The sequence below is a fragment of the Pseudomonas sp. T1.Ur genome (assembly GCF_023516725.1).
Classification (GTDB): Bacteria; Pseudomonadota; Gammaproteobacteria; order Pseudomonadales; family Pseudomonadaceae; genus Aquipseudomonas; species Aquipseudomonas alvandae.
Genome location: NZ_JAMGSN010000001.1, coordinates 3,249,524 through 3,480,209, shown reverse-complemented (window position 1 = coordinate 3,480,209; position 230,686 = coordinate 3,249,524). Strand labels below are relative to the sequence as shown.

Here is a 230,686-nt window from a genome sequence, read left to right as displayed (position 1 = left end):
CAGTCAGTCAGTAAGCGCTCAAGGCGGTGGCAAAGGCTGGTAGAATCCGCTGATTCTTCAGTCAGGTTTCCGTCATGCATCCCGCAGCCGAACATTCGCCGCTGGGCAAATCCAGCGAATACATCGCTACGTATACCCCGTCATTGTTGTTCCCGATCCCGCGCACCGCGAAGTGGGCGGAATTGGGCCTGACGGCCGAGACCCTGCCGTACAAGGGCGTGGACTTCTGGAACTGCTTCGAACTGTCCTGGCTGTTGCCGTCCGGCAAGCCAGTGGTGGCCATCGGTGAGTTCGCCATCCCGGCGGATTCGCCGAACATCATCGAATCCAAGTCCTTCAAGCTGTACCTGAACTCGTTGAACCAGACGCCGTTCGCTGACACGGCGAGCCTGGAAGCGACCTTGCGCCAGGATCTATCGGCAGCGGCGGGCAAACCGGTGGCTGTGCGCATTCGCAGCCTCAAGGATGTAGAGAGCGAAGGCGTCGTGGCACTGCCTGGGGTTTGTATTGACGAACTGGACATCAGCGTCGACTCCTACGAGCACCCGCGCCCGGAGCTGCTGCGTTGTGATGATTCGCGCATTGTCGAGGAAAGCCTGCACAGCCATCTGCTCAAGTCCAACTGCCCGGTGACTAGCCAGCCGGACTGGGGCAGCGTGGCGGTGGAGTATCGAGGTGCGGCATTGGATCATGCCAGCCTGCTGGCCTATATCGTCAGCTTCCGCCAGCATTCGGATTTCCATGAGCAGTGCGTCGAGCGGATCTTCCTCGACCTGCAACGCTTGCTCAAACCGGAAAGATTGACTGTATACGCGCGGTATGTGCGGCGGGGTGGGTTGGACATCAATCCGTATCGCAGTACTGAAGACGTTCAACTGCCGAACCACCGCCTGGTCCGCCAATAAAGCCCTGGCTGTGGGAGCGAGCTTGCTCGCGATGAGGGCGGCACATTCAAAATCGTATTTGGGCGACAAATCGCTATCGCGAGCAAGCTCGCTTCCACAAGGGATTGTTTTTCCAAAGCGTTGACTAAAAAGCCCCGCTATCGCTAGCAGGGCTTTTGGGTGTTTGGAAGGTTCAGATTCCCATGCTGCCCAAGGTATTGACGATATTGCGCAGTGTTCCAGCAATAGTTGGATGCTCCACTTCAAAGCGCTCTACGGCCAGGTTCACCCCGTCGACCAGATTGTTGTCCTGCAGGTGATTTTCCAGTTTGATCTGGGATTCGATCTGCGCCATCAACTCATGCAGATGTTTGCGCTCTGGCTCAGACAGCGGCGGGTTCTGTTCCAATTGCTCGCGCAGTTTATTGAGCTGTTCTTGCAAGTCGCGGGCAGGCATTGGCGTACTCCCTTTATTGATAGGCACTGCCATGGACCGCGACGCTGCGTCAAAAGTCCATGGCCTGCCTTAAGAGTAATCCACACTCACGCGCCCTGCATGATCCCGGTCAGGGCTTCTCGCCTTTTTGCCTGCGCAGGCTGATGTCGGCCAGGCAGGTGTCCAGTTCGCCCAGGTGATCGATCACCGAGTGCACGCCTAGGCTGAACAATTGCACGGTCGCCTTGGCGCGCTTGATCTCCCGGTCTTGTTGGCTCAGCTCTTGCCACTCGGCCGGCGACAGGCCGCACAACGAGCCGCAGGAGGCCAATCCGATGGTCCATAATCCCGCGTTGAGCCCTGATTGCAGCAGCCTTGGCTCGCCGCTGACCAATACACAGCCGTCCAGTTGCTGGACATCCAACGCCATCAGCGCTTGCCAACAGGCATGTGGCGCTGGCCAAGGATTATTTGTTGCAGGAAGTTGCGGCGCTTTGATCGAGCCAGGCAATGTGGCGGCCAGCCGATGACTGACGGCAGGAGGCAATTCCTCGAGCCAGGCACAGGGAATATTCAGGTGCTGCAAGCGTTGCAGGCTTTCCAGAGCGCCGGGCGTCGGTTGGGCGTGATCCGTGGGCGTCGCCCCTGGCTGGCGAATGCGCGATCCGAAATCCACCAGGCATCCGCTCAGGCCGAACAGTACAGCGGTAAGACTGGGAGCGGGGAGGGGCAGGGCTTCGGCGCGTGGCATGGGAACGTCCTTGAAATAACCCGCAGCCTAACGGGTCGCGATGACAGTCTGGTGACAGGAAAATGAAGGCGGCGCGTTGTGGAGTCTTCCTACAGGCGCTTCTTTTTCGATGCTGCCTATCCGCGTGTTCCGTCTTATACTAGCGGCCTTACCGCCTGGGCTCGGCGCCCTTGCCTGATCAATCCAAGGAGTTTTTCCCTATGCGCTGGAGCCATCGTCTAGCTCAGCTGTGTCTTTCCGCCAGCGTCCTGCTGGTGCCGTTCGCCAGTCAGGCCGCCACGGAAGAAGACCCTTGGGAAAGCATCAACCGTCCCATCTTCACGTTCAACGACACCATTGATACCTACGCGCTCAAGCCGCTGGCCCAGGGTTATCAATACGTGACGCCGCAGTTCCTCGAGGACGGCATCCACAACATGTTCCGCAACATCGGCGATGTCGGCAACCTGGCCAACAACGTGCTGCAAGCCAAGCCGGCCGCCGCCGGGGTCGACACCGCTCGATTGATCTTCAACACCACTTTCGGCCTGCTGGGCTTCTTTGACGTGGGCACCCAAATGGGCCTGCAGCGCAGCGATGAGGATTTTGGCCAGACCCTGGGCTATTGGGGGTTGGGCAGCGGGCCGTACGTGATGCTGCCGTTGTTGGGGCCGAGCACCTTGCGTGATGCGCCGGCCAAGCTGGTGGACAGCTACACCACGCCTTATCCCTACATCGACAACGTTTCGGTGCGCAATTCGATCTGGGGCCTGAATATTGTCGATACCCGCGCGAGCCTGTTGTCCGCGGAAAAATTGGTGAGCGGCGACAAATACGTCTTCATTCGCAATGCCTTCCTGCAAAACCGCGAATTCAAGGTCAAGGATGGCCAGGTCGAAGACGATTTTTGATCGCGTCCCGTAGCGCACAGAAGGCGGCCCGAAAGGCCGCCTTCTGTGTATTGACGTCTTGTCTGGACGGGTTTGATCCTTCCATTGAGTTACGCTTCGCTCGGTTCTTATAACTCTCTGTACTTTGACAAATGGCGACGGCAAGCGACCGTCTGCATGAGCTTGAAACGCCCCGCGGATGGGAGTACCGTCTGCGCCTTAGAAGGGCACCTCTGTGTAACCGTGTGTAGGGCAAAGGCCTGAAGCCGGTACGACAGAGAGGCTAGAAAGCGAATCCAGTAGTGCGTGCCAGGCCATACCGCCCCGCCCGCTACGCCAACCTAATTCTGGCGCCGTTTGCCCACATGCCAAAAACCAGTGCCACGCTGCTGATAATCGATGATGACGAAGTGGTGCGAGCCAGTCTCGCCGCCTACTTGGAAGACAGTGGTTTCAGCGTCTTGCAGGCCAGTAACGGCCAACAGGGTCTTCAGGTATTCGAACAGGAGAAGCCCGACCTGGTCATCTGCGACCTGCGCATGCCGCAGATGGGCGGACTCGAACTCATTCGCCAGGTCACCGAGATCTCCTCGCAGACCCCAGTGATCGTGGTGTCGGGCGCGGGCGTCATGAACGACGCAGTCGAGGCCTTGCGCCTGGGCGCGGCGGATTACCTGATCAAGCCCCTCGAAGACCTCGCGGTGCTCGAGCACTCGGTGCGTCGGGCCTTGGATCGTTCGCGCCTGCTGGTGGAAAACCAGCGCTACCGTGAAAAGCTGGAAACCGCCAACCGTGAGCTCGAAGCCAGCCTGAACCTGCTGCAGGAAGACCAGAACGCCGGGCGCCAGGTGCAAATGAACATGCTGCCGGTCAGCCCTTGGACCGTCGACGATTTCCGCTTTGCCCACCAGATCATCCCGTCGTTGTACCTGTCGGGCGACTTCGTGGACTATTTTCGCGTCGATGAGCGACGAGTGGCATTCTACTTGGCGGATGTTTCCGGCCACGGCGCTTCGTCGGCATTCGTGACGGTACTGCTGAAATTCATGACCACGCGGCTGTTGTTCGAGTCCAAGCGCAACGGGACCTTGCCAGAATTCAAGCCTTCGGAAGTCCTTGGGCATATCAACCGGGGGCTGATCAGCTGTAAGCTGGGCAAACACGTCACGATGGTCGGTGGAGTCATCGACGAGGAGACTGGTTTGTTGACGTATAGCATCGGCGGTCACCTGCCGTTGCCTGTGTTGTATACACCTGACAGTGTTCGTTACCTGGAAGGCCGTGGTTTGCCGGTAGGCCTGTTCAACGAGGCCACCTACGAAGACCACATTCTGGAGCTGCCACCGACGTTCAGCCTGACGCTGATGTCTGATGGCATCCTGGACCTTTTGTCAGAGCCTACACTCAAAGAGAAAGAAGCGGCCTTGCCTGAACGGGTGAGTGCGGCGGGCGGCAGCCTGGAAGGCCTGCGCCAAGTGTTTGGATTAGCCACGCTAGGGGAGATGCCGGATGATATCGCCCTGTTAGTGTTGAGCAGGAACCTTTGATGAGTACCGGTAGAATCCAGTTCGCCGAGCAGGACGGCACCTTTGTCCTGAAGTTTGTCGGTGAAGTGCGCCTGACCTTGTGTTCGGCGCTGGATGCGACAATCGAGAAGATCTTCACCGCGCTGAACTTCAGCGCCATCGTGATCGACCTGACCGAAACCCGCAGCATCGACAGCACCACTTTGGGCCTGCTGGCCAAGCTGTCGATCCTGTCGCGGCAAAAGGTCGGCCTGCTTCCGACTGTCGTCACCACCCACAACGACATTACCCGTCTTCTCCAATCGATGGGCTTCGACCAGGTGTTCAACATCGTTGGCGATCCGGTTCCGTGTCCGGAATGCCTGGACGACCTGCCTGATCAGGACCAGTCCGAAGAGGAAGTGCGAATCAAGGTGCTTGAAGCCCACAAGATCCTCATGGGGCTGAACGATTCCAATCGCGAAGCGTTCCATGACCTGGTGAATGCGCTGGAACGGCCTTGATTCTTGAGCGTGTGTAGACCGAACTGATGCTTTCGCGAGCCTGCTCGCGAATGGCCTGCTCAGGCGCCAGATTTCTCAGGCTGAGCCGCATAAAAAAGGGCGAACCCATCAAGGTTCGCCCTTTTGCATGCCTTGCGAGTCAGCTCAAAGCTTGGCTTGCAGCAACGCCTCCAGCTTCTCTTGGTCCCGGGCGAACTGACGGATGCCTTCAGCCAGTTTCTCGGTCGCCATGGCGTCCTCGTTGGACAACCAGCGGAATTGCGCTTCGTTGAGGCTCAGGCGCGCTTCTCCAGCTTGCCCAGGCGCCAGTTTGCGTTCCAGCTTGCCTTCGTCGGCGGCCAGTTTCTCCAGCAGTTCAGGGCTGACGGTCAAGCGGTCGCAGCCGGACAACTGCTCGATCTGATTGAGGTTGCGGAAGCTCGCGCCCATGACCACGGTCTTGTAGTCATTGGACTTGTAGTAGTTGTAGATGCGCGTCACGGACTGCACGCCTGGATCGTCGGCGCCGGTGTAGTCGTTGCCGTTGGCCTTCTTGTACCAGTCATAGATGCGGCCCACGAATGGCGAGATCAGGAACACCCCGGCATCGGCACAAGCGGCGGCCTGGGCGAAGGAGAACAGCAGCGTCAGGTTGCACTGGATGCCTTCGCGCTCCAGTTTCTCGGCGGCGCGGATGCCTTCCCAGGTCGAAGCGATCTTGATCAGGACGCGATCCCGGCCAATGCCGGCTTTTTCGTACAGGTCGACCAGGCGATGCGCACGCTTGAGCATGGCTTCGGTGTCGAACGACAGGCGTGCATCCACTTCGGTGGAAATGCGTCCTGGAATCACTTTCAGAATTTCCTGGCCCACCGCGACGCCAAAACGGTCGCTGGCCAGGCCCACGTCGCCCTTGCAGTCCGCCACGCAGGCGTTGAGCAGCTCGGCATAGCCGTGCATTGCCGAAGCCTTGAGCAGCAGGGAAGGGTTGGTGGTGGCGTCGACGGGCTTGATGCGGGCGATGGCTTCGAAGTCGCCAGTATCGGCCACGACGGTAGTGAACTGCTTGAGTTGTTCCAGCTTGGAAGTCATGAGCGTGCTCTGTCCTATGGGTCCGTTGACATTACCCGAGGGCCGGCAGCCACTCAAGGGCGTGAAGAGGTATCGATGGCCCCAGCGGCAACAACCTGGAAACGGCTGTTTGAATGGCCGGGGCAACTGTCGGTAGATACGATGCCAAAACCGCGCGCAGGTTCAAAGCAAGTGACGGTTAACGCCCTTCCAGCAACTGCCCCGCCTGGTCCAGCAGCGCCAACGGATCCTGGGTCTTGTGGATATCCACCGACAGCAATTGCCGGAACCGCCGCGCGCCCGGGAACCCGGTGCCCAGTCCCAGCACGTGGCGGGTGATGTGGTGCATGGCACCGCCGTTTGCCAAGTGATCGGCAATATACGGCCGCAGCTTTGCCAAGGCCTCGGCCCGAGTGATGACTGGTGCGGAGCTGCCAAACAACTGCTGATCCACTTCGGCCAGCAGATACGGGTTGTGGTAGGCCTCGCGACCCAGCATCACACCGTCGAACGCCTGCAAATGCTCGTGGCAGGCCTCCAGCGTCTTGATCCCGCCGTTGAGCACGATTTCCAACTCAGGGAAATCCGCTTTCAACCGCGCTACCACGTCGTAACGCAGCGGCGGGATGTCGCGATTCTCCTTCGGCGACAACCCCTCCAGGATCGCAATCCGCGCGTGCACGGTAAAACTGGTGCAGCCGGCGTCACGGACCGTCCCGACGAACTCGCACAACTGCTCATAACTGTCGCGTCCATTGATCCCGATCCGATGCTTCACCGTCACTGGGATCGACACCGCATCCCGCATTGCCTTCACGCAATCGGCCACCAATTCCGGATGCCCCATCAGGCAGGCACCGATCATGTTGTTCTGCACCCGATCGCTTGGGCAGCCGACGTTGAGATTGACCTCGTCGTAACCGTGCTCCTGGGCCATCCGGGCGCAGGCGGCCAAATCCGCAGGCACGCTGCCGCCCAATTGCAGGGCCAGCGGATGCTCGGTTTCGTGGTGGCGCAGGAAGCGTTCGTGGTCGCCGTTGAGCAAGGCACCGGTGGTGACCATTTCGGTGTAGAGCAGGGCGTGTTTGGAGAGGATGCGCAGGAAGTAGCGGCAGTGGGCGTCAGTCCAATCCATCATGGGGGCGACGGAGAAGCGGCGGGAGAGTGGAGCAGATTGTAGGGGCATTGGGAATTTGAGTCATCGGGGTGAATGGACGCAGTTTATCAGGGATGCTTGTCGGGTACTTGGCGGGCTCTCAAGCCTAGCCGCTCAATCTTTGATGATAACCAGGCAGAGCGCATGCCCGATCAGCGTTTCAACTCACACCTTGTGTTGACGATTTAACGTGGCTACGATAATTATATGCAGATTACCTATGACCCCGCCAAAGACGCTCGCAACGTGGAAGAACGTGGACTCCCGTTTGCCCTCGTGCGGGACTTTGAATGGTCTACTGCATTGATCCTGGAAGATGATCGATTCGACTACGGCGAGTGTCGTTATCGGGCGATGGGATACATAGGGGATCGGCTGCATGTCGTAGTGTTTACTCCACGAGGTGACGCGGTCCACGTCATCAGCTTTCGTAAAGCCAACAAACGGGAGGTCAAAAATTATGACCAAGAAACCCAGTCCTGAGAAGGTCGATACGGCAAACCCCGAATGGTCGACCGAAGACTTCGCCAAGGCCAAACCAGCCAGCGAGATGCTTGTGGGGTTGTTTGGCAAAGCTCAGGCAAAGGAGATGCTCAAGCCGAAGCGTGGCCGGCCAAAGTCGGCAGCCACTAAAGAGCACGTCAATGTTCGTTTCGATGCTGACGTGCTGGAGAGATTCAGAGCTTCTGGGCCGGGCTGGCAAACGCGGATGAACGCCGCCTTGGCTGATTGGCTCAAGACGCATACTCCAGAAGAACTGAAGGCTTAATCGCTAAATTTTCCCAGAATAATAGCCGCCGATGAGGCGGCTTTTTGCTGCCTGCTGATTATCTTGTCTCGGGAATGGTGTAATAAATCCGTCCCCTTTTTTTGTTATCTTGGCCATGCGTTTGTTTATGCGCCAGGCTTGCATGATTGCCGTGTATTTTGATCGCAAACGCCCAGGTTTTAACTTTTAGTTAAGCGAGTTGTGATCCCCACATAAGTACTCCGAAATCTTCCTGCTTGGAGCAGCGCTAACTGTATGTGATCGATTGGGGGGTGGATACGGCACTAAAAAAGAAAAAGTGTCAATGCTGGCGTTATGTTGCCTGACGCTCCCTTTAGCAGTGGCGTGTTTTTTGGGATTTTTGTCCTAGCAGGCATTGTGCCTGAGCTACTAGGATGCTGATCGATTATCGGCCTGACGTTCGCACTTAACATTATGCGTTATCGGCTAGTCGCAGATCACCTGCCAAACTCGCGCGGCAGGCTTCGCCGGAACAGGAGTTGCTGTCTTATGCCGAATAACTCAATGAAAAGGATTAGGAACGCCTTCGGCGCTGTCCGCCTTCAGCCACTTGAAAATTTACTTATCGGGTTAATGGGACTAATCGTTGCCTGCGGGATCTATGGCGGCAGGGACACTTATTTCGATTTCGCGACGACTCCGTTTTACATTGCCATGCTGCTGATGTCGGTTAACCTGATCCCTGTCAACGGGGTAATCGCCACATTGCTTTTGAGCATGTTGGTGCTCGCAGCATTTTTCCTTAGCGACTACGGCTCGGGTCGTTGGGAATTGGCAATGCCTTTTCTGCGTGACTTTTCTTTGCTCGCGGCGATCGTAGTCTTCGCACTACGCGGCAAGCGGATCTCGGATAACTTACGCCAAAAAGAAGTTTGCATGAGTGGCGCGCAGCGCTTGAGTCAGACTGGCTGTCTCGGTTTTTGCGCAACCCTGGAGAAGATCGGCTGGTCGGAACAGTCAGCACAAATATTCGAGTACCCACCGAGCACGCCGCCCACCGCTGCAATGATCCTGGCGCGTACTCACCCCGAGGATGTGCAAGAAGTCCTGGCGGGATTCGAAAAAGCAAAACGCCGTGAAGCGATCATCGAGGTGAGCCATCGTCTGTTGATGCCCGATGGACGAGTCAAACATTTGCGCATGGCCGCGACTCTGCTGTTCAAGCGGGGCAACCGCCCCGAATACCTGGGTGCGCTGATGGACGTGACCGCCATCAAGCAGGCGGAAGCAGCACTCAGTCAAGCCCGGGCCCAGCTGGCCCATGTAACGCGTGTAACATCTTTAGGTGAGCTCGCTGCGTCTATTGCCCACGAAGTCAATCAGCCGTTAGCGGCGATAACGAGCAGCGGCGAAGCTGGGCTCAATTGGCTCAGCCAGCCCACACCCGACCTGCTCGAAGTGCGCAAGGTAATCGAGCGGATAATTACAAGCTCCAATCGGGCTGCCGAGATTACGCTGCGAGTTCGGTCTCTATCTCGCAAGACTGATCCACTTCGGCGCAACGAGTCCTTCAACCGCATCATCAACGAAACCCTACTCTTGGTCAGGCATGAAGTGGCTCACCATGGGATCCGGCCTGAGATTGAACTGACGGTCTTCGACGCACCGATCAGTGCCGATCGCGTCCAGCTGCAGCAGGTCATCATTAATTTGATTATCAACGCATGCCAAGCCATGGACGATGTCAATGTGTCCGAGCGGAAGTTACTCATTCGCAGCTGGACCAATGATGAGGAAGTTGGGTTGGAAGTGATCGATACGGGCATGGGTATCCCTGCTCATGTGCTACCCAAACTCTTCTCGCCATTTTTTACTACCAAGGAAAAAGGCCTGGGTATGGGCTTATCTATATGCCGCTCAATCATCGACTCCCATCAGGGCCGCATATGGGCATCGAGTATCGAGGGGCAGGGCAGTTCGTTCCAGTTTGCCTTGCCGCTGTTGACGCCTGTCGAAGAGGGGTACGCATCGGCTATTTGACGAAAAGACAGGGGACGGACACATCCATCCTTGAATTATCCTTCAGAGTCGTTCCTGGCAAAACCCTCCTCTTGATGTGGCCATTTCAACGCATGATCGTCCCGGCTTCCTACGGAATGGCGGACTATTTCCCCAAGTGAACGATTACGATCTTTTTAATCGCGCGCGTCCTCAATACCTGGGTATAAGGTTCTGATACTTAGGCATGTCCCATCTGATCCTATATAGCAGTGTCAGGAATAGCGACTTGGAATAAGATGTCTCTCATCCTGCCGGTCGCTTCGATAAAAGTGTGCGCAGGCGCCGCATAACGAAAGGGAGAGCTCCTGTTTAAAGAGATAAAGCGTTCACTGATTAATGTTTGTCCTGCAGCATCTATCCATACACGTTGCCGCTCCTTAGCAGAATCTGGAAGAGTAAATGTCTATCATAAAACGCTGGGAACATTTCTTTTTGTCGGACGCCGTTGCCTGGCTGGCGGCCATTGCCGTTGGCGGCATGATCTTTTTTTTGAACGTAAGTCTCGACTTGGATGCCGCATCAACTTTGTTCTACATCGCTTTAGTCTTTATGTCGGCCGATATTTTCACCGTCTCAGTCTTTCTCATCGTGGCGTTAGGCTGTCTGGTAATGCTGAGTGCGAACTTTATCGCGAATGAAGGCTATCTTGACCAGGATCTCGTTGCCGGCTTCGTGCATCGCCTGATTGTCTTGGCTGCCATTACCTTATTAGCACTGCGCAGCAAAAAAGCGAGCTCATTGTTGCGCCGCAACGAAGCGGTTTTTTTGGGGGCGCAAAAACTCAGTCGGACGGGCAGTGTCGGCATCATTATTGGTCGTGAAGTAAGGTTGTGGTGGTCGGAAGAGTCATCACGCATTTTCGAATACCCGTTGGACGTCACACCGACAATTGCCTTGGTCAGAGCGCGCATTTATCCCGAAGATCTGCGGATAGTCGATCGCGCTTTGGAACAGGTGGCGAACCATCAGGATTTCATCGAGGTGGAACATCGGCTGGTGATGCCGGACGGACGCATCAAGCATGTGCAGATGAACGCCAGGCCGCTTTCCAAACACGTCGGATATATCGAGTACGTAGGTGCTTTGATGGACATCACCGCCTCCAAGCAATCGGAGGAAGCATTATTTCATTCACAGGCGAAACTTTCGGAGGTCACGCGACTAACCTCTATGGGCGAATTGGCCGCGTCCATAGCGCATGAAATCAACCAGCCTCTGGCGGCTTTGATAACCAGTGGCGAATGCTGCAAGCGTTGGATCAACCGTCCCGAACCCAATTTAGATGAAGTACGGAAATCGATAGACCGGATTATTCAAAACTCCGTCAGGGTGTCCGACGTAATCACCTGTATCAGGGCACTATCGCGGCATAGCGAGGCGCAGCGTACGGTCGAACGATTCGATGATGTCGTAAGCGACTCACTGGCACTCATGCAACATGACATTACTTTCCATGAGGTTCGCTCGCAGATCCAATTGGGCGCACCAGATGCAATGATCAGAGCCGACCGTATTCAGCTGCAGCAAGTCATCATAAACTTGATTATCAACGCCTGTCAGGCCATGGCGAGCGTACATGACAGAGCGAGGGTGCTGAGTATCCAAACGTCGGTTAGAGAGGGTGAGGCCGTGCTCGAAATAGCCGACTCAGGCGATGGTATTTCCACAGAGATCCTTCCTTCATTATTCGATCCGTTTTTCACGACCAAGCCCACCGGACTTGGAATCGGTCTTTCAATATGCCGTTCGATCATTGAATTTCACGGCGGTCGCATCTGGGTCAGCAGCACGCTGAAGATTGGAACTCGGTTTGTATTTACGCTCCCCCTGGAAAGAGAAACTTAATACGTACCCGCTATACCTGGGTTCCTATGTACCCCATGGAGATCAACCTTGGTTATAAAAGATATGCCTGGCCGTCTTGAATACCAAAATCCAAATCCGTTGCGCGCACAACCCCGCACCGTCATTTTCGTGGCCTATCCGCAGATGGGGCTCCTTGATCTGACCGGCGCCCATACTGTTTTTTGGGCGGCGACACGAAATCTCAATCAGCTCGGGCTGCCTGGCTATACCTTGCACACCGCAAGTGTAGCGGGGGGGACCGTTCGTACAGGCGAGGGCCTCGTTGTACAAACTCGGCGTCTGACTGACTTGGTTAATGAACCAAGAGATACGTTGATTGTGCCCGGCTCTCCCCACATTCGGCAGGCAATTGTCGACAACGCGTCGCTGATTGATTGGTTGCGCTTGGCTTCAACTACTGCGAATCGCACCACATCAATATGCAGTGGCGCATTTTTCCTGGGCTGTGCCGGGCTGCTGGACGGCCTGCGGGTGGCGACTCACTGGACGATGGCGGATCAATTCGAGCGCGCGTTCCCGCAAGTTAAACTGGATCGCGAGGCTATATATGTCCAGCAAAAATCTATATGGACTGCTGCCGGTGTGAGTGCAGGAATAGATCTCGCGCTGGCGTTAGTCGAAGCCGATCATGGTCGGAAGCTGGCGATGCAGGTTGCTCGTCACTTGGTGGTGTACTACCGGCGCCCGGACAATCAGGAGCAGTGGAGCCCGCTGCTGCAATCGCAATATCTTTCCTAAATTTGAACGGACGCATTTGATCTGTGTAATGACTGGGTCGGTTGGCTTTTCAGTGCCTGTTATCGATATAAGTGAAATAGAGAGCGTAAGTATTTCTCACTGCTGGCCGCCATACGTTGGTATGAAAACCCTGACCTCATGTGCTACCTCGCCGTCTGGAGGTAGAAGTGTTGCCGGAGTCGACGAGGGGTACTCTGATCAAATGGAATATCAATTAATCGCGCCGAGGCGCCACCCTGGGACGGTTGCCATGAACGCATTACACAAAATGTATATCGTCAGTCATCCGCTGCGTATTAGTCGTTACGGCGCACACACGTCTTTGTCCAGTGCAGAGCGCGTAGAAATCGTCGATACAATGATGCAGACGTTGGGCGCTACGTTGAGCATTCTAGTATCGCTGAAGCAGGTTCAGGAACACCTTCGCAATATCAGTTTTCTTCCCATACAAGATCTCATTCGCAGGTTGCTGCTGGAAAACACCGAATATACCGAATTTTTAGTGAGCGGTATCCGCGACTTGGGTGGTTATGCCGACGTTGCCGCGCTCTTGAGTATGAAGGATATTCATGAATCGAAATGTTTTGCAGATTGCCTGTTGGTCATTCATCAGGATCTGCGCCTGTTGTGTGCATCTGACAGGATGTTTCGCGAGTACCGTGAACGCGCCCTCACCGACAAAGACAGAGCCAGTATTCGCTACTTTGATCATTGCATTCGTCACAACACACGCTTCTTGGTGTTGATTAAACAACACCTTCTCGAGAGTGAAGCCTGGTGAGGTTTATTGTGCGCTTTGTCATGATGGATGAATGATAATTGCGTGGCCTGGTTTTTCCTTCGCGAACATCAAGTTGCAGTTATCGCAACAGAATTACTCAAACTACCATTGTTTCTAAATTTTTAGCGCGTGTCTTGCGAGTAGGGTTTGCACTACAGTCGCACGCTAATGCACGGGTTTTTACATGCCTAACTCAGGAATTATTTCGGTCGTCGACGATGATGAGTTTATTCTTGTCGGACTTGACAGTCTGTTGCGCTCTTATGGCCATACAGTCCATACCTACTCCAGCGCATTTGCATTCCTTAACTCATCGGGCCCCGAACAGAGCGATTTTCTTATTTCCGATATTCAGATGCCGGGCATGTGCGGGGTCACGATGTATGAAACGTTGGCGGCTATGAATATTCATATCCCTACCGTTTTTATTACCGGGATGCCTGGCTCGCCTCCGAAATTCAGTGCCAATGTAAGAAAACCTGAGGGTTATTTCGCTAAACCATTCGATACCCATGCATTATTGATGTGTATCGAAAACACTTTGAAATCTCGGCCGTGATGTCAGCGAATGTCTAGGGCACTTAGCCATAAAGCTTGTTTGAAAGTGTCTTCGCATCACGAGTTCGCTTCCGAATTTCTCTTGCTTATGCCGCAACGCCATTCCTGTTTATTCGAATATTCAATCCAGGCGTGATTTTAATAGGGGATTTTGAGGTTGAATATTTCCGTTTTTCATGCAATTCATGATTTTCAGCCTTGAACTCATCGATCCATCACCACGTTCCTTCTCCGGGTGATGGACCTTGGATTATTGAATATGCGTTTCGACTCGCGTCATTCAGTCATCGGCAGGGACCGCAAAAATTACTGACGGTCGTCTTGTTAATACCCGAGTATCCCGTATCAGCGACCCGCACCTCCGTTGAGCTGCGATAGCCCGAATCTGCCAGTCGACTGGCGCCCACGTGGTCGGCACCGTCGGAGGCGATCCGATTGCCGCCTGTTCGATCCGCACCATCCGCAGCAACGCGAGTAGACCCGACCCGATCAGCGCCATCAGCGGCGATGCTATTAACGCCTACTCGATCGGATCCATCAGAGACAACGCGATCCGCGTGGGTGTGTACAACATTCTCGGAGGAATGATCTCGACTGGACCGGACTGCATTGTTTCCCATGGTTTGCGCGCTTCCTTCTACTGCCCAGCTGGTGACAGCAAATGTGCCGCCAACAGCTGAAATGGCCATCGAGAAAATCAACGGTGATATTTTCATGTCTACACCTGCAATAAGTTGAATATTGAGTGCCAATGCTTTACTGCAGTAACAGTATTGGTATTTGCAGCGGGCGCGATCAAATACAATTGGGTATATATAATAGGCAATTCGTATGGCGAGAAGATACGGCGGTATAATTTTAATGGTTGCGTCTTTGGAAAAGCCAGGCCCAATATACCAGTGCGGGCGCGGCTGGGAGGAGGGGCGCAACCCTCGGGAAGGGTATTTCGAATGCGTTTAATTGAGAGAATTGAGCGCTGTGGCTAGACAGTTGATGAGGTGTTGTCCTTCGAACGGCTTGGCCAGATAACAGCAAGCTCCGAGCTTGCGGGCGGCGAACCGTGGACTATCCTCTGTGGATGCGGTGATGAAAATTACTGGCGTCAAATATCCTTGATCCAGAAGGCGCTGGTACATCTGTAATCCGTTCATGCCGGGCATCTGGATATCAGACACTATGCAATCCATCGAAACGACCATGCCTGAAGTCAGGAAGGTTTCGGCGTTTTCATACAGATGCACAGAATAGCCATATGAACGCAGCAGGCTGTCGAGCGATGAGCGAACGTTGTCATCGTCATCGATAATGGCTATTGTTTGGCGGGTTACCAATGTGTGCGCCTTCCAATGATGGTAATGGTCAAGTCCGCTGACTCTTCCTTTTCACACCATACCCCCTGTTTGCTTATCCTTGATTAATACCTGTGTATATAAATTTTATTTCTTGTGGCTCAATTTCAGGGTTTCCGCCATGCGGACCAATTCAGCGAACGTTTTGGCGCGCATTTTCTTCATGACATTGGCACGATGAATTTTGACGGTGATCTCACTCAAGCACACTTCACTGGCAATTTGCTTGTTCATCAAGCCAGACGCAGCCATGGTCATGATTTCCTGTTCGCGGCCACTCAATGTTCGATAGCGAGTATTCAGCTCCGCCATGCTCTTGTTTGCCTCGCGTTGTTCCGCATCCTTGCGAAGCGCCAAACCGACGGCATCCAGCAAATCTTGTTCGCGAAATGGTTTGGCCAAAAAGTCCACCGCGCCGGCCTTCATAGCTTTGACCGACATCGCAATATCGCCATGTCCCGTCATGAACACGATAGGGAGCGTTTCTTCGGACTTGACAAGTTGATTCTGAAAATCCAGACCGCTGATACCTTGCAGCCTGACGTCAAGCACAAGACAGCTGTTAAGCTCGGGCCTTTTGAAGTTCAGAAATTCAGTGACCGATGCAAATATTTCAACGCGACAGCCAACAGAGCGCAACAAGCTACTCAAAGATTCCCTTAGAAGCTGATCGTCATCAACGATATAAACGCAGGAGGTTTCATTCACCACGGTGCTGGTCAAATGACTGGTCATCGAAAAGTGTCCATTGGTCTCGTCCTGCAATTGGCGTTAACTCCTGATGGAGTGATAGCTACGTCTTGTACGAACGCTAAATCACAATGAAGGCCTATGCCGTCAATGAAGAAGGATAGCGCTGGGTACAAGGTCCCCAGCGTAATGTTAGAAGCAACGATGCACAGTGGATATGACAAAAAAACCAGAATTTCTGCCAAGGTATAAGCGTTGCTTTGAATCTGGTTTCGAGGGCGGCTCAGCGTAAAAGGGCGAATTGGGTGAAGCAAGTCACATGAACTGCGCTAGTCAATATGACTTCATGTTGTCATATCGACTATTCGCTAAGTCTAGTCAAAATGACCGCTGCGACTAAAACAAGTCCATTTCACATGCTTTTGTTGCGTGGCATGATTTTTGTAGCGCTCCATCTTCGGAGTATTTGGCCAACCGTAAAAAAGGAAATGATATGTATAGCGAGTTCTATAACCGACTGTCGGTAGTCACGGGTGCGAGTTCTGGAATTGGTCTGGCACTGACGGAAAGCCTGTTGGCTGCCGGGTCGTCTGTAATCGCGATGGCGCGTCATCCCGGAGAACTGGAAAAGTTGCGGGACTTGTATGCGGACCGATTGCATTGGTTACCGGGCGATGTCACGCAAGCGTCCGATCTGGAGCGCTTAAGTGCTTACGCGAAAGGACTGGCACCGGTGGACTATGTAGTGCCAAATGCCGGCGTGGCAATGCTTGCATCAGGAGCGGACACTGCCGCTTTCGATCAACTATGGGCAGTCAACGGCGCCGGTGCATTAAATACATTGGCTGCACTCCGTGGCCAGTTGGCGACGCCCGCGTCGGTTGTATTTATCGGCACTTTCTTGTCACGCTTGGCTTTCCCGGGGCTTGCCGGTTACATCGCGTCGAAAACGGCGTTGATCAGCCACGCGCGCACCTTGGCGGTGGAGCTTGCAGCCTCGAATATCAGGGTGAACGTTGTCTCACCCGGACCGACTGCAACGCCAATCTGGAAAACCCTGGGAATGGAAGATTCGGAACTTGCAGCGGTGGCAAACTCCGTCAACGGTCGCTTGCTTGACGGAACGTTCCTCGAGCCCAAGGCAGTAGCCGAGGTGATTATGTTCCTGCTCTCACGAAGTGCACGAAGTATCTGCGGGCAGGAAATCGTTGTTGACGGCGGATATACATTGCGCTAGAGGAGGGCGTGGTTTTACTGCCGTGCAGAATGCGCGGATTTCATTTACAGGGTACTTTCGGCGACAGCCCAAGCTTGATTATTCGGAATGTGTCGGTTTTTAGGGAGGGGGCTGTCGTCATGATTCAACATGTTTCTTCATCTGAAGGAACAGGCTGAGAGGCGCGATCTCTCAAGCTGTACCAACGGTGTTATACACCTTGGTATGTTGGGGTCATACCTTTGGAGAGGCTAGACGCTACATAAGCACTAAAGGTTCATGCGGAGAGATTTAAAAGATGTCCTACAGCATAATTGCCGCTTGATGGCGTCCGGTCTAGCGTAGTGGGTGTTAAGCCACCCATGAGGTCGTGATGAAAAACAAACTGATTCCATTGGCCCTGTGCTTGAGTATTTCACTTGCCAGTAACGCTGATGATTTTTCCTTGGCAAGTCGGAATATTGTTGATGGCCGGTCGCTTACCGAGCGTGAAGTCTTCAATGGTTTTGGCTGTAAGGGAAAGAACATTTCGCCTGAGTTGTCATGGAGCAACGCGCCGGCAGGTACAAAAAGCTTCGCTGTCACCGTCTACGATCCGGATGCCCCAACGGGAAGTGGCTGGTGGCATTGGACAGTGGTCAATATACCCCTTTCTATTAAAAGTTTACCCAGTGGCGTAGCCCACCTGCCGGCGGGTGCGATCCAAGGGCGGACTGACTACGGCCAATCAAAGTATGGCGGTGTTTGTCCGCCACCTGGGGACAAACCGCATCATTATCAATTCACCGTCTGGGCATTAAAGGTAGAAAAGCTATCGCTGGACGCCCAAGCCAGTGGGGCACTTGTAGGCTATATGCTTAATGCAAATGTGCTTGCCAAAGCGACTATCACCTCTACCTACGGGCGATAGTCTTAGCAGCACGCAGGTGTCGTACATAATGCTTGGCCTGGCGTAAAAGCCGGGGTTTCTGTCATGGCTTGATCGTTCATCGCAGAGCTACTCTGTGCGGGCGGTCGATTAACCTGCCTCACAGGAGCTATATGCATGAAAGGAGCCAGCAGTGGGTAAAACATAGGGGCCTGACGTCGGTGAAAAAAAGTCCGCAGATACTTTTGGAAGACGGGGAGCGCATAGTTTACCGAGAACAGTGCACTCGATACGGTAGCGCCGTTGCCATATTAATCGTGTCGCCCGCGGTTAATCAGCCATCCAAAGGTACGCTTGATCGTCTTGCTCATGAGTATGAATTGAAGCACCAACTGCTCGATGAATGGGCAGTGAGACCACGCGAGCTGAGGTCTGAGTCCGGCCAGGTTCAATTAGTGCTCGATGATCCAGGTGGTGATCCCCTGGCACGACTGCTCGTTGGTCCAATGGAGCCAGGTTTTTTTTTGCGTATGGCTGTGGACATTGCGGAGGCGCTGCACCAGCTTCACCAACACGGCCTTGTCCATAAGGATATTAAACCCACGCATATCTTCGTGAATGGTGAAGATGGGCGTGCGCGCTTCACCGGGTTCGGTCTCGCCTCGCAGGTGCCGCGTCATCGTCAACAGCCCGAGCCTCCAGACACCATCGCCGGCACGTTGGCTTATATGGCGCCTGAGCAAACGGGTCGAATGAATCGATCCATTGATTCGCGAAGTGACCTTTATTCGCTGGGTGTGACGTTTTATCAAATGCTTACCGGCTCCTTGCCCTTTACGGCATCAGATCCATTTGAATGGATCCATTGCCATCTTGCCAAAAAACCTTTGCCACCCAGCGAGCGATTAACCACCATTCCGAACATGCTCTGTCGGATTGTAATGAAGTTACTCGCAAAAAATGCCGAGGACCGTTTCCAGACGGCTGAAGGCCTCAAGCATGATTTGCAACGCTGTCTGCGCGCGTGGCAGAGCCGAAAAAACATAAGCGTCTTTGCGCTTGACGATCACAGTGTTCTCGACAGGCTGGTGTTTTCAGAAAAACTCTACGGGCGAGAGCGAGAAGTCGGGATTTTGGCTGACTCCTTCGAGCGTTGCCATCGGCAGGGTCGGCCGGAACTCGTACTCGTGTCCGGGTATTCCGGTATCGGTAAGTCTTCAGTGGTTAATGAATTACACAGGATATTAGTGCCAAGGCGCGGACTGTTTGCCGAAGGTAAATTCGACCAATACAAACGCGATATACCCTACTCGACCCTGGTCCAGGCGTTTCAAGGCGTAGTGCGCACATTACTCGGCAGGAGCAATAAAGAGCTGTTGAAATGGCATGAGGCATTGCTGGAAGCCCTGGGTACTGACGCTCAGCTGATAACTGATTTAATTCCCGAACTCAAGCACATCATTGGTGAACCACCCTCGGTCCCGCCATTCGAGCCTCAGCAGGCTCAACGCCGTTTTTTGCGGCTTCTACGCCGTTTTATAAGCGTATTTGCAAAAGCCGAGCATCCGCTGGTGCTGTTCCTTGACGATTTGCAGTGGCTGGATGCTGCAACGCTCGATCTCATTCAAAGCCTCTTGAGCAGTACGCAGGTAGGTCATTTACTATTGATTGGCGCTTACCGTGACAACGAGGTGGATGACTCACATCCACTTGCGCGAAAACTTGAAGTCATCAAAGGTTCGGGGGCCAGGGTTGAGGAAATCGTCTTGGCCCCCCTTGATCAAGAGCACGTTGAACTGCTTATTGCTGATGCATTGCATTGCGAGCCAGCGAATGTCGCCTCGTTGGCCAGGCTGGTGCATGACAAAACCGCTGGTAACCCTTTCTTTGCTATCCAGTTTTTGCATGTGCTTTGCAGTGAACAGCTGCTGAGCTTCGATCACGATTCGCTGAAGTGGCGCTGGGACACTCATCGTATTCATGCAAAAGGCTACACCGACAACGTCGTAGACCTGATGATCGATAGACTGGTGCGCCTACCTGAAGAGGCTCAGGAGGCAATGCAGCAGCTCGCATGTCTCGGTAAGAGTGCGTCTGTCGCAACACTCTCGGCCGTGTTGGGCGTGTCGCACGCTCGCGTCCACGCTGTATGCGGGGACGCGGTCCGTCATGAAATGGTTGAACGCTTGGGCGACCATTATGTATTCGTTCACGATAGGGTCCACGAAGCTGCTTATTTGCAGATGTCCGAGCCTTCCCGTGCAGCGCTTCATCTACGAATCGGTCGCCTGTTTTCACAACAAGCTTCGCCCGATAGATATGAAGAAATAATCTTTGAAATCGTGGGCCACCTCAATCGCGGTGCCGAACTCATCACAGCTGGGGACGAGTTGGAGCAATTGGCTCGTTTTAATCTAGCTGCTGGCCTACGGGCCAAGGCATCTGCCGCTTATGGTTCTGCGCTTACTTATTTTGCGACAGGTAACAGGTGGGTCGCTGACGGCTGGCAAATCCAGCCTGCACTTAAATATGCCTTGGAATTCAACTGTGCCGAGTGCGAGTTTTTGACGGGGCAGGTAGACGCGGCTGACCAACGGCTCGCGCTTTTATCAAGCCAAACGGAGGATACGGTCGAGCGAGCAGAAATTGCGTGTCTGCACATTGATGTTTGCTTGCTTCTCGATAGAAATGACCGAGCGGTGGATGTGTGTCTCAATTATCTTCGATATGTCGGCATCGAATGGTCAGCGCATCCGGACGATAAAGCGGTTCAGACCGAGTACGACAAGATCAAGGAGTTACTTGGCGAACGCAGAATTCCCGAGCTGATCGACTCGGCGTCAATGGAAGACGAGGTCGCTCTCGCAACCATGAGGGCGCTGATTACCCTGTTTTCCCCAGCGTTGCATACCGACCAGAACCTGGCGTGCCTGACAGTCTGCAAAGCGGTCAATATCAGTCTGGTTTACGGTAACAGTGACGCGTCTTGCGTGGCCTACGCGAATATTCCCAGGATCGCCGGACGGCGCTTTGGCGATTACGAGGTGGGCTTCCAGTTCGGGCAGCTTGGGTGCGATCTCGTGGAGCGACACGGTTTGACACGCTATGAAGCGCGCACGTACCTGGCGTTTGCGCTTTTTGTTGCACGATGGGCAAGACCTGTGCGCGATTGCACTGAGCTTTTAAACCGGGCGTTTGATGCTGCCAACCGAGTCGGTGACTTACCCTTTGGCGCGTTCTCATCCAACATTTTGATTTCAAATCACTTGTTTGCCGGCGAACCGCTTCGCGAACTGCACAGCGCGGCCGAAGTAAGTCTCAAATACGCCAAAAAAGTGCGTTTTGGTCTTGTCGTCGACTTCCTCGAGAACCAGCTTGCGCTCATACGAATGTTTCGCGGCTTGACGCCCGTGTTTGGGTGCCTGGATGACGAGGTGTTTAGCGAGGTTCACACTGAAAATCGTCTTGAACAGGCCTCCCCAGTGCTTGCCGGCTGGTATTGGATTCGAAAACTGCAAGCCTGTTTTTTCGCGGGAGAGTTCGAAGCCGCTGTGCACGCCGCGTTGAAGGCTAAACGGCTGATTGCAATTTCACACTCCTTCCTGGAGGAGGTTGAATATTATTTTTACGGAGCGCTGGCTATCGTTGGCCTTTGCGGCAAGGTGTCAACACAGAGCCGAAAGCAGCACCTGAAAATGTTGGCTCCTTTTCACGCGCAATTGCAGATTTGGTCCGAGCTTTGTCCTGAAAATTTCGAGTCTCATCTAAAGCTCGTGAAAGCGGAGATCGCCCGTATCGAAGGCCGCCCGCTCGACGCCGAAGCTCAATATGAACATGCGATTGACGCGGCTCGCCGAAGCGGATTTGTTCACATCGAGGCGCTGGCGAATGAGCTGGCATCGAATTTCTACGCCGGTCGCGGTCTTTTGAAAGTCGCGCGCGTTTACATGCAAGACGCTCGATTCGGTTATCTGCGCTGGGGGGCTGATGGGAAGGTAAGGCAACTTGACGAGGCGTTCTCATTTCTGAGGACCGAGCAGCCTCCATCAAGCTCCACATCCACGATCGTCGCCCCGGTTGAAAACCTCGACCTCGCAACTGTATTGAAAGTCTCACAGGCCGTATCCAGCAGTATCGTTCTGGAAAAGCTGGTGGATATGGTCATGCGGACAGCGATCGAACAGGCGGGAGCCGAGCGTGGTTTGCTGATCTTGTTAGATCATGGCGAACCTCGAATAGTCGCAGAAGCAACCACGGAAATGGGAGCGACCCAACTGTGCCTGAAAAGTACAGGCTTGAACGCAACATTTGCGCCGGAATCCGTCGTTAATCATGTACTTCGCTCTGGCGAAAGTGTTGTCCTCGACAATGCAGCGACACACATCGTTTTTGCGGCTGACCCTTATATCCAACATCATCGCGCCCGTTCCGTCCTTTGCCTTCCTTTGATGAATCAAGCCAAGCTTACGGGGGCGCTATATCTTGAAAATAACCTGGCTGTTCAGGTCTTTATTTCCACTCGCATCACCACGCTCAAATTACTCGCTTCGCAAGCCGCTATTTCCCTTGAGAATGCGCGGCTGTATCGCGAGATCGCAGATCGTGAAGCCAAGATTCGTCGCTTGGTGGACGCTAACATCATCGGCATTGTCGTCTGGACCACTGATGGCGATGTTGTGGACGCCAACGACGCCTTTCTCCAGATGCTGGGATATGAGATGGAGGACGTTGTCTCGCGGCGCCTGCGCTGGAGGGACCTGACGCCGCCAGAGTTTCAGGATATCAGCGAGCAATCCATGTTGGAGGCGGTCACCCACGGTCGAGCGCGGCCCTTTGAAAAGGAATATTTTAGAAAGGACGGAAGCCGTCTGCCCGTCATTGTGGGGTTGGCCATGTTCGAGTCAAACCTCAAGCAAGGCGTTGCGTTTGTGCTCGACCTCACTGAACGCAAACAGGCGGAGCGAAAAGTCAGCGAGAGCGAGCGGCGCTACCGACAAGTACACACCGAATTGGCCCATGCCAATCGCGTGGCGACAATGGGACAGCTCGCAGCGTCAGTGGCCCATGAAGTTAGCCAGCCAATTGCTGCAGCTCTGAACAACGCTCATGCGGCATTGCGTTGGTTGGATGCCCGACCCGCCGATCTGGGAGAGGTCAGGCAGTCGCTTGTTGGTATCACCAGAGACGGGAAACGTGCGGCGGATGTTCTAGGGCGTATTCGCGGACTCATTCGCAAGGCACCGCCACAGAGAGAATCTGTAAGCATAAATATTGCAATCCAGGAAATGGTCGAACTGACCGGCAATCAGGCTGCCGCCTGTGGCGTCGCTGTCCAAACTCAATTGCTGGAAGGTTTGCCATTAGTCCATGGAGACAGGATCGAACTGCAACAGGTGCTTCTCAACCTCATAGTCAACGCTTTCGAGGCGATGAGCGATGTTCGGGACGGCGTGCGCGAGTTGATGATAAGCACAGCGCTGGACGACGCTGGAGATGTGGTCGTTGCCGTTGCCGATTCGGGCCCGGGATTCGATCCTGAATCCTCCGGGCAGATCTTCAATCCGTTTTACAGCACTAAAGCCAACGGCTTGGGTATGGGGCTTTCGTTATGCCGCACGATCATCGAGGCGCACGGAGGACGAATGCTTGCCTGTCCCAACAATCCGCGCGGCGCTGTCGTTCAGTTCAATGTTCCTTTGATGCATCAGATCGATGCAAGCCAATACGCAACGCCCAGATCCCGCCACGGCTTGCCTGAAGCCCCGTTGACTGGAGAGCGGTGACGGGCGGCTCATATCGTTTTGCCAACGCTGCCGTGCAAGACATTCCTGATTCAAGTAAGCAATCCGCGTGAGGCGAGGATCCTCGGCCGAATCGCAGGCTGACCCTTCACCGCACGGCAGATATGCCGGTATGCGAATGGCATATGTCCGACCTGACCAGCGTCCCCAACTGGCCGGTTACATCATTAGTGCGCACTGAGTCTGCCAGTCTGATCGTTACAGGCAGTGAATTTTAACTACGAATGAGTCTGCGACGTGATGAACAACCTGCAACTATTGTGGAACGACGGTGAGCGCGTTTTATATCGGACGGCACCGGCGAACGACGGTCCCGCCAGCCTGGTGGTCCAGGCTGCTTCAGACCAGCCACTATCGGTGAGTCTACAACGCTTCAGTCACGAGTTTACGTTGAAGGAGGAGCTGGATAGCTCTTGGGCTGCGGTACCGCTGGATTTCGTGCGTGACGGTAGCCGCACGCATATGGTGCTCGATGATGCGGGTGGAGAACCCCTTGCAAAATTACTGACCGGGCCCATGGAAACTCATCAGTTTTTGCGTCTGTCTGTGAGCATGGCGGTGGTCCTGGGCATGTTGCATCGGCGCGGTCTTGTGCACAAGGATCTCAAGCCTTCGCACATCCTGGTCAACTGCAATGATGGAGAGGCGCGGCTCACGGGCTTTGGCCTGACATCACGGTTGCCACGCGAGCGGCAAGCACTTGAGCCTCCTGAAACTATCGCGGGTACCTTCGCCTACATGGCGCCTGAGCAAACTGGCAGGATGAACCGCTCAATCGACTCACGCAGCGATCTATATGCCCTGGGCATTATCCTGTACGAGATGGTCACGGGTTCGCTGCCTTTTACAGCTGCCAATCCCATGGAGTGGGTGCATTGTCATATCGCCAAGAATCCTGCAGCACCGAGTCAACAACTGAGCACCATTCCAGAAGCGATCTCGCGAATCGTCATGAAGCTACTTGCGAAGACCGCAGAGGATCGATATCAAAGTGCAGCGGGTGTTGAATTTGATCTGCGCCGTTGTTTGTCAGACTGGCGGCAGCAGCATCGCATCGGGTGTTTCAAGCTGGACAGACACGGCTCCCTTGATCGCTTGCTGATTCCCGAAAAACTCTACGGGCGTGAATCTGAAGTTGAAACGCTGGTGGCGACTTTTGATCGAATCGTCGACGGCGGTCCGCCCGAACTCGTATTAGTCACCGGATACTCAGGTATTGGTAAATCCTCGGTCGTCAACGAGCTGCATAAGGTGCTTGTGCCCTCTCGGGGACTGTTCGCTTCGGGAAAATTCGACCAATACAAACGCGATGTTCCCTATTCGACCTTGATACAGGCTTTCCAAGCGCTGGTGCGGACGCTCTTGGGTAAAAGCGATTGCGAACTCGCTGATTGGCGCAAGGTGATCGTTGCGGCACTCAATCCTAATGCGGCGCTCATCACGGAGCTCATTCCGGAGCTGAAGCTTATTATTGGCGAGCCGGCTCCCGTGCCGGAACTTGAAGCGCAGCAGGCGCAGCGACGCTTCATGGCGGTGTTTCAACGCTTCATCGGTATATTTGCTCAAGCGGAGCACCCGCTTGCGTTGTTTCTCGATGATCTGCAATGGCTTGACGCAGCCACCCTCGACTTGCTTGAACATCTCCTGACGGGGCCCGAATTACGGCATCTGATGATTATCGGAGCCTACCGCAACAATGAGGTGGATGAGGCCCATCCTTTGAGCGGCACACTTCAGTCCATCCGCAGCGCTGGCGTCAGGGTTGAAGAGATCATTATTTCACCTCTTGTCCGGGCTCAGGTCGCCCAATTGCTTGCCGAAGCACTGCATTGCGAATCAGAGCGGATTGAACCTCTGGCTCAACTGGTGCAGGAAAGGACCGCTGGCAACCCTTTTTTTGTGATTCAGTTTCTCCAGACCCTTGCGGATGAGGAACTGCTGACCTTTGATCATGACACGCTGCGATGGCGATGGGACGCACGTCGAATTCACGCCAAGGGTTACACGGATAACGTCGTGGACCTGATGGTTGGCAAACTTTCACGACTGCCTGTTGAAACTCAGCAGGCGTTGCAGCAAATGGCTTGTTTGGGCAACGTTGCCGACATCACTACACTGACGACAGTCTTGGACCTTCTGCCCGCACAGGTCCATGCAGTGTTTTGGGCGTCGATTCGTCAGGAGTTGGTCGTCCGCGTTGGTGACGCTTACGCATTTACCCACGACCGAATTCATGAAGCAGCTTATTCGCTTACACCCCCAGTTGGGCGAGCTGAAGCGCATCTGAGGATTGGCCGGCTGCTCGCTGCGCAGACTGAACCGCAATCCCTCGAGGCGGCTATCTTCGAGATTGTCGGCCAGCTCAACCGCGGCGTTACGCTAATTAGCGATCAAGATGAGCGCGAGCAATTGGCCGAGTTGAACTTGATTGCCGGTCGGCGCGCGAAGGCGTCGACAGCCTTTAACTCGGCTCTTTCCTATTTCACCGTCGGTGCTCAGCTCCTCGACGAGAATGGATGGACAAATCGGGAGGAGCTGAAATTTGCTTTGGAGTTATCTCGAGCCGAATGCGAACTCTTGACTGGTCAAACGATCGCTGCCGAAGAACGACTGTTGACGTTATCGCACCGAGCGGCGACGGTGGCTCAGCGCGCTTCGGTTACCTGCCTGCAGATAGAGGTTTATCTGATCCTCAATAAAAGCGAACAGGCGGTCACCGTGTGCCTGGGTTTCCTGCAACATGTGGGGATTGTTTGGTCATCTCGTCCCAGCGATGAACAGGTCCATGATGAATACCAGAGCATTTGGTCAATGCTTGGAGACCGGAGGATCAGCGAGCTCATCGATTTGCGCCCCATGGAGAATACGGCTGCTCTTTCGACCGTTCAGGCCTTGACCACGCTATTCTCAACTGCTCTCAACTTTGATGGGAACCTCGCCTGCCTGACGATCTTCAAGGTAATAACGCTAAGCCTGGAACATGGAAATTCCGATGCCTCCTGCCTGGGATATGCAAATTTCCCAAGAGTCGCGGGGCGCTTGTTTGGAAACTACAGGGCTGGGCTGGAGTTCGGCCAGCTAGGATGTGATCTGGTCCAGCGGCGCCGACTGGAGCGTTATCAAGCGCGCACGCTTTTGAGTTTTTCCCTTTTCGTATCACGTTGGGCGCAACCGGTGCGGACCTGCGCTGACCAACTACGAGTTGCATTCGACGCTGCAAATCGTAGTGGTGACTTTGCGTTTGGTGCCTTCGCCTGCAATAGCCTTATCTCCAATATGCTTTTTAATGGTGATCCGCTCACTGAAACCCTGCATGCAGCTGAACGCGGTCTGGCATACGCACAAAAGGTGCGCTTTGGCCTAGTCATCGGTTTTCTGGAAAATCAGATTGCATTAATCCGCATGCTTCGTGGTTTGACGCCTGTGTTTGGTTGTCTTGATGGGGGGCAGTTTTCCGAAGACCAAACCGAGCGGACTCTGGCCGGAAACTCCAAGCTACTCGTTTGCTGGTACTGGATACGGAAGCTGCAGGCACGCTATCTCGCCGGTGACCACGTAGCGGCCTTGGATGCCGCCTTGAAGGCCCAGCCGTTTTTGTGGGCCTCTCATTCTTTCCTCGAGGAGGCTGAATATCACCTCTACGCCGCGCTGACGATAGCAGCGCTTTACGAGACGGCTTCCAGCAATGAAAAGCGATGCTACCTGGATAAGTTGGGAGGGCATTACCAGGAGCTTTTGATTTGGGCGGATTTGTGCGCACAAAACTTCGCCAGCCACACGGCCTTGATCGGGGCCGAGATCGCCCGGTTAGAGGGGCGTCTTGCTGAAGCGGAGCTGCTCTATGAACGGGCCATCGAGGCTGCCCAAGACGCTGGATTGATCAATCTGGAAGCGCTGAGCAACGAACTTGCTTCACGTTTTTACGCCAATCGAGGTCTTCAGAAAATATCCCGGCTATTGCTTATGGAGGCCCACCATCGATATCAAGCTTGGGGAGCCGAGGGTAAGGTTCGGCAGCTTGAGAAGTGTTTCCCGCTTTTGAGAGCGGAAGCCGCTGCGTTTGTTCCCACGGCCACTACAACCACTCAGGTTGAGCATCTCGACCTTGCCACCGTACTCAAGGTGTCTCAAGCCGCATCGGGTGACCTGGTTCTGGAGAAGCTGATCGACACGGTCATGCGCACCGCCCTCGAACAGGCCGGTGCTGAGCGCGGCCTACTGATTCTTTCGCGAGGCGGCGAACATCGCGTGGTGGCGCAAACCACCGTAGAAGGCGAGATCACCCAACTTGGTGATGCACCGGCGGGCGCAGAGCTTTTACCCGAATCGGTGCTTAATCAAGTTTTGCGAACCCGAGAAGCCGTCTCCATCCCCGACGCGGAGGCTGATCCGTCCTTCGCCTCTGACCCCTACGTTCGCAAAGCTCGGGCCCGATCAATTCTGTGTCTACCCCTGATGGTCCAGACCCATTTCACTGGAGTGCTTTACCTGGAAAATAACCTGGCCGCACGGGTCTTCGACTCCACACGAATAGCGGTACTCAAACTGGTCGCATCGCAAGCTGCGGTCTCGTTGGAAAATGCGCGTTTATACAGAGACGTCGCCGAGCGCGAAGCAAAGATTCGACGCCTTGTGGATGCCAACATCATCGGAATAGTGTTCTGGAATATCAACGGCACAATCATCGAGGCCAATGAAGCGTTCCTGCGGATGGTTGGATATGAGCGAGAGGAACTCTCCTTGGGTCGGGTCCGCTGGAGGGATCTTACGGCACCTGATTTTCGCGAGGCCGCTGAACGGGCATTGGTTGAAGCGCTAGCACACGGACGCGCGGCTCCCTATGAAAAAGAGTACGTCAGGAAAGATGGAAGCCGCGTCCCGGTAATCGTGGGTTTGGCAATGTTCGGCGCGAAGAGCGAGGAGGGGGTGGCTTTTGTGCTCGATCTGACTGAGCGAAGGAGGGCGGAGTCAAGGGTTCACGAAAGTGAGCGCCGATACCGCGAGGTACAGACAGAGCTTGCTCACGCCAACCGCGTGGCGACGATGGGTGAGCTCGTCGCCTCGATTGCTCACGAAGTCAGTCAACCGATCGCCGGAACGCTGAACAATGTGGCAGCGGCTCAACGGTGGCTTGAACGTCAACCTCCGGATCTTCATGAGGTCGGCTTGGCGCTCAAACGTATTCTGAAAGACGGGGAGCGTGCAGCCGCCGTGCTCAATCGCATTCGCGGCCTGATACGCAAGGCTCCCCCTCAAACGAGCGCCGTGGACGTTAATGCCTGCATTCGCGAGATGGTGGATCTTACCCGTAGCCAAGCCCACAAGAACGGCTCCTTGATGCAGGTCCGGCTGGCCGATGACTTACCGTTTGTTAAGGGCGATCGGATTGAGCTTCAGCAAGTGTTGCTTAACTTGATCGTCAACGCGCTTGAGGCGATGAATCTTGTCGCCGATGGTGAACGTCGGCTTCTCGTGGATTCAGCATGGGACGGCAGTGGACAGGTGGTTGTCAGCGTGACGGATTCGGGGCCTGGGTTCGTGGCTTCGAGCACTGAGCAAATATTCACTCCTTTTTTTACCACCAAAACGACAGGCCTGGGGATGGGCTTGTCGATCTGTCGCTCAATCATCGAGGCGCATGGGGGTCAACTCTGGGCACGTGCAGAACAACCTCGGGGGGCAACTATCCAGTTTTCTTTAGTGCCTTACACCGAGGACGCATGACTCTGCGCGGCGGGCGCCCGCGGTTTACGGGGTTGCAGCTCCGCCAGAAATGGTGCCGGGGCCTATCCAGCGGTATCGGAGCGCTAAACCAAAGGATACTAGGCCATGCTGTGTTGGGCCGCGCACAATCCAGCTTTTCAAAGAGAGCCTTATCATGACGGATTCTGCTCTTGCTGCTCCGTTCAATCGTCCCCGCACCGTACTGTTCATAGCATTCCCGGAAATGGGCCTGCTTGATCTGACCGGGGCGCAGACTGTCTTCTGGGCGGCAGACAAGGCCATGAGCGAACGCGGCCTGGCAGGTTATCACCGTCTGACTGCCAGCACCTCTGGCCGTTTAACCAAGACGGCTGAGGGATTGTCCGTTGCCACAGTGCGACTGTCTTCGCTGGCGGAGGAACCCATTGACACGATTGTGGTACCCGGTGCGCCAGAGATTCTACGGGCGCTGGACAAGAATGCCGATCTGATCGACTGGCTGGCTTGGATAGCGCCTCAAGCTCGTCGCACGGCGTCGGTGTGCAGTGGGGCGTTTCTACTGGCGCAGGCCGGACTGCTTGACAGCAAAAGGGCGGCAACTCACTGGGCAATGTGCGACATGTTTGAATCACGATTTCCATCAGTGAGTGTCGACAAAGATGCAATTTTTATTCAGCAAGACGCTGTCTGGACATCGGCAGGTGTGACAGCCGGTATCGATTTGGCGCTCGCCTTGGTCGAGGCCGACTGCGGCCGTGATGTTGCGATGCAGGTAGCCCGCGAGCTGGTGGTTTTCATGAAACGACCGGGTGGGCAATCTCAGTTCAGCGAGCTTCTTCAGTCACAGATGCGTGACGGTGAGATGTTTGCTGAGTTTCATATCTGGCTAACCGAGAATTTGTTTCGCGAAGACTTGGATGTCGACGTAATGGCACGCCAGGCGAACATGAGCGCTCGAAATTTCAGCCGCGTCTACAAGCAGAAAACTGGACGTCCTCCGGCCAAGGCCCTGGAGGCTTTTCGCCTCGAGGCGGCACGGCGCCTGCTGGAAGATTCTGACCGCAATATCTCGCAAATAGCGTCTGCTTGTGGGTTCGGTGATGAAGAGCGCATGCGGGTCACCTTTCAGCGTCATCTTGCCATCTCTCCGCGCGACTACCGCACCCGGTTTTCCCGATAGAGCGCGCAGCGTCCCTGAAGGTACAACAGCGACTCGAGAGTTTGGACCAATAGATTGGTTTGGCCTGGATTTAACCAGCGCAGTTGAGCGTTGTCCGGTGCTGGTGCGGTGGATCCCTTAATCCCGGTTGAATAAACAGACGTTAGAAGTTTCTGCCTGTCCCGGATCGTCCGGGGCGAACTTTTTATGGGGGGATACGTCATGGTTGAGCATCTGCATATATATAACTTGATTGCCACCTTCCTATTGCTGGCACTGGATCTGTTGATATGGTATTTCACGCCCGCCATTTTAGTGCTGAGGCGGACCGTCATCCGCATTGCGCTCTTCCTGCTGTTTTCCTGGTGGATTTTCGCCATTGGCATCAGTCCATTACAGCCGTCGCCGTGGCCCGACGATGTTGCTCTGAATATGCTGAGCACAACCATCGCGGTGGTGTGGTGGTTCTTCGCGGCGCGTACGCTGACGGTGGCAGTCAGTGCGATGTTTTTCAATCGCGGTGCGCATGGCGCCCGGCTCTTTCAAGACATTATTGGAGCGGCGATTTTTCTGGTGGCCATTGTGGCAGCCGCAGGATATGTCATGCAGTTACCGGTCAAAGGGTTACTGGCCACCTCGGGCGGGATGGCGATTGTCGCCGGCTTGGCACTGCGCAGCACATTGAGTGATCTGTTTTCCGGGGTTGTTCTCAACACGACCAAACCTTACGAGGTGGACGACTACGTGCAGATCGATAATATCAAAGGCAAGGTGATCGACATCGACTGGCGGGCGACTCACCTCATGACTTCCCACGGCAGCATGGCCGTGATTCCCAACGCTGTCGTCGCCAACGCCAAGTTACTCAATTTCAGCCGCCCAGCCGATACTCATGGTGTCAGCATAACGTTGCAGGTGCCTGCCGACACCCGCCCCGGCAGAGTCATCGAGGCGTTGGAACGAGCGCTGCAGGGCACGCGTCAATTGAGTCATTCGCCACCGGCAAAAGCCTCGGTGAAAAAACTGACCATGGAGTACACCGAGTACGAGGCCAAGGGGTTTATTTCTTCCATGGCCCAACATACTGAAGTTCGTAATCAGTTATTCGATTTGGCTCATCGGCATCTGGAGGCTGCGGGAATAAAACTGGGTCACACCACGCAAAGCCTCACTGCACAAGCTGCCGCTGCGCGAGACTGGAGTCGTCAGCGGTTACTGCTCGAGGACGTGAAGATATTCCGTTCGCTAACCTCTGTTCAGAAAGACCAGCTCGCTCAAGAAATGCACGTAGTCGAATGCCAGCCTGATCAGGTGATACTTGAATACGGGGAAGTATCCGAGAGTCTAATGATTGTCAGCACTGGCGTGATTTCTCTGGCCGTGCATGACAGTGAACGCCTGGTTGAGGCCACTCGGATGGGCCCAGGTGAGGTGCTGGGCGAAGAGGGCATTCTGGCGGATGCACCTTCACGCGGTCAGTTCCGCTGCATCACTGGCTGCCTACTGTTTCGCATTGATAAGACAGCGCTGCGGAATTACCTGGAGGACATTGGCGAATTGAAGTCGGCCCTGAACAAGCTGCAATTGTTTCGTCAGGGCGTGCGGCAATCGTTGTTGCTGCAAAAGCCTGTGGAAGTCAAAAAAAGTGGTTTTTTGCGCTGGCTTACAAATGCATGAATCGGCGCGCAAGCGTCGCCTGTCGCTGACGTATCACCCAAGATTGTCGATTTGGTTTCGGATATATAAAACCTTTGTATTAGATTTACATGCCCCCCGGTGATAGGTGCTACATCCTGTCTTCGTCAAACTGTCCAGCCTATAAAGTAGTCTTCTCGCGCTACCACTATCGTCGTGTAGTTAGCGCGTGTGTCCGACTCGTGTGCTGAGTACTCGACTAATGAATTTCTCTTGTTCTTCCCCGTTATGGAAAGTCATGGCTTCTGCTGCCATTTCGTTGAGTTTTGCCTGTGTGGGCGGATGCGAAAAAGCATCCTCGAACGCGCAAGGCGTTCCGATTGCCCAAGTGCAAATCGAGCCAGTGGTCGTACGAGAGATTCGTTTATGGGATCCGTTCAACGGTCGTGTTGCGGCTGTCGATAACGTCGACATACGGCCGCGCGTAAGCGGCTACATCACCCGCATTGCCTACGCCGAGGGGAGTGAGGTGAAGCGTGGTGACTTGTTGTTTGTGATCGATCCACGGCCTTACCAAACTGCTCTGCAGGTTGCCCAGGCGCGATTGGAGAGAGCACGGGCAACGGTGGTGCTGACCGAGGCTCAAAGCGCCCGTGCGCAACGGCTGTTTCAAAATAATGCTGTCTCGAAAGACGACGCGGAAACAAGGCAGGCAGCATTTCTACAAAGCAAGGCCGATGTTCGCGAAGCGGAGGCCGCCGTGGCCCGAGCCCGTCTGGACCTTGAATTTACAGAGGTTCACGCGCCTGTGGCGGGCCGGGTCAGCCGTGCTCAATTGACCCTCGGCAACTTGGCAGTCGCTGATCGGTCGCTTCTGACCACGGTGGTGTCCCAAGACCCGGTGTACGTGTATTTCGATCCAGACGAGCACGCCTGGGCGGGTTATCAAGAGCAATTCTTACAGCGAGGGACCTTACCTGTTCGCTTGGGTCTTGCCGGAGGGCAGGACTATCCCTATGAAGGCAGTGTCGACTTTTTCGACAACCAGGTTGACTCCAGCACTGGCACGCTCCGCGCGCGCGCGGTCGTCCGCAATCCCCAGCGACGGTTGACTCCAGGGCTCTACGCTCGTGTGCAGTTGGCTGGAGCAGGCGGCCGCCAGGCCTTCCTCGTAGATGATAAAGCCGTGCTTACCGATCAGGACCGTAAGTATGTCTACGTGCTCGGGAAGAACAGCACGGCAGAGCGCCGCTATGTGACGCCAGGTCGGATGCATGAGGGACTACGGGTGATTGAGACCGGGGTGGAAGCGGGCGATCAGATTATCGTCGGCGGCCTGCAACGCATCTACTACCCCGGTGCCCCCGTGCAAGCCACCACAGCGCTGCATGCGGAGACGCGTTGATGAATATCTCGCGTTTCTTTATCGAGCGACCCATCTTCGCCGTAGTGCTGTCGGTGATCCTGTTTGCCGTGGGGTTGGTTTGTCTGCCCTTGCTACCGGCCGGCGAGTACCCTGAAGTCGTCCCTCCCAGCGTAGTGGTACGCACCACATGGCCTGGCGCCAACCCGAAGGAAATTGCGGAGTCCGTTGCCATTCCCCTGGAAGAAGCGATAAACGGCGTGGAAGGCATCATGTACATGAAGTCTGTCGCGGGGTCCGATGGAAGCCTCAGGGTGGTCGTGACATTCACCCCGGGTATAGAGCCCGACATTGCCGCAGTGCGGGTGCAGAATCGCGTGGCTCAGGCGCTTAGTCGCCTGCCTGAACAAGTGCGGCAATATGGAGTGATCACACAAAAACAATCCCCGACGCCCCTGATGTACGTCAGCCTGTACTCACTGGACAACCAGTATGACTCGCTGTATCTGCGCAACTATCTCACGTTGCATATCAAGGATGAGCTTTCCCGACTCAATGGTATTGGTGACGTCGGGCTTTACGGGGCGGGCGACTATGCCATGCGCATCTGGCTCGACCCGGGGAAGTTGGCCACACGTGGACTCTCGGCGGGAGACGTGCTCAAGGCCGTGCGTGAGCAGAACGTCCAAGTATCCGCCGGGCAATTGGGGGCTGAGCCCAGCCCTGGCAAAACCGATTTTCTCGTCTCTGTAAACGTGCGCGGTCGATTGCAGACACCGGCCGAGTTCGCAGACATCGTTCTAAAGACAGGCAACAACGGGCAAGTGGTACGTCTGGCCGATGTGGCCCGGGTTGAACTCGGCGCTGACGATTACACGATGCGTGTTTTCCAGGACGAGAAAAACGCGACCACAGCCGGGATTTTCCTCTCTCCGGGCGCCAATGCTCTTGGCGTGGCGGCAGCCGTTTACCGAACGCTCGACCGCCTGGCCGAAGATTTTCCAGAGGGCGTTACCTACAAAGCTGTGTGGGACCCGACTGTTTTTGTCCGCGAGTCCATCACTGCCGTGGAGCACACACTCGTCGAGGCCGTGCTATTGGTCGTCCTGGTCGTGATCCTGTTCCTGCAAACCTGGCGCGCATCGCTCATCCCATTGATCGCAGTGCCCGTTTCGGTCATTGGTACCTTCACCTTCCTCTACATTCTGGGCTACTCGATCAACACATTGACGCTCTTCGGCCTGGTATTGGCGATCGGAATCGTGGTGGACGATGCAATCGTTGTCGTGGAAAACGTCGAACGTTATATCTCGCAAGGCCTCGCTCCTTTGGAGGCGGCGCACCAAGCGATGCAGGAGGTCTCCGGGCCAATCGTCGCCATCGCGCTGGTGCTATGCGCGGTGTTCGTCCCGATGGCGTTTCTGGACGGGGTGACAGGCCAGTTCTATAAGCAATTTGCCGTCACCATCGCCATTTCCACAGTGATTTCGGCGTTTAACTCGCTGACCTTGTCGCCCGCGCTCGCAGCGCGGTTGTTGCGCCCTCACGACAGCAAGCCGGACCGCTTGACGCGTTGGATTGACGCACTGTTCGGTCGTTTTTTCTCCGTGTTCAACCATTTTTTCCAACGCAGTTCTCAGCGTTACGAAAACGGAGTAGGGCGTGCCATCCATCACCGTGTGCCGGTCTTCGTGCTTTACGCAGGTTTGCTGGCAGCCACCGGTGTGCTGTTTCACGCAGTGCCGGGTGGCTTCATTCCCACTCAGGACAAACTGTACTTGTTTGGCGGCGCAAAGTTGCCCGAGGGGGCGTCGTTGGCGCGAACCGCCGCCGTAACCAGGCAGATAGGAGAAATCGCCCGGAGCATCGACGGGGTGGATTACGTTCCTGGCTACGCCGGTCTCAATGCCTTGCAGACCGTCAACACGCCCAATCTTACTGCAGCTTACATCGTGCTCAAGCCGTTCAATGAACGAAGCCGAAGCGCGGTATCGATAAACACTGAGCTGAATGAACGCTTCGCCAAGATCAGCGACGGCTACGCATATGCGTTGATGCCGCCGCCGATACAAGGATTGGGTAATGGCTCCGGTTACTCCCTGTACCTCAAGGACCGCGGGGGACTTGGTTACGGAGCGTTGCAAAAAGCATTGGATGCATTCATCGCGGAGGTTGCCAATACCCCGGGGATGACCTACCCCGTGAGTTCCTATCAGGCAAACGTTCCGCAGCTGGAGGTACGCGTCGACCGGCTTAAGGCCAAGGCTCAGAATGTGCCCCTGAGCGACTTGTTCGAGACGCTGCAGACCTATTTGGGATCAGTCTATCTGAATGATTTCAATCAGTTTGGACGGGTGTACCGTGTGATGGCGCAGGCGGACGCGCCCTCACGGCAGCAAGCTGAAGATATAACCGCGCTCAAGGTGCGTAATGCTGACGGTCAGATGGTTCCGGTGGGCGCCATGGTGACCGTAGTGCCTTCCTATGGTCCGGATCCGGTCATCCGCTACAACGGCTTTCCGGCGGCTGACGTCATCGGTGACTCTGATCCCCGTGTGCTGTCCTCGGCCCAGGTATTGGCGAAGCTACAGGAAATAGCGGACAGGGTGCTCCCTCATGGCGTAGAGCTGGAATGGACTGACTTGTCATATCAGCAAGTCAACCAAAGCCATGCTGCGCTCGTTGTCTTCCCAATGGCGGTGCTCCTGGTATTTCTTGTCTTGGCAGCACTCTACGAAAGCTGGAGTTTGCCGTTGGCGGTGATTTTGATCGTGCCCGTGTGTATGTGCGCTGCACTGCTGGGTGTGTGGCAATCGGGCGGAGATAACAATGTTTTTGTACAGGTCGGTTTAGTGGTTCTTATGGGGTTGGCCTGCAAGAACGCTATCTTGATCGTTGAGTTCGCGCGCGAACTGGAAATACACCAGAAGATGTCGCCAACCCAAGCCGCGCTGCACGCCTGTCGCCTGCGGTTACGCCCGATCATCATGACCTCGGTCGCTTTTATCGCAGGTTCCGTCCCTCTACTTCTCAGCCAAGGGGCTGGCAGCGAGGTTCGTCTCGCTACGGGCATTACGGTGTTCGCCGGCATGCTCGGTGTGACGCTCTTTGGCTTATTCCTCACCCCAGTATTTTACGTCGCTATCCGAAGCCTGGCCTCGCGTGCCGAAGGTCTGGACGCTTCGGAAAGTCCGGGGGAGTCCATCGAATGATCCAGTTATAGCTGACGATTGAAAGTCCCGGAAATAGTGGCCGGCATGGGCTGGCAATGACCAATGAAACCAGGAGTATCGATGAATAACTTCAGTAAGTTAATGGCTGAATCAGGCATCGTGCGTGCGGTATGCCAGGCATTCGCCCCTTCCACTCAAGTGGGGGGCAGATTCGATGCGTGAGTATAAAAAACTTTGGTGGACGTTACTTGGGGTGCTTGCGCTGACCTTCGGGCTTCTAGGATGGTTCGGTCGAGAGATTTATCGCCAAGCCCCGCCTATTCCTGCATTGGTGCAGAGCATAAGTGGTGAGCGGCTGTTCACCGCCGACGACATTCTCGATGGCCAGACGGCTTGGCAAAGCGTCGGCGGCATGCAATTGGGTTCCATTTGGGGGCATGGTGCGTATCAGGCGCCTGACTGGACCGCAGACTGGCTTCACAGAGAACTGTCGGCCTGGCTCGAAATGGCTGCCGAGGAAAACTACAACGTCTTGTTTGATCAACTTGATGAGGCTGCTCAAGCGGCTCTTCGACAGCAACTCAAGCGCGAGTACCGTGCCAGTCAATTGAAGGATGGCGTGCTTACGCTGAGTGCGCGCCGCGTTTCTGCGATGCGCCAGACAGCCCGCTATTATCTCGCCCTGTTCGGCAATGAGCCTGACCTTCACGGAAGTCGCGTACATTTCGCGATGAAGGAAAACACGCTGCCCGATGCTGCACGTCGCGAGAAGCTCACACAGTTCTTTTTCTGGACGGCGTGGGCCGCGTCCACCGAACGACCAGGTCAGGTGGCGACGTACACCAATAACTGGCCGCACGAGCCTTTGATTGACAACAAGCCAACGGCTGAAAACATCATCTGGTCGATAGTCAGCGTTGTTTTACTGTTAGCGGGCATCGGCTTGCTGGTGTGGGGATGGGCCTTCTTGCGCGATCAGGAGCAGCCGCCCGTCCCACCCAAACGGGATCCTTTGAGCCTGATCGCACTGACACCATCGCAGCAGGGGCTAGGCAAGTACTTGCTGTTGGTCGTGGCCCTGCTGATGTTCCAGGTGATGATCGGAGGGGCCACCGCGCACTACACCGTCGAAGGGCAAGACTTCTACGGCATCCCGCTTTCCAAGTGGTTTCCGTATTCGCTCATGCGTACCTGGCACCTGCAAAGTGCGGTGTTCTGGATTGCCACCGGTTTCCTCGCAGCAGGACTTTTCCTGGCCCCCATCATCAATGGCGGCAAAGATCCTAAATGGCAGAAGCAGGGTGTAGATGCGCTGTTTTGGGCGCTGGTCATTGTGGTCGTCGGATCCTACGCCGGTAACTACCTGGCTATCGCTCAGCTCATGCCACCCAGTTGGAATTTCTGGCTTGGCCATCAAGGTTACGAGTACGTGGACCTTGGTCGTGTATGGCAGTTTCTCAAGTTCGCTGGGATTGCCTTCTGGCTGGTCCTCATGTTGCGCTGCATCGTGCCCGCCTTGTACAAACCGGGCGACCAGAACCTTTTAGCCTTGCTGTCGGCATCGGTGGTTGCGATAGGGCTTTTTTATGGTGCAGGTTTATTTTATGGCGAGCGGACCAACCTGTCGGTAATGGAGTACTGGCGTTGGTGGGTCGTGCATCTGTGGGTAGAGGGATTCTTCGAAGTTTTTGCGACCACCGCCTTGGCGTTCATCTTCTCCAGCATGGGTCTGGTGTCCTCGAGGATGGCTACCACTGCCAGTTTGGCGTCAGCCTCGCTGTTCATGCTGGGTGGGGTACCTGGGACCTTTCATCACATCTATTTTTCCGGCACCACCACACCGGTCATGGCCGTGGGCGCGATGTTCAGCGCGCTGGAAGTCGTTCCGCTGATCGTGCTCGGTCACGAAGCGTGGGAGCACTGGCAATTGAAGTCTCGTGCCGTGTGGATGGAGCGAGTGCGCTGGCCGCTGATGTTCTTCGTGACCGTTGCGTTTTGGAACATGCTCGGCGCCGGTGTCTTCGGCTTCATGATAAATCCGCCGCTTTCCTTGTATTACATCCAGGGGCTGAACACCACGGCGGTACATGCCCATGCTGCACTGTTTGGTGTATACGGTTTTTTGGCGCTTGGGTTCGTCCTGTTGGTGCTGCGTTACATTCGGCCGGATCTTGAGTTCAACGAGCGTCTCATGAAGACAGCTTTCTGGTGTCTCAATGCAGGCTTGGCGTTAATGATCGGTGCAAGCCTGTTGCCGATCGGGCTGATTCAGTTTTATGCAAGCGTCAGTCAGGGCCTTTGGTATGCACGAAGCGAGGCGTTTATGCAGCAAGACATCTTGCAGCTGCTGCGCTGGATTCGCACTTTCGGCGACGTGGTTTTTATCATCGGTGTGTTAGCCGTTTCCTGGCAGGTCGTTAGCGGTGTATTCGGGATTCGATCCCGATTGACCAGGGCTCAGTCATTGAGCTATTGACGGGTAGATTCGCGTCAGGTCAAGGGGCCCGCTTTGGCGGGCCTATTCCATACCAAGCGGATTACAGGAACGCTCATGGTTTCAGCGGGCTGCACTGTTTATCAGGTGGCACGGCGGCAAGTGCCGTCGGCGCTGGAGCGATGAGCAAGGGACGCCGTTATTTCACTTCGTCATGCCAATGCTGAAAACGGATTGGCTACTGATTTCCACGAGACTCAGTGCACCGTCGGAAAAGGAGCAGCCCGTGTCCACATAGACGACGTTACCGAGGCGCGTGACGGTAGGAACGGTTGAATGACCGACATAGAGGTCATGGATGCCCTTGATTGGCGTCGGGTCCTGCTGTTCGATCCTGTCCCGGGCATACAAGGCTTCCGCCAAGGCTTGTTGTTGAAGCTGCTTTCCGAGTTTCCCGGTAATGGCGTCCTTCGCACCTTGCCAATCATTATTCAGCCCGAAAAGCGGCGCTTGGGCATGTACGATCCCAATCGTTCCATTAGCCGATAAGTCGATTTCGATAATGAGTGGAAGTTCTTGAAGGGCTTCCAGAAGTTGGTCTTGGAAGGCCGGGCTCAACTCATAGAGCCAGGCTCCGCCGTTGCGGATGTGCCGGGGTTTGTCTCCGTGGCCGCAGATGCCGTCGATCACCATTTGCTCATGGTTGCCGCGTACCGCGTGAAACCAGGGTTTTCCGAGCCAATTCAATACGTCCTCGGAGTCTGGACCGCGATCGATGAGGTCGCCCACGGAAAAAATCCGGTCTATTTCGGTATTGAATTCGAGGTTGTCCAAGGCCTTCGCCAAAAGTTTGAAATGCCCATGGATGTCGCCCACGACAAAGTCTCGGCCTTGCTCGTTTGGTGGAAAGGAGGCAGTCCGGTACATACAGAGGCTTTCGGCAGGGTTGGCTGGCACGGAATGTATCACTTAAGCGAGGGGGCGCAGATAACTTATGGTCGGGATTGTATCGGCTGTCCAATACACTTCTTGAAAACCGTTTCCATAGGCTCGAGTACGCAGTGATAGGCCGCGATATTGGCGCTGATCCATTCGTCTTTTTCGATGCCCCACCAACTGATTTCGAACCCGGCGTTCATGATGAGGTGCTCGAACAGGATGCGCTGGGCGCGGCCATTGCCTTCGCGGAAAGGGTGAATGATATTGATATCGGAATAGGCGTCTGCCACGGCGACTATCAGTTCATCCCGGCTCGTCTCTTCGAACCAGTTCGCCGCTGCCATCCTGGCAAAGATTTTGGTGGCTTCCTTTTCCATGTATTCCGGTTGGCAAAAGCGCGTGTCTTGCTTGGCCATGCCGACGGTCCGCAACTGTCCGGCCCATTCGAACAAGTCCGCGAACAATGCATGATGAATATTCTGGAGGTAAGCCAGGCTGTAAGGAGGAGGAGTGAACTCAACGTTGCTTGCCGCGATGGCCGAGAGCTGTTGCTCGGCTTCGCCCAGGGTGGGTTCGTCGCGAATATCGAGTTTGTTGCGCAGGACCGTGGAGCGGGGATAACAGTAGGCGTCCTCGCCGACGCCATATTTGTCGGGCATCAGGCTCGGGTCTTGGTGAAGGTTTTCAAGACATCTTCACGGGAAGGCAGCTTGCGTTCGCCGTCCTCGAAAGACACGTTGAAACCTTCCAGGCGCAGGCTGGCCGCGTAGTTGGACCTGCGCGTCCTGGCCGCGTAGGCCTTTTTTGTTTCAAGGCTGACAGTGCCCATGGGGTTGGACCTCGAATCGCGTGAATGACCGGATTATAGCCCATCCATCAGTCACTATCTGCTCGTTGGCTGGATTGACCAGCGGAGCTTGCATCGCGGCCAATCTCCAAATGCTGTGCATGTATACAGTATTTGAGATTTTTCCATGGAGCTTATCGCCAAGCTCGGCATTCTTGCCGACGCCGCCAAATATGACGCGTCCTGTGCCAGCAGTGGCGCTCCCAAGCGCAGTTCGCGTGGTCGGGACGGGCTTGGGGCCACGGATGGCAGGGGGATCTGCCATAGCTACACGCCGGATGGGCGCTGTGTATCGCTGCTCAAGGTGTTGCTGACCAATTTTTGCCTGTACGACTGCCAGTATTGCGTCAACCGTCGCTCGAGCAACGTGCCGAGGGCGCGTTTCACACCCGAAGAAGTGGTCCGGCTGACCCTGGATTTCTACCGTCGCAATTGCATCAGCGGTCTGTTCCTGAGCTCCGGCATCATTCGCTCGGCCGACTACACCATGGAGCAACTGGTCCGGGTGGCGCGGTTGCTGCGCGAGGAGCATCACTTTCGAGGCTACATCCATCTCAAGACCATTCCCGACGCCGATCCGCTATTGATCGAGGAGGCAGGGCGGCTGGCGGATCGCCTGAGCGTGAATATCGAATTGTCCTCCGAAGTGAGCCTCAAGCGCCTGGCGCCGGAAAAGCAATTGACGACCATTCGCCAGGCCATGGGCACCATCCACGACGGGCAACAGGCAGTGGCCGGCGAACCACGGGCGCCTCGCTTTGCCCCGGCCGGGCAGAGCACCCAGGTGATCGTCGGGGCGGATGCCACCGATGACCACGCCATCCTCAGCAATGCCGAGTCGCTCTATCAGGGCTACGGCTTGCGACGAGTCTATTACTCTGCCTTCAGCCCGATCCCCGAAAGCCCCGCCAGCGTGCCACTCGCCGCGCCACCCTTGCTGCGTGAGCACCGGCTCTACCAAGCCGACTTCCTTATGCGTGGCTATGGCTACAAGGCGGGCGAGCTGTTGACTACGTCCAGCAACCTGGACCTGGACATCGACCCCAAGCTGGCCTGGGCATTGGCCAATCGCGATGTGTTTCCACTCGACCTCAACCGCGCCGAGCCGGCCTTGCTCGCGCGTATTCCCGGCATCGGCCTGCGCAGCGTGCAACGCCTGGTGGCACTGCGCAGGGAGCGGAGGATTCGCTACGACGACTTGGTGCAGTTGCGTTGCGTGTTGGAAAAGGCCCGTCCGTTCATTGTGACCAGCGATTACCGGCCTGCTGACGGCCAGGTGCGCAGCGGCTTGCTCCGAGCACGCTTGCGCGATCCGCAGCGGCGATCCGCAGCGGCCCGTGCAAATGGGGCTGTGGGCATGATTGCACTGGATTGCGACGACGATTTCAGCACCTGGCGTAATCAGGCCAGAACGCTGTTGGGCCACGGAATCGACCCCAGCGACGTGACCTGGGCCCAGGGCCCCATGGCTGACCTGCTGGCAGTGCCGGCGCCACTGCCGCAAGGCCCGGGACCGTTCCAGACGCGCGTCCCGGCGGGGTTGTTGGGTCAATTGGAACAGGCCAGCCGCTACCAGGGCGAACAACGCTGGAACCTGTTGTACGAAGTGCTCTGGCGCGTCGCCCATGGTGATCGCACCGCCATGCTCGCCGGTGATCGATTGGGCAGCGAACTGCAACGGCGCATCAAACAGGTCAGTCGCGAAGCCCATCACCTTCACGCGTTCGTGCGTTTCATACCGCTACCGCCAGCGGTCGCCGAACAACTGCAACTGGACCTCGTGGCTTTCCACCAGCCGGCCCACGACATCCTTGAAAGCGCGGGCGGGCATTTTGCCGAGCGATTGGGCCGGCAACGCTGGCTGATCGCAACGCCCCGCGATGGCATTCGTTTCGATGGGCATTCGCTGGACTACCAACGCCGTTGCCCCGAGCAATGGCAACAATGGGCTCGTCATGCCGAAGACCCCGGCGCGGAACTGTGGCGCACTTATTACCGACACATCTTCAACCCGGCGAGGCTCAACCCTACAGCGTTGCGCCAGCATATGCCGGGGCGGTTCTGGAAGCATTTGCCGGAAGGGGATTTGATTCCGCAGTTGGTGGGGCAGGCGCGGCAGGGGAAGCAGAGGGATGGGCAGGCGTTGGAGGTGGGGGAGAAGGTAGGGAAGCGGATAATTGTGGGCAGCTAGGCAGAGGCGCTGGATTGAAACAGTGCCTCTAAATGGATTCCGATTTCTCACGTCATACCGATGCCTTGGCTTTGCCGGGCTTAGGTGCATCCGCGTCGCTCCCGGCCGACAATGCGCCAATCGCCCAGCACGTTAGGCTTACAGGCACAACTGCTCGCGTCTTGATGCAGTCGGCAACCTTGCAAGGGGCGCCCCTCGAAGCTGGATAAATCGACGGACCCGTGGCGAGGGAGCTTGCTCCCGCTGGGTCGCGAAGCGGCCCCAAAACCAGCGAATTCCAAATGTCCGATACACCGCACCCGCCGATTCACGACTGCTTCGCAGCCGAGCGGGAGCAAGCGCCCTCGCCACGGGTTTTTCGACGTCCTTTAGCGAGCGGTAACGCCCCTGATCAAGATTTACCCGTGCAAATCTTCACCGGTAAGATGCCGATCCCTGACGGCCCGGCAGCGCTGGCCAACGCCCGTAAGCTGATCGAATTCGCCGATAAGGTGCGAGTGTTCGGGATTACATGGCGCAGTACTACCAGGCGGTCTCAGGCGGGTGAGCGCAACGACGCGCCCTCCAGTGTTTTCCAGAGCTTGCGCATCGTCGGATTGCGATTGGCGTTCGTGCAGTACGATCGAATCTCCAATCGTGTGCTCCATTGTTCATCGCCGGCCCTCACCAGCAGCCCTCGCGCCAGCTCATCGGCCACTGCGCTTTGCGGCAGCCACGCCACGCCGTAGCCCTCGACCGCCATGCGCATCAGCAGCATGGCCATGTCGGCCTCGTAGCAGCGCTCCAGCGCCGTCGGCGTCGGGCCGTTCTTGATGACGATGTCGGCGACGCGCCCCAAGAACGTAGTGGCCGTGTAGGCAAGGTACGGCACCGCCTTGCCGGAGCGGCCTGACAATGGGAACAAGGGTTCGCCTTTGCGGTTCGGTGCACAGAGTGGAATGAATGCGTCATGCCCGAGGGTCAGGCTGCCGAAACGCTCGGCATCCATCAGGATGGGGGCCAGCGGGTGGTGATAGACCATCATTAAGTCGCAACTGCCTTCCTCCAGGGCAATCACGGCGTCATGGATATTGGCGGCAACCACTCGGGCATTGAACTGTTCGTTATGTTGCTGGAATTGTGCGAGCCACTTGGGCAGGAAGGTCATCGACAGGCTGTGACCCGCGGTGATCTGGATCGATCGCCCCGGCATCCGCTCCACATCGCGCAGGGTCGAACGCAACCTCAACAGCCCGGCGAGCGCCTCTCTGCTCTCATCGCAAAAAGTGATCCCCGCCGCGGTCAACTGGACCGGATAAGTGCCACGGTCCACCAGCTTGACGCCCACCCACTCTTCAAGCGAGCGAATACGCCGCGATAAAGCCGATTGCGTCACGCAGCGGACTTCCGCTGCCCGGGAGAAGTTTTTCCATTCGGCGATCGCCAGGAGGTCGTCCAGCCATTTGAGTTGCATCCAGGAATCCTCGTCGTGAAGGGATCATTCTAGGGGCCAATCCCCCGGCCCGTAGCGCCAAAGACGGAACTATTCCGAAAATGCATGAGGCTGGCCGGATTACTCATCATCCCGTTCGATGCTCTCCCTAGAATTGTTCTCGTAGCGCTGACTTCTCGCAGCTTCAGGCGAGTCAGCGTGACCTGCCAAGTAATAAAAATCCAAGAACTACTTGAGGACAGCACCGTGAAGAAGAACAAGCTCCCGCGTCGAATTGCCATGGGCATCGCCCTGGGCGTGCTGGTGGGTTGGGCGTGTCACCATTTCGCAGGGAGCGAGCAAAGTGCCAAGGAGATCGCCGCCTACTTCTCGATGGTCACCGACATTTTCCTGCGCATGATCAAAATGATCATCGCCCCATTGGTGTTCGCGACGCTGGTGGGGGGCATCGCCAGCATGGGCAATTCCCGTTCGGTAGGCCGGATTGGCGCTCGGGCAATGGCTTGGTTTGTCACGGCGTCGGTCGTGTCGCTATTGATTGGAATGGGGCTGGTCAACCTGTTTCAGCCTGGCGCCGGGTTGAACATGGAAGTCGCCCAGCAGGCGTCCGCAGCCGTGCCCGTCAACACCGGGGATTTCAGTCTCAAGGCGTTTATCGGCCATGTCTTTCCTCGAAGCATCGCCGAGGCAATGGCCAATAACGAGATCCTGCAAATTGTGGTTTTCTCGCTGTTCTTCGGCTTCGCGCTGGCAGGCGTCAAGCGCGCCGGTCATACGCGCATCACCGATTCCATCGAAGAACTGGCGAAGGTGATGTTCAAAATCACCGACTACGTGATGGCCTTTGCACCGGTTGGTGTGTTCGCCGCCATCGCTTCGGCCATCACCACCCAGGGCCTGGGCTTGCTGGCGGATTATGGCAAGCTCATCGCCGAGTTCTACTTGGGCATCCTAATCCTCTGGGCGTTGCTGTTCGGTGCCGGATACGTGTTCCTTGGACGTTCGGTTTTTCATTTGGGCAAGCTGATCCGGGAGCCGATCCTGTTGGCCTTTTCCACCGCGAGCAGCGAATCTGCCTACCCGAAAACCATCGAGGCGCTGGAGAAGTTTGGCGCGCCCAAACGCGTCTCCAGCTTCGTGCTGCCCCTGGGGTATTCGTTCAACCTCGACGGCTCGATGATGTATCAAGCGTTCGCCATCCTGTTCATTGCCCAGGCCTACAACATTGACCTGAGTTTCACTCAGCAGATGCTGATTCTTCTGACACTGATGATCACCAGCAAGGGCATGGCCGGCGTGGCCCGGGCATCGGTCGTGGTGGTCGCGGCGACGTTGCCGATGTTCAACCTTCCCGAGGCGGGGCTGTTGCTGATCATTGGCGTCGACCAATTCCTGGACATGGCGCGCACGGCGACCAATGTGGTGGGTAACAGCATTGCAACGGCCGTTGTGGCCAAGGCCGAGCCATACGAAGAGCACGCCGAGGAAGACGGCGAACCGTCGGCCGTCCGGTCTCGCGCCGAAGCGGCTCCCGGAACGGTCCCCGAAGCGGTCCCGGTTGTTTGAGGAGAAACGATATGAAGGCCAAGGGCAAGTTGACCCGCGACGCATCTATCGTCTGCAAATTGGGTATCGTCGGTGGCCTGGGGTCGCTGGCCGGCGGTGACCTGTTCTACAAACTGGTCAAGTCCAGGGCGGTGATCGAAGACCAGGGCCGCTATCACTTCCTGTTTGAACAGCATCCGTTCAAGGACGTGCTGCTGCCCTTGGACGCAGGCGCGAGCATGACGTCGCGCAAGTTCTACGTGTTCCAAGTGTGCAAGGCCTTCGAGGCGAACGGCCTGGATGCGGTGCTGCTGCCATGCTTCGCCAGCCAGACCTTTCGCGCGGAAATCGAAGCTGAACTGGGCATTACGGTGCTGGACATGATGGCGGCCCTGAATCGGCACATCCGCCGTAGCGTCACTGTCGGCGCAACGTTGGGCGTGATCGCTTCCGACTTCGTTCGCCATTGTGGCCTGTTCGAAGGGCACTTTGGCGACGAGTACCGGATTGTCTACCCCGACGCCGAGTCGCAGGCGAGCGTGATGGACGCGATGTACGGCCTCGACGGTATCAAGGACGGCCACTTCGATGGCCCGCCGCTCGAGGCGGTCCACCAAGCCTGCCTTTCGTTGCGAGCCCAGGGCGCAACGATAATCGTCCCCGGCATGACCGAACTTTCTCTGATCTGTGCGCGTTTGCAGGATCGTGGGCTGACGGTCCTGGACATCAACCAGATCTATGCGGATTTCGCGACGACGGACCCGCAACGTCCCCATCGCCCAGGATTCAAGCTCGGTATCGTCGGCGGTGTCGGGCCCGCCGCCACGGTGGACTTCATGGCCAAGGTGGTCGCCAATACGCCCGCCGACAAGGACCAGGACCACATCAAGCTGGTGGTCGAGCAGAACCCGCAGATCCCCGACCGCACGGCCAGCCTGCTACGCGATGAGGCGGACCCGACGATGGCGCTGTACGCCACCTGCAAACGCCTCGAAAGTGCGGGCGCCGACGCCATCGCAATTCCGTGCAATACGGCCCACGCATTCGTCGAACGCATCCAGGCGCATCTGACGGTGCCGATCGTGAACATGCTGGCCGAGACGGTCGAGTGGATCGTGAACGCGTACGGTTCCGGCAAGGCAGTCGGTCTGCTGGCGACGTCCGGTACCTTGCAGAGCCAGGTCTATCATCAGGCGGCCAGCCGCGCCGGGCTGGCAATCGTTACGCCCGGTGTCGACTATCAGGCCATGGTGATGGACGCCATCTACGGGCCGCGAGGCATCAAGGCCGGTTTCACCGAGGGGCTTTGCCGGGAGCAGCTATTGCTGGCGGCTGAGCACTTGTGTGAACTGGGGGCGCAGGTGTTGATTCTTGGCTGTACGGAGTTGCCGTTGGTGTTGAGGCATTGCGAGGCGTTCGATATCAACGGGCATCAGGTGGCGCTTGTCGACCCCACTCTGATCCTTGCACGCAAGTGTATTGCGCTGGCGGGCCAGGTTGAGGGCTCCTCGACCCAATGGAGCCGGGCACCGCGAATCAGTCAGCGTTCATGACATTCGCCGGCCTGCGCAACGCCGCAATGTCCCGCTTCGGCGACGCGCCGAACAAACGGCTGTATTCGCGGCTGAACTGCGAAGGGCTTTCATAGCCGACCTGGTAGGCGGCGCTCGCCACGTCCAGGTGCTCGTTGAGCATCAAGCGCTTCGCTTCGTTCAACCGCAGCCACTTCTGGTATTGCAGCGGGCTCATCGCCGTGAGCTGGCGGAAGTGATGGTGGAAGGTCGGGGCGCTCATCTGCACGCGCGCCGCGAGGTCGTCCACGCGAACGGGCCCGGTGTAGTTGAGTTTCAACCAGTCGATGGCCTTGGCGATCCGGTAACCCTGGCTGTCGACGGAGGCAATCTGCCTCAGCCGCGCGGCCTGGTCGCTCATCAACAGTCGATAGTGGATCTCCCGCTGGATCAGGGGGGCCAGCACGGGGATCGCTTCGGGTTCATCGAGCAGCGCCAGCAGACGTACGAACGGCTCGAGGAAATCCGCTGACGCCGTGCCGATACTCGCGCCAATCCCGACGGGGCGCTCGACACTGGGCGCCACGCCACCCTGGGCGACCAGATCGGCGACCATGCGCAAGTCAAGCCGCATGACCAGGCCGAGGCATGGCTGCCCGGGGCTGGCCGTCAGCACTTCGGAGTTGGCGGGCATGTCCAGTGACGTCATCAGGAAGCGTGTGGTGTCGTACCCGTACGCCTGGCCGCCGATCCACACCTGCTTCATCCCTTGGGCGACGAGGACGATGCTGGGCTCGATCATGCAGATCATGGGCGGGGCAGGGGCGTCGCGACGGAAAAAGCACAGGCCCGCGATTGACGTTTCAAAGTCGCCCGCGCCTGCCGTCCGGGTGCCGATGAGTTTTGCGAGCCGGTCTTGTGGCGATCTGCCTTGGATGGTCATGTCGATTCTGTCTGGGTTGATAGCTATGGGCAGGACATTAACCCGCCAAGCGAAGCGTTGCCTATGCGTGACCAGCGGGTTCACAGGATCGGGCAAGAACTCCAGCGAAATGTTCTACCGACCGTCGATACCCATTCGAGAAAATACCCGTCGGATTCAGTTCATGGCGCCATCGTCGCCGTCGCGAGCAAGCTTGCTCCCACGAGGGCTTTCGAGCGCTCCAGAAGTTTCAGGATTGTTATGACCCCTATCTCATCGCTAGAACCACAGGACCCACCTGCATGGGGCGCGGTGCTTGCCATGTCGCTGGCTGCCTTTGCCCTTGTTGCGTCCGAATTCATGCCCGTCAGCTTGCTGACGCCGGTGGCGACGGACCTCCGGATCACTGAAGGGCAGGCCGGCCAGGGCATCGCCGTCTCGGGTGCCTTCGCCCTGGTCACCAGCCTGTTCATCGCGCCGATCGCGGCCCGGGTCGAGCGCAAGTGGCTGCTCTCGGCACTGACGCTGTTGATGATTTTGTCCGGCACGGTGGCGGCACTCGCGCCCAGTTACCTGATTTTCATGGTCGGTCGCGCGCTGATTGGCGTGGCGATTGGCGGCTTCTGGTCGCTGTCGGCGGCCACGGCCATGCGGCTGGTGCCGGAAGATAAAGTCCCTCGCGCCTTGGCCATCGTCAACGGTGGCAACGCCCTGGCGACAGTGGTCGCGGCGCCGCTGGGCAGCTTTCTGGGGGCGATCATTGGCTGGCGTGGCGCGTTTTTCTGCATCGTACCGGTCGCCGCACTCGCCCTGGCGTGGTTGCTGTTGAGCCTGCCCTCGATGCCCACCCAGGCGAAGCGCGGCGCAGGGAATCCTTTCAAGCTCATGACCCGGGCGCCGGTGGCGTTGGGCATGCTGGCGGTCAGCACGTTCTTCATGGGCCAGTTCATGTTGTTCACCTATTTGCGGCCGTTCCTGGAAACCGTGACGCAGGTGGGTGTCTCGCTGCTTTCGCTGATGTTGTTGGCGATCGGCCTGGCGGGTTTGCTTGGCACGTTCCTGATCGGCGCGTTCTTGAAGAACGGCCTGTATCGCACGCTCATTGTCATCCCGCTGTTGATGGCCGTGATCGCCCTCGCGCTGGTGGGGTTCGGTAGTTCCGCGTCGGTCACGGCTGTGCTGCTCGGCCTCTGGGGCCTGGTGGCCACGGCGGCGCCTGTGGGGTGGTGGACTTGGCTGGCCAGAACGTTGCCGGACGATGCCGAGGCCGGAGGCGGTTTGATGGTTGCGATCGTCCAGCTCGCCATCGCCTCGGGGGCCACGGTGGGCGGCGTTCTGTTTGACTCAAGCGGTTATCGCGCGACCTTTGAGACCAGCGCGGCCGTATTGGTTGTTGCCGCTGTCTTGACGATCCTGGCTGCTCGCGCGGCGGCTCGACAATCCTCGCGGACATCGCGCGCCAGGATATACGGCACGGTGGGTTGAGAGGCACCGTTGGGCGCCTGCGGTTGGTGGCACATTGATATCTTGGTAAGCTCCAGGCTGGTTACCTACCGAGTTGGTTAGTTGTGTCTACTGAAAGAATCCAGCCCTTGGAGCAAGCCCTCCTGGCAGTCATCGCCGCTGCGGGAAAAATGGGCATCAGTTGCGATGAGTTATGCGCGCATGCGGTCGGCGGGCTCGTGTCGGAGCAATACTGGGCTTGGGCGGATGCCCAACATGCCGGGCGCGCCGCCGATGAGATCGACAATGCCTTGGCGATCCTCGTTGGCAGGCAAGCAGGGACGCCGACCAAAAGCGGGCCCGACGTGACATTCGAATCGGCTCCAAACTAAGAGCGGGCGACTCGTTGAGTCGCCCGCTTTCTTTTCATAGGCCCAAGCCTTCCTCGATGATCGAGAGGAAATCATCTTCATCCAATGTGACGGGTTCGGGCCGTGGTTGTCCGGTTGGCTGTAGATGCCAGCGCGACTCGCCATGTTCGCCCACCGTCCGCAGGATGCAGCGCTGCATGCCTTTGAGGTGGATTTCGATGCACCCTTCGGCGCCGGGGGAGAAGCGGGCGATCGGATCAAGCGAGATGCGGTGGTGATTTCCTTCGATGACCAATTGATCAATGGCGTAGTTATACGTCGATCCGCTGGAATGACGCTCGAATACATGGGTGGGGTTACGCCGGATAACCAGGCCCGCCTCACAGACCGGCGCCAGCCAGGTTTCAAGCTGGCGATACAGCTCGTACACCTGGCCAGGCCAATGTTCGATCGCCAGGTCGGCGCAGTTGTCGGTGTCGGCCGGTGTGCGTTGGGCCTGCCTCAGCTTCGCCGCGAGTTCGTCTGCCTTGCTCATGTCGATTCCCTGTCGTGGTGATGGGTTGAGCTTAGCTGAAGGGGCGGGGTGGTCAGTTGCGCTGGGTCATGGGCGATCTTATTTGCTCGCAACGCGTTGGTTAGGAACGTTGCGTTCCTGCGAGTTGCCGGCTGGCTGACGCTTCCCTTGGACGATCTTATCCATTTGCTTCACGCTTTCCATCAGCTCATCGAAAAATTTGCTCACGGTTATCTCCGGGGATTGATGACCATTCCCGTTGTTTTGTGTTGGTCGCTCGTCAGCTCTGCTGCTCATAGTTGATATTCGCCATTGGCTTACCGGCGGACAAGGCTATCCGACGTGACTCCCACCTTCACCCCATGACTTGTAACGTAATCCTCCAATCCCTTTGCGGGCGGCTAATGTTGCGCCCGAAGTGACGGAGCCATTTGTCCGGAGTTCGCGTCATTTCCTCTGGTTAACTGCTCAGGCATCTCCGGCAACGAAGCCACATGCACGGCCCGGGACGGCATGGCGAAGCGCACGCCGATTCTGGCGAATTCATCCATCATCCCCAGGTTGATGGCTTGCTGGATGTCCATGTAGACGTTGTAGCTGGGGTCCAGGACGATGTAGACCGTTTCGAATTCCAGCGTGCTTTCACCGAAACCGCGAAAGTGCGCGCGGTCGAAGCGGGTTTTTTCCTGGGCCTTGATGATCTTTTCGACGATGACAGGCACTTGGCGAAGCTGTTCGGTCGAGCATTCCTGAGGCAGGGCGAACTCAAAGACGATGCGGCGTTCCTGCAGCCGTTTGTAGTTCTGGATGGTGGTGCTGATCATCCCGGCGTTGGCCATGACGATCTGCTCGCCGCCCAGGCTGCGGATGCGTGTGGTCTTCAGGCCGACATGCTCCACGGTACCGGCCAGCGAGCCGACGACAATGAAGTCACCCACTTCGAACGGTTTGTCCACGGCAATCGACAGCGAGGCGAACAGGTCGCCAAGGATGTTCTGTACGGCGAGCGCAACGGCGATGCCGCCGACACCGAGGCTGGCAATGAACGCCGTGATGTTCACGCCGAGGTTGGAGAGCATGGCCAGCAGCACCACCGCCCACAGGAACACTTTCGCGCCCCAGAGGCTCAAGGTGGCCAGGGCACTTTTCTGATGGATATCGCTGTGGCTGTGCCGCGCGAAATAGTGCATCAGCGCCAGGGCGATCGCCCGGTTCGCCCACAGTCCCACCTGCAAGGCCGCGACCACGAACCAGAGGCTGCTGACCCGTCCGAGCCAGCGTTCTGGCAGATCCAGCACACCGATACCTATGAGGATCGAGGCCAGCAGCAACAAGGTGTTGCTGGTGCTGGACAGCACCTCGACGGCGATATGGCTGATGTAGGCGTCGGGCTTCTGCGCCCGGGCCCGCACGTTTTTCAATAGGAAGCCGATACCGGCCCTGGCGACGATGAAACTCAGCGTCATCACGCTGAGGGCCAGTAACCAATTGGCGATGGAAATGCCGAGCAGTTGGGTGTCGGTAAAAATTTCGAGGGAGCTTGAATCCATTGGCGGGTCACCTGTGCCATTGCTGTTCAGGTTGTGCCCAGGCCGATTCGTTGCGAAGGCACGGGCCGGGCCATGAACTTTGTTAGTTCAGATGAGACGGGTGCCGTTCAAATTTATTACCGGACCGATTGCGAGCCTTTGAGTAAGCAGCGTAGCTTTACCCAAACACTAAGAGGGCCCTCGTCTTGCTCATGACAGTATTGAACAAAGAACAACTAGAGCCTTTGCGGGAGGCTCTTGTCCGGGCTCGTCTCCCGGTAGATGACCTGGACCATCCGGGCCGCTGTTTTTTCACGTTTAGTCTACAAGGCATCGATATGGCATTCGGTGGAATCGAGGGGGAGCGCGCCGATCGGCTGCTGCGCTCTCTGGTCGTCCTGGATGGCCATCGCGGACGTGGCATCGGCGCGACAGTGCTGGCGACGCTTGAGGCGTTTGCAAAACGCGAGGGGGTGGTGCGGCTTCACTTGCTGACCGACACCGCCACAGCCTTTTTTGTGGGGCAGGGATATCGGGTGCGAGACCGCTCCCTGGCGCCTGCTTCAATCAGTGCTACGGCTCAATTCCGGACCCTGTGTCCAGCCACGGCGGCTTATCTGAGCAAGCGCCTTGCCTGATGCATCAGGTTTACCGTCAACCCGGCCAGGTCGCCAGGTATCGGGCCTCGGTTGAGTGCGGCAGTTCAGAACTCGAAGGCCGCTTGCGTTAGGGGTGTTACATATTTCAGATGGCCCCCGAGACGGTTTGCTTGTAAAAAATCCTCCGTTGAATGCTGAGATCAAATTGAAATGATCACGGGCCGGACTCTGATTCCAGCCAGTAGCACATCTACCCAAGGAGGGGTTATGAAACAACGTTTTCCTATCATCATGCTGTTCATCCTGTCGCTGGGCTTCATCAGCACAGGCAACGCCCGCGAGCCGCGCGGCGCCGGAGTCGAGCCGGTTGCAGGGGTATTCGACTATTACGTACTGTCGCTGTCCTGGTCACCTACCTTCTGCCTTACCCATCAGAACGACTCGCAATGCTCCGGCAAAGGCTACGGTTTTGTCCTGCACGGTCTCTGGCCGCAATATGCCAAGGGTGGCTGGCCACAATCGTGTTCGACCGAGATGCCCTTGACCGCTGCCGAGCGCGAGAAGGGCTTGACGCTATTTCCTACCCGCAAACTGCTGGAACATGAGTGGTCCAAGCACGGCACCTGCAGCGGCCTCGGTGCCATGGGTTACCTAGACGCTTCCGACCGGGCGCTTGGAGCAGTGAAGATTCCGACGCCATTGCAACCTTTCACTTCCTCTCATTATTTTGAAGCCGATGAAATCATCCGGCTGTTTCGCCAAAGCAATCCTGGTATCGAGGCCGATGGTGTCGCCGTGATTTGCCGTGGTCCGCAGCTATCGGAAGTGCGGGTGTGCATGGACAAGGACTTGGCATTTACCGCCTGTGGCAAAGGCGTCAAGACTCAATGCAGGGCCGGCGAAATCCGGGTCCCCCCGGTTCGCTGAGCGCATTTTCCGACACAGAGGCGGTATGTCCCGCCAAAGGCATGTTCAATGAGCTTTTGAAGGGCATATCGGCCAGAAAATACCGGGGTTTTTGGATCCATCTGGCCATCCATCGACTTCCTCCTAAAGGCAAATTGCCGGCCCCCAAGCGGTACGCTAAGCTCCCGATTATTGGGGGCTTTTGAGCGATTCGCTCATGTTTTGCCCTCCCCAGGATTTTCGCTTGCCTATCCCCATCCATGATCCGAACCATGCGCCCGGCGGCGCCTTGAAACGCCTGCCGTTGCTCAAGGCTGCGGTGACGTTCATCGCTGCCGTGTGCCTGTGCCTTTGTGCTTTGCTCTATTTGCAATTGGAGCAGTCCCGTCGTCATGACCTGGACTCGGCGCGTATCGCCTCGGCCAACCTCACCCGGGCCATGGCCCAACAGGCCCAGGACACGTTCGTACAGGCCGACCTCGTGCTGGCCAGCCTGGCGGACTGGATCCAGAACGACGGGTTCGGCCCGTCGACACGACCGCGCCTGCAGCAGACCTTCGCCCGGCGGGTGCAGTCGCTGGAGCAATTGCATGGCCTGTTCCTGTTCGACAAGAACGGCCAGTGGGTCATCACGTCCTTTGCGAGCCTGCACCGGGGCGCGGGGATCGCGGATCGTGATTATTTCAAGTTTCACCAGCAGAACGCCTCGCTGATCGCCCATGTCGGCCCGGCGATCCGGAGTCGACAAAACGGTGATTGGATCATCCCGGTTTCCCGCCGATTGAATGACGCCAAAGGCAATTTCCAGGGCGTGCTGATGGCCGGCATCAAGATGTCGTATTTCGATCATTTCTTCAGGAGTTTCAATCTCGACGCCAAAGGTGAAATGGCCCTGGCGCTGTCCGACGGGACGTTGCTGGCGCGCCGGCCGTTCGACGAAGGCCTGATCGGCCAACCGCTGGCCGAGGAGCACATCTATAAGCATGAGCCGTCGAACGCCGGAGCCGGCGATGCGATCATTCGCAGCGCCCCCGACGGCGTTGTCAGGCTTTATGCGCACCAGCACTTGCAGGCTTATCCGCTGGTGGTGACCGCGGCGATGTCCGAGGAGGCGATCCTGGCGGGGTGGTACGACACGGCTTTTCAATCCAGCCTCATCGTTGCCTTGGTGGTGTTGGGTATCTGTTTGTTCGGCTGGGTATTCGTGCGTCAGGTGCGCAACAGCGAGCGGATCGAGGCGGACCTGCGCAAGGCCCAGGAGGCGTTGGAACTGATCGCCACCCACGACAGCCTGACCGGGCTGGCGAACCGACGGTTGTTCGAGCGGGCGCTGGACATCGAATTTGGCCGAGGCGCCCGTCAGCGCAGCCCCTTGAGCCTGATCATGCTCGACATCGATTTTTTCAAGCGCTACAACGACACCTACGGGCACGTTGCTGGCGACCACTGCCTGGCTGAGGTGGCGAGGGTGCTAAAGGGTTGCTGCCACCGCAAGGCCGACCTGGCGGTGCGTTTTGGCGGTGAAGAATTCGCGGTCCTGCTGCCCGATACGAGCCTGCAAGGGGCCATGGCATTGGCCGAGCAGATCCGTCGCAGCGTCATCGACAAAAACATCATTCATTCGGGTTCTCCCACCGGCTACCTGACGGTGAGCCTGGGCTGTCATGCCTTCGTGCCCAGCAGCCTGGATAGCATCGAAGTCTTCATCCAACGAGCTGACGCGGCGCTGTACCAGGCCAAGCACGGCGGGCGGAACCGCGTCGCGGCGCTGTCGATGGAAGATGGGCTCTGTGCGTTGGAGCGCTCTGACCGTTGATAACGGTTGGAATCATCGGTCACGGACAGCGGTCCATTGCACAACACTTCCTACACATGGCGCGTAGGCCCTTTCGGCAAATCCTGTGGGTTCGTCAATAGGCGCGGGTTGGCTGCTAAGGTTAAAAAACCGAGGGTCGATTGCGATTCATGTTGTGAAGCTTGCACGGCGAAGCCAGCGCCGAAAGGACAGGAGCAGGTCGATGGATACCACTGCCGATACCCCTTCTGACGTCACCCGACATGCGCCGATTACCCTGCGCCTGGTCGCAGGCCTTGGCGTGTTGTTTGTCGCGGGTGTCATGGTGGCCATCGCCGTGTTGTTCAACATCGCGCAGAAGCTGGACGCGGAGGACGTGCGCAAGACGCATTTCTATATCGAACGCGCCCTCGATAATCGGATCACGGCGTCGAAAAACTACATCACCAGCTACGCCTTCTGGACCACGGCGTATGAGCACCTCAATGGCGAAGTCGATGTGCAGTGGGCCTATGCCGAACAGAACATGGGCAAGACCCTGTTCACCAACGATGAGTACGACGGTGTGTTCGTGATTGATCGCGAGCGCACCAAGTATGCGGTGGTACGCGGACAGAATATCCAGGCTGAGGCGACGGCGTATCTCGACACGCCATTGGCGGACCTGGTGGATCAACTCCAGGCTCAGGCCGACCTGACGATGCCGTTGATCCGCTACACGCTGTTCGACGGCTGGCCGGCCATTATCACTGCATCGGCGATTACGCCCAACGACGAGCGCCCCCAAGTCGATCGCCGAGGCACGTCGGTGTTGCTGTTCGTTGATCAGTTAACCCCGGTCAAGCTGCGCAAGTTGGGCAAGGGCTATGGCCTCACCGACTTGAACCTGGTGAAGGACACGGCGTTGGCTTCCGGCCAGCCCGCCGTGCCGCTGGACAGCACCGGCTACAGCCTGGTGTCGCGGCTGGAGCGGCCGGGCCAGCAACTGCTCTGGTCCCTGCTACCGCCATTGGGCGGGGCGTTGCTGATCCTGGCGTTGCTCACCGCCTACTTTTTTCGATATGCCATGCGTACGGCTCGCCAGGTGGACGCGGGGTATGACAGCCTCGAAAAGTCGAAACACGCCCTCGAGGCCAGCGAAGAACGCTTCCGCGCCGTGGCCGAGGCCGCGTCCGACTGGATCTGGGAAATCGACAGCCATCGGCACATCACCTACCTGTCGGGGCGCTTCAACACGGTCACGGGTTTTTCCGACCAGCAATGGCTGGGGCAGGATATCGAACAGCTCCTGTACTGCGACACCACGCCGATTGCCTTGTGGCTGAGCAAACTGGACGAAGAACAGCACGCCAGCAACTTGCGTTGCTCGTACCGCGACCATTCCGGCCAATTGCGATTCTGTCGAGTGTCGGCGCGGCCCATCCATGACATGGCCGTCGTAACCGGGTATCGCGGCACCGCCAGTGATATCACCGACGAGGTGGCGGCCCATGCCCAGGTCCAGCACCTGTCGATGCACGATGCCCTGACCGGCCTGCCGAACCGCAACAAATTGGCGCGTCACCTGGATGATGCCTTGGTGGCCAAGGAACATTCCGCGCCGCTGGCGCTGCTGATGGTGGACCTGGACAACTTCAAACCGATCAACGATTCGCTCGGCCATCCAGCCGGTGATGCGGTCCTGCTGGAAGTGGCCCAGCGGCTTCGCGACTGCACCCGTGAGCACGACATGGTGGCGCGCCTGGGCGGTGATGAGTTTGTCGTTGTGCTCAATGGGATGGAAAACACCACTGAGATTGACCGGTTCTGTGCACGGCTGATCGAAAGCCTGCAGCAGCCGATCCACTACGAGACTCACTCGCTGCACATCGGTGCCAGTATCGGCATCGCCGTCAGCCGCCGCCACGGCTACGTGCCGGGCGAGCTGATCCGCTGCGCCGACATTGCCCTCTACCAGGCCAAGTCCGAGGGCAAGAAGACCTGGTGCTATTTTGCTTCGCACATGAACGATCAGATCCAGCATCGTCGCCAGCTGGAAAACGACCTGCGCCAGGCGGTGAAAAAAAACGAATTCGTCCTGCATTTCCAACCGCGCTACACGGTTGATGGGCGGGAGATCGTTGCCGTCGAGGCGTTGGTCCGCTGGCAACATCCAACCCAAGGCTTGCTGGGGCCCGATGCGTTTATTCCATTGGCCGAGCAAACCGACCTGATTGTCCCGCTTTCACGCTGGGTGTTGCGTGAAGCCTGCGAAACCGCGCTGACCTGGCCGGGTGCGCTGATGGTGTCGGTCAATCTGTCGCCGGCCCAATTCGAACGCAGCGACGTCGTCGAGGATGTGCGCCAGGTATTGATCGAAACCCATTTCCCGGCGAGTCGCCTGGAGTTGGAAATCACCGAGAACGTCATGCTCAACGATGTGGACGGCGCGCTGCAGGTCATGAATGCGCTCAAGGAATTGGGCGTGCGCTTGAATATGGATGATTTCGGTACCGGTTATTCGTCCCTTGGTTATTTGCGCACCTATCCGTTCGATGGCATCAAGATCGATAAGCGCTTCATCGCTTCCATGAGCAACAGCAGCAATGACCGCGCCGTGGTCCAGGCGATCATCAACCTGGGCAAGGCGATGGGCCTGACCGTGACCGCGGAAGGCGTGGAAACCCTGGCCCAACTGGGTTCGTTGGGCACCGATCAATGCCACGAAGTGCAAGGCTATTTCCTCAGCCGGCCCATCGACAAGCAGGCGTTTGCGGACCTGCTCGAAAGCGGTCGATCGTTGCCGCGAACTGGTTCCTGAGAATTTGTTGCAACCTGCGCAGCTTGCCGCCGGTCACAGATAGTGTCTTGGCATATCGAGTTATGGCCCATGAAAAACCTGCGGATCGCGACCTTCAACATCAACGGCATCCGGGCCCGGCTACCTAATCTGCTGGAGTGGCTGGAGCGGGAGAAACCAGACGTCGTCTGTTTGCAGGAACTCAAGGCGGCGGACAAGGACTTTCCCGCGGCGGAGTTGGAGTCGGTGGGGTATGGATCGATCTGGCATGGCCAGGCCTCATGGAATGGCGTCGCCATCCTGGCCCGCGATGCGCAGCCGCTGGAGAGCCGGCGCGGTCTGCCGGGCGGCGACGATGACAGTCACAGTCGTTACCTTGAAGCGGCGGTGCATGGCGTCCTGGTGGGGTGCCTTTATCTGCCTAATGGCAACCCACAGCCGGGTCCGAAGTTCGAATACAAACTGGCCTGGTTCGAGCGGTTGATCGACTATGCGCAGGGACTGCAGGCGAGTGACCATCCGGTGGTGCTGGCTGGCGACTACAACGTCGTGCCCACTGACATGGACATCTACAACCCGCGCTCCTGGCTCAAGGATGCGCTGTTGCAGCCAGAAAGCCGCGAATGCTATCAGCGATTGCTGGACCAAGGCTGGACAGACGCATTGCGCCACCTCTACCCCGAGGAGCGGATTTACACCTTCTGGGATTATTTCCGTCAGCACTGGCAGAAGAATTCCGGGCTGCGCATCGACCACCTGTTGCTCAATCCGCTGGCCAGTGCCTACCTGAGCGAGGCGGGCGTGGACGCCTGGGTGAGGAACCAGCCACATCCCAGCGACCATGCCCCGACCTGGATCCGGTTGTCTTCGCGCAAGCGGCGTTGAACGGGGCGTGGCACCCGGCAGATTGTCCGTGGACGGGAAATGCCTTATACCTGCCCAATCGCAGCGCGCTTATTGAAAGCGCTGCACTCCACAGGAAAGGAAGTCCCCCATGAGCCAACTTCGACTGAGCGATACCGGTCGTTATCTGCGACGCCTGGGCTTCGACTCGGCACCGCCACCCACCCTTGAAACGCTGCGCCAGCTTCAATGGCGCCACACCGCCGAGTTCCCCTTTGAAACGCTTTCGACACTGCTGCGCGAACCCGTGCCGATCGACCTGGAGTCGGTGGAGCGGAAGGTTTTCGAACAGGGGCGCGGCGGTTATTGCTACGAACTCAATCAACTGTTCTTCGCACTGTTGCAGGCGCTCGGCTTCAATGCCCGGGCGATCACCGGCCGGGTGGTCATGAATGCACCTGACGGTGCCTGGACCGCGCGAACCCATCGCTTGAGCCTGGTGACGATCGATGATGTTCGCTATATCACCGACGTCGGCTTCGGCGGCATGGTGCCGACTGCGCCACTGCTGCTGGATAGCCGCGAGATGCAGCTGACCCCGCATGAGCCGTATCGAATCGACGCCAACGAGGACGGCTATCTGTTGCGTGCAAAAGTCGCCGATGAATGGCGTCCGATGTACCTGTTCGATCTGCAGCGCCAAGAGGAAATCGACTTCACCGTCGGCAATTGGTACGTCTGCTCCCACCCGGAGTCACCGTTCATGGGCCGCCTGATGGTCGCCCGCACCGGCGATGGGGTGCGCAAGACCCTGAACGGCAACAGCTATGCGTTGCACCGAATCGGGCACGAAAGCGAGCGCCGCACCATCAACGAAGCCGATGAATTGATTGAATTGCTGGAGAGTGAGTTCAGCCTGCGAGTGCCGCCACTGGCGTCGCTGCGCCCGGCAATCGAGCAGCTATTGGTGTGACGTTTTGATCATTATGGTTTGGAAATTGCAGTCCTGTTGATGCCACCACTGGCGACAAGTTGTATACAACTCTATGGACATTTGTCCTGAGTTTTGAATACAGTGTGCGCATAACAAAAAACAGGGAACCCCCGAACCATGAAAACGCCCCATGTTTCACTCCCACGGCCCGAGGACGAAAACCTCGGCGTCGGCGCGAATATGGCTTACGGCCTGCAACATGTGTTGACCATGTACGGCGGCATCGTCGCAGTGCCCTTGATCATCGGCCAGGCGGCCGGGTTGTCGCCGGCAGACATCGGCCTGCTGATCGCCGCCTCATTGTTTGCGGGGGGGCTGGCGACCTTGCTGCAAACCCTTGGCCTGCCGTTTTTTGGCTGCCAATTACCGCTGGTCCAAGGCGTTTCGTTCTCAGGCGTCGCGACCATGGTCGCGATTGTTGGCACCGGTGGCGAAGGGGGCTTCCAGGCGATCCTGGGCGCGGTCATCGCCGCCTCCTTGATTGGCCTGTTGATCACCCCGGTGTTTTCGCGGATCACCCGGTTCTTCCCGCCGCTGGTGACCGGCATTGTCATCACCACCATCGGCCTGACCCTGATGCCAGTGGCGGCGCGCTGGGCGATGGGCGGCAACAGCCACGCCCCTGACTTCGGCAGCATGGCCAACATCGGCTTGGCCGCTGTGACGCTGGTACTGGTGCTGTTGTTGAGCAAAATGGGCAGCGCGACCATTTCCCGGCTGTCGATCCTGCTGGCGATGGTCATCGGTACGGTCATCGCGGTGTTCCTCGGCATGGCCGACTTTTCGTCGGTCAGCGAAGGCCCGATGTTCGGCTTCCCGACGCCGTTCCACTTTGGCATGCCGACCTTTCATATCGCTGCGATTCTGTCGATGTGCATTGTCATCATGGTAACGCTGGTGGAGACCTCAGCCGACATCCTGGCGGTGGGCGAGATCATCGACACCAAGGTCGACTCCCGACGGCTGGGCAACGGCTTGCGGGCTGACATGCTGTCGAGCATGATCGCGCCGATCTTCGGCTCGTTCACCCAGAGTGCCTTCGCCCAGAACGTCGGCCTGGTGGCGGTGACCGGCATCAAAAGTCGTTTCGTGGTGGCCACTGGCGGGGTATTCCTGGTGGTGCTCGGGCTGTTGCCGTTCATGGGACGGGTGATTGCCGCCGTGCCGACGTCGGTACTCGGCGGTGCCGGTATCGTGCTGTTCGGTACCGTTGCCGCCAGCGGTATCCGCACTCTGTCGAAGGTCGACTACCGCAACAACGTCAACCTGATCATTGTCGCCACGTCCATCGGCTTTGGCATGATTCCCATCGCCGCGCCTAACTTCTACGATCATTTCCCAAGCTGGTTCGCGACGATCTTCCATTCAGGCATCAGCTCGTCGGCCATCATGGCGATTGTCCTGAACCTCGCCTTCAACCACCTCACCGCCGGTAACTCCGATCAACAATCGGTGTTCGCCGCCGGCACCGAGCGGGTCCTGCGGTATCAGGATCTGGCCGCGTTGCGCGAAGGTGACTATTTCAGCGACGGCAAACTGCACGACTGCGATGGCAATGAGATACCGGTGGTGGCGGTGCCTGACCATCTGGCGCCAGAGCATGGCCCGGCGCGCCTGAAAAGCAGCGAGCATGTCTGAATCCTGGTAACAGGTACTCCTCCATGAAAAAAGCAGCCTGTGGTCATCGACCACAGGCTGCTTTTTTTTTGCCTGATGACTGATTACCAGCGACCGTAATGGCCGCGTGGCGGGCCGTAGTAATAGCCCCGTGGTGGTCCGTAATAAACCGGCGCCGGGCGGTAGTAGATCGGTTGTTCCACATACACCGGCTGCGGCTGGTAGTAGACCGGTGGCGGTTGCTGCACATAGACCGGTTGCGGCTGCACATAAACGGGCTGTTGGACGTACACCGGCCGGTCACGGCTGATGAGCGCGGAGCCGACGATGGCAGAGCCGACGATGGCGCCGAACACTGCGGGCCCCTCCCAACCACCGCGACCATGGGCGGATGCCTGGCCGGTGACCGCGAGTGCCCCCACGAGCAGGGCGATGATGGGGAGTGTGCGTTTCATGGCGATTCCTCGTTCCGGCCCCGGCGCCTGTGGTCTGCAACAGACCCAAGTAGGGGCGCGGGGATACTTGCTATGACAGCGATTTTCCCAGGATTTGCGACGCCGTTGGGTAAATATTGTGTAAGGTCTGTCGCTGATTTTTTTACACGAACGGGCGAGTCGCTGCGCTACGCCCGGTGTCTGATCATCGAATAAACCGGTCAGGACGGCGATTCCGTTTGTCCGAAAAGTGCTCGGAGGAGACCCGTATGCAAATGAATCCCAACAAAGACACCCAGTTGTGCATGTCCCTGTCGGGGCGCCCAGGCAATTTCGGCCTGCGTTTCCACAATTATTTGTATGAACAATTAGGGCTGAACTTCTATTACAAGGCGTTCAGCAGCCAGGACCTGCCCGGCGCCGTGGGCGGTATCCGCGCCCTGGGGATTCGTGGATGCGGTGTATCGATGCCGTTCAAGGAGGCTTGCATAGCCTTGGTCGATGAGCTGGATCTTTCCGCTGCGGCGATCCAGTCGATCAACACCATCGTCAATACCAACGGCCATTTGAAGGCGTATAACACCGACTACATCGCCATCGCCCAACTATTGAAAAGCCATGCGGTGCCCACGGAGTCGACCTTCGCGCTACGCGGCAGCGGTGGCATGGCCAAGGCGGTCGCCAGCGCCTTGCGCGACGGGGGCTACAAAAACGGGCTGATTGTCGCGCGCAACGAAACCACCGGACGCGCCCTGGCCGATTCCCTGGGTTACGACTGGCAAGCCGAACTGGGGGAGCGTCGGCCACAGATGCTGATCAACGTGACGCCGATCGGAATGACCGGGGGCGTGGAGGCGGATCAACTGGCATTCGAGCCGTCCGCCATTACCGCTGCCGAGACGGTGTTCGATGTCGTGGCGATTCCCTCGGAAACGCCGCTGATCGTGCGCGCCAGGGCGGAAGGCAAGCGGGTCATCACAGGGCTGGAGGTCATCGCGATCCAGGCCCTGGAGCAGTTTGTGCTGTACACCGGTGTGCGGCCCAACCTGGAACAGTTCGAAAAAGCCGTCGCGTTCGCCCGGGCCGCGTAGCGCTGTCATTCCAACCGCGCCAACCGTTCTTCCAGCGCCGCGATTCGGGCTTCGAGCTCTTCGAGGCGCTCCAGCGACACGCCGCCGGCAGTGTTGCGCTCGGCGGGCTGGTGGCGGGCGGCGAGGATGGCCTCGATGTCCGCCGGGTCGCCCATTGCATGCACATAACGGTCTTCACGTTGGCCGGCCTGGCGCGGAACCAGTAGCGCCAGTCCGCGGGCAATCAAGCGCTCAAGCTGATGCACCACTTGCTCGGTGTCTTCGAAATCGTGCATGCGGCCGCTGCGGGTCAGCAGCTCATTGACCGTTTGCGGGCCGCGCAGGAACAGCAGGCCCATCAGGATCACTTGGGCTGGCACCAATTCCAGCGCCTTGTCGACCCGGTGCTCCCAGCGGTCGGCACGGCTGCCCATGACCAATCGGGTAAAACCGCGGCCTTCCAAGGCGCGCAGGCTCTGGCCGACCTGGCCTGGATTGAAGTTGGTCACCGGCTCGCGGCTGGTTTTCTGGTTGCAGGCCAGCACCAGGGCGTTAAGGGTGAGAGGATAGGTCTCGGGGTTGGTGGCCTGCTTTTCGATCAGTGCGCCGAGAATGCGGATTTCCGTGCTGGTGAGCCGTGGTTCGTCGGCCGGGCTTTGTTCTTCGATGCTCATCGCGCGTTCCCTATGCTGTGGAAGCCGCCTAGCGTAATCCTTGCGCAATAAAAGACAAGGTGCGTAACAAGCCGTGGCTATAATCGCCCACGTTCGATGTATTCCCTTCTATCACTCGCATGAGATTGCCATGACACTTTCCCTGTATGCCGCCTCCGTCCCGGTCTTCAAGCAGATGCTCAATGCCCTGAGCGACGTCCTGAACAAGGCCGAGGCCCACGCCACCTCGAAGAACATCGACCCGAACGCTTTCCTGCAGGCCCGCCTGTTCCCGGATATGTTCCCGTTGGTGCGCCAGGTGCAGATCGCCGTGGACTTCGCCAAGGGTGTTTCCGCGCGCCTGGCCGAGGTTGAGGTGCCGAAATATGACGACAGCGAGACCACCTTCGCCGAGCTGCAAGCCTTGATCACCAAGGTGCTGGCCTTCATCGAAGGGATCAAGCCTGAGCAGATCGATGGCAAGGAAGGCATCGAGATCGTGACGCGTCCGGGCACGCCGAAGGAGAAGCGCTTCACTGGCCAGAATTATTTGCTGACCTATGGCCTGCCGCAATTTTTCTTCCACGTGACGACCGCGTACGCACTGTTGCGTCATAACGGCGTGGAAGTGGGCAAGCGTGATTACATGGGCGCTTTCTAAAACCACCGCCATGAAAAAGCCCGGAACGGTGCAAGCCGTTCCGGGCTTTTCTTTTTTGCGGGGCTGTACGGATTACGCAGTACGCTGCGCCCGCTCTTCCTCACCCAAGCAAGCCGCCGCCGTGAACAAGACATCGGTAGACGAGTTCAACGCCGTTTCAGCCGAATCCTGCAGCACACCGATGATGAAACCCACCGCAACCACCTGCATGGCGATTTCACTGGGGATACCGAACAGGCTGCACGCCAGCGGGATCAGCAACAATGAACCACCGGCGACGCCGGAAGCACCGCAGGCGCAGATCGCTGCGACGACGCTCAACAGCACGGCCGTTGGCACATCCACCACGATGCCGAGCGTATGCACGGCCGCCAATGTCAGGACCGTGATGGTGATGGCCGCGCCGGCCATGTTGATGGTTGCGCCCAACGGGATGGAAACCGAGTAAGTATCTTCATGCAGGCCAAGACGTTTGCTCAGTTCCAGGTTCACCGGAATGTTCGCCGCCGAGCTGCGGGTGAAGAACGCGGTGATGCCGCTCTCGCGCAGGCAGGTGAACACCAGCGGGTACGGGTTGCGACGCAGCTTCCAGAACACGATGAGCGGGTTGACCACCAGGGCCACGAACAGCATGCAACCGATCAGCACGGTCAACAGGTGCAGGTAGCCGAGCAGGGCGCTGAAACCGGAGGTGGCGAGGGTCGAGGCCACCAGTCCGAAAATCCCCAGCGGGGCGAAGCTGATGACCAGCCGTACGATCACCGTCACGCCGTTGGACAGGTCTTCCAGCACGGTGCGCGTGGTTTGGCCCGCGTGGCGGATGGCGACGCCCATGCCGATGGCCCAGGCCAGGATGCCGATGAAGTTGCCGGTCATCAATGCACGGACCGGGTTATCGACCACGCTGAGCGCCAGGCTTTGCAACACTTCGCTGATGCCGCCGGGCGCCGTGACGGCGACGTCCTGGGTGGCCAGCACCAGGCTGGAGGGGAACAACGTGCTGGCAATGACCGCGACCACTGCCGCGGCAAAAGTACCCAGCAGATACAGGAACAGGATGGGCCGGATGTGGGTTTCCTGGCCGTGCTTGTGGTTGGCGATCGAGGCCATGACGAGTACGAACACCAGGATCGGCGCCACGGCCTTGAGCGCGGATACAAACACCTTGCCGATGAACTCGGTGGATTTCGCCAGATCTGGCGCCAGCCACGCCAGGGCAATACCGGCGATCAGGCCGATGATGATTCGCGTGACCAGGCCAGTCTGTTTGAGGCGTTGCAAAAGTGAAGGGGACACAGCAGTCATAACGGCATCTCTGTTTTTTTATGTGCAACGGTCAGCCAATCAGGGCAACAAGCGGGCAGGCCACATGAGCGGGACCGAAAAGAAGGTGGAGCTATTTGCAGGCCGCGGACTTTATCACAGCCCGACGAAAAATCTGACGGACCTGTGACGATCCGTCACCCGCATGTTTAAGCGCATTTTGCCGGAAGGGACATTCTGTTAGGCTTTGTTTTCCTCACCTTTCAATATCTCCAGCGGGCCCTTGGCTTACGCTGGTGTCGTCGTTTTGTTGGAGTCTTGCATGCTGTTGCCCATCTTCCTGTTGTCTGCCGCCGGGTTTACGGTGCTGACGACGGAATTCATCATCGTTGGCCTGCTCCCCGCCATTGCTCGCGATCTTCAGGTCAGCATTCCCCAGGCCGGGCTGCTGGTGACCTTGTTTGCGTTTACGGTGGCGGCATTCGGACCGTTCCTGACCGCCTGGTTCGCCCGTGTAGAACGGCGCAAATTGTTCATCAGCGTGCTGGTGATGTTCGGCCTGGCCAACACATTGGCAGCGCTGGCCCCGGATATCTGGGTGATGGCCGTTGCCCGGCTGATCCCGGCGCTGGGCCTGCCAGTGTTCTGGGCGTTGGCCAGTGAAACGGCGGTGGATATCGTCGGGCCGCAGTTCGCCGGGCGTGCCATCGCCAGGATCGGTTTCGGCATCGTCTGCGCCACCGTGTTCGGCATACCGGTGGGCACGCTGATCTCCGATGCGTTTGGCTGGCGCAGTGCCTTTGCGATCCTGGCGGTCATCGCGTTCGCCAAGGCGCTGCTGCTGTTCATCTACCTGCCGAAGACCCACCTGCATCTACAACAGGTGAGCTTTCGCTCGCAATTCAAGATATTGCGCAGCCCGCTGATGCAAGGGCATGTACTGCTGTCGATCCTGGTTTTCAGCGGCATGTTCACTGCCTACACCTACCTGGCGGACATTCTTGAACGCCTGGCTGGCTTCGACGGCACGCTCGTGGGCTGGTGCCTGATGGGCTTCGGTGCCGTGGGCTTGCTGGGCAATTCCCTGGGGGGGCGCGCGGTGGATCGGCACCCGTTGATCGCGTCGATGGTGTTCTGCCTGTTCATGATCGGCGGCATGGTGGCACTGGTCCCCAGTATTCATTCGACCTTAGGTCTGGCCGCTGCGATGGGCGTTTGGGGCGTGACCCAAGCGGCGTTGTTCCTGGTCAGCCATGTACGGCTGATGAAAGCGGCACCCGAGGCACCGGCATTCGCGGCGTCGCTGAACATCGCTGGCGCCAACCTGGGTATTGGCCTGGGTGCGATGGTGGGCGGGCGGGTCATCGATACCCTGGGGTTGGGCAATGTCGGTTTCGCGGCGGCCGGATTCATCCTGGTGTCGATATTATTGGCGTTGCTCTTGATGACCTTCAAGCCTCGTGTGGCCTGCGCTTAGACGCTGAACAATTCGCGGCGCGCACCTTCGGCGATGGCGACGATGCCCGGATGGCTGACCTTGCGCTCCACGGAAATGGCGTAGAACGATTCGCTCACGGCGTCGGTCTGGCCGATGACCTGCACGCCGTATTGCCGCTTGACCTCTTCAGCGATCACGCTGGGGCCGATGAAAATCCCGCTGCCGGATTGTCCAAACGCCTGCATCAACGCGCTGTCGTCGAATTCACCGACGATGCGCGGCTGGATTTGTTGCTCGGCGAACCAGCGTTGCAGGCGGCTGCGGATCACGGTTTCCGGCCCGGGGATCAGCAGCGGGGCGTCATGCAGGCTATGAGGGAAATCCCGCCCATGCCGAGCGGCCAGCGCGGCGGTGGCGAAAAAGCTGATTCCGCATTCTCCCAGCTTCTGGCTGTAGCCCTTGATGTCCAGGTGGCTCGGCATCGGGCTGTCGGAAATCACCAAGTCCAGGCGTTGGATTGCCAGGTCCGCCAACAGCCGCTCGAGTTTGTCTTCGCGACAGGTGATGCGCAGCGGTTCAGTCAGTTCCATGGTCGGCGCCAGCAGCCGATAGACAATCGATTTGGGCACGACATCCGCCACCCCGACCCGAAACAGCGTTTGCTGCTCGTTGGGCTGGGCCCGCAGCATCAGTTCCAGTTCGCCGCCCAGTTGGAACATATGCTCGGCATACGGCAATGTCTGGCGGCCGGCCTCGGTCAGTTCCAGCTGGCGTCCGACACGGCGAAACAGCTTGATGTTATAGGTCTGCTCGAACAGTGAAATCTGCCCGCTGATGGTCTGTGGGGTCAGGTTCAGTTGCTCGCAGGCACGCACGATGCTCCCGGTTTTCGCCACCACCCAGAAATAATGCAACTGCCGATAATTGAGCATGACATTCGCCGCTTCGTAAAAACCGAAGTATAACCGCCAAAAATACGAATTTTCCTGAAGTGTTTCCGTCTCTAGAATTCCGGGCCATCGGTGAGCCGTCTTTTGGGCTCGGTCTATTCTCTGAGAGGCACTGTCCATGATGCATAGAAACCTGGGGCTCGCGGCCTTGCTGTCGTTGTCGTCGGTGGCCCTAGTGGGCTGTGAACAAGCGGAAAAAAGCGCCCAGCAACTGGCCCAGCAATTGAAGGAACAAGCGGTCGAAACGGCCAAGCAGGCCATTGACGATACGCACAAGGCGGCCGAACAGGCCCTCAGCGAGGCCACGGGTGGGCTGATCAGTCCCAAGAAAGCGCCTGAGGAAGGCGCTGAAAAACCCGAAGCCTCCACCAAGACCCTCTAACCCCGTCTAATCGAGTCAGGACTGACCCATGGATTATCTGTTACAACTCGCCGCCAGCCCCACCGCCTGGATTGCCCTTGCAACCCTGGTCGTCATGGAAATCGTGCTCGGCATCGATAACCTGATCTTCATTTCGATTCTGACCAACAAGCTGCCCGAGCAACACCGTGTCAAGGCACGACGGGTCGGCATCGGCATGGCGCTGATCCTGCGCCTGGGCCTGTTGAGCACCATCGCCTTCATCGTGCAGTTGACGGAGCCGGTTATCGAAATCCTCGGCCAGGCGTTTTCATGGAAGGACATGATCCTGATTGCTGGCGGCCTGTTCCTGCTATGGAAAGCCACCACCGAGATTCATCACAGCATGGACCCGGCGCCCAACGATCCCAAGTCGGCCTCGTCTGGCGTTACCCTGGGTTTTGCCGCCGCGATCGGTCAGATCCTGATGCTCGACCTGGTGTTTTCCATCGACAGCATCATCACGGCGGTGGGCATGACTGAGCACCTGCCGATCATGATCATTGCCGTGGTGGTTTCGGTCCTGGTGATGTTGCTGGCGGCCGAGCCGTTGGCGAAGTTCATCAATGACAACCCCACGGTGGTCATGTTGGCCCTGGGCTTCCTGATCATGATAGGCATGACGCTGATCGCCGAAGGTTTCGGTGCCCATGTGCCTAAGGGTTATATCTATGCGGCGATGGCCTTCTCGGCAGCGATCGAGGTGTTGAACATGTTGTCCCGGCGCGCCAGGGAAAAGGCGATGATCGAGAACAACTGATTCCAACGTGCACAAAAAAAAGCCGCCCCGGTCCAACGCCGGGGCGGCTTTTTCATGAGTGGCCGATAAATATCAGTGTGCCGCGGCGTGACGCCTGGCGGGTTTCGAGTTTTGCCGCGCAGGGCTGTGATGGTGACGCCGGGCGATCCGCAACACGCCCCATAACATCGCGGTGGCTACGCTCAGCCAGCCGAATATCAGCATCAGAATAGTCGTCGTCAGGCTCATCTGTGCCTCCTTCTGCCCAAGACCGGGCAATGCACTCACTACAATGGACAGTCTAGTCGCTGAAGTGTTACGAGCAGTCGATCCGTAGAATCGACCAACGGATCGGTTCGTTCTATTGCGAGGGTGAAACTGTCGTTAATGGCTATACCCAGGCTTGCGGGCGCCTTATGATCGTCCGCCCAAGCCCGGCCCGGATGCCGGGCCTGCTTTAAACGAGAGAGTCGTCATGTCGCCGGTCATTTCATCTTTTCGATCACTGGTATTGGCGGCGTCCTGCCTCGTCGCCCTGGTGGGGTGCGCGGGGAGCGTGTCGCCGCAGATCAAGCGCCTGCCCGAACGGGTGGAGCTCAACAGCGTGCCGTTCTATCGGGGCGAAATGTATCAGGGCGCCCCGCAGTCGCTGGCGGCGCTGCTGACTTTGCAGGGCACCGTCATCACCCCGGGACTGTTGGAAAAACCTCTGCACTTGCCGGGTGGCGAGCCTCGGTTGCAGCAGAGCCTGCAAACCCTGGCGCGAGAGTACGGGCTGGTGGTCTATCCGCTCGACGGCGAGCTTGGCGCGTTGCTTGAACAGGTGGCGGCGGGTTATCCCGTGCTGTTGCGCTACACCGAGGGTTCGGCGTTCTGGTCCGGCCCGCGATACGCCATTCTCGCGGGGTATAACCGACAGAAACGCACCGTGCTGCTGCGCTCCGGGATGAACCGGCGATCGTTGATGGGTTTTGGTGCGTTCGAATCAGCATTCAAGGACGCAGGGGGTTGGGCGGTGCTGGTCCAGCAACCTACGCAGCTGCCGGCCCATGTCGACTCGCAACGTTGGCTGAAGGCCGCCGGTGAATTGGCCGGGTCAGGGCAGGAGCAGGCGGCAGCGCGCGCCACCAAGGCGTTGGGGAACGCACACTGAAGTGACATCCCCCGTTCGTCACCTGCCGGGCACAACCATGCTTGCCTCGGGTTCCTATCGTCAGGGCCTGGAGTTTCCGGGCCATGATTCAAGGAGGCAGCAATGGCACAGTCGAAAACACCTTCGGGGCCGCATTCTTCCGAGCACTCATCCGGCGATGACGATTTGGGGTTCGATCCGGATTCACCGGATCTCGACGATCCCCAAGTCGACCCGATAGGTCCCGCGAAGGCCCCCCGGGATGAGAAGGATCAGGATCCGCCTTCTTCCCGGCCTTATGATCCGTTGGGTAATCTGAAGCCCTGAACGTGAATAGCCCCGACGAGTCGGGGCTATTCATTGTGGGCGCATCCGCCTTACTTGGACGCTTCCACCACGCCGCTCTGACGACTCTTGAGGTTCTTGGCGGCTTTGTATTGCAAGGCGACTGCCGGAACGCTGGCGCTTTTCCCCGTCTCCACCCAGCTACGAATACGGCTGGCATCGGCAAAATGGGTGTACTTGCCGAACGCATCGAGAATGACCAAGGCCATCGGTCGATTTCCCATCTTGGTCAGCAGGACGAGGCAATGACCGGCCTCGTTGGTGAAGCCGGTCTTGGTCAGTTGAATGTCCCAGTTGGCTTTGTGCACCAGATGGTCGGTGTTGCGAAAACCGAGGCTGTAGACCGGTTTACGGAACGTCACGGTCTTTTCCTTGGTGGTGCTCAGTTCACTCAACAGCGGGTATTTGCGAGCGGCCATCAGGAGTTTCGTCAGGTCGCGGGCGGTCGACACGTTGTGGATAGACAGGCCGGTCGGCTCGACGTAATGGGTGCTGGTCATGCCCAGGGCCTTGGCCTTGGCATTCATGGCCGCGATAAACGCCGCGTAGCCGCCCGGGTAGTGATGGGCGAGGCTGGCCGCAGCGCGGTTTTCCGACGACATCAGCGCGATCAGCAACGTATCCCGGCGTGACAGTTCGCTGTTGAGCTTGACCCGGGAGAACACGCCTTTCATTTCCGGCGTGTTGGTAATGGTCATGGAGATGTATTCGTCGAGGTCCTGCTTGGCGTCCAGCACGATCAGGCCGGTCATCAATTTGGTCACCGACGCGATCGGCACCACGACGTCCGGATTGCTCGAATAGACCACCTTATCTGTCTGCAAATCCAACAGGATGGCGCTGCCGGAGGCGACTTGAAGTTTCGAAGTGTCCCTTGGTGCCGCGATAGTTTCCTGCGCATAGACGTTTTGCGTGATGAAGGTGCCTGAGAAAGCGAAAAACAGGCTGAGGATCGAAAGACGAATTTTCACGCGAGTAGACTCGATGGAGTTAAAAAAGGCCATTAAACAGCGGCTTGTTGAAAAAACGCCGCATTTTATGAGTATGGGCGAGGACAGCGCTATATGCCCATGCCAGCGGGGCTGAAGAATAAATAAAGTTTAATGGACGGGGATTCTGGCGAATCGGATCTGAAAAATTTGTAATCCGAGGTCACGAGCCTGATCAAGGCTCCAGCCCCTGAAAAAAGCTGTGGGAGCGAGCTTGCTCGCGATAGGGTCGTATCCAGCCAACAAGTATGTTGCCTGGTGCACCGCTATCGCGAGCAAGCTCGCTCCCACAGGTTTGGTTGGGGCTTTTGTCAGCTATGCAGCGTCTCGGCCGCGTACAGCGTGTTCTCCAACAGGCAGGCCCGGGTCATCGGGCCGACGCCGCCCGGTACCGGGGTGATCCAGCCGGCGCGGGGCAGGGCAGTCTCGTAGACCACGTCACCCACCAGCTTGCCGTCATTCTGGCGATTGATGCCCACATCGATGACGATGGCGCCTTCCTTGATCCACTCGCCCTTGACCAGGCCTGGCTTGCCCGCCGCCACGACCACCAGGTCGGCACGGCCGACGTGGCCCGCCAGGTCCTTGGTGAAACGGTGGGTCACGGTGACGGTGCAACCGGCCAGCAGCAATTCCATGGCCATTGGACGGCCGACGATATTGGACGCGCCCACGACGACGGCGTCGAGCCCGTAAAGATCCACACCGGTGCTTTCCAGCAAGGTCATGATGCCCTTGGGGGTGCAGGGGCGCAGCAGGGGGATGCGTTGGGCGAGGCGGCCTACGTTATAAGGGTGGAAACCGTCGACGTCCTTGTCCGGGCGGATACGCTCCAGCAGTTTGGAAGCGTCGAGGTGCTCGGGGAGGGGGAGCTGGAGCAGAACGCCATCGATGTTCGGATCGTCATTGAGACGATCGATCAGGTCGGCCAGCGCTTGCTGGGTGGTTTCGGAAGGCAGGTCGTAGGCCTGGGAAAGGAAGCCGACCTCTTCACAGTCTTTACGCTTGTGCGAGACATAAACCTGAGAGGCAGGATCGCTGCCGACCAGGATCACCGCCAGGCCGGGCGTGCGCAGACCTTGCTCGCGGCGCTCGGTGACTCGTTGGGCGATCTGCTGGCGCAGGCTGGCGGCGATCGATTTGCCGTCGATAAGTTGTGCAGTCATTGCGCGTGGTTAACCATCGAGAGGGGAAAAAAAGAGAACGCATTCTCGCATGCCGAGGCGTGAGGGCAAAGGCGCTTGGTCTGCAAATTCCCCTAAGCCCTTTAATTAAATGAATTTTTTTCAGAAAAGAGTTGACGACCTATCAGGCCGTCTATAACATTCGTCGCACTTGTCGGGCACAGCCTAGCACTGGTTAAGAAGGTGGAGCGGAGTTGGTTGTTTAAACTCGGCAAAACTGAAAGCACTTAGTTTGTAATCGTCCAAGAATACAGATTAAAAAGGCGCCCGTAGCTCAGCTGGATAGAGCATCCGCCTTCTAAGCGGATGGTCGCAGGTTCGAGTCCTGCCGGGTGCGCCATTAGGCAGCTTTGGCACAAGTAACGCAACAAGGCAATATGGTGGGCGTAGCTCAGTTGGTAGAGCACGGGATTGTGACTCCCGTTGTCGTGGGTTCGATCCCCATCGTCCACCCCATATTCTAGAAAGGCGCCAGATTTAACGGTCTGGCGCCTTTGCTTTAAACAGCTTGAAACGCGGATGTGGTGGAATTGGTAGACACACTGGATTTAGGTTCCAGCGCCGCAAGGTGTGAGAGTTCGAGTCTCTCCGTCCGCACCATACAAGTGGCTATTTGATTAGCAAAAAACGGCGCAGAACCTGAAAAGGGGCTGCGCCGTTTTTGTTTTCAAGGATTGTGTGTTCGCGTCAGCCCTGGTTTCACGCGGGCGCGACGTGGTCGATTCGTCGCAAAAAGTGTTTCGCGATGATGCTCGACAGGTTCGCCGGCCTTCCTCTGGAGGCGGCATGCCAGGTTGTTGGAAATGACGCTTCTATATATAGAAGCGCTTTGCAGAGCCTTGGCGATGAGTGACTGTATTTGCAAACCGGGCGGGGCATGACCGATTGTCCCGCTCCTTAATTCGGCGCCTGTTTCCTGCGCGTTTTCAGTAGGGTGACTTCTTGAGTTTGACCTACTAGAATGCATGCCCTTGATTCTGGGGTCGGAAACGCCCGGCCAACGTCTGTGCAACGAGGAATATCCATGCAAGTTTCTGTTGAAAATACTTCTGCTCTTGAGCGCCGCATGAGCATCACCGTGCCAGCTGAGCGTATCGAGACTCAGGTCAACAAGCGTCTGCAGCAGACTGCCCAAAAGGCCAAGATTCCAGGTTTCCGCCCAGGCAAAGTGCCAATGAGCGTGATTCGTCAGCGTTATGAAGCTGATGCCCGCCAGGAAGCCGTGGGCGACGTGATCCAGTCTTCGTTCTACGAGGCTGTGGTCGAGCAGAAGCTGAACCCGGCTGGTGCTCCTTCCGTCGAGCCTAAAGTGCTGGAAAAAGGCAAGGACCTCGAGTTCGTTGCCACGTTCGAAGTGTTCCCTGAGTTCACTGTCGCCGGTTTCGAGTCCATCGCCGTCGAGCGCCTGAGCGCTGACGTGTCGGACGCCGACCTGGACAAGATGCTGGACATCCTGCGCAAGCAGAACACCCGTTTCGAAGTGACTGATCGTGCTGCCCAGACCGAAGACCAACTGAACATCGACTTCGTCGGCAAGGTCGACGGTGAAGTGTTCGCTGGCGGTTCCGCCAAGGGCACCCAGCTGGTGCTGGGCTCCGGCCGCATGATCCCGGGTTTCGAAGATGGCCTGGTCGGCGCCAAGGCTGGCGAAGAGCGCGTCCTGAACGTGACCTTCCCAGAGGACTACCAGAACCTGGACCTGGCCGGCAAAGCCGCTGAGTTCACCGTGACCGTCAACAGCGTTTCCGAGCCGAAGCTGCCTGAGCTGAACGAAGAGTTCTTCGCCCAGTTCGGTATCAAGGAAACCGGCCTGGAAGGTTTCCGCGCCGAAGTTCGCAAGAACATGGAGCGTGAGCTGCGCCAGGCCATCAAGTCCAAGGTGAAGAACCAGGTCATGGACGGTCTGCTGGCCTCCAACCCGATCGAAGTGCCAAAGGCCTTGCTGGACAACGAAGTGAACCGTCTGCGCGTGCAGGCCGTCCAGCAGTTCGGCGGCAACATCAAGCCAGACCAGCTGCCTGCCGAGCTGTTCGAAGAGCAAGCCAAGCGCCGCGTCGTGCTGGGTCTGATCGTTGCCGAAGTGGTCAAGCAGTTCGAACTCAAGCCTGACGAAGCCCGCGTCCGCGAACTGATCCAGGAAATGGCCTCGGCCTACCAGGAGCCTGAGCAGGTCGTGTCCTGGTACTACAAGAACGACCAGCAACTGAACGAAGTCCGTTCGGTTGTGCTGGAAGAACAAGTTGTGGATACTGTTCTGCAGAAAGCTAGCGTGACCGACAAAGCGGTCTCTTACGAAGAAGCGGTCAAGCCGGTGGAAGCTCCACAAGCCGATTGATGGTTTCGCGGTAAGAAACACACACCCATAAGCCAGCCTTCGCGCTGGCTTATGCGTATTCAAGACATAACTATTTGGGAGTGACTGCGAGACATGTCCCGCAATTCTTTTTATCAGCAGAGCTCTGACATCCAGGCCGCAGGCGGCCTGGTCCCGATGGTTATCGAGCAGTCCGCCCGTGGCGAACGTGCCTATGACATCTACTCGCGTCTGCTCAAGGAACGAGTGATCTTTCTGGTGGGCCCGGTAGAGGACTACATGGCCAACCTGATCTGTGCACAGCTGCTGTTCCTTGAAGCGGAAAACCCGGACAAGGACATCCATCTCTACATCAACTCGCCGGGCGGTTCGGTGACTGCCGGCATGTCGATCTACGACACCATGCAGTTCATCAAGCCGAACGTCTCGACCACTTGCATCGGCCAGGCGTGCAGCATGGGTGCGTTCTTGCTGACCGCCGGTGCTCAGGGCAAGCGTTACTGCCTGCCTAACTCGCGTGTGATGATTCACCAGCCACTGGGCGGTTTCCAGGGCCAGGCATCGGATATCGAGATCCATGCCAAGGAAATCCTCTTCATTCGCGAGCGCCTCAACACCTTGATGGCCAAGCACAGCGGGCGCACCCTTGAAGAAATCGAGCGCGATACGAACCGCGACAACTTCATGAGCGCCGAAGCCGCACGTGAATATGGCCTGATCGATGAAGTGATCAGCCAGCGCCCCGCTTAATATAAGCCGCTCAAAATGAGGGTGGTCGGCACGTCCGATCACCTGCGGGCTTGAAAAAGCCCGCAATTGCCTTCATCTTGTGTTGCAAGCCTATCGGATTTGGATCGATCGAATGACTGACACCCGCAACGGCGAGGACAACGGCAAACTGCTTTATTGCTCCTTCTGTGGCAAAAGCCAGCATGAAGTACGCAAATTGATTGCCGGCCCCTCGGTCTTCATTTGCGACGAGTGCGTCGACCTGTGCAATGACATCATCCGTGAGGAGGTGCAGGAAGCCCAGGCCGAAAGCAGCGCGCATAAGTTGCCTTCGCCCAAAGAAATCAGCGGCATCCTTGACCAGTACGTAATCGGTCAGGAACGCGCGAAAAAGGTACTGGCAGTAGCGGTCTACAACCACTACAAGCGCCTGAACCAGCGTGACAAGAAGAATGACGAGGTCGAACTCGGCAAGAGCAACATCCTGCTGATCGGCCCGACAGGCTCGGGTAAGACCCTGCTGGCCGAGACCCTGGCCCGCTTGCTGAACGTTCCATTCACCATCGCCGACGCAACCACCCTCACCGAGGCGGGTTATGTGGGTGAGGACGTCGAGAACATCATTCAGAAGCTGCTGCAGAAATGCGATTACGATGTGGAAAAAGCCCAGATGGGTATTGTCTACATCGACGAAATCGACAAGATTTCCCGCAAGTCCGACAACCCGTCGATCACCCGGGACGTTTCCGGTGAGGGCGTGCAGCAGGCCTTGCTGAAGTTGATCGAAGGCACGGTTGCCTCCGTTCCGCCCCAGGGCGGTCGCAAGCATCCGCAGCAGGAATTCCTGCAGGTCGACACCCGTAACATCCTGTTCATCTGTGGTGGTGCGTTCTCTGGCCTCGAAAAGGTCATCCAGAATCGTTCCACCCGTGGCGGCATCGGCTTCAACGCCGAAGTGCGCAGCAAGGAAGAAGGCAAGAAGGTCGGTGAATCCCTGCGTGAAGTCGAGCCTGACGATTTGGTCAAGTTCGGTCTGATCCCCGAATTCGTCGGTCGCCTGCCGGTCCTGGCGACATTGGATGAGTTGGATGAAGCGGCGTTGATGCAGATTCTGACCGAGCCGAAGAACGCCCTGACCAAGCAATACGCCAAGCTGTTCGAAATGGAAGGTGTAGACCTGGAATTCCGTTCCGATGCGCTGAAATCAGTCGCCAAGCGTGCCCTGGAGCGTAAAACCGGTGCCCGTGGGTTGCGCTCGATTCTCGAAGGCGTATTGCTGGACACGATGTACGAGATCCCGTCGCAGTCCGACGTCAGTAAGGTCGTCATCGACGAAAGCGTCATAGAAGGCAAGTCCAAGCCACTGTATATCTACGAAAACAGTGAGCCGGCTGCCAAGGCTGCACCGGACGCGTGAGTGTCCCGCAGTTGAAATAAAAGAAGGGGCCTTCGGGCCCCTTTGCTATTAGCGCGTTTTAGACGTGTCTTAGCGCTTGTTTTTTTTGAAGGCTGCCCCCATCTTGGTTTCAAGCTTACTTCCATCTGTTTACGGCCTTATGGCCGCCGTAGAGGCGAAATCATGAAGACAACCATCGAATTGCCTCTCCTGCCATTGCGCGATGTCGTGGTGTATCCGCACATGGTTATCCCGCTGTTCGTGGGGCGCGAGAAGTCCATCGAAGCCCTTGAGGCCGCGATGACGGGTGATAAGCAGATTCTTCTGATCGCTCAGAGAAATCCTGCCGACGACGATCCCGGCGAAGACGCACTTTATCGCGTAGGTACGATTGCAACGGTCCTGCAATTGCTCAAGCTGCCCGACGGCACCGTCAAGGTCCTGGTTGAAGGCGAGCAGCGTGGGGCAGTCGAGCGTTTCAGCGAAGTGGACGGGTATTGCCGTGCCGAGGTCTCGCTGATCGACGAAGTCGATGCGCCGGAACGTGAATCCGAGGTGTTTGTCCGCAGCCTGCTGTCGCAGTTCGAACAGTACGTGCAATTGGGCAAGAAGGTGCCTGCCGAGGTCCTGTCGTCGCTCAACAGCATCGACGAGCCCGGACGCCTGGTCGATACGATGGCGGCCCACATGGCCCTCAAGATCGAGCAGAAGCAGGAAATTCTTGAAATCATCGATTTGTCGGCCCGTGTCGAACACGTACTGGCCTTGCTCGATGGCGAGATCGACTTGCTGCAGGTCGAGAAGCGCATTCGCGGGCGCGTGAAGAAACAGATGGAGCGCAGCCAGCGCGAGTACTACCTGAACGAGCAGATGAAGGCCATTCAGAAAGAGCTCGGCGATGGCGATGAAGGTCATAACGAAATCGAAGAGCTGAAGAAGCGCATCGATGCCGCCGGCCTGCCAAAGGATGCGCTTGCCAAGGCCCAGGCTGAGCTGAACAAGCTGAAGCAAATGTCGCCGATGTCGGCGGAAGCCACCGTGGTGCGTTCCTACATCGACTGGCTGGTCCAGGTGCCGTGGAAGGCCCAGAGCAAGGTCCGCCTGGACCTGGCGCGTGCCGAAGACATCCTGGATGCGGACCACTACGGTCTGGAAGAGGTCAAGGAGCGCATCCTTGAATACCTCGCCGTGCAAAAACGCGTGAAGAAGATTCGTGGCCCGGTGTTGTGCCTGGTTGGGCCTCCGGGGGTTGGTAAAACCTCCCTGGCGGAATCGATTGCCCATGCCACCAACCGCAAATTCGTTCGGATGGCACTCGGTGGCGTGCGTGACGAGGCGGAAATTCGCGGCCATCGTCGGACGTACATCGGTTCCATGCCAGGAAGATTGATTCAAAAGATGACAAAGGTGGGCGTGCGCAACCCTCTGTTCCTCTTGGATGAAATCGACAAGATGGGCAGCGATATGCGCGGTGATCCGGCATCTGCGTTGCTTGAAGTGCTCGATCCCGAGCAGAATCACAACTTCAACGACCACTATCTGGAAGTCGATTACGACCTGTCGGACGTGATGTTCCTTTGCACCTCCAACTCGATGAATATTCCGCCAGCGTTGCTGGACCGGATGGAGGTGATTCGTCTGCCGGGCTACACCGAAGACGAGAAGATCAACATCGCCGTCAAATACCTTTCGCCGAAGCAGATCCAGGCCAATGGCCTGAAAAAGGGCGAGCTGGAATTCGACGAGGAAGCGATCCGCGACATCATTCGTTATTACACTCGCGAGGCCGGTGTGCGTGGCCTGGAGCGTCAGATCGCCAAGGTCTGCCGCAAGGCCGTGAAGGAACATGCCCTGGAGAAACGCTTTGCGGTCAAGGTGACTTCGGACTCGCTGGAGCATTTCCTGGGCGTGCGCAAATTCCGCTACGGCCTGGCGGAGCAGCAGGACCAGATCGGTCAGGTGACTGGCCTGGCGTGGACGCAAGTCGGTGGCGAGCTGTTGACCATCGAAGCCGCCGTCGTACCGGGCAAGGGCCAGTTGATCAAGACCGGTTCCCTGGGGGATGTGATGGTCGAATCGATCACCGCGGCGCTGACGGTTGTTCGCAGCCGTGCTCGGAGCCTGGGCATCCCGCTGGATTTCCATGAAAAGCGCGACACTCACATCCACATGCCTGAAGGTGCCACGCCCAAGGACGGTCCGAGTGCTGGCGTCGGCATGTGCACGGCCTTGGTATCGGCGCTGACCGGCATTCCGGTGCGGGCAGACGTGGCCATGACCGGGGAAATCACCCTGCGTGGCCAGGTGCTGGCGATCGGCGGCCTGAAGGAAAAACTGCTGGCTGCCCACCGTGGTGGCATCAAGATCGTGATCATTCCCGAAGAGAATGTCCGTGATTTGAAGGAAATTCCTGACAACATCAAGCAGGATCTTCAGATCAAACCGGTTAAATGGATTGACGAGGTCCTGCAAATTGCGCTGCAATACGCGCCGGAGCCCTTGCCGGATGTGGCTCCGGAGATTGTCGCGAAGGAAGAAAAGCGAGAGTCTGACTCTAAGGAAAGAATTAGCACGCATTAATACGCATTTGCCTGGGGGGCTTCCTTGACAGTTTTTTAGAGCCCTTGTTATAAAGCGGCTCTTAAGTGTCTGCAGGCCATTCAGCACTCGTTTTTGCTTTCACCAAAAAAACTTAGAATCATCTCAAAATAGATATAAGGGGACTTAGAGTGAACAAGTCGGAACTGATTGATGCTATCGCTGCATCCGCTGATATCCCGAAAGCTGCTGCTGGCCGTGCGCTGGACGCTGTAATCGAATCCGTCACTGGCGCTCTCAAGGCTGGCGACTCTGTTGTTCTGGTTGGTTTCGGTACGTTCTCCGTTACCGATCGTCCAGCCCGTGTTGGTCGCAACCCGCAGACCGGCAAGACGCTGCAGATCGCTGCTGCCAAAAAGCCAGGCTTCAAAGCTGGTAAAGCGCTGAAAGAAGCCGTTAACTAAGGTTTCATTGAGTTTATCCGGGTCGGGGTCATGCCTGGCTTGGCAGCGGAGCGGTAATGCGTCCGGTAACATCCGGGCTGTCACGCCAGGGCTCGCGGGTTCGAGCCCGGTCCGCTCCGCCAGTTACGAGAAGGCGCATCCTCGGATGCGCCTTTCTTCTATCCGGATTCTACCCACGCTCCACGGTTGCCTAAATTTGAAGTTCAACCGTTTCTGGGGGACGCATGCTGCAGAATATCAGGGACAATTCACAAGGCTGGATTGCCAAGACCATCATCGGGGTCATCGTCGCATTGATGGCGTTGACCGGTTTCGATGCCATTTTCAAAGCCACCACCAACAGTAACGAAGCGGCCAAGGTCAACGGCGAAAACATCAGCCAGAACGAGCTGAGCCAGGCGGTCGACATGCAACGCCGCCAGCTCATGCAACAGTTGGGCAAGGATTTCGATGCTTCGTTGTTGGACGAAAAAATGCTGCGTGACTCGGCGCTCAAGGGCCTGATCGATCGCAAGTTGCTGTTGCAAGGTGCCCATGACGCGAAGTTCGCGTTCTCCGACGACGCGTTGGACCGAGTGATCGTGCAAACGCCTGAGTTCCAGGTCGACGGCAAGTTCAGCCCCGAGCGTTTCGACCAAGTGATTCGCCAGTTGGGTTATGGTCGCTTGCAGTTCCGCCAGATGTTGGCCCAGGAAATGCTGATCGGCCAATTGCGCGCCGGCCTGGCCGGCAGTGGCTTCGTGACCGATGCCCAGGTGCTGGCGTTTGCCCGCCTGGAAAAGCAGACCCGCGACTTCGCCACCCTGATCGTCAAGGCAGATCCATCGGCGGTGAAGCTGACCGACGACGAGGTCAAGGCTTACTACGACCAGCATGCCAAGGAATTCATGACGCCTGACCAGGTTGTCATCGATTACCTTGAATTGAAGAAAGCGTCGTTCTTCGACCAAGTCAGCGTCAAGGACGAAGATTTGCAAGCGGCGTATCAGAAAGAGATCGCCAACCTGTCTGAACAACGGCGGGCTGCGCATATCCTGATCGAAGTGAACGACAAGGTCACCGAAGCCCAGGCCAAGGCGAAGATCGAGGAAATCCAGGCTCGCCTGGCCAAAGGCGAATCGTTCGAGGCGTTGGCGAAGGAGTACTCCCAGGATCCGGGTTCGGCAAACAATGGCGGTGACCTGGGTTATGCCGGGCCAGGTGTCTACGATCCCGAGTTTGAAAAGGCGCTGTACGCCTTGAACAAGGATCAGGTATCGGCGCCGGTGCGGACCGATTTCGGCTTGCACCTGATCAAGCTGCTGGGCGTGGAAGCACCTGAGGTTCCGACCTTTGCGAGCCTGAAGGACAAGCTCACTCGCGAATTGAAGACCCAGCAGGTGGAGCAGCGCTTCGTCGAAGCGACCAAGCAATTGGAAGATGCATCGTTCGAAGCGTCGGACCTCGCCCAACCGGCCCAGGACCTGAAGCTGACCGTGCACACGTCGGCGCCGTTCGGTCGTGAAGGCGGCGAAGGGATTGCGGCCAATCGCGCCGTAGTCACCGCTGCGTTCAGCCCGGAAGTCCTGGAGGAGGGTGCCAACAGCACCGCCATCGAGCTGGACCCGGAAACGGTCGTGGTGCTGCGTGCCAAGGAGCATCGCAAGCCTGAGCAAATGCCGCTGGAAAGCGTTGCCGGGCCTATCCGCGCCCAGTTGGCCAAGGAGCACGCCAGCGCGGCAGCCAAGACCCGTGCCGACGAGCTGATCGCCAGCCTGCGTGATGGCAAGGCTGCGTTGGACAAACCCGTCAATGGCCAAGGCTGGAAAGCCGTCGAAGCGGCTACCCGGGGCCAGGAGGGCATTGATCCTGCCGTGTTGCAGGCGTTGTTCCGCATGCCCAAGCCTGAGTCGAAGGACAAGCCGACGTTCGCCAGCGTGACCTTGGCTGACGGCAGTGTGACGGTGTTGCGCTTGAACGGCGTGAACGAAGCGGCGGCACCGACCGAGGCAGAAAAAGCCGAGTATCGCCGCTACCTGGCGTCCCGTGTCGGCCAGCAGGACTTCGCGGCTTATCGCAAGCAGTTGGAAAGCCAGGCAGACATCAAGCGATTCTGATGGTCTGAAGGTTTTGCTTGTCAGGACCCCGGCCGAAAGGTCGGGGTCTTTTTGTAGTGCGCCCAGCATGGGCGCAATCTTGTGGGTGAAAGTCCCACCGTGAGCTGACCACAGCGAACGAAGTGAAGCGCAACTGCATGAGGGCGACCGAGTGTGGGGAGGAAGCGTGAATCGAAACCGCGAGCCGATGAACAAGAACTGGATATAAGGCGATGCTGACCAGGGCGAGCGAGCTGCAAATCGCGAAGCTCTTGTGGTCAAAGGGCGGCAGCGTAAATTCGGCGGTTGTGCGGGGAAGGATTGCGTTCTTACCTGGGGAGATCTCGCCTTGTGCCTGAAAGGGCGACGGTGAAAAAAAACCGGAGCGAGAAGTCAGCAGAGGCCGTAGTAGTCTTTTTTGACGAAGGGCCGAACGAGAGAAAGCGTTATAGGCCATGTTGATGCGAGAAACCGGAAGTCAGAAGCCTGCCAAACGCGGGGCGGATGTGAGGACGCGAGCGGTGAAGCCGTGAGAAGCCCCATCAGCGACGAGGTCAATTGCCCGCAAAATGAAACCGACAACGCAGGGCAAGGGCTGCTGGAACGGGCCTTTGCGAGAGCAAACCTGAAACGAGCCTGGAAACGAGTCAGGGCTAACAAAGGGGCGGCAGGAGTCGACGGTTTGGACATTGAACAGACCGCGAAACTTTTGCAGACCCGATGGCCTGTGATCTGTGAACAGCTTCTCTCAGGCGTCTACCGGCCCAGTCCGGTACGACGCGCGGTCATCCCCAAGCCTGACGGCGGCGAACGCGAGTTGGGCATTCCAACGGTCACCGACCGGTTGATCCAACAAGCATTGCTGCAAGTCCTGCAGCCACTGCTCGATCCAACCTTCAGTGAACACAGCTACGGTTTTCGTCCGGGGCGCAGTGCGCAGGACGCCATTTTGGCGGCTCAGCGACATGTGTCTTCGGGACGCAAAGTGGTAGTGGATGTTGATTTGGAGAAGTTCTTCGACCGGGTCGACCACGACATTTTGATTGATCGTTTATGCAAGCGGATTGCGGATCGGGCGGCTATCCGGCTGATTCGGGCGTATCTGGATGCGGGAACGCAGATCAATGGAGTAGTCGAGAAAAGCCGCTGCGGGGCGCCGCAAGGCGGTCCGCTGTCGCCGCTGTTGGCGAATGTGCTGCTGGACGAAGTGGATCGAGAGCTTGAACGTCGGGGCCATTGTTTCGTGCGTTATGCCGATGATGCGAATGTGTACGTTCGCAGCAAGAAGGCTGGGCAGCGAGTGATGGTCCTGCTGAAGCGTCTGTATGAAAAACTGCACTTGAGTGTCAACGAGAGCAAGAGTGCGGTGGCGAGTGCATTTGGTCGCAAGTTTCTGGGCTATGCCTTTTGGGCGTCACCCAAAGGCGTCAAGAGAGCGGTGTCGGTCAAGGCGCGCAAGCAGTTCAAGCAGCGAATACGCGTGCTCACCCGTCGCTCAGGGGGACGCAGCATGGGGCAGGTTGTCGAAAACTTACGTCCTTATCTCTTGGGCTGGAAAGCTTATTTTGGGTTATCGCAAACACCGAAGGTCTGGCGAGAGCTGGACGAATGGATACGACACCGACTGCGAGCGATCCAGCTTAAGCAATGGAGGCGTGGACCGACGATCTATCGCGAACTGCGGGCTCTGGGGGCCAGTGCTCAAACCGCACGGAAAGTGGCGGCTAACTCATGTAGTTGGTGGCGTAACAGCCGCTTTGAGCTTAATCGAGTGCTGGATGTGGCCTGGTTCGACAGGCTGGGTCTGGTGCGACTCCCATAACCTCAATCTCTCGAACCGCCCGGTGCGGACCCGCATGCCGGGTGGTGTGGCAGGGGAGCGGCCTGTGAAAAGGCCGACCCCTATGCCGATTCTGTGTGTTGCTACGGATAGGGATGTTTCGTCGATTCGTCGAGTTTTGTCTTTTTCCGGTCGAGAAGCCCCCGTAGACTTGTAAGCCCTTTGAGACATGATTAGCCAAGCTGCCCGGCAGCGTTCTGTTGCACAATACGCGCCGGACTGTTTCCCCCAGGATGTTCAATGTTCAGATCATTTCAAATGCGCACCGTTGGGCTGGCATTGCTGCTGGTCGTCGCTACCGGTTGTTCCTCCAAGAAGGCGGCCATCTACGAGCACGAGAACTTTGATGATTCGGGCACGTTCTCGCGCACTTATCCGGTGACCGATGTGGCGACCTGTGAGGCGGGCCGTCGGGCATTGCTCAGCCAGGGATACATCATCACCAGCAGCGATCCGAAGCTGGTCAGCGGCCACAAGAGTTTCCAGCAGACCGGTGACACCCACATGGAGATCAGTTTCAATCTGGTCTGCGCCGAGGACGGCGGCCCCGGACATCGCGCGACCATATTCGCCAACGCCCTGCAGGACCGTTATGCCCTGAAGAAAATCAATAACTCCGCCAGCCTGGGCGTGGGGGTATTGGGATCTGTGTCGATGCCGATTGGCTCTTCGGATGATTCGATGGTCAAGGTGGCCAGCGAAACCGTATCGGCAGCCAAGTTCTACGAGCGTTTCTTTACGCTGGTGGAACTCTTCCTGCCTCCGGAAGCAAAAAAAGCCGTCGAGACCGGCGACAAACCGAAAACCGAGCTCGGCGTTCCCGAGCCCAAGGCCGAACCGGCTGCATTGGCTCCCCCTCCAGCCCCTCAGCCGGCGGCGCTGCAGGCACCCGAACCGACGCCAGCCCCTGCACCCGCGACGCCGGTCGAACCTGCGCCAGCCGCATCGGAACCGGTCGCACCACCGGTCGAGCCCGCGCCGATTGCCCCCAGCGAGCCCGACTCATCTGCACCTTCGTCGACGGAAACCATTACGCCGCCACCGGCCAGTTCCCTGCCGGCGCCGACCGAGCCCATCCAGCCACTTCCTGCGTCCTGAGGCGATGTAGCAAGGGAGGTAATCCTTTGCTACATCTGCCGGCTTTAAATTCCCGATGCTGTGCTACGTTTAATTCATGAGGCCTTGGCTTCATGTTTTGTTCATAAAGCAGCCTTATGCTGACTCCAGGCCTTCAGGCATTGGTTCAACGAATTGGGAAGGACACGCAATGGATGACTATCAGGAAGAGCTGCTGGAATATCAGGCGTATGAGCTGGATCCTCTGGAGCCCGCCGAAGACGCGACGGAGTTGTAGGAAGGCCAGGCAGCTGCCGCGGCATGCGTCGAAGAGCGACGCTCAAGCGCCCTTGCGACTGCGACGAAACTCTCCCGGCGTCTGGTTGTTCCAGCGCTTGAAAGCACGCTGGAACGCCTCGGCTGAGGCAAACCCGAGCAGGTAGGCGATTTCGCCGAAGGCCAGTTCCGTGTCGCGAATGTACGTCATGGCCAGGTCTCGGCGTGTGTCGTTGAGAATGGCCCTGTATTGCGTACCTTCTTCAGCCAGCTTGCGACGCAACGTCCAGGTCGGCAACTTCAGGCGCATGGCCACTTCTTCGAGATCCGGCTCCCGTCCGCCATTGAGCAAAGGTCCCAGCAATTGGATGATGCGCTCACGCAAGCTGCGGGTTCGTGTCAGTTGCTCCAATTCCCGTTCACATAATTGAACCAGATGGTGCCAGGTGCTTGGGCAATGCTGGCGGTTGCGCTGGCCGAGATTGTCCAGGCCCAGGCGCAGCTGGTTCTGTTCGGCGCCGAACTGGATCGGGCACTCGCCTAAAACACGATAGGCCTCCAGGTACTCTGGCTCCTGAAATTCGATTTCGATACGTTCAGCCCGCAGCGGGACGTCGCTGATGCTGGACAGCTGATGGAGCCAGCCGGCGATGATCGAGTCCACGACAAAGCGGTTATAGGCGTTATACGGACTGATGGAATAGAACCGCAGCCACGCACCTTTGGCGTCCTCGTGGAAACTCGATTGCCCACGGTAATTGGAACCGTACAGGGGTTCGAAGCGGATCATGCAGCGTGCGGCTTCGCGCACGGTAGGTGCTTGCGCGGCGGTGACGCCGGCCAGCCCGGCCTGGCTCAAGCGGCTGAGCTGGCCCATGCGCAGGCCCAGGGCCGGATCCCGGGTCAGTTGGATCGCGGCATGACCCAGGCGCATGTAGCGCGGAATCGACAGGCGAGCCCCGGGTTCGGCCAGGCGCGCCGCATCGAGGCCGTACTGCTCAAGCAGTGGCTGGGGATCCTGCCCATGGCTGGCCACTGCATCAGCGAGGCTGTGGACGAAACCTACGGACAGGTCGCCCAGGCGCATCGGTTGCGGCTTCATGTTCACAGCCACAGGTTGAGCAGGCGTGCGCCACGGGCTTCGCCGTCGGCGAATTGCTGGCCGTCGTGGCTGATGAAACTCTGGCCGGCGCTGCCGCTGTCCCAGAATTGCCCGCGCAAGAACACGCTGACGCCGCCACGCGCCTGGCTGACCGGCAATTGGCTGGTCAATGTCAGGCGTCGCCAGGCCTGGCCTTCGTTCACTTCACCGGGCTTGAGGCTCACTTCGCTCGGGGTGGTCAGGCCTTTATAGCCGTTCCAGGGTTTGTTCCAGGCATCGCGACCGACGACGAAGGCCGGTACGGCGATCAGTTGCGCGCCTTGTTCGTTGAGTTGCCGATAGGGCAGCGGGTACCAGCTGTCGGTACCGATCAGCACGCCGAGGCGTCCAGCGGGCGTTTCGACGACGTGCGTGACGTCCGGCTGTTCGGCCTGTAGCACGTCCTGCTGTTCAAAGGCCGGATAGCGTTGACGCTGGGGCTGGCCGATGGGGCGGCCGTCGCGACCGAACACCAGGCTGCTGTTATACAGGGCGCCGCGCCCGACGGTCAGTTCGCCTTCGTTGACGCTGGGCTCGGGCAGGACGATGGAACCGGCCACCAGCGTTACGTTGAATTCCCTGGCGAGCCCCCCGAACAGGAGTTGATAGTCGCGGGCCATGGCGTCTGCCTTCATGCGCAGGTACGCATCGTCCAGGCGATTGTCGCCCTGGGCGGCGGCCAACGCGCGAATGAACGCCAATGGGTTGCTGAGCGCCAGCCAATGCATGGCTTGTTTGAGGGTCGGTGCCTGGTACACCTCGTCTTTTTCACCACTGACCATCAACCAGGTGCCGATGTGCTCGGGCAGGACCACGATGGTCTTGTCGTTGAGAAAGCCTTGGTCACGAGCGGTTTGCAGGTAGGCCGCGAGCTTTCGATGCAAGCGTTCGGGGCTCTGGTAGTCGGTGGGGAATAATTCAGGCTGGATACCCAGCAGGTTGCCACGATCGGCGGGTGTGCCTTGGTCGACCGCCAGGTTGATCCGCAGATCTGACAGGTAGTGGCCCATCGGGCGGTCTGCTGTCCACGATGCGTAGGTGATCAGGACGGCCAACAACGCCAGGGAGAACAGCAGGTACAGAAATTTGCGCATGAGAACAGTCGGTCGCCGCGTACAGGGTCGTGATTTTTCATCAAGAGTCACTTTGTCAGGGTACGGAAAACAATGGATTAGCGAAAGGGCATGCGCCAGACACACCGCCCCAACATCCTAGTGACTCTTGGCCTTCCTGATGCGAAGCATGATCAGCAGCATGATCAACAAGACCGGCGGTGCCATGCCCAATAGCGCTTCACGGGCAGACAGATTCGCCCCCAGCGTATGCAGCCCGCTATAGACCAGTTTGAACAAGTTGATCAGGTAGTAGGTGATGGCGATGATGGATAAACCTTCCACGGCACGCTGAATCTTGATTTGTGCGTCAGCGCGTGCGTTGAGGCTGCGCAGGATTTCCGCGTTCTGGTCCTCCATCTCGACCTGTACACGGGCTTGCAGCAGATCGCCCAGGTTGGCGACGCTCATGGCCAGTTGTTCAAGACGCTGTTCGGTGGCGGCGCAATAGCGCACCGTCGGTTTGAAGCGCCGCTCGATGAACACGCCCAATCGCTGACAGTCACCCAGGTGGCTTTCCCGTAATTCGCCCAGGCGTTCGAAGACCAGTTGCGCATAGGCTCGGGTTGCGCTGAACCGATGGCGATTCTTGACCGTACTGCTGACGACCTGGCGGGACAGTTGAGTGATATCTTCCAGCAGCGCCTTGGCATGCACACCGCTGGCGTTTGCATTGCGTTCGGAAAGCGCCACGAGGGTGCGATCGAACTCATTCAGTTGCGGGTCCAGTGCCTTGGCGGTGCTCAGCGACAACGACGCCATCATGCGATAGGTTTCGATTTCCAACAGCCGCCGGATCATCCGTCCCTGGCGGTAGGCGTTGAGTTTTCGATTGATGAACAGCAAGCGATTGGTACCGTCCTCGGTCAGTCGAAAGTCGCTCCAGACCACGGCATCGCCGCCGCCGACACTGGAGCCGCACGGGTCCTTGAAGCCGTAGCTGGCCAGGTCGAGTCCTGCTTCGCCGCGCACCAGCACCTGAACGGCATTGATGATGTGCTCGCGGTGTTCTTCGATGCCCAGCGCCAGGCATTCGGGCAGGGTGGCCCATTGCAGCTCATGGCTGCCCGCGGCAACGACCAGGGTCAGGGTGAAGAATTCGGTGTGGCGCTCCCACTTGAGAGGATGGCCGTCCAGCCGGGTAATGCCCTGTGCGGCATCGCTCGCCACAGTGCCGGGGCACAATTGCCCGAGCAGTCTTTCACACCGGACGTTGTCACCCAGCAAGGCCAAGTGAAAGACGTGGGCCGGTTCGTCGAAATACAGCGACGGACGAGCGTGCAATTCGTTGTGCAGCTCTTTTCGTTGGGGATGCATGCGAGGCGACCGTGTGGTTGGCGTTATTGTTGGGTAGAGCACCTGCCAGCTTCCATAGGACTCGCGCTCTTTGCCGTAAGTCACGACCATCGCCCGACGTCGCTGCGCATTTGGATCATTAACTTGTCAGTTCCGGTCATTGAGCGCCTGCACCCCGACTCTTACGCTGTCGGGCAAGACGATGGAGGCCGAAGAGCTTCCGCATTTTCCGTGATCGCCCGTAGTGGAGTTACCGATGACCGCCGCTCATTACCCGCATTTGCTGGCCCCGCTGGACCTGGGTTTTACCACGTTGCGCAACCGCACCCTGATGGGGTCGATGCACACCGGTCTCGAGGAGAAGCCGGGTGGCTTCGAGCGCATGGCGGCGTATTTCGCCGAGCGCGCCCGGGGCGGCGTGGGCCTGATGGTGACTGGCGGGATCGGGCCTAACGATGAAGGTGGCGTTTATTCCGGCGCGGCCAAGCTGACCAGCGAGGAAGAAGCCCTCAAGCACCAGATCGTCACCCGGGCGGTGCATGAAGCCGGTGGCAAGATCTGCATGCAGATTCTCCACGCCGGCCGTTATGCCTATAGCCCCAAGCAGGTGGCACCGAGCGCGATCCAGGCGCCGATCAACCCGTTCAAGCCCAAGGAGCTGGACGAAGAGGGGATCGAGAAACAGATCGGCGATTTTGTCACCTGTTCGGTGCTGGCCCAGAAGGCCGAGTACGATGGTGTCGAGATCATGGGCTCGGAAGGCTATTTCATTAACCAGTTCCTGGCGGCCCACACCAACCACCGGACCGACCGCTGGGGTGGCAGCTACGAAAACCGCATGCGCCTGCCGGTGGAAATCGTGCGCCGCGTACGCGCCGCGGTCGGCCCCCATTTCATCATCATCTTCCGCCTGTCGATGCTCGACCTCGTGGAAGGCGGCAGCACTTGGGATGAGATCGTTCAATTGGCCCAGGCCATCGAACAGGCCGGTGCGACGATCATCAACACCGGTATCGGTTGGCACGAGGCGCGGATTCCGACCATCGCCACCAAGGTGCCGCGGGCAGCGTTCAGTAAAGTCACCGCCAAGCTGCGTGGCTCGGTGGGCATTCCGCTGATTACCACCAACCGTATCAACACGCCTGACGTGGCCGAGCGGATCCTGGCGGAAGGCGACGCCGACATGGTGTCCATGGCGCGGCCCTTCCTCGCGGACCCGGAATTCGTCAACAAGGCCGCCGAAGGCCGGGCGGACGAGATCAATACCTGCATCGGCTGCAACCAGGCCTGCCTGGACCATACGTTTGGCGGCAAGCTCACCAGTTGCCTGGTGAATCCGCGGGCGTGCCATGAGACTGAGCTCAATTACCTGCCGGTCACCCAGGTGAAGAAAATCGCCGTGGTCGGCGCGGGTCCTGCCGGGTTGTCCGCGGCTACCGTGGCGGCCGAGCGGGGGCATCAGGTGACCTTGTTCGATGCGGCCAGCGAAATTGGCGGTCAATTCAATGTCGCCAAGCGTGTGCCGGGCAAGGAAGAGTTCTTTGAAACCCTGCGCTACTTCAAGCGCAAGTTGCAGACCACCCACGTCGAGCTGTGCCTCGATTCCCGCGTCGATGTGGCGCAGTTGGTGGCGGGCGGTTACGACGAAATCATCCTGGCCACCGGCATCGCGCCGCGTGTACCGGCGATCCCGGGTGTGGAACATCCCAAGGTGCTGAGCTACCTGGACGTGATCCTCGAACGCAAGCCGGTTGGCCGCAGTGTCGCGGTGATTGGTGCCGGCGGGATTGGCTTTGACGTGTCGGAATTCCTGGTCCATCAAGGTATTGCGACCAGTCAGGACCGCGAGGCGTTCTGGAAGGAATGGGGGATCGACACCCACCTCCAGGCACGTGGCGGCGTCGCCGGGATCAAGGCCGAACCCCATGCTCCGGCGCGCCAGGTGTTCCTGTTGCAGCGCAAGAAGTCCAAGGTCGGCGATGGCCTGGGCAAGACCACCGGCTGGATTCATCGCACCGGCTTGAAGAACAAGCAGGTGCAGATGCTCAACAGCGTCGAATACCTGAAGATCGACGACGAGGGCCTGCACATTCGCATTGGCGAGACGGGCGAGCCTCACGTGCTACCGGTGGACAACATCGTCATCTGCGCCGGGCAGGATCCGCTGCGCGAGTTGCAGGAAGGCCTGGAAGCGGCTGGGCAGACTGTCCACCTCATCGGCGGTGCCGACGTGGCGGCGGAACTGGACGCCAAGCGTGCCATCGACCAGGGTTCGCGGCTGGCGGCGCAGTTGTAAGGCGCAAATCCTGTAGACATCCGGATCCCCTGTGGGAGCGAGCCTGCTCGCGATGGCGATTAGTCAGTTTCACAAGTGCTGGCTGACCCACCGCTATCGCGAGCAGGCGCGCTCCCACGGTTTTTTCAATGTCAGGGCGTGCGCGACCAGCTGTTAATATGCCGGCCTGTTTTCCATCCGGCCCACAGCCATGCTCCTTCACGCCCTCGACTGGCACCCCCAGCCTCGCCTCGAACCCCTTCGCCTGGACTGGCTCGCCCATGCCGGCGTCGAGGTGGCGGTGTTGCGCCTGGACCGGATCGATTCGCTGATCAGTGGCAACAAGTGGTTCAAGCTGCTCCATCATCTGCATGCCGCCCATGCGGCAGGTGCGCAGGGAATCATGAGCCTTGGGGGCGCCTACTCCAATCACTTGCACGCGTTGGCGGCGGCTGGCCAGCGATTCGGTTTCGCTACGGTGGGGCTGCTGCGTGGCCATCCTCAGGAAACACCGACGGTACTCGACCTGAAAGCGTTCGGCATGACGCTGCACTGGTTGGGTTATGAAGGGTACCGAAGACGCCATGATGCGGATTTCTGGACGCCCTGGCAGGCGCAATACCCGCAGTTGTGGCCGATCCCTGAAGGCGGCTCGGGGTTGCCTGGCGCGCAGGGCTGCATGATCTGGGAGACCAGCGTTCGCGATCAATTGGCGGGTTTGGGGTGGAGCGATTATCACGGCTGGTGGCTGGCGTGCGGCACTGGAACATCGTTGGCCGGGCTGGTGCTGGCGGAAGCGGGGAGGCGTCCGGTCCATGGCGTCCTGGCGGTCCCCGAAAACCACGGCGTGAAGCAGCAAGTCGAAAGCATCGTGAAGGAGGCGGGATTGGGCAATCCGCTTTATGAACTGATTGACGGCAGTCGTGGCGGATTTGCCCGGGTTGACGAAGGGCTCACAGCCTTCATCGAAACCACCGCGCAGATCGAGCTGGAGCCGTTGTACACCGGCAAGGCGCTGATGCTGCTCAAGGCTCGGGTCGAGGCCGGGCAGTTTGCCGCCGGCACTCGGCTGATCTTCGTCCACACCGGCGGCTTGCAGGGCCGCCGGGGATTCCGGTGATCGTCTTCAGCCGCGCTTGGGCATCATCCGCAGCAATGTGTTGTCGCGCACCACATAGTGGTGATACAGCCCCGCCAGCGCATGCAGGCCAATCAACCAATAGCCAAGGGTGCCGCCGAGCACATGCCAGCCCTCCACTTGCTTGGCGAACGCCTTGTCCGGCTCGACAAGCAGTGGCAAATCAAATCCGTAGAACATCACCTGGTGTCCTTCGGCGCTGGTGATCAGCCAGCCCAACAGTGGCATCGCGATCATGAACAGGTACAACGCCCAGTGCATCAGGCGCGCCAGGAACGTTTGCCATACGGGCGAAGCCGGGAAAATCGCCGGTGCCTTGCCCATGCTGCGGGCAAACAGGCGTAGCCAGACCAACACGAACACGGTCAAGCCAAGCATGAAATGCGCTTCCTTGATCAGCGTTCGGCCGCCGCTGCCCTTGGGAAAAATGCCTCGGAACTCAATGCAGGCATAAACCACGGCCAACAGCACCAGCATCAGCCAATGCAAGGTGACCGTGACGGTACTGTAGCGGTTTGCGGAATTTTTCCAGGGCATGCGGGTTTCTCCAGCCATCAGGGTAAAGCGCTGTCTAGAGCAGCGTTGTGCTTGCACTTTAAGCCCGTTTCGCTGGGTTTGCATGAGCCAGATCAGGTTGCATCGATGAATTTATGATCCGCTCGCGAAATGTCCTCGCCATGCAGCCGGCGGGAATACACTTTCCGGCCCGCTCATGGGGTTTCTCAAGGGGTGATGTCCGGTGGGTTCAAGAGCCACTCGAACAATAGACCCGTAGTGTCGTTGCTCGGCGCCAAGGGGCAGGGCGACGTGGGGCCACCATTGCCCAGGCCGGGCTCGAGCAATCCCGCGCAAAGGACCGGTCGGTCGGGATCGCCGTCGAGGAAGCTCACCAGCACTTCGCTACCGGCCAGCAACAAAGGGTGATCGCCGGGCGTCAGGCACGACACGGGCAGCGCAATGCCTTCTTCATCACGGTTCCAGAGGCTGATCATGACCCGGCCCTGTAGGTCGGATGCCGCGGCCTGGCCAGGCGGACCGAGTACATAGGCGAGGTGATAGCCAGGTACGCATGGCTTGGGATGCACGAGGAGCGGTCGGTACACGGAGGACCAAGGAATCGCGCAGAACTGATTGCGGTAGTCCTTTGCCGCGGGTGGGGTTGGCAGGTTCGTTTCAAGAATCGAAAGTTGTCGTCCATGATGCCGAACCTCGGTAATCAGCCATTGGTCGTTGAACGTCGATACCGGGTGCCCATCGATCCGCGCGATATGACCGCTGCGCAGGGCCGGCGAGAGGGTGTGCCCATGGATCTCCCGTTTTCGGTAGCGCAACCGTTCCAGATGCCGCCGGCTTGCCTGGCAACGGTGAATCCGTGTCGGGTCGTCACGCTTTCTTTCGTGCGCCGCCTCCTCGGATGGCGCGCGCGCGGTGTCGGTCGGTTCGGCCGCTGCACGGTCGCGAAATCCGTGGGGCGGACCTGGAGGTATTGAATGATGGCGTTGATACAACCGCGTGATGGCGCCGACGTTATCCGCCTCCATGAGGAGTTCAACCGCCTGTACAGGAAAGCTCTTCGGATCCTCGGCAAACACCATGACGTGACCCTGGGGGCTGTGTTCGAAGTGGTAATGAATGCCTTCCTCTTCGCATAGCCGCTGTAGCAGCGTCAGGTCGCTTTCCTCGTACTGGATACAAAATGGCCGACACGGGTAATGCCCATTTGGCAGTTCGAAGCGATAGCTGTGGGCGGGCATTGCGTTTTCTTCCAGCAGGCGCTGCAGGATCTGCACAACGGTGAGTCGATGAAAAACTCGACGCCGCAGTCCCTGTTCCAGTTGCTGAATGTACGGCACCAGCGTCAGCCGGTAGCCGACGCGGTGCGCTGCCTCGGCGCCCAGGCTCACGCTGTGCACAATCCCGTGTATGCCGGACTCACCGTCCAGGCGCAGGAAGGCCGCTTGGCCCAACAACGCGTCGGGACTGATCGGCGGCTCCTGGCCAATCAGGTCGAGGTCGAAGCGGTACGGCTGATTGAGGGCTTCCCGGCCGTTGAGCCCCCGGATATGCAGGCGCATGTCGCTTTGCATGATCGTCAGGCTGAAGGGATTTTCCATATCGTTGCGCATTGCCGCCCATATTTTCACGGAGAGAAGTACGAAGGGTACGAAACCCCAGCGTATGACGCCGTGCCCGAATCGCTATTTCGGAAACGCCCTACAGCGAGTAGTGGAAATGTCGATGAAGCGGGAACGATTTTTTGGTCGATCAGCCGGTTGTGGGCGTATAAACTTGCGCCACAGCGCCGGCCGGCAGATGTCTCGGCGCGTCAGACAAGAGAGTGAGTAATGGGCGCACAGTGGAAGGTTAAACACAAAGAAGCGGCTGCCAACGCCAAGGGCAAGATCTTCGGCAAGCTGGTGAAGGAAATCACCATTGCCGCACGCAACGGCGCCGATGTCGCGACCAATGCGCACTTGCGGCTGGTGGTCGAACAGGCCAAAAAGGCCTCGATGCCCCGCGAGACCCTGGAACGTGCGATCAAGAAGGGTTCTGGCCAGCTCGGCGAGACCGTGCAATACCACCGAGTCACCTACGAAGGGTTTGCGCCCCACCAGGTGCCGCTGATCGTTGAGTGCGTGACCGACAACATCAACCGTACCGTCGCCGAGATCCGCGTCGCGTTCCGCAAGGGCCAACTGGGCGCCTCGGGCTCGGTGGCCTGGGATTTCAACCACGTAGGCATGATCGAGGCTGCCCCGGACAGCCCGGACGCTGACCCGGAAATGGCCGCTATCGAGGCCGGGGCCCAGGATTTCGAACCGGGCGAGGACGGTGCGACGCTGTTCATCACCGAACCTGCCGATCTGGACGCCGTGCAAAAGGCGTTGCCGGAGCAAGGCTTCACGGTGTTGTCTGCCAAATTGGGTTATCAGCCAAAAAATCCGGTCAGCGGCCTGACCGACGAGCAGATGGCCGAAGTCGAGGCGTTTCTCGAAGGCCTCGACAACCATGACGACGTGCAGGACATGTTTGTCGGCTTGGCGGGTTAAACCCTCGTCCTGTGACGAGAGCATTTATCCCCGCCAGGACCTGTAGGAGCTGGCGAAGCCTGTGTTCTTCTTGGGTCTTTCAACGGGAGCTCAAGCCCTGCAAGAAGATCGCAGCCGGCAGCGCCTACAGGGCTCAGCGGGGGCAAGCGCCCTCGCCACGGCCGTGCAGTAAGTTTTCAATCTCATCAAACCCAGGCCGCGCCAGCACATTTGGCTGACAGCAGCGCGCCTCCAGGTCTTGCAGTCGTGCAAGGTCCTCGATACCCAGCGCCGGTTCGATCCGCGCCAGCAACTCCCCCAGCAGAATCCCGAAGGCCCGCACCTCGATGCGTTGCAACGCGCGTGTCTGGCTGTCATCAACCGTGGCATGGAAAGACGCCGCGCCAAAATCCCCCAGCAGGCAATCGCCTTGGTCATTGCAGAGGATATTGTGGCCATACAGATCCCCATGGGTAAGGCCTTGCCGATGCAGATGACCCGCCACACAGGCAATGCCCCGGGCGATGCGCAAGGCCACGTCGACGCCCAGGCGCAGTTCATCGGCATAGACGTCGCGCGTACAGGATTCCAGGCTCGGCAACCCGGCCAGGTTGCGGTATTCGGGTCCGATCAAGGCCATCACCAGTCCGGCCTGTTGCTCAGGGTGGCCGGCAACCTGGCCCAACACTTCGATCAGGTTTGGATGCTTACCGGCGATGATGCACGCATGCATCTCATGCAACGGCGAGCCGTCGCTGGTCATCTGGCCTTTGTAGAGCTTGACCGCGACGTTGCGCCCGGCCTGGCCCGGCGGTTGCCACAGCGCTTGGTGGATGACGCCCGAAGCGCCTTCGCCCAATGAGGCTTGCAAGCTCAGTTGCGCCCAGTCGATCGGCGTCGCGACATGCAGCGCCCGGGCGTCGGCTTCCGCTTCCAGTGGGTTGCCCGCGTAGGCCAGCCAGCTGAGGCTTGGCAGTTCCAACAACCACGACGGCAGCTCGGCCAGCTGATTGGCGGAAACACGCAGCAGTTCGAGGCGATGACACTGGGCCAGGCTCTGCGGCAACGCGTGCAGGCGATTACCGGCCAGCATCAGTTTTTGCAGATGCGGGCGTTGGCCCAGCTCCTCCGGTAGTTGGCTGATGCAGTTATCGGTCAGGATCAGCCAACGCAGCAGCGGCGGCAATGCCGCACCCGTAACGCGTTCGATTCGGTTGGCCTTGAAGCCGACCATGGTCAATGCGCTGCAACGGCCCAGGCATTCGGGCAGTTCGGTGAAGCGGTTGTCCGAACAGAACAGCACCCTCAGGTGGGGCAGTCGATAGAGGTCGTTGGGCAGTGTGTCCAACTGATTGCCGCTGAGGTTGAGGATTTCAAGGGAGTCGGCCAGTTCGAAGATTTCCCGGGGGAACTCCGTCAAGCCGCAGGCCAGGTCCAGTCGGGTTATACCTGAAAGCTGGCCGGCGCGCAGTTGGGCGAGGGTGTGCATGGAAGGGTTCGCTGTTGGACAAGAGGAAAGCGCGCAGAAAAACCTGTGGCGAGCAAGCTCCCTCGCCACAGGTGATCAGCTTGGTTTTTAATTTGCCCAATGATAACCCGCAAAGCGCGTTTTAGCGCTCGATGCTGCGGTTCCACCGCGCGTTCCAGGCCGGACGTTGTTCGTTGACCTGATCCCAATCCACCGCAATCGCGGTTTCCAGGTATTTTTTCATTGCTTCCACCTGCCCGCGGGTCTTGTCGGTGGTCGGCGTGTTGGGGTTGGACGGGATCTGGTCGCCTTCTTCGAGGGCAATGGCCTGGGCTTCGGGCGTCAACAGGAACGCGGCGAGTTTCTGTGCGAGTTCGGGTTCGCTGTTCTGCGCGACGGCACATTCGGCGACGTTCAGCACCACCGCGCCTTCCTTCGGTTGCGCGTATTCGACCGGCATGCCCTTGAGTTTCAACGCGGTGACTTGGGTCGGCGTCAGCGGGAACAGTGCCGCTTCATCCGTCTGCAACATTTCGGAGATTTTCGCCGAGCTGGGGATGTACTCCAGCACGTTACGCCCGACCGTGTTCGGCCACGCCTTGAAGCCCGGTTCGACATCGGTTTCGCTGCCGCCCTGGATCCGGTTGAACATCAGGAAACCGTGCAGGCCGAAGGTGGACGAGGCCATGGATTGGAACACCACTTTGTCCTTGAATCGCGGGTCGGCCAGGTCCATCCACGACGTCGGCGTGTTCCAGCCTTTTTCCTTGAACAGCCGCGTGTTGTAGGCCAGCCCGGTGACGCCGAGGCTGACGGCGACGGCCTGGTCCTTGATGCGCCCCTTGGCCGGAATCTGCGCCAACGGCGCGCTGTCTTGCAATTTTTCGCACAACCCCATGGCGATGGCGCGGTACATGATGCCGTCGTCCAGGAACATCACGTGCATCTGCGGGTTGCCCTTGCTGGCCTGGACCTTGGCGAGGATGTCGGCCGAAGTGCCCGGCACGATCACCACCTTGACGTTGTTGGCTTTCTCGAAGGCCGGCAAGACCTTGTCGGCGTACAACCGCTCCATGGTGCCGCCGTTCATGCCCAGATAAAGCGTCGGCTCGGCCAACGCCTGGGTGACCGGGAGCAGGGCGCCCAGGCAAGCGGAACCCAGCGAGCAGAAACCAAACAGTGCACTGCGTTTGACGTTATTCATTGGCGCGACCTTCCTCTATCAAGCAACGGAGATGGAGTGGAACCGGGTGATGGAAAACGCATCCAGCGGCGTGGACGACGCCCCGCTGCAGATGATCTCGGTGAGCGCCTGGCCCACCGCAGGACCGATCTGGAAGCCCGCGCCGGCAAAGCCGAACGCATGCAACAGGCCGGGTTGGGTGCTGCTGGGGCCGATCACCGGTTGGCGATCGGGCAGGTAGCCTTCGGTGCCGCTCCAGGTACGGATCGCCTGGGCGCCCTCCAGGAACGGGTAGAGTTCGACGGCCTGTCGCAGGATCTCGATGACCGCGTTCTGGCCGGGCCGGGCGCGGGCTTCGTCCAGCGCGAAACCCTGGCCGCCGCCCAATACGCAATTGCCCCGGGCGACCTGCCGGGCATAGATACCGCCGCCTTCGACGCCGGTGCTGGCGTCCATCACCACGGGCAGGGGTTCGGTGACCAGCATCGCCGGGTGCCCGGCGTGCATCGGCACGGCTTCGCCGAACTGCGCGGCGAAGCGGCTCGCCCAGGCGCCGGCGCAGTTCAGCAGCCACGGTGCACGAAACTCAAGGCTCGTCTCGGTGCGCACGGCAAAGTGCTGGCCGTCGTGCGTGACCTGGCTGACCGGGCATTGTTCGTGCACCTGCGCACCGTGCCTGCGGGCCGCCTGGGCAAAGGCCGGCGAGACCAGCCGTGGGTTGGCATGGCCGTCGTCCGGGCACAACGAGGCGCCGACCGCGACGCTGCCGACCCAGGGAAATCGCCTGCGCAATTCGTCGCGATCCAGCAGCTGCAAATCGAGGCCAAAGCCCTGGCTGCTGGTGGCGTAATCCTGCAACGAACGCAAGTCATCGAGGCTGCGGGCCAGCTTCAAATGGCCGCTGCGCTGATACTCGCCGTCGATGCCGATCAATTGCGGCAATTGCCCCCAGATCTCATGCGCCCGTTGCGACAGCGGCAGTTGCGACAACGGACGGCCCTGGCGTCGCACGCCGCCGTAATTCACGCCGCTGGAATGCGAGCCACAGAAGTCTCGCTCCAACAGCGCCACCCGACGCCCAGCCTTGCTCAGGAACAACGCCGCCGAGGCGCCGACGATGCCGCCGCCGACGATGACTGCATCGACTTCGATCATGGCTCGATCTCCAGGCCAAACGGCACGGGCTTGACCGGTGCCTGTGCCCGCAAGCGGCCGATTTCCCGGACGGTGCGGCCGCTTTCATAGGCGATGATTTCCGCCGCCGCGGCACCGCACATCCGCCCCTGGCAGCGGCCCATGCCGACCCGGCAATGGGCCTTGACCCGGTTGATTTCCCAATGGCCTTCCCGGACGACCTGGCGGATGTCGCCGACGCTGACTTCTTCGCAGCGGCAAATCATCAAGTCGTCGCTCGCGCGGCTCGCCCAATCTTCGGGAAAGGCAAAGGCCCGCTCCAGGCCCTGGCGGAAATGGCCGATGCGCTCGAGGGACTGTTCCAGCTGGGCGCAACGTTGCGGGTCGACTCGGTAGCCGAGGTCTTCGAGCAGCGCCAGGGCCGCCCGTTCACCGGCCATCTCGGCGGCATCGGCGCCCATGATCCCGGCGCCGTCGCCGGCCAGGTAGACCCCGGCCGAACGGCTGCGACCGGCGCTGTCGCGGCGCGGTAGCCAGGCGCGGTTGAGCGGGCTCCAGGCAAATTCGCAGCCCAGCAGATCGGCCAGTTGGGTTTCGCTGCGCAGGCCATGGGCAAAGGCCACTGCATCACAATCGAGGGTGCGCTCGATTCTTTTGTTGCGCCATTTCAACGACTGCACCCGGCGCTCGCCCTCGATGCGCGCAAGGCTGGCACCTTGATGTACCGGGATTCCATGAGTCGTCAGCCAGGCGCGGTAATAAAGCCCCTTGGCGAGCGTGGCCGGTTGCGCCAGCAGGCCGGGCAGGGCGCGGATCTGCGCGCTCAAGGGCGAGCTGTCGAGTACGGCGAGGACGTTGGCGCCGGCCTTGGCGTATTGGTACGCCACCAGATACAGCAATGGCCCGCTGCCCGCGAACACCACTCGCTCGCCGATGGCGCAGCCTTGGAACTTCAGGGCGATTTGCGCCGCGCCCAGGCTGTACACACCGGGAAGCGTCCAGCCAGGAACCGGCAGGATCCGGTCCGTGGCGCCCGTTGCGACGATTACGCTGGCGTACTCCAGGCGAGCGGCGCGGCCCTCATGCAGGGTATCCAACTGACCGGCTTCGGCGTTCCAGACCAGCGTGTCGGGACGGTAATCGAGCTGCTTGCGCAACTCATCCAGAGTCTGGTGGACGGCGTTGGCCTTGGCTGCTTCGAAGCCATACAGGGTGTTCGACGGGCGGGTGAAGTTCGCGGGCTGGCGCCGGTAAATCTGTCCGCCACCGCGCGCAGCTTCGTCCAGCAGGACCGGATAGAGGCCATGGGTGACCAAGGTTTGCGCAGCGCGGATACCGGCGGGGCCGGCGCCGATGATGACGATGGGTTTCATGGCAACCTCACCGGCAGCGGATTTTCGCTGCTGTCGAGGCCGCCTTCGCGAGCAAGCTCGCTCCCACATGGGACCTGTTGCGGATGCCGATTGCGCGTGCACCGCAGTTCCCCTATGGGAGCGAGCTTGCTCGCGATGGGGCCATACCTGTCAAAGCCCTTCATACCTGCCGCCCCGGTTCGCGGCTGATCTGCTGGCCGGCTTCGAGCATCGTCGAGCAGGCGCGCACGCGGCGGCCGTCGCCCAGTCGCACCCAGCAATCCTGGCAGGCGCCCATCAGGCAGAAGCCGGCGCGGGGCTCGGCGCTGAAATCACTGCCGCGCAGGTGGTCGCTGCAGGTCAGGATAGCGGTGAGCACGGTGTCGCCGAGCGATCCGCTGGCGGGTTCGCCGTCGAGCAGGAAGTCCAGGGCCGGGCGGTCGTTTTCGGCCAGTCGTTTCAGCAGAGCCATGGCGCCCTCATTGTTTGCCTACCAGGACCCGATCCAGGCCATAGACCCGGTCGAGCAGAATCATGGTCAGCGCGGTGAGCGCAATGACCAGCGCCGACACCGCCGCCATCATCGGGTCGATGGATTCGGTGGCGTAGACGTACATGCGTACCGGCAGGGTTTGGGTGGCCGGCGAGGTGACAAAAATCGACAGCGTGACTTCATCGAAACTGTTGATGAACGCCAGCAACCAGCCTCCGGCAACGCCGGGCAAGATCATCGGCAAGGTGATCTGTCGGAACAGGGTGAAACGACCGGCCCCCAATGACTGCGCAGCCTGCTCGGCGCTGCGATCCAGGCCGATGGCCGAGGCCAGTACCAGCCGCAGCACATACGGCGTGATCACCAGCACATGGGCGAAGATCAGCCAGCTGAAGTTGCCATTCACCCCCATCAGCGCGAACAGCCGCAGCAGCGCGACGCCCAGCACGAGGTGCGGAATGATGATCGGCGACAGGAACAGACCGTTGAAAAAATCCCGGCCAGGAAATTCCAGCCGGGTGATTGCCAACGCCGCCGGCACCGCGATCAGCGTCGCCAGCGAGGCCGCGCTGAACGCCAGGATCAGGCTGTTGTAGAACGCGTCGATAAAGTCCGCGCGCTCGAACACGGCACGGAACCAGCGCAGGGAAAACGCCGTGGTGGGCAGGCTCAAGGTGTTCTCCGGCGTGAAGGCGACCAGGCAGACCACCATCAGCGGCGCCAGCATGAACACCACCACCAAGGCATGGAACAACAGGGCGAAAGGACCGTTCCTGGACATCAACAATTACCCCAATGACTTCTTGTAGCGGCCTTCGATCATGCGGTTCCACGACAGCATGATCAGCAGGTTGAGCAGCAACAGCGCGACGGCAATGGCTGCGCCCATGGGCCAGTTGAGTTCAGACAGGTATTGGTCGTAGATCAGCGTGGCGACCATTTTCAAGCGCCGGCCGCCGAGCAGGCCGGGGATGGCGAACGAACTGGCGGCGAGGCCGAACACGATCAGCGTGCCGGACAGCACGCCCGGCATGATCTGCGGCAGCACCACCTTGCGGATCACCGTGAACTGGCTCGCACCCAGGGAAAGGGCGGCCTGTTCGGCGGCCGGATCGAGTTTTTGCAGCGAGGTCCACACCGGAATGATCATGAACGGCAGCATCACGTGCACCAGGGCAATGACCACTGCAAACGGGGTGTAGAGCAACTTCATCGGCGAGCCGCCGAGGGCTTGCAGCGTCTGGTTGACCAGCCCATCGGCGCCGAGCAGCAGGCTCCAGCCGAACGCTCGCACCACCACCGAAATCAGCAACGGCGTGAGGATCAGGATCAGGAAGATCGAACGCCACGGCGCGCCCATGCGGCTGAGGATGTAGGCCTCGGGTACGCCGATCACCACGCACAGCAACGTGGTCAGGGCGCTGATCCAGAAGGTGCGCAGGAAAATTTCGTAGAAGTACGGGTCGCCCAGCAGGCTGGCGTAGTGCTCGAAGGTGTAGGCGTCGCTGTTGATGCCCGAGCCGTAGTCGAAGACGTTGAACGACAGCACCAGCGTCAGGCCGAGGGGAATCACCAGCAGACCCAGGTACAAGGCCAGGGCCGGGGCCGACATCCAATAGCCTTGGCGGCCGCGCTTCATGGCTTCGATCAGCTTCATGCCGGCACCTCATCCACGCTCAGCACCCGCAGCAGCGCCGGGTCCCAGTCCAGGCCCACGGCGGTGCCTTCGGCCAGGGGCGCCGAGCCGTCGTTGCGCCGTACCACGCTGAGCTCGCCCAGACGGGTGGAGACGCCATACAGCCACTGGCTGCCGAGGAAGAAACGGTTGGTGACGGTGCCTTGCAGCCGTCCCGAGCCGGGGGCGCACAGGTCGATTTTTTCCGGGCGCAGGCTCAGGGTCAGTTCGCCTTTGCCGGCGCTGCTGGCTTGCACGATTCCGGCGCTGTCACGTTCGCCGGGCAGCAGGTTGGCCTTGCCGACGAAGCTGGAAATGAACTCGGTGCGCGGGTGTTCGTAAAGGGTGTAGGGCGCGTCGATCTGGGTAATACGGCCGGCCTGCATGACCACGACCCGATCGCTGATCGACAGCGCCTCGGACTGGTCGTGGGTCACCATCAGCGTGGTGATGCCGACTTCGCGCTGGATACGACGGATTTCGAACTGCATTTCTTCGCGCAGGTTGGCGTCGAGGTTGGACAGCGGCTCGTCGAGCAACAGCACCGGCGGTTCGATTACCAGCGCCCGGGCCAACGCGACGCGCTGGCGCTGGCCGCCTGAAAGCTCTCGTGGGTAACGCTCGGCGTGCCGGTCCAGGCGCACCAGCTTGAGCACGCGATCGACCCGTGACTGCAGCTCGACGCTGGGCACTTTGCGCATGCGCAAGCCGAAGGCGATGTTGTCCTTGACGGTCATGTGGGGAAACAGCGCGTAACTCTGGAACACCACGCCCAGGCCGCGACTGGCGGGCTTGGCGTGGGTGATGTCGCGCCCATCGAGCAGGATGCGGCCGCTGCTGGCCTCGACGAAGCCGGCGATCATTTGCAGGGTGGTGGTCTTGCCGCAACCGGACGGCCCCAGCAAGGAGACGAATTCGCCTTTCTCCACCGAGAGGTTGGTGGCGACCACGGCGTCCAGGTCACCATAACGTTTGCTCAAGTCTTCAAGTTGCACGAAAGCCATGACTGCGCTCCACCTGAGATTGTTATGCGTCGCCGCGAGGCGCGCTTTTTTGTATGGGCAGATACGAAAGGATGTCGCGGGGTGCGTTGGCGCTCGATTTCTGGTCGGCTGCCGCTGTTGTTCGAATCGCCCCTGATGGACGCAGAGTAGGACGAAGAATAGGATGGGCTCAATGGACTATTTCACTGAAGCGATGACTATTTTCAGTTTCATTCGGTGAGTAAATAACTGAGTAAAAAATTTTATGCCTGATTCCATTGAGCGGAATACTGAAAAGAACGAAGTAGGGGTTGGCTCGGTCTCCCGGTTGTTTGCCGTGCTGCGCAGCCTGGGCGAGACCGCTGAAGGGGGCGAGCGTGTCACGCAACTGGCCCAGCGCATCGGCCTGTCCCAGCCCACCACGCACCGCTTGCTGCGCAACCTGATGGACGAAGGCATGGTCGAGCAGGATGCGCGTAGCAAACGCTATCGCCTGAGCCTGGATTTCTTCGCCCTGGCCGCTCGCGCTGGCAATACCGGCAACCTGCGGGAACTGGCCAGGCCTGCGATGTTGCGGTTGTCGGCGTCCCTGGGGGATTCGCTATTCTTGCTGGCCCGTTGCGGCTTCGATGCGATCTGCCTGGACCGCAGTGAAGGTCCGTTTCCGATCCGCACCTTCACCGGTGATATCGGCGGTCGAGTGGCCTTGGGCGTGGGACAGGGCAGCCTGGCGATCCTGGCGTTCCTGCCGGAGGAGGAGCGCGACACGGTGATTCAATACAACTTGCCGCGACTCAAGGATTTTCATCTCTACGATGAAGTCTTCCTGCGCACCGAAGTGGAGAACGTTCGCACGCTGGGCTATGCCGGGCGCAACACTGGAGTGTTGCAGGGCATGGCCGGGGTGGCGGTGCCCATCCTCGATCGTGAAGGGCGGGCCGTGGCGGCCTTGAGCGTGGCGACGATCAGCGACCGGCTCGGGCCGGATCGCCTGCCGACCGTGGTGGAAATGCTCAAGCGCGAAGCCACGTTGATCGGACCGCGGATCAATCCGTTCGACCCGCTGTTGCGCAGGCCTTCGCAGGTGTTCAGGCAGGGGTGAATGAAGTCTTCCGGACTTTTGTCACGCTGTGGGAGCGAGCTTGCTCGCGATAGCGGTGTGTCAGCCAGATCACTTCCAACTGAACCACCGCTATCGTCGGATCGCCGCCCGGAGCAAGCTCGCTCCCACAGGGGATAATGGTGGTCAGAAATTCAAGGTCTGCTTGAGCTTCTGCGCCGTCGGCGTATCGCTCGGAATGACCATCGCATAGTTGTACCCAGGCCCGGACCAATACTCGGCTTGCAATTCGCCATCGCGCCGACTGCCACGGGGCAGCAGGAAATTCCTTGGACCCGGTGGGCGAATATAGAAGCTGATCTTCTGGCCGCTCGGATCCTGATAGACCACCATCGCCGCCGCGCCTTGTTCAGTGCTGAGCAATCGTCCGCTGACCGGCTTGAAGCCCGCCGCCGAGAGGTCCGGCAAACGGTCGGCCTGGGTGAAGTAGCGGTCGAGCCAGCCTTGCATGCCGTGTTCGTCGCCCGTCTGGTAATCGGCCGGGAGCACGCCTTGCTGGGCAATCAGTCGGTACGCCTGCAACGCGTCAGCCATGGGCGCTGCTGCGCTGAGCAGGGTCATTTGCCGGGCCTGCCAGCCGCCCAATCCACCGACACCGACGGCCAGCATCAAGACCGCTGCGCTGGCGAGATGGCGGCGCGTACGATGTTTCATGCGTTGACGGATGACGGTCGGGTCGAGGCTGGGATTAAGCGGTTGCTGCAAGGTTGCGCTCAGGGTAGCGCGCAAATGCTGCGCGTCCTGCTGCCAGGCTCGTACACGCTTGGCGACGGCGGGGTGGCTGGCCAGGTAGGTTTCCACCTGGCGCCGGTCGGCTTCGCTCAGTTGGTGATCGACGTAGGCGTGCAGATCGTTGTCGCTGGGGGGCATGCTGATCATTTGAGTATTCGCAGGGCAGGGCGGGCGATTTCGCCTTCGCTGAGTTGACGCAACGCCTGGCGCGCGCGGGACAGGCGCGACATCACGGTACCGGTCGGGATGCCCAGGATGTCGGCGACTTGCTGGTAGCTCAGGCCTTCAACCGATACCCACAGCAGCAGCGCGCGCTGTTCGGCAGGCAGTTGATCGAAAGCCTGGAGGGATGATTGGGCAATGACGCTGCGCTCGGCGGACGGGTGTGCATCGTCGCGCCCGGTGAAGAATTCCAGCATGCGCGCGTACCGCCGGGAACGGCGATGGGCGTCGAGAAATTGCCGGTAAAGGATTGAAAACAGCCAGGCCCGCAGATCGCCCTCCGGGCGTTTGTCGTTCCATTTCGACAAGGCCCGTTCCAGGCAGGCCTGAACCAGGTCATCGGCATTGCTGGGATTGCGCGTCAGCGACACGGCAAAACGTCTAAGCCGCGGGATGAGCAGGCGCAACTGGTCGTCGAGTTCGTTCATGGGGGCATGGCTTCGTGGGTCCGTCGCTGCTTGTGACTGGAAAGACGATCCTGGAACGAGATTATTCCAGCGTAGGAAAAATAAATACGACGCGAGGGAATAAACCCATCGTGCTTTCGTCTGACGGGTCCTTTCCACAAATGGCCCTGTGCCTCGGAGTCTCCTATGGTTGACCCTTCTCCTGAACGTCGGCCGCCGCTGAGCGCCGCCAGCCTGACATTGCGCCTGACGGGCATTGCCGTCGTCGTTGCGGCGCTGGCCGGAGCATTTGCCTACGTCAATGGTACCCTTGACCCACAACGCCTGACGCCGAAAGCGTTGGTCAATGTCCTGGAAACAAACAACGGAGTCCATGCCGGTTTCCGGCGCAATCACTCCAAAGGTGTCTGCGTGGCCGGTTACTTTGAAAGCAGCGGCGAGGCGCGCGCCTACTCCAGCGCACAGGTGTTCAACGATGCGCGGACGCCGGTGGTTGGGCGTTTCGCGCTGCCCAGCGGCAACCCTTACGCACCGGACGGCAGTGTGCCGATCCGAAGCCTGGCATTGCGCTTCACCCAGGCCAACGGACAGCAATGGCGCACAGGCATGAACAGCATGCCGGTGTTCCCGGTGGGGACGCCCGAGGCGTTCTACCAGTTTCAGCAGGCTCAATCGCCGGATCCGACCACGGGCAAGCCGAACCCTGCGGCCGTGCCGGCATTTTTTGCCGCGCATCCCGAGGCGATGCCGTTCCTGCAATGGATCAAGACGGCCAAGCCATCGGCCAGCTACGCCACCGAAACCTACAACGGGATCAATGCCTTCTATCTGGTCAATCCTGCCGGGCAACGCCAGGCCGTGCGCTGGGGTATGGTGCCGATGAGCCAGGACGCGGCGGACGCGACCCCAGCCCAAGGCGCCGATTTTCTTGAACAGGACCTGGGCAAACGCCTGGCGGCCGGCCCCTTGCGCTGGCGGCTGGACCTCACCTTGGCCAACCCGGGCGATCCGGTCAACGACGCCAGCAAGGCCTGGCCCAGCGACCGCAAGGTGATCAACGCCGGTACCTTGGTCCTGGAGAGCACCCAGGCTCAGGACAATGGCGAATGCCGTGACATCAACTACGACCCGCTGATCCTGCCCAGTGGTATCGAAGGCTCCGATGATCCGCTGCTGGCCGCGCGCTCGGCGGCCTATGCCAGTTCTTATTTGCGACGCACCAGCGAAGTCAGCCAATTGCCTGCCACCCAGGAGTCTCGCCAATGAACGCGCCTCGACATTTCGCACCGTTGGCTCGGCTGCTGCATTGGCTGATGGCCTTGATGATCATCGCCATGCTGTTCATCGGCGCAGGCATGGTTGCCTCAGTGTCCGAGCGCCATGAATGGTTGCTCCAACTGCACAAGCCCTTGGGCATTGCGATCCTGTTGCTGGTGATTGTCCGGCTGGTGGTGCGCTTTACCACGCGAACACCGCCATTGCCGGCCGACCTGCCGGGCTGGCAGGCATTGGCGGCCAAAGCCTCGCACGTCTTGTTGTACGCCTTGATGGTGGTCTTGCCATTGTTGGGCTGGAGCATGATTTCGGCGGCGGGCGACCCGGTGATGCTCAGCGAGTCGCTTCGCTTGCCTTCCATCCTGCCGGCAGATGCCCAGGCCTTTGCACTGCTGCGCAAGGCCCATGGCTACCTGGCCTATCTGCTCTTCCTGACGGTACTGGTGCATCTGGCTGCGGCGCTGTTCCACGGGTGGGTGCGCCGGGATGAGGTGTTGGACAGTATGTTGCGGGGCGAGCGTTGATCCTGTGAACCTGCGACCCGTGGCGAGGGCGCTGGCTCCCGCTCGGCCCTGTAGGAGTTGACGAGCGAAGCGAGGCTGCGATCTTTGCGCTGCCCATTGATTCCGGGGCGCAGGATCAAGATCAAAGGATCGTCCGAACGCGGCCCGAGGCTTCGCCAGCGCCTACAGAACCGAGCGGGAGCGAGCGCCCTCGCCACAGGGGCCGGGTGTTTGAGTGACCTCAGCGCAACTCGTCGACCATCGCCTCAATGGTGCTCAAGACATCCTTGCCCAGTTGCATCGAACGTTTGCCGGACCAGCCAGTGTGGGGGTTCGGATGGTCGTTATGGTCCTTGAATGGCATTTCCAGGGTCAGGGACAGGCAGTCGTATTTCTGGCCGACGGCGTTGCAGGCCAGGGTCATGTTGGCCTGGCCTGGTTCGTCACGTGTGTAGCCGTAGGTCGTCTGGAAGTCCTTGGTCTGGTGCTTGAGGTGGCTGCGAAAACGCTCTTCGAGATCGGCGATCCGTGGCGTATACCCCGGATTGCCTTCGCAACCGGCGGTGAAGACGTGGGGGATTTCTTCATCGCCGTGAATGTCGAGGAACAGGTCGACGCCATATTTTTCCATCTGCTGCTGTACGAAAAATACCTCAGGGCTGATTTCCGGGTTGGCATTCTGCCAAGCCCGGTTCAGGTCCTGTCCCATCGCGTTCGTGCGCAGATGCCCGTGGAACGCACCGTCCGGATTCATGTTGGGCACCAGGTACAGGTCGGCCTTGGCGAGCAATCGGTTCAGTTGTGTATCGTCCTGGTGCTGGAGGCGTTCGATGACCCCCTCCATGAACCATTCGGCCATGTGCTCGCCGGGATGCTGCTGCGCAATGATCCAGATCTTTCGGCGCCCCTCGGCACCGCTGCCCTTGCGCAGCAAGGGAATGTCACGGCCTTCGACGCTTTTGCCGGTGGCCAGCAGTTCGGTACCGGCCTTGTGTTGCGCTTGCTCGATCAGCCAATCGTGACGGCCCCGGCTGTAGGGTTCGAAATAGGCGAACCACGCGTGAGGCTGTTCGGCTTCCAGATGAAAGCGCAGGGCATCGCCTTCGAATTGCGTAGGAATACGGAACCAGTTGACGTGGTCGTAGGACGCGACAGCCTGATAGCCGGTCCAGGCCTTGTTATAGGAGGACTGGCTGGCATTGAGCAGGCGAAAGGAATATTCCTGGCCGACGTGCAAGCCGCTGGCCTTGAAGTGGAACCACTGGAAATGCGCGCTGCGGGTGTCAGGCCGAATCTTCAGCAGCGATTGCAGAGGGTTGCTGATGTCTACGACTTCAATGTTGCCGCTGTCAAAACTGGCGCTGATATCGAAGGAGGATTTAGCCACGGTCACGGTTCCTGCAGAGGATTTTTGTGCCGTTACTTTACACTCAAGGCAGGGGAAACCGGGACGATTTGCATCGATGACAAGAGGGGGCGCCCTCCCTGGACGCAGAAGCAGAGTAGAGTCTCGCTGGCCGATTCTCAAGTGCTGCCTGTCGCGGGTTTGTCAGCGGGAGGGCGCAGGGACTTTTGCAGGCGGATGGGCATTTGCTATCATCGCCAACATTGAGATCAACACCCTCCAAAAGACTTCATTAGCCTGAAGCCATAAGCCGAAAAATCGGCAAAAAAAGACCCGGCAAAAAGCCGGGTCAAAAACCGTGATTAGCCTGATGAGGAGATATGCCAGAAGTCCGACCTAAGGTCTTCTGGCCTATCGACTGATCTCGCGATCAGTTGTTGCAATAATAATCATTATCATTTGCAAGTCAAATGATTTTATCGCATCGATTGGAAAATTTTTTCCCGTGGGCCGCATTCGTGGCGCCATTCCGCGCGCAACGCCTAGCGAGTAGGGTACCCGTCAAGGGATCGGTCCAGCATGACCTTGACCAGATCAATCATGTGCACCACAGAAAATGCCAGGTCACGGTTCGAACCGTTCAGTCGATTGGCAGATTCGTGGGCAGTGGCCGCGGCGCAGCGCAGCAGGTCGCAAGCGTGGACCAAGGCTTCTTCGCCGCTGATGTTACGGTTCACGTCGAAAAAGCGCTGCTCGGCCTGGGTTGTTGCAACACTTGGTTTCAAGTAGTAATCCAAGGCGCGTTGGGCCGCCGGGCAATCCTGAAACGATGGGAAAGCCGGGTCCAGGGAAGTGACGGGTTCGTGTTTGTTGGGCGTGTCCATTTGTCGAGTGACTCCGTGTGATGTGAAATCCTGTGCTCCCAGCTTAGTACGCAGCGTAATTGTGACGACAATTTAAATACTACAATTTGTGTTTTGATGGGCGTGGTCATCCACGTATCGTGCCGCTCATGGATAAATGGATAGAGTTGGTCAAGGCCAAGATGAAGGAGCTGCACATCACGCAAGTGGTGCTTGCAGAGCGTTTGGGGATGTCACAGGGCGGTATCGGCCATTGGCTGACCAAGCGCCGGCAGCCCAGTCTTGAAGACATGAACCGGGTGCTGAAGGAACTGGGGCTCGAGTTTCTCGAGGTGGCCATGGTGATCCGCGAGCCGGACACCTCCACGGACGAGGGCATGGCCCTGGCGCAGAAGTACAACCCGTACTTCCGCTATCCGATCAGCGAATGGCACGACATCGGCACCGTTCGTGAAGGCGATCTCGCTGACTACGGACCGTCGCGCTATGAGTTGACGGACTACCACGCCCAGGGAGATGCGTTCTGGCTGGTGGTGGTGGGGGATGCGATGACCGCGCCGAGTGGGCTCAGTATTCCGGAGGGAATGTCGATCCTGGTTGATCCGGCGATCGAGGCGGTGCCCGGTAAGCTGGTGATCGCCCAACTGCCTGGCAGCAGCGATGCGACTTTTCGCAAACTGATTGAAGAGAGCGGCCGGCAATACCTGGTTCCGCTCAATCCTACTTACCCGAAAAGCTTGTACACCGAGCAATGCCGAATCATCGGCGTGGTCGTGCAAGCAACCATCAGGTTCTGAACCGGATCGGCCCGGACAACGGGCCGATGCCTATTCTTCCAGCGCCACCAGCACGCTGCCCTCGCTGACCATCTCACCTTCGTGGCAATACAACGCCGTGACCACGCCGGCCTTGGGCGCACGGATGCTGTGCTCCATTTTCATCGCCTCCAGCACAACGAGTTGTGCGCCGGCTTCCACCGTCTGGCCGGCACTTACCAACACCCGCACGATACTGCCGTTCATGGGCGCAACCAGGCTGCCATGAGGGTTGTGACTGGCCTCGGCGGCGGCCAACGGGTCGTATGACTCGACGCGATGCAGATCACCCTGCCATTGCAGGTAGAGGCTGTCGCCCTGGCGAAGCACGCGGTGGCCGCAACGAACGCCATTACGCTCGATCACCAAATGCTCCCCCTTGAGTTCGGCGCAAAGGGTGGCACTGTCCAACGTCACCGCGCGATCCTGACCTTCACAGCTCAGATGCAGGGCGGTTTCCCGTGGCAGTCCGAGGCGCAGCCCACCGGTGTTGCTCCAGGGAGAATTCGCGTCATCGGCGCGGACGTGCGGCGGGAGGCTCAGGGCGAAGGCCTGGGCGGCCGCGTGCCAGAAGTCGTCATCCAATTCGCCTGGCTCGGGCAGCAGTTGCGCCTGGTAACGCGGGATAAATCCAGTGTCCAGTTCCGCCGCGGCAAACGCCGGGTGACCGACGATGCGCCGAAGGAATCCGATATTGGTCTTCAGACCGCCGATGGCGAACTCGTCGAGCATCGCCAACAGGCGCAAACGGGCCTGCTCGCGGTTCTCGCCCCAAGCGATCAGCTTGCCAAGCATCGGGTCGTAGAAAGACGAAATCTCGTCATCTTCTTCAACGCCGCTGTCGACCCGCCGCCCTTCGCCTGCAGCGGATTCGCGATACAACGCCAGGCGCCCGGTGGCGGGGAGAAAATCATTGGCCGGGTCTTCGGCATAGAGCCGTACTTCGATGGCATGTCCCCGCAGCGGTACTTGCTCTTGCGTGATGGGCAGCGGCTCGCCGAGGGCGACGCGGATCTGCCAGGCGACCAGGTCCAGTCCGGTGATCGCTTCAGTGACCGGATGCTCGACCTGCAGCCGGGTGTTCATTTCCATGAAGAAAAACTCACCCCGCGCGTCCAGCAAAAACTCCACCGTGCCCGCGCCGACATAGCCGATCGCCTGGGCCGCACGCACGGCGGCTTCGCCCATGGCCTGGCGCAATTGCGGGCTGAGGCCGGGCGCAGGCGCCTCCTCGACGACCTTCTGATGGCGACGCTGGATCGAGCAATCGCGCTCGTTGAGGTACAGGCAATTGCCGTGTTGGTCGGCAAATACCTGGATTTCCACGTGGCGTGGCTTGAGCAGGTATTTCTCCACCAGCATGCGCGCATCGCCGAACGACGATTGCGCCTCACGCTGCGCCGAAGCCAAGGCTTCGGCCAGTTGGCTGACGTCTTCCACGACTTTCATGCCTTTGCCGCCGCCACCCGCGGTTGCCTTGAGCAACACCGGGTAGCCGATGCGTTCGGCGGCGGCGCGGAAGGTTTCCAGATCCTGGGCTTCACCGTGGTAGCCGGGCACCAACGGCACGCCAGCGGTTTCCATCAAGGCCTTGGCGGCGGATTTGCTGCCCATGGCGTCGATGGCCGAGGCGGGAGGACCCAGAAAGATCAGCCCGGCTTTTTCGATGGCCCTGGCGAACCCTGCGTTCTCGGAAAGGAAACCGTAGCCAGGATGAATCGCCTGGGCACCGCTGGCCTGGGCCGCGGCGATCAATTTGTCGATTTGCAGATAACTGTCGGCGGCCTTGCTGCCGCCCAGGTCGACGCAGATATCGGCTTCACGGCAATGACGCGCATTACGGTCCGTGGCGCTGTGCACGGCGACGGTGGCCAGGCCCATGGCCTTGGCGGTGCGCATGACGCGGCAAGCGATTTCACCGCGGTTGGCCACCAGTAGAGAGGTAAGGGCAGGGGCGCTCATCGACGCGGCTCCTTGTTGTCTGATTCGGCTTGCCAGTTCGGCGGCCGTTTTTGCAGGAAAGCTCGCAAGCCCTCCTGGCCTTCGGGGCTGACGCGTATCCGGGCGATGGCGTTCTCGGTGTAGCGCCGCAACGCCGGGGTGAGTGCACCGTTGCCGACCTCACGGAGCAGTTCCTTGCTGGCGCGCATGGCCGCCGGACTGTTGAGCAGCAAATTGTCGATCCAGTGCTGGAGTTGATCGTCCAACGCCCCGACCGGGTAACTTTCCGACAGCAATCCAATCTCTTTCGCACGTTGTCCGCCGAAGCGCTCCGCAGTCAGGGCGTAGCGTCGCGCCGCGCGTTCGCCAATGGCCTGCACCACGAACGGGCTGATCACCGCAGGCGCTAGGCCAATCCGCACTTCAGACAGGCAAAACTGCGCTTCGTCGGCGCCGATGGCCATGTCGCAGGCACTGATCAGGCCCAGTGCACCGCCAAACGCGGCACCTTGGACGACAGCCAATGTAGGAATCTTCAGTTTGGCGAGGTTGTACATCAGCTCCGCCAGTTCCCGGGCGTCGTCGAGGTTGGTGTGGTAATCGAGTTCGGCGGACTGTTGCATCCAGGCCAGGTCGGCGCCGGCGCTGAAGTGTTTGCCGCGGCCACGGAGCAACAGGAAGCGCAGGGTCGGGTCGTTGCCGACCTCGTCCAAGGCAAGAATCAACTCGCGGATCATCTCGGCGTTGAACGCGTTGTTCTTTGACTCGCGGCTGAGCCACAGGGTGGCAAAGCCGCGTGGGTCGGTGTGCAGTTCGAGGGTGTTGTAATGATTCATGGGCATTTCCCCGGTTACATCCTGAACACGCCGAAGCGGCTCGATTCGATGGGCGCGTTCAGCGACGCGGACAAGGCCAGGCCCAGTACATCGCGGGTCTGCGCCGGGTCGATGACGCCGTCGTCCCACAGCCGCGCGCTGGAATAATAGGGGTGCCCCTGTTCCTCGTATTGATCGAGAATCGGCTGCTTGATCTCGGCTTCCTGGGCGGCACTGAACGGCTGTCCGCCGCGTTCGGCCTGTTCGCGCTTGACTTGCACCAGCACGCCGGCGGCTTGTTCGGCGCCCATCACGCCGATCCGCGCATTCGGCCACATCCACAGGAACCGTGGATCGTAGGCACGGCCGCACATGCCGTAATTGCCCGCGCCGAAACTGCCTCCAATGATCACGGTGAATTTCGGCACCCGGGCGCAGGCCACGGCGGTCACCAGTTTTGCGCCGTGCTTGGCGATTCCGCCGGCTTCGTATTTCTGGCCGACCATGAAGCCGGTGATGTTTTGCAGGAACAGCAGGGGAATCCCACGCTGGCATGCCAGTTCGATAAAGTGCGCGCCTTTCTGCGCGGCCTCGGCGAACAGGATGCCGTTGTTGGCGAGGATGGCGATCGGGTAACCGTGCAGGTGGGCGAAGCCACACACCAGGGTCGTTCCGAAGAGCGCCTTGAATTCGTCGAATACCGAGCCGTCGACGAGGCGTGCTATGACTTCCCGCACATCGAACGGTTGCTTGGCGTCGGCCGAAACCACGCCGTACAGTTCGTCGCCCGAGTACAGCGGGGCGATGGGCGCACGCTGCTGCAGCTCGCCGAGTTTGCGCCAGTTGAGGTTGGCGACGCTGCGGCGGGCCAATGCCAAGGCGTGCTCATCGCTGTCGGCGTAGTGGTCAGCCACGCCGGAGATCTTGCAGTGCACATCGGCGCCGCCCAGGTCCTCGGCGCTGACCACTTCGCCGGTGGCGGCTTTTACCAAGGGCGGGCCGGCGAGGAAGATCGTCGCCTGCTGGCGAACCATGATTGCCTCGTCCGCCATTGCCGGCACATACGCGCCACCGGCGGTGCAGGAGCCCATGACTATGGCAATCTGCGGGATACCCTGGGCACTCATGTTGGCCTGATTGAAAAAGATCCGGCCAAAGTGCTCACGGTCGGGAAACACTTCGTCCTGGCGCGGCAGGTTGGCGCCGCCGGAATCCACCAGATAGATACAGGGAAGGCGGTTCTGTTGGGCGATGGCCTGGGCGCGCAGGTGTTTTTTCACGGTCAGCGGATAATACGAGCCGCCTTTGACCGTCGCGTCGTTGGCGACAATCATGCACTCGATACCTTCCACGCGACCGATGCCGGCGATCACACCGGCTGCCGGCACCTCTTCTCCATAGACTTCGTAAGCCGCCAGCGGACTGATTTCCAAGAACGGCGAGCCTGGGTCCAGCAAGCGATTGATGCGCTCGCGCGGGAGCAGTTTGCCCCGCGATGTGTGCCGCTCCTGGGCCTTGGGCCCGCCGCCTTGCTGGACATGAGCGAGCAAGGTGCGCAAGGCCTCGACTTGTCCGAGCATCGCATCGCGATTGGCGATGAACTCCGGTGAGCGAGCGTTGAGCTGAGTGTGCAGAATCATGGCTACTCCGTAGCAGCTTTGAGCCTCAAGCCATAAGCTTCAAGCCAGCGCGCAATGTTCTTGGCGCTCGAAGCTTGTCGCTTGTAGCTGACGAAATTCATTTCGTTTCGTTGAACAGTTCGCGGCCAATCAACATGCGACGGATCTCACTGGTGCCGGCGCCGATTTCGTACAGCTTGGCGTCACGCAAGAGACGGCCAGCCGGGAATTCGTTGATGTAGCCGTTGCCGCCCAGTATCTGTATCGCATCAAGGGCCATTTGCGTGGCGCGCTCGGCGCTGTAGAGGATCACCCCCGCAGCGTCCTTGCGGGTGGTTTCACCGCGCTCGCACGCCTGCGCCACTGCGTACAGATAGGCGCGACTGGCGTTGAGCTGGGTGTACATGTCGGCGACTTTGCCTTGGATCAGCTGGAACTCGCCGATGCTCTGGCCGAACTGCTTGCGGTCGTGGATGTACGGGACGATCAGGTCCATGCACGCCTGCATGATGCCGGTCGGTCCGCCGGACAAGACCACGCGCTCGTAGTCGAGGCCGCTCATCAACACTTTCACGCCGCCGTTGAGCACGCCGAGGATATTTTCCTCAGGCACTTCGACGTCATCGAAAAACAACTCGCACGTGTTCGAGCCACGCATGCCGAGCTTGTCGAACTTGTTGCTGCGGCTGAAGCCTTTCCAGTCGCGCTCGACGATGAACGCGGTGATGCCATGCGGGCCTTTTTCCAGGTCGGTCTTGGCGTAGATGACGTAGGTGTTGGCGTCAGGACCGTTGGTGATCCAGGTCTTGCTGCCGTTGAGCACGTAGTGGTCGCCACGCTTGTCGGCCCGAAGCTTCATCGAAACCACGTCGGAGCCGGCGTTCGGTTCGCTCATGGCGAGGGCGCCGATATGCTCGCCGCTGATCAGTTTGGGCAGGTACTTGCTCTTCTGCTCATGGTTGCCGTTGCGGTTGATCTGATTGACGCACAGGTTGGAGTGGGCGCCGTAGGAGAGGGCGACCGAGGCCGAGCCGCGGCTGATTTCTTCCATGGTGACGACATGGGCCAGATAGCCCAGGCCGGCGCCGCCGTACTCTTCGGGGACGGTGATGCCCAGCAGGCCCATGTCACCGAACTTGCGCCACATGTCGGCGGGGAACAGGTTGTCGATGTCGATCTGTGCAGCCCGAGGTGCCAGCTCTGCCTTGACGAAGGACTGCACCTGGTCGCGCAACATATCGATGGTTTCGCCGAGGGCAAAATTCAGGGAGGGGTAGCTCATGGGACACCTTTTGGATTTTTTGTCGGGTCTGGGGAGCTGCGTGGCGGCTCTCACCTTTACGTTAACGTAAGCTTGTGACGAATGGCTGTCAATCGCTCTTTACGTTAACGTCAACTTGGGCGAGAGTAAGGCCGCTCTTGCATGAGATTCACCGATACACCCATTAATAAAAACAAGAGGGCGCGTCATGGATCAACCCGGTTCTCACCCGCAACTCAGCTACACCCGCGGTTCCCAGGCCAAGGCCTTGCTCGCGCAGACCATCGGCCAGGCGTTCGACCAGACTGTCGACCAATTCCCTGACAGCGAGGCGCTGGTGGTTCGTCACCAGTCACTGCGCTACAGCTGGCGAGAACTGGCCGAAGCGGTCGATCTGCACGCCCGGGCCTTCCTGGCGCTGGGCTTGCAGGTCGGCGATCGCCTCGGTATCTGGGCACCGAATTGCGCACAGTGGTGCATCAGCCAGTTCGCCAGCGCGAAGATCGGCGTGATCCTGGTCAACATCAACCCGGCGTATCGCGCCTCCGAACTGGAGTACGTGCTCAAGCAATCCGGTTGCCAATGGCTGGTGTGCGCGGGGTCGTTCAAGACCTCGGATTACCACGCCATGTTGCAAGCGCTGGTACCGGAGCTGGCCGAGCAGTCGATCGGGCAATTGCGAAGCGAGCGCCTGCCGGACTTGCGTGGTGTGATCAGCCTCGATTCGCCGCCGCCCTCGGGCTTTTTGCCCTGGTCGCAGATGGCCGCCCTCGGCGCTGCGGTGTCGCCGGGGCAACTGGCCGAGCGCCAGGGAAGCCTGCATTTCGATCAGCCGGTGAATATCCAGTACACCTCAGGCACCACGGGATTTCCCAAGGGTGCGACCCTCAGCCACCACAACATCCTCAACAACGGTTACATGGTCGGCGAAAGCCTGGGCCTGAGCGTTGACGATCGGCTGGTGATCCCGGTGCCGTTGTATCACTGCTTCGGCATGGTCATGGGCAACCTGGGGTGCGTGACGCACGCCAGCACCATGATCTACCCCAGCGATGCCTTCGACCCCTTACTGACCCTGCGTACCGTGGCCGAGGAAAAAGCCACGGCGCTGTATGGCGTTCCCACGATGTTCATCGCCATGCTCGACCAGCCACAGCGAGGGGATTTCGACCTGTCCAGCCTGCGCACCGGAATCATGGCTGGGGCCACTTGTCCCATCGAGGTGATGCGGCGGGTCATCAGTGAGATGCACATGGCTGAGGTGCAGATTGCCTACGGCATGACGGAAACCAGCCCGGTGTCGTTGCAGACCGGTCCCGCGGATGAGCTGGAATTGCGCGTGACCACCGTGGGACGGACCCAGCCGCAACTGGAAAGCAAGATCATCGACGCGGCGGGCGATATCGTCCCCCGCGGGACCATCGGGGAATTGTGTACGCGGGGCTACAGCGTAATGCTCGGCTATTGGAACAATCCCAAGGGCAGCGCCGAGGCGATCGATTCGCAAGGCTGGATGCACACCGGCGATCTCGCGATCATGGACGAGCAGGGCTACGTGCGCATCGTCGGGCGTAACAAGGACATGATCATCCGCGGCGGAGAGAATGTTTATCCCCGCGAGCTGGAAGAGTTCTTCTTCACCCATCCCGCGGTGGCCGATGTGCAAGTGATCGGTATTCCGTGCTCGCGTTATGGCGAGGAGATCGTCGCGTGGATCAAATTCCATCCCGGCCACAGTGCCACCGAGCAGGAACTGCAGGCCTGGTGCAGGGAGCGCATTGCCCACTTCAAGACACCGCGTCATTTCAAGTTCGTCGAAAATTTTCCGATGACGGTCACCGGTAAGATCCAGAAATTTCGCATGCGTGAAATCAGCATTGAAGAACTGCGCGGTAACGAAGGCTGAGCAAGATCCCCTGTGGGAGCGAGCTTGCTCCGGGCGGCGATCCGACGAAAGCGGTGTACCAGGCAATATATAGATGTCGACTGTGCCGCCGTCTTCGCGAGCAAGCCCGCTCCGACACAAAACCAAATCCCGGACAGCACAAAGGGGAGCCGAAGCTCCCCTTTAATTTTGTCGTCGCGTGCTCTTTTTTTATTATTGAGGGGCGGCCTGTTGTTGTTTTTGGCAGCCGTGGCCCTTTACCGCTGTTTTTGGCGATCCCCATCCGGGATCAAGAGCAAACGTATTTTTTTGAGCGCTGATCTGCTTTTTCGCCTGGCGATCCAACCGATTCGGGAGCTACCTGAAGGTAGTTTTATTGTTCTCTGCCCGGTTGCGGGTTGCTCCTGGAAGCACCCTGAAAAGCACATCTTCTCCAAAAAAATCTGTTAGCTGCGTCTCTGCCGTGTTGTTTTTGTTATGTCAGAGTCGTTTCGTCTTGTTTTTATTGGGTTTGTCGCTTTTTTTTATTCTTGTTATGCAGGAGATATAGCAGGTGCCGTGCCAACTTTAAAAAATCTATATAAATCAACGAGTTGTATTTTTTGTCAGAAAATTCACTCGGCGAAACCCTGACAAATTGTTTCCGTGTTACTCGTTTCACCCCCGTTACAAACGGGGCGGTAACACCTCACTGCGCCAGCCGCGCTTTCGCAACGCGCGAACCGGTCGGACGGCCGAGCACGTCACAAATCTGCCGGCCCGCGGCGATGAGCGCGTCCAGGTCGATGCCGGTCTCGATGCCGAGGCCATTGAGCAGGTACAGCACGTCTTCAGTCGCGACGTTACCGCTGGCACCCTTGGCATAAGGGCAGCCACCCAGGCCTGCGATGGAACTGTCGAACACGGCGATGCCCTCCAGAAGGCTGGCGTAGACGTTGGCCAGGGCCTGGCCGTACGTGTCGTGGAAATGTCCCGCAAGTTTGTCCCGAGGCACGTCGGCGCTCACCACCTCGAACATCCTGCGCGTCGCGCCGGCGGTACCGGTGCCGATGGTGTCGCCCAGGGACACTTCATAGCAGCCCATTGCGTACAACTCCCGGGCGACCCAGGCCACTTGCTCAGGTTTGACTTCGCCTTCGTAAGGGCAACCCAGCACGCACGACACGTAGCCGCGCACGCTGACACCGTTGCGCTTCGCCGCCTCCATGATCGGAGCGAAGCGCTCCAGGCTTTCCTTGATGGTGCAATTGATGTTGCGCTGGGAAAACGCTTCGGACGCGGCGGCGAACACTGCGACCTCTTTCACGCCTGCTGCCAGCGCGTCTTCAAAACCCCTCAGGTTCGGCGCCAAGGCGCCATACGTCACGCCGGGCTTGCGCTGGATTTGCGCAAAGACTTCGGCCGAGCCGGCCATCTGCGGCACCCATTTAGGCGAGACAAAGCTGCCGACTTCGATGTAACCGAGGCCGGCAGCGCTCAGTGCATCCACCAGGCGTACCTTGTCGGCGACGCTGATGGGCTGCGATTCATTCTGCAGGCCGTCGCGCGGGCCGACTTCGATCAGGCGTACAAAGGAGGGAAGGGACATGGGGTTGACCTGTAGTGGGTTGCAGAACATCGTGGACGATGATGGGACCCTTGTGGGAGCGAGCTTGCTCGCGATAGCGGTATAACTGACAAAATTGATATTGACTGATACACCGCCATCGCGAGCAAGCTCGCTCCCACAGGGTTACTGTTGTGTTACTGGACGATTTCCTCGCCCTTGATCGTCTGTTCCAGCGCCTGGATGCAGCGTTCCTCGGCGGTGTCGAGCTCCAGCTTCATCTGTTCAATATCCAGTAACTGCTGTTCGAGCTGCTCACGACGCTCGGCGATTTTCGCCAGCATGCTGTGGAGTTGTTTCTGGTTGCCGCTGCTGGGGTCGTACAGTTCGATCAGCTCGCGGCACTCGGCGAGGGAAAAACCAATGCGCTTGCCACGCAGGATCAGTTTCAGGCTGACCTTGTCCCGTGGTGAGTAGACACGCTCCTGGCCACGGCGCTCCGGGCTCAACAGGCCCTGTTCTTCGTAGAAGCGGATGGCGCGGGTGGTGATATCCAATTCGCGGGCGAGGTCGGAGATGCTGTAGGTCTGGCTGCTCATGGAAGCGCTCGAAACGAAAGAGGTTGGCGCTAAGCTAAAGGCAGGTTGACGTTCACGTCAAGATAAGAGCGCCTGCATGACATCCGGCGGACTTGTGGGAGCGAGCTTGCTCGCGATAGCGGTGTGTCAGCCAGGGAAATATCGAATGTGCCGACGCAATCGCGAGCAAGCTCGCTCCCACAATTTATGGCCTGCTAGACCCTGTCGAGCTTCTTCTCATGGGCCGTTACCTGCTGGCACAGCTCGATCATCTGCTCGCGCATCCAGCGGTTGGCCGGGTCCTGGTCGGTGCTCTCATGCCAGTACAGATGGGTTTCCACCGGCGGGACATCATGGACGGGCACGTGGACCGCATGCAGCTCGTGACGCCGGGCAAAACGTTCCGGGACCGTCATGACCATGTCGGTCTGCTGCAGCACTTGGGAAGCCATCAAATAATGTTGCGAGCGCAGGGCAATCTTGCGCTGGATGCCTATCTTGCCGAGGGCCAGGTCGACATAACCCAGGCCGTTGCGGCGACTGGAAATATGCACATGGGTCTGGGCCAGGTAATCGTCAAGACTGAGCTTCTCCTTGCCTGCCAAAGGATGGCCCTTGCGCATGGCACACACGTAACGGTCTTCCAACAACTTGACGTGGCGCACCTGCGGATCGGTGTTGAGCGGCGCATCGACCGCGAAGTCCAGGCGCCCGGCGGCCAGTTCCTTGGTGGTTTCCCGGCGCTTGGACAGGAAACTCTCGATGGCCACGGTCGGCGCCAGTCGGCGCAAGCGCTGGAACAGCGGCGGCAGGATCACGCCTTCGGTGAGGTCGGTCATGCTGATGCGGTAGGTCTTGACGGCTTGCAGCGGATTGAAGATCCGGCTTTCCTGCACCGACACCCGTAGCAGCGACAAGGCGTTGCGCACCGGCCCGATAATATTCTGGGCCATCGGCGTGGGCACCATCCCTTGGGCGGTGCGCACGAACAATGGGTCGTTGAAGGTCTCGCGCAAGCGCGCCAGGGCATTGGACACGGCCGGCTGAGTGATACCGACGATCTGCCCGGCGCGGGTCAGGTTGGCTTCGGTGTAGATGGCATCGAAGACAATGAAAAGGTTGAGGTCGACCTTGCTCAGATTCATGGCGCTGCACTCTTATTCTTGGGCTTGTATGAGGTGCCGGGTGGCAATGCGAATCAGTGAACCATATATCGGTGATGAATGTTAATACACGCCGAGAATAGGTTAGGTAAATTTTCGTAGCTCAACTAGCATCGATACCATGACCTAAAAACAACCTCTGCCAGAAGGTGCTGCCGATGGATTTTGCCTACTCCCCCAAGGTTCAGGAACTGCGCGAGCGCGTCACGGCGTTCATGGATGCCTACGTTTATCCGGCTGAAGCGGTGTTCGAGCGGCAGGTAGCGGAAGGTGATCGCTGGCAGCCCACGGCCATCATGGAAGAACTCAAGGCCAAGGCGAAAGCCGAGGGCTTGTGGAACCTGTTCCTGCCGGAATCCGAACTGGGTGCCGGCCTGACCAACCTGGAATACGCGCCGCTGGCGGAGATCATGGGACGTTCGTTGCTGGGGCCGGAGCCGTTCAACTGCTCGGCGCCGGACACTGGCAACATGGAAGTCCTCGTGCGCTACGCCAATGAAGAGCAGAAACAACGCTGGCTTGAGCCGCTGCTGCGGGGCGAGATCCGCTCGGCCTTCGCCATGACCGAGCCGGACGTCGCCTCTTCGGACGCCACCAACATGGCCGCTCGCGCCGAGCGCGATGGCGATCAATGGGTGATCAACGGCAAGAAGTGGTGGACTTCAGGTGCCTGCGATCCGCGCTGCAAGATCCTGATCTTCATGGGCTTGAGCAACCCTGACGCGCCACGCCATGCCCAGCACTCGATGATCCTGGTGCCGGTGGACACCCCCGGGGTAAAAATCGTCCGGCCATTGCCGGTGTTCGGCTACGACGATGCGCCCCACGGTCATGCCGAAGTGCTGTTCGATAACGTGCGGGTGCCGTACGAAAATGTCCTGCTGGGTGAGGGACGTGGCTTTGAAATTGCCCAGGGGCGCCTGGGCCCGGGGCGGATCCACCATTGCATGCGCTCGATCGGCATGGCCGAGCGCGCCTTGGAATTGATGTGCCAGCGCGCCGTCAGCCGTACCGCATTCGGCAAGCCGCTTGCGCGCCTGGGCGGCAACATCGACAAGATCGCCGACTCGCGGATGGAAATCGACATGGCGCGCCTGCTGACCTTGAAGGCGGCGTACATGATGGATACCGTCGGTAATAAAGTGGCGAAGAGTGAAATTGCCCAGATCAAGGTCGTTGCGCCTAACGTGGCCTTGAAAGTCATCGACCGGGCGATCCAGATCCACGGCGGCGCCGGGGTTTCCAACGATTTCCCGCTGGCCTATATGTATGCCATGCAACGCACCTTGCGCCTGGCCGACGGCCCGGATGAAGTCCACCGCGCTGCTATCGGCAAGTTCGAGATCGGCAAATATGTGCCCAAGGAGATGTTGCGCAGTGGGCGCTGAAGCTCATTCACGCTGACACCGCGATCGCGAGCAGGCTCGCTCCCAGGGGAATCGCAAATCCACTGTGGGAGCGAGCCTGCTCGCGATCGCGGCCGCCTGGACAGCGAATCAGCTCACTCCTTGACGCTCATGTACTCCTCGGCCCAACGGATATATTCCTCGGGCTGGGTGTAGGTGTGGGTCAGTTCGGTGGCGCTCAGGTCTGATGCCTGGGTGAAGATCTGGCGCTGCTCCCGCAGGCTGTCATAGGTGGCCTTGATCGCGGCGAAATAAGCGCCATGGCCATCGATCGTGACGCGAACGCCCAGTTCGGCCAGGCGTTTATCATCCCGCAGCAAGGGATTGCCATAGGTCACGAGCATCAAGGGGACGTTCAGGTTTTCGCTGATCTGCTCCAGATGCTCGAAGTCTTGCACGCCCACCATGCAGATGCCGTCCGCGCCGGCCCGTTCGTATTGCCGGGTGCGGCTGATGATTTCCTGGACCGGCAGGATCCCGGCATTGGTGCGGGCAATGATCGCCATCTCCGAATCGACCCGTGCCTCCAATGCCGCGCGGATCTTGCCGACGCCTTCGGCCACGCTGATCAGGTCGGTGGATTTGCGGCCAAACTGGGCTGGCAGCAAGGTGTCTTCGATGGTCAGCGCAGCCACGCCAGCGCGCTCGAGTTCGATGATGGTACGCATCACGTTCAGTGCGTTGCCGTAGCCATGGTCGGCGTCGGCAATGAACGGCAATTGGGCCACGCGGCCAATGCGAGTCGCCTGCTCGGCAAATTCACTGAGGGTGATCAATGCGAAGTCCGGTGCGCCCAACACCTGCAACGACGCCACCGAGCCTCCAAGAATGCCTACTTCGAAACCCAGGTCGGCGGCGATACGCGCCGACATTGGATCAAACACCGAGGCGGTGTGGTAGCAGGTCTTGGAAGCCAGCAGTTGGCGAAAATTGCGACGCAAATCTTGATGGGAGAGCCTGGACATATGAATTCCACCAATGGAATGGAAAGGCTTGAGCAAAAATGTCAACGCCGGAAGATCCAAAGGCTATCACGTGGCAAGCGCAAAGATGATGACCAATAGGTATAGGCGATGCCGTTATGGCATCAGGCCAGGGCCCGCCGTCCGGGAACGCGGTACCCGGGCACACACGGCTTACGCCGCCACCGCCTGTTGCCCCAGCCTGGGCAATGGCACGGCGCGTACGGTATCACCCGGCTGCACTTGCAGGCGTTTGGCGGTGACGCGGTCGACGAGCAGGCTATGGCCGTGCTGATGGGCACGGGCGCTGGTAACACGGCAGTTTTCCAGGCGTCGGTTGTGAATCAGCCAGATCGGCGCCTGTTCGTCCGGTGTACCGATCACCAGCGTCAGCGACTGGCTGTCGCGCACGCTGCGGATCTTCGACACCGGCGCTTCGACCACCGGGCCACCGTCGAAAATATCAATGTATCCCTTATGGGCGAAACCCTCGGCACTGAGGATTTTCAAGGCCGGTTCGGTGTTGGGGTGAGCCTTGCCAATCACCGCCTGGGCTTGTTCGGTGAGCAGGCAGGTGTACAGCGGCTGACGCGGCATCAATTCGGCGATGAATGATTTGTTACCCATGCCGGACAACTGATCGGCGTAGCTGAAATCCTTCTGGAAGAAGTGCCTTCCCAGGCTGTCCCAAAAAGGCGAGCGGCCCAGTGCATCGGCGTGGCCGCGCAGTTCGGCAATCAGCTTTTTGCCAAACAGGGTGGGGAACTCAGCGACGAACAACAAGCGCGCCAAGGACAGCAGCCGGCCGTTATGGCCACGGCGCTGCTCGGGCCGCAGGAACAATGAGCAGATTTCCGATTGCCCGGTCATTTCATTGTTGAGGAACAATGTCGGGATCTGCCGATGGATGCCCAGTTCAGGCGCCGAGCTGACCGTCACGCCGACGCGATAGTTGTACCAGGGTTCGCGAACACCGACGGCCCCGGTCAGCGCACTGATGCCCACCACTTGCCGATCATCGTCCTCGAGCACGAACAGGTAGTCGGCATCAGCCCGTTCGACTTGTCCGGCAAAGGTACGCTGGGCCCAGCGCAGGCGATGCGCCAGGCGCTCCTCGTTGGCCGGCAAGCTGGTGAAGCCCGGGCCGGCGCAGCGGGCCAGGTCCAATAACGCAGGCAGGTCTGTCAGGGCGACGGGGCGGACGATCATGAAGCGGCTCCTGCTTCATGCCCGGCGTGGTGTCGAGGGGCGGCATGCAATTCGATCAATTTCATAAGCTCACCACCCGGACCCGATCGCCCTCGGTAATCCCCAGCGCCACCAGCATGTCAGGGTGCAGCGCCACCGGGCCCTCGCCGCTGACGTCCAGGTCCGCGACGATGGCCCGATAACCCCCGAGGCCATCGTTACTCACCAGGTACCGCCCACGGGCATCGATTACTCGGCTTTGCCGGGTGATGACCGAGCGACTCTGGACGATCGAGCGAATATTCGTGGTTCGACCGTGCAACGTCGGCCCACCGTCGAACAGGTCCACATAGCTGTTGGTTTCGAAACCCTCGCGCTCGAGTATGTCGAACGCCTCCTGGCCGTCGGGGTGCACCCGGCCGATGCAGGCCTGGGCCGCCTCCGGCAACATCGGCACATAGATCGGATATTGCGGCATCAATTCAGCGAGAAAGGTACGGCTCTGCAGGCCGCACAGGCGTTCGGCCTCGGTGTAGGGCAGGTCGAAGAAATGCTGGCCGATGGCATCCCAGAACGGAGAACGGCCGTCTTCGCTGCTGAAACCGACGATTTCCGTGATGACCGATTCGGCAAAGCGCCGGGGATGAGCGCCAATGAACATCAGCCGCGCCCGGGACAGCAGTTCCGATTCCGGGGTGCGCACGCGAGTCGCGTCGATGTGGAAACCGCGCAGCAATGTCTGGCCGCTGAGGTCCTGGCACAACGACAGCGCGGGCACGCCGTGGTGGATGTTCAGTTCCCGGGACTCACTGGAAAATGGCCGATGGCGTAGACTGAAGAACGGTTCGTTGCAACCGGTGCTGGCGATGATCTCCGAACAACCCACCAAGTGGCCGGACGCGAGGTTCTGCAAGACAAAGAAATAGTTTTCCCCACCCGGTGCCTGCACGTCCGCTTCGAACGAGGCACACGAGCCGAGGATTTTCTCCCGCAGGCGATCGGTGTCGTCTGGAAGCGAAGTGACACCCACCAGGCTGTCGCGGGCCAGTTGCTGCAGTTGCGGCAAATCGGATAACTGAACTGGACGTAAGGCCAGCATGGATTGCACTCCTGTTCCAGAGAACCCAATGATCTGCACCGGGCTTGACGGTCACTGTCGATGTCCACGCGTTGAAGCTGAAAACTGAAATTGATCACCGTCGCGTCATAGCAGCGGTGCGAGATAGGCGCTCCAGGTCCGTATCGATTCGGGACTGCGCAGCAGGTCATTGCGCACTTCGATCAATACCGAATCGAGGCCGCGTCCGTCGCCGTGTACCGGGACTGTCATGTCGCTCAGGGGGCTGACTTTGTAGGGCTGATTGCCGGCGGCCCGCAGCGAATGTCGCCCCAACCCTTCGACGATGCGCTGGGCATATTCCCCGGCTTCGCCAAACAACACCCCGGCCTCGAGGGCGCGCGGCTGGCCGTAGAACACCGGTGTGAAACTGTGAATGCCCACTACCCGCACGGTCCGCTTATCCGCCAGGCGCTGGTCGATCAACGCCTTTAACTGGTCATGGAATGGATGGAAGAGGCACCGTTGGCGATATTCGCGCGTAGCGTCGTCCAGGGACTGGTTGCCGGGAATCTGATAAATCTCACTTTGGGCCGGGATGCTGTCGGCGACGTGTAGTGGACGATTCAGGTCGATCAACAGTCGCGAGTAGTTGGCTGACAGCAGCGTTGCACCGAGGGTTTCGGACAGCCGTTCAGCCAGGGCCAGGGCACCGATATCCCACGCAATATGTTCCTGGGCGGCCGTTTCGTCCAGGCCGAGGTCATTCAGCGCGCTTGGGATGAAGCGGCTGGCGTGTTCGCAAACCAGCAGCAACGGATGATCGGAGTCTTCCCGCAACAATCGGAACGCGGGCTTGGTGTAGAGGCCCGCCTCAGCACATTCAATGGATTCACGCATAGTGTTTACAAAGCTCGGCAAATGACAGCGTCTGCGTCGAGGCCAATTTCCGGGCGTTAAAGGCGAACCAGGTCCCAGCCAACAGGCTGGGAAAGACTTCGATTACAGCCCAATCGCGCGGCGGTCGCATGACCTGGTGTTCCGATGGCGTCAATACCAAGCATGGATCGGTGATCTGGTCTCTGGAGAGAGGCATCCGTGCTCCTTGCCTGGATGAGTGTCGAATTCTTTCGTAGCGCTCAAAATAGTATTTGGGCAGCAGGTGCTACGTGTCCAGAGGTTTTTACGTTCCGTTTAAAAAGCCAGAAAATACCTACAGGGCCCTTGTAGGACAAGGGTTTGGCTGGAGCTCCGTCGTATGTCAGGCACAGCTTTTTTCAGTGTCGGAAATTACGCCTTTTTGTCTCGATTATTTGATTTCATATAAGGTGCTGTACAAGAAAATCTGGAATTGTTCCTGCCATGACTTCTCCCGAAACCGAGTATTCCGCGTGCAAGCCACTCGCCTGACCCTGTTATGCCATGGCCGCACCGCCGCCCAGAAAGCAGCGCGTTTCGGCCTGGATGAACCCTTGGATACCGCCTGGCTGGCGAAGCGCCCCGACATCGGACGTGAATACCGGAGCGTCCGCCATCTGCTATGCGGGCCGGAGCTGCGGACACGTCAGACGGCCGCGCTGCTGGGGCCCGAGCCGCAGACGATCCAGGCCCTGGCCGATTGCGATTTTGGCCACTGGCGCGGGTTGTCCATCGATGAATTGCTCAGGACCGAACCGCAACTGCTCCAAGCCTGGCGCGACGACCCGGACGCCGCGCCCCATGGTGGTGAGTCGGTCAACCGGCTGTGTCGCCGCGTCGGTGATTGGCTGGCAACCCTGGAAAACACCCCGGGCCACTACCTGGCAGTGACCCATCCGTTCGTGATTCGCGCTGCGCTGGTGAATGTGCTGGGTTGTCCCATGGCCACGTTCAACCGGATCGACATCGAGCCGCTGGGGCTCGTCGACCTGCGCTTCAACGAAGTTTGGCGATTACGCCTACCGGAGCCCGCGTAAATGAAGAAATTGTCGGTGATAGGCATCGGCGCCGGTGACCCGGACCACCTGACGATGCAGGCGGTGAAGGCCTTGAACCGGGTGGATGTGTTTTTTCTCTTGGACAAGGGGCCCGCCAAGGAGACGCTGCTGGATCTGCGCCGCGAAATCTGTCAACGCTACATCGTCGGTCGTACGTACCGTTTCGTCGAAGCCTACAGCCCCGAGCGCCAACGCGACGACACGGACTACACAGCGAGCGTCGAAGCCTTGAACCGCGCGAAGCAGGCCACCTTTGAAAGGTTGATCAATGAAGAGTTATCTGACGGGCAGCACGGCGGTTTCCTGGTGTGGGGGGATCCATCGTTGTACGACAGCACCTTGCGCATCCTGCAGGCGATCCTCGACGCGGGGCGCTGTGCCTTCGAATTCGAGGTGATCCCCGGCATCACCAGCGTCCAGGCCCTTGCGGCGAAGCATAAAGTGCCGTTGAACACGATTGGCGGTTCGCTGGAGATCACCACCGGACGTCGGTTGGCGGCGGGGCAGGTGGGCGACGCGGCCAGCGTCGTGGTGATGCTTGATGCCGCGGATGCCTACCAGTGCGTGGGCGATCCCGATACGTGGATCTACTGGGGCGCCTATGTGGGAACGCCAGATGAACGGCTGATCGCCGGGCGGTTGGGGGACGTGGCCGACGATATCGAGCGCACGCGCAAGGCGGCGCGAAAAGAGAAGGGCTGGATCATGGATACGTACTTGCTGCGCAGGCGTTGATTGCAGATTCGATCCAACCGTGGCGAGGGAGCTTGCTCCCGCACGGCTCTGTAGGCGCTGGCGAAGGCTCGGGCCGCGTTCGGACGATCTTTTGACGTTGATCTTTCGCTTGAAATTCAAGTGTTTGGGGAAAGATCGCAGCCTCGTTGCGCTCGACAGCTCCTACACAGCTCCTACACAGGTATGGCCTCGGACGCGGCGCATCTTCAGCCCCGGCCAAACCGCTCCCGATACACCGACGGCGCCACGCCCACCACGCTGCGGAACGCCACGCGGAAACTTTCCACCGAACGGTAGCCACACAGCTGGGCGATGTTGTCGGTGTTGTCTGCGGTGCTTTCCAACAGTTCCCGGGCCCGGGCCAAGCGTTCATGTTGCAGCCAGGCCTTGGGCGATACACCGCAGGCCTGGGTGAAGCGGCGCAGGAAGGTCCGTTCGCTCATCGCCGCGCGGCTCGCCAGTTCGCGCACGCCCAGCGGTTCGTGGAGATGCTCGCGGGCCCACTGCATGACGCTGGACAAATCCCCGCGTGGCGTGCGGCTGACCGGTGAGGGAATGAATTGTGCCTGGCCGCCGGTGCGTTGTGTCGGCATGACCAGCCGGCGCGCCACGGCATTGGCGACCTGGGCACCGAAATCCCGGGCCACCAGGTGCAGGCACGCATCGATGCCCGCTGCGCTGCCGGCGGAAGTAATGAGTTGGCCCGAGTCGACATACAGCACATCCGGGTCGACCCGAATGGCGGGATAGCCTTGCGCCAGTTCATCGGTGTAGCGCCAGTGCGTCGTCGCTGCCAAGCCATCAAGCAATCCAGTGGCCGCCAGTACGAACGCCCCGGAGCAGATCGACAGCAAGCGGGCACCGCGGGCGTGGGCACGGCGCAGGGCGAGGAGCAGGGCGTCGGAGGGTGGTTCGCTGCGGCTGCGCCAGCCTGGCACGATGATGGTCCGGGCGGTGTCGAGCAGCTCCATGCCGCCATCGGCCAGGACCTGGAAGCCGCCCATGGCGCGCATCGGACCGTCGTCGACGGCGACGATGCGGTGCTCATACCAAGGGAAATCGAATTCGGGCCGGGCCAATCCGAAGATTTCCACCGCGACACCGAATTCGAATGTACACAAGCCGTCATACGCGAGGATGGCGACCAGGCCGGGAGCAGGCTGCATTTGGCGGAAAATTCCCACAGAGTGTCTTGTGCGCCACTGTAGCGGTTAGCGTCGGGGGGATAAAGTCTGTTCCAGTCTTCATCTGTCCCGGAGTAACCACGCATGACCAGTCTCGTTAGCGAAGTGCCCGCCGCCCCATCCGACCTCGCCCTGCAGCATTTCAGCCGTCGCCTGATGTTCGAAACCGATTGTTCCGATGTGCATGCCAGCCAAGAGGCGGGCACCGTCGATTTTGTCCTGGTGGACGTGCGCGGACCGCTGGCTTACGAACGCGGGCATGTGCCAGGGGCGATCAATCTCCCGACCCGGACCCTCACCGCCGAGGCGTTGGCGGCCTACCCCAAGGCCACGCTGTTCGTGGTGTATTGCGCCGGCCCGCATTGCAACGGTGCGAACAAGGCGGCGGTGCGCCTGGCAACGCTGGGTTACCCGGTCAAGGAAATGATCGGCGGGGTCATGGGCTGGCTCGATGAGGGTTTTCGCCTGACAGGTTCCGTGGAGCGCGTGGCGGAAAAGGCGATCAGCTGCGATTGCTGAGCGCTTGCTCCCGCTGGGCCTGTAGGAGCTGGCGGAGCCTGCGATCTTTTGATCTTTTGATCTTTTGATATTTTGATCTTCCGCTTAAAAGATCGCAGCCTCGTTTCACTCGGCAGCTCCTACGCAGCTCCTACGCAGCTCCTACACGGCTCCTACGCAGCTTCTATGCGGCTTCTATGCGACTTCTAAGCGGTGTTTTTATAACTATTTGTCGCTTCGACGTAATTCCCCTCCTGAGTGCATCTCTAGACTCCGGGCCACTTCGGTTTTCATCGACCGAACGCTGTTTCCGAATCTGCCTATAACGATCAATAAATACCTGCGCACTCAGGAGCAAAAATGAAGAAGCTAGCCATGTTCGGTGCCCTGGCACTGTCCGTATTGTCTTTCTCGGCCGTGGCCGAAGACGCCAAGCCGATCCGTCTCGGGATCGAGGCGGGTTATCCGCCGTTTTCGATGAAGACCCCTGATGGCAAGTTGGCCGGTTTCGATGTGGACATCGGCGACGCGCTGTGCGCGCAGATGAAGGTCAAGTGCACGTGGGTCGAGCAGGAATTCGACGGTCTGATCCCGGCGCTGAAGGTCAAGAAAATCGACGCGATCCTGTCATCCATGACCATCACTGACGATCGCAAGAAAAACGTCGACTTCACCATCAAGTACTACCACACCCCGGCGCGCTTCGTGATGAAGGAAGGCTCCGACGTCAAGGATCCGCTGACCGAGCTCAAGGGCAAGAAGGTCGGTGTGTTGCGCGCCAGCACCCATGATCGCTTCGCAACCGAGGTGCTGGTGCCGGCGGGGATCAACCTGGTGCGCTACAGCTCCCAACAGGAAGCCAACCTGGACATGGTCGCCGGACGCCTCGACGCAATGCTGGCCGACTCCGTCAACCTTGACGAAGGTTTCCTGAAGACCGACGCCGGCAAAGGCTTTGCCTTCGTGGGGCCGACCTATGAAGACGCGAAATACTTCGGCGGCGGCGCCGGTATCGCGGTGCGCAAGGGTGATAAGGAACTTGCCGAGAAATTCAACGCTGCCATCACCGAAATCCGCGCCAACGGCACGTACAAGAAAGTCCAAGACAAATACTTCGCCTTTGACGTCTACGGGCATTAATAGCTGAAGTCACCAGGTGGCCCGCCGCTGACCCGGCCGGCCACTTTTTTCATGGGCAATTGTCTTACCCTGCGCCTGTCGAGAAACCGATACCTGGAGAGCCTATGCAACGCATCGACCATACCTTGCCCTGGAGCCACCTGGGCACGGAACGTTCGCTCAGCGTGTTTCGTTACGGCCATGGCCCGCGCAAGGCGTATATCCAGGCCAGCCTGCACGCCGATGAATTGCCCGGCATGCGCACGGCATGGGAATTGAAACAACGCCTCAACACGCTTGAAGCCCAAGGCCTGCTCAAGGGCGTGATCGAACTCGTGCCGGTGGCCAATCCGATCGGCCTGGACCAGCACCTGCAAAGTGCCCACATGGGGCGTTTCGAGCTGGGCAGCGGCAAGAACTTCAACCGATCCTTCGTTGAGCTCAGTGCCCCGGTGGCGCAACGCATCGGTGAACGCCTCGGGGATGACCCGGCCGCCAATATCACCTTGATTCGCCAGACCATGATCGAGGTGCTGGATGATCTCCCGCCGCCACCGTCTCAGCTCGAAGCCCTGCACCGGCTGTTACTGCGCCACGCCTGCGACGCCGATGTCACCCTGGACCTGCACTGTGATTTCGAGGCTGCGATCCACCTGTACGCCTTGCCGCAACAGTGGCCGCAATGGCGCTCCTTGGCCGCGCGGTTGAAGGCTGGCGTGGCGTTGCTGTGTGAAGATTCCGGCGGCAGTTCGTTCGATGAGTCTTGCTCGACGCCGTGGTTGCGCCTGGCGAAGATTTTTCCGCAAGCAGCGATTCCACCGGCCAACCTGGCGACGACGCTGGAACTCGGCAGCATGGGTGACACCCGGGTGGAGCAGGCCCAAGCCAACTGCGAAGCCATCCTGGGGTTCCTGGCGGAACAGGGCTTTATCGGCGGTGACTGGCCGGCCGCGCCGCAAGCGTGCTGCGAAGGTTTTCCATTCGAAGGCACCGAGTACCTGTTCGCGCCGCACCATGGCGTGGTCAGCTTTTTGCGCGAAGCGGGCGAATGGGTGGAGCGGGGCGATCCACTGTTCGAAGTGGTCGATCCGTTGAACGACCGGGTCACCGTTGTTCCTGCCGGCACCAGCGGGGTATTGTTCGCCCTGGATCGCGGACGCTACACCCAGCCGGGCATCTGGCAGGCGAAAGTCGCCGGGCGCGAGCCGATTCGGGCGGGGAAATTGATCAACGACTGATAAGCGCTGTCTACCTCACCGCACGGTCGTTGCCGTGCGGCTATCAAATGATGGAGGAAGACTGATGCTCAAAGCGTTCGCCCTGTTTCTGCTGGTGGTATCCGTCGGCGTGCAAGCTCAACCTTCGCTGCACACCGACTTGCCACTCAACTACCTGGCCCGCGCCGATGAAAAGGCCGGGAACCGGCCGCTGGTGATTTTCCTGCACGGGTCGGGCAGCAACGAAGAGGACCTGCTCAGTCTCGCGGACGAACTGCCCGCGCACTACAACTACCTCTCGGTACGGGCGCCCAAGGCCATGGAGCCGGGGCACTACCAGTGGTTTGCGAAAAAGGGCGAGGGTGCGTACGACGGTGACACATCCGACCTGAAGGCCAGCGGCCAGATGCTCCTGGAGTTCATCGACAAGGCCCGGGCCAAATACCCGACTGATGCAAGCAACGTCTACCTGGTGGGGTTCAGCCAGGGCGCGATGATGAGCTACGAAGTCGCCTTGCGACACCCCGAAGCCGTCGGCGGGATTGCCGCGATGGGCGGGCGGGTCCTGCCGGTGCTGCGGGCCGAACTGACACCCGACGAAACGCGAAGGGCGCTGGCGGTGTTCATCGGTCACGGCACGGCGGATCCGATCATTCCCTATCATGACGGCACCGAAGCCGACACATTCCTCAAGACCCTGGCCCTGGAGCCGGAATTCCACGCCTACCCGGGCCTCGGCCACAGCATCAGTGCGCTGGAAGTGAAGGACCTGCGGGCCTGGCTGGAGCGGCTCAACCCCTGATATGCACCCCGGATCCTCGTGGGAGCGAGCCTGCTCGCGAAGGCGGCACTACAGTCCCTGAGGATATTGGTTGGGTGGCCTCTTCGCGAGCAGGCTCGCTCCCACAGGACCGCAGCAGGCCATCACTTGCCGCTGGCGATCTGCTTCACCAGCGCTTCATGACCGGCCTGGTCGCTGGCCCTGGAAATGATCTGCACCACGGCCATGCGCGTGCCGGAGGCACCGATCAACGTGGTATCCAATGTTGGCCCGCCACCCTGCGTGGCCTTGGTATCGAGCTGACGCAGGCCCAGGCCCGTGGTTTTCTGGGTCAGGCTCTGTTCGCCAAGGATCTTGGCGTCCGGCAGGGCCTTGGTTTTCTGGACGGCGAAGTCGGCGAAGGTGGTATCCAGGAAGGCGGTGTCGTTGTCCTTCACATTCGCCCCGTCGACCAAGGTGTTTTCGGCCGTGATCACCACCGTTCGGGTGGTGGCATTGCTGTACATCGTGCCGGACGCCCCGCCGGTCCCCTGCGCCATATCCCCGGCGGACAAGGGCGTCGCCGTGAAGCCCTTGGGCAGGCTGAAGCTGAATTTGCCGCCCAGCATCGAAATCTTCTGGGCCGGCGCCTCCACCGCCTTGGGTTGGGCCGCCAGCACAGGCAATGCGACGAGGCTGGCGATGGCCGCCAGCAGGAGGGCGGCGGCGTTTTGACTCAGCGATGACATTCAAATGCTCCACGGGTGGTCGTGCTTGAGGACCGATCATCCCATGGTCGTCGCCCCAGACTCCACTGCGCTGATCAAATGCCAGCGCGAACGCATTCCGTGATGGCGAGGGGCGCCGAGCCGCGCAACTCAGTCCGGTTCGACGTCCAGTTGCAGGCTGTCGTCGGCCAGGCGCTCGGTACGCCGGACGATGCCGCTGATGCGCCGGCCTTCGGCGCTGAACACCACGATCTGCGCTTTCGCCAGGTCCTCGGGCAGCGGCGGGCGTACATGCAGGGCAAACCATGGCGGCTCGCCATCGTCGAGACGCTTGACCTCGAATTGGCAGTCGACGCTTTTGGTCTCGCGGCCGAACAGCGTGTCGAGACCGTAATCAAGATGATTGTTTGCGGCGGGTCTTGGGTCCATCGGCAATCTCCTGTAGGGGCTCGGCTATTGTTCAAGTGAGTCTTCCCACGGCGGAAAAATTCCGTCGGATGCGTCGCGAATGATCGCGACTGGCGGTGGACGGTGGGGGTTGCTGGTAGAATCGCCCACCTTGACTTACGAGAGGTATGCCCATGAGCGAGCCGATTCGCCTGACCCAGTACAGCCACGGTGCCGGTTGCGGCTGCAAGATTTCGCCCCAGGTGCTGGAAGTGATTCTGGCCGGCAGCGGTGCGCAGAACCTTGACCCCAAGCTTTGGGTAGGCAATGCCTCCCGGGACGATGCGGCGGTCTATGCCATCGACGAGGAGCGCGGGGTGGTCTCGACCACCGATTTTTTCATGCCGATCGTCGACGATCCGTTCGATTTCGGCCGCATCGCCGCCACCAACGCCATCAGCGACATCTACGCCATGGGCGGCGATCCGCTGATGGCGATCGCGATCCTCGGCTGGCCGGTCAACGTCCTGGCCCCGGAAATTGCCCGGGAGGTGATTCGCGGTGGCCGCTCGGTGTGTGACGAGGCGGGCATTCCCTTGGCAGGTGGGCATTCGATCGATGCGCCAGAACCGATTTTCGGCCTGGCGGTCACGGGCCTCGTGCAGAAACGCCACATGAAACGCAACGATACCGCGGTCGCCGGTTGCCGCCTTTACCTGACCAAACCCCTGGGCATCGGCATCCTCACCACGGCGGAAAAGAAAGGCAAACTGCGCGCCGCCGACGTGGGCCTGGCCCGCGATTGGATGTGCACGCTCAACAAGCCCGGCAGCCGTTTCGGCAAGCTCGACGGCGTGGCCGCGATGACCGATGTCACCGGCTTCGGCTTGCTCGGGCACTTGGTGGAGATGGCCGATGGCAGCCAGCTCACCGCACGCATCCGTTATGACGCGGTGCCGCGCTTGCCGGGCGTCGAGTATTACCTGGACCTGGGCTGCGTACCGGGCGGCACGTTGCGCAACTATGACAGCTACGCGAACAAGGTCGGCCGTGTCCAGGAGTTGCACAAGCGCGTGCTGTGCGACCCGCAAACCAGCGGCGGCTTGCTGATCGCCGTCACGCCAGAAGGGGAAAGCGAGTTCCTGCAGGTCGCTGTCGAGCTGGGCCTGGCGCTGGAGCCGATTGGCGAGTTGGTCGAGCGACAGACCCACGCGGTCGAGGTGTCTTGATGCCCAACGACATCACTGATTACCGCGATATCTTCCTCAATGATCGTCCGATGATGGATACCCGTGCGCCCGTCGAGTTCATCAAGGGCGCGTTTCCCGGCGTGGTCAACCTGCCGCTGATGACCGACATCGAACGGCAACGGGTTGGCACCTGTTACAAACAGCAAGGACAGCAGGCCGCCATTGTCCTGGGGCATCAGCTGGTCTCCGGCGAAACCAAGGCCCAGCGCATCCAGGCCTGGGCCGACTTCGCCCGGTCTCATCCGGACGGGTTGCTCTATTGCTTCCGTGGCGGCTTGCGCTCGCAAATTGTCCAGCAATGGCTCAAGGACGAAGCCGGTATCGACTACCCCCGTGTCGGCGGCGGCTACAAGGCCATGCGGACCTTCCTGCTCGAAACCGTCGAGCAGGCCGCAGCCCAGTGCGACCTGGTCTTGCTGGGCGGCATGACCGGCACGGGCAAGACCGAAGTGCTGGCGCAATTGCCCAATGCGCTTGACCTGGAAGGTTGCGCCAACCATCGCGGTTCGAGCTTTGGCAAGCGCGCCACCGGGCAGCCGTCCAACATCGATTTCGAGAACCTGCTGGCGGTGGACGTGCTGAAAAAGCGCGCGGCCGGCATCGAGCAGTTCGTACTGGAAGACGAAAGTCGGATGGTGGGCAGTTGCGCCGTCCCGCTGCCGTTGTACCAACGCATGCAGCAGGTGCCGATGGTCTGGCTGGAGGACAGCCTGGAGCGGCGGGTCGAGCGAATCCTGCAGGACTACGTGATCAACCTGTGTGCCGAGTTCATCGACGTGCATGGCGACGAAGGTTTCTCGTTGTTTTCCGAGCGACTGCTGTCGAGCCTCGGCAACATTCACAGGCGCCTGGGTGGCGACCGTCATCGGCGATTGATGGACATCATGGAAGCGGCCCTGGTCGAGCAGGCCAGTACGGGTGCCGTCGATTTGCATCGCGGCTGGATCGAAGGCCTGCTGCGCGAATACTACGACCCGATGTACGTGTTCCAGCGGGAGAAGAAGGGCGGGCGGATCGAGTTCGCCGGGGAGCGGGGGGCGGTGTTGGAATATTTGAGTGAGCGCGCTGCCCGGGGCAGGTGAGGCGGCACCCATCATTCAACACACCGAGCCACCTGTGGGAGCGAGCCTGCTCGCGAAGAGGTCAGTGCAGGCACCCCATCAGTGACTTGAACACCGCTTTCGCGAGCAGGCTCGCTCCTACATGGATGTTCCGTCGATAGAGGTGGCCTGGTGCTTACGTCGGACACGTCTCCTGCCCATTATCCAACCCCTGCTTGTAGCTCTGGCTGGTCAGGCTGGCCTTGCCGTTGTGCCAGGTCAGTGTCAGCACGTACAGCGAATCGAAATCGCTCGACGCCCAGTCATCGGTGATCTTGAGCCGCTTGCCCACCGCTTCGCCCGCGACCTTGTTGATCAGTTCCGGCAAGTAGCCGTGGGACCAGGCGGTGTAGATAGTGGCGTTGTGGTATTTGTCGTGCAGCAGTTCATCGGCCAGGTCGCTGGTGTCGTTGGCTGAATATTCGATGTTCACCGGCAGGCCCAGCTTGATGGCGCTGGGGCTGATGGTCATCAGCGGGCGGATGTAGCTATAGGAATTGTCCAGCTCACCCTCTTCGACATTCCGGGTCGGGTTGGCGGCGAATACGTAGTCGGCCTTGCCGAATTTTTCCGGCAACAAGGTCGCCAGGTCGATGGCGCGATTCAGCCCTTGGCAATTGAGCTGGCCCAGGCCTCCGGCGGGTTTTTCGGCGTGGCGCAGGAACACCAGGGTCTGTACGCCATCGGCTGGCTGGGCGCGGCTCACGCTGGATTCCAGCGACAACACCAGTCCACAGACTACCAGTAGCGTCGGCAGCATCAGCCACGAACGGCTTTTGAAGTAACGGGCGAATTTCTGTGGCTTGATCATAGGCATCTTCGGTTTCGATTCAGGCTGACAAACCCCGGCACCGCGAAGCCTGTGGGCTCCGGTGTTTTCCTTGTCGTTACGCCGCTTCGATTCCTCGGGGCAGTTCTCTGAGTCCCTTTGCGCCCGTTGGTTCGATCCTGGCCGGTGCGCTGTGTTGTAACGGCATCCCGCCAGGGACTGAAGCGAATGTTAGCGACAGGATGTTGCGGATTTAAGAAGGGCGACGGCCAAAAGCCGATCAGCTGATTTATGCTTCAGCTTTCTGGCTGACACTTGGAACCCATTTCATGCCCAACCTGACTCCATTCCCCATCACCCAAAAATGGCCCGCCCAGTACCCCGAGTGGATTCAGCTCTACTCGTTGCCAACCTCCAACGGGGTAAAAGTCTCGATCATGCTCGAAGAGACCGGCCTGCCCTATGAGCCACATAAAGTCGACTTCGGTAGCAATGACCAGTTGTCGCCTGAGTTCCTGTCACTGAACCCCAACAACAAGATTCCGGCGATTCTCGACCCCCATGGGCCGGGGGATCAGCCGCTCGCGTTGTTCGAATCGGGGGCGATCCTGATTTACCTGGCGGACAAGAGCGGTCAACTGCTGGCCCAGGAATCGGCGGCGCGCTACGAAACGATCCAGTGGCTGATGTTCCAGATGGGCGGGATCGGGCCGATGTTCGGGCAGTTGGGGTTCTTCAACAAATTCGCCGGCAAGGATTACGAAGACAAGCGTCCGCGCGACCGTTATGTCGAAGAAAGCAAACGCCTGCTCAAGGTGCTCGACGGCCGACTCCAGGGCCGGGACTGGATCATGGGTGAGCGCTACACCATCGCCGATATCGCCACGTTCCCGTGGGTGCGCAATTTGATCGGGTTCTACGAGGCGGGTGATCTGGTGGGCATCCAGAACTTTCCCAACGTGACACGGGTGCTGGAGCGTTTCCTGGCGCGACCGGCAGTGGCTCGCGGCCTGAAGATTCCAGAATGACGATGACGCGTCGATTCGATTTCAAGCAACTGGATGTGTTCAGCGAAGCGTCGCTCAAGGGAAATCCGCTGGCGGTGGTCTTGGGGGCCGATGGGTTCAGCGAAGAGCGCATGGCGACTTTCGCCAACTGGACCAACCTCAGCGAGACCACGTTCGTGCTGGCGCCGCAGCACCCGGAAGCGGATTACCGGGTACGCATTTTCACCACGTCCACCGAACTGCCGTTCGCCGGGCATCCGACCCTGGGCAGTTGCCATGCCTGGTTGGAAGCCGGGGGCGTGCCGAAAGGACAGGAAATCGTGCAGGAATGCGGTGTCGGGCTCGTCAGGATTCGCCGCAGCGACTACGGCCTGGCCTTTCTGGCTCCGCCCTTGCTCAAGTCCGGTCCGTTGGAAATCGACGTACTGGAGCGAGTACGCAAGGGGTTGGGGCTTCCAGCCGATGCGATAGGCGATGCGCAGTGGGTCGACAACGGTGCCGGTTGGTTGGCCTTGCTGCTCAAGGATCGCCAGCAGGTCTTGGCGCTCAAGCCGGATTATCCCCAATTGCGGGACCTGGCCGTGGGGGTCGTTGCGCCGTGGGATCCGGTCGTGGATGGCGATGCCGCTCAATTCGAAGTGCGTGGGTTCATCGCCGGCGATGGCATGCCGGAGGATCCCGCCACCGGTAGCCTGAATGCCGGGCTCGCCCAGTGGATGCTGAGCAAGGGCTTGGCACCCAGCGCCTACGTGGTCAGCCAGGGCGTGACCATGGGGCGGGCCGGGCGGATTCATGTCGAGCGGATCGGCGATGAGGTCTGGATTGGTGGCGCCGTGGTGACCTGCATCAATGGCGTGTTGACGCTCTGAGCGGATTATTGCCTTGTCGGTAACACTCTGTTTTCCCGTCGATGTTTGTGCCCTGGCCGGCCAGGGCATAAGCTTTGCTCCCTGCGATCGAGCCCCATTTTTTGCCCCAGGAGTCCCATGTCCAGCCAGTTCCCCGAAGCACGTCCACGCCGTCTGCGCCGCAACGCAAGCTTGCGCAGCCTGTTCCAGGAAACCGAGTTCACCCTGAACGACCTGGTGCTGCCGATCTTCGTCGAAGAAGAAATCGACGATTTCGTGCCGATCAAGAGCATGCCGGGTGTGATGCGTATCCCTGAATCGAAACTGGCCGGCGAAATCGAGCGCTATGCCCGCGCCGGCATCAAGTCGGTGATGACCTTTGGCGTGTCCCATCATCTGGACAGCGACGGTAGCGACACGTGGAGGGAGCGTGGCCTGGTGTCGCGCATGGCCGGGATCTGCAAGGACGCCGTGCCGGAAATGGTCGTGATGTCCGACACTTGCTTCTGTGAGTACACCGATCATGGCCACTGCGGCGTGCTGCACGGCCATGAAGTGGATAACGACCGGACCCTGGTCAACCTGGGCAAGCAGGCCGTGGCGGCAGCGCGTGCCGGTGCCGACGTCATCGCGCCGTCGGCGGCCATGGACGGACAGGTCCAGGCCATTCGCAGGGCCTTGGACGAGGCGGGCTTCAGCCAGACGGCCATCATGGCGTATTCGACCAAATTCGCCTCGGCGCTCTATGGTCCGTTCCGCGAGGCGGGCGGCAGTGCCTTGAAGGGCGACCGCAAGAGCTACCAGATGAACCCGATGAACCGTCGCGAAGCGCTGCGCGAGTCGTTGCTCGACGAGCAGGAAGGCGCCGATGCGCTGATGGTCAAGCCGGCCGGGGCCTATCTCGATATCATCCGCGACATTCGCCAGGCGTCGAACCTGCCGTTGTCGGCCTACCAGGTCAGTGGCGAGTACGCGATGATCAAATTTGCCGCCCAGGCGGGTGCCATCGACGAAGCTCGCGTGGTGCGTGAAAGCCTTGGCGCGATCAAGCGGGCAGGGGCGGACCTGATTTTCACTTACTTCGCCATGGACCTGGCGTTGAGCGGGATCTGACCCAGCACTGCACTTGAGAAAGATGATGGACCCGTGGCGAGGGCGCTAGCTCCCGCTCGGTCGCGAGTAGGAGCTGCCGAGCGAAGCGAGGCTGCGATCTTTCCCCTGTCACTTGAATTTCAAGCGAAAGATCAAGATCAAAAGATCGCAGGCTCCGCCAGCTCCTACAGAGTCCAGCGGGAGCAAGCTCCCTCGCCACGGGTTCAAAGACAGCGGCATAACCTTGGGGGGCAAGCTTGCTCCCTATTGGATTTCCACGGGCTTTTGGTCGTATGGTTGCTCCCGAACAATGGACCTGATGGAGCACCATGCAATTCACTCGATTGACGATCAGTCTCGCCGCCTTGCTGGCCCTGGCCGGTTGCGGCACGCGCCAGGCCCAGGAGCCCGAGCGCCAGCCTGCCGAAGTCAAGGCGCAGATCGTTCGGTTATTGCCGGCCAAGACCGCTGACCGGGAAGGCTGGGCCACCGATATCTACGTGGCCTTTTCGGCTCAGCAGATCCCGCCGACCACCCAGAACATTTGTTCGGTACTGGCGGTGACTGAGCAGGAGTCGACTTTCCAGGCTGACCCCACCGTACCGGGGCTGGGCAAGATTGCCCGGCAGGAAATCGACCGACGCGCGGCGAAGGTTCATGTCCCGGGATTGCTGGTCAGCGCCGCGCTCCAGGTGCGCTCGCCGAATGGCAAAAGCTACAGCGATCGTCTCAGTGCGGCGCGAAGCGAGAAAGAACTCAGCGCGATTTTTGATGATTTCATCAGTATGGTGCCGCTGGGCAAGACGCTATTCGATGGTTTCAATCCGGTTCACACGGGTGGCCCGATGCAGGTCAGCATCGCATTTGCCCAGGCCAATGCGCGGAATTATCCCTACACGGTGGATGGCTCGATTCGGCGGGAAGTGTTCAGCCGTCGTGGCGGCATGTATTTCGGCGTTGCCCATTTGCTGGGGTATCCAGTGAGCTACCCCGAGCCGCTGTACCGGTTCGCCGATTTCAACGCCGGTTGGTACGCCAGTCGCAACGCAGCGTTCCAGCACGCGGTGAGCCGCGCTTCGGGCATCTCCCTGGCCCTGGATGGCGATCTGATCCTGCATGACTCAATCATGCCCGGCAGCACGGAGCTGGCGGTTCGCACGTTGGGCAAGTCGTTGGGAATGCGCAACCCGACCATCCGCGATCAGTTGGAGTTGGGGGACAGCCTGGCGTTCGAGGACAGCAAACTCTACAAGCGTGTGTTCGAACTGGCTGAAAAGGCCGAGGGCAAGCCGTTGCCTCGGGCAGTGCTGCCGGGGATCGTGCTCAAAAGTCCAAAAATCACTCGCAAGCTGACCACCGCATGGTTCGCCAAGCGCGTGGACGAACGTTACCAGCGGTGCATGGCACGGGCTTCGGGGCGCTAAAGTCTTTGGTCATGAAAAAGCCCGGCGGATAAGGCCGGGCTCTTGCCGGGGTAATGTTGTTCGCTTTGGGTGAGCGATGAACCTGTGGCGAGGGCGCTTGCTCCCGTTGGGGCGGTCCGACGCTTCGGGCGTAGCGGCCCCTCTCTTGTGAGCGCTTCGCGCTCAAGCGGGAGCAAGCTCCCTCGCCACGGATTGCATTGACCACTATTCGAGACTGCTTCAGGCACCGCCGACAGGCCACTCATGCACGGTTCTGAGCCAGACGATCGGAGCCACCTTCAGCGACGCGGCGTTCCAGCAGACGATCGGAGCCACCTTCGGCGACGCGGCGTTCCAGCAGGCGATCGGAGCCACCTTCGGCGACGCGGCGTTCCAGCAGGCGATCGGAGCCACCTTCGGCGACGCGGCGTTCCAGCAGGCGATCGGAGCCACCTTCGGCGACGCGGCGTTCCAGCAGGCGATCGGCACCGCCTTCAGCGACGCGGTTTTCGATCAGGCGATCAGAGCCGCCTTCGGCAATGACGGGTTGGGAGGAGGCGGCGAATACGTTGGCTGCCAGGACCGAGAAAGCAAAGCTGAGGATGATTTGGCGTTTCATGATGGTGTGCTCCGGGGGGTGTTTGTTTGTGTGGGGCCATTGTTGCGCCGGGCACCGGTCAGGAGAACTTCATTGAAATGATGGTGAACATCGATGGCGGTGATAGCTGCTCGGGCTGTTGTCAGTGAGGTTGATGGAACGCTGATGGGCCTTCGGGTTCTACCGGCTGAATCCCTTTGCAGGAGGCAAGCCTATGTATCAGCTGTTCGGCCACAGTCAGTCGGGTTCTTCTGCCGTGGAAATTGCCCTGTATCTGTGTGGCGTGCCTTACCGCCGGGTCGATACCTATTCGACCGAGGACAATGACGCGGCGAAAGAACTCGAGGCGTTGAATCCGCAGAAGCAGGTTCCGACCCTGCAACTGCCCGACGGCTCGGTCCTGACCGAGGCGGCGGCGATCCTGATCCACCTGGGGTTGTCCTTCCCGGAATCGAAGCTGCTGCCGGAAAACCCGGCCCAGCGCGGGCAGGCCATGCGCGGCCTGGTCTATATTGCCGCCAATTGCTACACGCCCATCGGCATTATCGATTTCCCCGAACGCTGGTTGCCGGACGCGGACGCGGACGAGGCTGTGCGGGAGCGACTGGTGGCGGGCACGAAACAACGGCTGTATCGCAATTGGGCATTGTTTGCCGATCAGTTTCCGGCGACACCGTTCCTCAGTGGTGCCGAGCCCGGGGCGCTGGATATCCTGGCGGCGGTGATCACGAAATGGGTCGAGACCCGTGAAGCGATGCTCAGCGCCCGTCCCGAGTTTTATGCCTTGCTCGAGCGCATCGACCGCCACCCCCGTGTCGCGCCGGTGCTTTCGCTCCACTGGCCTGGGTGAATCAAGGGCAGGCGTTGCGCGAGGCCGCTTGCCCGACGAGGTCGACAAACTGCCGGACGTTGTTCTGATGGCCCTTCACCAGGTCGTCGATATTGCCTGCGGCCGGCGTTTGCAGGCTGCTGCGGCAGGTCAGGGTGCTGGCGGCGTTGCCAAGGCTGCGCAATCGCCATTGCACGTCCATGCGAGCGTACCGGCCGGGGATCGAGTCGAAGCGCTGCACGTCCACCCGCAGCAACCGCTTCGGCGCGCCGGGATTGTTCAGTTGTTCGTCGAGGCTGCTGCGCAGTTCATCCGCCAGGCTTGAGCCCCACCATTCGGTCTCCAGGATCGCCAACCCGCTGTCGCCCTGGCGAATGACCATCTGGGTGCGATCCACCTGGGGCGGCACGCTGAGTTGTTCGATCTGGATATCCGCCCCCGCGCGTGCCGGGCCGGCTGGTTGGGCCGGGCTCAGCGTGTGATAGTGAATGGGATCGCTGCGGCAGGCACCGAGCAGCAGCGCCAGGGCGATCAATGAGCATCTCAGCGTCAGTGGCATCAGGCGAGCTCCTGGGGTCATTCTTTCACCGGGAAGGAAAGGTTCTGCGCCGGGGCGTCTTTCGGACGGCCACGAAGCAACGATTCGGGATGGCGGCTCAGGTAGTCGGACAGTTCGCGCAACGACCGCGACATGCGGCCCAGGTCATCCAGGGTCTGGGTCAGTTGTTCGCGCTGTGGCGAATCCTCCGCCAGGGTCGAATTGGCCGACTGCAAGGTCTTGCTCACGTCCTGCAAGGTGCTTTGCACGCCCGGAAGGGTCTTGCTGTTGAATTGCGACAGGCCTTTGCGCAGTTCCACGAGATTGCCGTCCAGGTTGCTGGCGATGCTTTCCAGCGGCAGCTTGTTGATCCGTTCGATCACCGTCTGCAGTTGTTCCTGCAGTTGCTGGAGGCTGCCGGGAATCGTGGGGATCCGCAGGGGACGGGCGGCGGCGTCGAAGGCGACTTTTTCAGCCTTGGGGTAGAAATCCAGGGAAATATACAGCTGCCCTGTCAGCAGGTTGCCGCTGCGGGCCTGGGCGCGCAGGCCCTGCTCGACGAAACTGCCGACCAGCCGAGCCGCGGCGACTTCATCTTCCGGATCGTAGTCGAGGGACTTGAGTAGCTTTTCATGAGCCTTGCCCAGCAATTGTGGGTAGATCACGATGCCGACGTTGATGGGAAACGTGCGCTGTTTCGCATCGAAATCCAGGTTCATGGCCACCACCCGGCCAATCTCGATCCCGAGGAACTCCACCGGGGCCCCGACGCGCAACCCGCGCAGGGCCTGGTCGAAGCGCAAGGCCAGGTACTGCGCCTTGCCACTGGGCGGGGCGAGGGCGCTCTGCTGGTCGGCGAACAGCTCGAAATTCTTGTCTTCGGCGGCAGGCGTGTCGTTGGGGCTGTATTCCGGTGCCCTGAAGGCAATGCCACCCACCAGCAAGGCGGACAGGGATTCGGTCTTGACTGCGAAGCCGTTGGCCCCGACGTTTACATCAACCCCGCTGACGTTCCAGAACCGGGTGTTCTCGGTGACGTAGGCGTCGTTCGGCGCATTGATGAACACTTCGATGTTGACGCCCTTGCCATCGGCATCCAGCGCGTAGGACACCACTTGCCCCACCGGGATCTTGCGCAGGTAGACCGGCGAGCCGATGTCCAGCGAGCCAAGGTCCTGGGAGTGCAAGGTGAAGCGCTTGCCCGGTTCGCCGTAGGTGATGGGCGGTGGCGCCTCCAGGCCGGTGAACGACTTGGCGCGGACTTTCGAATGGCCGGCGTCGGCGCCGATGAAATCCCCCGACAGCAAGGTATCGATCCCGGAAATCCCGCCCGCGCCAATGCGTGGCCTGACCACCCAGAACACCGAGTCTTCGTGGGTGAACGTATCGGCGGTCTTGGCGAGCTTGACCGTGGCGGTGACATTTTTCTGGTCCTCGCTCAGTTGCACGTCCGTCACTTGGCCGATCACCACGTTGCGGTATTTGACCGGCGTCTTGTTAGCCGTCAGGCCTTCGCCTGTCTTGAAGGTAATGGTGATGGTCGGGCCTTCCTGCAGCCAGTTATGCACCACCAGGGACACGCCCACCAACACCGCGATGATCGGCACGATCCACACCAACGAGACCGTCCAGCGACGACTGGTGACATGCGCGCGGCCCGGTGCGGGTTGTCCGTCAGTGGCTTGCGACTTCATCCATGGTCTCCTCGGAGGGTTGGGTGTCCCAGATCAAGCGTGGGTCGAAACTCATGGCCGACAGCATGGTGAACAGCACCACGAGGCCAAAGAACAGGATCCCCGGTCGCGGCTCGATATCGCTCAACGCCTGGAATTTCACCAGGGCCGCCACCAACGCCACGACCAGCACGTCGAGCATCGACCAATAGCCGATGACTTCGACCAGGCGGTACAGCTTCGCGCGCTGGACCTGGGCCCAGGTGCTGCGCCGTTGCACGGTTACCAGCAGCAGCGTCAGCACGACGAACTTGATGCCGGGCACCGCGATGCTGGCGATGAAGATGATCAGCGCGATGTCCCAGGCACCGCTGTGCCAGAACTCGAGGACACCACTGATGATGGTGCTGTCCGCGCCTTCGCCGAGCATCTGGGTGTTCATGACCGGCAACAGGTTGGCAGGAATATAGAACACCAGGGCCGCCAGCATATAGGCCCAGGTGCGGGTCAGGGTATCGGGTTTGCGCCGGTGCAAGCGGGCATCGCAGCGTGGACAGGCCTCGGGTTCGTCGGCCATGTCGCACGCCAGGCCGCAGCTGTGGCACAGGCACAGGTCCAGGTCATCGGCCCGGGGCGGGTTGCCCGGCGGTGCGCCGTTCACAGGCGGTCCCACAGGTCACGGACATCGCGACCGGCGATGCGGATCATCAGCAGGCTCAAGGCCCCCAGGGCGAACAGGCCGATGCCCGGCAACACGTCAAGCAGCCCGGCGAGCTTGATGACCGCCACCAGCGCACCCAACAGGCACACTTCCAGCATGCTCCACGGTCGCAGTGTTTCCAGGCTGCGCATGCACAGGTTGAACGCCGGAGCCCGGCGGTATGAATAGGCGTAGCCCAGCACCCAGAGCAAGAGCGCCAATTGGAAGGCTGGGGCGATGATGATCGCCACCGCGGCGACCAGGGCGATGAACGTAATCGGTCCCTGGCTCAGCGCCACGACGGAATCCCACAGCGTCGCGCTGTTGCTCAGGCCCTGGAGCCGGATACTCATCACCGGATAGACGTTGGCAAAGACCCACAGCACCGCCGCAGTGATGGTCAGGGCCAGGCGTTGCTCGATGGTCAGGCCGTCGTACCGCTGGATCACCGCATGGCATTGCACGCACAGGGCTCTTTGATGCGGGCCGAGCTCAACCGGCTCGTACACCGCATCGCAATGTTCACAAATGATCAGTCGGTCGGTGACGGCCATCGGAATACTCGGGCAGGGACAACCCCTTCAATATAGAAGTGAGTCGAAAATGAGCAACCCGCCCGAGTCGATCATTCGCCGCGAATGTATTGCTCCAGTTGTCTGATCAGGTCCGCCTGCTCGGCAATGGCTTCCTTGACCAGGTCGCCGATGGACAACAGGCCGACCAGTTTGCCGTCCTCCACGACGGGCAAGTGACGCAGATGTTTTTCGGTCATGATGCTCAGGCACGTCTCGACGTTCTGGTGAGGGTCGATGGTGATCACGGGCGAAACCATGATGTCGCTGACTTTCGTGCCCACCGAGGAGCGCCCGTGCAGGACCATTTTGCGCGCGTAGTCGCGCTCACTGATGATGCCCAGCACTTCGTCGTTCTTGACCACCAGCAGCGCGCCGACGTTTTTCTCGGCCATGCGCATCAGGGCCTGCAAAACCATGTCGTCCGGTGAAATGGTGTGCACTTGCTGGTTCTTCTCGTCTTTTATCCGGAGCAACTGCGCGACGGTTTTCATGGTGAGGCCTCGGGTGTCGTTTTTTGCGGGTGATTAAAGAATCGTAGACCCAACGGCGCAGAGCAAGCGATAAAGCGGCAGTCAGTCGTCCAAAAGCGTCATGGTTCCTGAATTCGCGCTGAAATGATGTCATGCGCTGCTGTGGCGAGGGAGCTTGCTCCCGCTGGGTCGGTCCGACGCTTCGGGCGAAGCGGCGCCTTTGGGCGATTGCTGCGCAATCGAGCGGGAGCAAGCTCCCTCGCCACGGGTAGAATGCGTGACATCTGAGTTTCGAGGTTTCAGTGGTGAATCTACAGCAGGGCTTCGTCCTGACCCGGCATTGGCGCGACACCCCGGCGGGCACTGAAGTTGAATTCTGGCTGGCGACCGACGCCGGCCCCCGGCGCGTGCGCCTGCCGGTGCAGCCCTCGGTGGCGTTCGTGCCGCAGGTCCAGCGCGGCCAGGTCGAGGCGTTGTTGCAAGGGGAGAAGGACGTTGAACTGCGTCCCCTGGACCTGCTGGATTTCGAGCATCGCCCGGTGCTGGGCCTGTATTGCCGGCAACATGCGCAACTGATGCGCCTGGACACCACGCTGCGGCGCGCCGGCGTGGAAGTATTCGAAGCCGATATCCGCCCGCCGGAGCGCTACCTGATGGAGCGCTTCATCACCGCCCCGGTCTGGTTCGGCGGCACGCCATCGGCCGACGGCCTGCTGCTCGACGCCCAGATGAAACCGGCGCCTGAATACCGCCCTCCGCTGCGGCTGGTGTCCCTGGACATTGAAACCACCGCCCAGGGCGAGTTGTATTCCATTGCCCTGGAAGGTTGCGGCGAACGCCAGGTGTACATGCTCGGGCCGCCGAATGGCGATGATCGCGAGGTGGATTTCCAGCTGGAATACTGCGAGTCCCGCACGCTGCTGTTGAAGAAGCTCAACGAGTGGTTCGCCCGTTTCGACCCCGACGCGATCATCGGCTGGAACCTGGTGCAGTTCGATTTGCGCGTACTGCACGAACATGCCCGTCGCCTGGCCGTGCCGCTGCGCCTGGGACGCGGGGGTGAGGAAATGCAGTGGCGCGAGCATGGCGCGCGCAACAATCATTTCTTCGCCTCGGCGGCTGGTCGGTTGATCATCGACGGGATCGAATCCCTGCGCTCGGCGACCTGGAGTTTCCCGTCGTTCAGCCTGGAAAACGTCGCGCAAACCCTGCTGGGCGAAGGCAAGTCCATCGACAACCCGTACCAGCGCATGGACGAGATCAACCGCATGTTCGCCGAGGACAAGCCGGCCCTGGCCCGCTACAACCTCAAGGACTGCGAGCTGGTGACGCGGATCTTCGCCAAGACCGACCTGCTCGAGTTCCTGTTGGAGCGCGCCAGCGTGACCGGCCTGCCGGCGGATCGTAGCGGGGGATCGGTGGCGGCGTTCACGCATCTCTACATGCCGCTCATGCATCGCCAGGGTTTTGTCGCACCGAACCTCGGCCAGCGTCCGCCCGAGGCCAGCCCTGGCGGGTTCGTCATGGATTCCCAGCCGGGGCTCTACGAGTCGGTGCTGGTGCTCGATTACAAGAGCCTGTATCCGTCGATCATCCGCACCTTCCTCATCGACCCGGTGGGACTGATCGAAGGCCTGCGCCATCCGGACGATCACGCGTCGGTGCCAGGCTTTCGCGGGGCGCGGTTCTCCCGTACTCGACATTGCCTGCCGACCATCGTCTCGCGGGTCGCCGAAGGTCGGGAGACCGCCAAGCGCGAACACAATGCGCCGCTGTCCCAGGCACTGAAAATCATCATGAACGCGTTTTATGGCGTGCTCGGCTCCAGTGGCTGTCGCTTCTTCGATCCGCGCCTTGCGTCGTCCATCACCCTGCGCGGTCATCAGATCATGCAACGCACCCGGCAGTTGATCGAAGCCCGCGGGCATGTGGTGATCTATGGCGACACCGATTCGACGTTTGTCTGGTTGCGCCGGGCCCACGGCCAGGAGGAGGCGGCGGGCATCGGCCGGGAACTGGTGGCGTACGTCAACCAGTGGTGGCGCGAGCAGGTGCGTGATGAGTTCGGGCTGGAAAGCGCGCTGGAGCTGCAATTCGAAACCCACTTCAAGCGCTTCCTGATGCCAACCATCCGCGGCGCGGAGGAGGGCAGCAAGAAGCGCTACGCCGGCCTGGTGACCCGTGCCGACGGCAGCGACGAGATTATCTACAAGGGCCTGGAAACCGTGCGCACCGACTGGTCGCCGCTGGCCCGGCAGTTCCAGCAGGAGCTGTACGGACGGATCTTTCATCGCCAGCCCTATCAGGACTACGTGCGCGATTATGTGCGCCAGACGCTGGCCGGCACGTTCGATGAACGCCTGGTCTACCGCAAGCGCCTGCGCCGCCCCCTGGATGATTACGAACGCAACGTGCCGCCCCACGTACGGGCCGCGCGGCTCGCCGACGAGTTCAACGAGCGCCAGGGCCGTCCACGGCAGTATCAGAACGGCGGCTGGATCAGCTACGTGATCACCATCGCCGGCCCCGAGCCGCTGGAAACCCGCAGCGCGCCCATCGATTACGACCATTACGTGACCAAGCAGCTACAGCCGGTGGCGGATGCGATCCTGCCGTTCGTGGGGGATGATTTTTCGACCTTGATTGGGGGGCAGATGGGGTTGTTCTGATGCCGCCGGGCTCGGTAGGAGCTGGCGAAGCCGGCGATCTTTTGATCTTTCACTTCGGATTCAATTGCTTGGGATAAGATTGCAGCCTCGTTGCACTCGGCAGCTCCTACGCAGCCGGTGGCGGATGCGATCCTGCCGTTCGTGGGGGATGATTTTTCGACCTTGATTGGGGGGCAGATGGGGTTGTTCTGATGCCGCCGGGCTCGGTAGGAGCTGGCGAAGCCTGCGATCTTTTGATCTTTCACTTCGGATTCAATTGCCTGGGACAAGATCGCAGCCTCGTTGCACTCGGCAGCTCCTACGCAGCCGGTGGCGGATGCGATCCTGCCGTTTGTGGGGGATGATTTTTCAACCTTGATTGGGGGGCAGATGGGGTTGTTCTGATGCCGCCGGGCTCGGTAGGAGCTGGCGAAGCCGGCGATCTTTTGATCTTTCACTTCGGATTCAATTGCCTGGGATAAGATCGCAGCCTCGTTGCACTCGGCAGCTCCTACGCAGCCGGTGGCGGATGCGATCCTGCCGTTCGTGGGGGATGATTTTTCGACCTTGATTGGAGGGCAGATGGGGTTGTTCTGATGCCGCCGGGCTCGGTAGGAGCTGGCGAAGCCTGCGATCTTTTGATCTTTCACTTCGGATTCAATGGCCTGGGACAAGATCGCAGCCTCGTTGCACTCGGCAGCTCCTACGCAGCCGGTGGCGGATGCGATCCTGCCGTTCGTGGGGGATGATTTTTCGACCTTGATTGGAGGGCAGATGGGGTTGTTCTGATGCCGCCGGGCTCGGTAGGAGCTGGCGAAGCCTGCGATCTTTTGATCTTTCACTTCGGATTCAATTGCCTGGGATAAGATCGCAGCCTCGTTGCACTCGGCAGCTCCTACGCAGCTCCTACGCAGCTCCTACACCATCGCCAACCGCTGCTTGCCCCGAGGCTGCGGAAACACCAAGTCCAGCGCCGCCAGATCCTGGGGCTCTAGCCGCAGCTCCGCTGCTTCGGCATTCTGGCGCACGTGTTCGGGCTGCACGGCCTTGGGAATGGCGATGACGTTGTCCTGGCGCAACAGCCAGGCCAGGGCAATCTGGGCCGACGTTGCGTGGTGGCGCTCGGCGATCTGCTGCACGGTGTGATCCTTGAGCAGATGCCCACCCTGGCCGACCGGGCAGTAGGCCATGATGGGCATGCGCTGCTGCTGGCTCCAGGGCAGCAGGTCGAATTCGATGCCGCGTTCTTGCAGGTTGTACAGCACCTGGTTGGTGGCGCAGGCCGGCGCGGCCAGTTCCTCCATATCGTCGACGTCAAAGTTCGACACGCCCCAGGACCCGATCTTGCCTTCTTCGCGCAGTCGCTCGAATGCCTCGACGGTTTCTTCCAAGGGGTATTGGCCGCGCCAGTGCAACAGGTAGAGGTCGATGTAGTCGGTGTCGAGCCGCCGCAGGCTGCGTTCGCAGGCGAGCGGAATACCTTTTCGGCTGGCGTTGTGGGGGTAGACCTTGCTCACCAGAAACACCTGGTCGCGCAGCCCGGTAATCGCTTCGCCAACGACTTTTTCGGCGCCGCCCTCGGCGTACATTTCGGCCGTATCGATCAGGGTCATGCCCAGTTCGATGCCCAGGCGCAGGGCCGCGACTTCCTTCTTGTGATGGGACGGTTCTTCACCCAGGCGCCAAGTGCCCTGGCCGATCACCGGAACGGATACGCCGGCCAATTCCAGAGTTTTCATTCACATCTCCTGTTGTACGGGACGATAAAGCCTGTGGCAGCAGGATAGACCAGGTGTTCAGGTTTGATTCGCGCCGGGATGGAGCCAAGGGATGCTCTGGGTCCAAAAGCGTGACGCGGAGCGTCACAGGAGGCGTTCCCACGCGGAGCGTGGGAACGATCGGTTGACAGGAGGGTTATTCCGCCGAGAACTTCAGCACCATGGCCTGGGTGTAGGTCTGGCCCGGATTCAATCGCGTGGTCGGGAAGTCCGGCTGGTTCGGCGAGTCGGGGAAGTGCTGGGTCTCCAGGGTGAACGCGCCCCAGTGCGGATAGACCTTGCCTTGCTTGCCCTTGACCGTACCGTCGAGGAAGTTGCTGGTGTAGAACTGCACGCCGGGTTCGGTGGTAAAGAGTTGCAGGCGCCGCCCGGACTTCGGATCCTGGACGTCGGCGGCGAGCTTGCCCACGTCACCCTTGGCGTCGAGCACCCAGTTGAAATCGAAGCCGCCCTGTTTCGGTTCGGCGAACTTCAACTGCGGATGGTCGGCCTTGATATGGGTGCCGATCGCGGTGGGCTTGGTGAAATCCATCGGCGTACCGGCCACGGGCGCGAGTTCGCCGGTGGGAATGAGCTTGGCGGTCACCGGCGTGTAGCGGGAGGCATGCAAGGTCGCGACTTGCTTGAGAATGTCGCCATTGCCCGCACCCGCCAGGTTGAAATAGCTGTGGTTGGTCAGGTTCAGCACGGTCGGTTTGTCGGTGGTGGCCTGGTAGTCGATGCGCAGCTCGTTTTGATCGTTGAGGCTGTAGGTGACGTCGGTCTTCAGGTTGCCGGGAAAGCCCATCTCACCGTCCGCCGACACATACGTCAGGGTCACGCCGACCGAATCCTTGCCATTGTGGGGTTCGGCTTTCCAGACCCGCTTGTCGAAGCCTTGCGGTCCGCCGTGCAAGGCATTGTCCTTGTCATTCTGCGGCACCTGGTAGCGCTTGCCGTCCAGCTCGAACGCGCCGCCCGCCAGGCGATTGCCGAAGCGGCCAATGGTTGCGCCGAAGTAGACGGTGCCGTTCTTCTGGTAGCCCTGCACGTCGTCGAAGCCGAGCACGATGTCGTCGGTCATGCCGTTTTTGTCCGGCACGATCAGCGACTGGAGAATCCCGCCATAGGTGATGACGGTAGCCTCCATGCCGTTGCTGTTGCGCAGCACGTATTTTTCAACGGGCGTGCCGTCATTGGTCTTGCCGAAGGCAGCGCGTTCATTGGTCAGGCCGGCAGCCTGGGAGGAGGTGGCAATCATCAGAGAAACTCCGAGGGCCGTGAGCAAATGTCTGGATTCCAGCATGGTGTGACCTTCCTTTCCTGTTGTTTTGTTGTTGTTTTTAACGTGGTCGGGTCCGTTACTTGGTCGGACAGCGATGAAGGTTTTTCTGTTCAGTAGTCTTTCTATTTGAGGGTGGAGAAGGGATTTATAGCTATAAATAGGGAATTATCAATTAAAAAGTAAGACTAATTGAGCGAGACGAAGCTCGCCCAAGCGCGAACTTCCGTGTGGGTCATCGCACTTTTACGGTTTTTGCCGCTCTATCCATGGCCAGAAAGCGGCAACCCCGACCGCTTTCCCATGTCCAGACCGAGATTCGATGGCCGGTGTTTTAAATTCCGTGATGAGGTCGCCACGTCGCTGCGGCTTGCTGTTAGCGGGGCTGATACTGCTGCTTTGCGGCGGGTGCAGCCATCAGCAAGGCCAGGACATGGTCACGCAGTTCAGCAACGCCAGGCCCCAGGAGTTCTTGCAGACCAGCGTCGACCGGATGGCCACCCTCTCGATGCATGACAACCTGCAAAGTCTTTATTTGCTCATGCATAAGCTTTACCTGCGTAACCCTGAAGAGTTGCGCAAGTCAGGCTTTCTCGACGCCCGCACGGCCGTGAAGCAGGTTCGCCAAGCCATCGAGCAACAGCAGCCCTTGCCGGCCCTGGGCAACAAAAAAGACCTCGCCGCCCTGAGCTATGCCATGAGCCCGGAGTTCCTCGGTGATCGCGTCGGTGCGTTCATCTATGCCATTGGCAGCATGCTGGTGACGGCCCATGGCAACCGCCTCGAGTTCTACATGACCGACACCATCGATCCGCGTTTTGTCAGCAACGCCGCGCGCAATATCGAGAAAGCCACTTGGTTGCTGGGGCAACGCCAGAACAAGGACGGTACGCCGATGTTGTTTTCCAACGAGATATCGGAGGAGGGCAGCAACCTGAGTTTTGCCGTCGAGTTCGGGAAAATCGTCGCGCGCCTGGACCTGTTGACGCAAATGCTCGATGAGCGATACCGGCGCATTGGATTGAATTACGCCCAGAGCCTGTTGTTCCTGAATTTCCTGCCGGTCCAATAGCGGCGGCAAAAAAATGGAATAAAGATAGATCACATCGATATAGGGGGTTATAAGAAAAATCGCTATGCTCGCGGCCAGATTTTTCATGCGGTCGCGCTGAGACGGGTTTGATGGATTTCGGTAATGTCGGTTTAGTCGTAGCGGGCCTGGTGGTCGGTTTTATCGTTGGGATGACCGGTGTCGGTGGCGGATCGCTGATGACCCCCATTCTGTTGTGGTTTGGTATCAACCCTGCGACGGCGGTGGGTACGGATCTGCTGTACGCGGCCATTACCAAGTCTGGCGGCGTGCTGGTCCATGCTAAAAATCGCAACATCGACTGGGCGATCACGGGTTGGCTGACCTTGGGCAGCGTGCCGGCGGTGGGGCTGACGCTGTGGTTTCTCAACAGCCTGCACAGCTCCCCCGACGCCATGAACGCAGTGATCAAGCAAGCCCTGGGTTTCGTGCTGTTTGCCACCGCCCTCGCGATCCTGTTCAAGAAGCGCCTGCTGCAATTCGCCCACGACCGTGCCGGCGGTCACTACAACCCCAGTGGCTCGCGGCTCAACGTACTGACCGTCATCACCGGCCTGGTGCTGGGCACGATGGTCGCGTTGACCTCCATTGGTGCTGGTGCCCTGGGCACTGTCGCGTTGTTCATCCTCTATCCATTCCTGGTCACCAAGCGCCTGGTGGGCACTGAAATCGCCCATGCCGTGCCGCTGACCCTGGTGGCGGGCCTGGGCCATGCGAGCATGGGCAACATGGACTGGCACATCCTGGGCTTCCTGCTGATCGGTTCGTTGCCGGGCATCTACCTGGGCAGCCATTTGTCGGGACGCATTTCCGATGAGCTCCTGCGCCCTTGCCTGGCGGTGATGCTGGCGATGATCGGCTTCAAGCTCGCGTTCTGATTTGCTCGGAGTCATGGATGCGTAGCCGGAGTCATACCTGTAAACCAGGTACTGATGAGGCCACGATCCATGAACAGCCCAGCCAGAGATCTGCTGCAACGCTTGCGCCGCCGTCGCGCCGAACCGCGCACCGACATCGCCGAAATCCTGCGTCATCACGCCGAACCGCTGCCCGCCGAGGACAGCCCGGCGTTTGGCGAGATGTTCGATCGCTTCGCCGATGCCAAGGTCGTGTTGATCGGTGAAGCCAGCCACGGCACTCATGATTTCTATCGCACCCGCGCCGCCATCACCCGGCACCTGATCCAGCACCACGGCTTCGGCATTGTCGCCGTCGAAGCCGACTGGCCCGACGCCGGGCAAATCGACCGCTGTGTTCGCCACCTCGGGCCCTCGGCCTGGAAACAGCAGGCCTTCGCGCGGTTTCCGAGCTGGATGTGGCGCAACACGGACGTCCAGTCCTTCGTCCGCTGGCTGCGCGATTACAACCTTGGCCAGCCTGACGCCCGGCGTGTGGAATTTCGCGGCCTGGATGTCTACAGCCTGCGGCACTCCATCGACGAGGTGCTCGGTTACCTCGACCAGGCACATCCTCACTTGGCCCGTGATGCCCGGCACCGCTATGGCTGCCTGACACCCTGGCATGACGACCCTGCGCTGTATGGTCACTTCACCGAGCGCGGCAACCTGGCGACCTGCGAGGATGCGGTGGTCGAGCAGCTCAACACGTTGCTCGCCGAGCGCCTCGACCCGTTGATCAAGGATGACGAAGGTTTTTTCAGCGCCCTCCAGAACGCTCGGGTGGTGCGCGCCGCCGAGCAGTACTATCGCGCCATGTATCGTGGCGGCAAATCGTCCTGGAACCTGCGGGACCGGCATATGTTCGACACCTTGCAAAGCCTGCTGGAACATCGCGGGCCCGAGGCGAAAGCGGTGGTCTGGGCGCATAACTCCCACATCGGCAATGCCGCCGCGACACGCATGGGCTGGGAAGGCGAGTTCAACATTGGACAGTTGTGTCGCCTGGCGTATGGCCGCGACGCGGTGCTGCTGGGCATGGGCACTGACCGTGGCAGCGTGGCGGCCGCCGATGACTGGGACGCGCCGATGAAAATCAAGCAAGTGGTTCCGGCATTGGCCGGCAGTTGGGAGCGGGCATTTTTGCAAGCAGGCGTGCGCGCGTCGCTGACCGACTGGCGGACGGCGCCTGACGAAACATTGCTGGACGCGTTGTCCGAGCCGTTGCTCGAACGCGCCATCGGCGTGATCTACCGTCCTGAAACCGAACGCCAGAGCCATTATTTCGAAGCGGTGCTGGCCGAGCAGTTCGACGCCTGGCTCTGGTTCGAACAGACTGAAGCGGTTACGCCGTTGCCGACGCCGCACACACGGGAGCATGAAGAGGACACGTTCCCGTTCGGCCTCTGATCGCGCTGTGTCGCGGTTGCGCTATGGGGCCGCTGGCCTAAGCTTCAAGACAGGCCTGCGCGGTAAAGGGCGACTCTCGCGGAACAATCGCCGCCATGTGCAATCAGTACAGCGTAAATATCTAAAGGAGAGGCGCATGCTTATTCGGTCGTTGACCTTCGCTACCTTGCTGGCCTTCGTTGGGCCCCTGTTCGCCGCCGATGGCGACTCACCCCTGGTGGCGGAGGTAGGCAAGACCCGCCCCTTGATCGTCATCGCGCCCAGCACCGTAGACCCCGCCTGGGTCAGCCTGAAAAAATCCCTGGATGAACCGGCGGGCAAGCAGGGCTTCTCCGAGCGCAACATGGTGCTTTACACCGTACTCAACACCATCGGCCAACGGGATGGCAAAGACCTCGACCCGCAAAGCACCATGGCGCTGATCCGCTCCCTCAAGCTGGGGGCCGGTGCGCAGACCAAGATCATCCTGGTGGGCAAGGACGGGGAAAAGAAGCTAGAGCATTCAGGCGCGATCGAGCTCAAGGAGCTGTTCGACACGGTCGACAAACTGCCCGCGGCTGAAAAAGAAGCGGCAGCGCCAACGCCGCCACCCCCGCCAGAACCCGCACCGGCCAAGGAGACAAAAGGCGCCAAGCCGGGCAAGGCCGCCAAGCCGGCGGCTGCGCCGCAGCCGCTGGAGGATTGACTCCAGCAGCACTCGTTTCCTGTGGCGAGGGGATTTATCCCCGCTGGGCCGCGCAGCAGGAGCTGCGTAGGAGCTGTGTAGGAGCTGCGTAGGAGCTGCCGAGTGCAACGAGGCTGCGATCTCTCCCCAGACACTTGAATCTCAAGCGAAAGATCAAAAGATCAAAAGATCAAAAGATCAAAAGATCAAAAGATCAAAAGATCGCAGGCTTCGCCAGCTCCTACAGAGCCCAGCGGGAGCAAGCTCCCTCGCCACAAAAAACGGACCTCATGGCTGTTCCAATGCCGCCAGGATTTTGTGCGCGGCTTTTATCCGCTCTTCATTCGGATAGTTTTTGTTCGCCAACATCACGATCCCCAAATCCTTTCCCGGTACGAACACCGCATACGCGCCGAAACCATTGGTGGATCCGGTCTTGTTGACCCAGGCGCCGTCCGGGGCTGGCCGCGGTGGGTCGAGTGGTTCGGCCTTTTGTGGGGTCAGGGCCATTTGCGGTGTGTTGCCGGCAAGCAGGTCATCCAGGCTGAACGGAGCGGGGTAATACTCCCAGCCCAATCCCTGATGCATCCCGCCAACCCGGTAGAAACCGATGTGTGTGGTGGCAATGGCCTGCTTCAGGTCAGCGTCCAGTTGCTCAGGCCGCAGGTTGGCCTCGACGAAACGAATCAGGTCCGCTGAACTGGTCTTTACCCCATATGCCTCGGAATCCAAGGCGCCAGGTCCGACTCGCACCGGCTTGCCATCCTTCGCATAGCCCTGGGCGTATCGGCCCAATTGGTCTTGCGGCACGCGTACGTAGCTGTGTTTGAGACCCAGCCCCGGCATCAGCGTCTGTTCCATCACGTCATCAAACGGTCGACCCAGGGCGCGGGCCGCCAGATGGCCAAACAGGCCGATGCTCGGGTTGGAATAGAGCCGTTGGGTGCCGGCCGGGTAGAGCGGTTTCCAGGATGTGTAGTAACCGAACATCCGGTCGGGATGGTCTGCATCGTCGGGAAACTGCAAAGGCAGCCCGCCCGCGGTGTAGGTCGCGAGATCCAGCAGGCGGGTGTTTGCCAGCGCTGCCCCGTTCAGCTCGGGGGCGTAGCGGCCGGCAGGGTCTGACAATTGCAGCTTGCCTCGGGCCTGGGCGTAGGCGCCGAGCGTTGCGGTGAAGGTCTTGCTGATGGAGCCGACTTCGAACAGGGTCTGGTCGGTGACAGGCTTTTTCGTGTCCTTCGCGGCGACGCCATAATTGAAAAAATGACGTTGACCGTTGTGGGTAATGGCCACCGCCATGCCCGAGATGTCCTGTTGCTGCATCAAGGGCTGAATGACGGCGTTGACCGTCTCTTCAATGCGCTCCTGGGCAAAGACCGCTGGCATCGCGCCAACCAGTAAAAATGTCCCGGTGAGTATCGATTTGACAATTTGCATGGTGGACCGCTCTCGTTGGCCTACTTGAGAGACGCCAATCTAGGGTGTTTGTGGCTGCGCGACAATCCGACGCCATAGAGCCAAGAGTCGTTTCCGAGCGGTCCGACAAGATCAACGGAAGGTTCCCACAAAATCGCCCGGTAGCCCGAAGCGACCGGACCTCAAGCCAAACCACACAAAGCGGCAGTCGCCGGGTAAACTCGCGGCTCTTTCTGAAGGAGTTCACATGAGTTACTACCAGCCCGGCATTCTCGCCACCCCTGTTCCGCCTCAGGCTCGTCATCTGTTTTTTGCCCTGGAATCGGTCGAGGCGCTGCCGGCTGCGATCGATAAGTTGTTGCTGCAATTGGATGGCCGTGCGGTCGTCGGCTTCGGTGAGTCGCTGGTGCAGGCCTTGGGGGCCCGGGTCGAGGGCCTGCGCGCGTTTCCTGGGTTGGCAGGGGTCGGCGTGGATAACCCTTCGACCCAGCATGCGCTCTGGTGCTGGTTGCATGGCGAGGACCGGGGCGAGTTGATGCACCGCAGCCGCGCCCTTGAAGCGGCGCTGGCACCGGCCCTGCACCTGGTGCAGATGAACGAAACCTTCCGTCACATGACCGGCCACGACCTGACCGGCTACGAAGATGGCACTGAGAACCCCCACGATGAAGCGGCCGTCGCCGCCGCCCTGGCCCAGGGCGTGGATGGAGTGCGCGGTGGCAGCTTCGCCGCGATCCAGCAGTGGCAACACGATCTGGACGGATTTGCCGCGATGCAGCCCCACGAGCGCGACAACATCATGGGGCGGCGCCTGAGCGACAACGAAGAAATCGAAGAGGCGCCGGAGTCGGCCCACGTCAAGCGCACCGCCCAGGAGAGCTTTGCCCCGGAAGCCTTCGTCGTGCGGCGTTCGATGCCGTGGATCGAAGGTGATCGCGCGGGCCTGATGTTCCTGGCGTTCGGCTTCTCCCTGGATGCGTTCGAGGCGCAACTGCGCCGTATGAGCGGCCTCGAAGACGGCATTACCGATGGCTTATACCGCATGAGCCGACCGATCACCGGCGGTTATTACTGGTGCCCACCGCTGCTGGACGGGCGCTTGGACCTGCGCGCACTGGCCCGCTAGGGAGTGCCGCGGCCCCGGTAAGCGGGGCGCGTTGTGCAAATCGTCGGGTCAACGCTATTCTTGGGCCCGACGTGTTTGCGTGGAACGGGAGAGCAAGCGTGGATAAAGTCATCGTCATCACCGGTGGCGGGCGCGGGATCGGAGCAGCCACGGCGCTGTTGGCGGCCGACCTGGGTTATCGGATCTGCATCAATTACCAATCCGATGAAAACGCTGCCCAGGACGTTCTCGAACAGGTCCGGGCCAAGGGCGCGCAAGCCATTGCGGTGCGGGCCGATGTGAGCATCGAGGATGAGGTGGTCGGCCTGTTCAATCGCGTTGACGTCGAATTGGGCCGTGTCACCGCCCTGGTGAACAACGCCGGTACGGTCGCCCACAAGTCCCGCCTCGACGAAATGTCCGAATTCCGCATCCTCAAGATCCTGAAAACCAACGTGTTGGGCCCGATCCTGTGCGCCAAGCATGCGGTGCTGCGTATGTCGCCCCGGCATGGCGGGCAGGGGGGCAGCATCGTCAACGTCTCGTCGGTGGCTGCCCGCCTGGGCGCGCCGGCAGAGTATGTCGACTACGCGGCCTCGAAGGGCGCGCTGGATACGTTCACCGTGGGTCTGTCCAAGGAAGTGGCCGGCGAAGGCATTCGCGTCAACGCGGTGCGTCCGGGCTATATCTACACCGATTTCCACGCCCTGAGCGGCGATCCGGACCGGGTCAGCAAGCTGGAGTCGGCGATTCCCATGGCCCGGGGCGGACGCCCGGATGAAGTGGCCGAAGCGATTATCTGGTTGCTGTCGGACAAGGCTTCATATGCGACCGGGACGTTTGTTGACCTAGGGGGCGGGCGCTGAGAACTGGGCGGCCTGCCCTGGCCTCATCGCGAGCAAGCTCGCTCCCACAGGGGATTGCGTTCCAAATGTGGGAGCGAGCTTGCTCGCGATGACGGTAGTGCTGGCAAACCAAATATTAGAACGACCGGATAATCCGCCCCAACGTCTCCATGGCCTTTTCCGACACCTCGGTCCAAGGCCCGCCATAGTTCAGTCGGATGCAATTCCTGAAGCGCCGGGTCGGTGAAAAGATCGGCCCGGGAGCGATGCTGATGCCTTGGGCCAATGCCATCTGGAACAATTTCAGCGAGTCGATCTGTTCCGGTAGCTCCAACCAGAGGAAGTACCCCCCGGCCGGCTGGCTGACGCGGGTCTGGGCTGGGAAATAACGGCCGATGGCGGCAAGCATCGCGCTTTGCTGTTCTTCCAGGGCATAGCGCAACTTGCGCAGGTGCCGGTCGTAGCCGCCGTGTTGCAGGTAGTCGGCGATCGCCGCCTGGGCCGGCATCGAGGCGCACAGGGACGTCATGAGCTTGAGGCGCTCGATCTTCTGCGCATACCGCCCGGCGGCGACCCAGCCGATGCGATAGCCCGGGGCCAGGCTCTTGGCGAACGAACCGCAATGCATCACCAGCCCTTCGGTATCGAACGCCTTGGCCGGTTTGGGCGCCTGTTGGCCGTAGTAGAGTTCGGCATAGACGTCGTCCTCGATCAACGGCACCTGGTGCCGACGCAACAACTCGACCAGTGCCTGTTTGCGGGCTTCGGGCATGGTCGCGCCCATGGGGTTCTGGAAGCTGGTCATGCACCAGCACGCCTTGATCGGATGGCGCGCCAGCGTTTGCTCCAGCACGTCGAGGTCGATGCCGTCACGTGGATGCACGGGAATTTCCACGGCCTTGAGTTTCAGTCGCTCCAGTACTTGCAGGCTGGCATAGAACGCGGGTGCTTCGATCGCCACCAGGTCGCCCGGCTCGGTCACCGCTTGCAGGCACAGATTCAAGGCTTCCAGGGCACCATTGGTGATCAGCAATTCCTCCATCGGCAGCATCAGCCCGCCGACCATGTAGCGCAAGGCTATCTGGCGGCGCAGTTGCGGATTGCCCGGCGACATGTCGGTGACTACCATGCGCGGGTCCATCTCCCGGGTGGCGCTGGACAGCGAACGGGACAGTCGTTGCAACGGAAACAGCGTCGGGCTGGGGAAGGCCGAGCCGAATGGCACGGTGGCGGGATCCTTGATCGAGTCGAGCACTGAAAACACCAGTTCGCTGACGTCGACCTCGGTGGACTCATGCACCTGGGTGCTGATGACCGGTTCGCAGAACGGGCTCGGCGCATGGTTGTTGACGAAGTAACCGGAACGCGGCCGGGCCCTGATCAGGCCGCGTCGCTCCAGCAAGTAATAGGCCTGGAACACGGTGGATGGGCTGACGCCGTAAGTCTGGCTGGCGAAGCGCACCGACGGTACGCGCTGGCCGGGCCCGAGCATGCCGGAGCGGATCAGCTCAGCGATGTCATCGGCGAATTTTTCGTAGCGTTTCATGGCGGGCCCGGTATTGAATAACGCGTGGTTTGCGCTTTTGACTGTGGAGCGAGGCATCTTAAGGCTTCATCGATTCATCGGTGCGACAAAACGGCTTTTTGCTTCGCTGTAGATATCAGGTTCGTCACTGTCCGCAACCTTGAAGGTCATCTCTTGGGAACCGCTCCGCGGCCGTTCGCTGAGCATCGCCACCGACACCGGCACGTCGATGATTTCCCCCGGCGCCAGGGTCAGTTGCGTCTTGCCCTGCAGGACGAAGCCGTCACCGTTCACCAGGGACAATTGATAGGCCTGGCGTTGCTGGGTCTTGTTGATGATTTTCAGGCTGTAGATGTTCTCGATCTGGCCTTGGCTGTTTTCACGGAACAGGCCACGGTCCTTGCTCACGTCCAGCGACACCATGGGCCGTTGCACCAGCGCCACGGCCAGCGCACCGATCATCACCAGCAGCACGGCGGTATAGCCAATCAGCCGTGGCCGCAAAAGATGAGTCTTCCCGCCTTGCAGCTGGCGTTCGGAGGTGTATTTGATCAAGCCGCGGGCGTAGCCCATCTTGTCCATGATCGAGTCGCAGGCGTCGATGCATGCCGCGCAGCCGATGCACTCCATTTGCAAGCCATCGCGGATATCGATGCCGGTGGGGCAGACCTGCACACACATTTGGCAATCGATGCAGTCGCCCAGGCCAATATCGGCCGGATTCACCTCGCGTTTGCGCGGTCCGCGAATTTCACCACGGGCTACGTCGTAGGAGATGGTCAAGGTGTCCTTGTCGAACATCACGCTCTGGAATCGCGCGTAGGGGCACATGTGCATGCACACGGCTTCACGCAGCCAGCCGGCGTTGAGGTAGGTGGCACCGGTGAAAAACAGCACCCAGAACAGGCTCACGCCGCCGATTTGCAAGGTGAGCAGTTCTTCGGCCAGCGGACGGATCGGCGTGAAATACCCCACGAAGGTCAGGCCGGTGAGCAGGCTGATGGCGAGCCACAACGTGTGCTTGGCCGAGCGCCGCAGCAGTTTGGCCAAGCCCCACGGCGCGGCCTGGAGCTTGATTCGCTGGTTGCGTTCACCTTCGGTGATTTTTTCGACCCACATGAAGATCCAGGTCCAGGAGCTCTGCGGGCAGGTGTAGCCGCACCACACGCGCCCGGCGAACACGGTGATCGCAAACAGGCCGAAGGCGGCGATGATCAGCAGCGCCGACAGCAGGATGAAGTCCTGGGGCCAGAAGGTCGCGCCAAAGATGTGGAATTTGCTTGCGGAAAGGTCCCAGAGTACCGCTTGGCGGTCGCCCCAGTTCAGCCATACCGTGCCGAAGAACAGCAGGAACAGGACGCCGGCGCCGCTGATGCGCAAGGTGCGGAACAGGCCGGTGAAGCTGCGGGTGTGGATCAGGTTGTCGGTGGTCCTGGATTTTATCTTCGTCTGTGGGGGATCGAAGGTCTGTATCAACTGGACGGGGATTCTTTCGCTCATGGTCGGTCGCTCATCAGCCGCTATCTGGCCGGGGCACTATGACCATCGAACTGATTGCATAACAGACTCAGGTGGCTTGATAAAAACCGGATCAGATGGTTTGGAGGCCTTGTTCTGCGACAGTTTGAAGCACCTTTGGATCGGCGAACAACCTTGAGGCTTCCGTTCGTAGGCTTGGTCCAGGATCGGTGTGAATATCCGTTTTTTTGTAACGGCGGCTGGCGGTTCCGCTCTTACAGCGGGTCACTTTTTTCAGACGCCAAAAAAGTAACCAAAAAGGCTTTGCCCCACCACTCGGCACCTCGCCTAGGCTCGGTGTGCCCTCACTCCGGCCTTGCTCCGTGCGCCCGCCGCGATGGGCCATCCATGGCCCGGCGCGGCTATCCCGGCATCCATGCCGGGATGCCCACTGCGCAACGCCTGCGTTCGGCCAGCGTGGTTTAACGGGGCTCCAAGATCAAGATCAAGATCAAGATCAAGATCAAGATCAAGATCTAAAGCAAGAGCAAGAGCAAGAGCAAGAGCAAGAGCAAGGGCGGGGCATCAGCCAGGATTTATTTGGCTGAACCACCGCTTTTGCGAGCAGGCTCGCTCCCACATTGGATTTTCGGCAGCCATCCAATGCCCATACGCCGCAAAACCCTGTGGGAGCGAGCTTGCTCGCGAAGAGGCCGGTATATCCACTATCTTCATCGACCGGAAAATCGCTTTCGCGAGCAGGCTCGGACAGCCCCAGTCAGATAACCGACCCCCCATCCGTCGCCTTCAGATTCTGCCGCCCGTCAACCGCGCCAGCCACGGTCAGGGCATCGACCTCCGCTTCAGTCAGATAAACCCGCCCGCCATTGAGCTCCACGGCCGACATGGCCTTGTCCGGGTCGGTGATGATGGTCAGCTCGCTGGCCGGGCGCTGTTCTGAACCGTTGGGCGTGTCGAAATGACAGGTCCGGTTGTCGTCGATACGTACAGTCATGGTACTGCTCCTTCCTGTATGCCTGAACGTTAGTCGCCACTCGATACGCAGGGTTCTTCGTGGCTGATCAGCGGTCGCACGTCTCGCATCGCTTGCGGTCCATCGTTTATCGAGCGAAGAGAGGAAGGTCCATGGAATCGTGGTGGGATGAAGTCTGGGTCACTCTGCAAGCGGAGTTCGCCGACATCACCGATGCCCAGCAAATGACCCGGGTGACGGTGCGCCTGGTGATGGCTGCACTGTTGGGGGGCATCTTGGGGTTCGAGCGTGAGCACAAGGGCAAGGCCGCCGGTGTGCGCACCCATATGCTGGTGGCGCTGGGCGCTGCGCTGTTCGTGCTGGTGCCGCAGATGTCCGGGTCACAGGCTGATGCCATGAGCCGGGTGATACAGGGCGTGGTGGCCGGCATCGGTTTCCTTGGCGCGGGCACTATCTTGAAGAATACCGATGGCGATATGAGCCATGTGAAGGGACTGACCACCGCTGCGGGCCTGTGGATGACCGCCGCCATCGGCGTCGCCGCCGGGCTCGGCCGGGAGGCGACGGCGGTGCTCAGTACCGTACTGGCGCTGGCGATTTTCAGTGTAATGCCGGTGATTGTCCGGGCGTTGGAGAAGGCCGAGAAGCGGTAGCCCGTGCGCCGGACAGGGGCACGGGCCTTGTGGGAGCGAGCTTGCTCGCGATCGCGATGTGTCAGTCACCTCTGACTTCGCTGATCTGACGCTATCGCGAGCAAGCTCGCTCCCACAGGTTCTTTGGGGCTAGGCTCTTTCAAACCCGCTCCGGCGGCGCCTCGCTCGGTGGATCGCCATGGGGCGGCTGTGGATCCAGCGGCGGGTCTTTCTCCGGAATCGGCTCCGGATCGGGGCTGGGTGGCGGCAGGTTGGGGTCGTCGATGTTCGGATCGGGTGTTTCGGCCGGGATAGGGATGGTCATCGGGTCGGGCCTCCGGGACGCAAGTGGCTTGAGTCGTGCTTGTCTGGTTGACCACCGCTTGACGGGTTTGATTCCCCGGTGCCGGCCAGCAAATCCCGCTGAACTTTTGGTCGCCGGTCCGGTTCGGAGCTTAAGTGAGTTTAATCAGGGACCCGTTGGGCCTTTACCGCCACAAGCGCGTCCATGGGGCGTAAAAGGAGCGATGCTCGATGACTGCCGAACAGCCGACCGACTTGGAGTACAACCCGCATTTGCCGTTGTCCCAGGCCTTGTTGTTGCCGCGGATTGCGATTGAAAACACCATGCCGGTGATCGACGGCGGGCAGTTCGCCGCCAAGGCCCTGGCCGGGCAGGACGTGACGGTGACCAGCAAGGTTTTCGCCGATGGCCACGACAAATTGGCCGTGCGAATCCGCTGGCGTGCGCTGGAAGACGATATCTGGAACAGCGAGGTCATGACCGAGCTGGGCAACAACGGCTGGCGCGGCCAGTTCACTGTGCCGGCCGTGGGACGCTATGTGTTCTGCATCGAGGCGTGGTTCGACCAGTTCGCCAGCTTCCGCTATGAGCTGGAAAAGAAATACGCTGCCGGGGTGCCCATCAGCCTGGAACTGCAGGAAGGCCGCAATCATGTGCAGCAGGCCGCTGAGCGCAGCGACGGCGAATTGAGTGAACAGCTGGCCGCGTTGCACCATGAGCTTTCAAGCCTGTTGCCGCAGGAGCAGGTGACCTTGTTCCTCGCGCCGCGCAGCGCCGACCTGATGTCCCTGGCCGATCATCGGCCCTACCTGAGTATCAGCCCGGAATATCCGTTGGACGTGGAGCGCGAGCGGGCCGAGTTCGCCAGTTGGTACGAGTTGTTTCCCCGTTCGATCACCGATGATCCCAAGCGCCACGGCACCTTCAACGACGTGCACTCGCGTTTGTCGGTGATCCAGGACATGGGCTTCGACGTGCTGTATTTCCCGCCGATCCATCCGATCGGCCGCAGTTTCCGCAAAGGTCCGAACAATTCCCTGACCGCCGGTCCGGACGATCCGGGCAGCCCTTATGCCATTGGTAGCGAGGAGGGCGGACACGAGGCGATCCATCCACAGTTGGGCACTCGCGAGGATTTTCGTCGCCTGGTAGCCGCAGCCGCCGACCACGGCCTGGAGATCGCCCTCGACTTCGCCATCCAGTGTTCCCAGGATCACCCTTGGCTCAAGCAGCATCCGGGCTGGTTCAGTTGGAGGCCGGACGGCACGATCAAATACGCGGAGAACCCGCCGAAAAAATACCAAGACATCGTCAACGTCGATTTCTATGCCGCCGATGCCATCCCTAGTCTGTGGATGGAGCTGCGGGACATCGTCGTCGGTTGGGTCAACGAAGGGGTCAAGATATTCCGTGTCGATAATCCTCACACCAAGCCGTTGCCGTTCTGGCAGTGGCTGATCGCCGACGTTCGCGCGCAACACCCGGACGTCATCTTCCTCGCGGAAGCGTTCACCACGCCGGCGATGATGGCGCGGCTGGGCAAGGTCGGTTATTCCCAGAGCTACACCTATTTCACCTGGCGCAACACCAAGGCCGAGCTGGCGACGTACTTCACCGAGCTCAACGAATCGCCCTGGCGTGAATGCTACCGGCCGAATTTTTTCGTCAACACGCCGGACATCAACCCGGCGTTCCTCCATGAGTCGGGGCGCGCGGGTTTCTTGATCCGTGCGGCGCTGGCGACCATGGGCTCGGGCTTGTGGGGCATGTATTCCGGTTTTGAATTGTGCGAATCGGCGCCGGTGCCGGGCAAGGAGGAGTACCTCGACTCGGAGAAATACGAAATCCGCCCGCGGGATTTCACCGCGCCGGGCAACATCATCGCCGAGATCGCCCAGCTCAATCGCATTCGCCGGCAGAACCCGGCGCTGCATACGCACCTGGGCCTGAAGATCTACAACGCCTGGAACGACAACATCCTGTATTTCGGCAAGCGCACGCCGGACGGCAGCAACTTCATCCTGGTGGCCGTGAGCCTCGATCCGCATAACGCGCAGGAAGCCAATTTCGAATTGCCGCTGTGGGAGATGGGCCTGCCGGACGACGCCCAGACCCAGGGCGAGGATTTGATGAACGGTCACCGCTGGACCTGGTATGGCAAGTACCAGTTCATGCGCATCGACCCGGCGTACCAGCCGTTCGGGATCTGGCGGATCAGCGTGGCATGAGGCGCCCTCCCGCAGATGCTCAGCATGGCGATGTAGGACCTCTGTAGGAGCTGCGCAGGAGCTGCCGAGTGCAACGAGGCTGCGATCTTTCCCCAGACACTTGAATCTCAAGTGAACGATTAAAGATCGCAGGCTTCGCCAGCTCCTACAGGACACTTGAATCTCAAGTGAACGATTAAAGATCGCAGGCTTCGCCAGCTCCTACAGGGCAGTTGAATCTCAAGTGAACGATTAAAAGATCGCAGGCTTCGCCAGCTCCTACAGGACACTTGAATCTCAAAGATCGCAGGCTTCGCCAGCACCTACAGAGCACCACAAATGACCTCGCATTACAGAAGAACAAGCCTGTAACCCGCGGCTTTATAGAATCAGCAGGAGTTGCAAATGGCCAAGAAACCCCGGTCTGCCACGTTCATCAAGGACCCGCTCTGGTACAAGGACGCGGTGATCTATCAAGTCCACGTCAAATCCTATTTCGATTCCAACAACGACGGAATCGGCGATTTCCCCGGCCTGATCGAGAAGCTCGACTACATCGCCGACCTGGGCGTCAACACCATCTGGTTGCTGCCGTTCTATCCTTCGCCCCGGCGCGATGACGGCTACGACATCGCCGAATACCGGGGCGTCAGCCCCGACTACGGCACCATGGCCGACGCGCGGCGTTTCATCGCCGAAGCCCACAAGCGCAACCTGCGGGTGATCACCGAGCTGGTCATCAACCACACTTCTGACCAGCATCCCTGGTTCCAGCGCGCGCGCAAGGCCAAGAAAGGCTCCAGTGCGCGGGATTTCTACGTCTGGTCCGATGACGACCACAAGTACGACGGCACGCGGATCATTTTCCTCGATACGGAGAAGTCCAACTGGACCTGGGACCCAGTGGCCGGCCAGTACTTCTGGCACCGTTTCTATTCCCACCAGCCGGACCTTAATTTCGACAATCCGCAAGTGATCAAGGCGGTGCTCTCGGTGATGCGCTACTGGCTCGACATGGGCATCGATGGCCTGCGCCTGGACGCGATCCCCTACCTGATCGAGCGCGACGGCACCCACAACGAAAACCTGCCCGAGACCCACGACGTCCTCAAGCTGATCCGTGCCGAGATCGACGCCAATTACCCCGACCGCATGCTGCTGGCCGAGGCCAACCAGTGGCCGGAGGATACCCAGCTCTATTTTGGCGACGTCGATGCCCAAGGCCTCAATGGCGATGAGTGCCACATGGCGTTCCACTTCCCGTTGATGCCGCGCATGTACATGGCGCTGGCCCAGGAAGACCGTTTCCCCATCACCGACATCCTGCGCCAGACCCCGGAGATTCCGGCCAACTGCCAATGGGCGATTTTCCTGCGCAACCATGATGAGTTGACCCTGGAAATGGTCACCGACAAGGAGCGCGACTACCTGTGGAATTACTACGCCGCCGACCGCCGCGCGCGGATCAACCTCGGCATTCGTCGACGCCTGGCGCCGCTGATGGAGCGCGATCGCCGTCGTGTGGAGTTACTCAACAGCCTGTTGCTGTCGATGCCCGGTACGCCGACCTTGTATTACGGCGATGAGATCGGCATGGGCGACAACATCTACCTGGGCGATCGCGATGGCGTGCGCACGCCGATGCAGTGGTCCATCGACCGCAACGGTGGCTTCTCCCGCGCCGACCCGGCCAGCCTGGTCTTGCCACCGATCATGGACCCGCTGTACGGCTACCTGTCGGTGAACGTCGAGACCCAATCCGGCGACCCTCATTCGCTGCTCAATTGGACCCGCCGCATGCTCGCCGTGCGCAAGCAATCCAAGGCTTTCGGCCGGGGCACGTTGAAAATGCTGTCGCCGAGCAACCGGCGGATCCTGGCGTACACCCGCGAATACACGGGGCCGGACGGCAAGCACGAAATCATCCTCTGCGTGGCCAACGTGTCGCGCAGTGCCCAGGCTGCCGAGCTGGACTTGTCGGCCTACGCCGGCATGGTCCCGGTGGAAATGCTCGGCGGCAATGCGTTCCCGCCCATCGGCCAGTTGAATTTCCTCCTGACCCTGGCGCCGTACGGTTTCTACTGGTTCGCCCTGGCGGCGGAAAACCAGATGCCAAGCTGGCACGTGGAACCGGCCCAGAGCCTGCCGGACTTCACCACGCTGGTGCTGAAAAAACGCCTGGAAGAACTGCTCGAGGCGCCGTCGCGCACCACGTTGGAGCAGGGCATCCTGCCAAATTGGCTGCAGAACCGCCGCTGGTTTGCCGGCAAGGACAGCGCCATCGAAAAAGTCGACATCGTCTATGGCGTGCGCTTCGGCGATCCGCAGCACCCCGTGCTGCTGAGCGAAATCGACGTCACCAGCGCTGGCCAGACCCTGCGCTATCAACTGCCGTTCGGTCTGCTCGCCGAGGATCAGGTCGGCGCCGCGCTGCCCCAGCAATTGGCTTTGTCGCGGGTCCGCCGGGGTCGCCAGGTCGGTTTGATCACCGATGCGTTCACCCTGGAAAACTTCATTCGAGCCGTGCTCCAAGGCATCCAGGCCAATACGGTGCTGCCGTGCGCCGATGGCGAGTTGCGCTTCGAGCCCACCGAGGGCCTGGCGGCGCTGAACCTGGGGGCCGAGCCCGAGGTGCGCTACCTGTCCGCCGAGCAGTCCAACAGTTCGGTGGTGGTGGGCGGCAGCCTGGTGCTCAAATTGATCCGCAAGGTCGCGTCCGGCGTGCACCCGGAACTGGAGATGAGCGCTTACCTGACCGCGGCGGGCTTCAGCAATATCTCGCCACTGCTGGGTTCGGTGATCCGCCGCGACGCCCAAGGCGAAGATGCCTTGCTGATGATCGCCCAGGGCTACCTGAGCAATCAGGGCGACGCGTGGGAATGGACCCAGAACAACCTCGAACGGGCCTTGCGCGACGAGCTGGCGGACGCCGTGTCCGAGCAGGAGCAGCACTACAACGCCCTGGGCGAACTGAAGGATTTTGCCGGCATGCTCGGCCAGCGTCTTGGGGAAATGCACCAAGTGCTTGCCCAGCCCACCGACAATCCGGACTTCGCGCCGCAGCCCACCAGTGCCAAGGAAGCCCAGGCCATCGGCAAGGATGTCGCCGCCCAGGTGGAAAATGCCTTGCGTCTGCTCAAGCAGAACCAGGACCAATTGAACCCTGCGGACCAGGCGATGGTCGCACGCTTGTTGGAACACAGGAAAACCGTGCTGGCCCACGTCCAGGAACTGGCCGGCAAGGCAGTGGGTGGCTTGCGTATCCGGGTTCATGGCGACTTGCACTTGGGGCAGGTGTTGGTGATCAAGGGCGACGCCTACCTGATCGATTTTGAAGGCGAGCCGGCGCGGCCGCTGCATGAGCGACGTGGCAAGCACAGCCCGTACAAGGACGTCAGCGGTGTGCTGCGCTCCTTCGACTACGCGGCGGCGATGGCCGTCCAGTTGCACACCGTCGACAGTACGGCGGATGCCGATGCGGCGCGCAAACGGGTCGCCGACCGCTATCTGATGGAGGCGCGCCAGGCATTTGTCCAGGCGTATCGGCTGGCGGCAGCTAGTCTTGCCCATGAGTGGAAGGATGCTGAAGGCGAAGACGCCGCGCTGGCGTTGTTCGGCCTGGAGAAGGCGGCCTATGAGGTGGCTTATGAAGCCGAGAATCGCCCTGCCTGGCTGCCCGTGCCGTTGCACGGGCTGTACGGGCTATTGAGTGGGCTGCAACCCTTTTCCAATTTAGCCGGACCGATTTAGTGGAGAGAATCATGAGCGTCTCGAACAAGGAATCACAGGGGCAGGCCAAAGAGTCGTTGCTGCCAGCCCCCCACGACATCGACGCGCTGGTGCGCGCCGAACACCACGATCCGTTTTCGATCCTCGGCCCCCATGGAGACGGGGCGGGCGGACAATTCATCCGGGCCTACCTGCCCGGCGCGTTGAGCGTGCATGTGCTCGCCCGTGACAGCGGCGAAGAACTTGGCGAGTTGCAGATCACCGAAACTCCGGGACTGTTTGTCGGCCATTTCGACCGTGCCCAGCCCTACCTGTTGCGCACGCGGTGGGCCGGCGGCGAACAAGTTGCCGAAGATCCCTACAGCTTCGGTCCGCTGCTGGGGGAAATGGATCTCTACCTGTTTGCCGAAGGCAATCACCGCGACCTCAGCGCCTGCCTCGGCGCGCAATTGAAGACGGTGGATGGCGTCGAGGGCGTGCGTTTCGCCGTCTGGGCGCCGAATGCGCGTCGGGTGTCGGTGGTGGGTGACTTCAACGTCTGGGACGGGCGGCGGCATCCGATGCGCATCCGTTATCCGTCCGGCGTGTGGGAAATATTCATCCCGAGGCTCGGGCCGGGCGAGGGGTACAAATATGAAATCCTCGGTGCCCACGGCATCCTGCCGCTGAAGGCCGACCCGGTGGCCCTGGCCACGCAGATGCCGCCGGATACGGCGTCCAAGGTCGCCTCGCCACTGAAGATCGAATGGCACGATGACGAGTGGATGCAAAGCCGTCGCGAACGCCAGCTACCGGGCGCGCCGCTGTCGATCTACGAACTGCACGCCGGTTCCTGGCAATGCGAGATCGACGAGGCGGGCGAGGTCTTCCGGCAATACAACTGGCATGAACTGGCTGAGCGGCTGATCCCCTACGTCAAGGACCTTGGGTTCACGCACATCGAGCTGATGCCCATCATGGAGCACCCGTTCGGTGGCTCATGGGGCTATCAACCGCTGTCGCAATTCGCTCCGACCGCGCGTTTCGGTTCACCCGATGATTTCGCCGCGTTCGTCAACGCCTGTCATAAGGCTGACATTGGCGTGATCCTGGACTGGGTGCCCGCGCACTTTCCGACCGATACCCATGGCCTGGCCCAATTCGACGGCACCGCGTTGTATGAATACGGTAACCCGCTGGAAGGTTTCCACCAGGATTGGGACACGCTGATCTACAACCTGGGGCGCACCGAAGTCCACGGTTTCATGCTGGCGTCGGCGCTGCACTGGCTCAAGCATTTCCACGTCGACGGCCTGCGGGTGGATGCCGTGGCCTCGATGCTGTATCGCGACTATTCGCGCAAGGCCGGCGAATGGGTGCCTAACCGCCACGGCGGACGGGAGAACCTGGAGGCGATCGATTTCCTGCGGCATCTCAACGATGTGGTCGCGCTGGAAACCCCGGGCGCGTTGGTCATCGCCGAAGAGTCCACTGCCTGGCCCGGTGTCAGCCAGAGCACGCAACAGGGCGGCCTGGGTTTCGCCTACAAGTGGAACATGGGCTGGATGCACGATTCGTTGCATTACATCCAGCAGGATCCGGTGTACCGCGCCCATCACCATAACGAGTTGAGCTTTGGCTTGGTGTACGCCTGGTCCGAGCGGTTTGTCCTGCCGATTTCCCATGACGAGGTGGTCCACGGCAAGCGCTCGCTGATCGACAAGATGCCCGGTGACCGCTGGCAGAAATTCGCCAACCTGCGTGCCTACCTCAGTTTCATGTGGGGGCACCCGGGCAAGAAACTGCTGTTCATGGGCTGCGAGTTTGGCCAATGGCGCGAGTGGAACCATGACCAGCAACTGGATTGGTACCTGCTGCAATACCCCGAGCACCGGGGTGTGCAGAAACTGGTGAGCGACCTGAACCGGTTGTATCGCGAAGAGCCGGCGCTGCACGACCAGGACGACGCGCCCCAGGGCTTCCAATGGCTGATTGGCGACGATGCGCTCAACAGCGTCTATGCGTGGCTGCGTTGGAGCAAGGACGGTCGGCCGGTGCTGGTGGTCGCCAACTTCACGCCGGTGCCGCGGGAGGCGTATCGGGTCGGCGTGCCGTTTGGCGGGCGTTGGGTGGAACTGCTCAACAGTGACGCCGACACCTACGCCGGCTCGAACTATGGCAACGGCGGCGGCGCCTCCACCGAGGCGATCCCCAGCCATGGCCAGGCGCTGTCGCTGGAACTGAACCTGCCGCCGCTGGCGGTGTTGATCCTGCGGCCGGAAGGGTAGGCCCAGACTCAGATCCAATGTGGGAGCGAGCTTGCTCGCGATGGCGGTCAGTCGGTCACAAAGGTGCTGACAGACACTCCGCTATCGCGAGCAAGCTCGCTCCCACAGGGTCAAAGTTTTGGTGGTCAGCGAACCAGGCACGGCTGCTTGTTGTTGAACGTCCAGCCCGGGATCAGGTACTGCATCGCTACCGAATCGTCCCGCGCCCCGAGTCCCATGCCTTTGTACAACTCATGAGCCTTGGCCAACTGGTCCATGTCCAGCTCGATCCCCAGCCCTGGTTTCTTCGGCACTTGTACGCAACCCCCTTTGATCTGCAATGGCGCCTTGGTCAGGCGTTGGCCGTCCTGCCAGATCCAATGGGTGTCGATGGCGGTGATGTCGCCCGGGGCGGCGGCTGCCACGTGGGTGAACATCGCCAGGGAAATGTCGAAGTGGTTGTTGGAATGCGAGCCCCAGGTCAGGCCCCATTCGTTGCACATCTGCGCCACGCGCACCGAGCCCTGCATCGTCCAGAAATGCGGGTCGGCCAGGGGAATGTCCACGGATTGCAGCGTGATCGCATGACCCATTTCGCGCCAATCGGTGGCGATCATGTTGGTGGCGGTCTTGAGGCCGGTGGCGCGTCGGAACTCGGCCATCACTTCACGGCCCGAATAGCCATTCTCCGCGCCGCAAGGGTCCTCGGCATACGCCAGCACCTTGTGTTGGTCGCGGCACAAGCGGATCGCTTCCTTGAGTGACCAGGCCCCGTTCGGGTCCAGGGTGATGCGCGCCTGGGGAAAGCGTTCGGCCAATGCCGTCACGGCTTCGATTTCCTCGTCGCCCTTGAGCACGCCGCCCTTGAGCTTGAAATCCTGGAACCCGTAATGGGCGTGGGCCGCTTCGGCCAGGCGCACCACCGCGTCGGCGTCCAGGGCTTTTTCGTGGCGTACGCGGAACCAGTCGTTATCGGCGTCCGGTTCGCTGCGGTAGGGTAGGTCGGTCTGCTGGCGATCACCGACATAAAACAGATAGCCGAGCATCTTCACTTCATCGCGTTGCTGGCCTTCGCCGAGCAGGGCCGCGACCGGGACGTCCAGATGTTGGCCGAGCAGATCCAGCAACGCCGCTTCCAGGCCGGTGACGGCGTGGATGGTGATGCGCAAGTCGAAGGTTTGCAGGCCTCGACCGCCAGCGTCGCGGTCGGCGAAGGCCTGGCGCACGCTGTTGAGGATTTTCTGGTAGGTGCCGATGGGGCTGCCGACCACCAGCGAGCGGGCATCTTCCAAGGTCTGGCGAATGCGCTCGCCGCCGGGCACTTCGCCCACGCCGGTATGGCCGGCGTTGTCCTTGAGGATGACGATGTTGCGGGTGAAAAACGGGCCATGGGCGCCGCTGAGGTTCAGCAGCATGCCGTCGTGGCCGGCCACGGGTACGACCTGCATGCTGGTAATGATCGGGGCCTTGCTGGTTTCTGGCGTAGTCATCGGGTACGTATCCTTGAATAATTCTAATGGTCAGACGTGGCTGGAAGCCGGGTTGGCGGAAGTCGTGACGGCTTTGGGCTTGGGCGTGTTGCGCGCGGCGAACACAATGATCGCGGCAATGATCGACGTGGCTGCGAGGCCATAGAGACCGCCCTGGATCGAGCCGGTGTGCTGTTCCAGCAGGCCGAAGGTGGTCGGGGCGACAAAGCCGCCGAGGTTGCCCACCGAGTTGATCAATGCGATCACCCCAGCGGCAATCCGCGCGTCCAGGTAGGCCTGGGGAATTGGCCAGAACAGCGACGAAGCCGATTTGAAACCCAGGGCCGCGAAGCAGATCGCGACAAAGGCGAAGATCGGCCCGCCGGTGGTGGACATGAACATCCCCGCCGCGGCGATCAACAGGGCGGCGGCGACCCAGGCCTGCTGGAACTTCCATTTGCCCGACAGCGAGGCGAAGGCGTACATGCCGACGATCGACAGCAACCAGGGAATCGAGTTGAACAGGCCGACCTGCAGATCGCTGAGCTCGCCCATCTTCTTGATGATGCTTGGCAGCCAGAAGGTGGCGGCATAGATCGTCAACTGAATGAAAAAGTAGATCAGGCAGAACAGAATGATCTGGCGATCCTTGAGCAATTGACCGATCGACAACTTGATCGGCGTCGCGGCTTCACGAGCCGCCTGCTCGTCGTCGATGGCCTTGACCAGCGCGTCCTGCTCAGCGCGTTCCAGCCACTTGGCGTCGTGGGGCTTGGAGTCGAGCCAGAACCAGACGAAGACGCACAAGCCGACGGAAAACATCCCTTCGATGAAGTACATCCACTGCCAACCGTGCATGCCCAGGCCGTTGATCTGCAGGAGCAGCCCGGACAATGGGCCGGATATCAGCGAAGCGACCGCCGAGCCACTGAGGAAGATGGCGATGGCCTTGCCGCGTTCGACGCCGGGCAACCAGCGGGTGAAGTAATAGATTACGCCAGGGAAGAAACCGGCCTCGGCCACCCCCAGCAGGAAGCGCAGGATGTAGAAGTGGGTTTCGTTCTGGATGAAGGCCATGCCCGCCGCCACCAGGCCCCAGGTGAGCATGATGCGCGTCAGCCAGATGCGGGCGCCGATGCGTTGCAAGAGGATGTTGGAAGGGACTTCGAACAGCGCGTAGCCGATGAAGAACAGGCCGGCGCCGAAGCCGTACGCCGCTGCGCCGATGCCCAGGTCGTGCTCCATGTGGGCGCGGACGAAGCCGATGTTCACGCGGTCGATGTAGTTGACGATGAACATGATGACAAACAGCGGCAGGATGTGGCGCTTGACCTTGGATATGGCCGATTGCAGCACCGGATCCACGCCGGCATGTGCCTTGAGGCTGGAGGTGTTCACTGGTTTTTTCTCCCACTCGTTATTTTTATGCGGAGCATCGTGCAGGTGCCGATGTTGATAGACATCATACAAGTTGATTTTTTTGTATGACAAGCAGTTTCTGAGCACGATTGGATTGGGGGTGAAGGTTTTTTATGCCGTATTCATTGGCTTGTTTGGGATATGCAGGCGTTCGTGAGGAGATGGGCGCCGGTGCGTTCGTTCGGCGTTCAGCTGGATTTATGAGCGATAAATCGACGTCAATTGAGTGTTGTCATACAAGTTGGTGTCCGTGAATGAGCATTTCCGCCACGGGCAGTGATAGGATCGACAAGCCTGTTTTCAAGGAACCCCGGCACATGCAGCAAGACCCTGAAATGCCCCTGCGCAAGCGCACCCACAACCTGGCCCACGACTTGGTGACGAAGTTGAGCCAGAGCATTCTGCTCGGGCAGTTGAAGCCGGGGGAAAAGCTGCCGTCCGAAGGCGCGATCGTGCGCGAGCACGGGGTCAGTCGCACGGTGGTGCGCGAGGCGATTTCCAAGTTGCAGGCGTCGGGGCTGGTGGAGACTCGCCACGGCATCGGTACCTTTGTGCTTGAGCCGAATGGCGAGCAGGGGTTGCGGCTCAATGTCGATACCGCGGCGGGTGTGCGGGGCATTCTCGAATTGCGCCTGGGCCTGGAGACCCAGGCGGCCGCATTGGCGGCCCAGCGCCGCAGCGAACAGCAACTGCAGCAGATGCGCCAGGCGCTGGATGACTACCAGCGCTTGCTCAGCAACAACGACAGCTGCGTCGAGGCTGACCGGCGTTTTCACCTGCTGATTGCCGAAGCCACGTCCAACAGCTGTTTTGTCGAGATCATGCAGCACCTGGGCAGCGCCATGATTCCTCGCACGAGGGTGAACATGGCCGAGCGCGGCCAGGCGGACCTGGGCAGGCTGGCGCAATTTGCGAACCTGGAACACGAAGCGATCTTCAACGCCATCAAGCGCCAGGACCCCGACGCCGCCCGGGCGGCCATGTGGCTGCACCTGACCAACAGCCGCGACCGGTTTGGCGCGGGGGGCTGACCAATCTCTTCGTCTGGTCCACCGTCTTCGTCGGATCGCTGCCCGGAGCAGGCTCGCTCCCACAATGGATCGTTGTCGCAAATCCCCTGTGGCGAGGGAGCTTGCTCCCGCTGGCCCTGTAGGAGCTGCGTAGAAGCTTGTGTAGGAGCTGTGTAGGAGCTGCCGAGTGCAACGAGGCTGCGATCTTTCCCCAGGCACTTGAGTCTCAAGCGAAAGATCAAGATCAACAGATCGCAGGCTTCGCCAGCTCCTACAGAGCCGAGCGGGAGCAAGCTCCTTCGTCACGGAGCAGGGTTGTCGCGAGCAAACTCAAGGCATAAAAAAACCGGCGCAACCAAGGTTGCGCCGGTGGTGGTGCCAGTGGCTGCGCGGATGTCGTGGGTCCACGCGGCCACCGTTTTGCCTGTTGCCGGTTACGCGCGTTCCAGCGCCAATGCCACGCCCTGGCCGCCGCCGATGCACAGTGTCGCGAGGCCTTTCTTGGCGTCGCGCTTGATCATTTCATGCAGCAGCGTCACCAGCACCCGGCAGCCCGAAGCCCCGATGGGGTGGCCCAAGGCGATGGCGCCGCCGTTGACGTTGACCTTGTCCATGTCCCACTCCAGCTCCTTGGCCACGGCCAGGGATTGGGCGGCGAAGGCTTCGTTGGCTTCGATCAGGTCCAGTTGATCCAATGACCAACCGGCCTTGTCCAGGCAGCGGCGAGTGGCCGATACCGGGCCGATGCCCATGATCGCCGGGTCGACGCCCGCATTGGCGTAGGCACTGATTTTTGCCAGCACTGGCAAACCCAGTGCCTTGGCTTTTTCCGCACTCATCAGGATCACAGCGGCGGCGCCATCATTGAGCGACGAGGCATTGCCCGCCGTAACGCTGCCGTCTTTCTTGAAGGCCGGCTTGAGCTTGCCCAGGGATTCGGCGGTGGTACCGGCGCGGGGTTGTTCGTCGGTGGCGAACGCCACCGGGTCGCCCTTGCGCTGGGGGATCAGGATCGGCGTGATCTCATCGGCAAACCGACCGCCCTCGATCGCGGCAACGGCTTTCTGCTGGGATGCGGCGGCGAAGGCGTCCTGCGCCTCGCGGCTGATGCCGTACTTGTCCACCAGGTTTTCGGCGGTGATGCCCATGTGGTAATCGTTGAACGCATCCCACAAGCCGTCGGTGATCATGCTGTCGATCATCTTCGCGTGGCCCATGCGCAGGCCGGTACGAGCGGCTGGCAACACATACGGGGCGAGGCTCATGTTTTCCATGCCGCCGGCGATGATCACGTCGGCGTCGCCACAGCGAATCGCCTGGGCGCCCAGGTGCAATGCCTTGAGGCCCGAGCCGCAGACCTTATTCAAGGTCAGTGCCGGCACCGCGTGGGGCAGGCCCGCGAGGATCGACGCCTGGCGCGCCGGGTTCTGCCCGGAGCCTGCGGTCAGCACTTGGCCAAGGATCACTTCATCGACCTGTTCACCGGCCAGGCCGGTCTGTTCCAGCAGGCGACGAATCACCGCGGCACCGAGTTCCGGCGCGGGAATGGACGCCAGCGAGCCCTGGAAACTGCCGATGGCGGTGCGGGTGGCGGCGACAATCACGACTTCTTGCATCGAATCTCTCCTCACTGGGCAGCGAACTGCATTTCAGGAACGTGGTCCGGCACGATCAGTTTGCCGGCGGTCTTGGCGACGATTTCCTCGACGCTGACGCCCGGGGCGCGTTCCTTGAGAATAAAGGCGCCATCCTGGATTTCCAGGTAGGCCAGGTCGGTCAGCACGCGCTTGATGCAACCGGCGCCGGTCAGCGGCAGGCTGCAACGGGGCAGCAGTTTGGACTCGCCGTCCTTGGACGCGTGGGTCATGGTGACGATAATGTTCTCGGCGCCGGCCACCAGGTCCATCGCGCCGCCCATGCCCTTGACCAGCTTGCCGGGGATCATCCACGAGGCGATGTTGCCTTCGACGTCCACTTCGAACGCACCGAGCACCGTCAGGTCGATGTGGCCGCCACGGATCATCGCGAAGGATTCAGCCGAGGAGAAGATCGAAGCGCCGATACGCGCCGTGACGGTTTGCTTGCCGGCGTTGATCATGTCCGCGTCGACTTCGGCTTCGGTGGGAAACGCGCCCATGCCGAGCAAACCGTTTTCCGATTGCAGCATGACTTCCATGCCTTCGGGAATGTAGTTGGCGACCAGGGTCGGGATGCCGATACCGAGGTTCACGTAGTAGCCGTCTTGCATTTCGCGGGCGACGCGCTGAGCCATTTGTTCGCGGGAAAGTGCCATGGTGTCATTCCTTCATTCGGGCCGGGGGCAGGGGATCACTTACGGACGGTGCGCTGTTCGATGCGCTTTTCGAACGTGCCGCAAATGACTCGGTCGACGTAGATGCCGGGGGTGTGGATCTGCGTCGGGTCCAGCTCGCCGGGCTCGACGATTTCTTCGACTTCCACCACGGTGATCTTGCCCGCCGTGGCGGCCAGGGGATTGAAGTTCTGGGCGGTGTGACGATAGACGACGTTGCCGAAATGGTCGGCTTTCCAGCCTTTGACGATGGCGAAGTCACCGGTGATGGATTCTTCCATCAGGTACTGGCGGCCATGGAACTCGCGCACTTCCTTGCCTTCGGCCACGGGGGTGCCGACGCCGGTGGCGGTGAAGAACGCCGGAATGCCCGCGCCGCCTGCACGCATTTTTTCCGCGAGGGTGCCTTGGGGGGTGAGCACGACTTCGATTTCGCCGCTCAGCAATTGCTGCTCGAACAGGGCGTTTTCGCCGACGTAGGAGGCGATCACCTTGCTGATCTGCCGGTCCTCCAGCAGTACGCCAAGGCCGAAACCGTCGACGCCACAGTTGTTGGAGACCACGGTGAGGTCACGAATGCCCTTGCGCTTGATTTCGGCGATCAGGTTTTCCGGGATACCGCACAGCCCGAAGCCGCCGGCGATGACGGTCATACCGTCCTTCAAGCCTTCCAGCGCTTCCTCATAAGAGCTCACGCGTTTGTCGAAACCTGCCATAGACACCTCTTTTATTCTTGAGTGGGGTCGCAATGCGATGCAGTGTTGCGCCAAGTCATATATTTGTTAAGTTGATTTTTAGATTGGATTGATTGATAAAACTCAATAGTGGCTGACATTCGCTTGCAGCTTGAAACTAACCACTTGCCGCTGGGAGCGTAGCGACCATGACCCTCAAACAAATCCGCGCATTCCTCGCCGTGGCCCAGAGCCTGAGCTTCGCCGTGGCCTGCGAGCGGCTGCACCTGTCCCAATCAGCCCTGAGCTTGACGATCAAGGCGCTGGAGGAGGGCTTGGGAGGCCGCCTGTTCAGCCGTAACACGCGCAATGTCGCGCTGACGCCGGAAGGTGAGTCCCTGCTGCCGCTGGCCCGTCGACTGGTCGCCGATTGGGACAACGCCGAGGACGAAATGCGCCAGCGCTTCACCTTGCAGCGCGGGCGCGTGACGCTGGCGGCGATGCCGTCGTTCGCCGGCAACCTGCTGCCACCGATTCTCAAGACCTTCCGCGCACGGTTCCCGAATGTCAATGTCACGGTCAACGACGTGATCAACGAGCAGGTGCTGGAAATGGTCCGCGATCGTCATGTGGAGCTGGGCGTGGCGTTCGAGCCGATGCAGGGCTCGTCGCTGGCATTCACGCCGTTGTACCGCGATCGTTTCGTTGCGGTGGTGCCTTTGGATTCACCGCTGGCCCGGCGCGACGACATCCAGTGGGAGACCTTGCTGGAACAGCCATTCATCACCTTGCAACGGCCCTCTACCGTGCGGGTCATGCTGGAAGAACATCTGCAAGCCCGAGGCTGGAAGCTGCCGGTGGAGTTCGAGAGCCACCAGTTGGCGACCGTCGGGCGGATGGTTGCCAGTGGCCTCGGCGTCAGCGCGGTGCCGGCCCTGTGCGTTGGCCAGATGCATGAGCTGGGCGCCCGTTGCATCACCCTCAGCGACCCAGTGATAGAACGGGCCATTGGCGTGCTGACCAAGCCGGGCTACGAACTGTCGGCGGCGGCCCAGGCGTTGTTCGATACGTTGAAGGATCAGGACCTGTGTGTGCGGTCGCCATGAGTTCAGGTGCCATGAGTTGTCCCTGTGGGAGCGAGCTTGCTCGCGATAGCGGTGTATCAGTCAGCGTCTATGTAACTGACCCATTGCTATCGCGAGCAAGCTCGCTCCCACAGTGGAGTGGGGTGCGCTTCAGATCATCAGCGGCAACAGTTCTTCGCACGGTATTCCGATCTTCAGATCCAACAATTCATCAGCCCGGGTCTTGCCCTGGTTGATCGCCAGCAGCGGCTTGCCCTGGTCCTTGATCGCGCGGCACAGGCGAAACGCTGAATAGGCCATCAGTGACGAGCCCACCACCAACAATCCATCCGCTTGCTCGACGGCTTGCATGGCGCGCGCCGCGGTGGGCGCGGCGACGTTTTCACCGAAAAAAACCACATCCGGCTTCAGGCGTTCGCCGGCGCAATGCGGGCAATGCGGCACCTGGAAGCGCGCCTCGAACGCCGGATCCAGCAGCGTGTCGCCATCGGGGGCCTGCACGGCATTGATACCGCTCAGGTAGGCGTTCTCGGTTTCCATCAACGCCTGGATCTGCTGGCGCTCGCTGCGCTGGCCGCAATCGAGGCACAGCACGCGGTGCAGGCTGCCGTGCAGTTCGACGACATGCCGGCTGCCGGCCTGGTCATGCAAGGCGTCGACGTTCTGCGTGATCAGCCCACTGATGCGCTCCGCCGCCTGCAACGCCGCCAAGGCTTCGTGCGCCTGGTTCGGGCGGGCTTGGCGCATGCGTGGCCATCCGAGCATCGCCCGCGCCCAATAGCGTCGCCGTGCCTCCGGTTGGGCGAGGAATTCCTGGTACATCATCGGTTGCCGGCCCCGTCGCACACCGTCGGTGTCCCGGTAGTCGGGAATGCCCGATGGGGTGCTGATGCCCGCGCCCGTCAGCACCAGGAAGCGGCGCCCGGTCATATAGGTCTGCAGTTGGTCGATCGGATCACGGTGTAGATCGTCGGGCATGGAGGTTCTCCGCTGGCCTTGAGTCGTTGAGGGTAGCACCGGGTTCGTCCCACGCCTTTCGTCGCCCTCGCGTGGTGTTTGTTCAAACTTTCCCAGCGCCGGTGAAATCCACCTTATGTGCGGTACTTCAGCGCTCTTGCGCCGCGCTGCGCTAATGAACACGGATAAGGAGAACGCAATGGCAACCCCCAAAGAGAACCTGCTGGATTGGCTCAACGACGCTCACGCCATGGAACAGCAAGCAGAGAAAATGCTCAAGGCCCAGGCCGAGCGCCTCGAGCATTATCCGGTGCTCAAGGCTCGGATCGAACAGCACATCGAAGAGACGCTCGGGCAGCAGAAACTCGTCGAAGGGTGCATCCAGCGGCTGGGCGGCAGCCCGTCGATGCTCAAGGACATGGCCGGCAAGCTGATGGCGTTCGGTCAGGCCATGGGCGGCATGGCGATGAGTGACGAAGTGGTCAAGGGCGCCATGAGTGGCTACGTATTCGAGAACCTCGAGATCGCTTCCTACACGGTGCTGATCGCGGCGGCGAAAGCGGCCGGCGATGTCGAGACCCAGAAGGCCTGCGAGCAGATCCTGCCCCAGGAAATCGCCATGGCCGACTGGCTGCGCGACCATCTGCCGGAAATCACCCAGGCGTTTCTCGAGCGTTCGGCCAACCCGCATACCGAAGCCAAGCGCTGATGCAAAAGCGCGGCCGCTGATTGCGGCCGCGCCAAACCTGCCGTCAAACGCAAAGAGGACAGGCATGAAGCAGACCACCGGTGAGGTAAGAGCCATCAATCGACAGAGTGCGAGAGTGGGTGTCTACGTGGCCGAAGAAGACGGCCACACGGTACTCGAGCTGGGCCCCGCCAACGACGTGGACATTGGCGACGTCATGGAGTGGGACAGCGGCGCGGCCCTTGGCACCCAGACGTATCGCAACCTGACCAAGGGTTGGGCCGACGAGGTGTATGTGGCAAAGCATGGCGTTGCGGCAGCGAACCTTGAGGTCCAACTGTTGGTGGGATCCTGATAGTTCCAGTGCAGGAGAAGGATCATGAGCGAATTGAAGTGTGGCTGCCCCGGCTGCCACTGCGATGTCGATCCCGATCGGGTGTTCAACCATGACGGCGAGGCTTATTGCAGTCAGGCCTGCGCCGAGCAACACCCCAACGGAGAACCGTGCCCGGCGCCGGATTGCCATTGCGAGCACAGTGGCAAGGTCGGCGAAAGGGATATCACCAACAACCAGCTGGATGAAGCGTTGGAGGAAACGTTCCCGGCCAGCGACCCGATTTCACCCTGAACATCGCTTTATCCGGGCATCGGCGACAGGGTGCCCGGACACCGCAAGCCGGTCAGTGCGGTGGTGCAAGACAACACCGGCAGCCCGCGAGTTTTGGCTTCCTGGAACGGCGCGAGGCCGGGGTGACGAGACCGGTGCAGTGGGGTGCCGGCGCCACTCGGCCCTTGGCGGACAGCGTGGAAAGACACGCACTGTTTTAAATGGATGGAACAGGCAGTGTGGGAGCGAGCCTGCTCGCGAAAGCAGTTAAAAGTTCAATACTCATATTGACTGATACATTGCATTCGCGAGCAGGCTCGCTCCCACGTATTAACCGCCGCTTGGGTAATAGTTAATTTCAATTCATCGCAAGCGCAGCGGTATATAAACAGAAGTGGCGACCGTTCGTCGCCGTTTGAAGAACTTTCTTCAAACCTTGAATGCGTCATGTTTTCCGAATAAGTACGAGCCAACAGGGTTCGCAAATAGCAACTAACGAGGTGAATGAAATGGCAAATACAGGTAATAACAACCCTGGCAATTTCGCTAACGATCGTGAGAAAGCATCTGAAGCCGGCAAGAAAGGCGGCCAGGCATCGGGCGGCAACTTCGCCAACGATCCGGAACGCGCAGCCGAGGCTGGCCGTAAGGGTGGCCACATGTCGGGTGGCAATTTTGCCAACGATCCGGAACGTGCCGCAGAAGCCGGTCGCAAGGGCGGACAAGCCTCGGGTGGCAATTTTGCCAATGACCCTGAACGGGCCTCGGAAGCGGGTCGCAAAGGTGGCCAAGCCTCCGGTGGCAACTTTGCCAATGACCGGGAAAAGGCTTCCGAAGCCGGTAAGAAAGGCGGGGAAAACAGCCACGGTGGCGGTCGTAATTCGTAATGTCCCATGGTCTGCCGGCCCCATGTCATTTGACATGGGGCCGGCACCGTCGAATGCATGAAAGTGTATATAAAGTCGGGCATGTCATGCCCGGCTTCGCTTGACTGTTCACAACTAAGGCGTGTTTTGGTTATGCAGCGATGCAACGACCATTCGTCTTGCGCCGTGAATAAAAAATAAATTTTATTTCATTAACTTCTTCTGACTGTCATGGGCCTGTCGTCGGCAGGGTTCCCATGAACTGTGTCCTGACCGAGGAGTTCAATCATGTTTATTCACAATAAGCGATTGCAATATACCGTGCGTGTCGCCGAGCCCAATCCAGGCCTTGCAAACCTGTTGCTGGAACAGTTTGGTGGCGCCCAGGGTGAATTGGCGGCCGCGTCGCGTTATTTCACCCAGGCCCTGTCCGAAGATGATCCGGGCCGCAAGGATCTGCTGATGGACATCGCCACCGAGGAGCTCAGTCACTTGGAGGTGATCGGCTCGATCATCGTCATGCTGAACAAGGGCGCCAAGGGCAAGATGGCCGAAGGCGTCGAGCAGGAAGGCCAGCTGTATCGCGAGATCAACGGTGCGGGCAACGACTCCCATATCACCAGCGTGCTGTATGGGGCCGGTTCGCCGTTGACCAACTCGGCGGGAGTACCCTGGACAGCGGCCTACATCGACACGATTGGCGAACCGACCGCGGACATGCGTTCGAACATCGCCGCGGAGGCCCGGGCGAAAATCGTTTACGAGCGGCTGATGAACGTCACCGACGACCCCGGTGTGAAAGAAGCCCTGGGCTTTTTGATGACGCGCGAAATCGCGCACCAGTTGTCGTTTGAGAAAGCCCTGCACGCCATCCAGCCCAACTTCCCCCAAGGCAAATTGCCTGGCATGCCGGAGTTCACCAACGTGTACTTCAACATGTCCCAGGGCGAGCCTTCGGTGCGCGGTCCCTGGAACCAGGGCGACGATTGGGAATTTGTCGAGAACCCGACGCCGGCGGTCGATGGCGGCGATGGCCTGGCCAGTGTGCAGTTGAGCGAGAAGGATGAAGCGTTGCTGATGGACATGAAGGCGCGGACGATGTCCAACCCGGAAAGCAACCCCACGACAGGCGCCGACCTGGGCGCGGGGATGCAAAACGAGAAGTTGTGAGGGATCGGCGAGGGGGTCTGGCTCCCTCGCCTGAACATATTGCTTGATCGTTCCTTTGGTTGCGGGTGACGATCAGGCACCGTGCGGTTAAATCAACAAGGACATTCGATGGACCAGCCCACCTCCCGGATCCGATCGCCCTGGCGTACCTGGCTCGATCCCGTGCAAAACAACCTGCTGTGGGGGCTGGCCTTCTGGCTTGGATTGGCGTTGGTCGCCGCGCTGTTGCTCTACAGCGGCTACAACGCCCTGGTGGGAGCCAATCGCCAGAACCTGGGTTATGCGGCGCTGGGCGGTACCTCCGGTTTCGCCGCTACGGCATTGGGCGCAGTGATGGCGGTGGTGTTGCGCGATATCTCATCCCGCACCCAGGACATCATGCTGGGGTTCGCTGCCGGGATGATGTTGGCGGCCAGTTCGTTTTCGTTGATCCTGCCGGGCATCGACGCCGCGCAGGTCATTTGCGGCAACCAGTTGCTCGCCGCCCTTGTCGTCGTGATCGGCCTGGGGCTGGGCGTCCTGCTGATGATCGGTCTCGACCGTTTCGTGCCCCATGAGCATGAGCTCAGTGGCCGACGCGGTCCCGAGGCCAAGCGTATCAACCGGGTCTGGTTGTTTGTCCTGGCGATCACGCTGCACAACCTGCCGGAGGGCATGGCCATCGGCGTCAGTTTCGCCAATGGCGACTTCAAGGTCGGCCTGCCCCTGACCACCGCCATCGCCATCCAGGACATCCCCGAAGGCCTCGCCATTGCCATGGCCTTGCGCGTCACCGGCATCAGTACCCTGCGCGCTGCGTTGATTGCGGTCGGCTCGGGATTGATGGAGCCCTTGGGCGCGGTGATCGGCCTGGGCATGTCCTCCGGCGTGGCCGTGGCTTACCCCATCAGCCTGGGGCTGGCGGCGGGGGCGATGATTTTCGTGGTGTCCCACGAGGTGATTCCGGAAACCCACCGCAACGGCCACGAAACGCCGGCGACCCTGGGGTTGATGATGGGGTTCGCGGTGATGATGTTCCTGGACACGGCGCTGGGTTGAATCGTTCGTCCCCTTTGTCCAGGCGTTCGCAGATTTCTTGAACATCCGCAAAACCCTCCGAGTCAGTGATTGAACAGGTGAAGCGCGGCTTCGCCGTTCATTGATCGGAGGATACCCAGATGGCCAGAAAAACCGTGACGGACCTGTTCATTCACGAACTGTCCGATGTCTACAGCGCCGAAAAACAGATCACCCGCGCCTTGCCGCGCATGGCCCGGGCCACCACCAACCCGTTATTGGCCCAGGCCTTCAATGATCACCTTGAAGAAACCCAAGGGCAGATCGAACGCATCGACACCCTGGTGGAAGTGGCGGGCATCAAGCTCAAGCGCATGAAGTGCATCGCCATGGAAGGGCTGGTGGAAGAGTCCAAGGAACTGATCGAGGAAATCGACAAAGGCGCGGTGCTCGACGCGGGGCTGATCGGTGCGGCGCAAAAAGTCGAGCATTATGAAATCGCCAGCTACGGCACGCTGATCGCCATGGCCAAGCATTTGAACTTGGGCAATGAGGTTGTTGGACTCCTGCTAGCGACCCTCAAGGAAGAAAAAGCCACCGACGAGAAACTGTCGAAGATTGCCGAGCAGGGCGGCAACCAGGCGGCGACGATGGAGTCGTGAGATCGATCCAGCCGGCTTTTGCTCTCGCTGGACTGCGTGTAGGAGCTGCCGAAGGCTGCGATCTTTTGATCTTTTGATCTTTTGATCTTTTGATCTTTTGATCTTTTGATCTTTCGCTTGAGACTCAAATGCCTGGGAAAAGATCGCAGCCTCGCTTCGCTCGGCAGCTCCTACCCACCCAGCGGGAGCAAGCTCCCCCGCCACGGGTTCATTGTTGGATCGGGCATTGGTGTTCAGCCAATGCCCGTTTTTTTTAGCGAAACCCAACCCAACGGCCCCTGCGACCACCCAGCGTCCAGCGTTCAAACTCGTTTGAACTCAGTTCCCGCGCGTCCCGTCATTTGTTCTGAGAGCACTTAATCGGGCATCGCACGGCGGTTGCCTGTTGTTGAGTTTTTCATCACGGAGGCGATGGACAGACATGACTATCCCGGACAATAACCCCGAGCGACAAAGCGACACTTCAGGCCGTGGGCGACCAGAAGAGTCGTTGCATAACATCAAGGATGACGTGAACGAAGCCATCGGCAGCGCCCGCGAACGGGCCGATGCGCATTTCGGCCAATACCGCGATACGGCGGCGGACCAGATCGATGCGCTGGCGCGTGGCGCCAAGTCCGCCATGTCGGAACTGGAAGCCAACGACACGCTTGGCGTGTCCCATTACCTGGCGGACATGGCCGACAGCATGAGCGGCCTGGCCAGCAAACTGCGCAACAAGAGTGCCGAGCAACTGCTGCACGACGGTTCTCGCCTGGCGCGGGAAAATCCTGGCTTGTTCCTCGCCGGCAGCATCGCGGTGGGGTTCGGGCTGTCGCGGTTTCTCAAGGCTGGCACCTCACCGGTTGCCACCGAGGTCGACGACCCAGCCGCCGGGCATTCGACTCCCCCCGCCGGCGGGTTCGGCGCCCAGTCGTTCGACCCCGTGCCTGACCCGATTGGTCCTGGCGCCGCCACGAGCAGCGGCCTGGCCACCGGCGTCACCCCGACTTCACCCAGCGTCCAGGACCATCCCAGTGATTTCGCCACCGGTTCGTTGCCGGACTCGGCCAATACCAGAGGAGAATTGTGATGAACCGACCAGACCCAGATATCCAGCGTTCCACCGGGACCTCGGTGCCCGAAAACGATGCTTCGGTCGTGGGGCTGCTTCGGCAACTGACCCACGAAGTCCCCTCGCTGTTTACCAAGGAACTGGCACTGGCCAAGGCGGAGTTCCAGGCCAGCCTCAACACGCTGAAAGCGGGCATCGCCGGGGTCGCCGGTGGCGCGATGGTGCTGATGGCCGGTTTCATCATCCTGCTGATGGCGGTGGTGTATGGCCTGAGCACGATGATGGCGCCGTGGCTGGCCGCGCTGATCGTCGGCGTCGTGGTGATGATCATCGGTTTTGTCATGGTGCAATCCGGCAAGAAACAATTCGAACCGTCCCATTTCAAGCCTGACCGAACGCTCGACGCCTTGAACAAGGATCAGGAAGCCCTGCGGAGGAAAGCCTCATGAAGGATGAATTCAAAACCGAATCGCAAAAGAGCCCTGAGACCATCGAGCGCGAGATCGATGAGCAGCGCGCCCATATCAGCGACATCGTCGATGCCCTGGGCAGCAAATTCACACCGGGGCAGATGCTCGACCAGGCGCTGGGCCTGGTGAAGGGCAATGGCGCGGAATTCTTCGGCAACCTGGGCACGACGGTGCGCAACAACCCGGTGCCGACCGTGCTCACCACGGTTGGCCTGTGTTGGTTGATGCTCGGCCAGAACCACCCGCCCCGGGTCGGTTATCGCGTCGGACCCGACCAGGACGGCAGCGGTTGGAGCGAGGGGCTTGCGAGTGGCTTGGGCAGTGCCAGGAATCATCTGCACGACACCACCGACTCCTTGCGCGAAGGCTTCCATCACCTCAAGGACAAGGCCTCGCACCTGGCTGCTGATTTGAGCGCCGGTGCTCGCCATGCCCGCAGCCGCGCGCATGAAACGGGAGACCGCATGACCCAGGGGTCCCATGACCTGGGCGATCAGTTCAGCCGCTTGCTCAAGGAACAACCGTTGATGATGGCGGCAGCGGGTATCGCCCTCGGGGCGATGCTGGGCGCGGCCTTGCCGAGTACTTCCACCGAGCAACGCGTGATGGGCAAGACCAGCGCCGGGCTGACCGACAAGGCCAGGCAAAAGGCCCGCGAGGGCTATGAAACGGTGCGCGACACGGTGAGCAAGACCACCGAGCATCGAGACGAACCAACCGTCACGCCGGCCCACGAACGGGCGCACTCCGGTGCGGACCTTTCCGGCGGGCTGGGTACTTCGTAGACGGACAGGGCGCGGCGCGGGATGGACCTTGCGTCGCGCCTGTCAGTATGGGCAGTAGCATCGATCGTCGTTCGGTTATTTCATGCGCGGTACACCGTTCCCAAGGAGGCGGCACATGAAACGTCAGGTCCCGTTCACCGGTCATCTGGTCTTCATCGGCTTCGGCTCCATCGCCCGGGCCACCTTGCCCCTGCTACTGGGGCAGGATCACATCAAGGTCGAGCAGATCACGGTGATCGCCCCGGTGATCGAGCAGAACATCTGGTTCAAGGAACGGGGCATCCGTTTTGTCCGCAAGGCGCTGACCGAGCACACCTTCGCGCAAATCCTCGATCGCTTCGTCAAGCCCGGCGACTTCATCGTCAACCTGTCGGTGGAAGTCAGTTCCCTGGCGGTCATCGCCTATGCATTCGACAAAGGCGCCTTGTACCTGGACACCTGCGTCGAGCCGTGGGCCGGCGGCTACAACGATCCACGGTTGGACCCGTCCCATCGCACCAATTACGCATTGCGCTACCAGGTGCTGGGGTTGCGCAAGACCCTGGGCAAAGGGCCGACCGCGGTGGTCGCCCACGGCGCCAACCCCGGCTTGATCACACATTTGCTCAAGGCCGGCCTGATGGAGCTGGCCTTGCAGCTGGAACATCCGTTACCCGAGACCCGTGATGGTGTCGACTGGGCCAGGTTGTGCATGGAACTGGGGATCAAGGTGATTCATTTTGCCGAGCGCGACACCCAGCGTTCCCACCGTCCCAAGGAGGATGATGAGTTCGTCAACACCTGGTCGGTGGAAGGTTTCATCAGCGAAGGCAGCCAACCTGCGGAGTTGGGTTGGGGCAGCCATGAACGTACGTGGCCGGCGTCCGCCCGGCGTCATCGGTTTGGCAGCCGTAACGCGATCTATCTGGAGCGGCCGAGTGCCGGCGTGCTGGTAAAAACCTGGACACCCCTGGGCGGCCCGTGCCTGGGCTTGATGATCACCCACCATGAAACCGCTTCGACGGCCGATCTGCTGACCGTCAAGGAACAACGTAAACGGGTCTATCGGCCGACCCTGCATTACGCCTATCACCCCTGCAATGACGCGTTGCTGTCGGTCCATGAATTGATCGGTCGAGGCTGGCAGGCGCAAACCCGGCAGCGCATCCTCAACGGTGAAATCGACAGCGGTGGGATCGATGCCCTGGGCGTGTTGTTCATGGGGCATGACTTGAATGCCTACTGGTTCGGCTCGCTGTTGAGCATCGACGAAGCCCGCGCCTTGGTGCCCTTCAACAACGCCACCAGCCTGCAAGTGGCGGCGGGGGTGCTGTCGGGGATCGTCTGGGCGATCGAGCATCCGGATCGCGGCATCGTCGAGCCCGAACAGATGGACCATGAGCGCGTGCTGGAAATCGCCCGGCCATACCTGGGCACGCTGGTGGGCCAGCGCACCGACTGGACACCCAGTGGCGCCAGCCCCAAGCCTACCGCGGAGGGCGCGGCGGAGGACTGGCAATTCGCGCATTTCACCCGGTTCTAACGGCTGCGACCCTCGCCACCGGGCACCGACCCGATTCCAGCGCCTATACTCAAATCCATGAATCCCTGGGTGCCCGGGTGGCGCAATCGTGCTGCGTTCGCTGATGCTGGCCATGATGCTCGTTCTGGCGGGGTGCGCCACGTCGCAGCGCGGCCAGCAGGTCGCCACGGCAGCGATTTCCCAGGACACCTGGCGGCAGGTCGACCAACTTATCCTCGCCGCGTCGAAAAGCGCTACCGAACAGGCCCAGGTTTATGCCCGCGGCTCGATGGAGCATTGGCGGGTGCTGGTGTATGAACGCACCGAGGCTGCATTCATTCCGTGGTTCAGCAGCTACTGGACCCAGGAATGGATGGCCGTGAAGGTCAGTTGGTATTCAGCCAGCGCCAAGGGCGAGGAGGATTCCCCGGCCAAGCGCCTGGCGGTGTACCTGCAGGAACAGTATCGCGAGCAAGTGCTGGAGCCGGTGGCGCTGGAAATCGATCCCGAAGCGATCAGGGCCAACGCAACACGTTATTACCTGCGCCTGCTGAATCAACAGATCCAGGTGATTGCCCAACGCCATCGCATCCCGGCGCAATTGATGAGCCGACGCTTGCATGGCATCAGGGCCATCGACCTCGGCCCGCCAGCGGCGCGCAATGCGTCGTTGTACGAGATGGTCCACACCGAACCGCTCGATACCCTGCCGGCCTATGCGGCGCTGATCGATCATGTCGACAAGGCCGCCGACACCGGTTCAGGTCCGTCGGACGCGGTGATCGCCACGGTGGCGCAACGCACCAGTGAAAAAATCGAAGCGCAATTTGCCACGCGAGGGGCGACCGGTGCGGCCGCCGCCGTGGCCGGAAAAGCCGCGGGGGCGCTGATTTCAGTGGGAGTGGCGGGCATCCGCGCGATGATCCATGAGGGCGAGCGACCGGAAATGGAAGCGCAAATTCGCAAGAGCCTGAGCACCGCGTTTGACGAAGCCTGGTTCAAATCCCTCAAGCATCCCCTCAGCGGGGTGATGGCCGCGGTCTATTACCTGGCCGGGGAAATCGACAGCAACCTGGTGGAAGCGGACCTCGACAACCGGCCGGCGGAGTTGCCTGCCATTGCGCCTTGACCCGTATTGCTAGTCAGACCCCAGCGTGACGCGGCAACCCTTGCGATGGCGGATCTGTTCGTCCGTGGGGCGTTCCTTGATGAATTCGAAGCGCGGCTCGCCCTCGCTGTAGATCACCAGCCACCCCCATTCCAATTCGCTTTCATCCTGCCCAGGCTGGGGCGGCGCGGCCCACCAGGGTTCCTTTTGCATGATCTGGCGCATCGTGTACCTCCTGCCGGTTGATCATTGACTATAGACCGCCGGATTTCGCGACTAGCGCCCGCGCCACTTTTTGAAATCCCTGGACGGACGCTTTTGTGGCCAGGGAGCTTGCTCCCGCTGGGCTGCGCAGGGGCCCCTCATCCAATCGCTCGGTCTGTCCGGTTGCGGCGACCAGCAAGGGGGCTGTTCCACAGCCCAGCGGGAGCAAGCTCCCTCGCCACGTTTTTTTTGGCCAACCCAGTGTGCTCTGATTCGCCTGACCAGCGTCTAGCGTCTGTATCCCCGCACTCGAACGGGGAATGACGGGACCCCTGCGCATGCAAGCACTGTTGAACGAGATCCTCGATGCGGTTCGCCCCCTGATCGGTCAGGGCAAGGTGGCCAACTACATTCCCGCCCTCGGCACGGTGGCGGCCAATCAGTTGGGCATTGCCGTGTATAGCAATGATGGCGAGATGTATTGTGCGGGCGACGCCGCAACGCCGTTCTCGGTGCAGAGTATTTCCAAGGTGTTCAGCCTGGTGCAGGCGATCGAGCATTCCGGCGAGGCCATCTGGGAGCGCCTGGGCCATGAGCCGTCCGGCCAGCCCTTCAACTCCCTGGTACAGCTGGAATTCGAGCGCGGTCGGCCGCGCAATCCGTTCATCAATGCTGGCGCGCTGGTGATCTGCGACATCAACCAATCGCGCTTCGCCGCTCCGGCATTGTCGATGCGCGATTTCGTCCGACGGCTGTCGGGCAATCCCCAGGTGATGGTCGACGGCAAGGTCGCCGAGTCGGAATACCAGCACCGGGCCCGCAACGCGGCGATGGCCTACCTGATGCAGTCCTTCGGCAACTTCCATAACGATGTGGAAGCGGTGCTGCGCAGCTACTTCAGCCATTGCGCGCTGCGAATGAACTGCATCGACCTGGCGCGTGCGTTCTGTTTCCTCGCCAATGACGGTTTCTGCAAGCACAGCGGCGAGCAGATCCTCAGCGCTCGCCAGACCCAGCAAGTCAATTCCATCATGGCCACCAGCGGGCTGTACGACGAGGCGGGCAACTTCGCCTACCGTGTCGGCCTGCCGGGCAAGAGCGGTGTGGGCGGCGGGATCGTCGCCGTGGTGCCAGGGCAGTTCACGGTCTGCGTCTGGTCGCCGGAGCTCAACGCGGCCGGCAACTCCCTGGCCGGCATGGCGGCGCTGGAATTGCTCAGCCAGCGGATTGGCTGGTCGGTGTTCTAGTTTCCCGTAGCACAAAAAAGGGCCCGCTCCTGACTCAGGAGCGGGCCCTTTTTGTGGTGCGCCCAGCATGGGCGCAATCTTGTGGGTGAAAGTCCCACCGTGAGCTGACCACAGCGAACGAAGTGAAGCGCAACTGCATGAGGGCGACCGAGTGTGGGGAGGAAGCGTGAATCGAAACCGCGAGCCGATGAACAAGAACTGGATATAAGGCGATGCTGACCAGGGCGAGCGAGCTGCAAATCGCGAAGCTCTTGTGGTCAAAGGGCGGCAGCGTAAATTCGGCGGTTGTGCGGGGAAGGATTGCGTTCTTACCTGGGGAGATCTCGCCTTGTGCCTGAAAGGGCGACGGTGAAAAAAACCGGAGCGAGAAGTCAGCAGAGGCCGTAGTAGTCTTTTTTGACGAAGGGCCGAACGAGAGAAAGCGTTATAGGCCATGTTGATGCGAGAAACCGGAAGTCAGAAGCCTGCCAAACGCGGGGCGGATGTGAGGACGCGAGCGGTGAAGCCGTGAGAAGCCCCATCAGCGACGAGGTCAATTGCCCGCAAAATGAAACCGACAACGCAGGGCAAGGGCTGCTGGAACGGGCCTTTGCGAGAGCAAACCTGAAACGAGCCTGGAAACGAGTCAGGGCTAACAAAGGGGCGGCAGGAGTCGACGGTTTGGACATTGAACAGACCGCGAAACTTTTGCAGACCCGATGGCCTGTGATCTGTGAACAGCTTCTCTCAGGCGTCTACCGGCCCAGTCCGGTACGACGCGCGGTCATCCCCAAGCCTGACGGCGGCGAACGCGAGTTGGGCATTCCAACGGTCACCGACCGGTTGATCCAACAAGCATTGCTGCAAGTCCTGCAGCCACTGCTCGATCCAACCTTCAGTGAACACAGCTACGGTTTTCGTCCGGGGCGCAGTGCGCAGGACGCCATTTTGGCGGCTCAGCGACATGTGTCTTCGGGACGCAAAGTGGTAGTGGATGTTGATTTGGAGAAGTTCTTCGACCGGGTCGACCACGACATTTTGATTGATCGTTTATGCAAGCGGATTGCGGATCGGGCGGCTATCCGGCTGATTCGGGCGTATCTGGATGCGGGAACGCAGATCAATGGAGTAGTCGAGAAAAGCCGCTGCGGGGCGCCGCAAGGCGGTCCGCTGTCGCCGCTGTTGGCGAATGTGCTGCTGGACGAAGTGGATCGAGAGCTTGAACGTCGGGGCCATTGTTTCGTGCGTTATGCCGATGATGCGAATGTGTACGTTCGCAGCAAGAAGGCTGGGCAGCGAGTGATGGTCCTGCTGAAGCGTCTGTATGAAAAACTGCACTTGAGTGTCAACGAGAGCAAGAGTGCGGTGGCGAGTGCATTTGGTCGCAAGTTTCTGGGCTATGCCTTTTGGGCGTCACCCAAAGGCGTCAAGAGAGCGGTGTCGGTCAAGGCGCGCAAGCAGTTCAAGCAGCGAATACGCGTGCTCACCCGTCGCTCAGGGGGACGCAGCATGGGGCAGGTTGTCGAAAACTTACGTCCTTATCTCTTGGGCTGGAAAGCTTATTTTGGGTTATCGCAAACACCGAAGGTCTGGCGAGAGCTGGACGAATGGATACGACACCGACTGCGAGCGATCCAGCTTAAGCAATGGAGGCGTGGACCGACGATCTATCGCGAACTGCGGGCTCTGGGGGCCAGTGCTCAAACCGCACGGAAAGTGGCGGCTAACTCATGTAGTTGGTGGCGTAACAGCCGCTTTGAGCTTAATCGAGTGCTGGATGTGGCCTGGTTCGACAGGCTGGGTCTGGTGCGACTCTCATAACCTCAATCTCTCGAACCGCCCGGTGCGGACCCGCATGCCGGGTGGTGTGGCAGGGGAGCGGCCTGTGAAAAGGCCGACCCCTATGCCGATTGTGGGATATCAGCAGAGGCGGTCGATGACCCGGACCTCGGAAGAGTGTTGTACCGATTGCCAGGCCTGGGTCAGCGTTTGCAGCACGCGGCCCATGAAGTCTTTGTCGGCGGCGGCTTTCTTGCCGACGTAGCCCTGGCCACGGCGGTACATCTTCAGCCGGGCACACAAGTCTTGCTGGTGCTTTTCGAATTCCTCTTCCTGGGTAAAAGGCGAGAGGCAGTCCATATGGACCTGGCCGGTCTTGCTGATCCACAGGATATGGCTATCCAGGCTGTCCTTGTGTGCTGCGAACATGCGAGCCAGTTCATCAATAGATGGTTGGTTGTTCAGATTCATGTGTAAGCCCCTTGACCATTTGGTTGATCTGTCTGGTGGTTCGCAAAACTTCGCTGTTCGGTAAGTGCCTGCCTGATACCGAAATCAGGCCGTCAGCGTTCGTCCGCCGGACTTCAGCGGGTTCGTGCATCGGTTGTGTAGTGTTAATCGAAGGGCTGCTACGCAAATGCGCTACAACGAGGAGAAACAGCGAAGAATCTTCAGGCCAGTGTCGACTTTAGAGGGTCGAGCCCATGCGTCATGAGGATTGATCGCCAGCGTTTCTCGTCCTTGTCACCGGACGGTCATGCCAGGTCAGCACCTTCAATCTGCCTTGTGGGCAGTCCCTTATCGAAAAAAACAGCTCGGCGGTCAGACGAGCTTGCTCAAACATTTGCCAGTACTCCCGATCGGGGAGACGTCTGCATCATGCAAGGCGAAATCGGAGGCGTCAACGGTTTTGTAGTGATTATTTTTGGTCACTACATATTGTCGGACAAAATGATTTGGGTATGAAAAAAGGCGGTGGATGATGATCCGTGGCGAGGGAGCTTGCTCCCGCTGGCCTGCGCTGTAGGAGCTGCCGAGCGAAGCGAGGCTGCGATCTTTCTGAGGACACTTGAATCTCGAATGAAAAATCAAAAGTTCGAAAGATCAAAAGATCAGAAGATCAGAAGATCAGAAGATCGCAGGCTTCGCCAGCTCCTACAGAGCAGCCCAGCGTGAGCCAGGGATCTCATTTGACAGTCAGGTGGCCTTGGCCTTGCGCGGCGCGCCACCAGCCTTGCGCTTGGCCGGCTTGCGTTTTTTCTTCCATGGCGCCGCCCCGCGCCCGGCGGGGCTGGCGGGGCCGTTGATGGTCAGGCTCATGCCTTGGCAGCGGGCCACATGCTTGCTCATCCAGGCGGCTTGCCGCGTGACGAATTCTTCCAGGCTCATCTCGCCGCTTTGCACCATGTCCAGCGCTTGCTCCCAAATGGCGGTGGTGCCGGGATCGGCGATCGCCCGCGGCACCGCGTCGATCAGGCTGAAGGCCGCCGGTGTGGCGGACAGGGCCTTGCCGTTTTTCACCAGGTAGCCACGGTCGAGCAAGCCCTGGATGATCGAGGCCCGGGTCGCTTCGGTGCCGATGCCGGTGGTGTCCTTGAGTTTCTGCTTGAGCAGCGGGTCCTCCACCAGCTTGGCGACGTTTTTCATCGCCTTGATCAGGTCGCCTTCGGTGAATGGCTTGGGCGGCTGGGTCCAGAGGTCCTTGGGTTTCACCTCGTCCACCGCGCAATCGTGACCTTCGGCCAGTGCCGGCAGGGCTTGCGGTGCCGGTGCTTCGCGGCCTCGTGCGGGCGCCAGGGCTTCGGGCAGGGCGCGTTTCCAGCCGGGCTCGACGATCTGCTTGCCCACCGCACGCAGGTCCTGCCCGGCGCAGTCGAAGTCGGCCTGGGTCCGGTCGTATTCATGGTTGGGCAGGAACTGCGCCAGGTAACGTGCGCGAATCAGCGTGTAGACGGCGCGTTGCTTGCCGGCGAGCTTGTCGAGGTTCTTCGCCGCCGCCGTGGGAATGATGCCGTGGTGCGCACTGACCTTGGCGTCGTTCCAGGCCCGGGATTTGCGCTGCGGCTGCAGGTGATCGCGCAGCGGGGCGAGCCCCGGGTCGGCCTGGGCGAGGGCGGCCAGGATGGCAGGCGCCTCGCTGTGCTGGCTCAAGGGCAGGAAGCCGCAGTCACTGCGCGGATAGGTGATGAGCTTGTAGGTTTCGTAGAGCGATTGGGCGATGTCCAGGGTCTCCTGGGCGCCAAGGCCGAGCTTCTTCGAACAGACTTCCTGCAGGGTGCCCAGGTCGAACGGCAACGGTGCCGCCTCGCGCAGGCGTTCGGTGCGCACCTTGACCACCCGGGCGGTGGCGGCGTTGGCCATGGCCTGGGCGGCCTCTCGGGCCAGGGCCTGGTTCAGGCAGCGTTCCTGGTCGTCGCAGGCATCCGGGTCGGCGCGCCACTGGGTGATGAACGCCGTGCCGGCATGGCTCAGTTGGACATCGATGGCCCAGTAGGCGACCGGGACGAAATCGGCGATGCTGCGGTCGCGATCCACCACCAGCCGCAGGGTCGGTGTTTGCACGCGGCCCACCGGCAGGACGCCCTGATAGCCGGACTGGCGTCCCAGCAATGTGAACAGGCGACTCATGTTCATGCCGATCAGCCAGTCGGCCCGGGAGCGACCGAGGGCCGAATGGTACAGGTTGAAGGTTTCCGCCCCCGGCTTGAGGGCGGCGAGGGCCTTGCGGATCGACGCTTCGTCCAGGGCCGACAGCCACAATCGTTGGATGGGCCCGCGATAGCGGCAATGCTCCACCAGCTCCCGGGCGATCATTTCGCCCTCGCGGTCGGCATCCGTGGCGATCACCAGTTCCTTTGCTTCACCCAACAGGCGCTTGACCGCTTTGTACTGGCTGGCGGTCTTCGGCTTGACTGTCATCTTCCATTGGACCGGCACGATGGGCAGGTCGGCCAGCACCCAGCGCTTGTAGCGGGCGTCGTAGGCGTCGGGCGGGGCGGTTTCCAGCAGATGGCCGATGCACCAGGTGACCGTGACGTTCGCGCCCAGCCAGCAGCCATCGCCGCGCCGGGTGGCGCCCAGCACGGCGGCGATGTCCTTGGCCTGGGACGGTTTTTCACACAGGTACAACCGCATAACGCCTCTTCCGAGCAGGTTTCATGGGGCGCTAGCATGGTCAGGGATCGGCGCCGGGGCAAGCTTTATCTGTATGGATATACAGATAAGGCGTTGCGCTGCGTTGCGACGGCCCGCCAGGCGCGACGCCCGGCGCCTGTGTGGACAAGCAGAATGAATTTATCGCCAGGGCATCGCTCATAACTTGCAGAGCGGGTGAAACCGCAAGGCAAGTTAATGGAATCAGGGAGAGTCACTTCATGAATTCGATGCCGAAGGGCAACGGACAGGCGACCACACGTTTGATTCTCGTTGTTGAGGATGACCCGACCATCCTGGAGTTTCTCTGTGAAATCCTGGAGGACGAAGGTTTTGTCGTTGAGCCTCGGGAAAGCGCCGATTCGGCGTTGACCTTTCTTGAGGAAAGCGCCGACTACGTGGACCTGCTACTCACCGACATCACCATGCCCGGGGCAATGGACGGAGCGGACCTGGCGAACCTGACCGGGGATCGCTGGCCGCAGATTCCGCTGCTGATCATGTCCGGCTACGAGACGCCGGAAAGCGCCGGGATCAAGCACCATGCCTCGTTCATCGCCAAGCCGTGGGCGCTGGGGCAGATGCTGGATCTGGTGGAGAGCACGGTGAAAAGCCATTCAGTGCACTGACGCAGGGCGACAGGGCAGGAACCGTCCGCGCAGGTTTGGGTTGCAAAGCGGCGGTTGCTGCGATGACAATGCGATTCATTATCAGTCGCGAATTATTCCATTGTCATGTCCGCCAACGATCTGTTCTTACGCAGTGCCGTCAACGATTTGTATTGCGACCATCACGGCTGGCTTCAAGGCTGGCTGCGCAAACGCCTTGGTAACACGTTCGATGCGGCTGATCTGGCCCAGGATACGTTCGTTCGCGTGATCAAGGCGCGCTCGGCCCTGGATATACGCGAGCCGCGACCCTATCTGTCGATGATCGCCAAAGGCTTGCTGGTTGACCTTTTTCGCCGCCGCTCCCTTGAGCAATCGTACCTGGATGCGCTGGCCGCCATGCCTGAACGGCAGCAGCCGTCGCTGGAAGAGCAGGCGATTCTGTTCCAGGCCCTCATGGAAATCGATCGACTGCTTCAAGGGCTGGGACCGCGGGTCAAGCAGGTGTTCATCCTGTCGCAATTCAACGGCCTGACGTACCCGCAGATCGCCGAGCGCCTGGGTGTCAGCGTGCGCACGGTCAATAACCATATGGCCAAGGCCATGGAACACTGCTGCCTGATGCAGATCCAGTTGCAGCTTGCATGAGCCTGTCGCCCGAGCAACTACAAGCCATTCGTGCCGCGGCGCAATGGTACGCCCGGCTGCACTCCGGTACCGCGGCTGACGCGGATCGGGCCGGATGGCGGGCCTGGTTGGCCGCGGATCCGTTGCATGATCAGGCGTGGCAACGCATGGCGGCGGTGTCCGAACAAATGGCCAGCGTGCCGGGCGCATTGGCCGCCCCGACCTTGAGCGAACCTCTTGGCCGTTCGCGACGGCAAGTGTTGCGAAGCGCCTTGCTGCTCACGACCACCGGTTGCCTGGGGTGGTTGGGCTGGCGAAGCGAGACCGCGCAGAACTTGCGTTGCGATTACCGGACCGGCATCGGCGAACGGCGAGCGTTCCAATTGGCGGACGGCAGCACCGTATTGCTCAACACCGACACGTCGATCGACGTTCGTTTCGATGGCAAACAACGCGTTATACGGCTGCTGTGGGGCGAGATTATCGTCACGACTGCAGTCGATCCTTCGCAGCGCCCCTTCAAGGTCGTCACTGAGCAAGTCGAAGTGTTGGCCTTGGGAACCCGTTTTATCGTCCGCGCCCAGGCCCGGCGTGGCGAGGTGGCAGTGCTTGAAAAGGCCGTCGAGGTCAGTTTGCGCACTGGCGGACCCGCGATGCGGGTCGATGCCGGCAACCAGCTGGATTTCAGCGACCAGGCGCTGGGCAGGCCAAGGGCCAACGACGTGTCGGTCGGCGCCTGGCAACAGGGCAGCATCATTGCCATCGACCGTCGATTGGATGCCTTGTTGGCAGAGCTGTCGCGCTATCGCGTGGGAATACTGCGTTGCGACCCGGCTATCGGCGATTCGAAAGTTTCAGGCGTTTTTCCCATCGACAATACCGACCTTGCCCTTGCGGCGCTGGAAAGCGGTTTCCCATTGCGGGTGACTCGATACAGCCGGTTCTGGGTTCAGGTGTCACATAGCGGTTAACCTCGATCCCCCCGCATCATTCAATAAAAAATGTTTTGCACTTTTTGTCGGCATCGTTCGGCTCATCCCTCAGTGAATTTCTTGACTGTGGGGGAGGGGACGCATGTCTCGCGTGAACGCGCCAGGTCGTCTGGCGATTGCAATGAAAATCGGATTGTTGGCTGTTACGTCCTCCAGTGCCTGGACGGTGCAGGCGAGCACCCCTCCAGGAGCTTCGGGCCAGCAACGCTCGGTGCAGGCTTACACTATTGGCGCTGGCACCCTCATGGATGTGTTGACGCGCTTCGCCAGCCAGGCCGGTGTTGCAATCTCGTTCGATGCCGCTCAACTCCAAGGGTTACAGTCGCCAGGCTTGAACGGGTCCTTTGGCGTGGCCGACGGCTTCGCTCGCATCCTGGGCGATAGCGGCCTGCAAGCCGAGCTCCAGGTCAGCGGGACCTATCGGCTTCGTGCTGCGCCTTCTCGCGGTTCGGTCATGGAATTGGGCACCACCACCATCGACGGACAACTGCTCACGGCGACCACCGAAGATAGCGGCTCCTACACCACCGGAGCGGTCACCATCGGCAAAGGCGAACACACGCTGCGCGAGACGCCGCAATCGGTCACGGTAATCACCCGCAAGATGCTCGACGACCAGAACCTGAACACCATCGATCAGGTCATGGAAAAAACGCCCGGCATCACCGTCTACGATTCGACCATGGGCGGCAAGTATTTCTATTCCCGCGGGTTCCGGATGTCGGGCCAATACCAGTACGACGGTGTTCCGCTGGACATGGGCAACAGCTATGTCCAGGCCGACAGCTTCAGCAGTGACATGGCCTATTACGACCGGGTCGAAGTCCTGCGCGGCGCCGCCGGGATGATGAAGGGTTCCGGTGGTACTTCAGGTGGCGTCAATTTCGTTCGCAAGCGCGGCCAGGCCACGCCCCAGACTGAACTCAGCCTCTCGGGTGGCACTTGGGACAACTACCGCGGGCAAGTCGATACAGGCGGCCCCCTGAACGACGCCGGCACCGTGCGGGGCAGGGCGGTGATCGCCGAGCAGAGCCGGCATTATTTCTACGACGATGCCCAGCGCAAGGATCAGGTCTACTACGGCGCCCTGGACGTTGACCTGACGCCCGACACGACGCTCGGCCTGGGCGTGGCCTATGAGGACGTCGATGCGAGCCCGTGCTGGGGTGGGCTTCCACGCTACCGGGATGGCAGCGATTTGAAACTCAGTCGTTCCACATGCCTGGACCCGTCGTGGAATACCTGGCGCAGCCAGCGGACCACAGTGTTCGGCGACCTGCGGCATCAGCTCAACGACGACTGGGCCGTGAAGGTCGCGGGGGTCTATACGAAAAATACCCAGGACATCAAATACGCGTTTGCATCAGGCTCGGTGGCACCCGGTTCCTCGACCACCAATCTGCTCGGCAGCCTGTACGACTATGATCAGGTCGATTACGGTCTCGACGCCTACTTGGACGGCAAGTTCGACGCCTTCGGCCAGCGTCATGAGCTGATCTTCGGCGTCAATGCCAGTCGTTCGGACAAAGACGACTTCTACTCGGTCGCCTTGTTGCCACAGAAGCAGGATGTATTCGATCCGGACCGGCACATTCCCGAGCCGGACGACAGCTACTTCATCGAAAACTCGACGCGAGGTGGTCCGGTCAAGACGGTCACCGAGCAGCACGGCGTGTATTCGACGCTGCGCCTGAAGTTGGCGGACCCGTTGACCTTCGTAGTGGGAAGCCGGGTGAGCTGGTACAGCTCCAAGAGTGACTCGGTATTTCTCACGGGCGGTACGGAACACGCCAGGAGCACCGAGACCGGCCAGGTCACGCCGTTTACCGGCGTGTTGCTGGACCTCAACGAACACCTGACCGCGTACGCCAGTTACTCGGACATCTTCACGCCCCAAGGCAATTACCGCTCGCAAAGTGGTTCGGCGCTCAAGCCGTTGATGGGCGAGAGTTATGAATTGGGGATCAAGGGCGAATGGTTCGAGGGCCGCTTGAACACCGCTTTCAACCTGTTCCGCACGGTGCAGAAAGACCAGGCCCAGACCGACTACAACTCAAGCTGTGCGTCGTCGGATGGCTACTGCTACGAGAACGCCGGCAAAGTCCGCGCCCAGGGTTTCGAAGCCGAGATCAGCGGTGAGGTTATCGAGCGCCTGCAACTGCTGGCCGGCTACACCTACACCCAGACCAAGACGCTCGACGACATTGACGCCAGCCTCAACGGTGGTTCGTTCAACAGCTACGTGCCGCGCCATGTGCTACGCCTGTGGGGCGACTACGCCCTCGGCGGGGCATTGGAACGGTTCAGCGTCGGCGCCGGGGTCAATGCCCAAAGCGATAACTTCCGCGTATCGCCGGTCAGCAGCGAGAAGATCACCCAGGCCGGTTATGCCGTGTGGAACGGTCGCGTTGGCTACCGCATCGATGACACCTGGTCAGTGGCGCTCAACGGCAACAACCTGTTCGACAAGCGTTACTACACCACCATCGGGACGGAGAGCTTCGGTAACTATTACGGTGAACCCCGCAACTTCACCGCGACGGTAAAGGCACGCTTTTGAAGCCCGTGGCGAGGGACGTTCATTCCCTCGCCACACTCGGGTTCAGTTAGTGTCCAGATCCACGTTCCGCGTTTCCCGCAGGCAGATCATCCCGACCACCAGGCTCACGCCGGTAATCACCACCGGGTACCACAGCCCGTAGAAGATATCCCCGGTATAGACCACCAGGGCAAACGAGACCGTGGGCAGGAAACCGCCGAACCAGCCATTGCCGATGTGGTAGGGCAGGGACATGGAGGTGTAGCGGATCCGGGTCGGGAACAACTCGACCATCAGCGCCGCCAGCGGGCCGTAGCACATGGCCGAGATGATGATCAGGGCCACGATCAGGGCGACGATCATTGGCCGGTTGATCTGCTGGGCATCGGCTTTTTGCGGATAGCCCGCCAAGGTCACTGCGCCGCGCAGGGCGGCCTCGTCGTAGCCTTCGAGCTTCACGTCGCCGACATTCACTTGCACCGGGCTGCCGGCCGGTGCCGCGACGCTGCTGTAGGGCAGGCCTTGCTTGACCAGGAAGGTCTTGACCTTGTCGCACGGGCTGTCGAATCGCGCCTTGCCCACCGGGTCGAACTGGAAGGTGCAGGTGGCCGGGTCGGCGATCACGCTGATCGGCGCTTGGCGGCTGGCCTGGTCGATGGCCGGGTTGGCGTAGTGGGCGAGGGTCTTGAAGATCGGAAAGTAAAGCGCGGTTGCCAGCAGCAGGCCGATCATCAGCACCGGTTTGCGTCCGACCTTGTCCGACAGCCAACCGAAAAAGATGAAGAACGGTGCGCCGATCACCACGCTGACAATCAGCAGGCTGTTGGCCAGGGCCGGGTCCATCTTGAGGAATTGGGTGAGGAAGAACAGCACGTAGAACTGCGCGGCGTAGAACGTCACCGCTTGCCCGGCGTTGATGCTGAACAGGGCGATCAGCACCACCTTCAGGTTCTCCCATTTGCCGAACGATTCGCGGATCGGTGCCTTGCAGCACTTGCCTTCTTCTTTCATTTTCAGAAAGGCCGGCGACTCGTGGAGGCTCAGGCGGATCCAAGTGGAAATGCCCAGCAGCAGGATCGACAGCAGGAACGGAATGCGCCAGCCCCAGACCTCGAACTGATCGCCGGTAAAGTAGCGGCAGCCCAGCACCACCAGCAGCGACAGCAACAGCCCGAGGGTGGCGGTGGACTGAATCCAACTGGTGTGGAAACCGCGCTTGCCGATGGGGGCGTGCTCGGCGACATAAGTCGCGGCGCCGCCGTATTCGCCGCCCAGGGCCAGGCCTTGGAGCATGCGCAGCACCACGAGGATGATCGGCGCGGCGATGCCGATGCTGGCGTAGTTGGGCAGCAGGCCGACGCAGAAAGTGGCCAGGCCCATGAGCACGATGGTTGCCAGGAACGTGTACTTGCGCCCGATCATGTCACCCAGCCGCCCGAACACCAGCGCACCGAACGGCCGCACGATGAAACCGGCGGCGAAGGCCATCAGGGCGAAAATGAACGCCGTGGTGTCGTTCACCCCGGCGAAGAACTGTTTACTGATGACCGCCGCGAGGGCGCCGTAGAGGAAAAAGTCGTACCACTCGAATACCGTCCCGAGGGACGAGGCGAAGATGACTTTCTGGGTTTCCTGGCTGGCGCCGGCGCTGCGCGTGGCTTCCAGGGGCTGAACATGTTCAGACATAGCGGTATCCCTCACAGTGATTGTTTTTGTTGTTCCACTGCGACGCCGGGTGAGGCGTCTCCTGATTTGACGCACGTTCCTTGAATCGACTCATGCCCCCTGTGGGAGCGAGCTTGCTCGCGATAGCGGTTTGTCTGACGCCTAGGTATCGAGGTGCCGCCGTCATCGCGAGCAAGCTCGCTCCCACAGGGGGATCGTTGGTGTTTTTCAGACCGTGGCAGGCTCCTTTTGGCTGGTGAAGCTTACGGTGGCGGGTTCGAGGATCATCCGCGCCGCCTTCTCGGCAATCATCAACGTCGGCGAGCAGGTGTTGCCCGAGGTGATGCGCGGCATGATCGAGGCATCGGCGATGCGCAGGCCCTTGATGCCGTGCACGCGCAGTTGTGCATCCACCACCGCATCGCCGTCCTGGCCCATGCGGCAGGTGCCCACCGGGTGGAAAATCGTCGTGCCGATGCGGGCGGCGGCCTGGTGCAGTTCCTCTTCGGTTTGCAGGCTCGGGCCGGGCAGGTATTCCACCGGCTTGAAGGCGCCGAGGGCCGGGGAGGCGACGATCCGTCGGGTCAGGCGAATGGCGTCGGCGGCGACGCGCAGGTCTTCGGGATGGTTCAAGTAGTTGGGCTGGATCAACGGCGCTTCACTCGGATCGGCCGAACGAATGTCCACCCGCCCGCGGCTCATCGGGCGCAAATCACACACCGACGCGGTGAACGCCGGGAAGCTGTGCAACGGTTCGCCGAAGCGTTCCAGGGACAACGGTTGCACGTGGTATTCGAGGTTGGCCGAGGTCTGTTCCGGCCCCGAGCGGGCGAACGCGCCGAGTTGGCTCGGGGCCATGGACAGCGGGCCACTGCGGTCGTACAGGTAGCGCAGGCCCATGCCCATCTTGCCCAGCAGCGTGCCGGCAATCTGGTTCAGGGTGCGGGCGTTTTCCAGTTGATAGATCAGCCGCAGTTGCAGGTGATCCTGCAGGTTGCCGCCCACGCCCGGCAGTTCGTGCACGACGCCGATCCCCAGGCGTTGCAGCAGGCTGCGCGGGCCGATCCCGGAGCGCTGCAAGATGCCCGGCGAACCGACCGCCCCGGCGCACAGGACGATTTCCCTGCGGGCCTTGAAGGTCATGTTCTTGCTTTGCCAGCGAGCGCTGACGGCGTGGGCCCGGTCGTCTCGCAACAGCACGCGGTCGACTTCGACCTCGGTCAATACTGTCAGGTTGGGGCGATTGCGAATCGGCTTGAGGAAGGCCTTGGCCGCATTCCAGCGCACCCCGGCCTTCTGGTTGACCTGGAAGTAGCCACACCCTTCGTTGTCACCGCCATTGAAATCCTCGACGCTGGGGATGCCGCTCTGTTCGGCGGCGGTGCGGAAGGCGTCGAGGATCGGCCATGACAGGCGCTGGCGTTCGACTCGCCATTCGCCGGCCGCGCCGTGGATCTCGGAATCGCCCGCGAAGTGGTTTTCGCTTTGCCTGAACAGTGGCAGCACGTCTTTCCAGGCCCAGCCAGGGTTGCCTTCGGCGGCCCAGCCATCGTAGTCCGCGGCCTGGCCGCGCATGTAGATCATGCCGTTGATCGATGAGCAGCCGCCCAGGACCTTGCCGCGCGGATAGCTCAGGGCGCGCCCTTGCAGGCCCGGTTGGGCTTCGGTCTTGAAGCACCAGTCGGTGCGCGGGTTGCCGATGCAGAACAGGTAGCCGACCGGGATGTGAATCCACGGATAGTTATCGCGCCCGCCGGCTTCGAGCAGCAGCACCCGGTGTTGCGGGTTGGCCGAAAGCCGATTGGCCAGCAAGCACCCGGCAGGGCCGGCGCCCACGACCACGTAATCGTATTCATCGACGACAGGTTGCATTCGCGACCTCGTTTATTGTTTTTGTGGCGTTCATCCTAGTTGTTAGTTTTCGTCAAAAGAATGTTAGTTTTTGCGCAGCCGCTGTGCGTTTATAAACAGCCCTGCCTTCAGGCCCACCCAAGGATCGCCCCATGTTCGACTGGAATGACTTGCGTTATTTCCTGGAGCTGCAACGCAGCGGGCGTTTGTTGACGGCTGCACGACGCCTGAATACCACTCACGCCACGGTGGCGCGGCACATCGAGGCCATCGAGAAAAGCCTCGGCACCGCGCTGTTCGTCCAGCATGCCCAGGGCTACGAGTTGACCCCGGCCGGCGAGACATTGCTCAAGCATGCCGAAGCCATGGAGAACGTGGCATTGCTGGCCCAGGAGGACATCACCCAATCCAGCGCACCCTTGGGCAAGATCCGCCTGGGGGTGACGGAAGGGCTGGGCATCATGTTCCTGGCCAGTCGCATGGACGGGTTGTTCCAGCGTTATCCGGGGCTGGAGGTGGAACTGGTGGCGGTGCCGCGCTTTGTCAGCATCCTCAACCGCGAGGCGGAAATCAGCATTCACCTCGAACGCCCGGCGGCCGACCTGTTGGTGACGCGCAAGCTCACCGACTACAGCCTGGCGCTTTATGCGAGCCAGGCCTACCTGGATCGCTCGCCGCCCTTGCGCAGCCGCGAGGACCTGGCCCGACACGCCTGGATCGGCTACGTCGATGACCTGTTGTTCAGCCAGGAACTGATGTTCCTCAACAGCTTTTGCCGCAAGCCTCGGGTGGTGTTCCACAGCACCAGCGTGATCGCCCAGCAACAGGCCGCGCGTTCGGGCCTGGGGATCGCCGTGCTGCCGTGCTACATGGCCAGCGGCGACCCGACGCTGGTGCCGTTGTTGCCGGACGAAACCATCTGCCGCAGCTACTGGATCAGCACCCGCCGCGAACTGCACAAATCCGTACGGTTGCGCGTGTTGTGGGATTACGTGGTGCAGTTGTGCGAGCGCGAGCAAAAATTGCTGTTGCCCTGAGCAACACCCTTTGTCTGGGGCTGGAAAAAACCGTGGCGAGGAAGCTTGCCCCCGCTGGGCTCTGTAGGAGCTGGCGAAGCCTGCGATCTTTTGATCTTGATCTTGATCTTGATCTTTCGCTCTTGACTCAATTGTCGGTGGAAAGATCGCAGCCTCGTTGCACTCGGCAGCTCCTACGCAGCTCCTACGCAGCTCCTACGCAGTTCCTACGCAGTTCCTACGCAGCTCCTACGCAGCTCCTACGCAGCTCCTACGCAGTTCCTACGCAGTTCCTACGCAGCTCCTACGCAGCTCCTACGCAGCTCCTACGCAGTTCCTACGCAGCTCCTACGCAGCTCCGAGACAGCTCTTACGGGCGCGCCCCAGCGGGAGCGAGCTCCCTCGCCACAGGGGCGCAGTGAATGGGCTGGCCGCCCAAGCACCCTTTTATGGCCCCCAATGACCTCAAGCCGACGCGCTGGCGTGCCTTAGTGTTGACCGACAACAAGAAAAGCGCAGCCAAGAGGGCCCCATGCCGGCAACGACACCTTCAATCTGGCTCAAGCCAGCCGTCATCCTCCTGCTCGGTACCTTGCTGGCAGGCTGCGGCGAAGAGGCCAACCCCCCAACGCCCACGGTGCTCACGGCCATGCCCAGCGATGCGGCGCTGGCCCAGGTCTACGACAGCAGCTGCAAGCTCTGCCACGCCAACCCCGGCGCCGGCGCACCGTTGACTGGCGATACGAACGCCTGGGCCCCACGGGTTGCCCAGGGCTCCGACACCCTGTTGGACCACGCGATCAACGGCTACAACGGCATGCCGCCGATGGGCCTGTGCATGCACTGTTCCGAAGAGCAGTTCCTGGCCCTGATCGCCTTCATGTCCGGTCAACACTTCCAATAATGCAGACGGGGACTAAGGCATGACGATGAACGCCTCGCGGCGTCGGTTGCTGCAACAGGCCGGCGTTGTCGCCGCCTTTACCGCACTGGGCAGCCAGGGCGCGCTGGCCGAGCTGATGCGCGCGCCTCGGTTGATCCCGTGGCGCAACTGGTCCGGTGCGCAGAGTTGCCTGCCGGCGGCGCGCCTGGCCCCCAAGGATCTGGATGAACTGGTGCAAGTGGTGCGCCGCGCCGAAGGGCGGATTCGCCCGGTGGGTTCCGGCCATTCCTTCAGCGCCCTGGTGCCCACCGACGGCACCTTGTTGTCGCTGAGTTTCTTCAGTGGCCTTCTGGATCACGACGAGGCCAGCCTGCAAGCCGAGTTCGGCGGCGGCACGCCCATGTCCCGCATGGGCCCGGCGCTCAAGGCCATCGGCCAGGCGCTGCCGAACATGGCCGACGTCGACTACCAGACCCTGGCCGGTGCCATCGCCACCTCGACCCATGGCACCGGAAAGGCCTTCGGCTCGTACGCGTCCCAGGTCGTCGGCCTGCAACTGGTCACGGCCCATGGCGAAGTGCTCGATTGCGATGCCCAGCGTCATCCCGACGTGTTCAAGGCCGGCCGGGTCTCCCTCGGCGCGCTGGGGCTGGTGACCCGCGTGCGTTTACAAAACCGCGCTGCCTATCGCTTGCGCGAGCACCAATGGGTGGCGAAAACCGAGGAGTTGCTCGAGGACGTGGACACCAACACCCGGGACAACCAGCATTGGGAAATGCAGGTCGTCACCCATTCGGACTATGCGCTGTCGATCACCCTGAACGAAACCACCGATCCCGCCACGCCGCCGATCAGTCCCGAGGAGGAGGGTGGCAACGAATTCGTCAGCCTGATCGAAAACCTCGACAAGTACGGCAGCGATTTCCCGGCGACCCGCCGAGCCCTGCTCAACAGCCTGCGCTGGGTCGCCGATTTCGATGATCGGGTCGGCGATTCCCACGACATCTATGCCAACGCCCGTACCGTGCGCTTCAACGAAATGGAGTACTCGGTGCCGGCTGACCAGGGCCCGGCATGCCTGCGGGAAATCCTCGCGCTGATCCGCGACAAGAACCTGCGCACCTGGTTTCCCATCGAGTACCGCTACGTGAAGGCCGATGACATCCCCTTGAGCATGTTCGAAGGCCGGGACAGCTGCGCCATCTCCGTGCACCAGCATTACCAGATGGACCACCACAACTTCTTCGCCGCCATCGAACCGATTTTCTGGAAATACCAGGGGCGCCCGCACTGGGGCAAGTTGCATTCGCTCAACGCCAGGACGCTTCAGGCGCTGTACCCGCGCTGGGATGAGTTTGCCCGGGTGCGCCAGGCCCTGGACCCGGCCGGCAAGTTTCTCAACGAGCATCTTTCGACCCTCCTGGGGGTGAGCTGATGGGCTTCAATCGTCGTCGCTTCCTGGCGGGAACGCTGGGCGCCGGGGTGTTGCTGGCGGGTGTCGGTGCTTGGCTGCGACCGCAGGACCGAGGCGCGCCGTACAGCGAATATTTTCGCCAGCTCAACCGTGAGCTCAAGGCCCATGGCCCGATGCGCCCGGTGATGCTCATCGACCTGGATCGACTCGACCACAACATCGACGTGGTGAAGGCGTCCGTGCAACGCGCCGGCAAGCAACTGAGGCTGGTGGAGAAGTCATTGCCAGCCCCCGGCCTGCTGAATTACATCGCCCAGCGTGCCGAGACCCGGCGGTTGATGTCGTTCCACCAGCCGTTTCTCAACCATGACGCAGTGCAGTTTCCCCAGGCCGATATCCTGCTGGGCAAACCCCTGCCGGTGCGTTCCGCCGAACTGTTCTACACGCAGCATAAAGGACCGTTCGACCCGGCGCGCCAGTTGCAATGGCTGATCGACACGCCTGAGCGACTGGAACAATACCGGGCGTTGGCCCAGGGGCTGGGTGTTCGCATGCAGGTCAACCTGGAGTTGGATGTTGGCTTGCACCGGGGCGGGATCGCTGACGAGGCGAGCCTGGACGCGATGCTCAGGTTGATCCGCGCCCATCCGGCCCAGCTGGCGTTCGCCGGGTTCATGGGTTACGACCCCTTTGTTGGAATGGGCGTGCCGGAGATCGTCGCAACGCCACAAACGCTGTTGGCGCGGGTCATGGCGATCTACCGCGCGCGGGTGGATTTCGTGCGCCTGCGCTATCCCGATCTCTGGCGCCCTGGCCTGACGCTCAACACCGCCGGCAGCCCCAGCTACCGCATCCATGAACAGGAAAACCTGAGCACCGAGGTGTCGGTGGGCACGGCGATGCTCAAGCCCAGCCACTACGATTTGCCGTCGTTGCGTGAGCACGTTCCCGCAGCCTATATCGCCACGCCGGTGTTGAAACGCACCGGGGCGGTGAACATCCCGGTGCTGGACGACACGTCGCGGATTTTTTCCTGGTGGGACGTGAATCAGCGCGAGACCTTTTTCATCTACGGCGGCAACTGGATGGCCGACCTTGAAGCACCGGCCGGCTTGCAGAGCAACGAGCTGTACGGACGCAGCTCCAATCAGGAAATGGTCAACGGCTCCGCAGCGGTCGGACTGGGGCTGGAGGACCAAGTGTTCCTGCGCCCGACCCAGACCGAGTCGGTGTTGCTGCAGTTTGGTGATTTGCTGGCGGTGCGGGCGGGGAGGATTGTGGAAAGTTGGCCGGTTTATAGCTGAATCCAGCTGGTCGAGAGCGCGTCTTTGTGGCGAGGGGATTTATCCCCGCTGGGGCGCGAAGCGGCCCCAAATGCCGACAATCCGGTAGGTCAGTCAGATTGAGTTGCTTCTAGGGTGGGCTGCTGCGCAGCCCAGCGGGGATAAATCCCCTCGCCACAATGGGAGCTTTTAGAAGGCAAACGGAATACTGATCTTCGCCCAGAGCATCTCGCCTTCGGGGCGGTTCTCCACGTCGAATTCCTTGGCCCAGCGGATCTCGGCGCTGGCGTATTTGAGAAAGGTCACGTGCAGCGCCGGACCGATGGCGAACACCTCGCCGCGCACGCCATCGTCCACGTCCTGCCCGGCGAATTGCACGGTTCGGCCGTACTGTTTGTCGTCGGTGGTCTGTTTCAGATAGTAGCCGTTGAGGCCCACCGTCACGTTATCGTTCAGGCGGTAGCTGGCGGAATAATCGAAGTGGAAAATCTGTCCCGAGCGGTAATCGGTGTCCTTGTTTTCGCGGTTGAAGCTGTAGGTGGTTTTCATCGACAGCTCGGTGTTGTCCGTGGGCAGCCAGGTGAAGGAAAACAGCGGTTTGTAGGTGTAGAAGTTGTTGCTGGTATTGGCCAGTCGATCGGAATCGTATTCACCGGTCGGCACGGTGATTTCCACCGCGGCGGCCAGCGTCAGGTGCTTGCCCATGTCCCAGAGCACGATGGGCGAAATGGTGGTGTCGCCCATGCTTTCGCGCGTATCACTCAGGCCGAAGGCCGCGACCTCCTGCTTGAGCCAGGGCTGGGCGACGTAGATACCCAGTCGCCCGCCGGCCACTCGCAGCGGGCTCAGGTAGTCGATGCGCGGTATGACCGCCGTGGATTCGATTTCGACGTCCGGCACTTCGCCGCCCAATGAGCTGATGTTGAATTTTCGGGCCTTGTAGTGGTTGTAGTAGAGGTTGAAGGCAACCATGTGGTCCGGAAGGCTGTCGACCTCCAGCGGCAATACATAGAAGCCATCGGTGCCGGTGCCGATGTTGTCGACGCCGGACTCGGTGGCCAGGGCCGGCAAGGCGTTGGCGCAAGCCAGGCCCAAGGTCAGTTGCAGGGTGAATCGCGTGCGGATCGGGTTCATGGAGGGGCTCGTTATTATTGTTGGAAACGCACCAAGGGTCCGAGCCATAGAAATAAGCCGTTCGCCGCCGCCAGGGCAGGGTATTGGCGGCCATTGAGGGGACTTGCGCGGCCAGATTCCGGTCCCCCTCTATTCGCCGGGCCATGCTAACGTCTAGAAACGGACTGTTACAAAACGTTCTCCTATCCGCCCTGGAATCCTCCCATGCAGATGAAAGTCATCGACCCCACGTTCGAGCTGGCGCTGGTATCGCCGTTCCTCTTGCAGACCCTTGCCGACGTTGTGGCGGACAAGGGCTTCGATGCGTCGATCCTGTGTCGTGGCCTGGGGTTCGGCCTCGATGACCTGCAAGACCCGACGCATCGCATTTCCCATCGCCAGGCCGTGGTCATGATTCAGCGGGCCCTCAAATTGTTGCCCGACCAGGGGCTGGGGTTGTGGGTCGGCGACCGCAACGTGCTGGGCACCCTGGGTTTGCTGGGACACGTATTGTCACTGTGCGAGACCTTGCGCGACGTCTTCGCCCTGGGGGTGCGCTACCAGCGCACTACCGGCGGCATCGCGCAGATCAGCGCCGAAGAAGCCGACGACCGGATCACGGTCGAGGCGACGTGCCAACTGCCCTTTGCCGACGTGCAGGTGTTTGCGGTCGAAGAATTCTTTGCCAGCGTGTTGGTCTATGGCCGGGCGCTGGCGGCGTCCGACTTCAAGCCACAGGCAGTGGAATTCATGCACGCCGCGCCTTCTTATGCGGGCGAGTACCAGCGAATCTTCGGGCCGGCTGTGCGCTTTGGTTGCCGGCAGAATCGCATGCTGATCGATGCTTGCTGGCTGGAGGTGCGCCTGCCCAACCATCACCCGCTGGCCCTGCGCCAGGCACTGGCCTTGCTGGAGCAGGAGGCCAGCGAAGTCCACCAGAAAATCGACCTGATCCAGGCCGTGGAACGGGCGATTGCCCGGGACCTGACCCGCGGCAGCCATATCGACAAGATCGCCGGTGACCTCAACATGAGCAGCCGCACCCTGCGGCGCCGCCTGACCGAGCACAACCTGACCTTCGAAACCCTGCTCGAACAAGTGCGCCGTGGCCGGACCTTGAACCTGCTGGCCAATCCCGAGCTGTCCATCGAGCGCATCACTGAGGAAGTCGGCTACAGCGATGTGCGCAGTTTTCGCCGGGCGTTCCGACGCTGGACCGGCATGAGTCCGAGCGCGTTTCGTAACGAGGGCGCCGAAGCCCGGCTCTAGACTTTGTACGAAAAGTGCCTGCGCGACGATCATGCTGCGTTGAAAACAGGCTCGGAATGCTCATTTACAACCAGTAAACTGCGCTTCCTCGCCTGTTTTCGCCTTGCCTGATCGCCGCTCGGCGACTTTTCGTACAAAGCCTAAGGTTATGTCCAAACGGTATTTCTCAGACCATGGGTGGTTTCCCTAACATCACGTCATAACTCGTTATGACAAGTGAAGGGAGCCATGCCCGACAACGTTCTTTCCCTCGGCAGCGTGCCGCTGCACACCCAACTGCGCGACGTGCTGCGCGCACGCATCCTCGACGGTGAGTACCCCCAGGGCGGCCAGATGCCGTCGGAAAGTGAGCTTGGCGCGTTGTTCCGCGTGAGCCGCATCACCGTTCGCCAAGCCTTGGGCGACCTGCAAAAGGAAGGGCTGATCTTCAAGATCCATGGCAAAGGCACCTTCGTCGCCAAGCCCAAGACCTTCCAGAACGTCAGCACCCTCCAGGGGCTGGCCGAGTCCATGACCGGGCGCGGTTTCGAGGTGATCAACCGCCTGCGCAGCTTCAAGTTCATGGCGGCGGACAAGTCAGTGGCCGAGCGCCTGAAACTGGCGGAAGGGGACGTGGTGGCGCAGATCAAGCGAGTGCGGCTGATCAACCGCGAGCCGGTGTCCCTGGAGATCACCTACCTGCCCAAGGCGCTCGGCGAGCGCCTTGAAAAAGCCGACCTGGTCACCCGCGACATCTTCCTGATCCTGGAAAACGATTGCGGCCTGGCCCTCGGTCATGCGGACCTGGCCATCGATGCGGTGCTGGCCGACAGCGACCTGTGCCAGGCCCTGGAGATCGAGGCCGGATCGCCGGTCATGCGCATCGAGCGCCTGACCCACGGCGCCGATGGGCAACCACTGGATTTCGAATACCTCTACTACCGCGGCGATGCCTTCCAGTACCGCTTGCGGATCGACCGGCAGAAAGGGACGCAGGCATGACCCAAAGCTCAAGAAGCATCCTCGAACAGGAATACGACATCGTCGTCATCGGCGGTGGCACCGCCGGGCCCATGGCCGCGATCAAGGCCAAGGAACGCAACCGCGACTTGCGCGTGTTGTTGGTGGACAAGGCCAACGTCAAGCGCAGTGGCGCCATCAGCATGGGCATGGACGGGCTCAACAACGCGATCATCCCGGGGCACTCGACGCCTGAGCAATACACCAAGGAAATCACTATTGCCAACGACGGCATCGTCAACCAGGCGGCGGTGTATGCCTACGCGACCCACAGCTTCGAAACGATCGAGCAATTGGACCGTTGGGGCGTGAAGTTCGAGAAGGACGAAACCGGCGACTACGCGGTGAAAAAGGTCCATCACATGGGCGCCTACGTGCTGCCGATGCCGGAAGGGCACGACATCAAGAAAGTCTTGTACCGGCAGTTGAAACGGGCGCGGGTGAGCATCACCAATCGGTTGGTCTGCACCCGGTTGCTGACCGACGAGGAGGGCGCGGTGAATGGTGTGATGGGCTTCGATTGCCGCACCGCCGACTTTCATGTGATCAAGGCCAAGGCGGTCATTCTCTGCTGCGGCGCGGCGGGACGCTTGGGGCTGCCGGCCTCCGGCTACCTGATGGGCACCTATGAAAACCCGACCAACGCAGGCGATGGCTACGCCATGGCGTATCACGCCGGCGCCGAGCTGGCGAACCTGGAATGCTTCCAGATCAACCCGCTGATCAAGGATTACAACGGCCCGGCGTGCGCCTATGTCACCGGCCCCCTCGGCGGCTATACCGCGAACAACAAGGGCGAGCGCTTCATCGAGTGCGACTACTGGAGCGGGCAAATGATGTGGGAGTTCCACCAGGAACTCGAAGGTGGCAACGGTCCGGTGTTCCTCAAGCTCGATCACTTGGCCGAGGAAACCATCCAGAACATCGAAGAGATCCTGCACAGCAACGAACGACCCAGCCGCGGGCAGTTCCACGCCAACCGTGGCACCGACTACCGCACGCAGATGGTCGAGATGCACATCTCCGAAATCGGTTTTTGCAGCGGTCATTCGGCCTCCGGCGTTTGGGTCAACGAGCGGGCGGAAACCTCGGTCAAGGGCCTGTACTCGGCGGGCGACATGGCGGCGGTGCCGCACAACTACATGCTCGGTGCGTTCACCTACGGCTGGTTTGCCGGCAACAACGCCGCGGACTTTGTGACAGGGAAGGATTTCTCGGCGCTGGATGCCGGGCAGATCGAGCGGGAGAGGGCGCGCGTCTACGCGCCGCTTGAGCGCGAGCATGGCCTGCCGCCGGCCCAGGTGGAATACAAGCTGCGCCGCTTCGTCAACGATTACCTGCAACCGCCGAAGGTCACGAAAAAAATGCAGATCGGCCTGCAACGCTTCAGCGATATCCAGCGCGACCTGGACCAGATCAAGGCCCATAACGCCCACGAATTGATGCGCGCCATGGAAGTCAGCGTGATCCGCGACTGCGCCGAAATGGCCGCCCGGGCCTCGTTGTTTCGCGCGGAAAGCCGTTGGGGGCTGTACCACTATCGAGTCGATCACCCACGGCGCAACGACAGCGACTGGTTCTGCCATTGCCATTTGAAGAAAGGCGAGGACGGCACGATGACCTCGTTCAAGAAAGCCGTCGAGCCCTACATCATCGCCCTCGATGCCGACGAGCTGCAGGCCTACGACCGGCTGCGGGTCGGTGCCGACGCGGCGTGAACCCATCATCCAAAGAGAACGCCCATGGCCTATCAACCCCAGGAAATCTTCTTTCGCTCCAATGCCCCCGTCACCGTGGACGAGGACAAATGCATCGCCCACAAGGGCTGCACGGTGTGCGTCGATGTATGCCCCATGGACCTGCTGGCGATCAACCCGGCAACCCAGAAGGCCTACATGGCGTTCGATGAATGTTGGTATTGCATGCCGTGTGAAAAGGACTGCCCGACGGGGGCGGTGAAAGTCGAGATTCCGTACCTGTTGCGTTGACGGCGAGGACGCTATCGCGAGCAGGCTCGCTCCCACAGGGGATCGAAGCCAGCCGCAGAGCTTATGTACACCGTTAAAACCTGTGGGAGCGAGCTTGCTCCGGGCGGCGTTCCGACGATGGGGCCACCACAGACACAAAAAAAGCTATCCGGCTACCCCGGACGCCAAACCCAGAACACCCCTCGTTTCCCACCGCGCCCTGATCGTGGCGGAGACGAAAAACCTATAAATGATTCGAGGGGACACACCCATGTTATTGCGTGCAGCATTGGCCGGTCTGGTACTGGCTTCATTGACCCTGCCTGCCCAGGCAGACACCATCCGCATCGCCATCGGCACCCAGGACACCACCATCAATTGCGCCGCCGGCGGATTGTTGATCCGGGAGCTGGGGCTGTTGGACAAATACTTGCCCCACGATGGCGCGTACAAGGATGCCCATTACGACATCCAGTGGAAAAACTTCACCAGCGGTGCGCCACTGACCAATGAGATGGTCGCCGGCAAACTCGACTTCGGCGCCATGGCCGATTTCCCAGGTGCTTTCAACGGCGTGGCGTTCGAGACCGCCGGCAAGCACAGCCTGTTCATCAGCGTGCTGTCGGGCAGCACCCAGGGCAGCGGCAACGGCATCGTGGTGCCCAGTGCCTCGGGCGTACAGTCCCTGGCCGAGCTCAAGGGCAAGACCATTTCCGTGCCATTCGCCTCCACCGCCCACGGCATGTTGCTGCGCGCCGTTGCGGCCCAGGGCTGGGATCCGCTCAAGGATGTGAACATCATCGCCCAGCCACCGGAGGTCGCCGGCTCGGCGTTGCAGGCCGGCAAGATCGACGCCCATGCCGACTTCGTGCCCTTCGCCGAGCTGTTCCCCAGCCGTGGTTTCGCCCGCAAGATCTATGACGGCGCCCAGGCAAGAACGCCGACATTCCATGGCGCGCTGGTGGACCAGGCCTATGCCAGGAAGTACCCGGAAATCGTCGTTGCCTACCTGCGTGCAACCATCGAAGCCAATCAACTGCTGGCCGCCGAGCCCGAGAAGTACAGCGAGCTGATCGCCAAGGTCACCGGCGTGGATGCCGAGGTCAACTATCTGTTCCACGGGCCGTTGGGCGTGCAGACCCGCGACCTGACCTGGAAACCGGAATACCGCCAGGCCGTCGGCACCGCCATCGATACCCTCAAGCTGCTGAAGAAGGCCGATCGGGGGCTGGACCTCAACACATTCATCGATGACCAGTACATCCGCGCGGCGTTCAAGGCGTCGAACCTCGATTACACCGCGCAACTGGGCAACTACGCCCAGACGCCCCTCGGCACGCCCGATGCCTTGACCGGCCAGGCCATCACCGATGCCCGTCATGTGGCCGAGATCTGGGTGCGCGGCGAGCCGAAAGTGCGTTATTACGCCTCGGCGCAGTCAGCCTTCAGCGCACTGGCCAGCCTCAAGCAGGAAGGCAAGGGTATCCGCGCCGTCTACGCCCAGGCCAGCGACAGCGGGATCAAGCTGTTGGCCGAGCAGGCGTGGTTTGCCAGTGATGGCAAGGGCCAGCTCAGCGCGTTCCTGTTGAAAGGGCAGGCCGAGCAGTTTGCCACGGCCCAGGGCGGCAAGGTCCTGGATTTCACCGAGGCGACGACCCAGGCGGTTGCTGCCCGATAAACCTGACACCGAACCCTGTAGGAGCAGTGTAGGAGCTGACGAGTGCAACGAGGCTGCGATCTTTTGATCTTTTGATCTTTTGATCTTTCGCTCAAGACTCAATTGGCTGGTGAAAGATCGCAGCCTCGTTGCACTCGGCAGCTCCTACGCAGCTCCTACACAGCTCCTACAGGGTGCGGTGTTTCAGTGGGATCTATGTATGTCTCGATCATTTTCACGCTGGCTCCTGCGAGCCGCTTCCTTGCTGCTCTGCCTGCTGTTCTGGCAACTCGCCGCCGACGGCCATTGGGACCTTGGCCTAGTGACCTTCGCCAACGTCCCGACGCCACTGGCGGTGATCCAGGCCGCCCTTGGCCTGGGCGAGTCGGGCAATCTCGTGCGGCATCTGGGCAGCAGCCTGGGCCGGGTCTTCGCCGGGTATGGCGCTGCGCTGTTGATCGGCGTGGCGCTGGGCCTGGCCATCGGTCGGTCCCGCTGGGCCGAAGACCTGTTGCTGCCGCCGCTTGAAGTGCTGCGGCCGATTCCGGCGGTGGCCTGGATTCCGCTGGCGATCCTGATGTTTCCCTCGTCGGAACTGTCGATGGTGTTCATCACCTTCACCGGCGCGCTGTTCCCGATCCTGCTCAACACCGTGCACGGCGTCGAAGGGGTGGACCGGCGGCTGATCGCGTCGGCGAAAAGCCTCGGCGCCGGACGCCAGGCCATCCTGCTGGAAGTGATTCTGCCGGGTGCCGCGCCAAGCATCATCACCGGCCTCGCCATTGGCATGGGCACCTCCTGGTTCTGCCTGGTAACGGCGGAAATGATCGCTGGCCAGTATGGCATCGGCTATTACACCTGGGCGTCCTACACCGTGCAGAACTACCCGGACATCGTGGTCGGCATGTTGCTGATCGGCGTGCTGGGCATGGGCAGCAGTTTGTTGATCAAGCGCCTGGGCGGGCTGTCCACGCCTTGGCATCGACCCCGAGGAAAAGCCTGATGAGTGCGATGCAAACGCTGGAAGGACGGATCGATATCCGCCAGTTGTCCATTGTCCTGGGGCAGGGCGCCCAGGCCTTCGAAGCGGTGCAGGGGCTCGATTGCCAGATCGAGGCGGGGCAGTTCGTCTGCATCCTGGGGCCGTCCGGCTGCGGCAAATCCACCTTGCTCGGCGCCCTCGCCGGGCACCTGCAACCGAGTACGGGCACGTTGAAGGTGGACGCGGTGCCGGTCGTTGGCCCGTCGCCCCAGCGCGGCATGGTGTTCCAGCAACACACCTTGTTTCCATGGCGCAGCGTGCGCGACAACGTCGCCTTCGGCCTGAAGATGCGTGGCCTGGGCAAGCTCGAACGGCACCGGGCCGCCGACGAAATCCTGGCCCTGGTGGGCCTGGAGGGGTTTGCCGGGCACTGGCCCGATCAGCTCTCCGGCGGCATGCAGCAGCGGGTGGAGATTGCCCGGGTGCTGGTCAACCGTCCGCGCCTGTTGCTGATGGATGAACCCTTCGGCGCGCTGGATGCCCTGACGCGCTTGAACATGCAGGAACTGCTGCTGGATATCTGGGCGCGGATCCGCACCACCGTGGTGTTCGTCACCCACGACATCGACGAGGCGCTGTTCCTGGCCGATCGCTTGCTGGTGATGAGCCCGCGTCCGGGGCGGATCATCGAGGACCTGCGCCTGGATTTTCCCCGCCCACGAACGACTGAGTTGGTTACCCGCCCCGAATTCGCCCGATTGAAACGCCACTGCCTCGAACTGCTGCGTCATGAAGACGGCCAGCAATTACCGCGCCTCAATCCCCTTGGGCTGCCTCCTGAAACCTCCTTGCCGCGATTTGCCCTATGACCTCTTTATTTGAAGACACTGACAACGATGACATCCTTGCCCTGCAACCGCGCCTGACCGACGACGACGCCGGCGTACGCCGTATCGCGCTGATCGAACTGGCCGACCTCGAAGAGCCCGAAGGCCTGCTGTGGCTGGTGGATCGCTTGGCGCATGACCCCAGCGCCGAGGTGCGGGCCGAAGCCGCGCGATTGCTCGAAGCCTGGGAGGACGCGCCGGTGGTCGCGGCCTTGTGCGAGGCCCTGACCGATCCATCCCCGACCGTGCAGGCCGCAGCGGCCCAAAGCTTGAGCCTGCTCAAGAGCGAGGCGGCAGGACGGGTGATCCTGCCTTGGACGGCCCATGTCGATGCCGATGTGCGCGTCGCCGCGTTCCGGGCGTTGCGCGAGTTGCGTCTGGGTGATGCCGCGCCAGCCGCTGTCGCCGCGCTGGCTGATCACGATGCCGGCGTGCGTCGCGAGGCGGTTGGCGTACTGGGCTGGCTCAAGCACCTCGACGCCTTGCCGGCCCTGGCGCGGCTGGCCAGTGATGATCCGGAGAGCGAAGTGCGCCGTGCGGCCACCGGTGCCCTCGGCCTGGCCTCGGATGCTCAAGTCTTGCCGGCGCTGCGCCAGGCCTTGCGGGATCCGGCCTGGACGGTGCGCGAAGAAGCCGCCACTACCCTGGGCAAGGTCGGCCACGCCGATGCCGGTCCGGCCCTGATCGCTGCCCTGGCAGATGATTATTGGCAAGTACGTTTGCGGGCGACCCGCAGCCTGGGTCGCTTGCGTTACGCCCCGGCACTGGCGGCCTTGATCGAAACCCTGGCTCATCGCATCAGTAACCTGCGCAAGGAGGCGGCCCTGGCGTTGGGCGAGTTGAACGATCCCGCAGCCATCCCGGCGTTGCAGGCCGCCCGGGACGATGGCGATCCGGAGGTACGCAAGGCTGTGCGGATTGCCTTGGGCCAATTGCAATGAGCTCGTTGGCGATTGGTAATTCACAACAGGAGGGGCTGTTGCGGCTGAGTTGGCCTGATGGGCGTGAGCAACGGCTGGACCATGCCGAACTGCGACGCCGGTGCCCTTGTTCACGGTGTCGGGCGTTTCGTCTGCAGGGCGTGGCGGTCCAGGTTGATTCGCGGGTTCGGGTGGTTGAGGTCAATAGCCAGGGCTATGGGGTGCAGTTGGTCTTCAGTGATGGGCATGAGCGGGGGATTTTTCCCTGGGCTTATCTGGCGGAGTTGTAGCTTCGCGCAGCTCCCCACTCAGAAAACGATGATCCCGTGGCGAGGGCGCTTGCTCCCGCCGAGGGTGTAGGAGCTGGCGAAGCCTGCGATCTTTTGATCTTCGCTTGGGACTCAAGTGTCTTTGGAAAGATCGCAGCCTCGTTGCACTCGGCAGCTCCTACGCAGCTCCTACGCAGCTCCTGCGCGGATCCCCACTCGGCAAACGATGACCCCGTGGCGAGGACGCTTGCTCCCGCCGAGGTGTAGGAGCTGGCGAAGCCTGCGATCTTTTGATCTTCGCTTGGGACTCAAGTGTCCTTGGAAAGATCGCAGCCTCGTTTCACTCGGCAGCTCCTACGCAGCTCCTACGCAGCTCCTGCGCGGATCCTGTGCGGATCCCCACTCAGAAAACGATGATCCCGTGGCGAGGACGCTTGCTCCCGCCGAGGTGTAGGAGCTGGCGAAGCCTGCGATCTTTTGATCTTCGCTTGGGACTCAAGTGTCTTTGGAAAGATCGCAGCCTCGTTGCACTCGGCAGCTCCTACGCAGCTCCTACGCAGCTCCTGTGCGGATCCCCACTCGGCAAACGATGGCCCCGTGGCGAGGGCGCTTGCTCCCGCCGAGGTGTAGGAGCTGGCGAAGCCTGCGATCTTTTGATCTTCGCTTGGGACTCAAGTGTCTTTGGAAAGATCGCAGCCTCGTTGCACTCGGCAGCTCCTACGCAGCTCCTACGCAGCTCCTGTGCGGATCCCCACTCAGAAAACGATGATCCCGTGGCGAGGGCGCTTGCTCCCGCCGAGGTGTAGGAGCTGGCGAAGCCTGCGATCTTTTGATCTTCGCTTGGGACTCAAGTGTCTTTGGAAAGATCGCAGCCTCGTTTCACTCGGCAGCTCCTACGCAGCTCCTACGCAGCTCCTACGCAGCTCCTGCGCGGATCCCCACTCAGAAAACGATGATCCCGTGGCGAGGGCGCTTGCTCCCGCCGAGGTGTAGGAGCTGGCGAAGCCTGCGATCTTTTGATCTTCGCTTGGGACTCAAGTGTCTTTGGAAAGATCGCAGCCTCGTTTCACTCGGCAGCTCCTACGCAGCTCCTGCGCGGATCCCCACTCGGCAAACGATGGCCCCGTGGCGAGGGCGCTTGCTCCCGCCGAGGTGTAGGAGCTGGCGAAGCCTGCGATCTTTTTGATCTTCGCTTGGGACTCAAGTGTCTTTGGAAAGATCGCAGCCTCGTTGCACTCGGCAGCTCCTACGCAGCTCCTACGCAGGCGCAAGGGTGAACCCTAAGTCGCCGTGAACTGACTGGCGGCGCTTGTAAGAAAAATCCTTAAAGAGTACAAATGTACTCCATGACGACTCTCACTCCCCGCCGTACCGCCATCCTGACCTTCATCCGCGAGCGCATCGCCGAGCAGGGCCAGTCTCCCAGCCTCGCTGAAATCAGCGAGGCGTTTGGTTTCGCCTCTCGCAGCGTGGCGCGCAAGCATGTGCTGGCGTTGACCGAAGCCGGCTTCATCGAGGTCAATCCGCACCAGGCCCGGGGCATTCGGCTGTTGAACCAGCCGCCGCGTCCCGAGTTGCTGGACGTGCCGGTGCTGGGACGGGTGGCCGCCGGGCTGCCGATCGGTGCCGATGCCGAAGTCCATAGCCGTCTGTTGCTGGACCCGGCGATTTTCACCAAGGCGCCGGATTACCTGCTGCGCGTCCAAGGCGATTCGATGATCGAGGACGGCATCCTCGACGGCGATCTGGTGGGCGTACAACGCACGCCCCAGGCCGCCAACGGACAGATCGTCGTGGCGCGCCTGGACGGTGAAGTGACCATCAAGCGTTTCGAGCGAGTCGGCGAGCGCGTACGCCTGTTGCCCCGCAACCCGGCCTATCAGCCAATCATCGTCGAAGCCGACCAGGACCTGGCGATAGAAGGTGTGTTCTGTGGCCTGGTGAGGCAAGGCTGATGGGCGCCGTCGTTGCGTTGGACACGCTGTTCAATGGCGGCCAGGTCTGGAAGGGCCGGCCTGCGCCGCCGGCTGCCAGCCCGCAGCCCACCGGCCATGCGGCGCTGGACGCGGCATTGCCCAGTGGCGGCTGGCCTGAAGCGGCGTTGACGGAAATCCTCATCGGCGCGCCGGGCGTGGGTGAGTTGCAACTGGTGTGGCCGACCCTGGCGCGGTTGTCGGCGGCGGGGGAGCGGATCGTGCTGGTGGCGCCGCCGTTCGTGCCCTATCCCCAGGCCTGGCGAAATGCCGGGGTGGACTTGCGCCAGTTGTCGATCATCCAGGCCGATCCACGGGAGACCTTGTGGGCCACCGAGCAATGCTTGCGTTCGGGCAGTTGCGGCGCTGTGTTGTGCTGGCCGCACCAGGCGGATGACCGGGCCTTGCGCCGCTTGCAGGTCGCCGCGGAGACCGGCCAGACCCTGGCGTTCGCCTGGCGCTCGATCCAGGAAGCCATCAACCCGTCCCCGGCGGCCTTGCGCATCGCCCTCGATGCCCGGCCTGCGCAATTGCGGGTGCTCAAGTCCCGCGGCGGACTGGCTCGTTCGGCGCCGATCGCTTTTCCCTCGCTCACCGGGCATTGAGGTTGCGATGCGCTGGGTCTGTATTCTCTTCCCGCAATTGGCGCTGGACGCCGCGCTGCGCCAGCGCCCCGATCCCGACGAGCCCCTGGTCCTGCTGACCGGCCCGGCCCAGCGGCGGGTGCTGCAAGCGGTCAACGAACCGGCCCGCGCCCTGGGCCTGCGCCCCGGCCAGACCATGACTGCCGCCCAGGCCCTGAGCAAAGGATTCGCCACGGCCGAATACGACGCGGCGCAGATCGACTATTGGCAACAATTCCTCGCGGCCTGGGCCTACCGCTTCAGCTCCCAGGTCAGCGTGCATTACTCGCGCACGGTGTTGTTCGAGATCGAATCGAGCCTGGGGCTGTTCGGGCCGTGGCCGGTGTTCGAGGCGCGGTTGCGCGCCGAACTGACTGAACTGGGCTTTCGCCATCGCATCGTCGCCGCCCCCAATCCGGTGGCGGCGCGGATGTTGGCCAATGCCTACGACGCCCTGGTGGTGCCCGATAACGAGACCTTGCAAGCGTACCTGGGGCAGATGCCGGTGGACCGGGTCGGCCTGCCGCCCGAAGTTGCCACGGCCTTGTCGCGCATGGGCCTGCGCCAGCTCAGCCAAGTCCAGGCCTTGCCCCGGCATACCCTGGCGCGGCGTTTCGAAGCCGACATGCTCAAGCACCTCGACGCGCTGGTGGGCAGCCGCACCCTGGCGCTGTCGTTCTACCTGCCCCCGGACCGTTTCGATGTGCGCATCGAACTCAATTACGACGTGCAATCCCACCAGGCCTTGCTGTTTCCGCTGCGCCGATTGACCGGTGACCTGTCGGCCTACCTGTGTGGGCGCGACAGCGGCGTGCAGCGTTTTGATTTGCATTTGGAACATGCCGGCTTGCCGGACACGGTCATCAAGGTCGGCCTGCTCAGCGCCGAGCGGGATGCTTCGATGCTGTTTGAACTGGCCCGTGGCCGTCTTGAGCAGGTGCAGGTCGAGGCGCCCGTGCGCGGCTTTCGCTTGTGTGCCGAAGACCTGCCGAGCTTCGTGCCCCAGCGCCTGGAGTTGTTCGATGAACGTCCCCAGCAGTCCTTGCCCTGGGAACAGCTACGCGAACGGTTGCGGGCGCGCCTCGGCGACGAAGCCGTGCAAGGGCTGGGGTTTGGCGACGATCATCGACCCGAATGCGCGTGGCAGATGAAACCGCAGCCGCAACCACAGATGTGTCCGCTGCGCGATGATATCCAGCGTCCCGGTTGGCTGCTCGGCGAACCCCAGGTTTTGCCCGAGGGCCAGGCGCGAATCCTCATGGGCCCGGAGCGCATCGAGTCCGGCTGGTGGGACGGAGCCGATGTGCGCCGCGACTACTACCTGATCGAAACCCGCGCCGGCCAACGCGGCTGGGCCTATCGACCGGTGGGCGAGGGCGGGCCGTTGTGGCTGCAAGGCTGGTTCGCATGAACATCGAATACGCCGAGCTGCATTGCCTGTCGAACTTCAGTTTCCAGCGCGGTGCCTCCAGCGCCCTGGAACTCTGTCGTCGTGCCAAACAGCAGGGCTATCGGGCCCTGGCGATCACCGATGAATGCACCCTGGCCGGCATTGTCCGGGCCTGGCAGGCGGCCAGGGAGCTGGAGCTGCAACTGATCGTCGGCAGCGAAATCCAGGTCGAGAACGGTCCGAAGCTTGTGCTGCTGGTGGAAAACCTCGAGGGTTACCAGGCCTTGTGCCAACTGATCACCCGCGCCCGGCGCCGTAGCGAGAAGGGCCGATATCGCATCGTCCGGGAAGACTTCGACAAACCGCTGCCGGGACTACTCGCGCTGTGGGTGCCCGATGGCAAGGAGCCCGAGGCGCAAGGGCGCTGGCTCCAACAGGTATTCAACGCGCGCCTGTGGCTGGCCGTGCAGTTGCATTGCGGGCAGGACGATCGGCGGCGGCTGGCGGACTTGCTCGCATTGGCCGAACGCCTGGGTCTTCCGGCCGTCGCCACGGGGGATGTGCACATGCATGTGCGGGGGCGTCGCGCCTTGCAAGACACCATGACCGCCATCCGCCACCACGTCACCGTCGCCGAGGCCGGCCTGCGCCTGCACCCCAACGGCGAACGTCATTTGCGCAGCCTTGAGGCCCTGGCCGATCTCTATCCCCGGGCCTTGCTCGATGAAACCCTGGAAATCGCCCGGCGCTGCACGTTCGACCTCGGTCAGCTGCGCTATGAATACCCGCGCGAGCTGGTGCCTGAGGGCCATGATCCGACGTCCTGGTTGCGGGAACTGACCGAGCGCGGCATGCGCGAGCGGTGGAAGGGCGATGTGAAGGACAAGGTGCGAGTGCAGATCGAAAGCGAGTTGGCGCTGATTGCCGAGCTGGGCTACGACAGTTATTTCCTCACCGTGCAAGACATCGTCAGCTTCGCCCGCGGCCGTCACATCCTCTGCCAGGGCCGGGGGTCGGCCGCCAATTCGGCGGTGTGCTACGCCTTGGGCATCACCGAAATCGACCCGGCCCGGACGGACATGCTGTTCGAACGCTTCCTGTCCCGCGAGCGCAATGAGCCGCCGGACATCGACGTCGATTTCGAACACGAGCGCCGCGAAGAAGTCCTGCAGTACGTGTTCCAGCGCTACGGCCGGCATCGCGCGGCATTGACGGCGGTGGTCAGCAGCTACCACGGCGCCGGGGCGGTGCGTGACGTGGCCAAGGCCTTGGGCCTGCCGCCGGACCAGGTCAATGCACTGGCCGATTGCTGCGGGCGCTGGAGCGATGAAGCGCCGCCGCTGGAGCGCCTGCGCGAAGGCGGTTTCGACCCCGAAAGCCCGGTGCTGCGCCGGGTGTTGAGCCTGACCCAGCAACTGATCGGTTTTCCCCGGCACCTGTCCCAGCACCCCGGCGGCTTCGTGATTTCCCAGCAACCCCTGGACACCCTGGTGCCGGTGGAAAACGCCGCGATGGCCGAGCGCACCATCATCCAGTGGGACAAGGACGACCTCGATGCGGTCGGGCTGCTCAAGGTGGACATCCTGGCGCTGGGCATGCTCAGCGCGATCCGCCGTTGTTTCGACCTGGTCGCGGATTACCGGGGCGTGCGGCATACCCTGGCGTCGTTGCCCAAGGACGATCGCGCGACATTCGAGATGATCAGTCGCGCCGACACCATCGGCGTGTTCCAGATCGAATCCCGTGCGCAGATGGCGATGCTGCCCCGGCTCAAGCCCAAGGATTACTACGACCTGGTGATCGAAGTGGCCATCGTGCGGCCGGGACCGATCCAGGGCGGGATGGTGCATCCGTACCTGCGGCGGCGCAATGGGGAAGAGGCGATCACTTATCCGTCGCCGGAATTGGAAGAGGTGCTGGGCAGGACTTTGGGGATTCCGTTGTTTCAGGAGCAGGTGATGCAGATTGCCATTGTCGCGGCGGACTACACGCCTGGCGAAGCGGATCAATTGCGTCGCTCCATGGCCGCCTGGAAACGCCACGGCGGGCTTGAGCCACATCGCGAGCGCCTGGCAGAAGGCATGAAGAACAACGGTTACACGCCCGAATTCGCCGCGCAGATCTTCGAACAGATCAAGGGCTTCGGCAATTACGGCTTTCCTGAGTCCCACGCCGCCAGTTTCGCCTTGCTGACCTACGCCAGCAGTTGGCTCAAATGCCACGAGCCGGCGGCGTTCGCCTGCGCCCTGATCAACAGCTGGCCCATGGGTTTCTACAGCCCGGACCAGATCCTCCAGGATGCCCGTCGGCATCAATTGCAGATCCGTCCGGTGGACGTGCGGGCCAGCGACTGGGAATGCAGCCTGGAACCGCTGGAAGGCCGGCAACCGGCGATTCGCATGGGCTTGCGCCTGATCAAGGGGTTTCGCGAGGACGATGCCCGGCGTATCGAAGCGGCGCGCAGGGAGCGGGCTTTCAGCGATGTGGCCGACCTGGGCGAGCGGGCTCGTCTCGACGCCAGGGCCATGGAGCAATTGGCCGACGCCGATGCCTTGCGCGGCCTGGCCGGCGATCGCCATCGCGCCCGCTGGGAAATCGCTGGGGTGGAAAAACAACTGGGCTTGTTCGCGGGCCTGCCCAGCCAGGAAGAACCCACCGTAGCCTTGCCGACACCCACGGTGGGGGAAAACCTGTTTGCCGACTACGCCACCCTGGGCACGACGTTGGGGCCTCATCCGTTGGCGTTGCTGCGCTCCGAATTGCGCGCCCGGCGCTGCCGCAGCTCGCGGGAATTGCAAACCGTCGAACATGGCCGCAACGTCAGCGTCGCCGGGCTGGTCACCGGCCGCCAGCGCCCGGGCACGGCCAGCGGCGTGACCTTTGTCACCCTGGAAGACGAATTCGGCAACCTCAACGTGGTGGTCTGGCGCGACTTGGCCGAACGCCAGCGCAAGGTCCTCGTGGGCTCGCAATTGCTCAGGGTGGATGGGCGCTGGGAGAGTGTCGGCGAGGTCCGCCATCTCATCGCCGGACGCCTGAGCGATTTGAGCGAGTTGCTGGCGGGCATCCATGTGCGCAGTCGGGATTTCCGCTAGGCCTGTGGCGAGGGAGCTTGCTCCCGCCGTAGGAGCTGGCGAAGCCTGCGATCTTTTGATCTTTTGATCTTTTGATCTTTCGCTTGAGATTCAAGTGTCCTCGGAAAAGATCGCAGCCTCGCTTCGCTCGGCAGCTCCTACCGCTCTGTAGGAGCTGGCGAAGCCTGCGATCCTTTGATCTTCGCTTGGGACTCAAGTGTTCTTGGAAAGATCGCAGCACCTACGCAGCACCTACAGCCCAGCGGGTGCAAGCTCCCTTGCCACGGAGACCCGCGCAAAAGCCTTTGCATGAAACCAATTGCCAACCTCGCGCTCGAAGCACTAGCACAAGGGACTTGTGGTATGCCGATTCCCTGCTGGTAGTTTGAGGTGAGAGTCGTCCCATGAAGTTCTTATCCCACATTAACGGGTGTCCCGGTTGGGACGGAGAAATGGCCCGGCGCATCCGGGCGTACGATTGGAGTCGCACCGAACTGGGTGCGATTGAGCACTGGTCCGCCAGCCTGCGCAGCGCGGTCCAGGTGATGCTGGCGTCGCCCTTGCCGATGGTCATGTTGTGGGGGCGCCAGGGCTTCATGATCTACAACGACGCCTACGCCGAATTTGCCGGTGGTCGCCATCCGTACCTGCTGGGGCGTGCGGTGGAAATGGGGTGGCCGGAGGTGGCCGAGTTCAATCGCCATGTGCTGGACGTGTGCCTGGCGGGCGGCACTTTGTCCTACCGCAGCAAGGAACTGGTGCTGCTGCGCGACGGCAAGCCCGAAGACGTCTGGATGGATCTTTACTACAGCCCGGTGCCTG

Annotated in this window: 197 protein-coding genes, 3 tRNA genes and 5 pseudogenes (2 of these 205 cut by a window edge); 127 read left to right on the top strand and 78 right to left on the bottom strand. The window is 60.3% G+C overall.

What is annotated here, in order from left to right; genetic code table 11:
- Both copI and queF read left to right on the top strand, forming a co-directional pair.
- A protein-coding gene (gene copI / locus M8Q45_RS15395) for a copper-resistant cuproprotein CopI (RefSeq protein ID WP_249875454.1) crosses the window boundary here: on the top strand, nt 1–14 show its end. It extends 511 nt beyond the left edge of the window; the window shows 14 of its 525 coding nt (coding positions 512–525); the start codon falls outside the window, past its left edge; it ends in the stop codon at nt 12–14.
- A 60-nt stretch (nt 15–74) separates the two neighbouring features.
- Complete coding sequence (gene queF, locus M8Q45_RS15390) at nt 75–905, top strand: NADPH-dependent 7-cyano-7-deazaguanine reductase QueF (protein ID WP_249875453.1); 831 nt, start codon at nt 75–77, stop codon at nt 903–905.
- A 172-nt stretch (nt 906–1,077) separates the two neighbouring features.
- On the opposite strand, the gene M8Q45_RS15385 is transcribed toward queF, so the two are convergent.
- Both M8Q45_RS15385 and pcrP read right to left on the bottom strand, forming a co-directional pair.
- Nucleotides 1,078–1,341, bottom strand: a complete 264-nt coding sequence (locus tag M8Q45_RS15385; protein ID WP_249875452.1) for a DUF4404 family protein — start codon at nt 1,339–1,341, stop codon at nt 1,078–1,080.
- Between the two features lie 109 nt (nt 1,342–1,450).
- A complete protein-coding gene (gene pcrP / locus M8Q45_RS15380) occupies nt 1,451–2,071 on the bottom strand; it encodes an HAD superfamily inactivated hydrolase PcrP (protein ID WP_249875451.1) in 621 nt (206 codons plus the stop codon).
- Between the two features lie 200 nt (nt 2,072–2,271).
- On the opposite strand from pcrP, the gene M8Q45_RS15375 reads away from it, so the two are divergent.
- The 3 genes from M8Q45_RS15375 to rssC all read left to right on the top strand — a co-directional run bounded on the left by M8Q45_RS15375 (nt 2,272) and on the right by rssC (nt 4,969).
- The gene (locus tag M8Q45_RS15375) at nt 2,272–2,961 is read left to right on the top strand and encodes an MlaA family lipoprotein (protein ID WP_030139974.1); all 690 of its coding nucleotides are present in this window, start codon (nt 2,272–2,274) and stop codon (nt 2,959–2,961) included.
- A 344-nt stretch (nt 2,962–3,305) separates the two neighbouring features.
- Nucleotides 3,306–4,487 (top strand): two-component system response regulator RssB, encoded by a 1,182-nt coding sequence (rssB, locus tag M8Q45_RS15370; RefSeq protein WP_030139975.1) that lies wholly within the window; start codon nt 3,306–3,308, stop codon nt 4,485–4,487.
- Complete coding sequence (gene rssC, locus M8Q45_RS15365) at nt 4,487–4,969, top strand: anti-sigma factor antagonist RssC (RefSeq protein ID WP_186609803.1); 483 nt, start codon at nt 4,487–4,489, stop codon at nt 4,967–4,969. The genes rssB and rssC overlap by 1 nt, the downstream gene beginning before the upstream one ends.
- Before the next feature lie 144 nt (nt 4,970–5,113).
- On the opposite strand, the gene tal is transcribed toward rssC, so the two are convergent.
- Nucleotides 5,114–6,040: a transaldolase gene (tal, locus tag M8Q45_RS15360; protein WP_249875450.1), complete on the bottom strand. Its 927-nt coding sequence runs from the start codon at nt 6,038–6,040 to the stop codon at nt 5,114–5,116.
- A gap of 178 nt (nt 6,041–6,218) precedes the next feature.
- Nucleotides 6,219–7,205: a tRNA dihydrouridine(20/20a) synthase DusA gene (gene dusA, locus M8Q45_RS15355; protein ID WP_249875449.1), complete on the bottom strand. Its 987-nt coding sequence runs from the start codon at nt 7,203–7,205 to the stop codon at nt 6,219–6,221.
- 177 nt (nt 7,206–7,382) lie between these two features.
- Between dusA and M8Q45_RS15350 the strand changes: the two genes are divergently transcribed.
- The 8 genes from M8Q45_RS15350 (at nt 7,383) to M8Q45_RS15315 (ending at nt 14,589) form a co-directional block, all read left to right on the top strand.
- Nucleotides 7,383–7,658 (top strand): BrnT family toxin, encoded by a 276-nt coding sequence (locus M8Q45_RS15350; RefSeq protein WP_028237683.1) that lies wholly within the window; start codon nt 7,383–7,385, stop codon nt 7,656–7,658.
- Nucleotides 7,636–7,944, top strand: coding sequence for a BrnA antitoxin family protein (locus M8Q45_RS15345; protein WP_249875448.1), 309 nt, complete (start codon nt 7,636–7,638; stop codon nt 7,942–7,944). The genes M8Q45_RS15350 and M8Q45_RS15345 overlap by 23 nt, the downstream gene beginning before the upstream one ends.
- Nucleotides 7,945–8,454: 510 nt before the next feature.
- Entirely contained in the window at nt 8,455–9,945 is a 1,491-nt protein-coding gene (locus M8Q45_RS15340) for a sensor histidine kinase (RefSeq protein ID WP_249875447.1), read from the top strand.
- A gap of 420 nt (nt 9,946–10,365) precedes the next feature.
- The gene (locus tag M8Q45_RS15335; protein ID WP_249875446.1) at nt 10,366–11,811 is read left to right on the top strand and encodes a sensor histidine kinase; all 1,446 of its coding nucleotides are present in this window, start codon (nt 10,366–10,368) and stop codon (nt 11,809–11,811) included.
- 48 nt (nt 11,812–11,859) lie between these two features.
- The gene (locus M8Q45_RS15330; RefSeq protein ID WP_249875445.1) at nt 11,860–12,570 is read left to right on the top strand and encodes an AraC family transcriptional regulator; all 711 of its coding nucleotides are present in this window, start codon (nt 11,860–11,862) and stop codon (nt 12,568–12,570) included.
- A 250-nt stretch (nt 12,571–12,820) separates the two neighbouring features.
- Entirely contained in the window at nt 12,821–13,351 is a 531-nt protein-coding gene (locus M8Q45_RS15325; protein WP_249875444.1) for a hypothetical protein, read from the top strand.
- Between the two features lie 184 nt (nt 13,352–13,535).
- Nucleotides 13,536–13,910 (top strand): response regulator transcription factor, encoded by a 375-nt coding sequence (locus tag M8Q45_RS15320; protein WP_249875443.1) that lies wholly within the window; start codon nt 13,536–13,538, stop codon nt 13,908–13,910.
- A 406-nt stretch (nt 13,911–14,316) separates the two neighbouring features.
- Nucleotides 14,317–14,589 (top strand): hypothetical protein, encoded by a 273-nt coding sequence (locus tag M8Q45_RS15315; protein ID WP_249875442.1) that lies wholly within the window; start codon nt 14,317–14,319, stop codon nt 14,587–14,589.
- Nucleotides 14,590–14,865: 276 nt separating this feature from the next.
- Here M8Q45_RS15315 and M8Q45_RS15310 read toward each other — a convergent pair whose 3' ends face one another.
- On the bottom strand, nt 14,866–15,240 hold the full coding sequence (locus tag M8Q45_RS15310; RefSeq protein ID WP_249875441.1) for a response regulator transcription factor: 375 nt from the start codon (nt 15,238–15,240) through the stop codon (nt 14,866–14,868).
- A gap of 105 nt (nt 15,241–15,345) precedes the next feature.
- The gene (locus tag M8Q45_RS15305) at nt 15,346–15,993 is read right to left on the bottom strand and encodes a response regulator transcription factor (RefSeq protein ID WP_249875440.1); all 648 of its coding nucleotides are present in this window, start codon (nt 15,991–15,993) and stop codon (nt 15,346–15,348) included.
- Between the two features lie 448 nt (nt 15,994–16,441).
- Here M8Q45_RS15305 and M8Q45_RS15300 point away from each other — a divergent pair, with 448 nt between their 5' ends.
- The 9 genes from M8Q45_RS15300 (at nt 16,442) to M8Q45_RS15260 (ending at nt 39,342) form a co-directional block, all read left to right on the top strand.
- Entirely contained in the window at nt 16,442–17,185 is a 744-nt protein-coding gene (locus M8Q45_RS15300; protein ID WP_249875439.1) for an SDR family NAD(P)-dependent oxidoreductase, read from the top strand.
- A gap of 352 nt (nt 17,186–17,537) precedes the next feature.
- Nucleotides 17,538–18,074, top strand: coding sequence for a YbhB/YbcL family Raf kinase inhibitor-like protein (locus M8Q45_RS15295; RefSeq protein WP_249875438.1), 537 nt, complete (start codon nt 17,538–17,540; stop codon nt 18,072–18,074).
- A 131-nt stretch (nt 18,075–18,205) separates the two neighbouring features.
- Nucleotides 18,206–23,815, top strand: coding sequence for an ATP-binding sensor histidine kinase (locus tag M8Q45_RS15290; protein ID WP_283939051.1), 5,610 nt, complete (start codon nt 18,206–18,208; stop codon nt 23,813–23,815).
- A 267-nt stretch (nt 23,816–24,082) separates the two neighbouring features.
- The gene (locus tag M8Q45_RS15285) at nt 24,083–29,557 is read left to right on the top strand and encodes a trifunctional serine/threonine-protein kinase/ATP-binding protein/sensor histidine kinase (protein WP_249877336.1); all 5,475 of its coding nucleotides are present in this window, start codon (nt 24,083–24,085) and stop codon (nt 29,555–29,557) included.
- A gap of 154 nt (nt 29,558–29,711) precedes the next feature.
- A complete protein-coding gene (locus tag M8Q45_RS15280) occupies nt 29,712–30,716 on the top strand; it encodes a GlxA family transcriptional regulator (RefSeq protein WP_249875437.1) in 1,005 nt (334 codons plus the stop codon).
- 201 nt (nt 30,717–30,917) lie between these two features.
- Complete coding sequence (locus M8Q45_RS15275; protein WP_249875436.1) at nt 30,918–32,372, top strand: mechanosensitive ion channel family protein; 1,455 nt, start codon at nt 30,918–30,920, stop codon at nt 32,370–32,372.
- Between the two features lie 256 nt (nt 32,373–32,628).
- Nucleotides 32,629–33,735: an efflux RND transporter periplasmic adaptor subunit gene (locus M8Q45_RS15270; RefSeq protein WP_249875435.1), complete on the top strand. Its 1,107-nt coding sequence runs from the start codon at nt 32,629–32,631 to the stop codon at nt 33,733–33,735.
- The gene (locus tag M8Q45_RS15265) at nt 33,735–36,905 is read left to right on the top strand and encodes an efflux RND transporter permease subunit (protein ID WP_249875434.1); all 3,171 of its coding nucleotides are present in this window, start codon (nt 33,735–33,737) and stop codon (nt 36,903–36,905) included. The genes M8Q45_RS15270 and M8Q45_RS15265 overlap by 1 nt, the downstream gene beginning before the upstream one ends.
- Before the next feature lie 175 nt (nt 36,906–37,080).
- Complete coding sequence (locus M8Q45_RS15260; protein ID WP_249875433.1) at nt 37,081–39,342, top strand: nitric-oxide reductase large subunit; 2,262 nt, start codon at nt 37,081–37,083, stop codon at nt 39,340–39,342.
- A 162-nt stretch (nt 39,343–39,504) separates the two neighbouring features.
- On the opposite strand, the gene M8Q45_RS15255 is transcribed toward M8Q45_RS15260, so the two are convergent.
- The 3 genes from M8Q45_RS15255 to M8Q45_RS15245 all read right to left on the bottom strand — a co-directional run bounded on the left by M8Q45_RS15255 (nt 39,505) and on the right by M8Q45_RS15245 (nt 41,068).
- Nucleotides 39,505–40,176, bottom strand: a complete 672-nt coding sequence (locus M8Q45_RS15255; RefSeq protein ID WP_249875432.1) for a metallophosphoesterase — start codon at nt 40,174–40,176, stop codon at nt 39,505–39,507.
- A 116-nt stretch (nt 40,177–40,292) separates the two neighbouring features.
- A complete protein-coding gene (locus tag M8Q45_RS15250) occupies nt 40,293–40,898 on the bottom strand; it encodes a putative adenosine monophosphate-protein transferase Fic (protein WP_249875431.1) in 606 nt (201 codons plus the stop codon).
- Entirely contained in the window at nt 40,898–41,068 is a 171-nt protein-coding gene (locus M8Q45_RS15245) for a YhfG family protein (RefSeq protein ID WP_249875430.1), read from the bottom strand. Before M8Q45_RS15245 ends, M8Q45_RS15250 begins: the two co-directional genes overlap by 1 nt.
- A gap of 145 nt (nt 41,069–41,213) precedes the next feature.
- Between M8Q45_RS15245 and M8Q45_RS15240 the strand changes: the two are divergent.
- Both M8Q45_RS15240 and M8Q45_RS15235 read left to right on the top strand, forming a co-directional pair.
- Nucleotides 41,214–42,447 (top strand): annotated as a pseudogene (locus M8Q45_RS15240) (putative DNA modification/repair radical SAM protein).
- Nucleotides 42,438–43,277, top strand: coding sequence for a TIGR03915 family putative DNA repair protein (locus M8Q45_RS15235; RefSeq protein WP_249875429.1), 840 nt, complete (start codon nt 42,438–42,440; stop codon nt 43,275–43,277). Before M8Q45_RS15240 ends, M8Q45_RS15235 begins: the two are co-directional and overlap by 10 nt.
- Before the next feature lie 535 nt (nt 43,278–43,812).
- Here the strand turns inward: M8Q45_RS15235 and M8Q45_RS15230 are convergent.
- Nucleotides 43,813–44,730, bottom strand: a complete 918-nt coding sequence (locus tag M8Q45_RS15230) for a LysR substrate-binding domain-containing protein (RefSeq protein WP_249875428.1) — start codon at nt 44,728–44,730, stop codon at nt 43,813–43,815.
- A gap of 225 nt (nt 44,731–44,955) precedes the next feature.
- Here M8Q45_RS15230 and M8Q45_RS15225 point away from each other — a divergent pair, with 225 nt between their 5' ends.
- Both M8Q45_RS15225 and cuyB read left to right on the top strand, forming a co-directional pair.
- Nucleotides 44,956–46,275, top strand: a complete 1,320-nt coding sequence (locus M8Q45_RS15225; RefSeq protein WP_249875427.1) for a dicarboxylate/amino acid:cation symporter — start codon at nt 44,956–44,958, stop codon at nt 46,273–46,275.
- A gap of 11 nt (nt 46,276–46,286) precedes the next feature.
- The gene (gene cuyB, locus M8Q45_RS15220; RefSeq protein WP_249875426.1) at nt 46,287–47,807 is read left to right on the top strand and encodes a cysteate racemase; all 1,521 of its coding nucleotides are present in this window, start codon (nt 46,287–46,289) and stop codon (nt 47,805–47,807) included.
- On the opposite strand, the gene M8Q45_RS15215 is transcribed toward cuyB, so the two are convergent.
- Nucleotides 47,791–48,708, bottom strand: coding sequence for an AraC family transcriptional regulator (locus tag M8Q45_RS15215; RefSeq protein ID WP_249875425.1), 918 nt, complete (start codon nt 48,706–48,708; stop codon nt 47,791–47,793). The genes cuyB and M8Q45_RS15215 overlap by 17 nt on opposite strands.
- 240 nt (nt 48,709–48,948) lie before the next feature.
- On the opposite strand from M8Q45_RS15215, the gene M8Q45_RS15210 reads away from it, so the two are divergent.
- On the top strand, nt 48,949–50,172 hold the full coding sequence (locus M8Q45_RS15210; RefSeq protein ID WP_249875424.1) for an MFS transporter: 1,224 nt from the start codon (nt 48,949–48,951) through the stop codon (nt 50,170–50,172).
- Nucleotides 50,173–50,279: 107 nt separating this feature from the next.
- On the top strand, nt 50,280–50,522 hold the full coding sequence (locus tag M8Q45_RS15205) for a hypothetical protein (RefSeq protein WP_249875423.1): 243 nt from the start codon (nt 50,280–50,282) through the stop codon (nt 50,520–50,522).
- A 34-nt stretch (nt 50,523–50,556) separates the two neighbouring features.
- Here the strand turns inward: M8Q45_RS15205 and M8Q45_RS15200 are convergent, their stop codons facing one another.
- The 3 genes from M8Q45_RS15200 to M8Q45_RS15195 all read right to left on the bottom strand — a co-directional run bounded on the left by M8Q45_RS15200 (nt 50,557) and on the right by M8Q45_RS15195 (nt 52,565).
- Nucleotides 50,557–51,036 (bottom strand): hypothetical protein, encoded by a 480-nt coding sequence (locus tag M8Q45_RS15200; RefSeq protein WP_249875422.1) that lies wholly within the window; start codon nt 51,034–51,036, stop codon nt 50,557–50,559.
- 78 nt (nt 51,037–51,114) lie between these two features.
- Nucleotides 51,115–51,243 (bottom strand): hypothetical protein, encoded by a 129-nt coding sequence (locus M8Q45_RS28420; RefSeq protein WP_283939048.1) that lies wholly within the window; start codon nt 51,241–51,243, stop codon nt 51,115–51,117.
- 173 nt (nt 51,244–51,416) lie between these two features.
- The gene (locus M8Q45_RS15195) at nt 51,417–52,565 is read right to left on the bottom strand and encodes a mechanosensitive ion channel family protein (RefSeq protein ID WP_249875421.1); all 1,149 of its coding nucleotides are present in this window, start codon (nt 52,563–52,565) and stop codon (nt 51,417–51,419) included.
- 191 nt (nt 52,566–52,756) lie between these two features.
- Here M8Q45_RS15195 and arsN2 point away from each other — a divergent pair, with 191 nt between their 5' ends.
- From arsN2 to M8Q45_RS15160, 7 genes are all read left to right on the top strand, one after another.
- Nucleotides 52,757–53,182 carry an arsenic resistance N-acetyltransferase ArsN2 gene (gene arsN2 / locus M8Q45_RS15190; protein WP_249875420.1) on the top strand — a complete coding sequence of 142 codons (426 nt, stop codon included), beginning with the start codon at nt 52,757–52,759 and terminating at the stop codon, nt 53,180–53,182.
- Nucleotides 53,183–53,410: 228 nt separating this feature from the next.
- Nucleotides 53,411–54,070, top strand: a complete 660-nt coding sequence (locus tag M8Q45_RS15185) for a ribonuclease T2 family protein (protein WP_249875419.1) — start codon at nt 53,411–53,413, stop codon at nt 54,068–54,070.
- Nucleotides 54,071–54,293: 223 nt separating this feature from the next.
- On the top strand, nt 54,294–55,865 hold the full coding sequence (locus tag M8Q45_RS15180) for a sensor domain-containing diguanylate cyclase (protein ID WP_249875418.1): 1,572 nt from the start codon (nt 54,294–54,296) through the stop codon (nt 55,863–55,865).
- Nucleotides 55,866–56,067: 202 nt separating this feature from the next.
- Nucleotides 56,068–58,644 carry a bifunctional diguanylate cyclase/phosphodiesterase gene (locus M8Q45_RS15175; RefSeq protein WP_249875417.1) on the top strand — a complete coding sequence of 859 codons (2,577 nt, stop codon included), beginning with the start codon at nt 56,068–56,070 and terminating at the stop codon, nt 58,642–58,644.
- 69 nt (nt 58,645–58,713) lie between these two features.
- A complete protein-coding gene (gene xth / locus M8Q45_RS15170) occupies nt 58,714–59,508 on the top strand; it encodes an exodeoxyribonuclease III (RefSeq protein ID WP_030140005.1) in 795 nt (264 codons plus the stop codon).
- A 109-nt stretch (nt 59,509–59,617) separates the two neighbouring features.
- Nucleotides 59,618–60,439 carry an arylamine N-acetyltransferase family protein gene (locus M8Q45_RS15165; protein WP_249875416.1) on the top strand — a complete coding sequence of 274 codons (822 nt, stop codon included), beginning with the start codon at nt 59,618–59,620 and terminating at the stop codon, nt 60,437–60,439.
- Nucleotides 60,440–60,577: 138 nt separating this feature from the next.
- Complete coding sequence (locus M8Q45_RS15160) at nt 60,578–62,098, top strand: nucleobase:cation symporter-2 family protein (protein WP_249875415.1); 1,521 nt, start codon at nt 60,578–60,580, stop codon at nt 62,096–62,098.
- Between the two features lie 83 nt (nt 62,099–62,181).
- Here the strand turns inward: M8Q45_RS15160 and M8Q45_RS15155 are convergent, their stop codons facing one another.
- Nucleotides 62,182–62,532, bottom strand: coding sequence for a hypothetical protein (locus M8Q45_RS15155; protein ID WP_198797801.1), 351 nt, complete (start codon nt 62,530–62,532; stop codon nt 62,182–62,184).
- Nucleotides 62,533–62,780: 248 nt separating this feature from the next.
- On the opposite strand from M8Q45_RS15155, the gene M8Q45_RS15150 reads away from it, so the two are divergent.
- Nucleotides 62,781–63,602: a shikimate 5-dehydrogenase gene (locus M8Q45_RS15150; protein WP_249875414.1), complete on the top strand. Its 822-nt coding sequence runs from the start codon at nt 62,781–62,783 to the stop codon at nt 63,600–63,602.
- 5 nt (nt 63,603–63,607) lie between these two features.
- Here M8Q45_RS15150 and M8Q45_RS15145 read toward each other — a convergent pair whose 3' ends face one another.
- Nucleotides 63,608–64,255 (bottom strand): YceH family protein, encoded by a 648-nt coding sequence (locus M8Q45_RS15145; RefSeq protein ID WP_249875413.1) that lies wholly within the window; start codon nt 64,253–64,255, stop codon nt 63,608–63,610.
- Nucleotides 64,256–64,385: 130 nt separating this feature from the next.
- Between M8Q45_RS15145 and M8Q45_RS15140 the strand changes: the two genes are divergently transcribed.
- The gene (locus M8Q45_RS15140) at nt 64,386–64,895 is read left to right on the top strand and encodes a DUF1993 domain-containing protein (RefSeq protein WP_030140010.1); all 510 of its coding nucleotides are present in this window, start codon (nt 64,386–64,388) and stop codon (nt 64,893–64,895) included.
- A gap of 72 nt (nt 64,896–64,967) precedes the next feature.
- On the opposite strand, the gene sstT is transcribed toward M8Q45_RS15140, so the two are convergent.
- The gene (gene sstT / locus M8Q45_RS15135) at nt 64,968–66,200 is read right to left on the bottom strand and encodes a serine/threonine transporter SstT (protein WP_249875412.1); all 1,233 of its coding nucleotides are present in this window, start codon (nt 66,198–66,200) and stop codon (nt 64,968–64,970) included.
- A gap of 280 nt (nt 66,201–66,480) precedes the next feature.
- Between sstT and M8Q45_RS15130 the strand changes: the two genes are divergently transcribed.
- Nucleotides 66,481–67,635, top strand: a complete 1,155-nt coding sequence (locus tag M8Q45_RS15130) for an MFS transporter (protein WP_249875411.1) — start codon at nt 66,481–66,483, stop codon at nt 67,633–67,635.
- On the opposite strand, the gene nhaR is transcribed toward M8Q45_RS15130, so the two are convergent.
- Complete coding sequence (nhaR, locus tag M8Q45_RS15125; RefSeq protein WP_249875410.1) at nt 67,632–68,528, bottom strand: transcriptional activator NhaR; 897 nt, start codon at nt 68,526–68,528, stop codon at nt 67,632–67,634. The genes M8Q45_RS15130 and nhaR overlap by 4 nt on opposite strands.
- A gap of 136 nt (nt 68,529–68,664) precedes the next feature.
- On the opposite strand from nhaR, the gene M8Q45_RS15120 reads away from it, so the two are divergent.
- Nucleotides 68,665–68,928, top strand: a complete 264-nt coding sequence (locus tag M8Q45_RS15120; RefSeq protein ID WP_249875409.1) for a hypothetical protein — start codon at nt 68,665–68,667, stop codon at nt 68,926–68,928.
- Between the two features lie 28 nt (nt 68,929–68,956).
- Nucleotides 68,957–69,706, top strand: a complete 750-nt coding sequence (locus tag M8Q45_RS15115) for a TerC family protein (protein ID WP_249875408.1) — start codon at nt 68,957–68,959, stop codon at nt 69,704–69,706.
- A gap of 72 nt (nt 69,707–69,778) precedes the next feature.
- Here the strand turns inward: M8Q45_RS15115 and M8Q45_RS15110 are convergent, their stop codons facing one another.
- The gene (locus M8Q45_RS15110) at nt 69,779–69,934 is read right to left on the bottom strand and encodes a hypothetical protein (RefSeq protein WP_249875407.1); all 156 of its coding nucleotides are present in this window, start codon (nt 69,932–69,934) and stop codon (nt 69,779–69,781) included.
- A 226-nt stretch (nt 69,935–70,160) separates the two neighbouring features.
- Between M8Q45_RS15110 and M8Q45_RS15105 the strand changes: the two genes are divergently transcribed.
- Together M8Q45_RS15105 and M8Q45_RS15100 are read left to right on the top strand one after the other, a co-directional pair.
- Entirely contained in the window at nt 70,161–70,838 is a 678-nt protein-coding gene (locus M8Q45_RS15105) for a peptidase C39 family protein (RefSeq protein WP_249875406.1), read from the top strand.
- A gap of 102 nt (nt 70,839–70,940) precedes the next feature.
- The gene (locus tag M8Q45_RS15100) at nt 70,941–71,144 is read left to right on the top strand and encodes a DUF6021 family protein (protein WP_249875405.1); all 204 of its coding nucleotides are present in this window, start codon (nt 70,941–70,943) and stop codon (nt 71,142–71,144) included.
- A 50-nt stretch (nt 71,145–71,194) separates the two neighbouring features.
- Here M8Q45_RS15100 and pbpG read toward each other — a convergent pair whose 3' ends face one another.
- Nucleotides 71,195–72,133 carry a D-alanyl-D-alanine endopeptidase gene (gene pbpG / locus M8Q45_RS15095; protein WP_249875404.1) on the bottom strand — a complete coding sequence of 313 codons (939 nt, stop codon included), beginning with the start codon at nt 72,131–72,133 and terminating at the stop codon, nt 71,195–71,197.
- Nucleotides 72,134–72,462: 329 nt separating this feature from the next.
- Nucleotides 72,463–73,317, bottom strand: coding sequence for a bifunctional methylenetetrahydrofolate dehydrogenase/methenyltetrahydrofolate cyclohydrolase FolD (folD, locus tag M8Q45_RS15090; protein ID WP_249875403.1), 855 nt, complete (start codon nt 73,315–73,317; stop codon nt 72,463–72,465).
- A gap of 281 nt (nt 73,318–73,598) precedes the next feature.
- Between folD and M8Q45_RS15085 the strand changes: the two genes are divergently transcribed.
- From M8Q45_RS15085 to M8Q45_RS15035, 11 genes are all read left to right on the top strand, one after another.
- Nucleotides 73,599–73,675 (top strand) — tRNA-Arg (locus M8Q45_RS15085).
- Between the two features lie 40 nt (nt 73,676–73,715).
- Nucleotides 73,716–73,791 (top strand) — tRNA-His (locus M8Q45_RS15080).
- Nucleotides 73,792–73,850: 59 nt separating this feature from the next.
- Nucleotides 73,851–73,935, top strand: a tRNA-Leu gene (locus tag M8Q45_RS15075).
- Between the two features lie 424 nt (nt 73,936–74,359).
- Complete coding sequence (gene tig, locus M8Q45_RS15070; RefSeq protein WP_181286851.1) at nt 74,360–75,670, top strand: trigger factor; 1,311 nt, start codon at nt 74,360–74,362, stop codon at nt 75,668–75,670.
- Between the two features lie 93 nt (nt 75,671–75,763).
- Nucleotides 75,764–76,399, top strand: a complete 636-nt coding sequence (gene clpP / locus M8Q45_RS15065) for an ATP-dependent Clp endopeptidase proteolytic subunit ClpP (protein ID WP_030140021.1) — start codon at nt 75,764–75,766, stop codon at nt 76,397–76,399.
- A gap of 112 nt (nt 76,400–76,511) precedes the next feature.
- Entirely contained in the window at nt 76,512–77,795 is a 1,284-nt protein-coding gene (gene clpX, locus M8Q45_RS15060) for an ATP-dependent Clp protease ATP-binding subunit ClpX (RefSeq protein WP_030140022.1), read from the top strand.
- A 162-nt stretch (nt 77,796–77,957) separates the two neighbouring features.
- Nucleotides 77,958–80,354 carry an endopeptidase La gene (lon, locus tag M8Q45_RS15055; protein ID WP_030140023.1) on the top strand — a complete coding sequence of 799 codons (2,397 nt, stop codon included), beginning with the start codon at nt 77,958–77,960 and terminating at the stop codon, nt 80,352–80,354.
- A 149-nt stretch (nt 80,355–80,503) separates the two neighbouring features.
- Nucleotides 80,504–80,776, top strand: a complete 273-nt coding sequence (locus M8Q45_RS15050; RefSeq protein ID WP_008077714.1) for an HU family DNA-binding protein — start codon at nt 80,504–80,506, stop codon at nt 80,774–80,776.
- A 224-nt stretch (nt 80,777–81,000) separates the two neighbouring features.
- The gene (locus M8Q45_RS15045; RefSeq protein ID WP_249875402.1) at nt 81,001–82,872 is read left to right on the top strand and encodes a SurA N-terminal domain-containing protein; all 1,872 of its coding nucleotides are present in this window, start codon (nt 81,001–81,003) and stop codon (nt 82,870–82,872) included.
- Nucleotides 82,873–83,380: 508 nt separating this feature from the next.
- Nucleotides 83,381–84,673, top strand: coding sequence for a group II intron reverse transcriptase/maturase (ltrA, locus tag M8Q45_RS15040; RefSeq protein WP_249875401.1), 1,293 nt, complete (start codon nt 83,381–83,383; stop codon nt 84,671–84,673).
- 258 nt (nt 84,674–84,931) lie between these two features.
- On the top strand, nt 84,932–85,789 hold the full coding sequence (locus M8Q45_RS15035; RefSeq protein ID WP_249875400.1) for a DUF2242 domain-containing protein: 858 nt from the start codon (nt 84,932–84,934) through the stop codon (nt 85,787–85,789).
- 298 nt (nt 85,790–86,087) lie between these two features.
- Here M8Q45_RS15035 and M8Q45_RS15030 read toward each other — a convergent pair whose 3' ends face one another.
- The 3 genes from M8Q45_RS15030 to M8Q45_RS15020 all read right to left on the bottom strand — a co-directional run bounded on the left by M8Q45_RS15030 (nt 86,088) and on the right by M8Q45_RS15020 (nt 89,593).
- Nucleotides 86,088–87,125: an AraC family transcriptional regulator gene (locus M8Q45_RS15030; protein ID WP_249875399.1), complete on the bottom strand. Its 1,038-nt coding sequence runs from the start codon at nt 87,123–87,125 to the stop codon at nt 86,088–86,090.
- 2 nt (nt 87,126–87,127) lie between these two features.
- A complete protein-coding gene (locus M8Q45_RS15025; protein WP_249875398.1) occupies nt 87,128–88,258 on the bottom strand; it encodes a carbon-nitrogen hydrolase family protein in 1,131 nt (376 codons plus the stop codon).
- Nucleotides 88,259–88,375: 117 nt separating this feature from the next.
- The gene (locus M8Q45_RS15020; RefSeq protein ID WP_249875397.1) at nt 88,376–89,593 is read right to left on the bottom strand and encodes a DUF3422 domain-containing protein; all 1,218 of its coding nucleotides are present in this window, start codon (nt 89,591–89,593) and stop codon (nt 88,376–88,378) included.
- A gap of 235 nt (nt 89,594–89,828) precedes the next feature.
- On the opposite strand from M8Q45_RS15020, the gene M8Q45_RS15015 reads away from it, so the two are divergent.
- Nucleotides 89,829–91,868 (top strand): oxidoreductase, encoded by a 2,040-nt coding sequence (locus M8Q45_RS15015; protein ID WP_249875396.1) that lies wholly within the window; start codon nt 89,829–89,831, stop codon nt 91,866–91,868.
- Between the two features lie 190 nt (nt 91,869–92,058).
- A complete protein-coding gene (locus tag M8Q45_RS15010) occupies nt 92,059–92,967 on the top strand; it encodes a 1-aminocyclopropane-1-carboxylate deaminase/D-cysteine desulfhydrase (protein WP_249875395.1) in 909 nt (302 codons plus the stop codon).
- Nucleotides 92,968–92,973: 6 nt separating this feature from the next.
- Here the strand turns inward: M8Q45_RS15010 and M8Q45_RS15005 are convergent, their stop codons facing one another.
- Together M8Q45_RS15005 and M8Q45_RS15000 are read right to left on the bottom strand one after the other, a co-directional pair.
- Nucleotides 92,974–93,522 (bottom strand): cytochrome b, encoded by a 549-nt coding sequence (locus tag M8Q45_RS15005; protein ID WP_249875394.1) that lies wholly within the window; start codon nt 93,520–93,522, stop codon nt 92,974–92,976.
- 185 nt (nt 93,523–93,707) lie between these two features.
- A complete protein-coding gene (locus tag M8Q45_RS15000; RefSeq protein WP_249875393.1) occupies nt 93,708–95,111 on the bottom strand; it encodes a type VI secretion system Vgr family protein in 1,404 nt (467 codons plus the stop codon).
- Nucleotides 95,112–95,330: 219 nt separating this feature from the next.
- Between M8Q45_RS15000 and M8Q45_RS14995 the strand changes: the two genes are divergently transcribed.
- Nucleotides 95,331–96,035, top strand: coding sequence for a YebC/PmpR family DNA-binding transcriptional regulator (locus tag M8Q45_RS14995; protein WP_030140051.1), 705 nt, complete (start codon nt 95,331–95,333; stop codon nt 96,033–96,035).
- A 133-nt stretch (nt 96,036–96,168) separates the two neighbouring features.
- Here M8Q45_RS14995 and M8Q45_RS14990 read toward each other — a convergent pair whose 3' ends face one another.
- The 8 genes from M8Q45_RS14990 to M8Q45_RS14955 all read right to left on the bottom strand — a co-directional run bounded on the left by M8Q45_RS14990 (nt 96,169) and on the right by M8Q45_RS14955 (nt 104,323).
- Entirely contained in the window at nt 96,169–97,503 is a 1,335-nt protein-coding gene (locus M8Q45_RS14990) for a leucine-rich repeat-containing protein kinase family protein (protein ID WP_249875392.1), read from the bottom strand.
- A gap of 121 nt (nt 97,504–97,624) precedes the next feature.
- On the bottom strand, nt 97,625–98,686 hold the full coding sequence (locus tag M8Q45_RS14985) for an ABC transporter substrate-binding protein (RefSeq protein ID WP_249875391.1): 1,062 nt from the start codon (nt 98,684–98,686) through the stop codon (nt 97,625–97,627).
- Between the two features lie 18 nt (nt 98,687–98,704).
- Nucleotides 98,705–99,820: an NAD(P)/FAD-dependent oxidoreductase gene (locus tag M8Q45_RS14980; protein WP_249875390.1), complete on the bottom strand. Its 1,116-nt coding sequence runs from the start codon at nt 99,818–99,820 to the stop codon at nt 98,705–98,707.
- Nucleotides 99,817–101,172 (bottom strand): FAD/NAD(P)-dependent oxidoreductase, encoded by a 1,356-nt coding sequence (locus tag M8Q45_RS14975; RefSeq protein ID WP_249875389.1) that lies wholly within the window; start codon nt 101,170–101,172, stop codon nt 99,817–99,819. The genes M8Q45_RS14980 and M8Q45_RS14975 overlap by 4 nt, the downstream gene beginning before the upstream one ends.
- 160 nt (nt 101,173–101,332) lie before the next feature.
- Nucleotides 101,333–101,623, bottom strand: a complete 291-nt coding sequence (locus tag M8Q45_RS14970) for a (2Fe-2S)-binding protein (RefSeq protein WP_249875388.1) — start codon at nt 101,621–101,623, stop codon at nt 101,333–101,335.
- A gap of 7 nt (nt 101,624–101,630) precedes the next feature.
- Complete coding sequence (locus M8Q45_RS14965; RefSeq protein WP_249875387.1) at nt 101,631–102,425, bottom strand: ABC transporter permease; 795 nt, start codon at nt 102,423–102,425, stop codon at nt 101,631–101,633.
- 6 nt (nt 102,426–102,431) lie between these two features.
- The gene (locus M8Q45_RS14960) at nt 102,432–103,301 is read right to left on the bottom strand and encodes an ABC transporter permease (protein WP_249875386.1); all 870 of its coding nucleotides are present in this window, start codon (nt 103,299–103,301) and stop codon (nt 102,432–102,434) included.
- Nucleotides 103,298–104,323 carry an ABC transporter ATP-binding protein gene (locus M8Q45_RS14955; RefSeq protein ID WP_249875385.1) on the bottom strand — a complete coding sequence of 342 codons (1,026 nt, stop codon included), beginning with the start codon at nt 104,321–104,323 and terminating at the stop codon, nt 103,298–103,300. The genes M8Q45_RS14960 and M8Q45_RS14955 overlap by 4 nt, the downstream gene beginning before the upstream one ends.
- Nucleotides 104,324–104,567: 244 nt before the next feature.
- Here M8Q45_RS14955 and M8Q45_RS14950 point away from each other — a divergent pair, with 244 nt between their 5' ends.
- Nucleotides 104,568–105,404, top strand: a complete 837-nt coding sequence (locus M8Q45_RS14950; RefSeq protein WP_249875384.1) for an IclR family transcriptional regulator — start codon at nt 104,568–104,570, stop codon at nt 105,402–105,404.
- 144 nt (nt 105,405–105,548) lie between these two features.
- Here the strand turns inward: M8Q45_RS14950 and M8Q45_RS14945 are convergent, their stop codons facing one another.
- On the bottom strand, nt 105,549–106,301 hold the full coding sequence (locus M8Q45_RS14945) for an anti-sigma factor family protein (protein WP_249875383.1): 753 nt from the start codon (nt 106,299–106,301) through the stop codon (nt 105,549–105,551).
- Nucleotides 106,298–106,804 carry a sigma-70 family RNA polymerase sigma factor gene (locus M8Q45_RS14940; RefSeq protein WP_249875382.1) on the bottom strand — a complete coding sequence of 169 codons (507 nt, stop codon included), beginning with the start codon at nt 106,802–106,804 and terminating at the stop codon, nt 106,298–106,300. The genes M8Q45_RS14945 and M8Q45_RS14940 overlap by 4 nt, the downstream gene beginning before the upstream one ends.
- Nucleotides 106,805–106,969: 165 nt before the next feature.
- Between M8Q45_RS14940 and M8Q45_RS14935 the strand changes: the two genes are divergently transcribed.
- Nucleotides 106,970–108,049: a catalase family peroxidase gene (locus M8Q45_RS14935; protein ID WP_249875381.1), complete on the top strand. Its 1,080-nt coding sequence runs from the start codon at nt 106,970–106,972 to the stop codon at nt 108,047–108,049.
- The gene (locus M8Q45_RS14930) at nt 108,046–108,582 is read left to right on the top strand and encodes a cytochrome b (RefSeq protein WP_249875380.1); all 537 of its coding nucleotides are present in this window, start codon (nt 108,046–108,048) and stop codon (nt 108,580–108,582) included. The genes M8Q45_RS14935 and M8Q45_RS14930 overlap by 4 nt, the downstream gene beginning before the upstream one ends.
- A gap of 220 nt (nt 108,583–108,802) precedes the next feature.
- On the opposite strand, the gene M8Q45_RS14925 is transcribed toward M8Q45_RS14930, so the two are convergent.
- On the bottom strand, nt 108,803–109,954 hold the full coding sequence (locus tag M8Q45_RS14925; protein WP_249875379.1) for a M14 family metallopeptidase: 1,152 nt from the start codon (nt 109,952–109,954) through the stop codon (nt 108,803–108,805).
- A gap of 494 nt (nt 109,955–110,448) precedes the next feature.
- Complete coding sequence (locus M8Q45_RS14920) at nt 110,449–110,790, bottom strand: DUF6124 family protein (RefSeq protein WP_249875378.1); 342 nt, start codon at nt 110,788–110,790, stop codon at nt 110,449–110,451.
- Nucleotides 110,791–110,918: 128 nt separating this feature from the next.
- Here M8Q45_RS14920 and M8Q45_RS14915 point away from each other — a divergent pair, with 128 nt between their 5' ends.
- Nucleotides 110,919–111,566: a LexA family protein gene (locus M8Q45_RS14915; protein ID WP_249875377.1), complete on the top strand. Its 648-nt coding sequence runs from the start codon at nt 110,919–110,921 to the stop codon at nt 111,564–111,566.
- A gap of 30 nt (nt 111,567–111,596) precedes the next feature.
- Here M8Q45_RS14915 and M8Q45_RS14910 read toward each other — a convergent pair whose 3' ends face one another.
- The 4 genes from M8Q45_RS14910 to M8Q45_RS14895 form a co-directional block, all read right to left on the bottom strand.
- Complete coding sequence (locus tag M8Q45_RS14910; protein WP_249875376.1) at nt 111,597–113,546, bottom strand: acetyl/propionyl/methylcrotonyl-CoA carboxylase subunit alpha; 1,950 nt, start codon at nt 113,544–113,546, stop codon at nt 111,597–111,599.
- Nucleotides 113,543–114,361, bottom strand: a complete 819-nt coding sequence (locus M8Q45_RS14905; protein WP_249875375.1) for a gamma-carboxygeranoyl-CoA hydratase — start codon at nt 114,359–114,361, stop codon at nt 113,543–113,545. The genes M8Q45_RS14910 and M8Q45_RS14905 overlap by 4 nt, the downstream gene beginning before the upstream one ends.
- A gap of 14 nt (nt 114,362–114,375) precedes the next feature.
- Nucleotides 114,376–115,980, bottom strand: coding sequence for a carboxyl transferase domain-containing protein (locus M8Q45_RS14900; RefSeq protein ID WP_249875374.1), 1,605 nt, complete (start codon nt 115,978–115,980; stop codon nt 114,376–114,378).
- Nucleotides 115,981–116,077: 97 nt separating this feature from the next.
- On the bottom strand, nt 116,078–117,241 hold the full coding sequence (locus tag M8Q45_RS14895; RefSeq protein WP_249875373.1) for an isovaleryl-CoA dehydrogenase: 1,164 nt from the start codon (nt 117,239–117,241) through the stop codon (nt 116,078–116,080).
- A 187-nt stretch (nt 117,242–117,428) separates the two neighbouring features.
- On the opposite strand from M8Q45_RS14895, the gene M8Q45_RS14890 reads away from it, so the two are divergent.
- Nucleotides 117,429–119,126 (top strand): AMP-binding protein, encoded by a 1,698-nt coding sequence (locus M8Q45_RS14890; protein ID WP_249875372.1) that lies wholly within the window; start codon nt 117,429–117,431, stop codon nt 119,124–119,126.
- 667 nt (nt 119,127–119,793) lie between these two features.
- Here M8Q45_RS14890 and M8Q45_RS14885 read toward each other — a convergent pair.
- The 3 genes from M8Q45_RS14885 to M8Q45_RS14875 form a co-directional block, all read right to left on the bottom strand.
- Nucleotides 119,794–120,693 carry a hydroxymethylglutaryl-CoA lyase gene (locus M8Q45_RS14885; protein WP_249875371.1) on the bottom strand — a complete coding sequence of 300 codons (900 nt, stop codon included), beginning with the start codon at nt 120,691–120,693 and terminating at the stop codon, nt 119,794–119,796.
- A 155-nt stretch (nt 120,694–120,848) separates the two neighbouring features.
- Complete coding sequence (locus M8Q45_RS14880) at nt 120,849–121,250, bottom strand: MerR family transcriptional regulator (protein ID WP_030140075.1); 402 nt, start codon at nt 121,248–121,250, stop codon at nt 120,849–120,851.
- A 194-nt stretch (nt 121,251–121,444) separates the two neighbouring features.
- Nucleotides 121,445–122,374, bottom strand: a complete 930-nt coding sequence (locus M8Q45_RS14875; protein WP_249875370.1) for a LysR family transcriptional regulator — start codon at nt 122,372–122,374, stop codon at nt 121,445–121,447.
- A 176-nt stretch (nt 122,375–122,550) separates the two neighbouring features.
- Here M8Q45_RS14875 and M8Q45_RS14870 point away from each other — a divergent pair, with 176 nt between their 5' ends.
- A complete protein-coding gene (locus M8Q45_RS14870; RefSeq protein WP_030140077.1) occupies nt 122,551–123,780 on the top strand; it encodes an acyl-CoA dehydrogenase in 1,230 nt (409 codons plus the stop codon).
- A 113-nt stretch (nt 123,781–123,893) separates the two neighbouring features.
- Here M8Q45_RS14870 and M8Q45_RS14865 read toward each other — a convergent pair whose 3' ends face one another.
- The 4 genes from M8Q45_RS14865 to M8Q45_RS14850 form a co-directional block, all read right to left on the bottom strand.
- Complete coding sequence (locus tag M8Q45_RS14865) at nt 123,894–124,763, bottom strand: oxaloacetate decarboxylase (protein WP_181286815.1); 870 nt, start codon at nt 124,761–124,763, stop codon at nt 123,894–123,896.
- Nucleotides 124,764–124,934: 171 nt separating this feature from the next.
- Complete coding sequence (gene astA, locus M8Q45_RS14860) at nt 124,935–125,969, bottom strand: arginine N-succinyltransferase (protein ID WP_249875369.1); 1,035 nt, start codon at nt 125,967–125,969, stop codon at nt 124,935–124,937.
- A gap of 61 nt (nt 125,970–126,030) precedes the next feature.
- Entirely contained in the window at nt 126,031–127,047 is a 1,017-nt protein-coding gene (locus M8Q45_RS14855) for an arginine N-succinyltransferase (protein WP_249875368.1), read from the bottom strand.
- A gap of 105 nt (nt 127,048–127,152) precedes the next feature.
- Complete coding sequence (locus M8Q45_RS14850; protein ID WP_249875367.1) at nt 127,153–127,905, bottom strand: N-formylglutamate amidohydrolase; 753 nt, start codon at nt 127,903–127,905, stop codon at nt 127,153–127,155.
- A gap of 491 nt (nt 127,906–128,396) precedes the next feature.
- Between M8Q45_RS14850 and M8Q45_RS14845 the strand changes: the two genes are divergently transcribed.
- A complete protein-coding gene (locus M8Q45_RS14845) occupies nt 128,397–128,960 on the top strand; it encodes a histidine phosphatase family protein (protein WP_249875366.1) in 564 nt (187 codons plus the stop codon).
- The gene (gene cobF, locus M8Q45_RS14840; protein WP_249875365.1) at nt 128,961–129,716 is read left to right on the top strand and encodes a precorrin-6A synthase (deacetylating); all 756 of its coding nucleotides are present in this window, start codon (nt 128,961–128,963) and stop codon (nt 129,714–129,716) included.
- 206 nt (nt 129,717–129,922) lie between these two features.
- Here the strand turns inward: cobF and ftrA are convergent, their stop codons facing one another.
- Nucleotides 129,923–130,882, bottom strand: a complete 960-nt coding sequence (ftrA, locus tag M8Q45_RS14835; RefSeq protein ID WP_249875364.1) for a transcriptional regulator FtrA — start codon at nt 130,880–130,882, stop codon at nt 129,923–129,925.
- A 102-nt stretch (nt 130,883–130,984) separates the two neighbouring features.
- Between ftrA and M8Q45_RS14830 the strand changes: the two genes are divergently transcribed.
- The 4 genes from M8Q45_RS14830 to M8Q45_RS14815 all read left to right on the top strand — a co-directional run bounded on the left by M8Q45_RS14830 (nt 130,985) and on the right by M8Q45_RS14815 (nt 134,536).
- On the top strand, nt 130,985–131,419 hold the full coding sequence (locus M8Q45_RS14830; RefSeq protein ID WP_249875363.1) for a rhodanese-like domain-containing protein: 435 nt from the start codon (nt 130,985–130,987) through the stop codon (nt 131,417–131,419).
- A 339-nt stretch (nt 131,420–131,758) separates the two neighbouring features.
- Nucleotides 131,759–132,538 (top strand): L-arginine-binding protein AotJ, encoded by a 780-nt coding sequence (aotJ, locus tag M8Q45_RS14825; protein ID WP_181286807.1) that lies wholly within the window; start codon nt 131,759–131,761, stop codon nt 132,536–132,538.
- 104 nt (nt 132,539–132,642) lie between these two features.
- Nucleotides 132,643–133,755 (top strand): succinylglutamate desuccinylase/aspartoacylase family protein, encoded by a 1,113-nt coding sequence (locus M8Q45_RS14820; protein ID WP_249875362.1) that lies wholly within the window; start codon nt 132,643–132,645, stop codon nt 133,753–133,755.
- A 64-nt stretch (nt 133,756–133,819) separates the two neighbouring features.
- On the top strand, nt 133,820–134,536 hold the full coding sequence (locus M8Q45_RS14815) for an alpha/beta hydrolase (RefSeq protein ID WP_249875361.1): 717 nt from the start codon (nt 133,820–133,822) through the stop codon (nt 134,534–134,536).
- 122 nt (nt 134,537–134,658) lie between these two features.
- On the opposite strand, the gene M8Q45_RS14810 is transcribed toward M8Q45_RS14815, so the two are convergent.
- A complete protein-coding gene (locus tag M8Q45_RS14810; RefSeq protein WP_249875360.1) occupies nt 134,659–135,243 on the bottom strand; it encodes a DcrB/PsbP domain-containing protein in 585 nt (194 codons plus the stop codon).
- A 129-nt stretch (nt 135,244–135,372) separates the two neighbouring features.
- The gene (locus M8Q45_RS14805; protein WP_249875359.1) at nt 135,373–135,651 is read right to left on the bottom strand and encodes a hypothetical protein; all 279 of its coding nucleotides are present in this window, start codon (nt 135,649–135,651) and stop codon (nt 135,373–135,375) included.
- A 152-nt stretch (nt 135,652–135,803) separates the two neighbouring features.
- On the opposite strand from M8Q45_RS14805, the gene selD reads away from it, so the two are divergent.
- Complete coding sequence (gene selD / locus M8Q45_RS14800) at nt 135,804–136,838, top strand: selenide, water dikinase SelD (protein ID WP_249875358.1); 1,035 nt, start codon at nt 135,804–135,806, stop codon at nt 136,836–136,838.
- Nucleotides 136,838–137,941, top strand: coding sequence for a tRNA 2-selenouridine(34) synthase MnmH (gene mnmH / locus M8Q45_RS14795; RefSeq protein ID WP_249875357.1), 1,104 nt, complete (start codon nt 136,838–136,840; stop codon nt 137,939–137,941). Before selD ends, mnmH begins: the two co-directional genes overlap by 1 nt.
- 154 nt (nt 137,942–138,095) lie before the next feature.
- Here the strand turns inward: mnmH and M8Q45_RS14790 are convergent, their stop codons facing one another.
- A complete protein-coding gene (locus tag M8Q45_RS14790) occupies nt 138,096–138,770 on the bottom strand; it encodes a histidine phosphatase family protein (protein ID WP_249877335.1) in 675 nt (224 codons plus the stop codon).
- 287 nt (nt 138,771–139,057) lie between these two features.
- Here M8Q45_RS14790 and M8Q45_RS14785 point away from each other — a divergent pair, with 287 nt between their 5' ends.
- From M8Q45_RS14785 to M8Q45_RS14770, 4 genes are all read left to right on the top strand, one after another.
- Nucleotides 139,058–139,756 carry a glutathione S-transferase family protein gene (locus M8Q45_RS14785; RefSeq protein ID WP_249875356.1) on the top strand — a complete coding sequence of 233 codons (699 nt, stop codon included), beginning with the start codon at nt 139,058–139,060 and terminating at the stop codon, nt 139,754–139,756.
- Nucleotides 139,757–139,758: 2 nt separating this feature from the next.
- A complete protein-coding gene (locus tag M8Q45_RS14780; RefSeq protein WP_249877334.1) occupies nt 139,759–140,604 on the top strand; it encodes a PhzF family phenazine biosynthesis protein in 846 nt (281 codons plus the stop codon).
- A gap of 117 nt (nt 140,605–140,721) precedes the next feature.
- The gene (gene hemB / locus M8Q45_RS14775; RefSeq protein WP_249875355.1) at nt 140,722–141,696 is read left to right on the top strand and encodes a porphobilinogen synthase; all 975 of its coding nucleotides are present in this window, start codon (nt 140,722–140,724) and stop codon (nt 141,694–141,696) included.
- 308 nt (nt 141,697–142,004) lie between these two features.
- Nucleotides 142,005–143,099, top strand: coding sequence for a DUF1615 domain-containing protein (locus tag M8Q45_RS14770; protein ID WP_249875354.1), 1,095 nt, complete (start codon nt 142,005–142,007; stop codon nt 143,097–143,099).
- 247 nt (nt 143,100–143,346) lie between these two features.
- On the opposite strand, the pseudogene M8Q45_RS14765 reads toward M8Q45_RS14770, so the two are convergent.
- Nucleotides 143,347–143,697, bottom strand: a pseudogene (locus M8Q45_RS14765) (phage infection protein); the annotation flags it as partial.
- A gap of 193 nt (nt 143,698–143,890) precedes the next feature.
- Between M8Q45_RS14765 and M8Q45_RS14760 the strand changes: the two are divergent.
- Nucleotides 143,891–144,526 (top strand): glutathione S-transferase family protein, encoded by a 636-nt coding sequence (locus tag M8Q45_RS14760; protein ID WP_249875353.1) that lies wholly within the window; start codon nt 143,891–143,893, stop codon nt 144,524–144,526.
- A 1-nt stretch (nt 144,527) separates the two neighbouring features.
- Here the strand turns inward: M8Q45_RS14760 and M8Q45_RS14755 are convergent, their stop codons facing one another.
- The 5 genes from M8Q45_RS14755 to M8Q45_RS14735 all read right to left on the bottom strand — a co-directional run bounded on the left by M8Q45_RS14755 (nt 144,528) and on the right by M8Q45_RS14735 (nt 148,482).
- Nucleotides 144,528–145,064, bottom strand: coding sequence for a PqiC family protein (locus tag M8Q45_RS14755; protein WP_249875352.1), 537 nt, complete (start codon nt 145,062–145,064; stop codon nt 144,528–144,530).
- 17 nt (nt 145,065–145,081) lie between these two features.
- Complete coding sequence (locus tag M8Q45_RS14750) at nt 145,082–146,737, bottom strand: PqiB family protein (RefSeq protein WP_249875351.1); 1,656 nt, start codon at nt 146,735–146,737, stop codon at nt 145,082–145,084.
- Nucleotides 146,718–147,377 carry a paraquat-inducible protein A gene (locus tag M8Q45_RS14745; RefSeq protein ID WP_249875350.1) on the bottom strand — a complete coding sequence of 220 codons (660 nt, stop codon included), beginning with the start codon at nt 147,375–147,377 and terminating at the stop codon, nt 146,718–146,720. The genes M8Q45_RS14750 and M8Q45_RS14745 overlap by 20 nt, the downstream gene beginning before the upstream one ends.
- A complete protein-coding gene (locus M8Q45_RS14740) occupies nt 147,374–147,970 on the bottom strand; it encodes a paraquat-inducible protein A (protein WP_249875349.1) in 597 nt (198 codons plus the stop codon). Before M8Q45_RS14740 ends, M8Q45_RS14745 begins: the two co-directional genes overlap by 4 nt.
- A 71-nt stretch (nt 147,971–148,041) precedes the next feature.
- Complete coding sequence (locus M8Q45_RS14735) at nt 148,042–148,482, bottom strand: CBS domain-containing protein (protein ID WP_030138503.1); 441 nt, start codon at nt 148,480–148,482, stop codon at nt 148,042–148,044.
- Nucleotides 148,483–148,766: 284 nt separating this feature from the next.
- On the opposite strand from M8Q45_RS14735, the gene M8Q45_RS14730 reads away from it, so the two are divergent.
- The 4 genes and pseudogenes from M8Q45_RS14730 to M8Q45_RS28640 form a co-directional block, all read left to right on the top strand.
- Nucleotides 148,767–151,130: a DNA polymerase II gene (locus tag M8Q45_RS14730; RefSeq protein WP_249875348.1), complete on the top strand. Its 2,364-nt coding sequence runs from the start codon at nt 148,767–148,769 to the stop codon at nt 151,128–151,130.
- Between the two features lie 111 nt (nt 151,131–151,241).
- Nucleotides 151,242–151,322 (top strand): annotated as a pseudogene (locus M8Q45_RS28650) (hypothetical protein); the annotation flags it as partial.
- A gap of 111 nt (nt 151,323–151,433) precedes the next feature.
- Nucleotides 151,434–151,514, top strand: a pseudogene (locus tag M8Q45_RS28645) (hypothetical protein); the annotation flags it as partial.
- Between the two features lie 111 nt (nt 151,515–151,625).
- Nucleotides 151,626–151,706, top strand: a pseudogene (locus M8Q45_RS28640) (hypothetical protein); the annotation flags it as partial.
- Nucleotides 151,707–152,026: 320 nt separating this feature from the next.
- Here M8Q45_RS28640 and M8Q45_RS14720 read toward each other — a convergent pair.
- Together M8Q45_RS14720 and M8Q45_RS14715 are read right to left on the bottom strand one after the other, a co-directional pair.
- Nucleotides 152,027–152,848 carry an aldo/keto reductase gene (locus tag M8Q45_RS14720; protein WP_249875346.1) on the bottom strand — a complete coding sequence of 274 codons (822 nt, stop codon included), beginning with the start codon at nt 152,846–152,848 and terminating at the stop codon, nt 152,027–152,029.
- A 175-nt stretch (nt 152,849–153,023) separates the two neighbouring features.
- Nucleotides 153,024–154,172, bottom strand: coding sequence for an aldose epimerase family protein (locus M8Q45_RS14715; RefSeq protein WP_249875345.1), 1,149 nt, complete (start codon nt 154,170–154,172; stop codon nt 153,024–153,026).
- A gap of 298 nt (nt 154,173–154,470) precedes the next feature.
- Between M8Q45_RS14715 and M8Q45_RS14710 the strand changes: the two genes are divergently transcribed.
- The 4 genes from M8Q45_RS14710 (at nt 154,471) to M8Q45_RS14695 (ending at nt 158,229) form a co-directional block, all read left to right on the top strand.
- Nucleotides 154,471–155,220, top strand: a complete 750-nt coding sequence (locus tag M8Q45_RS14710; RefSeq protein WP_030138507.1) for a hypothetical protein — start codon at nt 154,471–154,473, stop codon at nt 155,218–155,220.
- Nucleotides 155,221–155,330: 110 nt separating this feature from the next.
- Nucleotides 155,331–156,116: a sulfite exporter TauE/SafE family protein gene (locus M8Q45_RS14705; protein WP_198798058.1), complete on the top strand. Its 786-nt coding sequence runs from the start codon at nt 155,331–155,333 to the stop codon at nt 156,114–156,116.
- Nucleotides 156,117–156,185: 69 nt separating this feature from the next.
- The gene (locus tag M8Q45_RS14700; protein WP_249875344.1) at nt 156,186–157,544 is read left to right on the top strand and encodes an erythromycin esterase family protein; all 1,359 of its coding nucleotides are present in this window, start codon (nt 156,186–156,188) and stop codon (nt 157,542–157,544) included.
- Nucleotides 157,545–157,680: 136 nt separating this feature from the next.
- The gene (locus M8Q45_RS14695; protein ID WP_249875343.1) at nt 157,681–158,229 is read left to right on the top strand and encodes a DUF4174 domain-containing protein; all 549 of its coding nucleotides are present in this window, start codon (nt 157,681–157,683) and stop codon (nt 158,227–158,229) included.
- Between the two features lie 267 nt (nt 158,230–158,496).
- Here the strand turns inward: M8Q45_RS14695 and ampC are convergent, their stop codons facing one another.
- The gene (ampC, locus tag M8Q45_RS14690) at nt 158,497–159,645 is read right to left on the bottom strand and encodes a class C beta-lactamase (protein WP_249875342.1); all 1,149 of its coding nucleotides are present in this window, start codon (nt 159,643–159,645) and stop codon (nt 158,497–158,499) included.
- Between the two features lie 226 nt (nt 159,646–159,871).
- On the opposite strand from ampC, the gene M8Q45_RS14685 reads away from it, so the two are divergent.
- Together M8Q45_RS14685 and M8Q45_RS14680 are read left to right on the top strand one after the other, a co-directional pair.
- Nucleotides 159,872–160,750 carry a Dyp-type peroxidase gene (locus M8Q45_RS14685; RefSeq protein WP_249875341.1) on the top strand — a complete coding sequence of 293 codons (879 nt, stop codon included), beginning with the start codon at nt 159,872–159,874 and terminating at the stop codon, nt 160,748–160,750.
- A 98-nt stretch (nt 160,751–160,848) separates the two neighbouring features.
- The gene (locus M8Q45_RS14680; protein WP_249875340.1) at nt 160,849–161,595 is read left to right on the top strand and encodes an SDR family oxidoreductase; all 747 of its coding nucleotides are present in this window, start codon (nt 160,849–160,851) and stop codon (nt 161,593–161,595) included.
- A gap of 115 nt (nt 161,596–161,710) precedes the next feature.
- On the opposite strand, the gene mapR is transcribed toward M8Q45_RS14680, so the two are convergent.
- From mapR to M8Q45_RS14665, 3 genes are all read right to left on the bottom strand, one after another.
- Entirely contained in the window at nt 161,711–163,120 is a 1,410-nt protein-coding gene (gene mapR, locus M8Q45_RS14675; RefSeq protein ID WP_249875339.1) for a GntR family transcriptional regulator MpaR, read from the bottom strand.
- Nucleotides 163,121–163,186: 66 nt separating this feature from the next.
- Nucleotides 163,187–164,599 carry a cytochrome c oxidase accessory protein CcoG gene (gene ccoG, locus M8Q45_RS14670; RefSeq protein WP_249875338.1) on the bottom strand — a complete coding sequence of 471 codons (1,413 nt, stop codon included), beginning with the start codon at nt 164,597–164,599 and terminating at the stop codon, nt 163,187–163,189.
- A 736-nt stretch (nt 164,600–165,335) separates the two neighbouring features.
- Entirely contained in the window at nt 165,336–165,572 is a 237-nt protein-coding gene (locus M8Q45_RS14665; RefSeq protein WP_039589213.1) for a DUF3203 family protein, read from the bottom strand.
- A 131-nt stretch (nt 165,573–165,703) separates the two neighbouring features.
- On the opposite strand from M8Q45_RS14665, the gene M8Q45_RS14660 reads away from it, so the two are divergent.
- Nucleotides 165,704–166,204: an MgtC/SapB family protein gene (locus M8Q45_RS14660; protein ID WP_249875337.1), complete on the top strand. Its 501-nt coding sequence runs from the start codon at nt 165,704–165,706 to the stop codon at nt 166,202–166,204.
- A gap of 139 nt (nt 166,205–166,343) precedes the next feature.
- Here M8Q45_RS14660 and M8Q45_RS14655 read toward each other — a convergent pair whose 3' ends face one another.
- Entirely contained in the window at nt 166,344–166,508 is a 165-nt protein-coding gene (locus M8Q45_RS14655; RefSeq protein ID WP_249875336.1) for a hypothetical protein, read from the bottom strand.
- A gap of 209 nt (nt 166,509–166,717) precedes the next feature.
- On the opposite strand from M8Q45_RS14655, the gene M8Q45_RS14650 reads away from it, so the two are divergent.
- From M8Q45_RS14650 to glgB, 3 genes are all read left to right on the top strand, one after another.
- A complete protein-coding gene (locus tag M8Q45_RS14650) occupies nt 166,718–168,715 on the top strand; it encodes an alpha-1,4-glucan--maltose-1-phosphate maltosyltransferase (RefSeq protein ID WP_249875335.1) in 1,998 nt (665 codons plus the stop codon).
- A gap of 384 nt (nt 168,716–169,099) precedes the next feature.
- Complete coding sequence (gene treS / locus M8Q45_RS14645) at nt 169,100–172,444, top strand: maltose alpha-D-glucosyltransferase (protein ID WP_249875334.1); 3,345 nt, start codon at nt 169,100–169,102, stop codon at nt 172,442–172,444.
- 11 nt (nt 172,445–172,455) lie between these two features.
- Nucleotides 172,456–174,690 (top strand): 1,4-alpha-glucan branching protein GlgB, encoded by a 2,235-nt coding sequence (gene glgB / locus M8Q45_RS14640; protein ID WP_249875333.1) that lies wholly within the window; start codon nt 172,456–172,458, stop codon nt 174,688–174,690.
- Nucleotides 174,691–174,815: 125 nt separating this feature from the next.
- On the opposite strand, the gene gudD is transcribed toward glgB, so the two are convergent.
- Entirely contained in the window at nt 174,816–176,159 is a 1,344-nt protein-coding gene (gene gudD, locus M8Q45_RS14635; protein ID WP_039589218.1) for a glucarate dehydratase, read from the bottom strand.
- 30 nt (nt 176,160–176,189) lie between these two features.
- The gene (locus M8Q45_RS14630) at nt 176,190–177,536 is read right to left on the bottom strand and encodes an MFS transporter (RefSeq protein ID WP_349654627.1); all 1,347 of its coding nucleotides are present in this window, start codon (nt 177,534–177,536) and stop codon (nt 176,190–176,192) included.
- A gap of 338 nt (nt 177,537–177,874) precedes the next feature.
- Between M8Q45_RS14630 and M8Q45_RS14625 the strand changes: the two genes are divergently transcribed.
- The gene (locus M8Q45_RS14625; RefSeq protein ID WP_249875332.1) at nt 177,875–178,588 is read left to right on the top strand and encodes a FadR/GntR family transcriptional regulator; all 714 of its coding nucleotides are present in this window, start codon (nt 177,875–177,877) and stop codon (nt 178,586–178,588) included.
- Nucleotides 178,589–179,001: 413 nt separating this feature from the next.
- Here M8Q45_RS14625 and M8Q45_RS14620 read toward each other — a convergent pair whose 3' ends face one another.
- Genes M8Q45_RS14620 through M8Q45_RS14610 form a run of 3 tightly spaced genes read right to left on the bottom strand, consistent with a single transcriptional unit; the run spans nt 179,002 to nt 181,594 of the window.
- Entirely contained in the window at nt 179,002–180,183 is a 1,182-nt protein-coding gene (locus M8Q45_RS14620; protein ID WP_181290636.1) for an acetyl-CoA C-acetyltransferase, read from the bottom strand.
- 11 nt (nt 180,184–180,194) lie between these two features.
- On the bottom strand, nt 180,195–180,860 hold the full coding sequence (locus M8Q45_RS14615; protein WP_003180355.1) for a CoA transferase subunit B: 666 nt from the start codon (nt 180,858–180,860) through the stop codon (nt 180,195–180,197).
- A gap of 35 nt (nt 180,861–180,895) precedes the next feature.
- Entirely contained in the window at nt 180,896–181,594 is a 699-nt protein-coding gene (locus tag M8Q45_RS14610; protein ID WP_249875331.1) for a CoA transferase subunit A, read from the bottom strand.
- A 167-nt stretch (nt 181,595–181,761) separates the two neighbouring features.
- Here M8Q45_RS14610 and M8Q45_RS14605 point away from each other — a divergent pair, with 167 nt between their 5' ends.
- Nucleotides 181,762–182,658: a LysR family transcriptional regulator gene (locus M8Q45_RS14605; RefSeq protein ID WP_249875330.1), complete on the top strand. Its 897-nt coding sequence runs from the start codon at nt 181,762–181,764 to the stop codon at nt 182,656–182,658.
- A gap of 129 nt (nt 182,659–182,787) precedes the next feature.
- Here M8Q45_RS14605 and M8Q45_RS14600 read toward each other — a convergent pair whose 3' ends face one another.
- The gene (locus M8Q45_RS14600) at nt 182,788–183,615 is read right to left on the bottom strand and encodes an NAD-dependent protein deacetylase (RefSeq protein ID WP_249875329.1); all 828 of its coding nucleotides are present in this window, start codon (nt 183,613–183,615) and stop codon (nt 182,788–182,790) included.
- A 178-nt stretch (nt 183,616–183,793) separates the two neighbouring features.
- Between M8Q45_RS14600 and M8Q45_RS14595 the strand changes: the two genes are divergently transcribed.
- The 12 genes from M8Q45_RS14595 to M8Q45_RS14540 all read left to right on the top strand — a co-directional run bounded on the left by M8Q45_RS14595 (nt 183,794) and on the right by M8Q45_RS14540 (nt 193,522).
- On the top strand, nt 183,794–184,303 hold the full coding sequence (locus tag M8Q45_RS14595; protein ID WP_030139700.1) for a ferritin-like domain-containing protein: 510 nt from the start codon (nt 183,794–183,796) through the stop codon (nt 184,301–184,303).
- Nucleotides 184,304–184,367: 64 nt separating this feature from the next.
- Complete coding sequence (locus M8Q45_RS14590) at nt 184,368–184,637, top strand: hypothetical protein (protein ID WP_181290640.1); 270 nt, start codon at nt 184,368–184,370, stop codon at nt 184,635–184,637.
- A gap of 24 nt (nt 184,638–184,661) precedes the next feature.
- Complete coding sequence (locus M8Q45_RS14585) at nt 184,662–184,910, top strand: metallothionein (protein ID WP_030139702.1); 249 nt, start codon at nt 184,662–184,664, stop codon at nt 184,908–184,910.
- A gap of 488 nt (nt 184,911–185,398) precedes the next feature.
- Nucleotides 185,399–185,776 (top strand): con-10 family general stress protein, encoded by a 378-nt coding sequence (locus tag M8Q45_RS28635; protein WP_033864476.1) that lies wholly within the window; start codon nt 185,399–185,401, stop codon nt 185,774–185,776.
- Nucleotides 185,777–186,043: 267 nt separating this feature from the next.
- Nucleotides 186,044–186,925 carry a manganese catalase family protein gene (locus M8Q45_RS14575; RefSeq protein WP_030139704.1) on the top strand — a complete coding sequence of 294 codons (882 nt, stop codon included), beginning with the start codon at nt 186,044–186,046 and terminating at the stop codon, nt 186,923–186,925.
- Nucleotides 186,926–187,033: 108 nt separating this feature from the next.
- A complete protein-coding gene (locus M8Q45_RS14570; RefSeq protein ID WP_249875328.1) occupies nt 187,034–187,963 on the top strand; it encodes a ZIP family metal transporter in 930 nt (309 codons plus the stop codon).
- A gap of 119 nt (nt 187,964–188,082) precedes the next feature.
- Entirely contained in the window at nt 188,083–188,583 is a 501-nt protein-coding gene (locus M8Q45_RS14565; RefSeq protein ID WP_249875327.1) for a YciE/YciF ferroxidase family protein, read from the top strand.
- Between the two features lie 421 nt (nt 188,584–189,004).
- Nucleotides 189,005–189,655 carry a hypothetical protein gene (locus M8Q45_RS14560; protein WP_249875326.1) on the top strand — a complete coding sequence of 217 codons (651 nt, stop codon included), beginning with the start codon at nt 189,005–189,007 and terminating at the stop codon, nt 189,653–189,655.
- Nucleotides 189,655–190,086: a phage holin family protein gene (locus tag M8Q45_RS14555; protein WP_249875325.1), complete on the top strand. Its 432-nt coding sequence runs from the start codon at nt 189,655–189,657 to the stop codon at nt 190,084–190,086. The genes M8Q45_RS14560 and M8Q45_RS14555 overlap by 1 nt, the downstream gene beginning before the upstream one ends.
- A complete protein-coding gene (locus tag M8Q45_RS14550) occupies nt 190,083–190,892 on the top strand; it encodes a DUF3618 domain-containing protein (RefSeq protein ID WP_249875324.1) in 810 nt (269 codons plus the stop codon). The genes M8Q45_RS14555 and M8Q45_RS14550 overlap by 4 nt, the downstream gene beginning before the upstream one ends.
- 115 nt (nt 190,893–191,007) lie before the next feature.
- The gene (locus tag M8Q45_RS14545) at nt 191,008–192,414 is read left to right on the top strand and encodes a saccharopine dehydrogenase C-terminal domain-containing protein (protein WP_249875323.1); all 1,407 of its coding nucleotides are present in this window, start codon (nt 191,008–191,010) and stop codon (nt 192,412–192,414) included.
- A gap of 88 nt (nt 192,415–192,502) precedes the next feature.
- On the top strand, nt 192,503–193,522 hold the full coding sequence (locus tag M8Q45_RS14540; protein ID WP_249875322.1) for a hypothetical protein: 1,020 nt from the start codon (nt 192,503–192,505) through the stop codon (nt 193,520–193,522).
- Between the two features lie 9 nt (nt 193,523–193,531).
- Here M8Q45_RS14540 and M8Q45_RS14535 read toward each other — a convergent pair whose 3' ends face one another.
- Nucleotides 193,532–193,726: a hypothetical protein gene (locus M8Q45_RS14535; RefSeq protein WP_249875321.1), complete on the bottom strand. Its 195-nt coding sequence runs from the start codon at nt 193,724–193,726 to the stop codon at nt 193,532–193,534.
- 317 nt (nt 193,727–194,043) lie between these two features.
- Between M8Q45_RS14535 and glsB the strand changes: the two genes are divergently transcribed.
- Together glsB and ltrA (M8Q45_RS14525) are read left to right on the top strand one after the other, a co-directional pair.
- Nucleotides 194,044–194,952, top strand: coding sequence for a glutaminase B (glsB, locus tag M8Q45_RS14530; RefSeq protein ID WP_030137932.1), 909 nt, complete (start codon nt 194,044–194,046; stop codon nt 194,950–194,952).
- A 507-nt stretch (nt 194,953–195,459) separates the two neighbouring features.
- Complete coding sequence (gene ltrA, locus M8Q45_RS14525; protein WP_249873897.1) at nt 195,460–196,752, top strand: group II intron reverse transcriptase/maturase; 1,293 nt, start codon at nt 195,460–195,462, stop codon at nt 196,750–196,752.
- 99 nt (nt 196,753–196,851) lie between these two features.
- On the opposite strand, the gene M8Q45_RS14520 is transcribed toward ltrA (M8Q45_RS14525), so the two are convergent.
- Nucleotides 196,852–197,181, bottom strand: a complete 330-nt coding sequence (locus tag M8Q45_RS14520) for a hypothetical protein (protein ID WP_249875320.1) — start codon at nt 197,179–197,181, stop codon at nt 196,852–196,854.
- Nucleotides 197,182–197,907: 726 nt separating this feature from the next.
- On the bottom strand, nt 197,908–199,845 hold the full coding sequence (locus M8Q45_RS14515; RefSeq protein WP_249875319.1) for a DNA topoisomerase III: 1,938 nt from the start codon (nt 199,843–199,845) through the stop codon (nt 197,908–197,910).
- A gap of 239 nt (nt 199,846–200,084) precedes the next feature.
- On the opposite strand from M8Q45_RS14515, the gene M8Q45_RS14510 reads away from it, so the two are divergent.
- The 4 genes from M8Q45_RS14510 (at nt 200,085) to M8Q45_RS14495 (ending at nt 204,650) form a co-directional block, all read left to right on the top strand.
- Nucleotides 200,085–200,492, top strand: coding sequence for a response regulator (locus tag M8Q45_RS14510; protein ID WP_030137935.1), 408 nt, complete (start codon nt 200,085–200,087; stop codon nt 200,490–200,492).
- A gap of 105 nt (nt 200,493–200,597) precedes the next feature.
- Nucleotides 200,598–201,119 (top strand): sigma-70 family RNA polymerase sigma factor, encoded by a 522-nt coding sequence (locus M8Q45_RS14505; protein ID WP_030137936.1) that lies wholly within the window; start codon nt 200,598–200,600, stop codon nt 201,117–201,119.
- Nucleotides 201,116–202,069, top strand: coding sequence for a FecR domain-containing protein (locus M8Q45_RS14500; RefSeq protein WP_249875318.1), 954 nt, complete (start codon nt 201,116–201,118; stop codon nt 202,067–202,069). The genes M8Q45_RS14505 and M8Q45_RS14500 overlap by 4 nt, the downstream gene beginning before the upstream one ends.
- A gap of 103 nt (nt 202,070–202,172) precedes the next feature.
- The gene (locus M8Q45_RS14495; RefSeq protein WP_249875317.1) at nt 202,173–204,650 is read left to right on the top strand and encodes a TonB-dependent siderophore receptor; all 2,478 of its coding nucleotides are present in this window, start codon (nt 202,173–202,175) and stop codon (nt 204,648–204,650) included.
- A gap of 42 nt (nt 204,651–204,692) precedes the next feature.
- Here M8Q45_RS14495 and M8Q45_RS14490 read toward each other — a convergent pair whose 3' ends face one another.
- Entirely contained in the window at nt 204,693–206,315 is a 1,623-nt protein-coding gene (locus M8Q45_RS14490; RefSeq protein WP_249875316.1) for an MFS transporter, read from the bottom strand.
- A gap of 207 nt (nt 206,316–206,522) precedes the next feature.
- Nucleotides 206,523–208,166 carry a GMC family oxidoreductase gene (locus M8Q45_RS14485; RefSeq protein WP_249875315.1) on the bottom strand — a complete coding sequence of 548 codons (1,644 nt, stop codon included), beginning with the start codon at nt 208,164–208,166 and terminating at the stop codon, nt 206,523–206,525.
- Nucleotides 208,167–208,297: 131 nt separating this feature from the next.
- Between M8Q45_RS14485 and M8Q45_RS14480 the strand changes: the two genes are divergently transcribed.
- The 4 genes from M8Q45_RS14480 (at nt 208,298) to M8Q45_RS14465 (ending at nt 212,762) form a co-directional block, all read left to right on the top strand.
- Nucleotides 208,298–209,182, top strand: coding sequence for a LysR family transcriptional regulator (locus tag M8Q45_RS14480; RefSeq protein ID WP_249875314.1), 885 nt, complete (start codon nt 208,298–208,300; stop codon nt 209,180–209,182).
- 511 nt (nt 209,183–209,693) lie between these two features.
- The gene (locus M8Q45_RS14475) at nt 209,694–210,065 is read left to right on the top strand and encodes a c-type cytochrome (protein WP_249875313.1); all 372 of its coding nucleotides are present in this window, start codon (nt 209,694–209,696) and stop codon (nt 210,063–210,065) included.
- Nucleotides 210,066–210,180: 115 nt separating this feature from the next.
- A complete protein-coding gene (locus tag M8Q45_RS14470) occupies nt 210,181–211,479 on the top strand; it encodes a D-arabinono-1,4-lactone oxidase (RefSeq protein WP_249877332.1) in 1,299 nt (432 codons plus the stop codon).
- 74 nt (nt 211,480–211,553) lie between these two features.
- The gene (locus M8Q45_RS14465) at nt 211,554–212,762 is read left to right on the top strand and encodes a DSD1 family PLP-dependent enzyme (RefSeq protein WP_249877331.1); all 1,209 of its coding nucleotides are present in this window, start codon (nt 211,554–211,556) and stop codon (nt 212,760–212,762) included.
- A 168-nt stretch (nt 212,763–212,930) separates the two neighbouring features.
- Here the strand turns inward: M8Q45_RS14465 and M8Q45_RS14460 are convergent, their stop codons facing one another.
- A complete protein-coding gene (locus M8Q45_RS14460; protein WP_249875312.1) occupies nt 212,931–213,875 on the bottom strand; it encodes a SphA family protein in 945 nt (314 codons plus the stop codon).
- A gap of 204 nt (nt 213,876–214,079) precedes the next feature.
- On the opposite strand from M8Q45_RS14460, the gene M8Q45_RS14455 reads away from it, so the two are divergent.
- From M8Q45_RS14455 to M8Q45_RS14390, 14 genes are all read left to right on the top strand, one after another.
- Complete coding sequence (locus M8Q45_RS14455; RefSeq protein ID WP_249875311.1) at nt 214,080–215,123, top strand: AraC family transcriptional regulator; 1,044 nt, start codon at nt 214,080–214,082, stop codon at nt 215,121–215,123.
- A gap of 228 nt (nt 215,124–215,351) precedes the next feature.
- On the top strand, nt 215,352–216,104 hold the full coding sequence (locus M8Q45_RS14450) for a GntR family transcriptional regulator (protein ID WP_249875310.1): 753 nt from the start codon (nt 215,352–215,354) through the stop codon (nt 216,102–216,104).
- Nucleotides 216,101–217,840 carry a fumarate reductase/succinate dehydrogenase flavoprotein subunit gene (locus M8Q45_RS14445; protein WP_249875309.1) on the top strand — a complete coding sequence of 580 codons (1,740 nt, stop codon included), beginning with the start codon at nt 216,101–216,103 and terminating at the stop codon, nt 217,838–217,840. Before M8Q45_RS14450 ends, M8Q45_RS14445 begins: the two co-directional genes overlap by 4 nt.
- A gap of 24 nt (nt 217,841–217,864) precedes the next feature.
- On the top strand, nt 217,865–218,110 hold the full coding sequence (locus M8Q45_RS14440; protein WP_003180418.1) for a 4Fe-4S dicluster domain-containing protein: 246 nt from the start codon (nt 217,865–217,867) through the stop codon (nt 218,108–218,110).
- 250 nt (nt 218,111–218,360) lie between these two features.
- The gene (locus M8Q45_RS14435; RefSeq protein ID WP_249875308.1) at nt 218,361–219,767 is read left to right on the top strand and encodes an ABC transporter substrate-binding protein; all 1,407 of its coding nucleotides are present in this window, start codon (nt 218,361–218,363) and stop codon (nt 219,765–219,767) included.
- A 199-nt stretch (nt 219,768–219,966) separates the two neighbouring features.
- Complete coding sequence (locus tag M8Q45_RS14430; RefSeq protein WP_249875307.1) at nt 219,967–220,749, top strand: ABC transporter permease; 783 nt, start codon at nt 219,967–219,969, stop codon at nt 220,747–220,749.
- Nucleotides 220,749–221,597 carry an ABC transporter ATP-binding protein gene (locus M8Q45_RS14425; protein WP_249875306.1) on the top strand — a complete coding sequence of 283 codons (849 nt, stop codon included), beginning with the start codon at nt 220,749–220,751 and terminating at the stop codon, nt 221,595–221,597. Before M8Q45_RS14430 ends, M8Q45_RS14425 begins: the two co-directional genes overlap by 1 nt.
- Nucleotides 221,594–222,556 carry a HEAT repeat domain-containing protein gene (locus tag M8Q45_RS14420; protein WP_249875305.1) on the top strand — a complete coding sequence of 321 codons (963 nt, stop codon included), beginning with the start codon at nt 221,594–221,596 and terminating at the stop codon, nt 222,554–222,556. The genes M8Q45_RS14425 and M8Q45_RS14420 overlap by 4 nt, the downstream gene beginning before the upstream one ends.
- Nucleotides 222,553–222,825, top strand: coding sequence for a gamma-butyrobetaine hydroxylase-like domain-containing protein (locus M8Q45_RS14415; protein WP_249875304.1), 273 nt, complete (start codon nt 222,553–222,555; stop codon nt 222,823–222,825). Before M8Q45_RS14420 ends, M8Q45_RS14415 begins: the two co-directional genes overlap by 4 nt.
- Before the next feature lie 1,316 nt (nt 222,826–224,141).
- Entirely contained in the window at nt 224,142–224,759 is a 618-nt protein-coding gene (gene lexA, locus M8Q45_RS14410; protein ID WP_030137954.1) for a transcriptional repressor LexA, read from the top strand.
- Nucleotides 224,759–225,382 (top strand): translesion DNA synthesis-associated protein ImuA, encoded by a 624-nt coding sequence (imuA, locus tag M8Q45_RS14405; RefSeq protein ID WP_249875303.1) that lies wholly within the window; start codon nt 224,759–224,761, stop codon nt 225,380–225,382. The genes lexA and imuA overlap by 1 nt, the downstream gene beginning before the upstream one ends.
- 7 nt (nt 225,383–225,389) lie before the next feature.
- Nucleotides 225,390–226,811: a Y-family DNA polymerase gene (locus M8Q45_RS14400; RefSeq protein ID WP_249875302.1), complete on the top strand. Its 1,422-nt coding sequence runs from the start codon at nt 225,390–225,392 to the stop codon at nt 226,809–226,811.
- On the top strand, nt 226,787–229,885 hold the full coding sequence (locus M8Q45_RS14395) for an error-prone DNA polymerase (RefSeq protein WP_249875301.1): 3,099 nt from the start codon (nt 226,787–226,789) through the stop codon (nt 229,883–229,885). The genes M8Q45_RS14400 and M8Q45_RS14395 overlap by 25 nt, the downstream gene beginning before the upstream one ends.
- Nucleotides 229,886–230,268: 383 nt before the next feature.
- On the top strand, nt 230,269–230,686 hold the 5' end (the start) of the coding sequence (locus M8Q45_RS14390; RefSeq protein ID WP_249875300.1) for an ATP-binding protein. Its footprint extends 1,694 nt past the window's final position; only the first 418 of its 2,112 coding nucleotides appear in the window; its start codon is at nt 230,269–230,271; its stop codon lies beyond the right edge, outside the window.

Excerpts from the sequence above, each read along its gene's own strand:
- queF (WP_249875453.1), top strand. The coding sequence starts at position 75 with ATGCATCCCGCAGCCGAACATTCGCCGCTGGGCAAATCCAGCGAATAC.
- M8Q45_RS15385 (WP_249875452.1), bottom strand. The coding sequence starts at position 1,341 with ATGCCTGCCCGCGACTTGCAAGAACAGCTCAATAAACTGCGCGAGCAA.
- pcrP (WP_249875451.1), bottom strand. The coding sequence starts at position 2,071 with ATGCCACGCGCCGAAGCCCTGCCCCTCCCCGCTCCCAGTCTTACCGCT.
- M8Q45_RS15375 (WP_030139974.1), top strand. The coding sequence starts at position 2,272 with ATGCGCTGGAGCCATCGTCTAGCTCAGCTGTGTCTTTCCGCCAGCGTC.
- rssB (WP_030139975.1), top strand. The coding sequence starts at position 3,306 with ATGCCAAAAACCAGTGCCACGCTGCTGATAATCGATGATGACGAAGTG.
- rssC (WP_186609803.1), top strand. The coding sequence starts at position 4,487 with ATGAGTACCGGTAGAATCCAGTTCGCCGAGCAGGACGGCACCTTTGTC.
- tal (WP_249875450.1), bottom strand. The coding sequence starts at position 6,040 with ATGACTTCCAAGCTGGAACAACTCAAGCAGTTCACTACCGTCGTGGCC.
- dusA (WP_249875449.1), bottom strand. The coding sequence starts at position 7,205 with ATGCCCCTACAATCTGCTCCACTCTCCCGCCGCTTCTCCGTCGCCCCC.
- M8Q45_RS15350 (WP_028237683.1), top strand. The coding sequence starts at position 7,383 with ATGCAGATTACCTATGACCCCGCCAAAGACGCTCGCAACGTGGAAGAA.
- M8Q45_RS15345 (WP_249875448.1), top strand. The coding sequence starts at position 7,636 with ATGACCAAGAAACCCAGTCCTGAGAAGGTCGATACGGCAAACCCCGAA.
- M8Q45_RS15340 (WP_249875447.1), top strand. The coding sequence starts at position 8,455 with ATGCCGAATAACTCAATGAAAAGGATTAGGAACGCCTTCGGCGCTGTC.
- M8Q45_RS15335 (WP_249875446.1), top strand. The coding sequence starts at position 10,366 with ATGTCTATCATAAAACGCTGGGAACATTTCTTTTTGTCGGACGCCGTT.
- M8Q45_RS15325 (WP_249875444.1), top strand. The coding sequence starts at position 12,821 with ATGAACGCATTACACAAAATGTATATCGTCAGTCATCCGCTGCGTATT.
- M8Q45_RS15320 (WP_249875443.1), top strand. The coding sequence starts at position 13,536 with ATGCCTAACTCAGGAATTATTTCGGTCGTCGACGATGATGAGTTTATT.
- M8Q45_RS15305 (WP_249875440.1), bottom strand. The coding sequence starts at position 15,993 with ATGACCAGTCATTTGACCAGCACCGTGGTGAATGAAACCTCCTGCGTT.
- M8Q45_RS15300 (WP_249875439.1), top strand. The coding sequence starts at position 16,442 with ATGTATAGCGAGTTCTATAACCGACTGTCGGTAGTCACGGGTGCGAGT.
- M8Q45_RS15295 (WP_249875438.1), top strand. The coding sequence starts at position 17,538 with ATGAAAAACAAACTGATTCCATTGGCCCTGTGCTTGAGTATTTCACTT.
- M8Q45_RS15290 (WP_283939051.1), top strand. The coding sequence starts at position 18,206 with ATGCATGAAAGGAGCCAGCAGTGGGTAAAACATAGGGGCCTGACGTCG.
- M8Q45_RS15280 (WP_249875437.1), top strand. The coding sequence starts at position 29,712 with ATGACGGATTCTGCTCTTGCTGCTCCGTTCAATCGTCCCCGCACCGTA.
- M8Q45_RS15275 (WP_249875436.1), top strand. The coding sequence starts at position 30,918 with ATGGTTGAGCATCTGCATATATATAACTTGATTGCCACCTTCCTATTG.
- M8Q45_RS15270 (WP_249875435.1), top strand. The coding sequence starts at position 32,629 with ATGGCTTCTGCTGCCATTTCGTTGAGTTTTGCCTGTGTGGGCGGATGC.
- M8Q45_RS15265 (WP_249875434.1), top strand. The coding sequence starts at position 33,735 with ATGAATATCTCGCGTTTCTTTATCGAGCGACCCATCTTCGCCGTAGTG.
- M8Q45_RS15260 (WP_249875433.1), top strand. The coding sequence starts at position 37,081 with ATGCGTGAGTATAAAAAACTTTGGTGGACGTTACTTGGGGTGCTTGCG.
- M8Q45_RS15250 (WP_249875431.1), bottom strand. The coding sequence starts at position 40,898 with ATGCCCGACAAATATGGCGTCGGCGAGGACGCCTACTGTTATCCCCGC.
- M8Q45_RS15245 (WP_249875430.1), bottom strand. The coding sequence starts at position 41,068 with ATGGGCACTGTCAGCCTTGAAACAAAAAAGGCCTACGCGGCCAGGACG.
- M8Q45_RS15230 (WP_249875428.1), bottom strand. The coding sequence starts at position 44,730 with ATGCAACTCAAATGGCTGGACGACCTCCTGGCGATCGCCGAATGGAAA.
- cuyB (WP_249875426.1), top strand. The coding sequence starts at position 46,287 with ATGAAGGCCAAGGGCAAGTTGACCCGCGACGCATCTATCGTCTGCAAA.
- M8Q45_RS15215 (WP_249875425.1), bottom strand. The coding sequence starts at position 48,708 with ATGACCATCCAAGGCAGATCGCCACAAGACCGGCTCGCAAAACTCATC.
- M8Q45_RS15210 (WP_249875424.1), top strand. The coding sequence starts at position 48,949 with ATGACCCCTATCTCATCGCTAGAACCACAGGACCCACCTGCATGGGGC.
- M8Q45_RS15200 (WP_249875422.1), bottom strand. The coding sequence starts at position 51,036 with ATGAGCAAGGCAGACGAACTCGCGGCGAAGCTGAGGCAGGCCCAACGC.
- M8Q45_RS15195 (WP_249875421.1), bottom strand. The coding sequence starts at position 52,565 with ATGGATTCAAGCTCCCTCGAAATTTTTACCGACACCCAACTGCTCGGC.
- arsN2 (WP_249875420.1), top strand. The coding sequence starts at position 52,757 with ATGACAGTATTGAACAAAGAACAACTAGAGCCTTTGCGGGAGGCTCTT.
- M8Q45_RS15185 (WP_249875419.1), top strand. The coding sequence starts at position 53,411 with ATGAAACAACGTTTTCCTATCATCATGCTGTTCATCCTGTCGCTGGGC.
- M8Q45_RS15175 (WP_249875417.1), top strand. The coding sequence starts at position 56,068 with ATGGATACCACTGCCGATACCCCTTCTGACGTCACCCGACATGCGCCG.
- xth (WP_030140005.1), top strand. The coding sequence starts at position 58,714 with ATGAAAAACCTGCGGATCGCGACCTTCAACATCAACGGCATCCGGGCC.
- M8Q45_RS15165 (WP_249875416.1), top strand. The coding sequence starts at position 59,618 with ATGAGCCAACTTCGACTGAGCGATACCGGTCGTTATCTGCGACGCCTG.
- M8Q45_RS15160 (WP_249875415.1), top strand. The coding sequence starts at position 60,578 with ATGAAAACGCCCCATGTTTCACTCCCACGGCCCGAGGACGAAAACCTC.
- M8Q45_RS15155 (WP_198797801.1), bottom strand. The coding sequence starts at position 62,532 with ATGAAACGCACACTCCCCATCATCGCCCTGCTCGTGGGGGCACTCGCG.
- M8Q45_RS15150 (WP_249875414.1), top strand. The coding sequence starts at position 62,781 with ATGCAAATGAATCCCAACAAAGACACCCAGTTGTGCATGTCCCTGTCG.
- M8Q45_RS15145 (WP_249875413.1), bottom strand. The coding sequence starts at position 64,255 with ATGAGCATCGAAGAACAAAGCCCGGCCGACGAACCACGGCTCACCAGC.
- M8Q45_RS15140 (WP_030140010.1), top strand. The coding sequence starts at position 64,386 with ATGACACTTTCCCTGTATGCCGCCTCCGTCCCGGTCTTCAAGCAGATG.
- sstT (WP_249875412.1), bottom strand. The coding sequence starts at position 66,200 with ATGACTGCTGTGTCCCCTTCACTTTTGCAACGCCTCAAACAGACTGGC.
- M8Q45_RS15130 (WP_249875411.1), top strand. The coding sequence starts at position 66,481 with ATGCTGTTGCCCATCTTCCTGTTGTCTGCCGCCGGGTTTACGGTGCTG.
- nhaR (WP_249875410.1), bottom strand. The coding sequence starts at position 68,528 with ATGCTCAATTATCGGCAGTTGCATTATTTCTGGGTGGTGGCGAAAACC.
- M8Q45_RS15120 (WP_249875409.1), top strand. The coding sequence starts at position 68,665 with ATGATGCATAGAAACCTGGGGCTCGCGGCCTTGCTGTCGTTGTCGTCG.
- M8Q45_RS15115 (WP_249875408.1), top strand. The coding sequence starts at position 68,957 with ATGGATTATCTGTTACAACTCGCCGCCAGCCCCACCGCCTGGATTGCC.
- M8Q45_RS15110 (WP_249875407.1), bottom strand. The coding sequence starts at position 69,934 with ATGAGCCTGACGACGACTATTCTGATGCTGATATTCGGCTGGCTGAGC.
- M8Q45_RS15105 (WP_249875406.1), top strand. The coding sequence starts at position 70,161 with ATGTCGCCGGTCATTTCATCTTTTCGATCACTGGTATTGGCGGCGTCC.
- M8Q45_RS15100 (WP_249875405.1), top strand. The coding sequence starts at position 70,941 with ATGGCACAGTCGAAAACACCTTCGGGGCCGCATTCTTCCGAGCACTCA.
- folD (WP_249875403.1), bottom strand. The coding sequence starts at position 73,317 with ATGACTGCACAACTTATCGACGGCAAATCGATCGCCGCCAGCCTGCGC.
- tig (WP_181286851.1), top strand. The coding sequence starts at position 74,360 with ATGCAAGTTTCTGTTGAAAATACTTCTGCTCTTGAGCGCCGCATGAGC.
- clpP (WP_030140021.1), top strand. The coding sequence starts at position 75,764 with ATGTCCCGCAATTCTTTTTATCAGCAGAGCTCTGACATCCAGGCCGCA.
- clpX (WP_030140022.1), top strand. The coding sequence starts at position 76,512 with ATGACTGACACCCGCAACGGCGAGGACAACGGCAAACTGCTTTATTGC.
- lon (WP_030140023.1), top strand. The coding sequence starts at position 77,958 with ATGAAGACAACCATCGAATTGCCTCTCCTGCCATTGCGCGATGTCGTG.
- M8Q45_RS15045 (WP_249875402.1), top strand. The coding sequence starts at position 81,001 with ATGCTGCAGAATATCAGGGACAATTCACAAGGCTGGATTGCCAAGACC.
- M8Q45_RS15035 (WP_249875400.1), top strand. The coding sequence starts at position 84,932 with ATGTTCAGATCATTTCAAATGCGCACCGTTGGGCTGGCATTGCTGCTG.
- M8Q45_RS15030 (WP_249875399.1), bottom strand. The coding sequence starts at position 87,125 with ATGAAGCCGCAACCGATGCGCCTGGGCGACCTGTCCGTAGGTTTCGTC.
- M8Q45_RS15025 (WP_249875398.1), bottom strand. The coding sequence starts at position 88,258 with ATGCGCAAATTTCTGTACCTGCTGTTCTCCCTGGCGTTGTTGGCCGTC.
- M8Q45_RS15020 (WP_249875397.1), bottom strand. The coding sequence starts at position 89,593 with ATGCATCCCCAACGAAAAGAGCTGCACAACGAATTGCACGCTCGTCCG.
- M8Q45_RS15015 (WP_249875396.1), top strand. The coding sequence starts at position 89,829 with ATGACCGCCGCTCATTACCCGCATTTGCTGGCCCCGCTGGACCTGGGT.
- M8Q45_RS15010 (WP_249875395.1), top strand. The coding sequence starts at position 92,059 with ATGCTCCTTCACGCCCTCGACTGGCACCCCCAGCCTCGCCTCGAACCC.
- M8Q45_RS15005 (WP_249875394.1), bottom strand. The coding sequence starts at position 93,522 with ATGCCCTGGAAAAATTCCGCAAACCGCTACAGTACCGTCACGGTCACC.
- M8Q45_RS15000 (WP_249875393.1), bottom strand. The coding sequence starts at position 95,111 with ATGCGCAACGATATGGAAAATCCCTTCAGCCTGACGATCATGCAAAGC.
- M8Q45_RS14995 (WP_030140051.1), top strand. The coding sequence starts at position 95,331 with ATGGGCGCACAGTGGAAGGTTAAACACAAAGAAGCGGCTGCCAACGCC.
- M8Q45_RS14990 (WP_249875392.1), bottom strand. The coding sequence starts at position 97,503 with ATGCACACCCTCGCCCAACTGCGCGCCGGCCAGCTTTCAGGTATAACC.
- M8Q45_RS14985 (WP_249875391.1), bottom strand. The coding sequence starts at position 98,686 with ATGAATAACGTCAAACGCAGTGCACTGTTTGGTTTCTGCTCGCTGGGT.
- M8Q45_RS14980 (WP_249875390.1), bottom strand. The coding sequence starts at position 99,820 with ATGATCGAAGTCGATGCAGTCATCGTCGGCGGCGGCATCGTCGGCGCC.
- M8Q45_RS14975 (WP_249875389.1), bottom strand. The coding sequence starts at position 101,172 with ATGAAACCCATCGTCATCATCGGCGCCGGCCCCGCCGGTATCCGCGCT.
- M8Q45_RS14970 (WP_249875388.1), bottom strand. The coding sequence starts at position 101,623 with ATGGCTCTGCTGAAACGACTGGCCGAAAACGACCGCCCGGCCCTGGAC.
- M8Q45_RS14965 (WP_249875387.1), bottom strand. The coding sequence starts at position 102,425 with ATGTCCAGGAACGGTCCTTTCGCCCTGTTGTTCCATGCCTTGGTGGTG.
- M8Q45_RS14960 (WP_249875386.1), bottom strand. The coding sequence starts at position 103,301 with ATGAAGCTGATCGAAGCCATGAAGCGCGGCCGCCAAGGCTATTGGATG.
- M8Q45_RS14955 (WP_249875385.1), bottom strand. The coding sequence starts at position 104,323 with ATGGCTTTCGTGCAACTTGAAGACTTGAGCAAACGTTATGGTGACCTG.
- M8Q45_RS14950 (WP_249875384.1), top strand. The coding sequence starts at position 104,568 with ATGCCTGATTCCATTGAGCGGAATACTGAAAAGAACGAAGTAGGGGTT.
- M8Q45_RS14945 (WP_249875383.1), bottom strand. The coding sequence starts at position 106,301 with ATGATCAGCATGCCCCCCAGCGACAACGATCTGCACGCCTACGTCGAT.
- M8Q45_RS14940 (WP_249875382.1), bottom strand. The coding sequence starts at position 106,804 with ATGAACGAACTCGACGACCAGTTGCGCCTGCTCATCCCGCGGCTTAGA.
- M8Q45_RS14935 (WP_249875381.1), top strand. The coding sequence starts at position 106,970 with ATGGTTGACCCTTCTCCTGAACGTCGGCCGCCGCTGAGCGCCGCCAGC.
- M8Q45_RS14930 (WP_249875380.1), top strand. The coding sequence starts at position 108,046 with ATGAACGCGCCTCGACATTTCGCACCGTTGGCTCGGCTGCTGCATTGG.
- M8Q45_RS14920 (WP_249875378.1), bottom strand. The coding sequence starts at position 110,790 with ATGGACACGCCCAACAAACACGAACCCGTCACTTCCCTGGACCCGGCT.
- M8Q45_RS14915 (WP_249875377.1), top strand. The coding sequence starts at position 110,919 with ATGGATAAATGGATAGAGTTGGTCAAGGCCAAGATGAAGGAGCTGCAC.
- M8Q45_RS14910 (WP_249875376.1), bottom strand. The coding sequence starts at position 113,546 with ATGAGCGCCCCTGCCCTTACCTCTCTACTGGTGGCCAACCGCGGTGAA.
- M8Q45_RS14905 (WP_249875375.1), bottom strand. The coding sequence starts at position 114,361 with ATGAATCATTACAACACCCTCGAACTGCACACCGACCCACGCGGCTTT.
- M8Q45_RS14900 (WP_249875374.1), bottom strand. The coding sequence starts at position 115,980 with ATGATTCTGCACACTCAGCTCAACGCTCGCTCACCGGAGTTCATCGCC.
- M8Q45_RS14895 (WP_249875373.1), bottom strand. The coding sequence starts at position 117,241 with ATGAGCTACCCCTCCCTGAATTTTGCCCTCGGCGAAACCATCGATATG.
- M8Q45_RS14890 (WP_249875372.1), top strand. The coding sequence starts at position 117,429 with ATGGATCAACCCGGTTCTCACCCGCAACTCAGCTACACCCGCGGTTCC.
- M8Q45_RS14885 (WP_249875371.1), bottom strand. The coding sequence starts at position 120,693 with ATGTCCCTTCCCTCCTTTGTACGCCTGATCGAAGTCGGCCCGCGCGAC.
- M8Q45_RS14880 (WP_030140075.1), bottom strand. The coding sequence starts at position 121,250 with ATGAGCAGCCAGACCTACAGCATCTCCGACCTCGCCCGCGAATTGGAT.
- M8Q45_RS14875 (WP_249875370.1), bottom strand. The coding sequence starts at position 122,374 with ATGAATCTGAGCAAGGTCGACCTCAACCTTTTCATTGTCTTCGATGCC.
- M8Q45_RS14870 (WP_030140077.1), top strand. The coding sequence starts at position 122,551 with ATGGATTTTGCCTACTCCCCCAAGGTTCAGGAACTGCGCGAGCGCGTC.
- M8Q45_RS14865 (WP_181286815.1), bottom strand. The coding sequence starts at position 124,763 with ATGTCCAGGCTCTCCCATCAAGATTTGCGTCGCAATTTTCGCCAACTG.
- astA (WP_249875369.1), bottom strand. The coding sequence starts at position 125,969 with ATGATCGTCCGCCCCGTCGCCCTGACAGACCTGCCTGCGTTATTGGAC.
- M8Q45_RS14855 (WP_249875368.1), bottom strand. The coding sequence starts at position 127,047 with ATGCTGGCCTTACGTCCAGTTCAGTTATCCGATTTGCCGCAACTGCAG.
- M8Q45_RS14850 (WP_249875367.1), bottom strand. The coding sequence starts at position 127,905 with ATGCGTGAATCCATTGAATGTGCTGAGGCGGGCCTCTACACCAAGCCC.
- cobF (WP_249875365.1), top strand. The coding sequence starts at position 128,961 with ATGAAGAAATTGTCGGTGATAGGCATCGGCGCCGGTGACCCGGACCAC.
- ftrA (WP_249875364.1), bottom strand. The coding sequence starts at position 130,882 with ATGCAGCCTGCTCCCGGCCTGGTCGCCATCCTCGCGTATGACGGCTTG.
- M8Q45_RS14830 (WP_249875363.1), top strand. The coding sequence starts at position 130,985 with ATGACCAGTCTCGTTAGCGAAGTGCCCGCCGCCCCATCCGACCTCGCC.
- aotJ (WP_181286807.1), top strand. The coding sequence starts at position 131,759 with ATGAAGAAGCTAGCCATGTTCGGTGCCCTGGCACTGTCCGTATTGTCT.
- M8Q45_RS14820 (WP_249875362.1), top strand. The coding sequence starts at position 132,643 with ATGCAACGCATCGACCATACCTTGCCCTGGAGCCACCTGGGCACGGAA.
- M8Q45_RS14815 (WP_249875361.1), top strand. The coding sequence starts at position 133,820 with ATGCTCAAAGCGTTCGCCCTGTTTCTGCTGGTGGTATCCGTCGGCGTG.
- M8Q45_RS14810 (WP_249875360.1), bottom strand. The coding sequence starts at position 135,243 with ATGTCATCGCTGAGTCAAAACGCCGCCGCCCTCCTGCTGGCGGCCATC.
- M8Q45_RS14805 (WP_249875359.1), bottom strand. The coding sequence starts at position 135,651 with ATGGACCCAAGACCCGCCGCAAACAATCATCTTGATTACGGTCTCGAC.
- selD (WP_249875358.1), top strand. The coding sequence starts at position 135,804 with ATGAGCGAGCCGATTCGCCTGACCCAGTACAGCCACGGTGCCGGTTGC.
- mnmH (WP_249875357.1), top strand. The coding sequence starts at position 136,838 with ATGCCCAACGACATCACTGATTACCGCGATATCTTCCTCAATGATCGT.
- M8Q45_RS14790 (WP_249877335.1), bottom strand. The coding sequence starts at position 138,770 with ATGATCAAGCCACAGAAATTCGCCCGTTACTTCAAAAGCCGTTCGTGG.
- M8Q45_RS14785 (WP_249875356.1), top strand. The coding sequence starts at position 139,058 with ATGCCCAACCTGACTCCATTCCCCATCACCCAAAAATGGCCCGCCCAG.
- M8Q45_RS14780 (WP_249877334.1), top strand. The coding sequence starts at position 139,759 with ATGACGCGTCGATTCGATTTCAAGCAACTGGATGTGTTCAGCGAAGCG.
- hemB (WP_249875355.1), top strand. The coding sequence starts at position 140,722 with ATGTCCAGCCAGTTCCCCGAAGCACGTCCACGCCGTCTGCGCCGCAAC.
- M8Q45_RS14770 (WP_249875354.1), top strand. The coding sequence starts at position 142,005 with ATGCAATTCACTCGATTGACGATCAGTCTCGCCGCCTTGCTGGCCCTG.
- M8Q45_RS14760 (WP_249875353.1), top strand. The coding sequence starts at position 143,891 with ATGTATCAGCTGTTCGGCCACAGTCAGTCGGGTTCTTCTGCCGTGGAA.
- M8Q45_RS14755 (WP_249875352.1), bottom strand. The coding sequence starts at position 145,064 with ATGCCACTGACGCTGAGATGCTCATTGATCGCCCTGGCGCTGCTGCTC.
- M8Q45_RS14750 (WP_249875351.1), bottom strand. The coding sequence starts at position 146,737 with ATGAAGTCGCAAGCCACTGACGGACAACCCGCACCGGGCCGCGCGCAT.
- M8Q45_RS14740 (WP_249875349.1), bottom strand. The coding sequence starts at position 147,970 with ATGGCCGTCACCGACCGACTGATCATTTGTGAACATTGCGATGCGGTG.
- M8Q45_RS14735 (WP_030138503.1), bottom strand. The coding sequence starts at position 148,482 with ATGAAAACCGTCGCGCAGTTGCTCCGGATAAAAGACGAGAAGAACCAG.
- M8Q45_RS14720 (WP_249875346.1), bottom strand. The coding sequence starts at position 152,848 with ATGAAAACTCTGGAATTGGCCGGCGTATCCGTTCCGGTGATCGGCCAG.
- M8Q45_RS14715 (WP_249875345.1), bottom strand. The coding sequence starts at position 154,172 with ATGCTGGAATCCAGACATTTGCTCACGGCCCTCGGAGTTTCTCTGATG.
- M8Q45_RS14710 (WP_030138507.1), top strand. The coding sequence starts at position 154,471 with ATGGCCGGTGTTTTAAATTCCGTGATGAGGTCGCCACGTCGCTGCGGC.
- M8Q45_RS14705 (WP_198798058.1), top strand. The coding sequence starts at position 155,331 with ATGGATTTCGGTAATGTCGGTTTAGTCGTAGCGGGCCTGGTGGTCGGT.
- M8Q45_RS14700 (WP_249875344.1), top strand. The coding sequence starts at position 156,186 with ATGAACAGCCCAGCCAGAGATCTGCTGCAACGCTTGCGCCGCCGTCGC.
- M8Q45_RS14695 (WP_249875343.1), top strand. The coding sequence starts at position 157,681 with ATGCTTATTCGGTCGTTGACCTTCGCTACCTTGCTGGCCTTCGTTGGG.
- ampC (WP_249875342.1), bottom strand. The coding sequence starts at position 159,645 with ATGCAAATTGTCAAATCGATACTCACCGGGACATTTTTACTGGTTGGC.
- M8Q45_RS14685 (WP_249875341.1), top strand. The coding sequence starts at position 159,872 with ATGAGTTACTACCAGCCCGGCATTCTCGCCACCCCTGTTCCGCCTCAG.
- mapR (WP_249875339.1), bottom strand. The coding sequence starts at position 163,120 with ATGAAACGCTACGAAAAATTCGCCGATGACATCGCTGAGCTGATCCGC.
- ccoG (WP_249875338.1), bottom strand. The coding sequence starts at position 164,599 with ATGAGCGAAAGAATCCCCGTCCAGTTGATACAGACCTTCGATCCCCCA.
- M8Q45_RS14665 (WP_039589213.1), bottom strand. The coding sequence starts at position 165,572 with ATGACTGTACGTATCGACGACAACCGGACCTGTCATTTCGACACGCCC.
- M8Q45_RS14660 (WP_249875337.1), top strand. The coding sequence starts at position 165,704 with ATGGAATCGTGGTGGGATGAAGTCTGGGTCACTCTGCAAGCGGAGTTC.
- M8Q45_RS14655 (WP_249875336.1), bottom strand. The coding sequence starts at position 166,508 with ATGACCATCCCTATCCCGGCCGAAACACCCGATCCGAACATCGACGAC.
- M8Q45_RS14650 (WP_249875335.1), top strand. The coding sequence starts at position 166,718 with ATGACTGCCGAACAGCCGACCGACTTGGAGTACAACCCGCATTTGCCG.
- treS (WP_249875334.1), top strand. The coding sequence starts at position 169,100 with ATGGCCAAGAAACCCCGGTCTGCCACGTTCATCAAGGACCCGCTCTGG.
- glgB (WP_249875333.1), top strand. The coding sequence starts at position 172,456 with ATGAGCGTCTCGAACAAGGAATCACAGGGGCAGGCCAAAGAGTCGTTG.
- gudD (WP_039589218.1), bottom strand. The coding sequence starts at position 176,159 with ATGACTACGCCAGAAACCAGCAAGGCCCCGATCATTACCAGCATGCAG.
- M8Q45_RS14625 (WP_249875332.1), top strand. The coding sequence starts at position 177,875 with ATGCAGCAAGACCCTGAAATGCCCCTGCGCAAGCGCACCCACAACCTG.
- M8Q45_RS14620 (WP_181290636.1), bottom strand. The coding sequence starts at position 180,183 with ATGCAAGAAGTCGTGATTGTCGCCGCCACCCGCACCGCCATCGGCAGT.
- M8Q45_RS14615 (WP_003180355.1), bottom strand. The coding sequence starts at position 180,860 with ATGGCACTTTCCCGCGAACAAATGGCTCAGCGCGTCGCCCGCGAAATG.
- M8Q45_RS14610 (WP_249875331.1), bottom strand. The coding sequence starts at position 181,594 with ATGGCAGGTTTCGACAAACGCGTGAGCTCTTATGAGGAAGCGCTGGAA.
- M8Q45_RS14605 (WP_249875330.1), top strand. The coding sequence starts at position 181,762 with ATGACCCTCAAACAAATCCGCGCATTCCTCGCCGTGGCCCAGAGCCTG.
- M8Q45_RS14600 (WP_249875329.1), bottom strand. The coding sequence starts at position 183,615 with ATGCCCGACGATCTACACCGTGATCCGATCGACCAACTGCAGACCTAT.
- M8Q45_RS14595 (WP_030139700.1), top strand. The coding sequence starts at position 183,794 with ATGGCAACCCCCAAAGAGAACCTGCTGGATTGGCTCAACGACGCTCAC.
- M8Q45_RS14590 (WP_181290640.1), top strand. The coding sequence starts at position 184,368 with ATGAAGCAGACCACCGGTGAGGTAAGAGCCATCAATCGACAGAGTGCG.
- M8Q45_RS14585 (WP_030139702.1), top strand. The coding sequence starts at position 184,662 with ATGAGCGAATTGAAGTGTGGCTGCCCCGGCTGCCACTGCGATGTCGAT.
- M8Q45_RS28635 (WP_033864476.1), top strand. The coding sequence starts at position 185,399 with ATGGCAAATACAGGTAATAACAACCCTGGCAATTTCGCTAACGATCGT.
- M8Q45_RS14575 (WP_030139704.1), top strand. The coding sequence starts at position 186,044 with ATGTTTATTCACAATAAGCGATTGCAATATACCGTGCGTGTCGCCGAG.
- M8Q45_RS14570 (WP_249875328.1), top strand. The coding sequence starts at position 187,034 with ATGGACCAGCCCACCTCCCGGATCCGATCGCCCTGGCGTACCTGGCTC.
- M8Q45_RS14565 (WP_249875327.1), top strand. The coding sequence starts at position 188,083 with ATGGCCAGAAAAACCGTGACGGACCTGTTCATTCACGAACTGTCCGAT.
- M8Q45_RS14560 (WP_249875326.1), top strand. The coding sequence starts at position 189,005 with ATGACTATCCCGGACAATAACCCCGAGCGACAAAGCGACACTTCAGGC.
- M8Q45_RS14555 (WP_249875325.1), top strand. The coding sequence starts at position 189,655 with ATGAACCGACCAGACCCAGATATCCAGCGTTCCACCGGGACCTCGGTG.
- M8Q45_RS14550 (WP_249875324.1), top strand. The coding sequence starts at position 190,083 with ATGAAGGATGAATTCAAAACCGAATCGCAAAAGAGCCCTGAGACCATC.
- M8Q45_RS14545 (WP_249875323.1), top strand. The coding sequence starts at position 191,008 with ATGAAACGTCAGGTCCCGTTCACCGGTCATCTGGTCTTCATCGGCTTC.
- M8Q45_RS14535 (WP_249875321.1), bottom strand. The coding sequence starts at position 193,726 with ATGCGCCAGATCATGCAAAAGGAACCCTGGTGGGCCGCGCCGCCCCAG.
- glsB (WP_030137932.1), top strand. The coding sequence starts at position 194,044 with ATGCAAGCACTGTTGAACGAGATCCTCGATGCGGTTCGCCCCCTGATC.
- M8Q45_RS14520 (WP_249875320.1), bottom strand. The coding sequence starts at position 197,181 with ATGAATCTGAACAACCAACCATCTATTGATGAACTGGCTCGCATGTTC.
- M8Q45_RS14515 (WP_249875319.1), bottom strand. The coding sequence starts at position 199,845 with ATGCGGTTGTACCTGTGTGAAAAACCGTCCCAGGCCAAGGACATCGCC.
- M8Q45_RS14510 (WP_030137935.1), top strand. The coding sequence starts at position 200,085 with ATGAATTCGATGCCGAAGGGCAACGGACAGGCGACCACACGTTTGATT.
- M8Q45_RS14505 (WP_030137936.1), top strand. The coding sequence starts at position 200,598 with ATGTCCGCCAACGATCTGTTCTTACGCAGTGCCGTCAACGATTTGTAT.
- M8Q45_RS14500 (WP_249875318.1), top strand. The coding sequence starts at position 201,116 with ATGAGCCTGTCGCCCGAGCAACTACAAGCCATTCGTGCCGCGGCGCAA.
- M8Q45_RS14495 (WP_249875317.1), top strand. The coding sequence starts at position 202,173 with ATGTCTCGCGTGAACGCGCCAGGTCGTCTGGCGATTGCAATGAAAATC.
- M8Q45_RS14490 (WP_249875316.1), bottom strand. The coding sequence starts at position 206,315 with ATGTCTGAACATGTTCAGCCCCTGGAAGCCACGCGCAGCGCCGGCGCC.
- M8Q45_RS14485 (WP_249875315.1), bottom strand. The coding sequence starts at position 208,166 with ATGCAACCTGTCGTCGATGAATACGATTACGTGGTCGTGGGCGCCGGC.
- M8Q45_RS14480 (WP_249875314.1), top strand. The coding sequence starts at position 208,298 with ATGTTCGACTGGAATGACTTGCGTTATTTCCTGGAGCTGCAACGCAGC.
- M8Q45_RS14475 (WP_249875313.1), top strand. The coding sequence starts at position 209,694 with ATGCCGGCAACGACACCTTCAATCTGGCTCAAGCCAGCCGTCATCCTC.
- M8Q45_RS14470 (WP_249877332.1), top strand. The coding sequence starts at position 210,181 with ATGCGCGCGCCTCGGTTGATCCCGTGGCGCAACTGGTCCGGTGCGCAG.
- M8Q45_RS14460 (WP_249875312.1), bottom strand. The coding sequence starts at position 213,875 with ATGAACCCGATCCGCACGCGATTCACCCTGCAACTGACCTTGGGCCTG.
- M8Q45_RS14455 (WP_249875311.1), top strand. The coding sequence starts at position 214,080 with ATGCAGATGAAAGTCATCGACCCCACGTTCGAGCTGGCGCTGGTATCG.
- M8Q45_RS14450 (WP_249875310.1), top strand. The coding sequence starts at position 215,352 with ATGCCCGACAACGTTCTTTCCCTCGGCAGCGTGCCGCTGCACACCCAA.
- M8Q45_RS14445 (WP_249875309.1), top strand. The coding sequence starts at position 216,101 with ATGACCCAAAGCTCAAGAAGCATCCTCGAACAGGAATACGACATCGTC.
- M8Q45_RS14440 (WP_003180418.1), top strand. The coding sequence starts at position 217,865 with ATGGCCTATCAACCCCAGGAAATCTTCTTTCGCTCCAATGCCCCCGTC.
- M8Q45_RS14435 (WP_249875308.1), top strand. The coding sequence starts at position 218,361 with ATGTTATTGCGTGCAGCATTGGCCGGTCTGGTACTGGCTTCATTGACC.
- M8Q45_RS14430 (WP_249875307.1), top strand. The coding sequence starts at position 219,967 with ATGTCTCGATCATTTTCACGCTGGCTCCTGCGAGCCGCTTCCTTGCTG.
- M8Q45_RS14425 (WP_249875306.1), top strand. The coding sequence starts at position 220,749 with ATGAGTGCGATGCAAACGCTGGAAGGACGGATCGATATCCGCCAGTTG.
- M8Q45_RS14420 (WP_249875305.1), top strand. The coding sequence starts at position 221,594 with ATGACCTCTTTATTTGAAGACACTGACAACGATGACATCCTTGCCCTG.
- M8Q45_RS14415 (WP_249875304.1), top strand. The coding sequence starts at position 222,553 with ATGAGCTCGTTGGCGATTGGTAATTCACAACAGGAGGGGCTGTTGCGG.
- lexA (WP_030137954.1), top strand. The coding sequence starts at position 224,142 with ATGTACTCCATGACGACTCTCACTCCCCGCCGTACCGCCATCCTGACC.
- imuA (WP_249875303.1), top strand. The coding sequence starts at position 224,759 with ATGGGCGCCGTCGTTGCGTTGGACACGCTGTTCAATGGCGGCCAGGTC.
- M8Q45_RS14400 (WP_249875302.1), top strand. The coding sequence starts at position 225,390 with ATGCGCTGGGTCTGTATTCTCTTCCCGCAATTGGCGCTGGACGCCGCG.